Source organism: Actinobacillus vicugnae, assembly GCF_901687125.1.
GTDB lineage: Bacteria > Pseudomonadota > Gammaproteobacteria > Enterobacterales > Pasteurellaceae > Actinobacillus > Actinobacillus vicugnae.
In genome coordinates this window covers 1-182,002 of record NZ_CABFJY010000044.1, presented here as the reverse complement: position 1 = coordinate 182,002, position 182,002 = coordinate 1, and the positions used below count along the sequence as shown (strand labels likewise).

The 182,002-nt window shown below is 38.7% G+C and carries 170 protein-coding genes, 1 tRNA gene, 1 other RNA gene, 2 pseudogenes and 4 riboswitches; of the genes and pseudogenes, 80 read left to right on the top strand and 94 right to left on the bottom strand.

Annotation, left to right across the window (positions count from 1 at the left end):
* Positions 1–10 precede the first annotated feature (10 nt).
* The gene (locus F8M47_RS09035; protein WP_483189294.1) at positions 11–91 is read left to right on the top strand and encodes an IS3 family transposase; all 81 of its coding nucleotides are present in this window, start codon (positions 11–13) and stop codon (positions 89–91) included.
* Positions 92–196: 105 nt separating this feature from the next.
* Here F8M47_RS09035 and F8M47_RS09030 read toward each other — a convergent pair whose 3' ends face one another.
* The gene (locus F8M47_RS09030; RefSeq protein WP_150539773.1) at positions 197–511 is read right to left on the bottom strand and encodes a CHY zinc finger protein; all 315 of its coding nucleotides are present in this window, start codon (positions 509–511) and stop codon (positions 197–199) included.
* The gene (locus F8M47_RS09025; RefSeq protein ID WP_150539772.1) at positions 511–1,134 is read right to left on the bottom strand and encodes a DUF1919 domain-containing protein; all 624 of its coding nucleotides are present in this window, start codon (positions 1,132–1,134) and stop codon (positions 511–513) included. Before F8M47_RS09025 ends, F8M47_RS09030 begins: the two co-directional genes overlap by 1 nt.
* Before the next feature lie 394 nt (positions 1,135–1,528).
* Between F8M47_RS09025 and F8M47_RS09020 the strand changes: the two genes are divergently transcribed.
* Complete coding sequence (locus F8M47_RS09020) at positions 1,529–3,187, top strand: phospho-sugar mutase (RefSeq protein ID WP_150539771.1); 1,659 nt, start codon at positions 1,529–1,531, stop codon at positions 3,185–3,187.
* A 376-nt stretch (positions 3,188–3,563) separates the two neighbouring features.
* Here F8M47_RS09020 and guaA read toward each other — a convergent pair whose 3' ends face one another.
* The 3 genes from guaA to guaB form a co-directional block, all read right to left on the bottom strand.
* Positions 3,564–5,135, bottom strand: a complete 1,572-nt coding sequence (gene guaA, locus F8M47_RS09015) for a glutamine-hydrolyzing GMP synthase (RefSeq protein ID WP_150539770.1) — start codon at positions 5,133–5,135, stop codon at positions 3,564–3,566.
* Between the two features lie 20 nt (positions 5,136–5,155).
* Positions 5,156–5,830, bottom strand: coding sequence for an HAD family hydrolase (locus tag F8M47_RS09010; RefSeq protein ID WP_150539769.1), 675 nt, complete (start codon positions 5,828–5,830; stop codon positions 5,156–5,158).
* A gap of 82 nt (positions 5,831–5,912) precedes the next feature.
* Positions 5,913–7,379 (bottom strand): IMP dehydrogenase, encoded by a 1,467-nt coding sequence (gene guaB / locus F8M47_RS09005; RefSeq protein ID WP_150539768.1) that lies wholly within the window; start codon positions 7,377–7,379, stop codon positions 5,913–5,915.
* A gap of 260 nt (positions 7,380–7,639) precedes the next feature.
* Here guaB and rlmE point away from each other — a divergent pair, with 260 nt between their 5' ends.
* The 4 genes from rlmE (at position 7,640) to glnD (ending at position 14,427) form a co-directional block, all read left to right on the top strand.
* Positions 7,640–8,266 carry a 23S rRNA (uridine(2552)-2'-O)-methyltransferase RlmE gene (gene rlmE / locus F8M47_RS09000; protein WP_150539767.1) on the top strand — a complete coding sequence of 209 codons (627 nt, stop codon included), beginning with the start codon at positions 7,640–7,642 and terminating at the stop codon, positions 8,264–8,266.
* Between the two features lie 103 nt (positions 8,267–8,369).
* On the top strand, positions 8,370–10,292 hold the full coding sequence (gene ftsH, locus F8M47_RS08995) for an ATP-dependent zinc metalloprotease FtsH (RefSeq protein WP_150539778.1): 1,923 nt from the start codon (positions 8,370–8,372) through the stop codon (positions 10,290–10,292).
* A 229-nt stretch (positions 10,293–10,521) separates the two neighbouring features.
* Complete coding sequence (locus F8M47_RS08990) at positions 10,522–11,736, top strand: aromatic amino acid transporter (protein WP_150539766.1); 1,215 nt, start codon at positions 10,522–10,524, stop codon at positions 11,734–11,736.
* A gap of 135 nt (positions 11,737–11,871) precedes the next feature.
* Positions 11,872–14,427 (top strand): bifunctional uridylyltransferase/uridylyl-removing protein GlnD, encoded by a 2,556-nt coding sequence (glnD, locus tag F8M47_RS08985; RefSeq protein ID WP_150539765.1) that lies wholly within the window; start codon positions 11,872–11,874, stop codon positions 14,425–14,427.
* A gap of 64 nt (positions 14,428–14,491) precedes the next feature.
* Here the strand turns inward: glnD and F8M47_RS08980 are convergent, their stop codons facing one another.
* Complete coding sequence (locus tag F8M47_RS08980; protein ID WP_208790044.1) at positions 14,492–14,881, bottom strand: Z-ring associated ZapG family protein; 390 nt, start codon at positions 14,879–14,881, stop codon at positions 14,492–14,494.
* Between the two features lie 306 nt (positions 14,882–15,187).
* On the opposite strand from F8M47_RS08980, the gene rplM reads away from it, so the two are divergent.
* From rplM to F8M47_RS08945, 7 genes are all read left to right on the top strand, one after another.
* Positions 15,188–15,616 carry a 50S ribosomal protein L13 gene (gene rplM, locus F8M47_RS08975; RefSeq protein WP_005596850.1) on the top strand — a complete coding sequence of 143 codons (429 nt, stop codon included), beginning with the start codon at positions 15,188–15,190 and terminating at the stop codon, positions 15,614–15,616.
* Between the two features lie 16 nt (positions 15,617–15,632).
* Positions 15,633–16,028 carry a 30S ribosomal protein S9 gene (gene rpsI / locus F8M47_RS08970; protein WP_005622826.1) on the top strand — a complete coding sequence of 132 codons (396 nt, stop codon included), beginning with the start codon at positions 15,633–15,635 and terminating at the stop codon, positions 16,026–16,028.
* A 121-nt stretch (positions 16,029–16,149) separates the two neighbouring features.
* Positions 16,150–16,932 (top strand): peroxide stress protein YaaA, encoded by a 783-nt coding sequence (gene yaaA / locus F8M47_RS08965; RefSeq protein ID WP_150539763.1) that lies wholly within the window; start codon positions 16,150–16,152, stop codon positions 16,930–16,932.
* Positions 16,932–17,477 carry an ABC transporter ATPase gene (locus F8M47_RS08960; RefSeq protein WP_150539762.1) on the top strand — a complete coding sequence of 182 codons (546 nt, stop codon included), beginning with the start codon at positions 16,932–16,934 and terminating at the stop codon, positions 17,475–17,477. The genes yaaA and F8M47_RS08960 overlap by 1 nt, the downstream gene beginning before the upstream one ends.
* A gap of 26 nt (positions 17,478–17,503) precedes the next feature.
* Entirely contained in the window at positions 17,504–18,427 is a 924-nt protein-coding gene (locus F8M47_RS08955; RefSeq protein WP_150539761.1) for a cation diffusion facilitator family transporter, read from the top strand.
* Positions 18,408–19,181 (top strand): Zn-ribbon-containing protein, encoded by a 774-nt coding sequence (locus tag F8M47_RS08950; RefSeq protein WP_150539760.1) that lies wholly within the window; start codon positions 18,408–18,410, stop codon positions 19,179–19,181. Before F8M47_RS08955 ends, F8M47_RS08950 begins: the two co-directional genes overlap by 20 nt.
* A 94-nt stretch (positions 19,182–19,275) precedes the next feature.
* On the top strand, positions 19,276–20,601 hold the full coding sequence (locus F8M47_RS08945) for an L-cystine transporter (RefSeq protein WP_150539759.1): 1,326 nt from the start codon (positions 19,276–19,278) through the stop codon (positions 20,599–20,601).
* 96 nt (positions 20,602–20,697) lie between these two features.
* Here F8M47_RS08945 and F8M47_RS08940 read toward each other — a convergent pair whose 3' ends face one another.
* A complete protein-coding gene (locus F8M47_RS08940; RefSeq protein ID WP_150539758.1) occupies positions 20,698–21,360 on the bottom strand; it encodes an NAD(P)H-dependent oxidoreductase in 663 nt (220 codons plus the stop codon).
* A gap of 273 nt (positions 21,361–21,633) precedes the next feature.
* On the opposite strand from F8M47_RS08940, the gene pheS reads away from it, so the two are divergent.
* The 4 genes from pheS to F8M47_RS08920 all read left to right on the top strand — a co-directional run bounded on the left by pheS (position 21,634) and on the right by F8M47_RS08920 (position 26,129).
* Positions 21,634–22,620 carry a phenylalanine--tRNA ligase subunit alpha gene (gene pheS, locus F8M47_RS08935; RefSeq protein ID WP_150539757.1) on the top strand — a complete coding sequence of 329 codons (987 nt, stop codon included), beginning with the start codon at positions 21,634–21,636 and terminating at the stop codon, positions 22,618–22,620.
* 223 nt (positions 22,621–22,843) lie between these two features.
* Positions 22,844–25,231, top strand: coding sequence for a phenylalanine--tRNA ligase subunit beta (gene pheT / locus F8M47_RS08930; protein WP_150539756.1), 2,388 nt, complete (start codon positions 22,844–22,846; stop codon positions 25,229–25,231).
* Positions 25,232–25,247: 16 nt separating this feature from the next.
* Positions 25,248–25,544, top strand: coding sequence for an integration host factor subunit alpha (locus F8M47_RS08925; RefSeq protein WP_150539755.1), 297 nt, complete (start codon positions 25,248–25,250; stop codon positions 25,542–25,544).
* A 57-nt stretch (positions 25,545–25,601) separates the two neighbouring features.
* A complete protein-coding gene (locus F8M47_RS08920; RefSeq protein ID WP_150539754.1) occupies positions 25,602–26,129 on the top strand; it encodes an NlpC/P60 family protein in 528 nt (175 codons plus the stop codon).
* 299 nt (positions 26,130–26,428) lie between these two features.
* Here the strand turns inward: F8M47_RS08920 and bioD are convergent, their stop codons facing one another.
* Together bioD and F8M47_RS08910 are read right to left on the bottom strand one after the other, a co-directional pair.
* Positions 26,429–27,148, bottom strand: a complete 720-nt coding sequence (gene bioD / locus F8M47_RS08915) for a dethiobiotin synthase (protein ID WP_150539753.1) — start codon at positions 27,146–27,148, stop codon at positions 26,429–26,431.
* A gap of 65 nt (positions 27,149–27,213) precedes the next feature.
* Complete coding sequence (locus F8M47_RS08910) at positions 27,214–28,407, bottom strand: ROK family protein (protein WP_150539752.1); 1,194 nt, start codon at positions 28,405–28,407, stop codon at positions 27,214–27,216.
* 188 nt (positions 28,408–28,595) lie between these two features.
* Here F8M47_RS08910 and rnd point away from each other — a divergent pair, with 188 nt between their 5' ends.
* From rnd to tsaB, 6 genes are all read left to right on the top strand, one after another.
* Entirely contained in the window at positions 28,596–29,711 is a 1,116-nt protein-coding gene (gene rnd / locus F8M47_RS08905; RefSeq protein ID WP_150539751.1) for a ribonuclease D, read from the top strand.
* A gap of 142 nt (positions 29,712–29,853) precedes the next feature.
* Entirely contained in the window at positions 29,854–30,336 is a 483-nt protein-coding gene (gene lrp / locus F8M47_RS08900) for a leucine-responsive transcriptional regulator Lrp (RefSeq protein WP_005596879.1), read from the top strand.
* A gap of 9 nt (positions 30,337–30,345) precedes the next feature.
* Positions 30,346–33,255: a DNA translocase FtsK gene (locus tag F8M47_RS08895; protein WP_150539750.1), complete on the top strand. Its 2,910-nt coding sequence runs from the start codon at positions 30,346–30,348 to the stop codon at positions 33,253–33,255.
* Between the two features lie 188 nt (positions 33,256–33,443).
* The gene (gene ypfJ / locus F8M47_RS08890) at positions 33,444–34,298 is read left to right on the top strand and encodes a KPN_02809 family neutral zinc metallopeptidase (protein WP_150539749.1); all 855 of its coding nucleotides are present in this window, start codon (positions 33,444–33,446) and stop codon (positions 34,296–34,298) included.
* A gap of 121 nt (positions 34,299–34,419) precedes the next feature.
* The gene (aroG, locus tag F8M47_RS08885; RefSeq protein ID WP_150539748.1) at positions 34,420–35,496 is read left to right on the top strand and encodes a 3-deoxy-7-phosphoheptulonate synthase AroG; all 1,077 of its coding nucleotides are present in this window, start codon (positions 34,420–34,422) and stop codon (positions 35,494–35,496) included.
* A 103-nt stretch (positions 35,497–35,599) separates the two neighbouring features.
* Complete coding sequence (tsaB, locus tag F8M47_RS08880) at positions 35,600–36,292, top strand: tRNA (adenosine(37)-N6)-threonylcarbamoyltransferase complex dimerization subunit type 1 TsaB (RefSeq protein ID WP_150539747.1); 693 nt, start codon at positions 35,600–35,602, stop codon at positions 36,290–36,292.
* 420 nt (positions 36,293–36,712) lie between these two features.
* Here tsaB and F8M47_RS08875 read toward each other — a convergent pair whose 3' ends face one another.
* Positions 36,713–37,294: a thymidine kinase gene (locus F8M47_RS08875; protein ID WP_150539746.1), complete on the bottom strand. Its 582-nt coding sequence runs from the start codon at positions 37,292–37,294 to the stop codon at positions 36,713–36,715.
* A gap of 58 nt (positions 37,295–37,352) precedes the next feature.
* Positions 37,353–37,571, bottom strand: a complete 219-nt coding sequence (zapB, locus tag F8M47_RS08870; RefSeq protein WP_018650966.1) for a cell division protein ZapB — start codon at positions 37,569–37,571, stop codon at positions 37,353–37,355.
* Positions 37,572–37,753: 182 nt separating this feature from the next.
* On the opposite strand from zapB, the gene glpX reads away from it, so the two are divergent.
* Positions 37,754–38,752 (top strand): class II fructose-bisphosphatase, encoded by a 999-nt coding sequence (glpX, locus tag F8M47_RS08865; RefSeq protein ID WP_150539745.1) that lies wholly within the window; start codon positions 37,754–37,756, stop codon positions 38,750–38,752.
* A 92-nt stretch (positions 38,753–38,844) separates the two neighbouring features.
* Here the strand turns inward: glpX and F8M47_RS08860 are convergent, their stop codons facing one another.
* From F8M47_RS08860 to F8M47_RS08850, 3 genes are all read right to left on the bottom strand, one after another.
* A complete protein-coding gene (locus F8M47_RS08860) occupies positions 38,845–39,618 on the bottom strand; it encodes a Nif3-like dinuclear metal center hexameric protein (protein ID WP_150539744.1) in 774 nt (257 codons plus the stop codon).
* Positions 39,619–39,706: 88 nt separating this feature from the next.
* On the bottom strand, positions 39,707–41,629 hold the full coding sequence (locus F8M47_RS08855; protein ID WP_150539743.1) for a MacB family efflux pump subunit: 1,923 nt from the start codon (positions 41,627–41,629) through the stop codon (positions 39,707–39,709).
* 110 nt (positions 41,630–41,739) lie between these two features.
* Positions 41,740–42,636, bottom strand: a complete 897-nt coding sequence (locus F8M47_RS08850) for a LysR family transcriptional regulator (protein ID WP_150539742.1) — start codon at positions 42,634–42,636, stop codon at positions 41,740–41,742.
* Between the two features lie 140 nt (positions 42,637–42,776).
* Between F8M47_RS08850 and topA the strand changes: the two genes are divergently transcribed.
* Positions 42,777–45,386 carry a type I DNA topoisomerase gene (gene topA, locus F8M47_RS08845; protein WP_150539741.1) on the top strand — a complete coding sequence of 870 codons (2,610 nt, stop codon included), beginning with the start codon at positions 42,777–42,779 and terminating at the stop codon, positions 45,384–45,386.
* A 100-nt stretch (positions 45,387–45,486) separates the two neighbouring features.
* Here topA and F8M47_RS08840 read toward each other — a convergent pair whose 3' ends face one another.
* The 6 genes from F8M47_RS08840 to moaA all read right to left on the bottom strand — a co-directional run bounded on the left by F8M47_RS08840 (position 45,487) and on the right by moaA (position 50,302).
* Positions 45,487–47,286: a tRNA(Met) cytidine acetyltransferase TmcA domain-containing protein gene (locus F8M47_RS08840; protein WP_150539740.1), complete on the bottom strand. Its 1,800-nt coding sequence runs from the start codon at positions 47,284–47,286 to the stop codon at positions 45,487–45,489.
* On the bottom strand, positions 47,286–47,777 hold the full coding sequence (gene ybeY / locus F8M47_RS08835) for an rRNA maturation RNase YbeY (RefSeq protein ID WP_150539739.1): 492 nt from the start codon (positions 47,775–47,777) through the stop codon (positions 47,286–47,288). The genes F8M47_RS08840 and ybeY overlap by 1 nt, the downstream gene beginning before the upstream one ends.
* 77 nt (positions 47,778–47,854) lie before the next feature.
* Positions 47,855–48,310: a molybdopterin synthase catalytic subunit MoaE gene (moaE, locus tag F8M47_RS08830; protein ID WP_150539738.1), complete on the bottom strand. Its 456-nt coding sequence runs from the start codon at positions 48,308–48,310 to the stop codon at positions 47,855–47,857.
* Positions 48,311–48,556 carry a molybdopterin synthase sulfur carrier subunit gene (gene moaD, locus F8M47_RS08825; RefSeq protein WP_150539737.1) on the bottom strand — a complete coding sequence of 82 codons (246 nt, stop codon included), beginning with the start codon at positions 48,554–48,556 and terminating at the stop codon, positions 48,311–48,313.
* Positions 48,557–48,574: 18 nt separating this feature from the next.
* The gene (moaC, locus tag F8M47_RS08820) at positions 48,575–49,051 is read right to left on the bottom strand and encodes a cyclic pyranopterin monophosphate synthase MoaC (RefSeq protein ID WP_150539736.1); all 477 of its coding nucleotides are present in this window, start codon (positions 49,049–49,051) and stop codon (positions 48,575–48,577) included.
* Positions 49,052–49,279: 228 nt separating this feature from the next.
* Positions 49,280–50,302: a GTP 3',8-cyclase MoaA gene (gene moaA, locus F8M47_RS08815; protein WP_150539735.1), complete on the bottom strand. Its 1,023-nt coding sequence runs from the start codon at positions 50,300–50,302 to the stop codon at positions 49,280–49,282.
* Positions 50,291–50,468: riboswitch (molybdenum cofactor riboswitch) on the bottom strand. Its footprint overlaps the gene before it by 12 nt.
* Positions 50,469–50,653: 185 nt before the next feature.
* Here moaA and F8M47_RS08810 point away from each other — a divergent pair.
* The 6 genes from F8M47_RS08810 to F8M47_RS08785 all read left to right on the top strand — a co-directional run bounded on the left by F8M47_RS08810 (position 50,654) and on the right by F8M47_RS08785 (position 58,177).
* Positions 50,654–51,772 (top strand): NapC/NirT family cytochrome c, encoded by a 1,119-nt coding sequence (locus tag F8M47_RS08810; RefSeq protein ID WP_150539734.1) that lies wholly within the window; start codon positions 50,654–50,656, stop codon positions 51,770–51,772.
* A gap of 7 nt (positions 51,773–51,779) precedes the next feature.
* Positions 51,780–51,951: riboswitch (molybdenum cofactor riboswitch) on the top strand.
* 17 nt (positions 51,952–51,968) lie between these two features.
* Positions 51,969–54,443, top strand: a complete 2,475-nt coding sequence (gene torA, locus F8M47_RS08805) for a trimethylamine-N-oxide reductase TorA (protein WP_150539733.1) — start codon at positions 51,969–51,971, stop codon at positions 54,441–54,443.
* A 116-nt stretch (positions 54,444–54,559) separates the two neighbouring features.
* Entirely contained in the window at positions 54,560–54,958 is a 399-nt protein-coding gene (locus F8M47_RS08800) for a DUF423 domain-containing protein (protein ID WP_150539732.1), read from the top strand.
* A 47-nt stretch (positions 54,959–55,005) separates the two neighbouring features.
* Positions 55,006–56,097 (top strand): 23S rRNA (cytidine(2498)-2'-O)-methyltransferase RlmM, encoded by a 1,092-nt coding sequence (rlmM, locus tag F8M47_RS08795; RefSeq protein WP_150539731.1) that lies wholly within the window; start codon positions 55,006–55,008, stop codon positions 56,095–56,097.
* A gap of 97 nt (positions 56,098–56,194) precedes the next feature.
* Complete coding sequence (gene dapB, locus F8M47_RS08790) at positions 56,195–57,004, top strand: 4-hydroxy-tetrahydrodipicolinate reductase (RefSeq protein ID WP_150539730.1); 810 nt, start codon at positions 56,195–56,197, stop codon at positions 57,002–57,004.
* Between the two features lie 39 nt (positions 57,005–57,043).
* Entirely contained in the window at positions 57,044–58,177 is a 1,134-nt protein-coding gene (locus F8M47_RS08785; protein ID WP_150539729.1) for a methionine biosynthesis PLP-dependent protein, read from the top strand.
* A 73-nt stretch (positions 58,178–58,250) separates the two neighbouring features.
* On the opposite strand, the gene F8M47_RS08780 is transcribed toward F8M47_RS08785, so the two are convergent.
* The gene (locus F8M47_RS08780; RefSeq protein ID WP_150539728.1) at positions 58,251–59,057 is read right to left on the bottom strand and encodes a glycosyltransferase family 8 protein; all 807 of its coding nucleotides are present in this window, start codon (positions 59,055–59,057) and stop codon (positions 58,251–58,253) included.
* Between the two features lie 113 nt (positions 59,058–59,170).
* On the opposite strand from F8M47_RS08780, the gene hpt reads away from it, so the two are divergent.
* Together hpt and F8M47_RS08770 are read left to right on the top strand one after the other, a co-directional pair.
* A complete protein-coding gene (gene hpt, locus F8M47_RS08775; protein WP_150539727.1) occupies positions 59,171–59,710 on the top strand; it encodes a hypoxanthine phosphoribosyltransferase in 540 nt (179 codons plus the stop codon).
* A gap of 91 nt (positions 59,711–59,801) precedes the next feature.
* Positions 59,802–61,931 carry a transglycosylase SLT domain-containing protein gene (locus F8M47_RS08770; protein ID WP_150539726.1) on the top strand — a complete coding sequence of 710 codons (2,130 nt, stop codon included), beginning with the start codon at positions 59,802–59,804 and terminating at the stop codon, positions 61,929–61,931.
* A 95-nt stretch (positions 61,932–62,026) separates the two neighbouring features.
* Here the strand turns inward: F8M47_RS08770 and F8M47_RS12090 are convergent, their stop codons facing one another.
* From F8M47_RS12090 to efp, 3 genes are all read right to left on the bottom strand, one after another.
* Positions 62,027–62,170, bottom strand: coding sequence for a hypothetical protein (locus F8M47_RS12090; protein ID WP_167509613.1), 144 nt, complete (start codon positions 62,168–62,170; stop codon positions 62,027–62,029).
* A gap of 52 nt (positions 62,171–62,222) precedes the next feature.
* Positions 62,223–63,893 carry a glutamine--tRNA ligase gene (gene glnS / locus F8M47_RS08765; RefSeq protein WP_150539725.1) on the bottom strand — a complete coding sequence of 557 codons (1,671 nt, stop codon included), beginning with the start codon at positions 63,891–63,893 and terminating at the stop codon, positions 62,223–62,225.
* Between the two features lie 151 nt (positions 63,894–64,044).
* Positions 64,045–64,611 carry an elongation factor P gene (efp, locus tag F8M47_RS08760; protein ID WP_014991472.1) on the bottom strand — a complete coding sequence of 189 codons (567 nt, stop codon included), beginning with the start codon at positions 64,609–64,611 and terminating at the stop codon, positions 64,045–64,047.
* 150 nt (positions 64,612–64,761) lie between these two features.
* Between efp and F8M47_RS08755 the strand changes: the two genes are divergently transcribed.
* From F8M47_RS08755 to F8M47_RS08725, 7 genes are all read left to right on the top strand, one after another.
* Entirely contained in the window at positions 64,762–65,316 is a 555-nt protein-coding gene (locus F8M47_RS08755; protein ID WP_150539724.1) for a hypothetical protein, read from the top strand.
* 76 nt (positions 65,317–65,392) lie between these two features.
* A complete protein-coding gene (epmB, locus tag F8M47_RS08750; protein ID WP_150539723.1) occupies positions 65,393–66,394 on the top strand; it encodes an EF-P beta-lysylation protein EpmB in 1,002 nt (333 codons plus the stop codon).
* Between the two features lie 497 nt (positions 66,395–66,891).
* Positions 66,892–68,295, top strand: a complete 1,404-nt coding sequence (gene asnS / locus F8M47_RS08745) for an asparagine--tRNA ligase (protein ID WP_150539722.1) — start codon at positions 66,892–66,894, stop codon at positions 68,293–68,295.
* A 135-nt stretch (positions 68,296–68,430) separates the two neighbouring features.
* Positions 68,431–69,975 carry an exodeoxyribonuclease I gene (sbcB, locus tag F8M47_RS08740; RefSeq protein WP_150539721.1) on the top strand — a complete coding sequence of 515 codons (1,545 nt, stop codon included), beginning with the start codon at positions 68,431–68,433 and terminating at the stop codon, positions 69,973–69,975.
* Between the two features lie 21 nt (positions 69,976–69,996).
* The gene (locus F8M47_RS08735) at positions 69,997–70,929 is read left to right on the top strand and encodes an SAM hydrolase/SAM-dependent halogenase family protein (RefSeq protein ID WP_150539720.1); all 933 of its coding nucleotides are present in this window, start codon (positions 69,997–69,999) and stop codon (positions 70,927–70,929) included.
* Positions 70,930–70,940: 11 nt separating this feature from the next.
* The gene (locus F8M47_RS08730; protein ID WP_150539719.1) at positions 70,941–71,531 is read left to right on the top strand and encodes a DNA glycosylase; all 591 of its coding nucleotides are present in this window, start codon (positions 70,941–70,943) and stop codon (positions 71,529–71,531) included.
* A 3-nt stretch (positions 71,532–71,534) separates the two neighbouring features.
* Positions 71,535–72,356, top strand: coding sequence for a PHP domain-containing protein (locus F8M47_RS08725; RefSeq protein WP_150539718.1), 822 nt, complete (start codon positions 71,535–71,537; stop codon positions 72,354–72,356).
* 243 nt (positions 72,357–72,599) lie between these two features.
* On the opposite strand, the gene F8M47_RS12365 is transcribed toward F8M47_RS08725, so the two are convergent.
* Genes F8M47_RS12365 through F8M47_RS08715 form a run of 3 tightly spaced genes read right to left on the bottom strand, consistent with a single transcriptional unit; the run spans position 72,600 to position 73,677 of the window.
* The gene (locus tag F8M47_RS12365) at positions 72,600–72,734 is read right to left on the bottom strand and encodes a DMT family transporter (protein WP_280177526.1); all 135 of its coding nucleotides are present in this window, start codon (positions 72,732–72,734) and stop codon (positions 72,600–72,602) included.
* Positions 72,673–72,906, bottom strand: coding sequence for a DMT family transporter (locus F8M47_RS08720; RefSeq protein ID WP_280177524.1), 234 nt, complete (start codon positions 72,904–72,906; stop codon positions 72,673–72,675). The genes F8M47_RS12365 and F8M47_RS08720 overlap by 62 nt, the downstream gene beginning before the upstream one ends.
* A 3-nt stretch (positions 72,907–72,909) precedes the next feature.
* Positions 72,910–73,677 (bottom strand): substrate binding domain-containing protein, encoded by a 768-nt coding sequence (locus F8M47_RS08715; RefSeq protein ID WP_167509612.1) that lies wholly within the window; start codon positions 73,675–73,677, stop codon positions 72,910–72,912.
* A gap of 175 nt (positions 73,678–73,852) precedes the next feature.
* On the opposite strand from F8M47_RS08715, the gene F8M47_RS12300 reads away from it, so the two are divergent.
* Complete coding sequence (locus F8M47_RS12300; protein WP_244298109.1) at positions 73,853–73,951, top strand: nuclear transport factor 2 family protein; 99 nt, start codon at positions 73,853–73,855, stop codon at positions 73,949–73,951.
* A gap of 142 nt (positions 73,952–74,093) precedes the next feature.
* Here the strand turns inward: F8M47_RS12300 and F8M47_RS08710 are convergent, their stop codons facing one another.
* From F8M47_RS08710 to efeO, 3 genes are read right to left on the bottom strand one after another with little or no spacing between them, the layout of a single operon-like run.
* Positions 74,094–74,708, bottom strand: a complete 615-nt coding sequence (locus F8M47_RS08710; protein ID WP_150539716.1) for a Fe2+/Pb2+ permease — start codon at positions 74,706–74,708, stop codon at positions 74,094–74,096.
* 12 nt (positions 74,709–74,720) lie between these two features.
* A complete protein-coding gene (gene efeB / locus F8M47_RS08705; protein WP_150539715.1) occupies positions 74,721–75,911 on the bottom strand; it encodes an iron uptake transporter deferrochelatase/peroxidase subunit in 1,191 nt (396 codons plus the stop codon).
* A 14-nt stretch (positions 75,912–75,925) separates the two neighbouring features.
* Positions 75,926–76,735: an iron uptake system protein EfeO gene (gene efeO / locus F8M47_RS08700; RefSeq protein ID WP_150539714.1), complete on the bottom strand. Its 810-nt coding sequence runs from the start codon at positions 76,733–76,735 to the stop codon at positions 75,926–75,928.
* Positions 76,736–76,916: 181 nt separating this feature from the next.
* On the opposite strand from efeO, the gene uvrB reads away from it, so the two are divergent.
* A complete protein-coding gene (gene uvrB / locus F8M47_RS08695) occupies positions 76,917–78,950 on the top strand; it encodes an excinuclease ABC subunit UvrB (protein WP_150539713.1) in 2,034 nt (677 codons plus the stop codon).
* A 251-nt stretch (positions 78,951–79,201) separates the two neighbouring features.
* On the top strand, positions 79,202–80,485 hold the full coding sequence (gene pepP / locus F8M47_RS08690) for a Xaa-Pro aminopeptidase (protein ID WP_150539712.1): 1,284 nt from the start codon (positions 79,202–79,204) through the stop codon (positions 80,483–80,485).
* 102 nt (positions 80,486–80,587) lie between these two features.
* On the opposite strand, the gene F8M47_RS08685 is transcribed toward pepP, so the two are convergent.
* From F8M47_RS08685 to purE, 4 genes are all read right to left on the bottom strand, one after another.
* Positions 80,588–81,784, bottom strand: a complete 1,197-nt coding sequence (locus tag F8M47_RS08685; protein WP_150539711.1) for an amino acid aminotransferase — start codon at positions 81,782–81,784, stop codon at positions 80,588–80,590.
* A gap of 133 nt (positions 81,785–81,917) precedes the next feature.
* The gene (purK, locus tag F8M47_RS08680; protein ID WP_150539710.1) at positions 81,918–83,006 is read right to left on the bottom strand and encodes a 5-(carboxyamino)imidazole ribonucleotide synthase; all 1,089 of its coding nucleotides are present in this window, start codon (positions 83,004–83,006) and stop codon (positions 81,918–81,920) included.
* A 73-nt stretch (positions 83,007–83,079) separates the two neighbouring features.
* Positions 83,080–84,045, bottom strand: coding sequence for an asparaginase (locus F8M47_RS08675; protein WP_150539709.1), 966 nt, complete (start codon positions 84,043–84,045; stop codon positions 83,080–83,082).
* A 13-nt stretch (positions 84,046–84,058) separates the two neighbouring features.
* Positions 84,059–84,553 (bottom strand): 5-(carboxyamino)imidazole ribonucleotide mutase, encoded by a 495-nt coding sequence (gene purE / locus F8M47_RS08670; protein ID WP_150539708.1) that lies wholly within the window; start codon positions 84,551–84,553, stop codon positions 84,059–84,061.
* A gap of 237 nt (positions 84,554–84,790) precedes the next feature.
* Here purE and sspA point away from each other — a divergent pair, with 237 nt between their 5' ends.
* Together sspA and F8M47_RS08660 are read left to right on the top strand one after the other, a co-directional pair.
* Entirely contained in the window at positions 84,791–85,435 is a 645-nt protein-coding gene (gene sspA, locus F8M47_RS08665; protein WP_150539707.1) for a stringent starvation protein SspA, read from the top strand.
* Complete coding sequence (locus F8M47_RS08660) at positions 85,435–85,848, top strand: ClpXP protease specificity-enhancing factor (protein ID WP_150539706.1); 414 nt, start codon at positions 85,435–85,437, stop codon at positions 85,846–85,848. Before sspA ends, F8M47_RS08660 begins: the two co-directional genes overlap by 1 nt.
* Before the next feature lie 160 nt (positions 85,849–86,008).
* Here the strand turns inward: F8M47_RS08660 and F8M47_RS08655 are convergent, their stop codons facing one another.
* Entirely contained in the window at positions 86,009–86,782 is a 774-nt protein-coding gene (locus F8M47_RS08655) for an FNR family transcription factor (RefSeq protein ID WP_150539705.1), read from the bottom strand.
* 260 nt (positions 86,783–87,042) lie between these two features.
* Between F8M47_RS08655 and F8M47_RS08650 the strand changes: the two genes are divergently transcribed.
* From F8M47_RS08650 to galU, 5 genes are all read left to right on the top strand, one after another.
* Positions 87,043–87,468 (top strand): universal stress protein, encoded by a 426-nt coding sequence (locus F8M47_RS08650; RefSeq protein WP_150539704.1) that lies wholly within the window; start codon positions 87,043–87,045, stop codon positions 87,466–87,468.
* Between the two features lie 184 nt (positions 87,469–87,652).
* Positions 87,653–90,277, top strand: a complete 2,625-nt coding sequence (gene alaS, locus F8M47_RS08645; RefSeq protein ID WP_150539703.1) for an alanine--tRNA ligase — start codon at positions 87,653–87,655, stop codon at positions 90,275–90,277.
* 87 nt (positions 90,278–90,364) lie between these two features.
* Entirely contained in the window at positions 90,365–90,559 is a 195-nt protein-coding gene (csrA, locus tag F8M47_RS08640) for a carbon storage regulator CsrA (protein WP_150539702.1), read from the top strand.
* 168 nt (positions 90,560–90,727) lie between these two features.
* Positions 90,728–90,937: a hypothetical protein gene (locus tag F8M47_RS08635; protein ID WP_150539701.1), complete on the top strand. Its 210-nt coding sequence runs from the start codon at positions 90,728–90,730 to the stop codon at positions 90,935–90,937.
* A gap of 107 nt (positions 90,938–91,044) precedes the next feature.
* Positions 91,045–91,932 carry a UTP--glucose-1-phosphate uridylyltransferase GalU gene (gene galU / locus F8M47_RS08630; RefSeq protein ID WP_150539700.1) on the top strand — a complete coding sequence of 296 codons (888 nt, stop codon included), beginning with the start codon at positions 91,045–91,047 and terminating at the stop codon, positions 91,930–91,932.
* Positions 91,933–91,961: 29 nt separating this feature from the next.
* Here the strand turns inward: galU and priC are convergent, their stop codons facing one another.
* Entirely contained in the window at positions 91,962–92,474 is a 513-nt protein-coding gene (gene priC, locus F8M47_RS08625; protein ID WP_150539699.1) for a primosomal replication protein PriC, read from the bottom strand.
* 477 nt (positions 92,475–92,951) lie between these two features.
* On the opposite strand from priC, the gene F8M47_RS08620 reads away from it, so the two are divergent.
* Entirely contained in the window at positions 92,952–94,028 is a 1,077-nt protein-coding gene (locus tag F8M47_RS08620) for a porin (protein WP_150539698.1), read from the top strand.
* 243 nt (positions 94,029–94,271) lie between these two features.
* On the opposite strand, the gene F8M47_RS08615 is transcribed toward F8M47_RS08620, so the two are convergent.
* Complete coding sequence (locus tag F8M47_RS08615; protein ID WP_150539691.1) at positions 94,272–94,607, bottom strand: DNA-binding protein; 336 nt, start codon at positions 94,605–94,607, stop codon at positions 94,272–94,274.
* Positions 94,608–94,647: 40 nt separating this feature from the next.
* Positions 94,648–95,799 carry a phage/plasmid replication domain-containing protein gene (locus F8M47_RS08610; protein ID WP_150539690.1) on the bottom strand — a complete coding sequence of 384 codons (1,152 nt, stop codon included), beginning with the start codon at positions 95,797–95,799 and terminating at the stop codon, positions 94,648–94,650.
* A 159-nt stretch (positions 95,800–95,958) separates the two neighbouring features.
* On the opposite strand from F8M47_RS08610, the gene F8M47_RS08605 reads away from it, so the two are divergent.
* Entirely contained in the window at positions 95,959–96,153 is a 195-nt protein-coding gene (locus tag F8M47_RS08605; protein ID WP_150539689.1) for a hypothetical protein, read from the top strand.
* A gap of 113 nt (positions 96,154–96,266) precedes the next feature.
* On the opposite strand, the gene F8M47_RS08600 is transcribed toward F8M47_RS08605, so the two are convergent.
* From F8M47_RS08600 to F8M47_RS08560, 9 genes are all read right to left on the bottom strand, one after another.
* The gene (locus F8M47_RS08600) at positions 96,267–96,551 is read right to left on the bottom strand and encodes a hypothetical protein (protein ID WP_150539688.1); all 285 of its coding nucleotides are present in this window, start codon (positions 96,549–96,551) and stop codon (positions 96,267–96,269) included.
* A 260-nt stretch (positions 96,552–96,811) separates the two neighbouring features.
* Positions 96,812–97,789, bottom strand: coding sequence for a hypothetical protein (locus F8M47_RS08595; RefSeq protein WP_150539697.1), 978 nt, complete (start codon positions 97,787–97,789; stop codon positions 96,812–96,814).
* Positions 97,728–98,666, bottom strand: coding sequence for a zonular occludens toxin domain-containing protein (locus tag F8M47_RS08590; RefSeq protein WP_150539696.1), 939 nt, complete (start codon positions 98,664–98,666; stop codon positions 97,728–97,730). The genes F8M47_RS08595 and F8M47_RS08590 overlap by 62 nt, the downstream gene beginning before the upstream one ends.
* Positions 98,667–98,670: 4 nt before the next feature.
* Positions 98,671–98,967 (bottom strand): DUF2523 family protein, encoded by a 297-nt coding sequence (locus tag F8M47_RS08585; RefSeq protein ID WP_150539695.1) that lies wholly within the window; start codon positions 98,965–98,967, stop codon positions 98,671–98,673.
* 11 nt (positions 98,968–98,978) lie between these two features.
* Positions 98,979–100,157, bottom strand: coding sequence for a hypothetical protein (locus F8M47_RS08580; RefSeq protein ID WP_150539694.1), 1,179 nt, complete (start codon positions 100,155–100,157; stop codon positions 98,979–98,981).
* A 91-nt stretch (positions 100,158–100,248) separates the two neighbouring features.
* A complete protein-coding gene (locus tag F8M47_RS08575; RefSeq protein WP_150539693.1) occupies positions 100,249–100,461 on the bottom strand; it encodes a hypothetical protein in 213 nt (70 codons plus the stop codon).
* A 39-nt stretch (positions 100,462–100,500) separates the two neighbouring features.
* Positions 100,501–100,713, bottom strand: coding sequence for a hypothetical protein (locus tag F8M47_RS08570; RefSeq protein ID WP_150539692.1), 213 nt, complete (start codon positions 100,711–100,713; stop codon positions 100,501–100,503).
* A gap of 76 nt (positions 100,714–100,789) precedes the next feature.
* A complete protein-coding gene (locus F8M47_RS08565) occupies positions 100,790–101,125 on the bottom strand; it encodes a DNA-binding protein (RefSeq protein WP_150539691.1) in 336 nt (111 codons plus the stop codon).
* Between the two features lie 40 nt (positions 101,126–101,165).
* Positions 101,166–102,317, bottom strand: a complete 1,152-nt coding sequence (locus F8M47_RS08560) for a phage/plasmid replication domain-containing protein (RefSeq protein ID WP_150539690.1) — start codon at positions 102,315–102,317, stop codon at positions 101,166–101,168.
* A gap of 159 nt (positions 102,318–102,476) precedes the next feature.
* On the opposite strand from F8M47_RS08560, the gene F8M47_RS08555 reads away from it, so the two are divergent.
* Positions 102,477–102,671 carry a hypothetical protein gene (locus tag F8M47_RS08555; RefSeq protein WP_150539689.1) on the top strand — a complete coding sequence of 65 codons (195 nt, stop codon included), beginning with the start codon at positions 102,477–102,479 and terminating at the stop codon, positions 102,669–102,671.
* A gap of 113 nt (positions 102,672–102,784) precedes the next feature.
* Here F8M47_RS08555 and F8M47_RS08550 read toward each other — a convergent pair whose 3' ends face one another.
* Positions 102,785–103,069, bottom strand: coding sequence for a hypothetical protein (locus F8M47_RS08550; protein WP_150539688.1), 285 nt, complete (start codon positions 103,067–103,069; stop codon positions 102,785–102,787).
* Positions 103,070–103,592: 523 nt separating this feature from the next.
* On the opposite strand from F8M47_RS08550, the gene F8M47_RS08545 reads away from it, so the two are divergent.
* Positions 103,593–105,071, top strand: a complete 1,479-nt coding sequence (locus F8M47_RS08545; RefSeq protein WP_150539687.1) for a nicotinate phosphoribosyltransferase — start codon at positions 103,593–103,595, stop codon at positions 105,069–105,071.
* A gap of 46 nt (positions 105,072–105,117) precedes the next feature.
* Here F8M47_RS08545 and cpdB read toward each other — a convergent pair whose 3' ends face one another.
* A complete protein-coding gene (gene cpdB / locus F8M47_RS08540) occupies positions 105,118–107,097 on the bottom strand; it encodes a 2',3'-cyclic-nucleotide 2'-phosphodiesterase (RefSeq protein ID WP_150539686.1) in 1,980 nt (659 codons plus the stop codon).
* Between the two features lie 306 nt (positions 107,098–107,403).
* On the opposite strand from cpdB, the gene F8M47_RS08535 reads away from it, so the two are divergent.
* Complete coding sequence (locus tag F8M47_RS08535) at positions 107,404–108,612, top strand: acetate kinase (RefSeq protein WP_150539685.1); 1,209 nt, start codon at positions 107,404–107,406, stop codon at positions 108,610–108,612.
* A 52-nt stretch (positions 108,613–108,664) separates the two neighbouring features.
* Positions 108,665–110,803, top strand: a complete 2,139-nt coding sequence (gene pta / locus F8M47_RS08530) for a phosphate acetyltransferase (RefSeq protein ID WP_150539684.1) — start codon at positions 108,665–108,667, stop codon at positions 110,801–110,803.
* Positions 110,804–110,912: 109 nt separating this feature from the next.
* Here pta and F8M47_RS08525 read toward each other — a convergent pair whose 3' ends face one another.
* Complete coding sequence (locus tag F8M47_RS08525; protein ID WP_150539683.1) at positions 110,913–111,098, bottom strand: YegP family protein; 186 nt, start codon at positions 111,096–111,098, stop codon at positions 110,913–110,915.
* Positions 111,099–111,273: 175 nt separating this feature from the next.
* Between F8M47_RS08525 and dld the strand changes: the two genes are divergently transcribed.
* Complete coding sequence (gene dld, locus F8M47_RS08520) at positions 111,274–112,968, top strand: D-lactate dehydrogenase (RefSeq protein ID WP_150539682.1); 1,695 nt, start codon at positions 111,274–111,276, stop codon at positions 112,966–112,968.
* Positions 112,969–113,137: 169 nt separating this feature from the next.
* On the opposite strand, the gene F8M47_RS08515 is transcribed toward dld, so the two are convergent.
* The 9 genes from F8M47_RS08515 to accD form a co-directional block, all read right to left on the bottom strand.
* The gene (locus tag F8M47_RS08515) at positions 113,138–114,229 is read right to left on the bottom strand and encodes a lytic murein transglycosylase (protein WP_150539681.1); all 1,092 of its coding nucleotides are present in this window, start codon (positions 114,227–114,229) and stop codon (positions 113,138–113,140) included.
* Between the two features lie 62 nt (positions 114,230–114,291).
* Entirely contained in the window at positions 114,292–115,209 is a 918-nt protein-coding gene (gene truB, locus F8M47_RS08510; protein WP_150539680.1) for a tRNA pseudouridine(55) synthase TruB, read from the bottom strand.
* The gene (gene rbfA, locus F8M47_RS08505; RefSeq protein ID WP_150539679.1) at positions 115,209–115,592 is read right to left on the bottom strand and encodes a 30S ribosome-binding factor RbfA; all 384 of its coding nucleotides are present in this window, start codon (positions 115,590–115,592) and stop codon (positions 115,209–115,211) included. Before rbfA ends, truB begins: the two co-directional genes overlap by 1 nt.
* Before the next feature lie 200 nt (positions 115,593–115,792).
* Positions 115,793–118,327, bottom strand: coding sequence for a translation initiation factor IF-2 (infB, locus tag F8M47_RS08500; RefSeq protein WP_150539678.1), 2,535 nt, complete (start codon positions 118,325–118,327; stop codon positions 115,793–115,795).
* Positions 118,328–118,347: 20 nt separating this feature from the next.
* Positions 118,348–119,829 carry a transcription termination factor NusA gene (nusA, locus tag F8M47_RS08495; RefSeq protein WP_150539677.1) on the bottom strand — a complete coding sequence of 494 codons (1,482 nt, stop codon included), beginning with the start codon at positions 119,827–119,829 and terminating at the stop codon, positions 118,348–118,350.
* A gap of 16 nt (positions 119,830–119,845) precedes the next feature.
* Positions 119,846–120,307 carry a ribosome maturation factor RimP gene (gene rimP, locus F8M47_RS08490; protein ID WP_150539676.1) on the bottom strand — a complete coding sequence of 154 codons (462 nt, stop codon included), beginning with the start codon at positions 120,305–120,307 and terminating at the stop codon, positions 119,846–119,848.
* A gap of 206 nt (positions 120,308–120,513) precedes the next feature.
* A tRNA-Met gene (locus F8M47_RS08485) sits at positions 120,514–120,590 on the bottom strand.
* Between the two features lie 93 nt (positions 120,591–120,683).
* Complete coding sequence (folC, locus tag F8M47_RS08480) at positions 120,684–121,985, bottom strand: bifunctional tetrahydrofolate synthase/dihydrofolate synthase (RefSeq protein WP_150539675.1); 1,302 nt, start codon at positions 121,983–121,985, stop codon at positions 120,684–120,686.
* Positions 121,986–122,040: 55 nt separating this feature from the next.
* Complete coding sequence (gene accD, locus F8M47_RS08475; RefSeq protein ID WP_150539674.1) at positions 122,041–122,934, bottom strand: acetyl-CoA carboxylase, carboxyltransferase subunit beta; 894 nt, start codon at positions 122,932–122,934, stop codon at positions 122,041–122,043.
* Between the two features lie 340 nt (positions 122,935–123,274).
* On the opposite strand from accD, the gene mazG reads away from it, so the two are divergent.
* The 3 genes from mazG (at position 123,275) to cpxA (ending at position 126,355) form a co-directional block, all read left to right on the top strand.
* Positions 123,275–124,057: a nucleoside triphosphate pyrophosphohydrolase gene (gene mazG / locus F8M47_RS08470; RefSeq protein ID WP_150539673.1), complete on the top strand. Its 783-nt coding sequence runs from the start codon at positions 123,275–123,277 to the stop codon at positions 124,055–124,057.
* A gap of 93 nt (positions 124,058–124,150) precedes the next feature.
* Positions 124,151–124,879, top strand: coding sequence for a response regulator (locus tag F8M47_RS08465; RefSeq protein ID WP_150539672.1), 729 nt, complete (start codon positions 124,151–124,153; stop codon positions 124,877–124,879).
* 75 nt (positions 124,880–124,954) lie between these two features.
* Complete coding sequence (cpxA, locus tag F8M47_RS08460; protein ID WP_150539671.1) at positions 124,955–126,355, top strand: envelope stress sensor histidine kinase CpxA; 1,401 nt, start codon at positions 124,955–124,957, stop codon at positions 126,353–126,355.
* 110 nt (positions 126,356–126,465) lie between these two features.
* Here the strand turns inward: cpxA and argA are convergent, their stop codons facing one another.
* The 7 genes from argA to ppx all read right to left on the bottom strand — a co-directional run bounded on the left by argA (position 126,466) and on the right by ppx (position 134,938).
* A complete protein-coding gene (gene argA / locus F8M47_RS08455; protein ID WP_150539670.1) occupies positions 126,466–127,779 on the bottom strand; it encodes an amino-acid N-acetyltransferase in 1,314 nt (437 codons plus the stop codon).
* Positions 127,780–127,922: 143 nt separating this feature from the next.
* Complete coding sequence (aroA, locus tag F8M47_RS08450) at positions 127,923–129,221, bottom strand: 3-phosphoshikimate 1-carboxyvinyltransferase (protein WP_150539669.1); 1,299 nt, start codon at positions 129,219–129,221, stop codon at positions 127,923–127,925.
* A 30-nt stretch (positions 129,222–129,251) separates the two neighbouring features.
* The gene (hisC, locus tag F8M47_RS08445) at positions 129,252–130,346 is read right to left on the bottom strand and encodes a histidinol-phosphate transaminase (RefSeq protein WP_150539668.1); all 1,095 of its coding nucleotides are present in this window, start codon (positions 130,344–130,346) and stop codon (positions 129,252–129,254) included.
* A 280-nt stretch (positions 130,347–130,626) separates the two neighbouring features.
* On the bottom strand, positions 130,627–131,715 hold the full coding sequence (serC, locus tag F8M47_RS08440) for a 3-phosphoserine/phosphohydroxythreonine transaminase (RefSeq protein ID WP_150539667.1): 1,089 nt from the start codon (positions 131,713–131,715) through the stop codon (positions 130,627–130,629).
* 153 nt (positions 131,716–131,868) lie between these two features.
* Entirely contained in the window at positions 131,869–132,741 is an 873-nt protein-coding gene (locus F8M47_RS08435) for a MurR/RpiR family transcriptional regulator (protein WP_150539666.1), read from the bottom strand.
* 9 nt (positions 132,742–132,750) lie between these two features.
* Positions 132,751–133,218: an N-acetylneuraminate anomerase gene (nanQ, locus tag F8M47_RS08430; RefSeq protein WP_150539665.1), complete on the bottom strand. Its 468-nt coding sequence runs from the start codon at positions 133,216–133,218 to the stop codon at positions 132,751–132,753.
* 196 nt (positions 133,219–133,414) lie between these two features.
* A complete protein-coding gene (gene ppx, locus F8M47_RS08425) occupies positions 133,415–134,938 on the bottom strand; it encodes an exopolyphosphatase (protein WP_150539664.1) in 1,524 nt (507 codons plus the stop codon).
* A gap of 202 nt (positions 134,939–135,140) precedes the next feature.
* Here ppx and F8M47_RS08420 point away from each other — a divergent pair, with 202 nt between their 5' ends.
* Complete coding sequence (locus tag F8M47_RS08420; protein WP_150539663.1) at positions 135,141–135,476, top strand: DUF496 family protein; 336 nt, start codon at positions 135,141–135,143, stop codon at positions 135,474–135,476.
* A 203-nt stretch (positions 135,477–135,679) separates the two neighbouring features.
* A riboswitch (Lysine riboswitch) is annotated at positions 135,680–135,863 on the top strand.
* 99 nt (positions 135,864–135,962) lie between these two features.
* Positions 135,963–137,315, top strand: coding sequence for a lysine-sensitive aspartokinase 3 (lysC, locus tag F8M47_RS08415; protein WP_150539662.1), 1,353 nt, complete (start codon positions 135,963–135,965; stop codon positions 137,313–137,315).
* A gap of 67 nt (positions 137,316–137,382) precedes the next feature.
* Here the strand turns inward: lysC and recO are convergent, their stop codons facing one another.
* The 20 genes and pseudogenes from recO to citD form a co-directional block, all read right to left on the bottom strand.
* On the bottom strand, positions 137,383–138,105 hold the full coding sequence (recO, locus tag F8M47_RS08410; protein ID WP_150539661.1) for a DNA repair protein RecO: 723 nt from the start codon (positions 138,103–138,105) through the stop codon (positions 137,383–137,385).
* 10 nt (positions 138,106–138,115) lie between these two features.
* Complete coding sequence (gene era / locus F8M47_RS08405) at positions 138,116–139,030, bottom strand: GTPase Era (protein ID WP_150539660.1); 915 nt, start codon at positions 139,028–139,030, stop codon at positions 138,116–138,118.
* A gap of 61 nt (positions 139,031–139,091) precedes the next feature.
* Entirely contained in the window at positions 139,092–139,763 is a 672-nt protein-coding gene (rnc, locus tag F8M47_RS08400) for a ribonuclease III (RefSeq protein WP_150539659.1), read from the bottom strand.
* Between the two features lie 39 nt (positions 139,764–139,802).
* Positions 139,803–140,762 carry a signal peptidase I gene (gene lepB, locus F8M47_RS08395; protein WP_150539658.1) on the bottom strand — a complete coding sequence of 320 codons (960 nt, stop codon included), beginning with the start codon at positions 140,760–140,762 and terminating at the stop codon, positions 139,803–139,805.
* A 78-nt stretch (positions 140,763–140,840) separates the two neighbouring features.
* The gene (gene lepA / locus F8M47_RS08390) at positions 140,841–142,634 is read right to left on the bottom strand and encodes a translation elongation factor 4 (protein WP_150539657.1); all 1,794 of its coding nucleotides are present in this window, start codon (positions 142,632–142,634) and stop codon (positions 140,841–140,843) included.
* 179 nt (positions 142,635–142,813) lie between these two features.
* On the bottom strand, positions 142,814–143,470 hold the full coding sequence (gene thiE / locus F8M47_RS08385) for a thiamine phosphate synthase (protein ID WP_150539656.1): 657 nt from the start codon (positions 143,468–143,470) through the stop codon (positions 142,814–142,816).
* Positions 143,471–143,480: 10 nt separating this feature from the next.
* Positions 143,481–144,246, bottom strand: a pseudogene (gene thiD / locus F8M47_RS08380) (bifunctional hydroxymethylpyrimidine kinase/phosphomethylpyrimidine kinase).
* On the bottom strand, positions 144,239–145,036 hold the full coding sequence (gene thiM / locus F8M47_RS08375) for a hydroxyethylthiazole kinase (RefSeq protein WP_150539655.1): 798 nt from the start codon (positions 145,034–145,036) through the stop codon (positions 144,239–144,241). The pseudogene thiD and the gene thiM overlap by 8 nt, the downstream one beginning before the upstream one ends.
* Positions 145,037–145,238: 202 nt before the next feature.
* A riboswitch (TPP riboswitch) is annotated at positions 145,239–145,331 on the bottom strand.
* A gap of 141 nt (positions 145,332–145,472) precedes the next feature.
* Entirely contained in the window at positions 145,473–147,491 is a 2,019-nt protein-coding gene (locus F8M47_RS08370; RefSeq protein WP_244298107.1) for an autotransporter outer membrane beta-barrel domain-containing protein, read from the bottom strand.
* Between the two features lie 105 nt (positions 147,492–147,596).
* Positions 147,597–149,045 (bottom strand): alanine/glycine:cation symporter family protein, encoded by a 1,449-nt coding sequence (locus tag F8M47_RS08365; protein ID WP_150539653.1) that lies wholly within the window; start codon positions 149,043–149,045, stop codon positions 147,597–147,599.
* Between the two features lie 105 nt (positions 149,046–149,150).
* Entirely contained in the window at positions 149,151–150,161 is a 1,011-nt protein-coding gene (locus tag F8M47_RS08360) for a nickel/cobalt transporter (RefSeq protein WP_150539652.1), read from the bottom strand.
* The gene (locus F8M47_RS08355; RefSeq protein WP_150539651.1) at positions 150,152–150,793 is read right to left on the bottom strand and encodes a DUF1007 family protein; all 642 of its coding nucleotides are present in this window, start codon (positions 150,791–150,793) and stop codon (positions 150,152–150,154) included. The genes F8M47_RS08360 and F8M47_RS08355 overlap by 10 nt, the downstream gene beginning before the upstream one ends.
* 57 nt (positions 150,794–150,850) lie before the next feature.
* Positions 150,851–151,237: RNase P RNA component class A (rnpB, locus tag F8M47_RS08350), an RNA gene on the bottom strand.
* A 135-nt stretch (positions 151,238–151,372) separates the two neighbouring features.
* Positions 151,373–151,660 (bottom strand): 50S ribosomal protein L25, encoded by a 288-nt coding sequence (rplY, locus tag F8M47_RS08345; RefSeq protein ID WP_150539650.1) that lies wholly within the window; start codon positions 151,658–151,660, stop codon positions 151,373–151,375.
* A gap of 186 nt (positions 151,661–151,846) precedes the next feature.
* Positions 151,847–153,115: a malic enzyme-like NAD(P)-binding protein gene (locus F8M47_RS08340; RefSeq protein ID WP_150539649.1), complete on the bottom strand. Its 1,269-nt coding sequence runs from the start codon at positions 153,113–153,115 to the stop codon at positions 151,847–151,849.
* A 235-nt stretch (positions 153,116–153,350) separates the two neighbouring features.
* Positions 153,351–154,802 carry an anion permease gene (locus F8M47_RS08335; protein ID WP_150539648.1) on the bottom strand — a complete coding sequence of 484 codons (1,452 nt, stop codon included), beginning with the start codon at positions 154,800–154,802 and terminating at the stop codon, positions 153,351–153,353.
* Positions 154,803–154,943: 141 nt separating this feature from the next.
* Positions 154,944–156,329, bottom strand: coding sequence for a triphosphoribosyl-dephospho-CoA synthase CitG (gene citG / locus F8M47_RS08330; RefSeq protein ID WP_208790042.1), 1,386 nt, complete (start codon positions 156,327–156,329; stop codon positions 154,944–154,946).
* 76 nt (positions 156,330–156,405) lie between these two features.
* Positions 156,406–157,908, bottom strand: a complete 1,503-nt coding sequence (gene citF, locus F8M47_RS08325; protein WP_150539647.1) for a citrate lyase subunit alpha — start codon at positions 157,906–157,908, stop codon at positions 156,406–156,408.
* A gap of 8 nt (positions 157,909–157,916) precedes the next feature.
* Entirely contained in the window at positions 157,917–158,804 is an 888-nt protein-coding gene (citE, locus tag F8M47_RS08320; RefSeq protein ID WP_167509611.1) for a citrate (pro-3S)-lyase subunit beta, read from the bottom strand.
* Positions 158,801–159,088, bottom strand: coding sequence for a citrate lyase acyl carrier protein (gene citD, locus F8M47_RS08315; RefSeq protein ID WP_150539646.1), 288 nt, complete (start codon positions 159,086–159,088; stop codon positions 158,801–158,803). Before citD ends, citE begins: the two co-directional genes overlap by 4 nt.
* A 468-nt stretch (positions 159,089–159,556) precedes the next feature.
* On the opposite strand from citD, the gene metF reads away from it, so the two are divergent.
* Together metF and F8M47_RS08305 are read left to right on the top strand one after the other, a co-directional pair.
* Positions 159,557–160,435: a methylenetetrahydrofolate reductase gene (gene metF / locus F8M47_RS08310; protein WP_150539645.1), complete on the top strand. Its 879-nt coding sequence runs from the start codon at positions 159,557–159,559 to the stop codon at positions 160,433–160,435.
* A gap of 64 nt (positions 160,436–160,499) precedes the next feature.
* Complete coding sequence (locus F8M47_RS08305) at positions 160,500–161,246, top strand: YdcF family protein (RefSeq protein ID WP_150539775.1); 747 nt, start codon at positions 160,500–160,502, stop codon at positions 161,244–161,246.
* 75 nt (positions 161,247–161,321) lie between these two features.
* Here the strand turns inward: F8M47_RS08305 and F8M47_RS08300 are convergent, their stop codons facing one another.
* From F8M47_RS08300 to polA, 7 genes are all read right to left on the bottom strand, one after another.
* On the bottom strand, positions 161,322–162,233 hold the full coding sequence (locus F8M47_RS08300) for an ATP-grasp domain-containing protein (RefSeq protein ID WP_150539644.1): 912 nt from the start codon (positions 162,231–162,233) through the stop codon (positions 161,322–161,324).
* A 384-nt stretch (positions 162,234–162,617) separates the two neighbouring features.
* Positions 162,618–163,379, bottom strand: coding sequence for a monofunctional biosynthetic peptidoglycan transglycosylase (mtgA, locus tag F8M47_RS08295; protein WP_150539774.1), 762 nt, complete (start codon positions 163,377–163,379; stop codon positions 162,618–162,620).
* Between the two features lie 28 nt (positions 163,380–163,407).
* Positions 163,408–163,716 (bottom strand): trp operon repressor, encoded by a 309-nt coding sequence (gene trpR / locus F8M47_RS08290; protein ID WP_150539643.1) that lies wholly within the window; start codon positions 163,714–163,716, stop codon positions 163,408–163,410.
* A 90-nt stretch (positions 163,717–163,806) separates the two neighbouring features.
* Positions 163,807–164,448 carry an outer membrane lipoprotein periplasmic chaperone LolA gene (gene lolA, locus F8M47_RS08285; RefSeq protein WP_150539642.1) on the bottom strand — a complete coding sequence of 214 codons (642 nt, stop codon included), beginning with the start codon at positions 164,446–164,448 and terminating at the stop codon, positions 163,807–163,809.
* A gap of 138 nt (positions 164,449–164,586) precedes the next feature.
* Positions 164,587–164,853 carry a type II toxin-antitoxin system RelE/ParE family toxin gene (locus tag F8M47_RS08280; RefSeq protein ID WP_150539641.1) on the bottom strand — a complete coding sequence of 89 codons (267 nt, stop codon included), beginning with the start codon at positions 164,851–164,853 and terminating at the stop codon, positions 164,587–164,589.
* Positions 164,843–164,995 carry a hypothetical protein gene (locus F8M47_RS12085; protein ID WP_167509610.1) on the bottom strand — a complete coding sequence of 51 codons (153 nt, stop codon included), beginning with the start codon at positions 164,993–164,995 and terminating at the stop codon, positions 164,843–164,845. Before F8M47_RS12085 ends, F8M47_RS08280 begins: the two co-directional genes overlap by 11 nt.
* Before the next feature lie 101 nt (positions 164,996–165,096).
* A complete protein-coding gene (gene polA / locus F8M47_RS08275) occupies positions 165,097–167,967 on the bottom strand; it encodes a DNA polymerase I (protein ID WP_150539640.1) in 2,871 nt (956 codons plus the stop codon).
* 219 nt (positions 167,968–168,186) lie between these two features.
* Here polA and F8M47_RS08270 point away from each other — a divergent pair, with 219 nt between their 5' ends.
* Positions 168,187–168,477, top strand: coding sequence for a hypothetical protein (locus tag F8M47_RS08270; RefSeq protein WP_150539639.1), 291 nt, complete (start codon positions 168,187–168,189; stop codon positions 168,475–168,477).
* Between the two features lie 86 nt (positions 168,478–168,563).
* Here F8M47_RS08270 and rhlB read toward each other — a convergent pair whose 3' ends face one another.
* On the bottom strand, positions 168,564–169,784 hold the full coding sequence (rhlB, locus tag F8M47_RS08265; RefSeq protein ID WP_150539638.1) for an ATP-dependent RNA helicase RhlB: 1,221 nt from the start codon (positions 169,782–169,784) through the stop codon (positions 168,564–168,566).
* 608 nt (positions 169,785–170,392) lie between these two features.
* Between rhlB and F8M47_RS08260 the strand changes: the two genes are divergently transcribed.
* The 15 genes and pseudogenes from F8M47_RS08260 to F8M47_RS12295 form a co-directional block, all read left to right on the top strand.
* Complete coding sequence (locus F8M47_RS08260; protein ID WP_150539637.1) at positions 170,393–170,647, top strand: Flp family type IVb pilin; 255 nt, start codon at positions 170,393–170,395, stop codon at positions 170,645–170,647.
* Between the two features lie 55 nt (positions 170,648–170,702).
* Complete coding sequence (locus F8M47_RS08255; protein WP_150539636.1) at positions 170,703–170,894, top strand: Flp family type IVb pilin; 192 nt, start codon at positions 170,703–170,705, stop codon at positions 170,892–170,894.
* A gap of 39 nt (positions 170,895–170,933) precedes the next feature.
* Entirely contained in the window at positions 170,934–171,359 is a 426-nt protein-coding gene (locus F8M47_RS08250) for an A24 family peptidase (RefSeq protein WP_150539635.1), read from the top strand.
* Between the two features lie 29 nt (positions 171,360–171,388).
* Positions 171,389–172,198 carry a flp operon protein C gene (locus F8M47_RS08245; protein ID WP_150539634.1) on the top strand — a complete coding sequence of 270 codons (810 nt, stop codon included), beginning with the start codon at positions 171,389–171,391 and terminating at the stop codon, positions 172,196–172,198.
* Positions 172,188–173,570 carry a type II and III secretion system protein family protein gene (locus F8M47_RS08240; protein WP_150539633.1) on the top strand — a complete coding sequence of 461 codons (1,383 nt, stop codon included), beginning with the start codon at positions 172,188–172,190 and terminating at the stop codon, positions 173,568–173,570. Before F8M47_RS08245 ends, F8M47_RS08240 begins: the two co-directional genes overlap by 11 nt.
* Positions 173,567–174,067, top strand: a complete 501-nt coding sequence (locus tag F8M47_RS08235; protein ID WP_150539632.1) for a Rough colony protein B — start codon at positions 173,567–173,569, stop codon at positions 174,065–174,067. The genes F8M47_RS08240 and F8M47_RS08235 overlap by 4 nt, the downstream gene beginning before the upstream one ends.
* Before the next feature lie 104 nt (positions 174,068–174,171).
* Positions 174,172–175,299: a CpaE/TadZ family protein gene (locus F8M47_RS08230; RefSeq protein WP_150539631.1), complete on the top strand. Its 1,128-nt coding sequence runs from the start codon at positions 174,172–174,174 to the stop codon at positions 175,297–175,299.
* A gap of 7 nt (positions 175,300–175,306) precedes the next feature.
* Positions 175,307–176,584: a TadA family conjugal transfer-associated ATPase gene (locus tag F8M47_RS08225; RefSeq protein WP_150539630.1), complete on the top strand. Its 1,278-nt coding sequence runs from the start codon at positions 175,307–175,309 to the stop codon at positions 176,582–176,584.
* Complete coding sequence (locus F8M47_RS08220; protein WP_150539629.1) at positions 176,584–177,471, top strand: type II secretion system F family protein; 888 nt, start codon at positions 176,584–176,586, stop codon at positions 177,469–177,471. Before F8M47_RS08225 ends, F8M47_RS08220 begins: the two co-directional genes overlap by 1 nt.
* The gene (locus tag F8M47_RS08215) at positions 177,471–178,316 is read left to right on the top strand and encodes a type II secretion system F family protein (protein WP_150539628.1); all 846 of its coding nucleotides are present in this window, start codon (positions 177,471–177,473) and stop codon (positions 178,314–178,316) included. Before F8M47_RS08220 ends, F8M47_RS08215 begins: the two co-directional genes overlap by 1 nt.
* On the top strand, positions 178,306–179,061 hold the full coding sequence (locus F8M47_RS08210) for a tetratricopeptide repeat protein (protein ID WP_150539627.1): 756 nt from the start codon (positions 178,306–178,308) through the stop codon (positions 179,059–179,061). The genes F8M47_RS08215 and F8M47_RS08210 overlap by 11 nt, the downstream gene beginning before the upstream one ends.
* A gap of 2 nt (positions 179,062–179,063) precedes the next feature.
* Complete coding sequence (locus F8M47_RS08205) at positions 179,064–179,549, top strand: TadE/TadG family type IV pilus assembly protein (RefSeq protein WP_150539626.1); 486 nt, start codon at positions 179,064–179,066, stop codon at positions 179,547–179,549.
* The gene (tadF, locus tag F8M47_RS08200) at positions 179,521–180,126 is read left to right on the top strand and encodes a tight adherence pilus pseudopilin TadF (protein ID WP_150539625.1); all 606 of its coding nucleotides are present in this window, start codon (positions 179,521–179,523) and stop codon (positions 180,124–180,126) included. Before F8M47_RS08205 ends, tadF begins: the two co-directional genes overlap by 29 nt.
* Before the next feature lie 29 nt (positions 180,127–180,155).
* A complete protein-coding gene (locus F8M47_RS08195) occupies positions 180,156–181,841 on the top strand; it encodes a TadE/TadG family type IV pilus assembly protein (protein ID WP_150539624.1) in 1,686 nt (561 codons plus the stop codon).
* Between the two features lie 79 nt (positions 181,842–181,920).
* Positions 181,921–182,002, top strand: a pseudogene (locus F8M47_RS12295) (transposase); the annotation flags it as partial.

Sequence of the window (182,002 nt, the reverse complement as noted above, 5' to 3'; positions counted from 1 at the left end):
GGAAGAATATGTGATGTATTACAACCAAAAGCGTATTAAAATGGATTTAAAAGGATTGAGCCCTGCACAATACAGAGCTCAATATTTATAGTGTACTAACCTGTCCAACTTTTGGGGGGCAGATCAACAAGCGGTCTGATTTGCAAAACTTTCGGCAAATCAGACCGCTTTTCTATATGTAGTAATGGACGGGCTATCAAACTTCAAAATAAATTGAATAATGTTTTTGGCAACCACGGTTAAACTGTGCTTGGCAATAAGGGCAATGGCTAACTTGCATATATTGCTGAATACTTAATGTGTGCTGGCAGCTGCCACACAAGATTGCCTGTTGTTCAAATTCATTTGCTTGCCAACGCTCAATAGGGTGCGTTTCACAAGCCTGATGGCATTGATAGCATGGGTAAAACTTATCACAACACTTAAATTTAATCGCAATAATATCCAGCACAGAATGATAATGCTGACAGCGAGTTTGTTCATCCACGGTTAAGCCATAAACTTTACACATTACTTCACGCCTTTTCCATTAAACCAATCAATATAATTAAATTGATCATAATATTTTTTGCCATTCCAACCTGAAAACTCAAATAAATCCCCAACTTGAGGTTGAGTTTCAAAGCCTTTGATATAAAAAGCTGACTGAAATTCAGGATAAGGTTTATGCGTAAAAACTACTTTATTTGCAAATGGTAAGCGGTCAAATTCTTGTAAATCTTGGTAGGTGCAACCATCACGATCAGTCATTATCACAAACAGATTATCTAAATTAATTCGTTTGGTTCGTTCTACCCATTTTTCCAGCGCTTCTTGTTCTGAATGATAGTGCATAAAATGAATCGTCAGGTCCGCTAATTTGCCTACTGGATAGCTTTTATTTGTCGACTCAAATACAAGCTCTGCTTGCATATAGTGCGTGATATTTTTCAGATATTTGATGAAATCAGCAGGTGAAAGGAAAAGATTCACAAAAGGCGAACGGAACTGCTGTTCTAGTTCATGCAAAATAAATGCGCCATTGCAATTAATAGAAAGTACAGACATTGCATGATTTTGTAAACGTTGGCGATTTAAGGCATTAATCGCTTTACGCAGAAATTTATTAATTGCCTTCTTGGCTAAATTAAACATCGTGTTACTCAGATTAAAATAGTTTGACATAAATTCGGGGCAGTATTCTGATACGACTTGTTTAAAAGTTCCATGTATTTTAATAACTTTACATTTTTCTGTTTCGTTGACAAGCAAGAGGTTGTTTTTCGCTAAAAAATTGCAAAAATTTAACCGCTTATTTGATTTACGCCAGTAAGAATTAATGCAAATTTAGATATCATGCTTTCTAAAATCTGAACAGATAAACAACTTATTTTTCATCATGATAAGCCGCAACCGTTTGCTTGATCTTTATTTGAGAAATAGATCACAAACTTATCAAAAAGATGAAATAAATCATTTTTATTTATGCGATTTTCAGATAGGCTATACAAGTATTCATTCATTATTTTTTCAAATATAAGGAGTTGCAATGAGTTCAATTTTTACTATTGCGCAAAACTGGTTAGCACAAGACCCTGATCAAGAGACTCGTGCTGAATTATCTCAATTAATTGAAGCAGCGCAAGCAGGTGATGCAAAAGCATTAGCTGAACTAAACACACGGTTCGATGGACGTTTACAATTCGGTACAGCGGGCTTACGTGGACGTTTACAAGCTGGTTCAATGGGGATGAATCGTGTATTAGTAGCGCAGGCAGCGGGGGGGTTAGCGGATTATCTAAAAGACTATGATACAGCACCCTCAATTGTGATTGGTTATGATGGTCGTAAAAATTCAGATGTATTTGCACGTGATACTGCGGAAATTATGGCAGGGGCAGGTATCAAAGCCTATTTATTACCTCGCAAATTACCAACTCCAGTATTAGCGTATGCAATTCAATATTTTGATACCACTGCAGGTGTTATGGTTACCGCAAGCCACAACCCGCCAGAAGACAATGGTTATAAAGTTTATTTAGGTAAAGCAAACGGTGGTGGTCAAATTGTTTCGCCAGCGGATAAAGACATTGCCGCATTAATTGATAAAGTTGCAGCAGGCAATATTGCTGATCTTCCTCGTAGCCAAGATTTCATTGTGTTAGATGATGAAATTGTTGATGCATATATTGCAAAAACAGCTGCGTTAGCAAAAGAACAAGCGACAGACATTAATTATGTTTACACTGCAATGCACGGTGTAGGCTACGAAGTATTAAGCAAAACTCTTGAAAAAGCAGGCTTGCCGCAACCGCATTTAGTGGCAGAGCAAATTCAGCCAGATGGTTCATTCCCAACTGTGAATTTCCCGAACCCAGAAGAAAAAGGCGCATTAGATTTAGCGATTAAACTAGCAAAAGAGAAAAACGCTGAATTTATTATCGCAAATGACCCAGATGCAGACCGCTTAGCGGTAGCAATGCCAGATGCGCAAGGAAACTGGAAAGGTTTACATGGTAACGTTGTAGGCTGTTTATTAGGCTGGTATTTAGCGAAACAATATCATGCACAAGGCAAACAGGGCGTATTAGCTTGTTCATTAGTATCTTCACCAGCGTTAGCTGAAATTGCGAAAAAATACGGTTTACAGTCAGAAGAAACGCTAACAGGCTTTAAATATATCGGTAAAGTTGATGGCTTATTATTTGGCTTTGAAGAAGCATTAGGCTATTTAGTGGACCCAGATAAAGTACGCGATAAAGACGGCATTTCAGCTGCTATCGTATTCTTAGATTTTGTGTGTAGCTTAAAAGCGCAAGGCAAAATATTACAAGATGCCATTAACGATTTCAATAATGAATTTGGCGCTTATGTAAGCGGTCAAATTTCAATTCGTGTGAGCGATTTATCTGAAATTGGCAAATTAATGACGGCATTACGCACCAACCCGCCAACTGCTATCGGTGGCTTCAATGTAGCGCAATTAATTGACCATACCAAAACCGATCGCCAAAGCGATATTTTGGTATTTGTATTAGAAAACGGCAGCCGCTTAATCACTCGCCCATCAGGTACCGAACCAAAAATTAAGTTCTACCTCGATGCAAAAGGTAAAGATGCTGCAGATGCGGATAACGTATTAAGCCAATTCGACGAAAGCGTACGTGAGTTACTACGCCAAGAGCAATATGGTAAACAAGATTGCTAATTAATTAGCCGATAGTAAAAAAGCGAACCAAAAGGTTCGCTTTTTTTGTAAATAGACCATGTCTATAAAAAGGCAACTTATAGATTTACCTTTATCGAATATGGTGTGAGTGTGAAGATTTGCACTTCATGGCGTTGCTACTCATCCCTTTAGTCAATATTGATTATAACTTAATTTGTCAATTCAATGTGAGGTTGGCACTCACAGAAACGCCACCACTACACCAACAACATTTTCAATCAATTTAGCTTCTATTTTCATATTAACTCCGATTCCTTCTAATGCTAGAGAAAGTTCTAAATTTGTAAAAAACCTAGATATATATGGAATTAAGATTAAATAGTCAATATTTACTAAAGTTCCGAATTCTTAAAATTTATTCCCACTCAATCGTTGCTGGGGGTTTGCCTGAAACGTCATATACCACGCGGGAAATGCCGTTTACTTCATTAATGATACGATTTGAGATTTTTCCAAGTAAATCGTATGGTAAATGTGCCCAATGCGCGGTCATAAAGTCGATAGTTTCAACAGCACGGAGTGAAACAACCCAATCGTATTTACGTCCGTCGCCCATTACACCCACCGATTTCACAGGGAGAAATACGGTAAACGCTTGGCTTACCTTGTAATACCAATCTGCTTTGTAGAGTTCTTCAATAAAGATTGCATCGGCTTTACGCAGTAAATCGCAGTATTCTTTTTTGATTTCGCCTAATACACGCACGCCTAAACCTGGACCTGGGAACGGATGGCGGTTAAGCATTTCTGCTGGCAAACCGAGAGCCAAGCCGATTTTACGCACTTCGTCTTTAAATAATTCACGTAGCGGTTCAACTAAACCGAGTTTCATATAATCTGGTAAGCCACCTACGTTATGGTGTGATTTAATTACGTGCGCTTTACCCGTTTTGCTTGCCGCAGATTCGATAACATCAGGGTAGATAGTGCCTTGTGCTAACCATTTGACCGAAGTGAGTTTTTTCGATTCATCATCGAATACATCCACAAACACTTTACCAATCATTTTGCGTTTTGCTTCAGGTTCATCAATGCCTTTTAGCGCATCTAAGAAACGATCTTCCGCATTGACACGAATAATATTTAGACCGAATTTATTGCCAAACATTTCCATTACTTGATCACCTTCGTTTAAGCGAAGCAAGCCGTTATCGACAAATACACAGTGCAAGTTTTTGCCGATAGCACGGTGGAGAAGTAGGGCGGTTACTGAGGAATCCACCCCGCCAGATAAGCCTAAAATCACTTCATCATCGCCTACTTGCGCTTTGATACGTGCAACAGCGTCTTCAATGATATTTTCAGCTGTCCATTTGCATTCGCAGCCACAAACGCCTACAACGAAGTTCGTTAATAGTTCTAAACCACTTTTCGTATGCGTAACTTCTGGATGGAATTGCACGCCGTAGAAGCGACGGTTTTCATCCGACATTGCTGCAATTGGGCAAGTTGGTGTAGTACCTGTAATTTGGAAACCTTGAGGTAAACGGGTTACTTTATCGCCGTGGCTCATCCAAACATCTAATTTAGGCTCAGAAGCGGTCAAATTATCGTTTAATTTGGCAAATAATGCATCTGTTGCTTGTAAATCAACCGAAGCATAACCGAACTCACGATGATCAGAAGTTTCCGTTAAACCGCCTAATTGCATTGCCATGGTTTGCATGCCGTAGCAAATACCTAATACAGGCACACCTGCGTTAAATACGTATTCAGGCGCACGTGGGCTGTTTTCTTCTGTGGTACTTTCAGGACCACCAGAAAGAATAATCCCTGTTGGGTTAAATTCACGGATTTGTGCTTCGGTAACGTCCCATGCCCAAAGTTCGCAGTAAACGCCAATCTCACGCACACGACGTGCGATTAATTGCGTGTATTGTGAACCGAAGTCCAAAATTAAAATTTTATGATTGTGAATGTTGTTCATTTTGTGTCTCTTGTTTATGTTCAATAATTTCCACGGTGCAAGGTGCGGAGAGTGTCTAAAATTTCATTCATATCTTTTCCGATATAGTCGGCTAAAGATTGATCGATTAACATACGTTCTTCTTGATAGCCAATCACGGTTAAACCAGCCGTTTTAGCCGATTGCATACCGTAGAATGAATCTTCAATTGCGATGGCATTTTCGGGGGAGACACCGAGTTGCTTACAAGTGTAGCGATAAATTGTTGGATCGGGTTTGCTTTGTGCAAATTGCTCGCCACTGACGATCAAATCAAATTCATCTTTAATGCCACAGGCTGTTAAAATCGTATGAATGTGGGCAAGGGCGGAGGAGGATGCCACTGCCAATTTTATTTGGTTTTGTTTAGCAAATTGGAGAATCTGCTTTATATCGGAACGGAAGATATCCAGATAATTCACATTGCTAAATAATGTTTGGAAGAACTGATAATAGCGTTCACGAATTTCTTCAATGGGTAGCGTTGAACCTGCTAATTTTTTCACAATAATTGGGATTTCTTTTAAACATTTGCCAACTACTTCGGACTGTTGCGCTAGCGTAATGGGGCGATCATGTTCTTTGATCTCTTCAATAAATTGCTTTTGCAACGAAAACTCAAGGTATTCGGTATCGACAATCACGCCGTCCATATCAAAAATTATCGCTTGAATCATTGTTCCTCCTAATTACAAGCGGTCAAAAATTGCAAAGATTTTACAAAATTCGACCGCTTGGTTGTTTATAGCGTAGAGTTGATTAACCCATACGATAGTTTGGTGCTTCTTTGGTAATTGTCACATCATGTACGTGTGATTCTTTGATACCCGCACCACTAATGCGTACAAATTGTGCTTTAGTACGTAGATCTTCAATGGTTGCAGAACCAGTTAAGCCCATACAAGAACGTAAACCGCCCATTTGTTGGTGAATGATTTCTTTTAAGAAGCCTTTGTAAGGAATGCGACCTTCAATACCTTCTGGCACTAATTTATCTGCGGCGTTATCTGATTGGAAATAACGATCTGATGAACCTTTGCTCATTGCACCTAATGAACCCATACCACGGTAAGATTTAAACGCACGACCTTGGTAAAGCTCAATTTCACCAGGCGCTTCTTCTGTACCTGCGAACATTGAACCTACCATTACGCAGCTTGCGCCCGCAGCAATCGCTTTTGAAATATCGCCAGAGTAGCGGATACCGCCGTCTGCAATCACAGGAATACCACGGTCTTTTAATGCTTCTGCCGCTTCAGCAATCGCCGTAATTTGTGGCACGCCCACACCCGTTACGATACGTGTGGTACAGATTGAACCTGGACCAATCCCCACTTTTACCGCGCTTGCGCCAGCATCCGCTAATGCGATAGCGCCTTCAGCAGTTGCAATATTACCTGCTACGATTGGTAAGTTAGGGTATTTAGCACGAGTTTCACGCACACGTTGTAAAACGCCTTCAGAGTGACCGTGTGATGAGTCGATTAGAAGTACATCTACCCCTGCTTTTACTAAAGCATCAATACGTTCTTCATTACCAGGACCAGCACCCACGGCTGCACCCACACGTAACCGACCAAATTCATCTTTACACGCATTTGGTTTTTGTTCTGCTTTTTGGAAGTCCTTAACGGTGATCATGCCTTTTAATTTGAAGTTATCATCCACCACAAGCACTTTTTCTACACGGCGATCGTGCATAAGTTCTAAAATTTCATCACGTGTTGCATTTTCTTTAACAGTAACAAGACGTTCTTTTGGGGTCATTAATTTAGAGACAGGTTTGCTTAAATCTTTCACAAAACGAGTGTCACGACCTGTGATAATGCCGACTAAATTGCCTTCGCCATCTACCACAGGGTAGCCAGCAAAACCATTTTTCTTGACTAATTCCGCAAGTTCAGCAAGAGTAAGATCTGGAGAAACTGTTACAGGCTCTGAAACCACACCACTTTCGAATTTTTTCACCTTGCGAACACGATCGGCTTGGCGTTCGATAGACATATTTTTGTGAATAAAACCGATGCCGCCCTCTTGTGCTAAAGAAATCGCTAATTTTGTTTCGGTGACGGTATCCATTGCTGCTGAAAGCATTGGGATATTTAAACGAATGGTTTTGGTAAGTTGCGTTGAAAGATCTGCAGTATTTGGAAGCACGGTAGAATGTGCAGGGACGAGTAAAACATCATCAAAAGTAAGGGCTTCTTGTTTGATACGTAATGCCATTGCAATAGTTCCTTAAAGATAAAAAAATAAAAGAGCTGTCTAGAAATTATTGCGGGCGAATTATACAGGCGTTTTACAAAGTTGTAAAATTGAATTTAAGGCAATCGGTTGCGGGTGGCTGTTTTTTGTAAAAAGTGACAAAAATCCGACCGCTTATTACAATTTTTTAACTTTACGTCTCTTTTCGCTCTTGAATAGCGCCAAATTGCCCTTATTATGATAAACTAGTTTTTTTAAGAGGCAGGGAAGAGATTTATTTAATGGGCAGAAAAAGAAGTGCGAGTTCATCACGTTGGCTTGCCGAACATTTTAAAGATCAATTCGTGCAAAAAGCACACAAACAAAAATTACGCTCACGTGCTTATTTTAAGCTAGATGAAATCCAACAAACCGACCGTTTATTCAAACCTGGTATGACTGTAGTAGATTTAGGTGCCGCGCCAGGTGGTTGGTCGCAATATGCGGTAACGCAAATCGGGAGCAAAGGTCGAATCATTGCTTGCGATATTTTAGATATGAACCCAATTGTTGGGGTGGATTTTCTACAAGGCGATTTTCGAGAAGAATCAGTGTTAAATGCGCTGTTAGAGCGTGTTGGCGATGATATGGTGGATGTCGTAATGTCGGATATGGCGCCAAATTTCAGCGGTATGCCTTCAGTTGATATTCCCCGCGCAATGTATTTAGTTGAACTGGCTTTAGATATGTGTCGCCAAGTGTTAGCACCAAAAGGCAGTTTTGTTGTTAAAGTATTCCAAGGTGAAGGCTTTGACGAGTATTTAAGAGAAATTCGTGCAATGTTTAGCGCCGTAAAAGTGCGCAAACCAGAGGCTTCTCGTGATCGTTCAAGAGAGGTTTACATTGTTGCGACGGGTTATAAAGGCTAATAAACGGTCGAAAATTGCAAAAGTTTTGCAAAATCTGACCGCTTGTTATCTAGTAAAATGGCAAGTTTTTTTATTCTAAAAGAGGAAATTAACCTTGAGTGATATGGTTAAAAATATTGTCCTTTGGGTCGTGGTAGCAGTAGTGCTAATGACGGCATTTGAAGGCTTTAACTCAAACTTTAGTAACAATAATACGGTTGCTTATTCAACCTTCTTGAACGATATCAAATCGAATAATTTAAAAGAGGTAGATTTTAAACGCAACGATGAAACTATTTCTGTTACTAAAAACGATGGTACGCAATATCAAACAGTGATGCCAATGTACGATGAATACTTATTGGCGGATCTTGCGAAAACTAATGCAACAATAACGGGGCAGCCAGAAGAGCGTCGTGGCTTGTTGTCGCAAATCTTTATTTCATGGTTCCCGATGCTAATGTTAATTGGTTTCTGGGTTTTCTATATGCGTCAAATGCAAGGCGGTGGCGGTCGTGGTGCGATGAGCTTTGGTAAAAGCAAAGCAAAAATGCTGACGGCTGAGCAAGTAAAAACACGTTTTACAGATGTTGCTGGCTGTGATGAAGCGAAAGAAGAAGTTGGCGAAGTGGTCGATTTCTTAAAAGATCCAAGCAAATTCCAAAAATTGGGGGGACGTATTCCAAAAGGTATTCTGATGGTAGGTCCTCCAGGTACAGGTAAAACCTTGTTGGCAAAAGCTATTGCTGGCGAAGCAGGCGTGCCTTTCTTTACTATGGCGGGGTCTGATTTTGTTGAAATGTTTGTCGGCGTGGGGGCTTCACGTGTACGTGATCTTTTCGAACAGGCAAAGAAAAATGCGCCTTGTATCATTTTTATTGATGAAATTGATGCGGTAGGTCGTAAACGTGGTGGAGCTGGTTTTAGTGGTGGTCATGATGAACGTGAACAAACCTTAAACCAAATGCTGGTAGAAATGGACGGTTTTGAAGGTTCGGAAGGCGTAATCATTATCGCAGCAACTAACCGCGCAGATGTGCTTGATGATGCTTTAACTCGTCCAGGTCGTTTTGACCGCCAAGTAACGGTGGATTTGCCGAATGTGAAAGGTCGTGAACAAATCTTAAAAGTACATATGAAAAAAGTACCGCTTGCGCCAGATGTTGATCCAATGATTGTAGCTCGTGGCACACCAGGTTATTCAGGTGCACAATTAGCGAACTTAGTAAACGAAGCAGCGTTATTCGCAGCGCGTAAAAACCAGCGTGTTGTCACAATGGATGACTTCGAAAAAGCGCGCGATAAAATCAATATGGGGCCTGAACGTCGTTCAAATACGATGACTGAAAAAGAGCTGATGAATACAGCATATCACGAAGCGGGTCACGTTATTGTTGGTTATTTAATGCCAGAACACGATCCACTTAACAAAGTAACGATTGTACCTCGAGGTCAAGCGCTTGGCTTTGCACAATTCTTGCCAGAAGGCGATCGTGTAAGTGAAACCTTTACTAAATTAGAAAGCCAACTTTCTACATTATTCGCAGGACGAATTGCCGAAGGTTTAATTTTTGGTGAAGATAAAATTACCACGGGGGCGTCTTCAGATATTCACCGTGCAACGCAAATTGCCCGTGCAATGGTAACCCAATGGGGCTTCTCTAAAGAATTAGGGCCTTTGTTCTATCAAAATGAAGATGGAATGGGCGCAATCAAAGGTGTATCAGAAGATTCACAGAAATTGATTGACCAAGAAATGCGTAAAATCATCGATCGTAACTATGCGCGAGCGAAGCAAACATTAGAAGACAATATAGATATTTTACATGCGATGAAAGATGCATTGTTAAAATATGAAACCTTAGATCGTAAGCAAATTAATGATTTAATGAATCGTCGTCCAGTAGGTGAGCCTGCAGGTTGGAACGATAAGAGCGATAATAGCTCATCAAGCGATTCACCAACTGCGCAAAAACCTAATATAGAGCAGCAACCAACAGAAGCACCAAATGATGCGGAAGTGGCAGATAAACAAGCTGACGCTTAACTATCAATAATAACAAACCGAGAGACGCAAGTTTCTCGGTTTTTTTATGTTTATTAATTGCTGATTTTACAAGCGGTTGAATCTTTCTGGAATCTTGCAAGATAAAAATTAATACTAACTTATTGATTTTAAAGGGTGTAAAATTTTATTTACGGTGAGATTTTTTCGTTACATTTGTTTTTTGTTCTTGTAGAATAACCAACCTAATAACAATTTTTAGAGGTTAGATATGCAAAACAAAACTTTTGGTAGTGCATTGATTGTTGCGGGGACCACAATCGGCGCTGGTATGTTGGCAATGCCATTAACGTCAGCAGAAATGGGTTTCGGCTATACATTAACGTTACTTTTTATTCTTTGGGCTTTATTATCCTACAGCGCACTTTTATTTGTTGAAGTGTACCAAAAAGCAGAACGGCAAGATGCGGGGATCGCAACCTTAGCAGAGCAATATTTTGGTATGTTTGGACGTGTTTTAGCAACATTATCACTGGTTGTGTTTATGTATGCGATTCTGACCGCTTACATTGTAGGGAGCGGTGGCGATTTATTAGTGCCGTTATTCTCTTTTTTAGGAGAAAATGCTAAATCAGTAAGTATTGTTGCATTTGCGGTGATCTTTGGGGTATTTGTAACGATTGGTACAGGTTCCGTTGATATCGTGACCCGTTTATTATTTATTGTAAAATTATTGGCATTTGGTTTCGTATTAATCATGATGTTGCCGCAAGTAAGTTTAGAAAACCTTGGCGCGATGCCATTAAAAGATTTCTTATTGATTTCAGCAAGTCCAGTATTCTTTACTTCATTTGGCTTCCATGTTGTGATCCCATCAATTAATAAATATTTAGATGGCAATATTAAACGTTTACGCACTGCAATTATTGTTGGTACAGGTATTCCATTATTTGCGTATATTTTATGGCAAATGGCGATTCATGGTGTATTTGCACAATCTCAATTCGTAGAAATCGTACGTGCTAACCCAACATTAAGCGGTTTAGTTGATGCAACTTACCAAGCGACAGGTAGTGCATTTATTAGTGGTGCAGTAACTACCTTCTCTGCAGTGGCGCTAATCACGTCATTCTTAGGGGTCTCACTCGCATTATTTGATTGTTTAGATGACTTATTGAAACGTATTAACATCAAAGCTAATCGCATCTCGCTTGGTTTATTAACCTTTATTCCGCCAGTGTTTTTTGCGTTATTCTATACAGATTTCTTAAACTCTCTGACTTACGCAGGTCAAATGTTTACTTTCTACGGTTTAGTATTACCAGTAGGTATGGCGTGGCGTTTCCGTAAGTTGTACCCAGAAGCACCTTACCGTGTAATCGGGGGCGGCTTTAGTTTACTGCTCGCTTTAATTTTAGGTTTACTGATTATGAACGTACCGTTCTTAATTGATGCGGGTTATTTGCCAAAAGTGATTGGTGCTTAATCACTAAACAAATAAACCAACAAGCGGTTGAAATTTGCAAAATGTTTGCAGAATTCGACCGCTTTTTTGTCTTTCTAATTTGACTGGAGTATGCTAAAAGTGTGATTAAGCGTAATCTATTTTAGAGATAAACATATGGCAGACACAGCACTCAAACAACAACTTTCTGAGTTTAACCTGCAGCAAAAAACGGATTTTGCTACAACAGAAGTCGTGACGTTGTTACGACAACGCAGTGATTTTTATGACCAAATGTTACTGACATTATGGCAGAAATTCGGCTTTGATCAACGTGCAGATTTATCACTGATTGCAGTGGGGGGCTATGGCAGACAAGAAATGTTCCCGTTATCCGATTTAGATATTTTAGTGATTGTGGAACAAATGCTAGATGATGTCACACACGCCAAGTTCAATGAATTATTTAACTTGCTATGGGATAGCAAATTGCAAGTGGGGGCGAGCGTTAGAACCCTGAGTGAGTGTATAGAAATTGGTAAAAACGAATTAACCGTAGCGACTAATATGTATGAAGGGCGTTATCTCACGGGCAATAAAGCCTTATGGCAAATATTGCATGAACAACTCTATGCAGAAGATTTTTGGGCGATAGATCAATTTTTTAGTGCAAAAATGCAAGAACGCAATGCGCGTTACGCCCGTTATCACAATACTAGTTATAACCTAGAGCCAGACCTAAAACATAGCCCTGGTGGTTTGCGTGATCTGCATTTGGTTGCGTGGATCTCGCTAAGGCACTTTGGTACTTATTCCTTTGATAGCTTATTAAATAAAGGAATCATTTTTCCTGAAGAATTTAACGAACTGAATGAGGCACAAGCGGTGCTTTTTCGGATGCGTTTTGCATTACATTTACAGCTTAAACGCTATGACAACCGCCTACGTTTTGATCGTCAGCTTCAATTAAGTGAACAATTAGGCTATCAGGGCGAGGGTAATCAGCCTGTAGAAACGATGATGAAGGCGTTTTTCCAAGCAACACAATCTATTTCACAGCTTAGCCAATTATTGCTGGATAATTTTGAACAGCTGATTTTAGGTAAGCAAAATACGGCAGAAAAACAACCGCTTGATCAGAATTATTATCTGCAAGGCTCAGAAATAGTTTGTCGGCATAGACGCTGTTTTATTCAAGATCCTGTTTCTATTTTAGATCTTTTTGTACATTTAACTCAGCTCCCTGAAGCAAAAGCTAATGCGATTACCTTGCGTAATTTACGATTAGCGCTAAAAAAACAAACGCAGCCATTGTGCCAGATTCCCGCTGCCAGAGCGCGTTTTATTTCGCTCTTTTCACAGCCCAAAATGGTGGAGCGAGCGATTCTCCCAATGCACCAACTAGGCGTTTTATCTGCTTATTTACCGCAATGGGATGGTATCAAAGGGCTTATGCAATTTGATTTATTTCATATTTATACGGTGGATGAGCATACTATTCGGGTGATGCAAAAACTTGAGAGTTTTTTAACCGACGGAGCGTACGAGGATCACCCGCTCTGTTGCCAATCTTTCTCAACTTGTACACACCGCCATATCTTATATTTAGCGGCGCTTTTCCATGATATTGCAAAAGGGCGCGAAGGTGATCATGCACAAGTAGGCGCAGTGGATGCCTATGAATTTGCTATTTTGCATGGCTTTACCGAGCAAGAGGCACAGCAAATGGCTTGGTTAGTTAGGGAGCATCTTACGATGTCATTAACTGCTCAACGCCGTGATATTCATGATCCTGCGGTCGTAAAAAGCTTCGCAAAAATTGTTGGAAATTCGACCGCTTTAGCCGATTTAATGTGCTTAACCATTTCGGATATTTGTGCCACGAATGAAAACTTGTGGAATGATTGGAAGCGGTCACTTTTTGCTCAGCTTTGTCAATTCACCACGGAAGAGCTGGAAAAACGACTAGATTATCAAAGAGTTAGCCAACAAAATCGATTAGATGCATTAGAGCTAATGAAATTTGCGTTATCATCACAGGAGCGGATACGCTTGCAAAATTTTTGGGCGCCTTGTCCTGATAGCTATTTTTTGCGTAATACGCCAAAACAGTTGGTATGGCACGCTTTGGCTTATTTAAAACAGAAAAGTTTACCGATGGTGTTGGTTAGCAATGAATATGCGAGAGGTGCGACGGAGATCTTTGTACATTGTGAGGATAAACCACACTTGTTTGCTCGCATTGCCCAAGCGTTAAGCCAGAAAAAAATCAGCATTCATGATGCACAAATTATTACTTGTGATAATGGCTTGGTTTTCGATAGTTTTATTGTCACTGAATTAAGTGGTGCAGAGTTGAACGAAGATCGTTGTAAACGTGTGCAACAATCATTGCAAAGTGTATTAACAGATGCCGAGAATGTGAGTTTTAAATTGTTGAAAAAACCAGTGAAACATCAATCTTTTAAACGAGCAACGAAAGTGAAATTTCTCTCGGATGAACATCCAAATCAAACATCGTTCGAATTATTTACGTTGGATAGAGAGGGGTTGCTTGCCCAAGTCAGTCATATTTTCGGACAATTAGAGCTAGTTTTGGTTAATGCGAAAATTACCACTATCGGTGAGCGGGTAGAGGATTTTTTTGTGGTTTGTACTACACAAAATCAGGCATTGAATAAAGCACAACAAAAATTGCTGAAAGAAAGTCTATTGGCAGAACTATCTGAATAAATGGTGAGTAAGATAAGACCGCTTATGATTTGAAATGCACAAGCGGTCTATTTTTCTGGAGATTTTACGACTTTAACAATCCTGATGAACCTTCGGAATAGTCTCTTGGTTGATCCTCACTATTTTCCTGTTTTAAGGTGAGTTGAGATTGCTGGAAAAAAGCTAACTGTTCGGCTTCAGGCAAGAGTTTTTCAGAACCTTGAGCTAAATGCTGATACAGTTTTTTGTAATCTTCAGCAAGGGTTGAGAGCAATGCTGCAGATTGTGCAAAATGCTGTTCAAGCTGTTGGTTTTGCGCTTCTACTTTGGCTTTGGTGTCTTTGAGCTCATTTTCCAACTGGATATGTTGTTGCACATTGCCTTTAAATGCACGTATAACAACGCATCCTACAATGATACCAATCACAAAGGCTACGCCAATTGCAGACCAAACTTCTGGTGTCCATTGTCCCATCATAATTGATTCCTCTTGGTAGTGAAACTTAGCTTTTTGTATCATGTTCTGCTAGGCAAGAGAAGGGCTTTAGCTAACAAAATCTTGAAAATTTGAGCTTCCCGACATTTTTCAGATTTAATGCAAAAAAACTTAGCTTTTTAGTTAAAAAATCTGTATAATCCCCGCACCCTGTTTTGTTTGGACTTTCCCGCCAAACAAGTTTGGTCAGATTTTGACTCGAAGGGGTCGGATTCTACCGTCATATAGGTAATTCACTTATATTAAGTGGATTGGGTTATAACTAAAATTATTGGTATTTAATTAATGAAAACTTTTGTAGCAAAACCAGAAACAGTAAAACGTGACTGGTATGTAGTAGATGCGACAGGTAAAACTTTAGGTCGTTTAGCTACTGAATTAGCACGCCGTTTACGCGGTAAACATAAAGCTGAATATACTCCTCACGTAGATACAGGTGATTACATCATCGTTATCAACGCAGAGAAAGTAGCAGTAACAGGCAAAAAAGAAACTGACAAAATCTACTACTGGCACACTGGCTACGTAGGTGGTATCAAAGATGCAACCTTCAAAGAAATGATTGCACGTCGTCCAGAAGCAGTGATCGAGATCGCAGTTAAAGGTATGTTACCAAAAGGTCCTTTAGGCCGTGAAATGTTCCGTAAATTAAAAGTTTACGCAGGTAACGAACACAACCACGCTGCACAACAACCACAAGTTTTAGACATCTAATCACGGAGCATCGAAAATGACAGCAGCAAATCAAAACTACGGCACAGGTCGCCGCAAAAGCTCTTCAGCTCGTGTATTTATCAAACCGGGCAGTGGTAACATTACCATCAACCAACGTTCTTTAGACGTTTACTTCGGTCGTGAAACTTCACGCATGGTAGTTCGTCAACCATTAGAATTAGTTGAGTTATTAGATAAATTAGATTTATACATCACTGTTAAAGGTGGTGGTATTTCTGGTCAAGCAGGTGCGATCCGTCACGGTATCACACGTGCATTAATGGAATACGATGAAACTTTACGCCCTGCATTACGTGCAGCTGGCTTCGTTACTCGTGACGCACGTCGCGTTGAACGTAAAAAAGTGGGTTTACACAAAGCACGTCGTCGTCCACAATACTCAAAACGTTAATTTCGAGTATTACCGATATACGAAAGTATTATCAGCAGAAGGCAGGATTATTCCTGCCTTTTCTGTTTTTATCGCCTAACTAGTGCTAAAATGCTACAAATTTTTAACAAAGGTACTTTTTATGTTAGCCATTATTTCTCCTGCCAAAACCTTAGATTTTGAAACGCCCGCACCTAATTTCCCATTTGCAAATTCTCTGCCAAATTTGACCACTTATAGCCAGCAATTAATTGAAATCTGTAAACAATTCTCACCCGCCGAATTAGCTTCATTAATGTCAATCAGTGATAAGCTTGCTAGCCTTAATGTGGCTCGTTTTGCTGAATGGCAATTAGCGCATAACGAACAAAATGCCAAAGTTGCGTTATTTGCTTTTAAAGGTGATGTTTATACAGGGCTTGATGCGGAAACGTTAACTGAGGCGCAAGTGGAATACGCCCAAACGCATTTACGTATGCTATCGGGCTTATATGGCTTACTGAAACCACTAGATTTAATGCAACCATATCGTTTAGAAATGGGCACCAAGTTAGCAAACCCGAAAGGCAAAGATCTTTATGCGTTTTGGGGGGAGATTATTACCCAGCAGTTGCAAACAGCAATTGATGAACAAGGAGATAATATCTTAGTTAATCTGGCTTCTGATGAATATTTTGGCGCCGTTAAACCAAAACAATTGCAGGCAACAATCGTTAAGCCAGTCTTTTTAGATGAGAAAAATGGTAAATTCAAGCAAATCAGCTTCTATGCGAAAAAGGCACGTGGCATGATGGTGCGTTTTATGTTAGTAACACAACCAAAAACAATTGAGCAATTAAAAGCATTTAACTATGCGGGTTATTGGTTTGATGAAGCAGCGTCGAGTGACACAGAATTAGTATTTAAACGTGAGGAACAAGCGTAATGCGTTGGCTTTCTCTGGCAATATCTTCGTTTTTTTTGACCGCTTGTCATTTGACTTCAATTCAATTTGATGTACCTGAAGCGGTTGAATTTCAGGGAAAATCTTACATAAAAGTAACCGATAACCGCATTGATGAAATGCGCCAGCTACTTTATTTACCCACAGAGAGTGAGCAGAATCCTGAAAATTGGACAAAAGGTATTCTGTTCTTTTTAGATCAAAATTCGCAAGGTAAAACTTTGCAACAACGTGTTACATTGCGCCGAGCGGCATTTGGTACGCAAAGTAAAATCCAATCAAATGTGAAAATTGAGCAACAAGAGTTGCGTAGTGAAGTGATTTATCCACCGACAGAACGCTTTAATGATGTGCTGTTAGAGGTTTCTCGTGGGCGTGATTTGCCATGTGGTTATGGGCAGATTCAGATTTCAGACAAGCGGTCTGTTTTGGCAAAAAAATGGCAAAATTCGACCGCTTATCAAGCATCGTTAATTCAGTTAGCGCAACAACTTGCGGCAATGCCGTGGCTGATTAGCTGCAAATAAACGATTTAGACATACTTGGGGGGAGTATGGAACAACAATATATCAAGTTGGTTAAACGAGCGGCGAATCTTGCGATTTTTGTAGCTTGTTTACTGATTTTAATTAAAGCGTTTGCGTGGTGGAAAACAGGATCTATTTCCATTTTAGCGGCGATGACGGATTCAGTGGTCGATTTATTGGCTTCGATCACCAATATTTTAGTTTTACGATTTGCGTTATTGCCCGCAGATGAAAATCACACATTTGGGCATGGCAAAGCAGAATCGTTGGCAGCCATTGCACAAAGTGCATTTATTGCAGGCTCTGCGGTGTTTTTAGTGTTACAAGGAATCCATAAGCTTACCAATCCAGAATTTATTCAAAGCTCTGAAATCGGGGCAGTGGTTAGCTTTATTTCGATTATTGTGACAGCGGGTTTGGTTTGGTATCAAAAAAAGGTTGTTGCACTAACTAAAAGCCCAGCCATTGCGGCGGATTCTTTGCATTATCAAACCGATTTATTTATGAATGCAGCGATTCTAGTCGCGATGTTGTTAAATTTATACGGCTTTATTTATGCGGATGCCATTTTTGCGATTACGATAGCGCTTTATATTGGGATTAATGCCTTCAAAATGTTTTGGGAAGCAGTGCAAGTGTTGTTAGATCAAGCGTTGCCGCAAGAAGAAATTGATCAGATTTTAGATATTGTGGCTAAACATGAGAGCATTATTGGTATACATGATTTACTCACTCGCCAAGTAGGGGCGGTGCGTTTTATTCAACTTCATTTGGAATTAGCAGATAACCTTACGCTGATTGAAGCACACGATATTACTGATGCGTTGGAGCAAAAGATTTTGGCTATTTTCCCTCGTTCGGAAATTATTATTCACCAAGAGCCAACTTCAATTGTTCAGCAAGAATTAAAATTAGGACAAGTAAAAAATTATGTACCAAGTTATCGCTAATTTTAGTTATCAGAATTTTGAAAGCGATCCTGTCACGCTAATTAACCAAATTGTTAATCAATGGCGATTTAACGGACAAATTATTGGGCGTGAATTTGCAGTGACTTATCATCAAGATCAGTCAGAAGCACATTTTCAAGTGCGTTTATCAACACCTGAACAAACCAGTTTACTGCCAGAGCATAATAGTGCAGAGGTAGAAGCAGCATTAGCGCAAGCTGAAGCATATGGAGTGGGATTTGAATCGTTCGAAATTGTGGGGCGAGATTATCAAGCGGAGCAAACTAGTGAGCTTGAACAGCAAACTTTCCAAGTGCTTTATACTACGCATTTAGATAGTTGTTCACCGATTTGGGGTGGCGAAGATTTTTGCGCAATTCCGTTGTATAAAGTCACCAAGCGAAATCAACAACTCGGAGAACAGCTAATCAAATGGCAAGAAAACTGGCAGGCTTGCGATCAATTACAAATGAATGGAGGTGCTTTAGAGCAAGCCGCACTTGCTCAAATTAGTGAAGTGGGTAGCGAGCTTTCTCAAGCAGGTATAGCGTTATGCCGTAGCCTTGAAGCAGAAAGTGGTATAGTGACGTTTTATTATTTATATCGCTTAGGTAGTGATGTTGATGAGGAGCATAAACGTAAATGCCCAAAATGCCACGGAGAATGGAAATTAGCTGAGCCATTACACCAACTATTACATTTCAAATGCGATAAATGTCGTTTAGTTTCAAATTTAAGTTGGGAAGTACAATAAAGATATAACTTTTAGTTCTATAAATTTAGGAAGTTGTATTGAAAATATAGTGCGTGAGTTATATTCTCACCTTTTTATATATTGGGAGATTAGGATGATTATTTTGAACCTGGCAATTTTTGCTACATTGCTATACCTACTTTTTCTGCTTTATAAAAAAACGCAGAAGTTAGGTCAGATAGTATTTATTGGCTTATTACTTGGGATAATAAGCGGTGCGATTTTACAAAATTTTTACCCAAAATCAGTGATTGATGCAACGCTTGATTGGGTGAATTTAGTCGGTAATGGCTATGTACGTTTGTTACAAATGATTGTAATGCCATTAGTGTTTATTTCGATTTTATCTGCAATTACTCGTCTAAGACAGGTGGGATCTTTGGGTCAAATCAGCTTTAGTGTATTGTCAGTATTGTTGATTACTACTGCTATTGCCGCAGCTATCGGTATTACTATAGCGTATCTATTTGATTTATCAGCTCAAGGATTGGTGATAGGAGAAAGAGAGTTAGCTGCACAAGATAAAGTTGTTGGGCGAGCAGAGCAGGTTTCGAATTTATTGATACCTACTATGTTGTTGTCATTTATTCCGAAAAATCCATTCTTAGAATTAACGGGCGCAAATCCAACTTCAATTATTAGCACGGTAATTTTCTCTGCTTTTCTGGGGGTGGCTGCGTTAAGCCTTGCTAAAGAAGATGCGGCGTTAGGCGAACGTATCGCAACAGGTGTAGAAACTTTAAATAAATTAGTGATGCGTTTAGTTCGTTTTGTGATTCGTTTAACACCGTATGGTGTTTTTGCGTTAATGACCAAAATGGCAGCAACCTCTAAATGGGAAGATATTGTAAATTTAGGCAGTTTTATTGTTGCCTCTTATTTAGCGATTGGTTTGATGTTTGTGGTGCATGGTATTTTACTGTTGACTGCCAAGGTAAACCCATTTGATTACTATAAAAAAGTGTTACCAACCTTGAGTTTTGCTTTTACTTCTCGCTCAAGTACAGCAACGTTACCATTAAATATTGAGACGCAAACTGATAAGTTAGGCAATAATAATGTGATTGCGAATTTTTCAGCAACCTTCGGCGCAACGATTGGACAAAATGGCTGTGCGGGGATTTATCCAGCGATGCTGGCTGTTATGATTGCGCCAACTGTAGGCGTAGATCCGTTTAGTTTAGGTTATATTCTTACTCTAATTTTGGTTGTTGCGATCTCTTCATTTGGGATTGCAGGTGTGGGTGGTGGCGCAACTTTTGCGGCAATTGTGGTGCTTTCTACCTTAAATTTACCGATTGAATTAGTCGGTTTATTGATTTCAGTTGAACCGCTGATTGATATGGGACGTACCGCATTAAATGTAAATGGTTCAATGGTGGCTGGTACACTCACCAATAAATGGGTGGCACGCGCATGAAACAGTTATATTTGGTAAATTTTGATGAAATTTGACCGCTTGTCACAGAAAATAAAAAAGGGGCTGATGCCCCTTTTAATTTATAAATTCGTCAGTTTACTCCACCCAACTAATCACCTCTTCAACTGGCTTACGGTATTTTTTCGTAATCGGTTTTGCACGATAACCGAAGGTTACCATACAAGAAACGCCGTATTCATTCGCATCAAATAAGCCTTCTTGCGCTAAAATTTTGTTTACGGCATCATAGTTAAAGCCTTCAATCGGACAAGAGTCAATACCGATCATCGCTGCACCACTCATCATATTCGCTAAAGCGATATAAGTTTGTTTTGAGCACCAGTCAAATAAAGTACGATCGCTTTCTAATACTTTAATATCATTAGTTTGGAAGGTTTTATAACGCGCAATTGTAGCCTCCATTTGTTCAGGAGTTAAGCCACGTTTTGATAAGCCTGCACGGAAAAACTCAGAATCGTAGCGAGCATTTTTCTTAGCTAAAATAACCACTAAATGGCTCATTTCATGCATCGGGTGTTTAATCCCCCAAGCCACAGGCGCAATTTTTTCACGAATTGCTTCATTTTGTAACACAATAAACTTCCATGGCTCAGAGCCAACAGAGCTAGGAGAAAGGCGTGCGAGTTCTAAAATGTACTCCATATCTTCACGGCTAATTTTTCTAGCAGGATCATAAGTACGGCAAGCTGCACGGAAGTTAAATGCGTCTAAAACGTCTTGTTTGGCAATATGTGACATAATTCCCTCAATATAGTTTGTAATAAATAATGAAATAATACGCTTTTTCCACTTATTATGCCAATCATTCATAAGAAAAGTCACTAAACTTTGTTTTAGTGCTAATTTTGGTAAAAAGGCTCCAAAAATTGACCGCTTGTTTGAATAGCCTATTTCAACTTCCTGTTGGCTAAACCTTAAAAATCAACACTTTAGCCTAATTTACATTTACTTTCTTCAGGCAAAGTATTATCATCACAACAATTTTTCATCAATATATTTAGAGGATAGGTAATGCAACACCTAAAAGAATTAACAGAGAAAGCAAGAGCGGCGTTAGATGCCTTGGATCAAGGCTTAGATGCATTAGAAGAATTTCGTGTTGAATATTTCGGCAAGAAAGGCCATTTTACAGCGTTAATGCAGGAATTACGTAATGTTGCAGCCGAAGAGCGCCCAGCAATCGGTGCAAGAATTAATGAAGCAAAACAAACCGTGCTAGACATTTTAAATGCGAAAAAAGAAGCTTGGGAAAAAGAAGCTTTAAACGCAAAATTAGTAGCGGAAAGCATTGATGTATCGTTACCTGGTCGTAAAACAGAATTAGGAGGTTTACACCCTGTTTCAATTACGATTGAACGCGTGGTGAAATTCTTTTCTGAATTAGGTTTTACTGTTGCAAGCGGGCCAGAAATCGAAACAGATTACTATAACTTTGATGCCTTAAATATCCCTGCACACCACCCAGCACGTGCGGATCACGATACATTTTGGTTTGATGCACAACGTTTATTACGTACTCAAACATCAGGCGTACAAATTCGTACGATGGAAAATATGCAACCACCTATTCGTATCGTTGCACCTGGTCGTGTTTATCGTAACGACTACGATCAAACACACACACCGATGTTCCACCAAATTGAATTACTGTATGTAGACAAAAAAGCAAACTTTACTGAGTTAAAAGGTTTAATCCACGATTTCTTAAAAGCGTTTTTCGAAGAAGATTTACAAGTACGTTTCCGCCCGTCGTTCTTCCCATTCACAGAGCCTTCTGCAGAAGTAGACGTAATGCGCCAAAACGGTAAATGGTTAGAAGTATTAGGTTGCGGTATGGTTCATCCAAATGTTTTACGCAATGTCGGTATCGACCCAGAAGAATATAGTGGTTTTGCGGTAGGTATGGGGGTTGAGCGTTTAACTATGTTACGATACAACGTAACGGATTTACGTTCATTCTTTGAAAATGACTTACGTTTCTTAAAACAGTTTAAGTAGAAAATCTCCCCAGCCCCTCTTTGTTAAAGAGCGGGAGTAAACGGTAGGTGATAAAGCAAGTCCCCTTCTTTTGTAAAGAGGGGTTAGGGGAGATTTAATAAGTGGTGACAAAAAGCATTGCTTTTTGAACGTTGGCTTTGCCACGGCGGCATGGACGTGAACAATCCTTACAAGGATTGTGAATAAATTTCCCAAAAATTTTACAAAAATAGGACAGAAATAAATGAAATTCAATGAATCTTGGTTGCGTGAGTGGGTAAATCCTGCAGTATCGACAGAACAATTATGTGACCAAATTACAATGTTAGGCTTAGAAGTAGATGATGTTGAGCCAGTGGCTGGCGCATTTACAGGCGTGGTTGTGGGTGAAGTGGTTGAATGTGCGCAACACCCAGATGCAGATAAATTACGTGTAACTAAAGTAAATGTGGGCGGTGATCGCTTATTAGATATCGTTTGTGGTGCGCCAAACTGCCGTTTAGGTTTAAAAGTGGCTTGTGCAACTGAAGGTGCGGTATTACCAGGCGATTTCAAAATTAAGAAAACAAAATTACGTGGTCAGCCATCGGAAGGTATGCTTTGTTCATATTCTGAATTAGGCATTAAAGAAGATCACAGCGGTATTATTGAATTACCAGCAGATGCACCGATTGGTCAAGATTTCCGTGAATATTTAGGCTTAAATGATGTTGCAATTGAAATTAGTTTAACACCAAACCGTGCAGATTGTTTAAGCATTGCGGGTATTGCACGTGAAGTTGGGGTGATCAACCGTACAGAAGTAAAAGCACCTGTCATTTCAGCCGTTTCAGCGACAATTTCAGATAAAGTTGCAGTGGAGTTACAAGCACCAGAAGCTTGCCCTCGCTACCTTGCTCGTGTAGTAAAAAATGTGAATGTCAAAGCGACTTCTCCGTTATGGTTACAAGAAAAATTGCGTCGCTGTGGCATTCGTTCAATCGATCCAATTGTAGATATTACCAACTTAAGCTTATTAGAACTTGGCCAACCAATGCACGCTTTTGATGCATCAAAAATTGACGGTGCGATTCAAGTACGTATGGCAAAAGAAGGCGAAGAATTAGTACTTTTAGACGGTACAACTGCAAAATTACAAACCAATACCTTAGTGATTGCAGATAGCAAAGGTGCATTAGCTATGGCGGGGATCTTTGGTGGCGAAGCAAGCGGTGTGAATCAAAATACCACTGATGTAGTATTAGAAGCGGCATTCTTTGCGCCATTGGCGATTACAGGCCGTGCACGTCAATATGGCTTGCATACAGATGCTTCACATCGTTTTGAACGTGGTGTTGACCCACAATTAGCGCGCAATGCAATGGAACGCGCAACGGCATTGTTACTTGAAATTTGCGGTGGAGAAGCAGGTGAAATCGTAGAAGCAGTAAGTGAACAGCACTTACCAAAACGTAATACAGTCACTTTACGTCGTAGCAAATTAGATGCGGTAATTGGTCATCATATTGAAGATGAAACGGTAACTGATATTTTAACTCGCTTGGGTTTAAACGTAACTTTTGCAAATGACAGCTGGACAGCAGTTGCACCTAGCTGGCGTTTTGATATTGAGATCGAGGAAGATCTGATTGAAGAAGTTGCACGTATTTATGGCTATAACAGCATTCCGAATAATTCTCCGCTTGCACATTTAACCATGAAAGGCACGCCAGAGGAATTATTGGAAGCAAGCCGTATTCGCACTGCTTTAGTGGATAGTGATTATCAAGAAGTGGTAACGTATAGTTTCGTTGATCCGAAAAAACAATCATTATTACACCCAAATCAAGAAGCTCTGGTATTACCAAACCCAATTTCAAGTGAAATGTCAGCAATGCGTTTATCACTTTTAACAGGGTTATTAGATACTATTGTTTATAATCAAAGTCGCCAGCAAACACGTGTACGTATCTTTGAAGGCGGATTACGTTTTATTCCTGATGTAAATGCAGAATCTGGTGTTCGTCAGGAGTTTGTATTTGGTGCAGCGATTGTTGGCGATAAACGTCCAGTACATTGGGAAAATAAAGGTGAAGCAGCGGATTTCTTTGATTTGAAAGGTGATATGGAGCGAGTGTTATCATTAACTTCTGCACGTCATGATTTACAATTTGTTGCAAAACAATTCCCAGCGTTACACCCAGGACAATCTGCCGCAATTATGTTAGATGGTAAGGAAATCGGCTTTATTGGTACGGTTCATCCGTCTATCGTACAGAAACTAGGCATTAAAGGTAAACCAGTGGTGTTTGAAATTCTTGGTGAAGCCATTGCAAATCGCCCAGTTCCAACGGCAAAAGAAATTTCTAAATTCCCTGCAAATAACCGTGATATTGCAGTGGTAGTTGATGAAAACGTACCAGCAGGCGATGTATTAGAAGTTTGTCGTCATGCAGGTGGCTCAAAATTGGTTGCTGTAAACTTATTTGATGTTTACCGTGGCGCAAATTTAGACACTGGTAAGAAAAGTTTAGCAATTAGCTTAACTGTACAAGATACTGAGAAAACACTTGAAGAAGAAGAGATTTCAGCGGTAACTCAAGCTGTTTTAGCAGAATTAGCACAACGTTTCCAAGCATATCTAAGAGATTAGATTTAAGGATTATTTTATGGCACTCACTAAAATAGAACTTGCAGAAAGCCTTGTTGAAAAATGTGGCTTTGATAAACGTATCGCTAAGCTCTTTGTCGAGCAATTTTTCGAAGAGATTCGCAGTTCTCTAGAGAAAGGCGAGGAGGTTAAATTATCTGGATTTGGTAATTTCTCTTTGCGTGAGAAAAATGCTCGTCCAGGGCGAAATCCTAAAACAGGTGAAGTCGTAGCAGTTACTGCTCGCCGAGTTGTAGTATTTAAGCCAGGTCAAAAGCTTAGAGATCGAGTCGAAAATGTAAAAGTGAAGGCGTAATTAATAACATTCCACAGGTAATTGCTATCTGTGGGATGTTTTTTATAGGTAGTAAAAATGATTAAATTTAATAATAAATGTTTTTCTTGGCTGGCGATGGCTTCTTGCATGGCTTTTTTGACCGCTTGTTCGAGTAATGAACGAACTGTTTCAGGGCCTATTAAAGCGAAAGCAGGTATTTTCCGTACTCATCACAGTACTTTATCTGATCCCATTATGGCAATTAGTAGCTTGAGTGAACAACAACATGAATGGAAGGGGACTCGCTATCGTTTAGGTGGTAATAGTAAGGCAGGAATTGATTGCTCTGGCTTTATGCAAGTGACTTTCCGTGATTTATTCGGCATTGATTTACCAAGAACAACTTCTGAACAGGCCAAAGAAGGCACTCGAATTGATCGTGATAAAATTAAAACGGGCGATTTAGTGTTCTTTAAGACAGGACGAGGTCCAAATGGCAAACATGTTGGCGTATATGTGAAAAATGGGCAATTTTTACATGCTTCAACGAAAGGTGGTGTGATTTATTCAGATATGAATTCGCCATACTGGTCGAAAACATTTTGGCAAGCACGTCGTTTATAGTTTAAAAATATGACAGAGATCACATTTTTAATAAAAAGTTATGTGTTAGCTGAAATAAAATTTGAAAAATTTAATAAATTGACGTATCCTATACGTACTTAACAAAAAGTGTTGTGTTCAACAACCGATTTCATAAATTTGCTTTCCGAGTAGCCCCTAGTTGAGGGGCTTTTTTTATGCCTTTTGTAAGTGACAAGCGGGTAAATTTACTTAATTCTTACCATAGCGTCGAGATGCTTTAATTAGATAGGCTATTTAATTTGTAAAAAAGCGGTCAAATTTGACCGCTTGTGTGTAGATTACTTATTAAAATATTGTAAGAGAGGAGCTGGATTTTGAATATAAGCAGTTAAATCTTTCTTGTTGGGTGAGCCAATATAGGGGATTTGACCGAGTAGTGGTGCATCAATCTCTTGGCTTAATAATTCGATTAGTTCTGCGTAATGGCGTAAACCTGGATTAATTCGATTGGCAATCCAGCCAACTAACTTCACACCTTTCTGTTTAATCGCTTGGGCAGTTAATAGGGCATGATTCACACAGCCTTCTTTGATCCCAACCACTAACACCACTGGCATTTGATTGTTTTTTACCCAGTCTGCAAAGCTTAAATCTTTATTAATTGGGGTTAGCCAACCGTAAGTACCCTCAACCACAACATTTGGGTAGTTTTGCTGTAGGCGAGTTAAGTCATCGTTTAATTTTTCTTCTTGAATATGATGAACAGCATCCAATGCTGCAAATACAGGGGTACTGGAGTGAATAAAGGTATAGCTATTAATATCTCGATAAGATACGCCAGCAGGGCAACTATCCAAAATCGTTAATACGTCAGAATTGTCTTCACTGGCATAATCCGCCTGATTTGGCTCAGTTGGAAGAGAGTCATCACCGCCACAAGCAATCGGTTTATAGCCAATCGCAGTAAATTGATTAGCAGTTAAAGTCTGTAAAATAGCACGGGTAACAATAGTTTTTCCTACATTGGTATCCGTGCCAGTAATAAATAACGAAGGCATATTTTATTTCTCTTAAGTAAAAGTAACAAAAAAGTTACAAAATTGCCGATACTTTAACAGAAACTTTAAAGCTGAATGATGTCCTTGATCAAATTTCCCTCATAAATTCCCTGTTTTATTGCGGAGCAGGCAATTAATGGGCTATTCCATTCGAATTGACTAGTGACTAGATCAATTTTTAGGTTGCCGATAAGCAGCTCTTTTTGGAGTTTCTGTTGAATTTGCTCAAACAAGATATGTTTAATGCGTAACAGTGGTGAATTAAACATAATTTTTTCAGTAGAAAAAATATTAATCAAATTCATCAGCACATACGCCAAGTTATCGCTGATATGATTTAAGATCAGCAGAGCAGCTTTATTTTCTTGTTCAACTTGTTCACATAAGTACTGAATTTTGTCGTGAGTGTGTGCAAAAGCATTCGGTAAATAGTGATCAATTAAGCGGACAATCGCAGGGAAAGTCACTTGATGATTAAGCTGATAACGTTGGATTTCATCGCAATCTTGAGGGGCTGCTACATCGCTTAATGCGCTGAACTTAGGCATTAGCATTTTATCTACATTCATTTTAGATTGTTGGTGGAGTAAGTTACCACGCAGTAAAACGCTTAAATTTATTGCATCATCAAGTTGTAGAAAAATCACATTATCGTTATTGATTAAGCTGCCAAGCGTTGATTCAGTAAGTAACCATAATTGGAAATGTTCATTTAATAGAATAGGGCAGTCAAATTGTGCTTTTAAGCTATCAACAAAAGTACATTTAATGTTGTTATCACCTAAGCGAGTGATTTTACTGTGTTCAGCGTTAATTTGCCCCAGTGTGCTAATTGAAACGGCTAAAATGTTATTAGTTTCGATTGGTGAATGCCAAAAAAAGTCGTTTAAACAGGTTTGTAAGAAGTTATCGAGTTGTGGATAATCATTCGCTAGAAGCGGATAGTGTTTGGTTTGCACTTGTTTGCCATTTAATTCGCATAATGAAATTTCTACACTGTCTGGTGAAATGGTAAAACAAAGCAATTGCCAAAAAAAGTTAGATACCGCCAAACCTACCGCGGGTCTGCCTCGAGAAGTATTATTTTGTACGGTGCGTTCTAAAATAAATTTATTATCAATGAGTGATTTTGTGAGGTTGGTAATTGAGGCTGGAGCTAAGCCAGAAAGTTTTGCAAGATCAGTACGGGAAATCAGTTCAAATTGTTCTACTAGTCGATAAATTGTACCAAGATGTTGAGTTTTATTATCAGAAATCATTGTATAATCCTTAAATTGAGCTATTCACCAAGAAGTGTAGCTATTAAAATCTATAAACATAAACACTCCAGAAGATAATTATTTTTGCTTCAATAACCTTGAAGTACAACCACTTTATTGTAATTCTGTGAACTAACTCACATAATTAATTTTATTTATTGAAGAAATTAACTAAAACGAGCATAAAAATGAATCAGACAATTCACTATATTTGGGTTGATACCAATCAAAAATTAGCCGATGTTTGCCAAAAAGCAGGTCAAAAATCAGCGGTTGCCTTAGATACAGAATTTATTCGTACCCGTACTTATTATCCTAAGGTTGGTCTGATTCAGCTCTTTGATGGCGAACAAGTTAGCCTTATAGATCCAACTACAATTGATGATTTTTCTGCTTTTATTGATTTATTAGCTAATCAGCAGGTGGTTAAGGTGTTACATGCTTGTAGTGAGGATCTAGAAGTGTTTCAACATCGCTTTAAACAATTACCTACACCGCTTGCGGATACACAAATTATGTCGGGTTTTGCGGGTGTGGGGGGGGCAATGGGCTTTGCCAAGTTGGTGGCACATTATTTGCAAATTGAATTAGATAAAGGTGCTTCTCGCACCGATTGGCTGGCTCGGCCATTAACGGAAGAGCAGTTGCAGTACGCCGCCGCAGATGTGTGGTATTTATTGCCGATTTATCAGCGTTTAGTGGTGGATCTTGATGGGACGCGTTGGCAAAATGCAGTAGCAGAAGAATGTTTAGCACTTTTGGAAAAACGCCAAAAATTGCCAAATAGTGCGAAAGCGTATAAAGAGATCTCAAATGCGTGGCGTTTAACTCCTGCAGAATTGGCAGTGTTACAAGTTGTGGCTAAATGGCGTCAAGAAGAAGCAGAAAAACGCGATTTAGCGCTGAATTTTGTGGTAAAAGAGCAAAGTTTATTAGAGATTGCTAAAATTCAGCCAAAACATACTTCTCAATTATTGGAATTTATGCATCCAAATGAAGTTCGTATTCATGGCAAAAAATTGTTATTGTTAGTAGAACAGGGCAAGAATATGGCGGTAGAGGATTATCCAGCCCCGATTTCTCGATTAGTTGATGAACCTGGTTATAAACATAGCTTAAAGTTATTGCAGCAAAAATTAGCGGAAATTCGCCCGCTTGATCTTGCGCCTGAATTATTAGCGAGTAAGCGGCAATTGAATCAATTATTTAGCTGGTCTATTCATGGACGAGATCCCGCAAAATTGCCAGAATTATTAAAAGGTTGGCGTGCAGAATTTGGGCAACAGTTATTCGCTGTTTTATAAATCTTACAATAATATCGAAAAGAGGAAAATTTACCGTAAACAAGCGGTTAAATTTTCCTTATTTTTTGCAAACTAGGTTAGACCAAGAGGTCTAAACCCTGTACAATTAGTCGCTAGCACAAAAAACTATAAAGGGTAAAAAATGGAACATAAAAAACTGCCTAAAGCATTAGATGCAATTGACTTAAAAATCCTAAACGAGCTACAACGTAACGGTAAAATCTCAAATATCGAATTATCCAAACGTGTAGGTTTATCGCCAACACCATGTTTAGAACGTGTAAAACGATTAGAAAAACAAAATGTAATTATGGGCTATCGCGCTTTGCTCAATCCAGAGTTACTCGAAGCTCCATTATTAGTGATTGTAGAAATCACTTTAGTGCGCGGTAAACCAGACGTGTTTGAAGAGTTTAACCGTGCAGTGCAACAGCTTGATGAAATTCAAGAATGCCATTTAGTTTCAGGTGATTTTGACTATTTACTGAAAACCCGTGTGGCAGATATGGCAGCGTATCGTAAATTATTAGGCACAACCTTACTCCGTTTACCTGGTGTGAATGACACTCGTACCTATGTAGTAATGGAAGAAGTAAAACAAACTAACTATCTCTTATTAAAATAAGGAGTAACTGTGATCGAACGATTTAAACCACGATTAAAAGGCAAAGAAAATATAATTAATCTCGCCCTTATTTTAGTGGGCTTATTTGGCTTTTATTTGATCGTGGCATGGGCAAGCTATAGCCCGTTAGATAACACTTGGAGTACTGCAAGCAGTGTGGTGGAACAAAAAGTGTTAAATAAAACTGGGCATTTTGGTGCTTGGACAATGGATCTTCTCTATGCTTTTTTAGGGAAAGTTGCTTTTATTGTGCCATTTACTTTATGTGGCGTATCAGTTTATTCATTGATTTTTCGCTTGGCGAATGAGTGGACATGGAAACATTTTTGTTTACGTTTTAGTAGCTTCGTTTTATTGCTAATTGGTTTAGCTGGGCTTGCAAGTGTGGTGTTATCGAATAGTGCCTATTATTTGGCGGGCGGTTTTATTGGCGGTATGTTCCAATCATTGTTAGCAAGTACGCTAGGGCAATTTGGTGCGCTGTTGGTTGCGATGACTTTTACTGCAATCGGTTTTTATTTTTGTTCTGGTCAATCGTTGTTGCTGCTATTTGCTCAATTTTATGATTGGATTGTCGCTAAGGACCAACATAAAGAGAGTACAGTAATAGATGAACAAAATCTGCAAAATTCAGCAGAAATTCGACCGCTTGAAACTGAATCAAACTCTACTGAAACGGAGGTTCAACAAGCAACATTGCAACAAGAAGAAAGCTCGCAATTTACGGATATTTCTGCGTTTAGTCGTCCGAAAATTAGTGGCTTAAGATCGAATTTTGAAGCGGTTGAAATTCGTGAAAATATCGAAACCACATCAGAAACAGAAGTAGCTGAACAAGCAATGTTTAATGTGGAAAGCGAATTAGCGTTACCTAAAATTAATATTCAGGGGGTCGAAAATACAGAGACCCCTGCTGTGCCTACATCAGAAATTTTTGAACAACCAACGGCAATTGAATTGCCTAAAATTCGTTTAAATCCGTCTATGGCTACTGTACTCGTGGACACCATTAATGAAACGGATGAATTTCAACAGGCATTAGCGCAGCAAGATGAGTTTGAAATTGCGGATGATAATGAAACAGCAGATGTAACGCTTGAATATCAAGATGCGAATCCACCGCTACCAGCGTTTGTACAAGAAGCTAAACCTGTGGTTCGCCTTCAGCCTGTGGTTGAGGATGAGCAAGAGGACTACGAAGCACAGTTAGCCAAAGAATTTGAACAAGCAGAGCAAGCTCGTTTAGCGCAAATGGAACAACGTGCTAAGGAGCGAGGCTTAGAACAGACGTTTGAGCAAATTGTAAATAGCAAACCAGAAATTGAAGTGACGCCTGAGGTGAAACTAGCGCCGCAAAAGGAAAATACCAGCGCAACACCTAATTATCCAAAAGGATATGGTGATACGTTAATTCATCCGTTATTACAGCGTAGCCATAAATTAGAAAAGCCGACCACGCCATTACCAACCATTGATTTGCTTGATCCAGCACCTCGTCAAACTCAGCAAATCACTGAGAGTGAGATTGTTGAAACTTCTCATCGCTTAGAAAATGCCTTGGCAAATTATGGGGTGAAAGCTACCGTGGAAGATGTATTGGTTGGCCCAGTGGTAACGCGTTATGAAATTAAACCAGCGGCGGGGATTAAAGCCGCTAAAGTAGTTGGATTAGCGAGTGATCTAGCGCGTGAACTAATGTTTAAAGCGATTCGTATCACAGATGTGGTACCAGGCAAACCTTATATGGGGATTGAAACGCCAAATAATAAACGTGAAACGGTTTGGTTGCGCGATGTGCTAGATAGTGAAGCATTCCGAAATAGCAACGCTATTTTACCAATGGCATTGGGTAAAGATATTAGTGGTGAGCCGATTGTCGTTGATATGGCGAAAATGCCACATTTATTAGTGGCAGGTCAAACAGGTGGCGGTAAATCGGTTGGGGTGAATACCATGATCTTAAGCCTATTATTTAAGCTTTCACCTGAGCAAGTTCGCTTTATTATGATCGACCCGAAAGTGGTGGAGCTATCAATCTATAATGATATTCCTCATCTATTAACGCCTGTTGTTACTGATATGAAAAAAGCAGCTAATGCTTTACGCTGGGCAGTCGAAGAAATGGAACGTCGTTATTTATTAGTTAGCCATTTGAATGTTCGTAATATTGAAGGCTATAACGATAAAATTGATCAAGCTATAGCAATGGACTATCCGATTCCTGACCCAACTTGGCGACCAGGTGATACGATGGATCAGCTTCCTCCTCCACTAGAGAAATTAAGCTACATTGTATTGGTTGTCGATGAATTTGCAGACTTAATGATGTCGGCAGGCAAAGAAGTTGAAGAATATATTATGCGTATTGCGCAGAAAGCTCGAGCGGTTGGTATTCACTTAATTCTTGCAACGCAACGCCCATCCACCGATGTTATCACAGGGGTGATTAAAGCGAATATTCCAAGTCGTATTGCGTTTACCGTAGCAAGTCAAATTGATTCTCGCACTATTTTAGATAGTGGTGGTGCTGAAGCATTGTTAGGGCGAGGCGATATGCTATATTCAGGTGCGGGTAGCCCAGATATTATTCGTATTCATGGTGCATTTATGAGTGATGAAGATGTACAACGTGTTGCGGATAACTGGCGTGCAAGGGGCAAACCACAATATTTAGAAAGTATTGTTGCTTCTCTTGAAGAAACGGAAAGTCCTGAACGAGTAGCAAGTTCGGATCTAGACCCACTGTTTGATGAAATCGTTGAATTTGTGGTAGAAAGTGGTGTTGCCTCTATTAGTGGTATTCAACGTCGTTTTTCATTAGGCTTCAACCGTGCCGCACGTATTGTTGATCAAATGGAAGCACAAGGCATTGTTTCAGAACAAGGCAAAAATGGCAAACGTGAGGTTTTAGCGAGATAATTAGCGACAACGTCACGAAAGCTGATTAAAAAAAGCGGTTAAATTCAAACAGAATTTTGCAAGTTTTGATTTGAATTTAACCGCTTTTTATTTATTTGGATTTAGAACGTAGAATTACTTGTAGGATATATCTTGATCTTCCGATAAAATTAACAGGTTTTAATTATTTCTATTTTGAGGAAAGCAATATGCGTTTAGATGATATTGAAAGAAGCACTAACGTAGAAGATCGCCGCGGAAAAGCTTCAGGTACAAGACGTTCAGGAGGTAAGAAAGGCGGTATTTTAGGGCTGATAATAGTTTTAATTGGCGCTTATTATGGCGTGGATTTAACGGGCATTATGGGCTATAGCGATAATGGTACTTATCAGCAACAAGCAGGTAGTAAACTGACTACTACTGAAGAAGATCAATTAGCAGAACTTTCAGCTAAGGTTTTAAAAACAACTGAGACCATTTGGGGAAATTATTTTAAACAAAATGGCTTAACGTATCGTAAACCCACTTTAGTTCTCTACCGTGGTGTTACACCCACAGCTTGTGGCACAGGGCAATCAGCAATGGGACCGTTTTACTGTCCAGCAGACCAAAAAGTTTATATTGATTTATCGTTTTATGATGATATGAGGTCACAATTAAAAGCTTCGGGTGATTTTGCTTTTTCTTATGTGATTGCACACGAAATTGGGCATCATGTACAGAATTTATTAGGCATCAGTGAGCAAACGCAAAAGGCACAACGTAACGCTCGTAATCAAGTAGAAGCGAATAAAATTTCAGTTAATGTGGAATTACAAGCAGACTGTTTTGCAGGCGTATGGGGCTATCAAATTCAGAAATCAGGTAGATTGGATGCAGGTGATGTTGAAGAAGCATTTGTTGCATCGCAAGCGGTAGGTGATGATCGTTTACAAAAACAAGCGCAAGGCTACGTTGTTCCAGATAGCTTTACGCATGGTTCATCCGCTGAACGTTTAGCGTGGTTCCGTAAAGGGTTACAATCAGGTAATCCATCGGTGTGTAACACTTTTTCGTACCGTTAAAATAGATAATGATTTTGTACTAGTAAAATAGTTCAAAAATCGTTTGACATTAGGGCATAATTCCATTAACGTATTTTCATTCACACCCTAATAACTTTTTAAAACGATAAGAGAGCACACAATGTCTTATAAAAATGATGATTTACGAATTACTAAGATTGAAGAACTTTTACCGCCAGTTGCACTTTTAGAGTGTTTTCCTGCCAGCGAAGTGGCAGCAGAAACAGTAGAAAAAGCACGCCAAGCGATTCATCGCATTATTCATGGTGCTGATGACCGTTTATTAGTCGTAATTGGTCCGTGTTCAATTCACGATCCTAAAGCAGCATTAGAATATGCAGAACGTATCAAAGTGCTTCGTGCCAATTCCAAAATTAATCAAAATCTTGAAGTCGTGATGCGAGTGTATTTTGAGAAACCTCGTACCACAGTAGGTTGGAAAGGTTTAATCAACGACCCATATCTAAATGAAACTTATGCATTAAATGACGGTTTACGCATTGCTCGTAAAGTATTATCTGATATAAATGATTTAACTGTGCCAGCAGCAGGTGAATTTTTAGATATGATCACGCCACAATACATGGCTGACTTTATGAGCTGGGGAGCAATTGGCGCTCGTACTACCGAATCACAGGTACACCGTGAATTAGCGTCAGGGTTATCTTGTGCAGTTGGTTTTAAGAATGCGACCAATGGTGGGGTAAAAATTGCGTTAGATGCAATTGCTTCGGCAGAAGCACCACATCACTTCTTATCTGTAACCAAATTTGGCCATTCGGCCATTGTTTCGACAGCGGGTAATCCAGATTGCCATATTATTTTACGCGGTGGCGATAATGGAACTAACTATGATGCTGCATCTGTCGCAAAAGTTTGTGCAGATATTGAGAAATCAGGGCGTCGTCCACACGTGATGATTGATTTCAGCCATGCAAATAGCCAAAAGCAATTTAAACGTCAAATGGATGTTTGTGCAGATGTATGCCAGCAAATTGCGAGTGGCTCGAACTTTATTTCAGGTGTGATGATTGAAAGTCATTTAGTTGAAGGTCGTCAAGAGCTTGGTGATGGCAATTTAGCTAATTTAGTTTATGGTCAAAGCGTAACAGATGCTTGTATCGGTTGGGAAGATAGCGAAAAAGCATTATTTGCATTAGCAGAAGCTGTTGAACAACGCCGTAATAAGCGTGCTTAGTCCCTCAATTTATTCGGAAAACACGGAAATAATAGGTTCGTAAAATTTTTTGCAAAACGAACCGCTTATTCCCGTGTTTTCTGTCGTTTTAAGGTAATAAATAATGAACAAAACCATTCTTGCTATTGATACTGCCACTGAGGCGTGTTCAGTCGCACTATTACATAACGGGCAGCTGACTTCATTAGATGAATTAAGCCCAAGAACACACACGCAACGCATTTTACCTATGGTGGATGAATTATTAACGCAAACAAATATTTCGTTGAAGCAGGTGGACGCATTAGCCTTTGGTAGAGGGCCTGGTAGTTTTACTGGGGTGAGAGTTGGCGTTGGTATTGCGCAAGGGCTTGCTATGGGCGCTAATTTGCCCGTAGTACCCGTTTCAAATTTATTAGCGATGGCGCAAGCAGCCTATGAAAAAACAGGCGCAACAAACGTAGTGGCGTTGATTGATGCTCGAATGAACGAAGTTTATTTCGCGCAATATGAGAGAGTAGGGCAGAGCTGGCAAGAAATTGTGGTTGAACAAGTTTGTGCACCAGAAAAAGCGATTAGCCAAATGCAAGTAAAAGATAGCATAGTTGTGGTTGGCACAGGTTGGGCTGCTTATCCGCAATTTGCTGAAGCAAATTTACCGCTTGTAGTGAGCGATATTATCTTACCTTCGGCGAAATCAATGATTACATTAGCAAACGCTGCGGTTGAGCAGGGAAGCGTATTATCTGCTTTGGAAATTGAGCCTGTCTATTTAAGAAATGAAGTAACATGGGAAAAGCTACCGCATAAACGTTAGTGCGGATCTCGTCAAAATTAAATTTGTAGAAATATACAAAAAGAAATAAAAGGCACGTTAAAATGACGTGCCTTTTTGTTTTTGTAAGATCCTACAAATGCGAAATTTAGCGGATTTTAGACCGCTTGCGGCAGTGTGTTTTATCTCGTTCATTAACGCTTACATAATAGCGATTACAGCAGGGGAGAGCATTGCTAGATAAGTGTTTGCTTACATTGTGTATAGTATAGATATTGGCTTGTTTGGGCGGGATTTGACTAGATCATAATACATCAAACAGCTTTTTACTTGCACTGTAAATAGATCGTTACACGGATCTAAGTTGAGCGGGCGCTTACATTGAGTATTTAGGTAAAAGAACAAGCGATCATCTTCGCAAAATATTCTGCAAAAATGACCGCTTGTAGAATTTGAGGGAGACTAGAGTTTATTTAACTTTTGTTTATAGTGATAACGACAAACGGATAGATATTTATCGTTACCACCGATTTGAATTTGATCACCATCGGCAATCGCTTCACCTTTTTCATTCATACGAATCACAAAATGCGCTTTTTTGCCACAATCACAAATCGTTTTAAGTTCTTGTAATTCGTCTGCCCACGCTAATAGGTATTGGCTTCCTTCGAATAGTTCACCCTGGAAATCGGTACGTAAGCCATAGCAAAGTACAGGAATTTTTAATTTATCTACCACATCTGTTAATTGATATACCTGCTGTTTTGTTAGGAATTGAGCTTCATCAATTAAGATACAGTGTAACGTTTTTTCTTGGTTAGCAAGCTGAATTTCATCAAATAAATTAGTTTCAGACTGAAATAATTGCGCTTGCTGAGAAATTCCGATACGAGAACTGACTTTACCAATACCGTAGCGGTCATCAATTGCTGCGGTATACACTAAGGTGTTCATGCCTCGTTCTTGGTAGTTATAAGAGGATTGAAGCAGGGTGGTTGATTTTCCTGCATTCATTGATGAGTAATAAAAATAGAGTTTTGCCATAATCTTACACAAATAAAAAACGGCTAATACGCATTAGCCGTTCTACAAAAAAGGAAAATTATACGTTGTCGATTTGACCTAAAAGTGAACGTAAACGGTCTTGGAAGCTTTGTTGTTCAGATTTTAATTGTTCAAATTCTTGGCGTAATGTTTCTTTTTCTTGTTCTACTGTATTGTTTTTCTCTTTTAATTCTTCAACTTCTAATTGAAGTAATTGAATGGTTTCTACAGCTTGTTTAATTTTTTCTTCAAGTTGGTCAAGAATTGATAATGACATAATTGGGTTCCCTCTTAAAACAGATATAAAGTGCAAGAATTATACCTCAGTTAGTTGTTGATTTCATTGAAAAGTTCATGGTTTTTGGAATTTTTCTTCATTTGCTGAATTTTTAGTAACGGAATCGTTTGCGAGCTGATAAAATATAGGTGATTTTGGTTATTTTATATAAGGAATATGGGATGAAACGTTCAATTGCTTTTGAGTTTTCTCGAGTAACAGAAGCTGCTGCATTAGCGGCTTATGAGTGGATTGGCAGAGGCGATAAAGACGCAGCGGATGATGCGGCAGTAAAAGCAATGCGCACAGTGATGAATAACATGGCGATCCGTGGCGAAATTGTGATTGGCGAAGGCGAAATTGATGAAGCGCCCATGCTATATATCGGTGAAAAAGTGGGGAGAGCCCAACCTGAAGATGATGAAATTGCAATTGCAGTCGATCCGATTGATGGAACTCGAATGACAGCAATGGGACAAGCAGGCGCATTAGCAGTATTAGCAGCGGGCGGTAAAGATACCTTTTTAAATGCGCCAGATATGTATATGGAAAAGCTTGTGGTTGATAGTGAAGCGAAAGGGATGATCGATTTGGATCTGCCACTTGAGCAAAATATTCGCCGTGTAGCGTCTAAAAAAGGCAAATTGCTTACGCAAATGACGGTAGCTATTCTGGCTAAACCTCGCCATGATGACATTATCAAAACCGTGCAAAAACTAGGGGTAAAAGTGATGGCGATTCCTGATGGTGACGTTGCAACGGCAGTGCAGTGTTGTTTGCCTGATAGCGATTTAGATTTAGTTTATGGTATTGGTGGTGCACCAGAAGGCGTAGTTGCAGCAGCTGCTGTACGTGCGCTAGGGGGAGATATGCAGGGGCGTTTAATTCCTCGTAATCAAGTAAAAGGCAATACTCCTGAAAACTTAGTTGCGGCAGAAAAAGAAGTAGCACGCTGTGCACAGATGAATGTATCTGTGAATCAGGTTTTAAAATTAGATGATTTAGTATGCGATGATAATGTGTTATTTGCAGCGACGGGTATTACTACAGGCGATCTATTAAAAGGTGTGCAACGTAAAGGTAGTATGATGTTTACCGAAACCTTATTAATTCGAGGTCGTTCTCGTACCATTCGCAAACTTGCTTCTTATCACGATATTTCTCGCTTGTCAGAAGACTAAAAACAAAAAAGTCGTATCTTTTCGATACGACTTTTTACTTTTAAGGACTGAACCTATCAGTTCGTCTTTGCATTGTTATGTTCTTTCTGAGATTAAGCAGGGTTATCAATATCAATAAATTCTACATCTAAACCGTATTCTTTTGCTAGCCATTCGCCGAGTGCTTTTATGCCATCTCGTTCGGTAGCATGGTGTCCACAAGCAAAATAATAAATACCTTGTTCTCGTGCAGAATGGGTGGTTTGTTCTGAAATTTCACCTGAAATAAATGCATCACAACCTTTACTTGCGGCTAAATCAATATAACCTTGCCCACCGCCTGTGCAGATACCGACTTTTTTGATTAATTTATGTGGATAATCCGCAATAAATTCATCACAGAGAATTGGTTTGCGATTTAGCGCTTGTTCTATGCGTTTAGCGAGTTCTTGTGCTGAAATTGGCGTTGCTAGCTCACCATATACAGGGATTGAATTTGGGTGGTCTTCTAAGCCTTGTAGATTAGTTACGCCTAATTTTGCGGCTAATTGTGCGTTATTACCGAGTTCTGGATGCACATCAAGCGGTAAATGATAACCAAACAGATTAATTTCATTCACTAATAGCTGTTTGATCCGTTTACCTTTCATGCCTCGAATACAAGGAGATTCGCTTTTCCAGAAATAGCCGTGATGAACTAAAATCGCATCGGCATTTTTCTTAATCGCTTTTTCAATCAAAGGCAAACTTGCGGTTACACCCGTAACAACACGCTGAATTTGCGTTTTACCCTCCACTTGCAAGCCATTCGGAGCGTAATCGCTAATCGTTTTGCTATTTAATTTTTCGTCAATAATTTGTTCAAGTTCGAGATTAGAAATTCCCATTTATTATTCCTTCTATGTTTAAACTAACAAGCGGTGACATTTATGCGGAAATTTGCAAATTTCTGGCAAAATTTGACCGCTTGTTATTTTATTCTTGTGCTAATGCGGTAATCGGGTTCAATTTAGAGGCGTTTTTCGCTGGCATATAGCCGAATACCACACCAATGAGCGTAGAGCAGAATACGGCTAACGCTACTGAGGTTGGCGATAATACCATTTGGAAATCAGAACCGAGTGTATTGAATGCCACAATAATTGCGATGGCAAATAAAATACCAATTATCCCGCCCAGTAAACAGATTAAAATCGCTTCAATTAAAAATTGTTGTAAAATATTACGCTGTTTTGCACCGATAGCCATACGAACGCCAATCTCTTTCGTTCGCTCTGTTACCGAAACTAACATAATATTCATGACGCCAATACCGCCAACCACTAATGAAATCATTGCAATCGATGAAATTAATAACTTCATCGTATTAGTTGTACTGGTAATAGTTTGTTTAATCGTATCGCTATTCATGATAAAGAAATCTTTTTTACCATGTTTGGCGGTTAATAATTCAGTAATGCTTTTTTCTGCGGTTTGGCTTTCAATATTATCTTTAACTTTTACAGTTAATGAATCGATATGTTTTTCACCAGAAATACGTTGCATTAGAGTGGTATAAGGAGCCCACATTTTTAAGCTGGTTTGATTCATATTATTCGATTCGGCTGCCAACCCGATGATCTTCAGCGGTTTTTTGTCCACTAAAATTACTTTGCCTTCAACAGGTTCGGTCAATCCCAGATCTTTTTTGGTGTTTTCATCAATCACTACAACTTGTGCAGAAAGCTGAACTTCTTCGGCATTAAAAAAGCGTCCAGAAATCATTTTAAGCCCTCTCACGTCCAAATATTGTTCGCCTACACCATTTACAGTTGCGGTAACATCAGTATTGCCATAAATAACGGTGGAACTTCGGTTACTTGAAGGCGTGGTGCTATCAACGAAGGCTTGTTTATTTAACATGGTGGCATCGCTAATCGTAAGATTTTTGGTTAAATTCGCTCGTCTGTCACCAAATCCTGTACCATTCATAATGGTCATAGTGTTAGTACCAAGATTGTTGATATTCGACAAAATTCGCTCTTGTGAGCCTTGTCCAAGTGCCACGACTGAAATCACAGACGTTATCCCAATCACAATACCCAGCATAGTGAGAAGTGCGCGTAGCTTATGTGCCATAATCGCACTGGTCGCCATTTTAAACGATTCGACCAGCTGATCAAAAAAGCGGGGTGGTTTATGTTCTCGCGTGGCAAGTTTCAACTCTTCTGAATAGGCTTGTTGGCGTTCATCACGAATAATTTGTCCGTCTTTTATTTCAATCACTCGGCTTGCGGTAGCTGCGATATTGGGATCGTGAGTGACCATAATAATGGTATGACCTTCGGCGTGTAAGTCTTGCAGAATTTGTAGCACTGTTTCACCACTTTTGGAGTCCAGGGCGCCTGTGGGTTCATCGGCAAGAATAATTTCACCGCCGTTCATCAAAGCTCGGGCAATACTCACACGTTGCTGCTGACCACCAGAAAGCTGATTTGGACGGTTGGCTGTTTTATCTGCCAAGCCAAGTTTATCTAGTAATTGATCGGCACGAGCTTTACGAGAGGCGCTATCCATACCTGCATAAATGGCGGGTAGTGCTACGTTTTCATTCGCAGTAAGCGCGGAAAGAAGATTATAACGTTGGAAAATAAAACCGAATTTGCGTTGGCGTAGGTTGGAAAGCTCATCGCTGCTCATTTGTTGGGTTTCTTTACCTGCAATGCGACAAATACCAGAGCTTGCGGTATCTAAACAGCCGATTATATTCATTAGCGTCGATTTACCCGATCCTGATGCACCAATAATGGCAACAAAATCACCTTGTTCAATCGTTAAATTCACATTTTTGAGAACGTGCGCTTTATTTTCGCCTGAACCAAAATATTTATTTAGATTTTCAATTTCAATTAATTTCATGATGTGTTTAAGATTCCGAGTAATAGTCAAATTTGCAAAAGAGCTAGACAAATTAATGTGGTTATAGGTTCGGTATTGTAGCTGATTTTTTGCAAAATTTGACCGCTTGCTTATTTCACTAAATATTGATGACGTTCTTGCATGAGATGAGTGAGAAACTCAATCAACACTTTTACTTTTGGTGACAAATAACGACGGTGTGGATACAAAATACTAATATCAATTGAATGTTGTTGGTATTGTGGTAACACTTCGACTAATTTGCCTGTGCTCAATTCTTCTTTTGCAAGGAAAAGTGGCAGATTGACAATGCCTTGTCCTGCTTTAGCCATTTGTAGTAGAGCATAGCCATTATTTGAAATTACATGTGCATTAGGTTTGAATTTGATTTTGTGGTCGCCGTCAATAAATAGCCATTGCTGATGAGATTCGTAGATTAAGCAACTATGTTGTGCTAACTGAGCAATGTTTTCAGGCATATCATGTTTAGCAATATAATCAGGTGAAGCGAGTAATGTCAGTTCTGATTTTGCGATTCGTTTTGCTACAATAGAGCTATCTTCAAGCGCTCCGATACGTAAAACTAAATCATAGCCTTCCGCCACTACATCGACACGGCGATCACTAAATTCAAGATTGAGCTGAATATTGGGGTAAGTAGCGATAAATTGACCTAAATAAGGTGCAACAAAACGCGAACCGAAGTCCATTGGCAGGGAAATTGTGATTTTTCCTTGTAATGTTGAGGTAATATTGCTTACACTATTCTCTGCATCTTTTAATTCGTTAAGAATCGGCAAGCAGCGTTGGTAGTAAAGTAACCCTGCTTCAGTTGGAGTGATCTTACGAGTTGTACGATGTAGTAATCTTACATTAAGATGTTCTTCAAGCTGAGCAATAAGTTTACTTGCCATCGCCAACGAAATTTGTTCAAGTTGTGCGGCTTGCGTAAAGCTTTGCGTTTCTATTACTCGGCAGAAAAGATTAATTGCATTGAGTTTGTCCATATTTCTTTCTTTAGTTATTGTCTTTTACTACTAAGCTTGATATTGTCGGCATATTTTGGGTCAATTAATCTGAAATTTCAACTTGAAAGAAATAAACTATAATATATTTCTTTAATTATTTACATTTTGGGTAGTTATTAATGGGAAAATCATTGGTTATTGTGGAGTCGCCAGCGAAAGCGAAGACAATCAATAAATATTTAGGTAGCGATTATGTCGTTAAATCAAGTGTAGGTCATATTCGTGATTTACCTAAAAGCGGTAGCGACAGCGAAAAAAATGAAAAAGCAAAACCGACTTCCACAAAAGGCATGACTGCGGAACAAAAAGCAAAATTAAAAGCAGAAAAAGATCGTGCCGCACTGGTAAAACGTATGGGGATCGATCCTTATCATGACTGGAAAGCAAATTATCAAGTGCTGCCAGATAAAGAAAAAGTGGTAGCAGAATTAAAATCATTAGCGAAAAAAGCTGATCATATTTACCTTGCAACCGACTTGGATAGAGAAGGGGAAGCGATTGCTTGGCATTTACGAGAAGTGATTGGCGGTGATGATGAGCGTTTTAGTCGTGTCGTATTTAATGAAATCACTAAAAATGCGATCCAGAAAGCGTTTGAAAAGCCAGATCATTTAAATATCGACCGAGTGAATGCGCAACAAACACGCCGTTTCTTAGACCGTGTTGTTGGCTTTATGGTCTCGCCTTTATTATGGAAAAAAGTTGCACGTGGCTTATCTGCAGGACGTGTACAATCTGTTGCGGTTAAATTGTTAGTAGAGCGTGAGCGTGAAATTAAAGCATTCCAACCTGAAGAATATTGGGAAATTTTAGCCAATACCCTCACTACAAAAGGGAAATTACCACTTGATTTAACCGCTTATAGAGGCAAAAAATTCTCGGCAAAAAATAAAAAACAGGCTGATGAGGTAGTCAAAGCGTTACAATGTAGTGATTTTATTGTTTCTGAAATTGATAAAAAGCCAACTTCATCAAAAGCAAGCCCACCATTTATTACTTCCACTTTACAACAGACGGCAAGTACCCGTTTGGGCTTTGGTGTGAAGAAAACTATGATGTTGGCTCAACGCTTATATGAAGCGGGCTACATTACCTATATGCGTACTGACTCAACCAATTTGAGCCAAGATGCATTGAATATGGCTCGAGGTTATATCGAACAGCAATTCGGTGCAGATTATTTGCCTGCAAAACCGAATTTCTATTCAAGTAAAGAAGGGGCGCAAGAAGCGCATGAAGCAATTCGTCCTTCTGATGTAAATGTGAAAATGTCTGATCTAAAGGGCATGGAAAAAGATGCAGAGCGTTTATACGACCTTATTTGGCGTCGTTTCTTAGCTTGCCAAATGACACCTGCTCGTTATGATTCAACCAGCCTTAGTGTAACGGCTGGCGATTATGAATTAAAAGCGAAAGGGCGTGTATTACGTTTTGATGGCTGGACAAAAGCACTTCCTGTACAAGGCAAAACCGCTGAAGATCAAGTGTTGCCAGAAGTTGCATTGAATGAAAAATTAACGCTTGAAGACGTTTTACCAAGCCAACATTTTACTAAACCACCAGCACGTTTTTCGGAAGCTGCATTAGTAAAAGAGTTGGAAAAACGTGGTATTGGACGTCCTTCAACTTATGCGGCAATTATTTCAACCATTCAAGAGCGCGGTTATGTACGCACTGAAAACCGTCGTTTTTATGCAGAAAAAATGGGTGAAATCGTGACTGATCGTTTAGACGAATCGTTTAGCGATTTAATGAACTACGATTTTACTGCCAATATGGAAGAAACCCTCGACCAAATTGCAGAAGGCAATAAAAATTGGAAAGAAGCACTCAATAATTTCTTCAAAGATTTCTCTGAGCAACTTAGCAAAGCGGAATTAGATGAATTAGAAGGCGGCATGAAGCCGAACGGCCTCGTTCCAACTGAAATTGATTGTCCAACTTGTGCAAGAAAAATGGCAATTCGTACCGCTTCTACAGGGGTATTCTTAGGTTGTACAGGCTATGCATTACCGCCGAAAGAGCGTTGCAAAACCACGATGAACCTGATTCCAGAAGCAGAATTGCTTAATGTGCTGGATGAGGAGTCTGAGGCAAAAGCTTTATTAGCGCGTAAACGTTGTCCAAAATGTGATTCAGCAATGGATAGCTATGTGATTGATCCTACTCGAAAATTACATATTTGCGGTAACAATCCAAACTGTGATGGCTATGTGCTAGAACAAGGTTCATTCAAAATTAAAGGCTATGATGGTCCAATTGTTGAATGTGATAAATGTGGTGCAGATATGCACTTAAAACTCGGACGTTTCGGCAAATACATGGGCTGTACCGCTTGTGATAATACCCGTAAGATTCTGAAGAATGGCGAGGTTGCTCCACCGCGTGAAGAGCCGACCCATTTCCCTGAATTAAAATGTGAAAAATCGGACGCATATTTTGTGCTACGAGATGGCGCAAGCGGTGTGTTTATGTCAGCACATAACTTCCCGAAATCGCGAGAAACTCGTGCGCCAAAAGTTGCAGAATTAGCACAATACCGTGAACGTTTACCAGAAAAATTGCAATATCTTGCCGATGCTCCGTTGCAAGATCCAGAAGGAAATGAAGCGATTATTCGCTTTAGTCGTAAAGAAAAACGTCAATACGTTACCTCTGAAAAAGATGGAAAAGCAACTAAATGGATCGTGGATTACCTAGATGGTAAATGGGTAGAACGTAAAAAATAATGAGTTCGTAAAGAAAAAAACACCGCAATGATCTGCACCCCAAAAGTTGGACTAAACAACCAACTCATTAAGGTGCAGATTTTTTATGGGATTTTACAACTCACTTGCGTTTTCGTTGCAAATATTGCACAAGTAATAAACGTAGGTTTTCCAGCCATTCTTTTTTGTTTTGTGCTTGTTCAGCTCGTTGCCACAAGTTTGCCAGCGCACCGTGATTACGAGGGTCTTGCCAGTAAAGGCGAGTCAGGCTAACGTAGCTGGTAGCAAAGGAACGTTGTGCAAAAGCGAAGCCGTGCAGATTTTGCCAATCTTTTTCGTCCATTTGGGGTTGTACAAGCGGTTGAATTTGTAAAAGATTTTGCAAGTTACTATAAAACGGCTGTAACGCCAAATCTCGTTCAAATTGCATCACTGCTTGTTGTACAAATTGCTGACCTTTTGCTGAAATTGGGTAGAGCATCATTGCACTGTGATAACCGCTACTGGCTTCTTTAGTTGGGGTAATTTGTACCAACTGAAAACCACACTGTTGCCAAAAATGCAAAAGGTGTTCAGTAAGCCCAAAACTGACTGAAACATAATCAAAAAGCGGTTGGATTTGTGGAATTTTTTGCAAAATAAATTCAGAAATCGACCGCTTGCCCATGCCTTGCTGTTGCCATGTTGGCTGAACCGCAATGCGAGAAATGCGCACAGATCGTAGCTGACAAGCCTCAATTAAATTGGCTTGATAGCATAAGTATTGTGCTACTAAATTGCCTTGTGGACGACGTTCGCCTCGCCAAATCGCTTCGCTTAATTCCTGAGCTAAACCGCCTTCAGGTACTGCCCAAATTCCCGCTAATAATTTACCATTTTCTGAAACTCGGTGGAAAATCTGATCTTGTGCATCAAATAAACGACGTAAATCGGTTGGAGTGGTTTTGTAATGCGCTTCTGCCAGCAAATGATAAAACTCAGCGTATGTATTTGCTTCCGTTGGTGGAGACATCACTAATAACTGATCGATAAATTGTTCAAGCGGGTCATCTTCGTGCCAACGTAACGCTTTTGTTAGTTGCCATTCTCTATATGGTTTGTTGAGTTGTTGGGTGAATTTTAAGCTAAAACCACGCCCTGTGCCTTCGTAATTATGTATTGTGGTGGTTAAAACCACTTTATCGAAATATGCACAGAGCTGATGCAAAATCGGCAATGGTAGGCTTGCTGCTTCATCAATAAATAACCAGCTATTCGGGCTAATTTGTGCTGTTGCAATTTTTTGCAAAAGATGATCGGGTGCAAAAAAGGGAATATCTTGCATAACCGATTTCCAAAAACTCGGTAACACCGAATGACTTCTAGCACTAATTAACACAGCTTCAGATTGCGCTAATTGCTGTGCTAATTTGCCCGCTAAGGTAGATTTTCCTCGCCCTCGAGGAGCGGTAATCAGATGAATTGCGGCAGGATCAAGCGGTAGTTTTTCTAAGATATTTTGCTGTTCTGCCGTGAGATTTTCAGCCTGAGAAAGGCTAGCAGTTATGGGCGAAAAATGTGTATCTACCAAATTTTGGTATAGAAAACCAAACTTGTGCGCTAGCGCTTTAAAATATTGGTAAAAATGCGGTGTGGCAATCATTTTACCTGCATTCCAACGTACAGAATCTGTATCAGGTTGTTGTTCTAATGTGTGCCATTCGGGGCAAATCAAATAGAGTGAACCTTGCGCCTGAATGGTACCAGCGATAATTGCTAAGGCGTCTAAGTTGAGGCTTACGCCGTTTGGTGTACGCATATCATAAATAGCGTAGGGGTGTTCTTGCCCTAAAAATTGTTTTGCCTTGGAAATATTTTCGTGATGAATAACAATGCCTCCGTCCAGTGGAGGCATTTCTGACAGAATGACTAATTTGCGCATTATTCTTCAATCACTTTTTCTGAAATATACGGATCTTCGAAGCCTAAACTTTTCATAATTTCAGTTTCTAAACCTTCCATTTCTTCTGCTTCAGCATCCTCAATATGATCATAGCCAAGTAGGTGTAGTGTGCCATGAATGGCCAAATGCGCCCAATGTGAAATGGTTGAGATTTGCTGTTCTTGCGCTTCTTTTTCAACCACTTGGCGGCAAATGATTAAATCGCCTAATAATGGCAACTCAATCTCTTCTGGTACTTCAAATGGAAACGAAAGCACGTTGGTCGGCTTGTCTTTGCCACGGTAGGTTAAGTTTAAGTTATGGCTTTCTGCTTCATCGACAATCCGAATAGTTAATTCAGTTTCAGGAAAGTCTTCGGTCTGTGCTTCATGTGCTAATGCACGTTGCACCCATTGCGTAAATTGTTCTAAAGAAGGGAGGTTTTCGCTATTTTCGCTCGCGATTTGTAAATCAATAATTGGGGTTGTCATAAATTCTCACATATAAAAACGGAATGTGTTATCGAATTATAAACTTTTCGACACATTCCGTGAATGAAGGTAATAAATTATTGCCATTTATCCGCTTCAAATTGGTCACTTTCACGACCTTCGATCCAACGCTCACCCTTTTGAGTGGTTTCTCGTTTCCAAAATGGCGCGCGGGTTTTGAGGTAGTCCATAATAAATTCGTTGGCATGGTAAGCATTGCCACGATGAGCAGAGCTTACACCGACCAACACGATTTCGTCGCCTGTATACAGTTGTCCGATACGGTGAATCACTGCAACACGTTGTAAATCCCAACGGCTACGTGCTTCATCTACAATTTCTTGTAAAGCTTTTTTGGTCATCGCAGGGTAGTGTTCTAAGTATAAACCCGACACATTATCGCCTAAATTCATATCTCGTACCTTGCCTACAAAGAGGGTGGTTGCGCCTACACTATGTGGTTCGCTAAGCCATTGGTAGATCTTATTTTGGTCAAATGCTTGTGGCTGAACTTCAATTAAAGTGGAATCCATTTAGCCCCCTGTTACAGGTGGGAAAAATGCCACTTCATCACCGTCTTGAATTGGGCTTTCGAGTGCTGAAATACTTTGGTTAATTGCGACTAATAATTTGCCCCTTTCTAGCGCCAGTTGCCATTTTTTGCCTTGTTGGCTTAAATGTTCGCGTAATTGTTCAGCAGTTGTAAATTCGGCGGATACGGTTAATGCATCTACACCAACCAATTCACGCACCTGTGCAAAAAATAAAACGTTAATCATATCTATCCTAAATTTGAATTATTCCGCGTTAAACTCGCCCGATTTTCCACCACTTTTATGCAGCAATCGAACATTTTCAATCACCATATCTTTTTGTACCGCTTTACACATATCGTAAATGGTGAGTGCCGCAACGCTGGCTGCGGTAAGCGCCTCCATTTCCACGCCTGTTTTACCTGTTAATTTACACAGTGATTCAATACGTACTTGGTTGGTGTCAGGTAATGCCTCAAGTTGTACTTCTACTTTAGAAAGGAGCAGTGGGTGGCAAAGTGGAATCAACTCCCAAGTTCGTTTTGCCGCTTGGATCCCTGCAATACGAGCGGTTGCAAATACATCACCTTTATGATGATTGCCAGATAAAATCATTTGTAGTGTTTCTGCATTCATTGAAACGAATGCTTCAGCACGTGCGACACGGATGGTTTCTTGTTTCATTGAAACATCTACCATATTGGCTTCACCGTGGGTGTTGATATGTGTGAATTGGTTCATATTTAGTATCTGTTTGATTCTATAAAATGTTTTTGAAATAAATAAAGTAAAAATGACCGCTTGTGTTCCCTTCTGAACCGCCTGAACGTGTTGCAATTTGTAGGAACATTTTTCTTGAGCAGTAGGCGAATCTAAAATGTTCCGTTAAGCAAATTTCAACTAAGTGAAGAAAAGCGGTGAAGTAGGGTTGCTTTTCTTTTGCAACGCAAAGAAAAGTAACAGGGAAACTTAGCCACCAATTGAAGCGAGGTTATTACGGACACCACTATTCCCAATATGCAAATAATGATGTTCTCGCTTGCCTTGTAAGGCGGCTTTTAAACGTGTTTCAAGTTGCGTTTGTTGTGATTCTTGAGTGAGTAAATCTCGTAAATCAATGCCTTCTTCACCGAATAAACAGAGATGTAATTTACCTAATGCTGAAACACGTAGGCGGTTACAGCTGGCGCAGAAGTTTTTTTCATACGGCATAATTAAGCCGATTTCACCTTGATAATCAGGATGAGCAAGAACTTTCGCAGGCCCGTCTGATAAAGCTTTAGGTTGAAGTTGCCAACCCTCAGCTAATAGTCGATTCATTACCGATTGCCCAGATAAATGTTGCACTTTAAAAAAGCTATCCATTTCCCCCGTTTCCATTAACTCAATAAAACGCATTTGAATCGGTTTATCTTTAATCCAAGCAAGAAATTTATCTAACTCAGGTGCGGTATATTGTTGCATTAACACTGCATTTACTTTGATTTTTTGGTAGCCGATTGCAAATGCTTTATCAATCCCTTTTAAGATCGATTGCAATTTGTTTTCACCTGTAATCAGTTGGAATTGGCGTGGATCAAGACTATCAACGCTGACATTAATATCAGTAATACCCGCTTGTTGCCATAGCGCTACATCACGTTCCATTCGGTAACCGTTGGTAGTGAGTGCGACTTTTTTAATGCCATCAGTTTGCGCAATATTGTGCGCAATTTCTAAAAAATCTTTGCGTAAAGTTGGTTCGCCACCTGTAATACGGACTTTTTCTGTACCAAGTGCAGCGAATGCGTACACAACACGCTGAATTTCAGATACGCTTAAAAATTGTTGCTTGTGTGAAGGCGGTTTATAGCCGTCAGGTAGACAATAATTACAGCGAAAATTGCAGACATCGGTAATAGATAATCGTAAATAAACATATTGTCGCTCAAAACGATCAATCAGCTGAGATACGTTATCTGTACCAACATTTTTAATTGGAATGGATTGCATTGGACACCTTTCTAAACACGAGAGGAACAACAATTTCTTGAAATTCCCTTGAACTAGCTAAGCTAATTACAGGCATTGCTTCCATATTCTTACAAACAAGTGGTCAAATTTTGCAATTAACTCAAAGTAAGAGGTTAGGTTTACAAGCTCGGAGTCATTGATAACTATGGCGCATTGTAGAGGTCGGAGAGGTTTTACGCAATAGTCCAAAAGAAGTATTGCATATATACAGCTTAGTTTATATACAAAGTTTACAAAAGTTGATTTGGCGCAAATTAATCATTTAGAAGTATGATAATCTTCATATTACTCCTAAAGGAGTATTTATTCTTATAAATTGTGTGAGGATGTATGTTTAAATTTAAATTATCATTAGTGAGTGGAGTGGTTTGTGTTGTGCTGGGAGCAAGTGCATTATTTGGTGTTCAATCAGTAATGAAAGCAACTAGTACTACCGAGTTTTGTGTGAGTTGTCATTCTATGAGTCATCCGCAAGCGGAATGGGAGGGGAGTGTCCATTTTTCTAATCGTAAAGGCATTCGTGCAGAGTGCTCAGATTGCCATGTTCCACAAGATGGTTTGCATTATGTAAAAGCGAAAGTGGTGGCGTTAAAAGATGTATGGCACACCTTTGTAACCAATAAATTGTCAGACCAAGAAGCTTATGAAGCACATCGTTTAGAAATGGCGCAACGTGTTTGGGCGGATATGAAGGAAACCGATTCGGCTACTTGTCGCAGTTGCCATAGCTTTGATGCAATGCTCGTCAGTGAACAAAAAGAAGCTGCACAAAAAATGCATAAAATTGCACAAGAAACCAATCAAACTTGTATTGATTGCCATAAGGGCGTGGCGCATTTTATGCCAGAGATGCAAGTAGATAATAGTGCGGCGTTAGGCGAACTAACTAAACATGCAGGGCAATTTAGTGCGAGTGATCAAGTTCTATATAGCTTAGCTATGTCGCCAGCGCAACTTGTACAAGGTGGTGAGATTCGTTTATTGCCATTTGCCGAATTACATCAATGGAAACAAGAAGGCGATAATGTTTCAGGCACAATCAAAGGCTGGCAGCAAGTTGGTGCAGAAAGTGTGCTATATATGGGGCTAGGAAAACGCATTATGGTTGGTTTAATTGGTGATGAAAGCAAAGACAAATTAACTGTTCATCAAACAGTAAACGATAGTGTGACTAATTCAGATTGGAAAGAGGTGAGTGTACAAGTAACCTTACCAAAAACAGCACTAACCGCAGATCTTAATGCGTTAAATCATTTCGGCAATAACTTAAACCAATCGCATTGTAGTGGTTGTCATGCACCGATTGGCGCAGAACATTACACAGCTAATCAATGGATCGGTGTAGTGAATTCAATGAAAGATCGCACCTCAATGTCAGCAGATGATGTACGTGCGGTAACTATCTATCTACAACGTAACGCTAAGGATGTTACGGGTAGTGCTCACTAGTTTTATTTAACTTATATGATACCGAGCTGGTATGCCTAAGTCGTTTGATAAGGGATGCCAGCCTGTGATAAGCGGTCAAAATTAGTAGCTTTTTTGCAAAATTCGACCACTTGTTACACAGGATAGCAAAGAAATGCACTATCCCCTCGTGTTTAGAAAGGTGTCAAATTTCACTTAATTTCAGAGGATTATATCTATGAAAACACAAGAGAAAATTAATGCGAGTCGTCGTGGCTTTCTTAAAAACACTTCGCTTGGACTTGCAGGGACATCTTTAGCTGGAGGCGGTGTTAATGCGTTAATTTCAACAGAAGCCGCCGCCGCGGAAATGCAAACTGTAATGACAGCGGCACACTGGGGGGCTTTAGGTGTCGTGGTTGAAAATGGTAAGGTGGTGAAATCTGGACCAGCGATACCATCATCAATTGAAAATGAATTACAAACTGTAGTACCAGATCAAGTACATGGTGAAACCCGTGTGAAATATCCAATGGTACGTAAAGGCTATTTAGAAGGTAATAAAGATACATCTTTACGTGGTCGTGATGAATGGGTGCGAATTTCGTGGGATAAAGCGTTTGAATTAGTGGCAAATGAAATGAAACGTGTGCGTGATACTTATGGACCAAGTGCGATTTTTGGTGGTTCTTATGGTTGGTATAGTTCAGGTTCATTACACGCAGCGCGTACATTATTACAACGCTATCTAAATATTACAGGCGGATTTGTTGGTGTGAAAGGCGACTATTCTACAGGTGCTGCTCAAGTGATTATGCCACACGTATTAGGTACGATTGAGGTTTATGAACAGCAAACCAGCTGGGAAGTCATTTTAGAAAGCACTGATGTTATCGTACTTTGGTCGGCGAACCCATTAAACACGCTCCGTCTTGCATGGACTTCAACTGATCAGCAAGGTTTAGAGTATTTCAAAAAATTTAAAGAAAGCGGTAAGCGTATTATTTGTATTGACCCAGTAAGAAGCGAAAGTTGTGAATATTTAGGTGCAGAGTGGATTCCAGTTCATACAGGTACTGACGTAGCGTTAATGTTAGGTATGGCGCATACTTTAGTTACTGAGGATAAACACGATAAAGCATTTTTACAAAAATATACCAAAGGCTATGAACAATTTGAAAAATACCTGTTAGGTACGGAAGACAAACAACCGAAAGATGCAGAATGGGCAAGCAAAATTTGTGGTGTGCCAGCAGAAACTATTAAACAGCTTGCACTTGAACTACAAAGTAAACGTACCATGTTAATGGCGGGTTGGGGTATTCAACGTCAACGTCATGGTGAACAAGGTCACTGGATGTTAGTTACACTGGCTTCAATGTTAGGTCAAATCGGTTTACCAGGCGGTGGTTTCGGATTTAGCTACCACTATTCAAATGGTGGTGCGCCAACGGCAACGGGTGGTATTTTAGGATCGATTTCTGCAAATCCAGCTACCGAGGCTGGGGCAAAAACATGGTTAGATGAAACCTCAAAATTCTCTTTCCCGCTTGCTCGTATTTCCGATGCGTTATTAAATCCAGGTAAAACGATTGACTATAACGGCACGAAAGTAACTTACCCTGATATTAAAGTGATTTGGTGGTCAGGCGGTAACCCATTTACGCATCATCAAGATACGAATACCTTAGTTAAAGCATGGCAAAAACCAAATAGCGTGTTTGTTACGGAATGTCATTGGACACCAACTGCACGTATGGCGGACATTGTTTTACCTGCGACAACAAGTTATGAACGTAATGACTTAACTATGTCGGGCGATTATTCAATGATGAATATTTTCCCAATGAAACAAGTGGTTTCACCACAATTTGAAGCGAAAAATGACTACGATATTTTTGCAGAACTTTCAAAACGTGCGGGCAAAGAACAAGAATTTACCGAAGGTAAATCTGAAATGGATTGGTTAAAAAGCTTCTATCAAACAGCCTTTGATGCAGCACGTAAAAACCGTGTGCTAATGCCTAAATTTGACCAATTCTGGGCAGATAATAAACCAATTACCTTTAAAGCGACTGAAAAAGCGAAAAAATGGGTGCGTTACGAAGAATTCCGCAATGATCCATTGCTCAATCCACTTGGTACACCATCAGGTAAAATTGAAATCTTCTCAGAAGTTATCGCAAAAATGAATTACGATGACTGTAAAGGACATCCAACTTGGATGGCGCATGAAGAGTTTGCAGGTAGCGCGACCGCGGAAGCACCACTTGCTTTAGTAACACCACATTCAAAATATCGTTTACATAGCCAATTAGCGTATACTTCATTGCGTAAATTATATGCGGTAAATGATCGTGAACCTGTGTTAATTAACCATGAAGATGCGGCAGCAAGAGGCATTGCAAACGGTGACATCGTGCGCATTTTCAATAAGCGTGGACAAGTGTTAGCGGGCGCCGTGGTCACAGATGGTATTATTAAAGGCACTGTTGCTTTACATGAAGGTGCTTGGTATGACCCACTTGATCTTGGTACTTCAGAACAACCTTTGTGCAAAAACGGTAATCCAAATGTACTCACTCGTGATGAGGGCACTTCAAAATTAGCGCAAGGTAACTCACCAAATACAGCAATTGTACAAGTGGAAAAATTCACAGGTGTTGCACCAGAAGTCACGGTATTTAAAGAACCTAAATATACGCAGGCATAGCATAAGCGTATAAACATAACAAACGCACTAGTCTTGATGATTAGTGCGTTTTTATTTAGATTCATATTCCAAGCGAAAAGATGTTATAGTTAGCAATCTATTTTTAAGGAGAAACTATGAAAAATAAATTTGTATTAGCTGCTGCGCTCAACGGTTTTTTCTGTATTGCTTTTGGCGCATTTGCCTCTCACTGTTTGGCAAAAGCGCTAGATACAAAAGCGCTAAGTTGGATTGATACAGGCATTCAGTATCAAATGTTTCACACTTTGGCTTTGTTGGCGTTGGGGTTATTCCAATTAGCGAATTCGGTGCAAAATCCGCCCGCTTGCAGAGCAAAAGCCTTTAATATTATCGGTGGAAGCTGGTTGTTAGGTATTTTATTGTTTAGCGGCAGCTTATATGCGTTAGCGCTATTTGGACAGCGCTTATTTGTATGGAGTACGCCAGTTGGCGGCGTGTGTTTTATGATTGGTTGGATTGCTCTCATTTTTGTGAGCCTACGTACTAAAAAATAATGTAATAAAACGCTATACTAATCAAATTTTCAACCCATTAAAAAATTATGAATAAACTTGCATTATATTGTCGTGCTGGCTTTGAAAAAGAGGCCGCTGGCGAAATTACGGATAAGGCTGCACAGTTAGGTGTATTTGGCTTTGTGAATTTAAAAGAAAATAGTGGCTACGTTATTTTTGAATGTTATCAAGCAGGCGATGCCGATCGTTTAGCTAAAGAATTAAAATTTGAACAACTGATTTTTGCTCGTCAAATGATTGTGGTGGGCGATATGTTGCAAGACTTGCCCGCCGAAGATCGTATTTCGCCGATTTTGGCGCAATATCAAGCGCTAAATCCACGTCATAGCTCCGATATTTTTGTAGAAACACCCGATACAAATGAAGCAAAAGAATTGCTTACCTTTTGCCGTAAATTTACCGTACCGTTACGCAATAGTTTGAAAAAGCAAGGTTGGTTAAGTAAATCAGCCAATGCGAAGGACAGTATCAGTTTACATATTTTGTTTGTTCGCTCGGGCTGTTGCTATGTTGGCTATGCTTATAACAGCAATAAATCGCCATTTTTTATGGGAATTCCACGTTTGAAATTTCCTGCAGAAGCGCCAAGCCGTTCAACCTTAAAACTAGAAGAAGCGATTTTAACTTTTATCCCTGAAGCGGAAGAGAAAAAACGTTTCACCGAACAAATGACGGGAGTAGATTTAGGTGCTTGTCCTGGTGGTTGGACGTATCAATTAGTTAAACGGGGTGTTTTTGTGTATACGGTCGATCACGGCAAAATGGCGGCAAGTTTGCATGAAACAGGACGAATTGAGCATTGTTCTGAAGACGGTTTTAAATTCCAACCACCTAAGCGTAAAACGATTGATTGGTTAGTGTGCGATATGGTGGAGCAACCGATGCGTATTAGTAAATTGATCGGGAAGTGGTTAGTTAATGGTTGGTGTCGCGAAACGATTTTCAACCTAAAATTACCGATGAAAAAGCGTTATCAAGAAGTGCAACACTGTTTAGCTTACCTTGAGGAGGAACTCGCAAAACAGGGGTTTTGGTTTAAAATTCAAGCTAAACATCTCTATCATGATAGAGAAGAGATTACGGTTCATATCGCAATAATGGGGCGTAAGCCTCAATAGTTATCAAAGCGGTAAGATTTTCACAAAAATTTGCAAATTTATGGCAAAATCTTACCGCTTCTTTCAATAAGAATAAGCAGTTATAGAGGAAAACACAATGACATTAAAAATCGGAATCGTCGGTGCGGGCGGTCGTATGGGACGTAACTTGATTACGGCAGTACAAAATGCAGAAGGTGTGGAATTAGGTGCGGCATTTGAGCGTAAAGGCTCAAGTTTAGTTGGGGCGGATGCGGGCGAAGTTGCGGGTATTGGTACAACAGGGGTAAAAATCAGTGATGATTTGAACCAAAATACCCATTTTGATGTATTAATTGATTTTACCCGCCCTGAAGGCACGCTGGAGCATATTCAATTCTGTGTAGCAAACGGTAAAAAAATGGTAATCGGTACCACAGGTTTTGATGATGCAGGCAAACAGGCTATTACAGATGCTGCAGAAAAAATCTCAATTGTGTTTGCATCTAACTATAGCGTAGGGGTAAACCTTGTGTTTAAACTCCTTGAAAAAGCGGCAAAAGTAATGGGCGATTATTGCGATATCGAAGTGATTGAAGCACATCATCGCCATAAAGTCGATGCACCATCTGGCACAGCGCTTTCAATGGGCGAACATATCGCTAAAACATTAGGTAGAGATTTAAAAACGCACGGTGTATTTGCTCGTGAAGGCATTACAGGCGAGCGTAAACGTGATGAAATTGGTTTTGCGACTATTCGTGCAGGTGATGTGGTTGGCGAACATTCGGTATGGTTTGCTGATGAGGGCGAGCGTGTAGAGATTGCTCATAAAGCTTCAAGCCGTATGACCTTTGCTAATGGTGCAGTACGTGCAGCAAAATGGCTTGAAAGTAAACAAAATGGCTTGTTTGATATGACAGATGTTTTAGATTTAAATAATTTATAATGTGTTGGACAACTGAAAATAATAAATAGGAATAACAATATGGCTAAATACAACAATATTGAAACGACATTAGTACAATTGGGTAATCGCACAGATCCTCGTACGGGTGCGGTTGCAACGCCAATTATTTTATCGACCGCTTATGGACGAGATGGCTTAGGGGAATCAACAGGTTGGGATTACACGCGTACCAAAAATCCAACACGTGCCGTATTAGAACAAGGCATTGCTGATTTAGAAGGTGGTGATGCAGGTTTTGCAATGGCATCTGGTATGGCGGCGATTCAGCTTGTGATGTCATTATTTAAAGCGCCAGATGAGTGGATTATTTCGAGCGATGTTTACGGTGGTTCTTATCGTTTATTTGATTTCAGCTATAAACACCACAATACTGTTAAACCTGTCTATGTAAACACAGCAGATTTAGCCGCAATTGAAGCTGCAATTACGCCAAATACCAAAGCAATTTTTGTTGAAACGCCTTCAAACCCGTTAATGGAAGAGTGTGATGTAGATGCCATTTCAAAAATTGCTAAAAAGCATAATTTAATGCTGATCGTGGATAATACTTTCTTAACCCCAATTTTATTCCGCCCAATTGAGCATGGTGCGGATATTGTGATTCACAGTGCCACAAAATATTTGTCTGGTCATAATGATGTGCTAGCAGGCTTAATTGTTGCAAAAGATTCAGAAGTAACTAAGGTGAACGGTCAAAATCTTTCTGAACGTTTATTCTACTTTCAAAACTGTGCTGGTGCAGTACTTTCGCCATTTGATTCTTATCTTGCGGTGCGAGGTTTAAAAACGCTTGCATTACGTATGGAACGTCACCAAGCGAACGCAACAGAACTTGCAAAATTCTTAAGTGAACAACCAGAAATTGACAGTGTGCTTTATTCAGGTAAAAGTGGTATGCTTTCATTCCGTTTACAAAAAGAAGAATGGGTACCAAAATTCTTAAAAGCAATTAAATTAATCACTTTTGCGGAAAGTTTAGGTGGTACGGAAAGCTTTATTACTTACCCTTCAACCCAAACGCATATGGATATCCCAGAAGCGGAACGTATTGCGCGCGGTATTACCAATAATTTATTGCGTTTTTCTGTGGGGATTGAACACGTTGAAGATCTCAAAGCTGATCTTCGTCAAGCGTTTGAGCAATTAAAATAAGAAATGTGCCCTGAGAAATCAGGGCGTATTTTTGTTGGGATAAAAATTAAAAGGGATTTGCGGTTATTTAATTTTATAAATGTGCTTGGTAAATATCTTGCCATTCTAAAGCATAATAAAACCAATATCGGTCACGAAATCTGGTTTTTGAGTGAAGCAACCAAGGTTTTGCCTCAGTGTTAAAATGCAACACAAGGGGCGTAATCTGCTCAGGGAAACTTTCTAATAAGTGAGTTAACCCAAGTTGAGGATATAAGAAATCTACGCCAACTAAGTAGTTATAGCCTCTATTTACTTTTAACCATTTATCCTTAAAAATAAAATTAAGTACAGTTTGATCAGCATCTGGTAATTGATTTACATATTGTTCAGATAACGATAATGCTAAGGCAGTGATATTATTTTCTTTCCATAAACGGTTATTAATTAATAAAACACCAGCATTAAAACTGTAGTTGCCGTATGTTTTATGAGCAATGTCATCTTTTACCGCGGCTAAAAAATAGTTTTCTATATTAGTTTGATAAAATTGTTGTAAATTGCCTGTTACAATTAAGTCACTATCTAAATACAAAACTTTCTCTTCAGGAATTAGATCGGAGATAAAATAACGAAAGTAGGTTGTATCCGATGAGATATGTGGATAACTTTTGAAGTTTTTGATCGTCTCATTTGTAATTTTGACATCCGTAACTGAACAACCTAGTTTGGCCAACTTATGATTTAATATATGAAACCACTCAGCAGGGAAATCTCGATTTAGGATAAAAAATTTAATATTTTTATTATGATAACAGATAGACTTAATGGTCGTTACTAAATGTTCTGAGTAAGATTGATCAGCCGCAAGGGCGATATTGGTATAGGTAGTATTAATCATGTTTATACTTATATTTACATTAGTTTTGCAATTATATATTAAATTTATTTAGCTTACACATTATTAATGAAGGGTTGTAGTTTATAAAACACACATTTAAATAGGATAAAATAATGAAAAAACATCATATTGAAACACTAATTTCTCACGAAGAAGTGCAATCCCGCATTGCAGAGCTAGCAAAAGAAATTAATCATCACTATGCTCACACACATTGTAAAAATTTGGTGGTAGTAGGTTTATTGCGTGGGTCATTCATGTTTATGGCAGATTTAGTACGTTTAATTGATGTGCCTGTTGAAGTGGATTTTATGACTGCTTCAAGTTATGGCTTAGGCACAGAATCTAGTCGTGATGTAAAAATCTTAAAAGACTTAGATGGCGAAATTCATGGTAAAGATGTATTAATTGTTGAAGATATTATTGATACAGGTTTTACACTGAGCAAAGTGCATGATATTTTAAATTTACGTGAGCCTCGCTCCGTTGCAATTTGTACCTTATTAGATAAGCCATCACGCCGTGAAGTTGATGTGGCTGTTGAATGGGTAGGGTTTGCAATTCCTGATGAGTTTGTTGTTGGTTATGGCATTGACTACGCACAAAAATACCGCAATCTTGATTACATTGGTAAAGTTGTGATGGACGAATAGGGAAAATCTGACAAAATTAGACCGCTTGAGGGAAACTTCAAGCGGTTTTTTATGCCTAATTTTCCCAAATTAGTAAATGGAGAAAGAAATTATGTGGAAAAGAACACTTTTAGCATTATTGGTTATTAGTGCGGTTAATATAAATAATGTGGAAGCCAAACAAAAAGTAAAATTATACAGTGAGGCAGAAGTTGCTCAATTACAAACCGAATTAGAATCAAAATTAACGGCCCAATGGCAAAAAACGCAACAAAATCAAGCGGAGCTTGCGACACAAAGAGCTTATTTTGAGCAATTAGAAGCAATATTAAAAACAGCTCAAACGCAAAAAAAACTCACACTGACGGCATTACAATTAAGTAATAAATTAATTAAAGCGTTAGCAGGTTATCCATTACAAATGGAAGCAGAATGGGAATTATTAAAAACCAAACTTGCGTTAAAACAATCTACAGAACAAGAAATTGCAGAATTTAGCCAAAAATACCCAAATTCGGTGTATCAAAAACGTTTAAATCAATTGCCATTTGAACAACTATACCAAGCGGCTAATTGGACGGCGTTACTAGAATATGCGAAGAAAATAGCGCCTGAAGGCAATGAAAATCAGTGTCGAGTATTTTCTGCGCAATATCAATTATTGGCTAGCAGTGCACAAATTAACCCAGAAGCAGAACAAGCAAATGCCACGAGAAATAGCGCAACAACTAGCGTAATGGCTGATTTCATTGGACAATTTGAAAAGTTTTGGTTAAAAACCGCAGAATTGCCACAAATTTGTAGCGATATTGAGGCTTATTGGCGTGATCAAGGTGGCAAAACAGCCGAAAAAGTGCGTTTAAAAGCGGTTGAATTAGTCAAACAAAATGCTAAAAAAGGCTTGGAAATTCTAAGTTTAAATAATCAAGATAGCGAATTGGGTTTATGGCTAACGGAAGTGAGCAAGTTACAAAATGATATAAATTACTTGCTAAATTTTGTGCAAAATCAACCGCTTACCGAGAGCAATAAAGCGTTAGTGATACGGAGCTTTCCTAAACTGATTGAATCATTCTCTGAAGATATGCCATCACCTAACTTTGCCCCTTATCAAACTTGGGCGGATAAATGGCAATTAACTCCTGCAGAGCAGCAAGAATGGAAGACCGCCTTTATCACTCGCTTTTTTGATAATTCATCAGGCGAATGGCAAATTTGGCGAGATCAAGAACTTTCCACATTAAAAGCAGACAATTTAACCGAACGTCGTTTACGCATGGCGCTTTGGAAAAAAGAGAAATTGGATAGCTGGCTTGGGCTGTTATCGGATACGGCTAAACAAAAAGCAGAATGGCGCTACTGGTTGGCAAAAACAGAGAAGGATACAGCAAAACGCACTCAACAGTTTAATAAGCTAGCGAAAGAGCGTGGGTTTTACCCAATGTTAGCGGCTCAACAAGTAGCCCAAAATTACCAGTTTGAACAGCCAGTAATTAGAGCATTAACTGCTGAACAACTTGCACAATTTGAACCGCAATTTATGCGGATTAAAGAATGGCGAGCACTGAATCGCTTTGAAACCGCAAAAAACTTGTGGGCAGAGTGGTTAAAAGGTTTATCGTTTGATGAGCAGCTTGGTTTAAGTGAATATGCTAAACAGCAAGCGTGGTATGATTTAGCGGTTGAAGCAACGATTCAAGCTAAAGCATGGGATTATATAGCGTTACGTTTACCAAATGCTTATTCGCAATGGTTTGATTTAAATCTGATGGAAAATGGGGTTGCAAAGAGCTTTGCAATGGCAATTGCGCGCCAAGAGAGTGCATGGAGTAGTCAAGCAAAATCACATGCGAATGCGATGGGATTAATGCAAATGTTACCGACTACTGCGGAATTAACTGCGAAAAATATGGGGCTACCGTTTGAAAATGGTAAAAATTTATTCGATCCGCTTAGCAATATCATGCTAGGTATGGCACATCTCAATGAGTTAAATGCCAAGTATCCGAATAATCGAATCTTAATTGCGGCAGCCTATAATGCAGGCTTGAGTCGAGTAGAGAAGTGGTTAGAGCGTAGTAATGGAACATTGGCACTGGATGAGTTTATCGCCTCAATTCCGTTCTATGAAACCCGTGGTTATGTGCAAAATGTGCTAGCTTATGATTATTACTATCAAATGTTACAAAATGCATCCACTAAACAGATGTTCTACCAAGAAGAACTGCAGAAAAAATACTAATTAGCCTCAATTAGGCAAAATAAGCAAGCGGTCAAATTTACTCAAGAATTTGCAAAAAATCTTAGAAATTTAACCGCTTGTTATGATGGAAATTGTTAGTTTAACGAGAACGTTTTAGTGGTAGACTCGTATTTGATCCCTGAATGAGAACCTTCAGCACCGTTAAAATAAACATTTTTAGATTGAGAACAAGCACTGATCGCTAAAATGCTTGCTACTAAGAAAATGACTTTTTTCATATTACCTCGAATATTGTAAAAAAGCGGTCATTTTCGACCGCTTATCATTCAATTAAGCTGTAAAGCCTTCTTTTAAGCTTACGGTTAAGTTAAACACTAAGTTTTCAGCAGAACCGTCTTTGCTATCTAAACAGTAATAACCTTCACGCTCAAATTGGTAGCCTTGTTCCGCTTTGGCATTGATTAAACTCGGTTCAACAAAACCGTGTTTCACCACAAGTGATTCAGGGTTTAATACCGTATTAATATCGTCTTCTGCACCTGGGTTTGCGACTGTGAATAAGCGGTTATAAATACGGAATTCTGCTGGTTTGTTATCTTCTGCTGACACCCAGTGAATGACCCCTTTTACTTTACGACCGTCCGCAGGGTTTTTACCTAATGTTTCGGGATCGTAACTACAGAAAATGGTGGTGATTTTACCGTTTTCGTCTTTTTCTACACGTTCAGCTTTAATCACATAAGCATTACGTAAACGCACTTCTTTGCCTAACACTAAACGTTTGTATTGTTTATTTGCTTCTTCACGGAAGTCTGCTTCATCAATGTAAAGCTCACGGGTGAATGGTAAATCACGCTCGCCTAATTCAGGACGATTTGGATGATTTGGCGCTTTAAGGATTTCTTTTTCACCAAAGTTTTCAATCACCACACGAACAGGGTTGATTACAGCCATTGCACGTGGTGCATTTTCATTTAAATCTTCACGAATACAAGCTTCCAGCGCAGAGTATTCCACCACGTTATCTTGTTTGGTTACCCCGATACGGCGACAAAACTCACGCAATGAAGCAGGGGTATAACCACGACGACGCAAGCCAGAAATGGTTGGCATACGAGGGTCGTTCCAGCCATCAACTGTACCGTCTGTAACGAGTTTCAATAACTTACGTTTAGAGGTGAGTGTGCCTTCTAAATTTAAGCGAGAAAATTCATACTGATGCGGTAATGGGCGCTCAATAGAAATATTCTCAAGTACCCAATCGTATAAACGACGGTTGTCTTGGAACTCTAGTGTACATAACGAGTGAGTAATACGTTCAATCGCATCAGAAATACAGTGAGTGAAATCGTACATTGGATAAATGCACCATTTATCACCTGTTTGGTGATGGTGGGCAAATTTCACACGATAGAGCACAGGGTCACGCATCACAATAAATGGCGAAGCCATATCAATTTTGGCACGCAAACACGCTTTACCTTCTTCAAATTCACCGTTTTTCATTTTCTCAAATAACGCTAAATTTTCTTCTACTGAACGATCACGGTAAGGGCTGTTTTTACCCGCTTCCGTTAAAGTACCACGATATTCACGCATTTCATCGGGTGAAAGTTCATCAACATAGGCTAAACCTTTGTTGATTAATTCAATCGCATAGCCGTAAAGTTGATCAAAATAATCTGAGGCATAACGAGGCTCGCCTTCCCATTTAAAACCTAACCATTCAACATCTTGTTTAATTGAATCAACATATTCTACGTCTTCTTTTACTGGGTTAGTGTCGTCGAAACGAAGGTTACATAAGCCTTTATATTCCTGCGCAATACCGAAGTTTAAGCAGATTGATTTTGCATGACCAATATGTAAATAACCGTTTGGCTCAGGCGGGAAGCGAGTATAAACATTATTGTGTTTACCGCTTTTAAGATCTTCATCAATAATATGGGTAATAAAATTCGCACGAGTTTCTGGCGCATTTTCTAAAATTTCTTCTGTCATAATGGTTCTCTGTTGCCTTTAAATAAAAATAACGTGTTATTTTACACTGTATTGCATACTTCATAAAGACGCAAACGGCGAGAAATAAAAAAGCGGTCGAATTATTTGCAAAATTTGCAAGAAATTCGACCGCTTGTTTTTTAAATTGAGATTATTTCACACGTGAAACGTATTCGCCAGAGCGAGTATCAACACGGATTACTTCGCCGATTTGTACGAATAATGGAACACGCACTACAGCACCTGTGCTTAATGTTGCTGGTTTACCACCAGTACCCGCTGTATCGCCTTTTAAACCTGGATCTGTTTCAACCACTTCTAATTCAACGAAGTTTGGCGGAGTAACAGAAATTGCAGAGCCGTTCCATAATGTGATGATACATTCAGCTTGATCAACTAACCATTTGTCGTTGTCACCTAATGCTTTTTGATCTACAGAAATTTGTTCGAATGTTTCTGGATGCATAAAGTACCAGAAATCTTCGTCTTTATATGAGTATGTGTAGTTGTAATCTACAACGTCTGCTGCTTCAACAGAAGTTCCTGATTTGAAGTTGATCTCTAATACTTTACCAGAGATTAATTTACGGATTTTAGTACGGGTAAATGCTTGACCTTTACCTGGTTTAACGAATTCATTTTCAACGATTACACAAGGTTCGCCATCTTGGATAAATTTTAAACCTGGTTTGAAGTCATTAGTGCTGTAACTAGCCATTGTTTCCTCAATTATTTAACAATAAATTAACAAAATTTGAAAACCCACTATTGGATTTGTCAAAAAGACCCATATAATACAGCAATTAGCGTAAGATCTCTAAAAGTTTTTGCGCTATAATTCAAAAATCTTATTTAATAAGGAAACTCAATGAAAAAAGTTGTAACGCTTTCAGCGATCATCGCATTATCTATCGCAACTGTTGCAGAAGCAAAACGTGCTGGCTCATTCCGTTCAGTATCTGGCAAACCAATTGCTGCACAAAAAACACAATCAATTCAATCAAATAAGCAAAAAGATGCAACATTTGATAACACTCAAAATCGTGCAATTCCAAATCAACAACAAGCACAGGCTACTGGTGGAAATCGTTTAGCGAGCTTTGCCACAGGTGCAGCCGCAGGTTATGTGTTAAGTGAAATGCTGGCACCGACACCAGCGCAAGCACAGCAAACTGCAGGGGCTACTCAGCCACAAGCGGTCGAAAATGCGCAAAATATTGCAAATGCAGCCCCTGTTACGGTTGCAACCTTTAAAAGTATTGGCGGACAAATTGATCCATTCTTAGTAGAAAAAACAGATGGTTACCGCCGTTATTGTATCGCAGGTGTGCAATACTTAGCTGCAGCGCAAGGTGGTCAATCTTCGCCAATCGTGATGGTTAATCCAAACGGTTCACCACTTGCTTGTAATTTAGTGCAATAATTTTATGCAGGGCGTGATAATACGCCCTTTATTTTTTCTATCACTGTTTAGGGCGTACGTCGTACCCCAACGAATTATGCAACCAGTCCAAATTGAATCTTCCAAACCTCAATGGCTACTTGAATTAGCGCAGGCATTCAATGACCCTATCGCTTTACTCGAATATCTTGAACTTGATCCAAAAGCATTTGAAACGGATATTACCGCGCGTAAACTCTTTGCATTACGTGTGCCTCGTCCATTTGCAGAAAAAATGCAAAAAGGCAATAAAAATGACCCGCTTTTTTTACAAGCAATGTCAGCTGTCGCTGAATTTATGCAAGTAGAAGGCTTTGTGAAAGACCCTCTGGAAGAACAGCATAGTCCAGCACCTAATATTTTGCATAAATACCATAACCGCTTGTTATTTATGATAAAAAATAGCTGTGCAATTAATTGTCGTTACTGTTTCCGCCGTCATTTCCCTTATGATGAAGTAAAAAGTGGTAAAAATGTTTGGCAACAAGGTTTGGATTATATTGCTGCCCATCCAGAGCTGGAGGAAGTTATTTTTTCGGGTGGCGACCCGCTAATGGCAAAAGATAGTGAATTAGATTGGCTAATTTCTGCATTAGAGCAGATTCCGCATATCAAAACGTTGCGGATTCATACTCGTTTACCCGTGGTTATTCCAAGTAGAATCACCACTGAATTATGTGACCGATTATCAAAATCACGTTTAAAAGTGGTCTTGGTAACGCATATCAATCATCCGAATGAAATTGACCTGCAACTCGCCGAAAAGCTAAATCAATTGCGCCAAGCAAAAGTGCTGGTGCTAAATCAATCGGTGTTATTAAAAAGCGTGAATGATAATGCGCATATACTCAAAGCACTTAGTGAAAAATTATTTGAGTGTGGCGTGTTGCCTTATTATTTGCATTTATTGGATAGAGTAGAGGGTGCAAGCCATTTCTTTATTGAGGATCAACAAGCGACCGAAATTTATCAAGAATTGCAACGCATTAGCTCAGGTTATTTAGTGCCAAAACTTGCACGCGAACTTGCAGGAGAACCAAATAAAACGTTGATGGGGTAGTCGTAAACAAGCAGGCAAATTTGCAGGAAATTTTGCAAAGATCGCTTGTAGGCATAAAAAAACCCGACACCAATAATGCAGTGTCGGGGGAGGTCTTACCTAAGGAAATGAAAAAAACTTACATAAATTCTGTTCAATTAGCGTTAAATATGACTAAGCGTATTTCAGAAAGTTCACAAATTTATAAAAATTTTTAAACTTTTTTCGGGTTTATTTGATTTTTCTTATATATCAACTGGTTATATTGACTAATAATTATTCTTCAACTTGACAACCTCCGAGGTCACCGCACAATCTTTTCCGTTCGTTGTATTGTTGAGCTTTTACTAAATTATTCTCTAATTTAGCCCATGCACATTTTTAGGTAGATTATGGTTTTAACTACGAACACGAAAAAGTAGAAAAAAAACGACAATTTCCTTTATTTCCTTACTTATTCTTGTAAAATACCGAACGATTATTTTCTATAAAACTCACAATAAAAATTGAGGTATTCAATGTCTAAATTTCCAACAGTTTCGGAAATCCTATCTGGCAAAGTTGCGGTAGGCGAAGAAGTTGCAGTACGTGGTTGGGTGCGTACTCGCCGTGACTCAAAAGCAGGTTTATCATTTTTAGCCGTGTATGACGGTTCTTGTTTTGAACCGATCCAAGCGATCATTAATAACGATTTAGCAAATTATAACGATGAAGTTTTACGTTTAACGGCTGGCTGTTCAGTTATCGTAACAGGTAAAGTTGTTGAATCACCTGCGGAAGGTCAAGCGGTTGAATTACACGCAACGCACGTTGAAGTGGTTGGTTGGGTTGAAGATCCAGATACTTATCCGATGGCAGCAAAACGCCACTCAATCGAGTATTTACGTGAAGTAGCACATTTACGCCCTCGTACAAACTTAATCGGCGCAGTAGCACGTGTTCGTCACTGTTTAGCACAAGCGATTCACCGTTTCTTTAACGAACAAGGTTTCTATTGGGTAGCGACTCCACTTATCACTGCGTCTGATACTGAAGGTGCGGGGGAAATGTTCCGTGTTTCAACCCTCGATTTAGAAAACTTACCACGCACGGAAGAAGGTAAAGTCGATTTTAGCCAAGATTTCTTCGGTAAGGAATCATTCTTAACCGTATCTGGTCAGTTAAATGGTGAAACTTACGCTTGTGCATTAAGTAAGGTTTATACTTTCGGCCCGACATTCCGTGCGGAAAACTCAAATACGACTCGTCACTTAGCAGAATTCTGGATGGTTGAACCTGAATTTGCATTTGCAACGTTAGCAGACAACGCAAAACTAGCAGAAGATATGTTGAAATATGTGTTTAAAGCAGTGCTTGAAGAACGCAAAGACGATATGCAATTCTTCGCAAAACACATTGATAAAGACGTAATTACTCGTTTAGAAAACTTTATCGCTTCGCCATTTGCACAAGTTGATTATACTGATGCAATTGAAATCTTATTAAAATCAGGTAAAGAGTTCGAGTTCCCTGTTTCTTGGGGTATCGATCTTTCTTCTGAACACGAGCGTTTCTTAGCGGAAGAATATTTCAAATCACCAGTTGTGGTGAAAAACTATCCGAAAGACATTAAAGCATTCTATATGCGTTTAAATGATGACGGGAAAACCGTTGCAGCGATGGACGTTTTAGCTCCAGGTATCGGTGAGATTATCGGTGGTTCACAACGTGAAGAACGTTTAGATGTATTAGATGCGCGTATGGTTGAGATGGGCTTAAATCCAGAAGATTACTGGTGGTATCGTGATTTACGTAAATATGGTACGGTTCCACACTCTGGTTTCGGTTTAGGTTTTGAACGCTTAATCGTTTATGTAACAGGCTTACAAAATATCCGTGAAGTAATTCCATTCCCACGTGCACCACGTAATGCGAACTTCTAATTAAAAAAACGCCGTAAATTCAATATTTACGGCGTTTTTTTGTTTTATATTAAGCGGTTTAATTTGTAATTTCCTGCAAATTTAACCGCTTAGCTATGTTACAATAGCCCTAATTTTTCCTAATTTAACCTATCAATGAACCAAAATCTTACTTTTTTCTTTTACGACTACGAAAGTTTTGGCATTAGTCCAGCGTTAGATCGTCCTGCGCAATTTGCAGGGATTCGTACTGATAGTGATTTTAATATCATTGGCGAACCTGTGATGTTTTATTGTAAGCAAACACCAGACTATTTACCTTCGCCAGAAGCCGTGATGGTAACGGGTATTACACCGCAACAATGTAACGTTGAGGGTTTGCCAGAGCCTGAATTTGCAGCACGCATTCATGCTGAATTTAGTCAGCCTAATACCTGTATTTTAGGTTATAACAATATTCGTTATGATGATGAAATGACTCGTTATACCTTCTTCCGCAACTTTTTTGATCCTTACGAATATAGCTGGAAAAACGGCAATTCTCGCTGGGATTTACTCGATCTTGTGCGAACTTGTTACGCCTTGCGCCCCGAAGGAATTGAATGGGTAATGGATGAAAATGGCATGCCGAATTTCAAACTGGAAAATCTAACCAAAGCAAATGGGATTGCCCATGAAAATGCGCACGATGCGATGTCGGATGTTTATGCCACGATTGCTATGGCAAAATTGATTAAGCAAAAACAGCCGAAATTATTCCAATTTTTCTTTAAAAATCGTGGGAAAAAAGAAATCGAAAAAATGATTGATACAGGCGAAATGACACCGCTTGTACATGTTTCGGGAATGTTTGGTAACGCACGTGGTAATACGGCATGGATTGCACCTATTGCTTGGCATCCAACCAATCAAAATCAAGTATTGTGTTGTGATCTATCAGGAGATGTGAGTACATTATTGACCGATTCAGTGGAAGAACTACGCACACGTCTCTACACTAAAAAAGAAATATTGGCGGAAAATGTTTCGCCTGTACCATTAAAAGGGGTGCATATCAATCGTTGCCCGATTATTGCACCAGCAAAAGTCTTATTGCCCGAAAATGCTGCGCGTTTGGGTATTGATCGTGAACGTTGTTTAGAAAATTTACAGCTACTAAAAGCCAATAAAAGCGTAGTACGGGAAAAGGTAACTGAAATTTTTATGGAAGAGCGCACGTTTGAGCCTTCAAATAATGTAGAAACAACGTTATACGAAGGCTTTTTCTCGCCTGCAGATAAAAACAATATGGCAATATTGCGTGCGTTAAAACCTGAAGAGTTGGCACATCACGGTCTGCAATTTGCCGATCCTCGAGTGGAGGCGTTATTGTTTAATTATCGAGCAAGACACTATCCCGAAACCTTAACTCGCGCAGAGCAAATTAAATGGCAGAAATATTGTTATCAGCAAATCGACGCAAAATCAGCACAATTTTCGCAATCTATCGACAATTTATTCCAAGAGCACCACGATAATCCAGAGAAGGTAAAATTATTGGAAAATTTGACCGCTTACGCTGCGCAAATTGCCGAGTTTCAGCCTGTAAAAAATACACAGAATCCACAAAGTGAACAGCTGGTTTTTGAACTCAATAAAGTGGCAGAACAAGGAATGGATAAAGCGGCAAAAGTAGCGATGCTCAAAGCGCTTATTAAATAACTACAATTTCAGGAGCTTAATATGTCTAAATACAACAAAATCAAACAGTTATTACTCGTAGCAGGCTTAACTGCTAGCGCAACTGCATTTGCAAGTACAGATAATGCGTTGGTACTACAAACCGATTTCAGTTTAAAAGACGGCGCGGTTTCAGCCATGAAAGGCGTTGCATTTGGAGTTGATCGCAATATCAAACTTTTTGATTTAACGCACGAAATTCCTCCGTACAACATTTGGGAAGCAGCCTATCGTTTATATCAAACTGCCACGTATTATCCAGTGGGTTCTGTGTTTGTAAGTGTGGTAGATCCTGGTGTGGGTACAGAACGTAAATCCGTTGTACTTAAAACCAAAACAGGACATTATTTTGTTTCACCTGATAATGGTTCATTAGGTTTAGTCGCAGAGTTTTTAGGTATTGAAGCTGTGCGTGAAATTGATGAAAAAATTAACCGCTTACAAGGTTCGGAAAAATCTTATACCTTCCATGGGCGTGATGTTTATGCCTATACAGGTGCAAGGTTAGCCTCTGGTAAAATTAGTTTTGAGGAAGTCGGGCAAGCTTTAGCACCAAAAGTGATTGAAATTGCTTATCAAAAACCTGTTTTGGAAAATGGCGAATTAAAAGGCAATATTCCAGTACTGGATATTCAATATGGCAATATTTGGACGAATATCAGCGATAGTTTGCTTGAGCAAGCAGGCATTAAAAAAGACAGTGAAGTTTGTGTTGAAATCAATAAAAAAGAAGCAGAGCAAACTACACCTAAAGTTTTCTTTTCAGGCAAAATGCCTTATAAAAGTAGCTTTGGCGATGTAGCTGAAGGTAAACCATTAATGTATTTAAATAGCTTACTTAACGTTTCATTTGCACTAAATATGGAAAGTTTTGCTGAAAAATATGCAATTCAATCTGGTGCAGAGTGGTCGGTAAGTATCAAATCTTGCCAATAATTGGAGCAAAAATGGAACAACGCATTGAGCATCACCCATTCGCCCCGATTTTGCCTGCTAAGGCAACAGTGGTCATGATGGGAACTTTCCCTCCCACAAATGAAAAACGCTGTATGGAATTTCACTACCCGAATTTCCAAAACGATATGTGGCGGATTATGGGCGCAATTTTCTATGATGATAGCGATTATTTCCGAGTGGGCGATGAAAAGCGCTTTGACCCACTAAAAATCGAAGCATTTTTGCGAGAAAAGGGCATTGCGTTGTGTTCATCAGCGCAAACCGCAATTCGATTAAAAGGCAATGCTGCCGATAAGGATCTTAAAATTGTTGAGCCCGTGGATATGCCGAAACTTTTGGATACACTGCCAAACGTAAAATGGATTTTTACCACGGGCGGTTTAGCCACAGAAACGCTACTTGGTTTGCTTAATCAAAAAATTAAAGCGCCTAAAACCAATGAATGGATTGAATACCCATACAGCGCAGAGCGAGAACTCTTTCTCTACCGCTTACCTTCCACCTCTCGCGCGTACCCGCTCAGTTTGGCAAACAAAATTGAAGCGTATCGACAATTTTTTATTCAGGCAGGATTAATTTAACGAATGAAATATGATTTACACTCACACAGCACCGCATCGGACGGTATGCTAACGCCAACCGAACTGGTACAGCGTGCATTAGCACAAAATATTGAAATGCTTGCTTTAACCGATCACGATACGGTTGCAGGTATTCAAGAAGCAAAACAAGCGGCGCAGGGGCAGCCGCTTCGTTTTATTGCAGGGGTGGAAATTTCGGTGATTTGGGAAGGAAAAAATATTCATCTTGCTGCTCTAAATGTGGATGAAACCCACCCCGCATTAGTGAAATTATTAGAGCGCCAAGCGTTATCACGAGAGCAAAGAGCGGTCGAAATTGCTGAAAAATTAGCAAAAGCAGGTATTCCAAATGCCTATGAAGGCGCTAAAAAACTTGCCAGTGGTGAAGTAACTCGTGCGCATTACGCTCGATTTCTACATGAAAATGACTATGTGCGGAATATTGAACACGCTTTTAAAAAATACCTTGGTGGTGGTAAACCTGCTTATGTAAAACCAATGTGGTGTAGTTTAGAAGAAGCGGTTGAAATTACACATCAAGCTGGTGGTGTGATTTGTATTGCACATCCATTGCGTTACAAACTAACAGGACGTTGGATTCGTCGCTTAATTGCTGATTTTAAATTAGTAGGTGGCGACGGTATTGAAGTGGCAGGCTGCGGGCAAACGCCTGATCAGCGCCAACTGATCGCGCGCTGGGCAAAGGAATTTGATTTATACGCTTCGCTGGGTTCTGATTTCCATTACCCAACAGGCTGGATCGAACTCGGTAGAGGGCTCACACTCCCAACAGATTGTAAACCTATTTGGGAATTGTTTCGATGAATTCTCTATAAGACAAATTCGCACTTTTGTGCATTTGCTACGTAATTTCGCATTTTTTGCAGTTTTTGACCGCTTGTGAAACGAAACACGGTTAAATTGATACTGACACACGTATTTACTAATTTGGTTAAAATATAGGGGCGAGTCCTGTGCCCACCCCTACAAAAAATGTTTGTATAACTTGCTACATAATACCGAAAAAAAAATCGCAAATTTTGACCGCTTTTCAGGCTAATCAGGCAATTACGCCGAGGTGAGTTTCATCACGATAACCCCTGTGATAATTAAAAATGCACCGAGCCATCGCCCAAAGGTGCTAGCATCGCCTAAAAATAGCACGCCTACCAAATGCCGCGCCAATGCCTGTCCATACCGCATAAGCCGTTCCCATTGGGATCGTTTTTTGGGCAAGAAACAAGCAAAATCCGCTGCCTGCCATAAAGGCGATTGCCATTGCCGTGCCGAGTAGGCGGTAATTGTCGTGAGTGGCGAGTTTTAGCCCCAAAGGCCAGCCAATTTCCAATAAACCTGCCAAAATAAAGCTGCCCACTTGCTAAATTCGCCACACCTCCGACTGCTCAAACAATCCCACCAGCCAATCGCTAAAAGCCTTCATTTTGACTGAATGTCGCCCTGTTTGCGGATATGCCAAATAGACAGGCAAACTAGGCAAATCCCACTCTGGCAAAATCCTAACTAATAGCCCTGATTGCACTAACGGTTCGGCGATGGCCTGGGGCAATACGCCTACGCCCAAATTTGCCAAAATAGCGGTTTTGCAGGTGTCCATATTGTCAAAATGCAAAATAGGTGTGGGGGTAATCACTTCTCTCGTGCCATTTCGGGTGAAAACCAGCTCATTCGCACTTAGCTCCACACCAAAAGGGTGAGCAAAGCCGATATACGCCGTCTCATTTAGGTGCTTTGGCGTAGTGATATTAAAATTTTTCATCAATTCCGCCGAGGCACACAGCCAAAAACGGTACGCTCCAATCTGCCGATGAATTAGGTTGTCGTCCACAATTTTGCCTGCACGCACCGCACAATCTACCATTTCCCCTAATAAATCGCTGTTGCGAGATGAGGCGTGAATGTTAAGCCGAAGTGTGGGGTAAGTTGCCCAAAAACCTGCCAAATTCGGCACGATCAAACTTTGGCTAATCACTTCGGTGGTGGCGACCGTGAGCGTTCCGCCAATTTGCGATAGCCCTGTGCGAAATTCGGTGTCGATGTCGTCAAATTCACTCACAAGCGGTTTGATTTTTTGATAGTAATTCAATCCTGCGGTGGTAGGGCTAACTTTACGGGTAGAACGGTGCAAAAGGGTAATGCCCAGCCGTGTTTCTAGGCTTTCTAGAACTCAACTGGTAATGTAATTAATATGATAACGGAACAGCTAAGAAAATCTGTTTCTGATGACTACACGTTAATTGACTCTGTCGGTCCAAAACTTTGGAAGCTTGAGCGTATTTTCTGACGGATTTTTAGCGAAGAAAATGCGTTATACCGATGAATTTGTCAAAGAAAACGGCAAATGGCTGATTGCCAAACGAGTAGCGGAGTTTTTGATTAGTGAAACACGGCTTTTAGGCTAATTAAAGATATTGTTTTAGATAACTCTTTCGTTACAAGCGGTCAAAATTTACTTGTTGCACTCGCACCTCGCTTAAACGCAAGTGTTTGCAAAAAATAAGTAAAATCTGACCGCTTGTTGTGTGAGTTACGCGTGCGTTTGGATTATTTCATTTGAAATTGACTAAACGCTTTCATGGCTTCACCTAGCTCAGCTACTCTTGTTTCAACTTTGGCCATTTCAGGGTTTTCGGCGGTAACTGCAATTCGCATTAAGCCAAGTGAGCGTTCAAATTGTCCGTAATGGCTAAGGCTGATTTCACGCACGGCTTTTTCGTGTTTTGCCCAGTTCATACCAAAATTTCTCGCCGCTTTTTTAATATTGCCAATATTTTTTGTTTGAACAGCTTGCTGTAACTTTTCATAAAGTGGGGGCATTTGTGCCACAAAAGCCTGATGTTTAGCGGCATAATCAACGGGATTTTGTTCTTTTTCAAAGGCATATAGACTTTTAGAAAGTGTGGCTAATGTGTTTTCATCGGTCGTTTTAAGTGCTTGGCTGAGTGCCTGTTCAACAGATTTTCCAGCATTTGAATGATGTGATTCAAACTTGATAAAATCCTGTTGTAAAGCGGTCAGATTTTGCTGAGATTTTGCAATTTCGCCCTTTTTTGCGTAAGCCATCGCATCGGAGAGTTGAATGAATAACGGGCTAACATCTACTTTGGCAAGCGTAGTAGTAGAGAGCAAAGAGAGTAGTAGGGCTATTTTAAATTTCATATCAATTTCTCCTTAAATTAACTCAAATAAGGCTTTGCCTAGATAGTCGTTTTCATCTTTTACGCCAGCAAAACAGGCAAATAAACCGCTGCCGATGTGGGTAATATATTCATTCATTTTATCAATATTCCCAAGGCGGTTTTGAATTTTGATAAATTGTTCTGGGCTTTGTTGGAATGAAATAAACAGCAAACCTGAATCAAATTGCCCTTTGTCATCAATGCCACTTGAGTAAGAGAATGAGCGGCGGAGCATTTTCACGCCTGATTTATGGGCGAGGTGAGTGTGCGAAATTTCAGGCATTACAGGGTTACCTTTTTCATCTTTTTTCTCTAAATCTAGTTTATCAAATTCGTGTTTATGTCCTAATGCCGCACCTGAATCGCGGTGTCGCCCGAAGGTTTCTTCTTGTGATTGTAAATGCGTGCGATCCCACGTTTCTAAGAACATTTTGACACGGCGAACCGCAAGATATGAGCCACCTTTTAGCCAACCGTCTTGCACCCAAACCACCTTTTCTTGCTCTTTTAAACTATCTGCATTCGCTGTGCCATCTTTAAAGCCAAACAAATTGCGAGGTGTGTCGTTATTTAAGAAAGAGTTGAAGCCCATTTGCGACCATTTCATTTTCACTTCGCCACGAGCCACACGCACTAAATTTCGCACGGCGTGGAATGCCACTTGCGGATCGTCTGCACAGGCTTGAATACAAATATCGCCACCTGTATAGTCGGCTTGGAGCTGATCACGAGGGAAGTGTGGTAAATCGTTAAGTTCGGCTGGTTTGTGCTTTTCAATCCCTAATTTTTGGAAGAAACTTTGGCTCACACCAAAGGTGAGGGTAAGATCGTGTGTGTTTAAGCTGTCTGCTTCGCCTGTATCAGCGGGCGGCAGATACGGATTCGAGCCATAAGGTTTAACGTTTTTACCTGTGGTGAGGTTTCGGCTATATTCCGTCCACGTTTTAAATAGGGCTTTGATTTTGCTCACATCGTGAGTGTCTAGTTCTAACACTAAAAAATAAATATGTTTTTGGGCTGGCGTAACAATGCCTGCTTGATGTTCACCGTAAAAATTGTATTTATTTTGGAATGTTGGGTTTTGTTGTCGTGATTCCAAGCCAAAAGCAGGAGCAGACAATAAGCCTGCTCCTACTAGTGCGGTATGTTTTAAGAAATCACGGCGAGAAGTGTTTTCTGCCATTTTTTGTCCTACCGTTATTTATTTAACAATACGCCTAATTGAGCTAATGGTTCACCAAGTTGGTTTACCGCTTCAGCGAGTGCTTTAATGTCTGCTTTTGAAAGCGTGTTGTACGCCACATAGTCATAGCCTGTTTTGGCTTTATTATGTTTTGCTAAGAGCGTATTAACTGCTGCGAAACGGTGAGCAATCTCTGCGGATAATTTTGCGTCCACTTTTTCTAATTGAGGTTTGAAGATTTCATAAATTTTCTCCGCCCCTTCAATATTTGCTTTGAAGTCGTAAAGGTCAGTTTTTGAGAAGATTTCTTCTTCACCTGTTACTTTCGTGGTTGATACTTCATTTAATAAATCAACCGCACCTGTGATCATCAATTCAGGCGTGACTTCTGCCGTTGGAATTTTTGCTCGCAACTCTTTTACATCTTTAAGCAGTTGTTCCGCGGTCTCTTTTGTGCCTTTGGTGGTGTTTTTTTCCCATAACACTTTTTCAATTTTATGGAAGCCAGACCAATCTTTTTCGGTTTTGCCTTCTTCAGTTAAATCGGCAAGGCGAGCATCAATACGAGGATCTAAATCGCCAAAACTTTCAGCAATAGGCTCAGAACGCTCAAAATACATACGTGCAAGCGGGTAAATTTGCTTCGCTTTTTGCACATTACCTTTTTCTAAGTAGCCGACAAATTTTTCGGTATCGGCAACCAGTTGATCAATTTGCTCTACCACAAATTGCTTATAAGTTTCGGTTTCTTTGCTCAAATCCAATGCGAAAGATTGAGTGGACATCAATAATGAAAACGCCACAGCTAATTTTGTTAAACGCATAAAAATTTCCTATATCTGATAACAATATAGTGATCATATTCTGATTAATAATCATTATCAAATTTAGCTTGATAATTTTGTGATCTTATTCACATTTTTATTTGCAAATTTTCTTAGAAAATTAACCGCTTGCTTATGTTAAAATCCTCAATCGTTTTAAAAATAGCGGTTAAGGATTTTTATGAGCAACAAACAAGAAAAGCAAGGCAAGCCCTTTATTTTACATAGCCCGTTTAAGCCGTCGGGGGATCAGCCTACGGCAATTGCAAAACTTACGGAAGGCTTAAATGACGGCTTGGCACATCAAACCTTATTGGGGGTAACAGGCTCGGGTAAAACCTTTACCATTGCGAATGTGATTGCTGAACTCAATCGCCCTGCAATGTTGCTTGCGCCAAATAAAACCCTTGCTGCACAGCTTTATGCGGAAATGAAAGCATTCTTCCCTGAAAATGCGGTGGAATATTTCGTGTCTTACTACGATTATTACCAGCCTGAAGCCTATGTGCCAGCCAGCGATACCTTCATTGAAAAAGATGCCTCGATTAACGAACAAATCGAACAAATGCGGCTTTCTGCGACCAAATCATTTTTGGAGCGTAGAGATACGATTGTAGTCGCTTCTGTTTCTGCTATTTATGGTTTAGGAGACGTGGATGCCTATATGCAGATGATGTTGCATTTGCAAGTTGGGGCAATTATTGATCAGCGAGAAATCCTTGCACGTCTTGCCGAGCTGCAATACACCCGCAACGATCAGGCTTTTCAGCGTTCGACCTTCCGTGTTCGGGGCGAAGTGATCGATATTTTCCCTGCTGAATCGGACGAGATCGCTTTACGTGTTGAACTGTTTGATGATGAAATCGAAAGCCTTTCGCTATTTGACCCGCTCACAGGGCATAGCTTAGGCAAAGTACCACGTTATACCATTTACCCGAAAACGCACTACGTTACCCCCCGTGAACGCATTTTAGAAGCAATTGAACAAATAAAATCAGAGTTAGTGGAACGGCGAGAATACTTCATCCAAGAAAATAAATTGTTGGAAGAGCAGCGCATTACTCAACGTACCCAATTCGATATTGAAATGATGAACGAGCTTGGCTATTGCTCAGGGATCGAAAACTATTCCCGCTATCTCTCGGGCAGAAAAGAGGGCGAGCCACCACCGACCTTATTTGATTATATGCCTGCAGACGGTATTTTAGTGATTGATGAAAGCCACGTTACTGTGCCACAAATTGGCGGAATGTATCGAGGCGACCGAGCGAGAAAAGAAACCTTAGTGCAATATGGTTTCCGCTTGCCATCTGCACTGGATAACCGCCCGCTACGTTTTGAAGAATTTGAACGTCTTGCACCACAAACGATTTATGTTTCGGCAACCCCTGGTAATTATGAACTGGAAAAATCAAATGGCGATGTGGTCGATCAAGTAGTGCGACCAACAGGTTTATTAGATCCGATTATTGAAGTTCGCCCTGTAGCAACCCAAGTGGACGATTTGCTTTCTGAAATCCATAAAAGGGTAGCCGTAAATGAGCGTGTATTAGTCACCACGCTCACCAAAAAAATGGCGGAAGACTTAACCGATTATTTAGATGAACACGGCGTGCGAGTGCGTTATTTACACAGCGATATTGACACCGTTGAGCGGGTGGAAATTATCCACGATTTACGCATGGGTATGTTTGATGTGTTAGTCGGCATCAACTTATTGCGTGAAGGCTTGGATATGCCTGAAGTGTCGTTGGTAGCCATCCTTGATGCTGACAAAGAGGGCTTTTTGCGTTCAGAACGTTCGCTTATTCAAACTATTGGGCGAGCAGCACGAAACTTAAATGGTAAAGCCATTTTATATGGTGATCGCATTACTAATTCAATGCAAAAGGCGATTACAGAAACTGAACGCCGCCGTGAAAAACAGCAGAAATATAACGAAGAACACGGCATCACACCGCAAGCCTTAAATAAAAAAGTGGGCGAGTTGCTGGATATTGGACAAACCGACAAGCCAAAACGTGGCAAACAAGCGGTCAAAATTGAAGAAAAATCTGCAAATGCCTACAAACCAAAATCCCGCAAAGAGCTGGAAAAAGAACTCAAACAGTTAGAACAACAAATGCGAGACTTCGCTAAAGATCTAGAGTTTGAAAAAGCGGCGGCGGTAAGGGATAAGATTGGGCAGTTGAAGGCGGTTTTATTGGAAGTTTAGTTTATGACAAGTGGTTAAATTTTTCTGATTTTTTGCAATTGCAAAATTTTAGGGAAATTTGACCGCTTGTATCCAATCATTATCGCAATCAAATCTCCCCTAGTCCCTCTTTTCTAAAGAGGGGGATCTAGAGAGGGGTAAAATACGTCAAAAGTCAGTTTATTTTATAAGGTTTCTTTGTAGAATTTGTCATAAATCGAACCGCTTGCTTATGTTAGAATAATCAGACATTTAAAGAGGAGAATAATACTATGGATCTTGCTTATTTAGCCGAATTACCGAGAGAAGAATTTATTGAACGCAGAAATCGTGTGTTTGCACAAATGCAGGACAATTCTGCGCTGATTGTATTTACTGAAACCGAAAAACGCCGTAATAGCGATTGTGATTATTTATTTCGTCCAGATAGCTATTTTTGGTATTTAACGGGGTTTGCTGAGCCGAAGGCAGCGTTATTGCTGGTTAAAAAAGACGGCAAAAATGAGAGTGTGATTTTTGTACGCAAAAAAGATCCGCTGATGGAAACGTGGAACGGACGCCGTTTGGGTATTGAAAAAGCCCCTGAAACCCTGAATGTAGATTTGGCGTTTGATATTGAGGAAATTGCGTCTGTTTTTGCAGAAAAAACCGTAAATTTGACCGCTTGTTATTACGCTAAAGGCTTACAAAGTTGGGGGGATGAGCTTGTCGCAAACCAGTTTGAGGAAGTAATTGATTGGCAATCGATGTTGTCGGAAATGCGTTTGATTAAATCAACTGCTGAAATCGCTTTGATTCAGCAAGCGTGTCATATTTCTGGCTTGGCACATATTCGAGCGATGAAACAAACTCGCCCAAATCGTTACGAGCTGGAAATTGAAGGGGAAATTCAGCATGAATTTACTCGCTTTGGTGCAAGATTTCCTGCTTATAATTCAATTGTCGCAGGCGGAGAAAATGCTTGTATCTTGCATTACAACGAAAATGATCAAGTGTTAAAGGACGGTGATTTGTTGTTGATTGATGCAGGGGCGGAATTTGCGCACTATGCGGGCGATATTACTCGTACTTTTCCTGTTAATGGCAAATTTTCTGAAGCGCAACGAGAAATTTATCAGCTGGTGTTAGAGGCAATGAAAGAGGCTAGCAAATTGTTGGTTCCGCAAAGCTCTATCAAAATCGCTAATGAAAAAGCGGTACAGGTACTGACTGAAGGTTTGGTACGTTTAGGCATTTTAAAAGGCGAAGTGACACAGCTAATTGCAGATAAAGCCTATTGCCAATTTTATATGCACGGTTTAGGACATTGGCTCGGGCTGGATGTGCATGATGTCGGTAATTATGGAACAGAACGAGATCGCCCGCTTGAGATAGGAATGGTGCTTACCTTAGAACCTGGGTTGTATATTTCTAACAAAGCAGATGTGCCAGAACAATATAAAGGGATTGGTGTGCGTATTGAAGATAATTTATTGATCACTGAATACGGCAATAAAAACCTAACGAGCGGCTGTCCAAAAGAAATTGCGGATATTGAAGCGATTATGAATGCGTAAAAATGGATGAACATAGGGACACGACACTTCGTGTATTTTGTTAAGGTATAAATAGGACGCCAAATATGGCGTCCTTACTATTTTATGAAGCGGTTTAATATTTTACAATACTTTCACAATCGCTTCGCAAAGAGCGTCAATGTTTTGGTCGGTAATACCCGCTACATTGATTCGTCCCGAACGTACTGCATAAATCGCAAAGTCTTCACGTAGGCGATCCACTTGTTCTGGGGTGAGCCCACTAAATGAGAACATACCATTTTGCTGTGAGATAAAATCAAAATCTTGTTTTGCGCCTTTCTCTTTTAATAGCTGCACCATGCTGTTGCGCATATCTTTAATACGGTTACGCATTTCATCTAATTCTTCCACCCATTCTGCACGTAACACTTCATCACTTAATACACGTGCTACGGTATTTGCACCGTGTGAAGCTGGGTTAGAGTAGAGTACACGAATAATGGATTTGATTTGAGTGAATGCTGTATTTGCTACTTCGGCATTTTCTGCCACAATTGTAAATGCGCCGACACGTTCGTTATATAAGCCGAAATTTTTCGAGTACGAGCTTGCGATCAATAATTCTTTATGATTTTTCACAAAGGCACGCAAGCCGTAAGCGTCTTGATCTAAACCGTTACCAAAACCTTGATAAGCAAAATCAAATAATGGTAACCAACCTTTTTCCGCAGAAAGTTTTGCTAGTGTGTCCCATTGTTCTGGCGTTGGGTCAATACCCGTTGGGTTATGACAACAACCGTGTAATAACACGACATCACCTGCTTCCGCTTGGCTTAAATCTGAAAGTAAGTTATCCCAATCTAAACCGTGAGTTTCTTTATTGTAGTAACGATAGCCTTTTACATTTAAGCCAACGGCTTCTGCAATGGCATTATGATTTGGCCAAGTTGGGTTCGAAATCCAAATATTTTTCGCTGAAGTTTGGCGTTTGATAAATTCTGCAGCGATACGTAATGCACCAGTACCGCCTAAACTTTGTGCGGTTTTTGCACGACCTGATGCGATGATTTCTGCATCTTTACCAAATAAAAGCTCTTGCGTATAAGCGTTAAACGCTTGTACTCCGTCAATCGTGAGATAGTTTTTATTAGTTTCTTCTTCGAGTAATAGTGCTTCCGCTTTTTTTACTGCTTTCACGATTGGCGTTTTACCTTCTGCATTCATATAAACGCCGATGCCGAGATTAATTTTCCCTGCACGTTGTTCCGCTTTAAATGCTTCGCCTAAACCTAAAATTGGATCGGCTGGAGCCGCTTGGATATGGTTGAACATTGACATTTTTTGTCCTCTAAAAGTTGTGTTTAAAATTAGAAATACTTATACAATCCATTAGCTATTTTAGCAATAGACAAGCGGTCTGTTTTTTAAAATTTTTTGCAAATTTCGAAAGAAAACAAACCGCTTGTTATGATTATTTCAATTTGTTAATTACCCAATTTAATCCTAAATGAAAATCTTCGGTTAAATTTGGACGAAGTTGTTCAAGCAATTGAATTAATTTTGATTTAGACGGGTGACATAAGTTGATATGTCCAACTTTGCGTCCTGTACGCACTTCTTTGCCGTACCAATGCAATTGTGAGAACGGCACTTCAAGCCATGCGTTGTTGTGTTCAATGCCAATTAAATTCACCATTACACTTGGTGCAATTTGCTTGAGTGGTGGAGTGGGTAAATCTAATAAGGCACGTAAATGCAATTCGAATTGACTAATTGAACAGCCTAATTGCGTCCAGTGTCCGCTGTTGTGTACACGAGGGGCAAGTTCATTAATTAGAAGTTTATCGCCTACTACAAAACATTCCATCGCCATTACGCCGATATAGCCTAAATCTTGCATAATCGTACCTAGCATTTGTTCTGCTTGAGTTTGATAAGTTTGCTGGTTTGACAAATTCACATCACAAACGGAGTAACGCAAAATACCGTTTTGTTGTAAGTTATGGCTGATTGGATAGAAGCGAGTAGAGCTGTCACGGAAACGTGCGCCTACAATTGAGATTTCGCCGTCAAACGGAATAAATTTTTCTGCAATCACTTCGCCAAACAGATCGGGCGTAATTTGGTCGAGAGTGTTTTGAGTTACAATCCATTGACCTCGCCCGTCGTATCCGCCTGTACGACGTTTTACCACCACTTTTTCACCAATATCGCTAAAAATTTGTTGCCATTGGCTAGCATTTTCGAGCAGTTGCCATGGTGAGGTCGAAAGTTGGAGTTTGTCTAACAATGATTTTTGGGTAAAACGATCTGCTGTCATGCCGAATACGTTTAGATTTACAAAATTTTTATGATTACCCAATAATTGGGTTAACGGCGTTTCTGCCCAACGCTCAATTTCTGCGGTGATGATACTGTTTTCTTCAAGTTCGAAAATGGACGCATCAAAGGCGAGCGATTTAACTTCAATATCAAGTGGTGCGCCTGCGTAGCGTAACATTCTGCCGAGCTGACCATTACCAAGAACATAAATGGGTGGATAAAGTGCGCTTTTTTGCATTTTGTATAATTCCGTTTGCAGAAAATTCGAGCGTAGTTTGCAAATAACGTTCGAATTTTCGAAGCTATTATCATTAGAAATATTCTGCGAGAGGTTTTGTAAGCTGTTGATTTAATAACACTAACAGCTTAATTCGTGCTTTTTGACCACTTAAACCTGTCGTAAAAATAACGTTTTGCTGTTTAAGCTGTTTACCACCACCTAAATAGTCGTACACGTCTTGCGTTACACCATTAAATGCACGAGAAACTAATACCACTGGGATATTAGCTCGTAATAGCGCATCTAAGCCTGCTAAACAGCTAGGAGGTAAGTTACCTGCGCCAAGCGCTTCAATCACCACGCCATCACAACCATGGTGGGCAAGTTGTTCTAATAAGAAACTATCCATACCCGCATAGCTTTTTACTAATTGCACGTTGGTACGAGTGATGGTTTGTGCAGGGAAGCGTTCGTATTCGGTTAATTGTTGGAAATAAAGCACACGGTTTTTAGCGATTAAACCACAAGGTCCAAAAGTTGGCGTTTGGAATGTAGCAACATTAGTGGTGTGCGTTTTGGTGACAAATTTGGCGTTGTGAATTTCATCATTCATTACCACTAATACGCCTTTGCCTTGGCTTTCAGGGCAGAGTGCCACCAAAATGGCACTTTGTAAGTTAATTAACCCGTCTGAACCTAGTTCATTACTTGAACGCATTGCGCCAGTGATTGCAACAGGCACATTGACTTCAAGCGCTAAATCAAGGAAATAAGCAGTTTCTTCTAACGTATCTGTGCCATGTGTAATTACAATGCCGTCATAATTCTCTTCATTGACTGCTTTTTCAATACGTGTTTTAAGCAATAGCCAATGTTGTAATGTAATATGCGGAGAAGGTACGTTTAGCACCGATTCTTGGCTTAATTGTGCAGGGTGGTTTAAACGTTCTAAAGCAGAAAGCAGTGGGTTCTTTTCCGAAGGTGAAACTTTGCCGTCTTCGCCTTCACTCATTGAAATAGTTCCGCCTGTATGTAGGATTAAAAGTTTCTTTGTCATGAGTTTATTCGTATTAATTGCGTGGATCTGGATTATCTAACACAACTTGCGTTTGTTTATTACGGAATGCGTGTAATTTTTGCGTTAATTCAGGATTGAATGCAGCTAAAATTTGTGCAGCCAATAACCCTGCATTTGCTGCGCCCGCAGGGCCAATCGCAAGTGTGCCAACAGGAATGCCTTTTGGCATTTGTACAATAGAGTATAAACTATCTACGCCACTTAGCATTGAACTTTTTACGGGGACACCTAATACTGGCACAATTGTTTTTGCTGCAATCATCCCTGGTAAATGTGCCGCACCGCCTGCACCAGCGATAATCACTTTATAGCCGTTTTGTTCTGCTGTTTCCGCAAACGAAAACAATTTGTCTGGTGTACGATGTGCCGAAACCACTTCAACATGATAAGCCAAATTAAATTGATCTAAGATTTGTGTTGTTTCTGACATGGTTTCCCAGTCGCTTTTTGAACCCATAACAATCGCAATTTCAGGTTTTTGTGACATATTTGTTCCTTTTTGGAAAATAGGGAAATAAAATAATAATGAATCAAAGTATAGCACGACAGGCAAACGTTTGCTTGTGAAATTATGTTAACTGAAAACAATCTGAGCAATGTAAAGAATTATCCACAAATCATAATTTAACGCTATCAAGAAGCGGATGAAATGTGTTACCATATGCGACCATTTTTTCAAATTATGTAGTTGCTAGTTGCAATCAGAATCGGAGATAAAATATATATGACCACCAGTGCGAATAAACGATCAGTAATGACTCTTTTTTCAGATAAAAATGATGTGTATAGCCACCAAGTGCGCATTGTCTTAGCAGAAAAAGGTGTGCCTTACGAAATTGAAAATATTAGTCCTGACACGATTTCTGAAGATTTAATGGAAGTAAATCCATACGGCAACGTACCTACTTTAGTTGATCGTGATCTTGTGTTATTTAATTCACGTATCATTATGGAATACCTTGATGAACGTTTTCCTCATCCACCGCTAATGCCAGTTTATCCAGTGCTACGTGGTAAATGCCGTTTAACTATGCACCGCATTGAACAAGATTGGTATTCATTAATTGATATTGTGAATAAAGATCCTGAATCAAAAGAAGCGAAAAAAGCATTGCTTCAATTACGCGATGAAATGTTAGCGCTTGGTCCCGTATTTGCAGCAACACCTTATTTTATGAACGAAGAATTTAGTTTGGTAGATTGTTATGTAGCACCGTTACTTTGGAAAATGCACAGTTTAGGTGTTGAGTTTACAGGAGCGGGCAGTAAAGCAATCAAAACTTATATGACTCGAGTTTTCCAACGTGATAGCTTCGTGCAATCAATCGGCGGCGCAGCGCCAAAACATTTAATGGATGAAAAAGACTAATGAAACCATTACGCCCATATCTTTATCATGCTTATTACAGCTGGATTATCGATAACGATAATACACCGTATTTACTTGTTAATACCGATTATCCAGATGTAGATGTGCCGACAGAATTTATTCGTGATGGCAAGATCATCTTAAATATTGCACCTCGTTCAGTTGGGCAGTATGTTGTAACAGACGAGTCAATCCGTTTTAATGCACGTTTCCAAGGTATGTTACGAGATGTATATATTCCACTTGGTGCATTAGAAGCAATTTATGCACAAGAAACGGGCGATGGTATTATGTTTCAAGATGAGCCTTATTATAGCGAACAGGCATATAGCGAGCGAAATAGCGAGCCACAACAAGAAGAAACAAAGCCTAAAGCGAAGAAAAAGGCAACGCATTTAAAATTAGTGAAGTAGTCTGATTAATACCTATATTACAGGCGGTCAATTTTTATCGAAAACTTGCAAGTTTAACGAAAAAGCTGACCGCTTGTTTTGTATGTTGAGTAGGGTAAAGATAGGAATGTTCAGCCAATAAAAAAGCCACCAATTAAGGTGGCTCTAATATTGATGAAAGTTAAGCTGTGGTCTGAGCAATAACAGGGGATTGAGAACGTGTTACACCTGCCATTTCAGTTAATTCATCCATACGGTTAATTGTAATATATTTACCTTGTACTGTAATCATGCCACTTTTTTGGAAACGACCAAGTAAACGGCTAATGGTTTCAATGGTTAAACCCAAGTAATTACCAATATCGCCACGTGTCATTGTTAAACGGAATTCTCGGGCTGAAAAACCACGCGCAGAGTAGCGCTGTGATAAATTATGTAAAAACGCCGCTAATTTCTCTTCTGCGCTCATCTTTGAAAGCAATAAAATCATTTCCTGATCATTTTTAATTTCATTACTCATTAAGCGCATAATTTGATGACGGATTTTAGGCATTTTTCCTGCAAGATCGTCCAAAATATCAAATGGAATTTCACAAATCATTGAGGTTTCAAGTGCTTGAGCAAAACCAACATGTTTCATATTCATGATTGCATCAAAGCCAACTAAATCACCTGGTAAATGAAATGCTGTGATTTGTTCTTCACCGCTTTCACTAATTGTGTAGCTTTTAATAGTGCCTGAACGAATAGCATAAATAGAACGAAGTTCATCGCCAGATTGGAAGATAATTTGAGATTTTTGAACAGGTTTTTTGCGCTCAATAATATTATCAAGCTGAGTTAATTCATGTTCGTTAAGCGTGAATGGTAAACAAAGCTGACTAATACTGCAATTTTGGCAGTGAATAGTACAAGCTGCACGATTTGTATTCTTTACGTCAGAAACGATTTTCATAGGCTTACCGTGTATAAATAGGTAAAAGTTTGACTTGGCGCAAATATATCACTAATTATCGTTATAATAAAGATGCAACTGAATTAATTTAATCTAAAAAGTTATTTTCAATACAATTTTTATTTTAGGGATAAAGAAAATTAACTCCACAATTTGAAATATTTTTTCAAAAATGAGATCTAGTTCAAACTTTATTTGGAAAGAGTATGCTAGTATTTCTATCAAAGATAAGATTTAGACAGGCAAATAAGGAGTCTATTATGTACAAACATATTTTAGTCGCAGTTGATCTTTCTGAAGAAAGTCTCATTTTACTCCGTAAAGGCGCAAGTCTTGCTGAAAAATGTGGGGCAAAACTTTCGCTTATTCACGTAGATGTGAATTTTTCAGACCTCTATACAGGTTTAATCGACATTAATATGTCTTCTGTACAAGATAGTGTCGTACAAGAAACCACAAAAGCACTGAATGAATTGGCAACCAAAATTTCCTATCCTGTGTCCGAATGCCTGAATGGTACAGGGGATTTCAGTCAAGTATTAGAAGAGGCGGTAGATAAACACCAGATTGACTTACTTATCACAGGGCATCATCAAGATTTCTGGAGCAAGTTTATGTCATCAACTCGTCAAGTTATGAATAATGTTAGCGTTGATATGTTAGTTGTTCCGTTAGCTGATGAATAAATAACTTACCAGACGTTTTTGAAGCATTTGACCGCTTGAAAGCCTTATCCGTTTTCAAGCGGTCTTTTTGATGATTTCTCTTAAAAATCTTTACTTGCCAATTAGCAAAGAAAGGAAAAACGTGTAGAATAGCAAAGTTTATAACTAACATATATTTGTTTATACATTTTAGAGTGCTATTTAAATGAAAACAACTTCAGAAATTAGACAATCGTTCTTGGATTTCTTCCACAGTAAAGGACATACCGTTGTACCAAGCAGTTCTTTGGTACCAGAAAATGACCCAACCTTGCTATTTACTAACGCAGGGATGAACCAATTTAAAGATGTTTTTCTTGGCTTAGAAAAACGCTCTTATACTCGAGCAACTACTGCACAACGCTGTGTGCGTGCAGGTGGTAAACATAATGACTTAGAAAATGTAGGTTACACCGCTCGCCATCATACTTTCTTTGAAATGATGGGTAATTTCAGTTTTGGCGATTACTTCAAACAAGATGCCATTCAGTACGGCTGGGAATATTTAACTTCACCACAATGGTTAGGTCTACCTAAAGAAAAATTATATGTAACAGTTTATGAAACCGATGATGAAGCTTATGAGATTTGGAATAAGATTGTAGGTGTTCCAACTGATCATATTATTCGTATTGGTGATAATAAAGGCGCTCCATACGCTTCAGATAACTTCTGGGCAATGGGGGATACTGGTCCATGTGGTCCTTGTACAGAAATCTTCTATGATCACGGTGATGCATACTGGGGTGGTTTACCTGGTAGCCCAGAAGAAGATGGTGACCGTTACATTGAAGTTTGGAATATCGTATTTATGCAATTTAACCGTCAAGCAGACGGTACAATGGAAAAATTACCGAAACCATCTGTAGATACAGGTATGGGTTTAGAGCGTATGACTGCGGTAATGCAACACGTTAATTCAAACTACGAAACCGATATTTTCCAAACATTGATTAAAGAAGTAGCTGGTTTATTAAACGTAACAGATTTAGATAATAAATCATTACGCGTAGTTGCTGACCATATTCGTGCTTGTTCATACTTAATTGCAGATGGAGTAGTGCCATCAAATGAAGGTCGTGGCTATGTATTACGTCGTATTATTCGTCGTGCGGTACGTCACGGCAATCTTTTAGGTGCGAAAGAAGCGTTCTTCTATAAATTAGTGCCAACACTTGCTACAGTAATGGGACAAGCGGGCGAAATTTTAACGCAAAAACAAGCATATATTCAAAAAACCTTAAAAGCAGAAGAGGAACAATTTGCTCGTACGCTTGAGCGTGGTTTAACACTATTAGAAGATGCGTTAGTTAAAGTTGAAAATAATACGCTTTCAGGTGAAGTAGCATTTAAATTGTATGACACTTATGGCTTCCCACTTGATTTAACTGCCGATGTATGTCGTGAACGCAATATCGCTATTGATGAAGCTGGCTTTGAAGCAGAAATGACCGCACAGCGTGAACGAGCTAAAGCAAGTAGCAATTTCGGCACAGACTACAACAATGTTATCAAAGTTGATGGTCAAACAGAATTCGTCGGTTACGATAACTTAAATGCTCAGGCGACAGTTGTTGCATTATTTAGCAATGGAAATGCGGTTGAGCGTATTCAATCTGGTGAATCAGCGGTAATTATTCTCGATCAAACGCCATTCTATGCGGAAATGGGGGGGCAAATCGGTGATAGCGGTCTAATTTCAAGCGACATTTGCAATTTCGTTGTAAGTGATACACAAAAATACGGACAAGTATTTGGCCATATTGGACAATTAAGCTCGGGTAGTTTATCGGTTGGAGACAAAGTTACTGCAAGTGTTGAAGCAGGCCGTCGTAAGGCAATTACCGCAAATCACAGTGCAACTCACTTATTACATTCTGCATTACGTGAAGTGTTAGGTGAACATGTAGCACAAAAAGGTTCATTAGTTTCTGAAAACGCACTACGTTTTGACTTCTCTCAACCAGAAGCGATGACGAAAGTACAATTAGAAGAAGTTGAACGTATTGTAAACCGTAAAATCCGTGAAAATATCCAAGTAACAATTGAAACAATGGATATTGAATCAGCGAAACAAAAAGGCGCAATGGCATTATTTGGTGAAAAATACGGTGATGTTGTCCGAGTTGTTGGTATGACTGAATTCTCAATTGAACTTTGCGGCGGTACTCACGTCCAACGAACTGGCGAAATTGGTTTATTCAAACTCGTTTCTGAAGGTGCTGTTGCTGCGGGTGTAAGACGTGTAGAGGCAATTACTGGTGAACAAGCAATTGATTGGTTACACAATCAACAAAAAATTATCCAGCAAGGTGCTGAATTATTAAAAGCAGACAGCCATGCATTAGTTGAAAAAATTCAACAACTTCAGGACAAAGCTAAACGCACCGAAAAAGAACTTCAACAACTTAAAGATAAGTTTGCTGCGCAAGCAGGTTCTGAATTAGCAAAACAAGCTAGCCAAATTAATGGCGTGAATGTGATTGTTCAGAAACTTGAGGGCGTAGAAACCAAATCGTTACGTACGATGGTAGATGATCTAAAAAATCAGTTTAAAGATGCTATCGTAGTTTTTGGTAGCGTAGCAGATGATAAAGTAAACTTAATTGTTGGTGTTACTAAGGATCTTTCAAGCAGAGTTAATGCTGGTGAACTTGTTGGAGCAATGGCTCAGCAAGTAGGTGGTAAAGGTGGTGGCCGTGCTGATATGGCTATGGCTGGTGGTTCAGAACCACAAAACCTTGATTCAGCACTCAAATTTGCGCAAGAATGGATTCAAGCGAAGCTTTAATAATTTTATAAGGCAAGGTAAAGGATGAAACCTTGCCATAAAAGTTCTATATGAGTGTAATAGAACTTTTAACCCAGGAGATTAACTATGCTTATACTAACTCGTAAAATTGGGGAAAGTTTACTAATAGGGGATAATGTTGAGATAACTGTACTCAGTGTTCGAGGCAATCAAGTCAAATTAGGTGTAAACGCACCAAAAGAAATCTCAGTTCACCGTGAGGAGATTTATCACAGAATCAAAGCATTAGCAGATGACTCTGTTGATGTGCAGCAGGAATAAATTCTTCTATCCCTAAACATAAGGAGCATATGAGTAAACTTTCTGCTTTAAAGTCTACGATATTCGTGGGCAATTAGCACCTAACTCATACATTGATATTGCTTTTGACGTGAGTTTGACCACATTTTCTTCTTATAATGAGAAAAGACGGTTTATGAAGGTTATTATGTGATAAGTTTGCTCTCACAAGCTTTCTTAGCAAAAAATGATTATGTGAAGAGCATTTATGATCCTCGTTTAGTGTGGAATACGGAAGAATTCGTGAAAGAAGCAGGTGGCGAACCTTTGGCGCGTTTAGATTTAGAAACAAAAGATGACAAACAACTTATGCAAGAAAAACTGATGAAATTCTTGTGTTACTTCGTCAATAATTGGTAGAATTTAAACAAAATTAGACCGCTTGCAACATTGTAAGCGGTTTTTTATCAATACGTAAAAACGTATTTATTTCCGATGCAAATGCATCTATTTATAAGGATTATAAAATGAAAGTGATTATTCCTGTTGCGGGTCTTGGTACACGTATGCTTCCAGCAACTAAAGCAATTCCAAAAGAAATGCTAACTATTGCGGACAAACCATTAATTCAATACATTGTGAATGAATGTGTGGCTGCGGGTATTAAAGAAATCGTATTAGTTACGCACTCCTCAAAAAATGCGATTGAAAACCACTTTGATACTTCTTTTGAGCTAGAAACCATGCTTGAAAAACGTGTAAAACGTCAATTACTAGATGAAGTGCGCTCAATCATTCCAAAAGATGTAACACTAATGCACGTACGTCAAGGGCAAGCAAAGGGCTTAGGTCATGCAGTATTATGTGGAAGAGCAGTGGTAGGTAACGAACCATTTGCGGTAGTTCTGCCAGATGTAATTTTAGCGGAATTTACTGCTAATCAAAAAACTGAAAATCTTGCAGCAATGATCAAACGCTTTAAAGAAACCCATTACAGCCAAATTATGGTTGCACCAGTACCAAAAGAAGATGTGAGTAGCTACGGTGTAGCAGATTGTGCTGGTGTTGAAATTCCAGCAGGCGAAACGGCTAAAATTGTAAAAATGGTAGAAAAACCAAGTGTAGAAGAAGCGCCGTCTAATTTAGCAGTTGTTGGACGTTACGTATTCTCTGCAAATATCTGGGATCTACTTGAAAGAACCCCTGTCGGTGTGGGAGATGAAATTCAATTAACTGATGCGATTGATATGTTAATTGAGCAAGAAACCGTTGAAGCGTTCCATATGACTGGTCGTACTTTTGATTGTGGTGATAAGTTAGGCTATATGCAAGCATTTACCGAATATAGCTTACGTCATGATAAATTTGGCGACGCTTTCAAAGCATTTATCAAACAATTAGCAAAAACATTATAATGATAAAGAGGCGCAAATTTTGCGCCTTTTTACTTAAATGAAGTTTGTTCTTCCAGATCTTCAATTGCTTTTAAACATTTCATTCTACGGAATTCTGTTTCCTGAATTTGCCTTTCTAACCGTGTTTTTTCCGCTTCTTTGGCGTTATAACCTTTTTCTACTAACCAACTAATCTTTTCATTTAATGCTCTTAATGCTTTGCGATATTCATATAAACGGCGAGTAGGAGCGAGCGAGTGAATATTTTTTGGAAAATGGAATGCCGATTGAAAGAGTAGTGCATTATTTTCTTGTTTTAAAGGCTGAATCGCTTTTTTTAGTGCTTCAATTTGATGAAACAACCTTGTTGCATAGACATTTGCGTAGTCTTCGGAAGATTGCAGACTTAATATTGTTGCAGTATGAAGGATTTCTTGCACAAAAAATGACACCTTTTGCTTTTGAACGGTGAATATATGCTCAGAAATAATCACTTCATACTCATAAAATGGTAGAAACATATCTAATTGTTTTTCAACTAAAATAGGGAAATTGCTCATCATAATCGCATGGTTTAATGTAATTTAGGGCTATTATAAATTGATTTTTAATGATTGTAACCGTTTGCTTTTGTGCAAAATTTCAACCAAAAAATAAGAATTTTCTGATTTTGTGAGCTTTATCACAAAAAAAATCACTTTTTTTGTAAGTTTAATAAATATCAAACTTGTTTGTAAATACCCTTTAATATCAATATGTTATATTTTTCATAAAAATGGAGTGATTAATCTTTTTTTATACAAATTTTATTCCATTTTTCATAAAAATAATTTAACTGTTTGTTTTATAAGGTCTTTTTAAATGTTTTATTTGGAGTGCAATCCCTATTGACATGCTAAATTGATTTTGCCATTATTCGTTCGCAATCACATTTACTTGAAGAACTCTTACACTGTAAATGTTAGTTTTGGAAAATTACTCTTACACCTTATCAAGAGTAATTTTAAATAAACTTAAAATTAAAAATTAAGGTGAACATTATGAAAAAAACTCTAGTTGCATTAGCAGTAACAGCATTCGCGGCATCAGCTTCAGCGGTAACCGTATATGATGCCGAAGGTACTAAAGTACAAGTTGATGGTTCTATTCGTTTAGTAATGGAAGAAGCAGGTACAGTTAAAAAATATGCAAATGGTGCAAAATCAGGTAAAACTAAATCAAACTTACGTAACGCAGGTAGCCGTATTGGCGTACGTGTAAACCATGATTTAGGTGATGGTTTCTTTGCATTAGGCCGTGCAGAATTCCGTTTTGATGGACACAACTCAGGTCGTGATAAATTCGGTGATATTTATACAAAACGTGCATACGCTGGTTTTGGGAAAAAAGAATTAGGTGAAGTAACATTTGGTCGCCAATTAACAATCGCTGATGATTACGGTCAAACAGATGATTACGAATACGGTATTGTTCCTTCATACATTGCAACCTCTGGTAATGCGGTTGTTCGTTATGACTATAAAGGTATTGAAGGTTTACAAGTAGGTGCTAACTATAATTTTGCTCAAAATACAACTGATAAAGGAGCAACATTATCACCTGCAATTAAAAATGCTTTCGGTTTAGGTGCGGTATATGAAACTCAATTAGCTGGTAATACATTTAATGTAGAAGGCGGTTATGGTCGTACTAACTATGAAACAGCTCAAAATTACAAACACTATCAAGATGGTTATGAAATCGCATTAGGTTACACAATCGGTGATTTAAAATTAGTAAGTGACTTCGGTTATAAATACGAAAAAAATGATTCAAAACGCACAAAAGCGTTCTTCGTTGCTCCAGGTTTCCAATATCAAGTGATTCCAGCTTCACGTATTTATGGTAACTACTTATATGAGCGTGCAGAAACAACTGCTGCTAAAGTAGATTCTGCGAAAGAGAAAACTCACGGTTTCTTATTAGGTGTTGATTATAAATTCCACAAACAAGTTGTAGCATTTGTTGAAGGTAAATTAGTTCAAACTAAAGAGTACACTGCGGCAAATCGTGGTTATGACTACCAAAGCAAATCAACCGATAAAGCAATCGGTGTAGGTATGCGTGTTTACTGGTAATTTATTACCAAACGCTTAACTAAATAAGTAAAACCCCAATAGTGAAAACTGTTGGGGTTTCTTTTTATAAATAATAGGCATATTAACCGTGTAGAGAAATGCTGTGTGGTTTTTTTATCAGTTTTTAAAGATAAGGAAAATAATAGATAGGACTTTATAAGATAATTTATTTATCTTTGTCTCTATTTAACATAATCTACATTATGCGAATTAAAATGATGTAAGTCATTGATTTGTAAGGGTTTATTGTTTTTCATTAACAAGCTCAATTGTTGAGTTTTCATCAAAATTATATGTAATCCCTTTACGACCACCTTCCATCGCCCATTCACGTGGATAAACTAAAACCATCACTAATTTATTTTTGAATTGCTCAATGGTTCTTTTTAAATTGTCATTTACACAACGATCATCTAATTTAACTTCTTGGGTTGATGTGTTGTAACCACCGTAGCCATCGGGTTCTTGAAGCTGCAAACCCAAATTGTGCTTATCTTTGACTTCACCGGTTTCACGGTTAGTAAATGATGAATTTTTGTATCCTTTAAGAATACCGACGATATAAAAACCTGTACGCATAAAATGCTCCTTTAAAATGTTATAACTTAACTACTAAAACTTAAGCAACTAACCGCAATTTCGGCATATTGCTTGGATATTGATAAAAATCGGGGGCTTTAAACGGTTTAACGAAGATCTGCTCACATGAAATCACTCTAACGGCTTGGAATTTTTCTATATCACAAGGGTTTGCGATATCTATCCCTATTTTGCGTAATCTTGCTCGGTGTAATTTAAATTGAGCCTCTTTTAAAAAAAGATTCTGCCCATTAGCCCATAACATAGCGTAATAAGCGGTTGTACTCGCTTTACGCAATGTATCGACTATCCCTTCTGAAACAAGTTGCTCGGCTATTGTTTCTAATTTCACTTCGCTCACACTTAATTTTTTATGCATATCTACAAACCCTTTCTGTAATGCTTCTAAATCCGAAAAATCACTTAAACCCCAGTAACAAAGCCCTTCTCGCTGTAAATAACGTGACTTAAGCTTTTGCTCAAAGCGAACTACCCCATTTTGTTCGCAGTAATCGTAAACTTTTTTGTAATATTGAAATTCTGCTGACTGTTCACCAAATTTATTTTTGATTTTGTCGTAAGAATGAATTAATAGCTCTTCATGCTTGATATAACAGGACGGGTAAATAAGATTGGCATTGCCCTTTGCACTTAGCCAGTCTGCTGTGCAGCCGTTTGTATGTAATCTACCGATTGAATTGCGGTAACGCATTTGTGAAAGGGCTTTTAAGAAAGTACGTTCATTGCCACGACCTACGGAAACATTAGTCGTAATATCTAAACGCTTGATGATTGCGCCATTTGAAAAGTTACGTACTTTTTCACCGTCTTTGCCTTGACAGTGGAAAATCTCAGTACAACGAGTAAATAAAGGGAGTTTAAGAGAGAAAAGAATATTATTGAAACAAGAAACACAAGAATCAATATCGGTAAAGCCTAGAACATTTTCGACTTTATTCCAACGGCTAGGATTACCTTCCATCCGAATAACCGACCCAGAAACCTTAATCGAAACTTCATCGCAGAAACTGCCTTTGTGACGATATTTTCCTGTTCTTATGCCATTTTGAACTTCTCCAGTGTCTAAATGAATGCCTATTACACCGAAATCAAAAATAGATGCAAGCGTAGATTCTGGAATTTCGAATCCAAAATCTTGTTCTATTGATAACCAGTCGATGTGATAGTTCATAAAGCAACCTTTTAATTTTAAATATTCACTTGCTCACAAGTGATAATATCTTAAAAGATTTTTCATTTGTGAGCAAGTGATCAATATCACATTTTCTAGAATCATTTTTGTGAAATACAATGTACAAATCAATTTAAATGCTCAAAATAAGGATAAAAAATGAACACTGCTAAACGTAAAAATTTAGGCGTACCAGCTGAAACGCATATGAAAATAGAAAGGGTTGCTGTAGAAGTGACGGCAAAGACAGGTCGAGTCACAAAATGGACTGATGTTGTAAATTTTATGATAGAAAATTATCTAAATGAGGCTAAACAAGACTTAATACACAAAACAACGGAAACAACAAAATAGATAAAAATTGAACAAATTTTTTAACTCGGAAACATTAAAAAGTATGGAAAACCATACCAAAGTTCGGGTGTTACAGAACTCCCGAACTTCTTTGCGCGCTTTTTATACAACTTTTAACGTTTATAAAAATGCCCTCCCGCTGTTCTTCGATATGTCCTGATAAACTCATCTAAATCAACAGGTACGTCTGAATTAACTAACTCCTGAAGAAATAACATAAAATGCTCCAGCTGCTGAAATCGCTTGTCTGTCGCTGCTGGAGGCTCGTTCCTATCATAACGAAAACGGACTTCAATGGAATCAACGGTTAAATAAATACGATGTTCGGTCATTTTTAAGAGTTTAACTGTCTCAAAGAAATGCTTAGGTGTGATGTGAGATAAAGTGATATCAGCCATAAAATGCCCTTAATGCACTATAGCCTAATTCGCATAATACAAGGTTATGTGTAAATTTTTCGGGCAGCCTTGGGAATTTTACTGCCCTCAAATTCAACATAACCTTAAAAAGCATTATGCGAAATAGGCTATTTAAGAATTGTGTAAAGTTAATATCGTTTAGTTTTGCAGGGAGTGCGAATGCTTCGCACATTTTTACGCTAAGCCTTCGGCTACGCTTACGTCATGGGATTTTATACAGTAAAATCCCCCGACACCCCCTATTTCTCACAAATGAGAAAACCTAAATTATTGATTTTTGTTGTTTTGGAGTCAGAGAAGATCACTTTCGAATTGATTTTAATATCAGTTTTAAAGAATAGGTCATAACACATATTAATTTTACGTTCAGCAGTCTGATTAAACTTAACACAGTTAAAGCGGTCTTCACAGAATGAAACGCTTAAATCAACCGCATTACGTCTGAATCGGACTTTAAATCCTTGCTCAACAACGTCAAAACGCTTCGATGTTGATTCAGATACGGGACTACGAATCGTTTCATCAAATTCGAATCTAGATTCGCTCAATGATTCGCAGTAATCTCCTTCAACACATGAAATAAATGTTCTTGAATAGGTGAAATTATCAGATTGAGAACTGAAAAAGTCAGCTACATTCTTATTGATAAGCAGAAAATTCATGCTTAGCCCAAGTTTCCTATTTAATGAAAATGGTGCTAGTGAATTAAGTAGCTCATCAAAAAATGAAACTTTTTTATCAATTTGTGTGCGTGAGTAAATATAAACAACTGGCTTAACAAATTTTGCATCAAGAGTTAAATCTTCACTTGTTTTAACTTTTCCAGCCACAACACTATGATCTTTAAAATTATCTGGGTTGTTATTTACATCAACATATTTAAAATTTTTAGCTATAGAGTCGTAATAAACAGGATAACTTTCAACCTGATAATTATCATTAATGTTCAAGTCTGTAGCCTCATGCTTTGATAACTCTATGATTCCGTCATTGTTTTTCATGCAAGAGTAACCATTTGAATCACATGATTTTAATAAGTTTCTTTCGTTGATTTCGCCTGTAAAGTAAAAAGGGCTATCCCCTTCAACATAAATATTTAGGGGTTGTGTATAAGCCATTTTTAAATCAGTTACGCTAGATATATCTACTTGTTGTTTAGCGTCTGAATTTTTTGATATTACAAACATTAACAGTATCAATGTTAGCAATTCTTTCATAATTGTCTCCTTTTTTAATTATGAAGTAATTAAGATCGCCTATGGTATTTATGGAAATTAATTTTACACAGGCATTGTTTTTAATTTTGTTGTCAATGTTTTCTATGTGTGTTTCATCTGGTTTTTTCTCGTATTTCCCTAAAAGTTCAGAGAGATAATAAAATGAGCCTCCCAAGCAAATAACTGATGAAAATAATATTAGTTTGAATTGCGATGATTTAAAAAAGTTTTGCCTGCTATCAATAACATTTTGTTTTCCATTGACACCATCAAAACTTTTATAAAGCTTAAAAATTTCATCATCATACTTATTGTGATATTGCGCAATTAATGCTGTTTTTGAAGTTTTTACGCCTATGAATACATCAACCCGATAGCGTTTAGAAAAACCGAGCATTGTCATTTTACGCATGACGAATGTAGATTCGATTCTATCTTTGATAAAGCGAGGAATCCCAGTGATTGATTGGTTAATTACGATAAGATCACAGCAATCCCCTTTCTCATTTGTAAAATGCCTATGTTCGGCAATGAACGAGCGGTGATTCTGATGAATTTTGTCGCTAGGAAATATCCTCCACACTTCATCTAAACAGATTAAATCTCCTGCCTTGCAGAAAGAGTTCTCTGCCCCTTTAAATGGAAAAAAGTCCTCTTTTTGGCAATCCTCATCAGTGACTTTGATTAATGTACCAAGTGATTCACGAGAAGCTTTTTTATCTTTGCTTAAACAATATGCAACTAACTTTTCTTCAGAAATGCCTTCTATGTTAGTCACAATATTTCGACCTTTTTTAAAAGCTTCCAGAATCACTGAAGAAACTACTTCATAAGATTTTCCAGAACCAGGAATACCAGTATAAGCAAAAATCGACATATAACTAACCTACAAACGGAATGCGACGAATCATGAAGCGTGTCATATAAGCACTTAGAATCATTTGAATTCCAACATCAATTTTGAAGACAGATAAGAAAAATAAAGACTCTGAAGGGATAGACTCGAAATAACGTTGTAACTCTTGTTCTGGTATGAATACTTCGAAAAGTATTGGAACAACTTCCGTTACAACTAAGAATATAATTGCAAAGACAACAAATTTAATAACTAAGGACTTAAAAATAAAAGATAAAATCCCAGAAAAAGATTTTGACAAAAAAGAAATGATAACGTTCATAAAATATATCCTTATGCTGATAAAATCACTCTTAATGAGATAACTCCCCAAATAAATAAGAATAACGCACCTAATGATTCTGCTGCGCTTTTAAATACTTGGCAATGAACATCAATTTTTTCATTAATGGCTAAAAACTTAGTGTTGAAATTTATATCTAACGGAGGACAGCTTCCACCGCTGAAAGATAAATTGGGAATAAATCCTTCTTTACTTTTTTTTAATTCATTAAACACCTTTTTAATATCAAATTCTTCGAGTTCAGGATAAGATAATTCTCCATTACCAGTATCTTTATCCCCATCACCTTCGCTTTTACCAGTACCGAGGCCCTTTCCATTTCCAGTACCTTTATCACTATGCCCAGAACCTCCATTGGTACCTCCCGACCCACTAGACGAAGAATCATTATTCGCATTACCACTTGATGAACCAGAATTTCCACCGGAACCTCTTAATTCATTGATTCCATTGTTCGCCTCTGTAGTACCTTGATCAGAACTACTACGCTTTGCCTCTTGCTTAGAAGAAGCATAATTTTCTAAAGTATCTCTATCGCAATTGGTTTCATTACATACACCAATGACGGGATTTCCTTCTTCATCTGAACCTTCTTTATTAAACGCACAAACAGAAGAACCATCTTTAGAAATTGCACATCTATCCGTTCCGTTTTCAAAGCCTAAAAACTCTTCATCTTCTCCTTTCTTTTGTACTTTCCCGTCAGCTAATGCATTTACTAATGACTGCGCTATATCACAATTTCCCGCTTTTAATGCTTTTTTTAATGCACTTAGTAATGGTTTTCTATAATTGTCACCAACAGAAAAATTTATTCTCTGTGCATATTTAAATGCACCGTCAGCAAAAGTATTACTTTCAAAATTAGTGCCGTAATTAAATACCATGCTATATTGATCTAACTTTACATCTAAGTAATCTTTTCTCGCCTGAGGATCTCCATCTTCATCCATACCGTGAGATGTTTTTAAATTACATTTCGAGGTGTCAAAATCGTTTGATGAATCTTTCTTTGAGTTAATACGATAGACGTAACCAACTTTAGACCATTGGGCAATAGCAAATACATCTACAGATATAAAAGAGAATAAGCATAATATGATTAATTTAATCCGGTGATTACAGCCCAAGCGCATACAATACCCCATACAAAAAAAATAAATTGCCACATGATTTTTTACCTCTTCAGTCGATAGATAAAAAAAGAGGTCGCGTCCTCATGCTTGCGGGCGCAACCTCCTTTTTTACCTATACGCCTGATTAAATACGTTTCATCATACCTAATACTGAACGCACACCGATACCAACAGCTAAAAAGCCACCTACAGCAACACCTAGGGCAACAATTGCAGTTTTTGCATCAGAAAGATCTACAGTTGCGACAATATCACCAGTGCCTTGAGCATTTGCGATTCCAGCTAATGCTAAAGAACCTACAATAACTGCACCTTTTGCTAATTTATTTTTAAACATAAAATGTCTCCTTTTATAAAATATTAATGAATGCAATAATTACGCTCTAATTTGTTTTAAAATTAAGCCTATGCTCTTAGCAAAAAACCAGAGCGAAACCGTTGCAGAAAATGAAACAAAGAAAAAACTCGAATATTGAGAATAATCTACTGCTTCGTTTGAAGAAGGCTCGATAGGAACCTTCAATATCACTTCCCGACAATTCAAATTATTCGCCTCACAAATTTGAGATTGAAGAGAGATGAAATCCATAAAATGTACCTTTTTTATTTAACAGAATATTACATTATGCGAATTAAAATGATGTAAGTCATTGATTTGTAAGGGTTTATTGTTTTTCATTAACAAGCTCAATTGTTGAGTTTTCATCAAAATTATATGTAATCCCTTTACGACCACCTTCCATCGCCCATTCACGTGGATAAACTAAAACCATCACTAATTTATTTTTGAATTGCTCAATGGTTCTTTTTAAATTGTCATTTACACAACGATCATCTAATTTAACTTCTTGGGTTGATGTGTTGTAACCACCGTAGCCATCGGGTTCTTGAAGCTGCAAACCCAAATTGTGCTTATCTTTGACTTCACCGGTTTCACGGTTAGTAAATGATGAATTTTTGTATCCTTTAAGAATACCGACGATATAAAAACCTGTACGCATAAAATGCTCCTTTAAAATGTTATAACTTAACTACTAAAACTTAAGCAACTAACCGCAATTTCGGCATATTGCTTGGATATTGATAAAAATCGGGGGCTTTAAACGGTTTAACGAAGATCTGCTCACATGAAATCACTCTAACGGCTTGGAATTTTTCTATATCACAAGGGTTTGCGATATCTATCCCTATTTTGCGTAATCTTGCTCGGTGTAATTTAAATTGAGCCTCTTTTAAAAAAAGATTCTGCCCATTAGCCCATAACATAGCGTAATAAGCGGTTGTACTCGCTTTACGCAATGTATCGACTATCCCTTCTGAAACAAGTTGCTCGGCTATTGTTTCTAATTTCACTTCGCTCACACTTAATTTTTTATGCATATCTACAAACCCTTTCTGTAATGCTTCTAAATCCGAAAAATCACTTAAACCCCAGTAACAAAGCCCTTCTCGCTGTAAATAACGTGACTTAAGCTTTTGCTCAAAGCGAACTACCCCATTTTGTTCGCAGTAATCGTAAACTTTTTTGTAATATTGAAATTCTGCTGACTGTTCACCAAATTTATTTTTGATTTTGTCGTAAGAATGAATTAATAGCTCTTCATGCTTGATATAACAGGACGGGTAAATAAGATTGGCATTGCCCTTTGCACTTAGCCAGTCTGCTGTGCAGCCGTTTGTATGTAATCTACCGATTGAATTGCGGTAACGCATTTGTGAAAGGGCTTTTAAGAAAGTACGTTCATTGCCACGACCTACGGAAACATTAGTCGTAATATCTAAACGCTTGATGATTGCGCCATTTGAAAAGTTACGTACTTTTTCACCGTCTTTGCCTTGACAGTGGAAAATCTCAGTACAACGAGTAAATAAAGGGAGTTTAAGAGAGAAAAGAATATTATTGAAACAAGAAACACAAGAATCAATATCGGTAAAGCCTAGAACATTTTCGACTTTATTCCAACGGCTAGGATTACCTTCCATCCGAATAACCGACCCAGAAACCTTAATCGAAACTTCATCGCAGAAACTGCCTTTGTGACGATATTTTCCTGTTCTTATGCCATTTTGAACTTCTCCAGTGTCTAAATGAATGCCTATTACACCGAAATCAAAAATAGATGCAAGCGTAGATTCTGGAATTTCGAATCCAAAATCTTGTTCTATTGATAACCAGTCGATGTGATAGTTCATAAAGCAACCTTTTAATTTTAAATATTCACTTGCTCACAAGTGATAATATCTTAAAAGATTTTTCATTTGTGAGCAAGTGATCAATATCACATTTTCTAGAATCATTTTTGTGAAATACAATGTACAAATCAATTTAAATGCTCAAAATAAGGATAAAAAATGAACACTGCTAAACGTAAAAATTTAGGCGTACCAGCTGAAACGCATATGAAAATAGAAAGGGTTGCTGTAGAAGTGACGGCAAAGACAGGTCGAGTCACAAAATGGACTGATGTTGTAAATTTTATGATAGAAAATTATCTAAATGAGGCTAAACAAGACTTAATACACAAAACAACGGAAACAACAAAATAGATAAAAATTGAACAAATTTTTTAACTCGGAAACATTAAAAAGTATGGAAAACCATACCAAAGTTCGGGTGTTACAGAACTCCCGAACTTCTTTGCGCGCTTTTTATACAACTTTTAACGTTTATAAAAATGCCCTCCCGCTGTTCTTCGATATGTCCTGATAAACTCATCTAAATCAACAGGTACGTCTGAATTAACTAACTCCTGAAGAAATAACATAAAATGCTCCAGCTGCTGAAATCGCTTGTCTGTCGCTGCTGGAGGCTCGTTCCTATCATAACGAAAACGGACTTCAATGGAATCAACGGTTAAATAAATACGATGTTCGGTCATTTTTAAGAGTTTAACTGTCTCAAAGAAATGCTTAGGTGTGATGTGAGATAAAGTGATATCAGCCATAAAATGCCCTTAATGCACTATAGCCTAATTCGCATAATACAAGGTTATGTGTAAATTTTTCGGGCAGCCTTGGGAATTTTACTGCCCTCAAATTCAACATAACCTTAAAAAGCATTATGCGAATTAAAATGATGTAAGCCATTGATTTATAAGAGCTTATGATTTCTTATTCATAATTAATGGTTTACTTATGTCTTGTGCAAAATTTTACGCAAATTTGACCGCTTGTATGGATAAACCAAGTTGTAATGACTTAATGATTTCGCCATTATAGCTTTAAGTCATTAACCATCTTTCTCTGATGGTTTCTTAAATTCTATAAGTAGCTATTTTTCAGATAAATTTGCAAAAAATCTGGCAAAAATGGCCGCTTATTTGATTGAACTTTCTAAATAATGAAAATGATACATTACATTTTATGCAGTTATTCTATATTTTTATTCATTTTGTCATAAATGCTTATCATTTTATTGTTGCATATGCTAGACTTTATTTCGTTGTACAAAACATAAAGGTGGTTATTATGAATAATATATTAAACAAAACATTACGTTCTAGTCTGATTCCGTCCTTGTTATGCGATTTTTATAAAACTTCACATCGTATTCAGTATCCAGAAAATACACAAATTATTTATAGTACATTTACCCCTCGTAGTAATCGACAGGCGCCCTATTTAACCCGTATTGTATCATTTGGTTTTCAGGCATTTATCCGCAAATATTTGATTAACTATTTTAATGATAATTTTTTTAGTCGCCCGCAAGATGAGGTGGTATCTGAATATTCGCAATTTATTACGAAAACATTACAAATTAATGATACGGGTGAACATATTGCACAATTGCATCAGTTAGGTTATTTACCGATTCGAATCAAAGCAATTCCTGAAGGACAATCGATTGCGCCTAAAGTGCCTGTAATGACGATTGAAAACACAGATCCTCGTTTTTTTTGGCTAACCAATTACTTAGAAACGCTGATTAATGTTTGTTTATGGCAACCGATAACTTCCGCTTCTATTGCTTTTGCTTATCGCTCTACCCTCACTCAATTTGCGCAAAAAACCTGTGATAATCATGATCACCTTCTGTTTCAGTCCCATGATTTTTCAATGCGTGGCATGAGTTCATTAGAGTCGGCAGAATTATCTGGTGCTGGACATTTAACGTGCTTCTTAGGCACAGATACCATTCCTGCTATTTCATTTATTGAAGGATATTATGGCTCGCAGCAGCTAATTGGCTCCTCTATTCCTGCTTCAGAACATTCTGTGATGAGTGCGCACGGTGTGGATGAATTGCCAACATTCCGCTATTTAATGCAGAAATTTCCTCATAATATGCTGTCGATTGTGGCTGATACTACAGACTTTTGGCATAACATCAGTGTTAATTTGCCATTATTAAAACAGGAAATTTTAGCGCGTCCAGAATATGCGCGTGTTGTGATTCGCCCAGATAGCGGTGATTTTTTTGCAATTCTTTGTGGAAATCCGACCGCTTGTGATAAACAAGAACGTAAAGGTTTAATCGAATGTTTATGGGATATTTTTGGAGGAACGCTGAATTCCAAAGGCTATAAAGTATTAGATCCGCACATTGGCGCTATTTATGGTGATGGCGTGACTTATGAAAAAATGTTAGCGGTATTGGAAGGATTAGAACGAAAAGGTTTTGCCTCTAGTAATATTGTGTTTGGTGTTGGCGCGCAAACCTATCAACGCAATACAAGAGATACTCTTGGCTTTGCAGTAAAAGCGACTTCTATCACGATCAATGGAGTTGAGAAAGCCATTTTTAAAAATCCTAAAACGGATGACGGTTTGAAAAAGTCTCAGAAAGGTCGAGTTAAAGTACTGTCGTATGAGCATTATGTAGATGGATTAACTGCAGAAGATGATTTCTCTGATGATTTATTAGTGCTCGTTTTTGAGAATGGGAAACTAGTAAACAATACGAGCTTTGATCAAATTAGAGATAATATTCACGCTCAATTATAATAAGCACGGAATACCGAGTATTCCGTGCTTAAAGCTGGTGATAACACTATTTAGTTAAATCAACTTGATACACCGCAAAACCAACTTCATCAGTACCAACTAATGTCATTGGATATTGTGCTTTTTCTTTAATAAATGTCGCCGCTTGTTCTGTTGGTGAGGTCTCAAAACGAACATCTAATTTCACTTTTGCATTGATCGGTGCAATGCGCCAGTTTTTATCTGCCGTTGGCACAACATGACCTTTAGCTTTACTTTCTGCCGAAATGTAGTTTGCTAAAATCTGACGATTTTCATCAGGTGCAGCAAACACAATATGGCTATCGCCTGTACCAGGGAATTTACCACCGTAGGCACGATAATTATTAGTGGCAATTAAAAACTCTTGTTTTGGATCGACTGGTTTACCATTAAAAGTTAGATTCACTACTCGATGTGCTTTCTCGTTGATTAATTTGCATTCCCCGTCATAACGAGCTGGTTGGGTAATATCAAACTGGTACTCTACTCCATCAATGACATCAAAGTTGTAAGTACGGAAACCAGTCCAGTCTAATAAACTTTGTGGCTGTGTGCTAGTTGGGTCAATTTGTTTAAACATTCCTGCGCTACATTCTAGCCATTCTTTTAGCTCTGCCCCCGTTGCTTTTACAACAACAAGGGTATTCGGATAAAGATATAGATCTGCCGCATTGCGGAAGGTTAATTGTCCTTTATCTACCTCGGTGAAGCCTGTTGGGTCATTTTTACGCCCACCTGCTTTAAACGGAGCACCTGCACTTAATACTGGTAAACCAGCTAACTCAGGTAAGCCTTTCACTACCACATTTTCTACATAGGCTTTTTGTGCTTGGTTTACGATTTGAATAGTTGGATCGTCTTGTACTAGTGCTAAATAGCTGTACATATTATCAGTTGCATTACCAATTGGTTGTGAAACAAATTTACGAGTTTCTTCATGGGTTTCTTTCAATAAAGCAACGATCTCAGGGTGATTTTCAACAGTTGCTTTTTTCGCTTCTGCATCATAAATCGGACGAAGAGCCGCTTTGCCATCTACTACCGCCCATTTACCATTCTGTTCGGCTAAACTTAAATCTACGACACTGATATTATTGCCCCAGTAACCTGCCATGCTTTCTGGTACACCTTTCATAGTACCTTTGGCAATATCTGCATTTGGTGATTTTTCAAACTCTTTGTTTGGGAATAGACGATGAGAATGTCCAAAAATAACTGCATCAATACCTTTAACATCTGCAAGATAGAATGCGCAGTTTTCTGCTCCTTCTTTATAAGGTTCGTCAGAAGGACCTGTATGTGCTAAAGCAATAATTACATCTGCACCTTGAGCTTTCACAATAGGCACATATTTTTCTGCCGTTTTTACAATATCACGCGCTTCAACTTTACCATCAAGATTCGCTTTATCCCACACCATAACTTGCGGTGGTACAAAGCCAATATAACCAATTTTTAAAGTTCGTGGTTTGCCGTTTGTGTCAATAATGGTTTTTTCTTGAATAAAATAAGGCTGGAAGAATGGTTCATCAGTACCTGGTTTTACGATATTAGCATTGATAATTGGAAAATGAGCCTGTTTGAGCACATTATCTAAATAGGCTAAACCGTAGTTAAACTCGTGATTACCCAGTGTACCTACTTCGTACTTCATTGCATTAAGTGCCTTAATTGCAGGATCTGCTTTTCCTTCTTTAGCGCCAACAGTTACTTGATAATCTGCAATTGGGTTACCTTGAATTAAATCGCCGTTATCCACTAACACACTGTTTTGAACTTCTTTACGTGCTTGTTCAATTAAACTTGCTGTACGAGTAAAACCAAATTTTTCAGTTGGTGCATCTTTATAATAATCAAAGTCCGTTAAAAAACTGTGAATATCGGTTGTCGCAATAATACGTAAATCTGCATTATTACTTGTGCCTGCTGCAAATGCAAAACGTTGTGTACCTAATACAAGCATTGCACTTGCACCTAATTGAATAAAACGTCTTCTATTTAACATAGAAATCACTCCTCTTTGTTTTAGCATAAAAATTTGCAAATTATTGTAAGAAAATAACCGCTTATGCTCCACTGCTTTTTTGTTATTTCGTGATCGAGTGCAAATAAAAAAGCTTTGTTTAGGTATAAAGTGTACTTTATTTGAAACAAAACTCTAGTTCGAATCAAAATTTAAGCAGTTTTTCACTATTATTTGGGAATAGCAATTTATTTTATGTGCTGAAAAGTGTATTCTTATAGTGACGTACACACTTCTTGTGTGCCAATTTATCAATCCTTTCACAAACAAAGAAAAAAGGTGTTTGACATGTCTAAAAACTTAATCCTTATCCTTAACTGTGGTAGCTCTTCTCTAAAATTTGCTATCTTAGATCCTAAGACTGGTGATGAAAAATTATCTGGCTTAGCGGAAGCATTTCATTTAGAAGATGCTCGTATTAAATGGAAATTAAACGGCGAAAAAGGCAATGCAGATTTAGGTGCAGGAGCAGCGCATAGCGAAGCATTAACATTCATTGCAAATGAATTATTATCTGAAGAACTAAAATCAAGCATTGGTGCTATCGGTCACCGTATCGTTCACGGTGGCGAGCAATTCACTTCATCAGTAGTGATCAATGATGATGTAGTTAAAGGCATTGAGAACGCTATTCAATTTGCTCCACTTCACAACCCAGCACATTTAATCGGTATTAAAGAAGCATTCCGTATTTTCCCTGATTTAAAAGAGAAAAACGTTGCTGTGTTTGATACAGCATTCCACCAAACAATGCCTGAGGAAGCATATTTATACGCGCTTCCATACAAACTCTATAAAGAAAATGGTATTCGTCGCTATGGTGCACATGGTACGAGCCATTTATTTATTACGTCACAAGTTGCTGAATTAGCAGGTAAACCTGTAGATCAAACTAATGTAATTATTTGTCACTTAGGTAATGGTGGTTCTGTATCTGTAGTTCGTAACGGTAAATGTATTGATACTTCTATGGGATTAACTCCATTAGAAGGCTTAGTAATGGGTACACGTTCTGGTGATATTGACCCTGCAATCATTTTCTACCTATACAAAAACTTAGGTATGTCAATGGAGCAAATTGAAGAGACTTTAGTGAAAAAATCAGGTCTTTTAGGTTTAACTGAAGTAACTAGTGACTGTCGCTATGCAGAAGATAACTATGACGATACTTCAAAACCAGAAGCAAAACGTGCTTTAGATGTTTATAGCTATCGTTTAGCAAAATATATCGGCGCATATATGGCAATTTTAGGCGATGATCACTTAGATGCTATCGCATTTACTGGTGGTATTGGTGAAAACTCGGGTCACGTACGTGAGTTAGCTTTAAACCACTTAAAATTACTCGGTGTTAAATTAGATAACGAACGTAACTTAGCCGCTCGTTTTGGTAAATCAGGTATAATTACTGCTGATGATTCAGCATTTAAAGCTGTAGTAATCCCAACAAATGAAGAGTTAGTGATTGCACAAGACACTGCTAAATTAGCATTATAATTACAAGGGCAGGATTCTGCCCTTTTCCTATTTCACACAATCGGAATTACATATGTCGAGAACTATTATCTTAATCCCAACAACAACAGGTGTTGGTTTAACAAGTGTAAGTTTAGGTTTAGTTCACGCTTTAGAACAAAAAGGTTCTAAAGTTGGCTTCTTAAAACCTATTGCACAACCAATTACTGGTGAAGATGCATTAGACCGCTCTACTTCTATTATTAAAGCAGCACAAACCACGGAAGTGGGTGAACCATTTATGTTGAGCGAAGCTGAAGCATTAATTGGTCAAAACCAAAGTGATGTGTTATTAGAGAAAGTGGTTGAGCGTCATCAACAACTTTCAAAAAACAATGAAGTTGTAATCATTGAAGGTTTGATCCCAACGCGTAAAAACTCATACGCAAATAGCGTCAATTACGATATTGCTCAAGCGTTAGATGCAGAAATTATCTTAGTTGCGGCACCAGGTTCAGATAAACCTGCGCAATTAAAAGAACGTATTGAGGCAGCAGCTTCAGAATTTGGTGGTCGTCATAACCCTAACTTATTAGGTGTAATCATCAACAAATTCAATGCTCCAGTAGATGAATCAGGTCGTACCCGTCCAGATTTGACCGAAATCTTCGACTCATTCCAACACAGCACACAAAATGTGGCTGAAGTGGAAGCATTATTCGTAAAAAGTCCAATTAAATTACTTGCTTGTGTTGAGTGGAAATCAGATTTAATCGCTACTCGTGCAATTGATTTGGCAAAACATTTACACGCAGCGATTATCAACGAAGGTGAAATTCAAACTCGCCGTATTCGTGGTGTTACATTCTGCGCTCGTAGCTTGCCACACATGGTCGATCACTTTAAAGCAGGTAGCTTATTAGTTACTTCAGCAGACCGTCCTGAAGTATTAGTAGCCGCTTCTTTAGCCGTAATGAATGGCGTTGAAATTGGTGCAATCTTATTAACAGGTGGTTATAAAATTGAAACTCCGATTGCTAAACTTTGCCAACAAGCATTTGAATCAGGCGTACCTGTATTCCGTGTTGAAGGTAATACATGGCAAACTGCACTTAGCTTACAAAGCTTTAGCCTAGAAGTGCCAGTGGACGATAAAGAACGTATCGCTTCAATTAAAGAATATGTAGCAAGCCAATTCAATGCTGGCTTTGTAGATGAAGTGTCTAAAGCGGCAACACGTGCACGTCGTTTATCACCTGCAGCATTCCGTTATCAATTAACAGAATACGCTCGCCAAGCGAAAAAACGTATCGTGTTACCAGAAGGTGATGAACCTCGTACTGTTAAAGCTGCAGCATTATGTGCTGAACGTGGTATTGCTGAATGTGTACTTTTAGCAAACCCAACGGATGTTCAACGTGTAGCTGAATCTCAAGGCGTAGTATTAGGTAAAGGTATTACGATTATCAACCCTGAAGAAGTTCGCGAAAACTATGTTGCTCGTTTAGTTGAATTACGTAAAAACAAAGGTATGACCGAAGTTGTTGCACGCGAGCAATTAACCGACACCGTTGTACTTGGTACAATGATGTTAGAAGCTGGCGAAGTAGATGGCTTAGTCTCTGGCGCAGTTCACACTACAGCAAATACAATTCGTCCACCGATGCAGATCATCAAAACTGCACCTGGTAGCTCAATCGTTTCTTCGATCTTCTTTATGTTATTACCAGACCAAGTACTTGTATATGGTGACTGTGCGGTAAACCCAGATCCAACAGCAGAGCAATTAGCTGAAATCGCAATTCAATCAGCTGAATCAGCAAAAGCGTTCGGTATTGATCCACGTGTTGCAATGATTTCTTACTCAACAGGTACATCAGGTTCTGGTGCAGATGTAGAGAAAGTAAAAGAAGCGACCCGTATTGCACAAGAAAAACGCCCAGATTTAATTATTGATGGTCCGTTACAATACGATGCTGCGGTAATGGAAGATGTGGCTCGTTCTAAAGCTCCTAACTCTCCAGTCGCAGGTAAAGCAACCGTATTTGTGTTCCCTGACTTAAATACAGGTAACACCACTTATAAAGCGGTACAACGTTCGGCTGATTTAGTTTCTATCGGCCCAATGCTACAAGGTATGCGTAAACCAGTAAACGACTTATCACGCGGTGCATTAGTCGATGATATCGTTTATACAATCGCATTAACCGCAATTCAAGCGACTCAAGGTTAATTTTATTCGCCAACAAAATGCCCTCATTTGAGGGCATTTTTTATGGACAAGCGGTCAAGTTTGAGCATTTTTTTGCAACAAAAAGCCCTGAATATCAGGGCTTGTGTGGTTATGCTTCTTTAGTTAAGTCTTTAACTTCAGTTTCAGCTGTGATCTTTTTCACAGCATCAATACCCTTCTGGCAGCTTTGCTTCGTTGCATAGCCTTCACCACCTGTTGCTATAATTTGGTGGTTACCAGATTTTAAACGCCAACGGAACTCACCTTTAGCATCTTTATAAATTTCAAAATACATATTTATTTCCTCATAAAAAACCAAACTTAGCGCTTGGCAATGACCAGATTACTTATTTAGTGAGAAATTGCAAATTTTTCACGAAAAATAACCGCTTATTTACGTAAATTTGCTCACCCTGTTTAGATTTTGTCTGTTATGATATTGTTAATTCTTATTACAAGAGGATAACAATATGACTGCACAATCTCTTATCTCACGACTCACCCAAATTGTTGGAAACCAATATATTATTACCGACCCTGCCAAAACAGAATCTTATCGAAGTGGTTATCGATTCGGCTCTGGTGCGGCAATTGCGGTTGTACGTCCAGCTAACTTATTAGAATTTTGGCAGATTCTGAAAGCTTGTATTGAACATGATGTTATTGTCATCAATCAAGCGGCGAATACAGGGTTAACTGGTGGTTCAACGCCAAGCGGTAATGACTACGATCGTGACATTGTCATTATTAATGTGATGCGAATTGACGGCATTCAGTTGATTAATAACGCAAATCAAGTGGTTTGTTTACCTGGTTCAACTCTTAATGAACTTGAAAGCCAATTAAAACCCCATGGAAGGGAACCGCATTCTGTGATTGGCTCATCTTGTATTGGGGCTTCTGTAATTGGTGGTATTTGTAATAACTCTGGTGGCGCACTTGTACAACGAGGCCCTGCTTATACTGAAATGGCGTTATATGCTCAATTAAATGAACAGGGTGAACTAGAATTACATAATCATCTCGGTATAGATTTAGGCTCAACCCCCGAAGAAATACTAACCAATTTACAGCATCAGCGTTATCAACAAAAAGATATTCAACAAGATTGCGGAATAGGCCATGACCATAGTTATTGCAATCATGTTCGTCAAATAGATGAAAACTCCCCTGCCCGTTTTAATGCAGATCCTGCCCGTCATTTTGAAGCTTCAGGTAGTGCAGGTAAACTTGCCATTTTCGCTGTGCGTTTAGATACCTTCCCGCTCGAAAAAGAAACTGCCGTTTTTTATATTGGTACAAACTCTACCAATGTGTTAAATGATTTACGCCGCCATATGCTTAGCCAATTCGAACAGCTACCGATTTCAGGTGAATATATTCACCGTGAAGCCTTTGATGTTGCTGCCCGTTATGGTAAAGACACCTTTTGGGTTATTAAGAAATTTGGCACACAATGGCTGCCAAAACTATTTGCTTTAAAAGCAAATGTGGATCGTATCAGTAAGAAAATACCATTTTTACCTCATCACCTTAGCGATAAATTAATGCAATTAATTTCTAAAGGGCTTCCAGAGCATTTACCACAAAGTTTATGGCAATTCCGTGATCGTTATGAACACCACCTTATTCTAAAAATGGGCGGAAAAGGCGTTGCAGAAGCTCGCAACTATCTCTCAGCATACTTTGCACAACGTGAAAATGGAGCATTTTTTGAGTGTGATGCGGTAGAAACCCAAGCAGCAATGCTACATCGTTTTGCGGTGGCAAGAGCAGCAATTCGTTACCGAGCGATCCATGAAAATGAAGTGGAAGATATTGTAGCGCTTGATATTGCACTACGCCGAAATGATCAGGATTGGTTTGAACAATTACCTGCAGAAATTGAGCGACAAATTAGTCATAAGCTCTATTATGGGCATTTTATGTGCCATGTATTCCATCAGGACTATATTGTGAAAAAAGGCTATGATTGCGTAAAACTAGAACATGATATGCTGGAATTATTGGATAAACGTGGTGCGCAATATCCTGCAGAACATAACGTAGGACATTTATACAAAGCCAAACCTGAATTGCGTAAATTTTATAAGGCGCTTGACCCAACCAATAGCTTTAACCCTGGCATTGGACAAACGAGTAAGAAAAAATATTGGCGTGAATAAATCTGCGTTTTACTACCAATAGCAAGCGGTCAAAATTTGCAGATTTTTTTCGAAATTATGCAGCAAATGCATATTTTTATACGGGCGAACACCGTTCCCCCCTACAAAAAAATGCTTGTGTAACTGCTCATAATACCGAAATTTTTTAGTAAATGTGACCGCTTGTTTGCTATTGACCTAGCGAGGCATTAATCCGATCTGCAAATTTACCGATACTAATCCCAAAGTTATTTGAACGGTTCCAATCCATTAAAGTACGAAAATTGCTCGTAACTAAGAATGCTCTACCTGCTTCTTTATCTGGGCGAATCAGCCATAATTTCTTGCCATTTAATGCACTCAGTTTCATATTCTCTTGAGCATTCGGATACGCGAGATATACGCCCCAAGATTGCCATTCACCTAAACTTTTCGCTTTATTTTCTTCCAATCCTGAAAACGAAATATCAATCGGGCTTGAAAGCTTCACTTCTACGCCCCAAGGCTGTTTATTATCCCAACCTACAGTCGAAAGATATGAAGCAATAGAAGCGAATGCATCTGCTTCATTATGCCAAATATCTTTTTTACCATCGCCATCGCCATCTGCCGCATAGCGTAGATAAGCGGTTGGCATAAATTGGGTTTGCCCCATTGCGCCCGCCCAAGAGCCTTGCATTTCATAACGTTTGATCGTGCCTTTATCCAACATTTTCATCGCATTCACAAATTCTTGGGTAAACAATTTTTCACGACGACCATCAAAAGCTAATGTGGCTAACACAGATAGTACATCAAAATCGCCTTGGTAACGACCAAAGCTACTTTCCATCCCCCAAAGTGCCATAATATATTCTTTTTGTACGCCATATTTTTGGCTTGCTTTGGTTAATGGCAGATTAAATGCATACCAATTTTCTACTGCAGTATTCACTTTTGATTGCGTTAATACTTTGCTGAGATAATTAGTTACGCCATTAGGATTTGGTTGAGGTACAGGCGCATTTGGATCACGCTTACGCCCTGCTTGTTGGTCAAGTTGCACAGCACGAGCGTTATAATTAATAAAACGTTGTTCATTAAGTGTTTTATCTGAAACACCAGCGCCTGCTGCTTTTTGTTTTAGAAATTGCACATAATCATTAAAATGATTGAGTGTACGTGTTTTGCTATAGGTTGCATCAAGTGGCAACTCTTGAAATGAACGGTTAGTTTTATTTGAACAGCCCGCAATGGCGAGTGTAATTACCGTAAAAGGAATGGCTAAAAATTTGAATTTCATATTGTTTTTTGCATTAAAAGCGGTCTATTTTTAGCTAAATCTTGTAAAAATAGACCGTACAACTAAAGGTTTACCATTCGACTCGGACGAATCACGTTATCTGATGTGATTTCTGCAACGCCGAGGAATTGATGATTTGCTGAGAATAAACGAACGAGACCGTAAATCTGTTGCCCATTTTCAAATTTTACTCTTTGACCGAAACCAACCGCTTTGGTTTGCTCCGTAGTTAGATTTATTTTTGGCAAACTTTCTACTGCGGTATCTAAAGGTAAAAGATATTGATCTAAGGCTTCAAGCGGTTGATTTTCACTTAAATTTTGCAATACATCGTAGCTCATCATGGCTCCAATCGGATAATTTGCTACAGCTAAACGACGTAATACCGTAACATGCGCACCACAACCTAACGCCTCACCTAAATCGTCAACAAGTGTGCGGATATAAGTGCCTTTTGAGCAATGAACTTCTAAGGTTAAATGAGGTGCCTCATAGCTTATAAACTTCAACTCAAAAATTGTGATTGGGCGAGCTTCACGTTCTACGCTAATGCCTTGACGAGCGTATTCATACAAGGGTTTGCCATTATGTTTTAGCGCTGAAAACATGGTTGGCACTTGTAGAATATCTCCACGAAACTGCGCTAATGCAGCAAGAATTTCTGCTTCAGTAACATTGACTGCACGTGTTTCAACCACTTGCCCTTCTGCATCTGAAGTATCGGTACGTACACCTAATTTTGCGGTAACTTGATAGCGTTTATCCGAATCTAGTAAGAATTGCGAAAATTTAGTCGCTTCTCCTAAACAAATCGGCAACATACCTGTTGCAAGTGGATCAAGTGCACCTGTATGCCCTGCTTTATTCGCTTGAAATAGGCGTTTTACCTTTTGCAGAATATCGTTAGAAGACATACCTTGCGGTTTATCTAATAAAAATACACCGTGAACATCACGCCCTTTTTTACGAGGTCTAGACACTATTCGTCCTCTTTATGTTTTGCTTCGTCATTTTTAATCACGTTTGACACAAGGTTAGACATACGCATACCTTCTACGAGTGATTGGTCATAAATAAAACGAAGTTCAGGCACAATACGTAAACGCATTGCTTTACCTACTAACGAACGAATATACGGACTTGCTTTTTCTAAACCTTTCATACCTTGTTCAATAGCACTTTGATCATTATCGAATAAAAAGGTCACAAATACTTTTGCATAAGCCAAATCACGGCTCACTTCCACATCTGATACGGTAACCATACCAATTCGAGGATCTTTCACCTCACGTTGTAAAATCACAGCAATCTCTTTTTGTAGTTCTTGTGCCACACGATCGCTACGTTTAAATTCTCTGCTCATATTTTCTCCAAAAAATAAAGGGCGAGCATCGCCCAAAAAATTAGGGCAATTATATCTCAAATCGTCCTAATTGCCTAATGTTGCGCATTGTTTAATAATTGGGAAACTTTAATAAACAAAAAAATAAGCGGTCAGTTTTCCTTTAAATTTTGCAAAATTTTAGGAAAATCTGACCGCTTCTATTTATTGATAGAGAGTGATTAAATCGTACGTTTTACTTCAACCACTTCGAATACCTCGATTTGGTCGCCGACTTTTACATCGTTGTAGTTTTTAACACCGATACCACATTCCATACCGTTACGCACTTCTGATACGTCGTCTTTGAAGCGGCGGAGAGATTCTAGCTCGCCTTCAAAAATTACCACGTTGTCACGTAATACACGGATTGGATTGTTACGTTTTACGATACCTTCCGTTACCATACAACCTGCAATTGCACCGAATTTCGGATGACGGAATACATCACGCACTTCAGCCAAGCCGATAATTTCTTGTTTGAATTCAGGTTGTAACATACCACTCATTGCCGCTTTGATTTCGTTGAGCAATTCATAGATGATTGAATAGTAACGTAAGTCGATGCTTTCTGTTTCAATTACACGACGAGCAGAAGCATCTGCACGCACGTTAAAGCCTACGATAATCGCATTTGATGCTGCAGCAAGCGTTGCATCGGTTTCAGTAATACCACCTACACCCGAACCAACTACTTTCACTTTCACTTCTGCAGTTGAAAGCTCTGCTAATGCTTGGCAAATAGCTTCTACCGAACCTTGTACGTCGGCTTTCACGATAACATTAAGTTCTGCAACATCGCCCTCGGTCATATTGCTAAACATATTTTCAAGTTTCGCTTTTTGCTGACGAGCAAGTTTCACTTCACGGAATTTACCTTGACGATAAAGCGCTACTTCACGGGCTTTTTTCTCATCACGCACAACGGTTGCTTCATCCCCCGCTGCTGGAACGCCAGAAAGACCTAATACCTCAACTGGAATTGATGGACCTGCTGATTCAATGTCTTTACCATTTTCATCACGCATTGCACGCACACGGCCGTATTCAAAGCCACAAAGTACGATGTCACCTTTGTTTAACGTACCAGATTGAACAAGAATCGTTGCAACAGGACCACGACCTTTATCAAGGTAAGACTCAATTACTACACCGCTTGCCATACCGTCTTTCACTGCAGTAAGTTCTAACACTTCTGATTGAAGTACGATTGCTTCAAGTAAGTCATCAATCCCCATACCTTTTTTCGCTGATACAGGTACAAATTGCACATCACCACCGAATTTTTCAGAGATCACTTCGTGTTGTAATAACTCTTGTTCTACACGATCTGGGTTTGCTTCTGGTTTATCAATTTTGTTCACAGCAACTACGATTGGCGCACCTGCAGCTTTCGCGTGCTGAATCGCTTCAATCGTTTGTGGCATCACGCCATCATCTGCTGCCACAACAAGTACTACGATATCCGTTGCTTTTGCACCACGTGCACGCATTGAGGTAAACGCTGCGTGTCCTGGTGTATCTAAGAAGGTAATCATTTTGCCATCGTTAGTTTCAACGTGGTAAGCACCGATATGCTGAGTAATACCACCCGCTTCGCCTGCTGCCACTTTTGCTTTACGAATATAGTCGAGTAATGACGTTTTACCGTGGTCAACGTGACCCATAATGGTTACTACTGGCGCACGAGTTACTTTTTCAGCATCCACGTCACGATCTTCCATTACCGCTTCTTCTAATTCATTTTCTTTGCGAAGAATCACTTTATGACCCATCTCTTCTGCCACAAGTTGTGCCGTTTCTTGGTCAATAACTTGGTTAATCGTTACCATTTCGCCCATTTTCATCATAAATTTGATGATTTCAGTCGCTTTAATCGACATTTTCGCAGCTAAATCTGCCACGGTAATGGTTTCACCAATAACAACGTCTGCTTTTGCTACTTGAGCTGGTTTGGTGAAGGCTTGTTGAATTGCAGCACCTTTCTTCGCATGCTTACCTTTACCTTTTACATCTTTTTGGTTGCGACGATCTGCATTACGCTCGTTTTTATCTTCACGATCGCCTTTTTTTGCTTTATTTACGCCACCTTTACCACGAGAACGGTTTGCTTCGCTACGACGATCGTTATCACGATCTGCCTCACGAGCATAGCTAGAAGTAAAGCGATCATCTTCAAAGTCTTCACCATTTTCAGCCGCTTCTTCACGAGCAATTTCAGCTAAACGACGAGCATTTTCCGCTGCACGTTTTGCATCCATTTCTGCTTTTTGACGCGCTAATTCTTCTTGTTTACGACGAAGTTCAGCTTCTTCTTTTTTCTTCGCTTCTTTTTCTGGATCAAGTGCTTTTTCTTGCTTCGGTTGCTCTACTTTTGGCGCTACTACTTTAGGTTTACTATTTGGCATTACAGGTACAGCATGTTTTTTCGCTTCAAGCGCTTTTGCTTCTTCTGCTTTTTTAGCTGCTTCCGCCTCGGCTTTTGCTTTCTCCGCAGCAGCTTTTTCAGCGGCTTCTTTTTCTGCCTTAGCTTTTGCTTCAGCTTCTTGTTTTACTTTTAAAGCGGCTTCTTCTTGCGCTTTTTTAACCGCTTCTGTATCAATTTTACGAGACTTACGCACTTCAACTTGAACTTTACCGTCAGCCACTGTTGTTTTTGTACGGCGTTGTAAGCTTAATTTTTTAGGTGCTTCGTTTTTAATTTCGTTATCACTCATTGTTTTTCTCCTTACAACGATTAGCTAAACCAGCAAATTTGACGTGCAGCCATAATTAATTCGCTTGCTTTGTCTGCTGATAATTCTTCAATATCCGAAAGGTCGTCTGTCGCTTGTTCTGCTAATTCTTCAAGCGTGGTAATACCTTTTTCAGCAAGTTTAAATGCGATATGACGATCTAAACCTTCTAAATTTAATAAACGATCTTCAATATGCGCTTGTTTTAATGCTTCTTCTTCTGCTAATGCTTTTGCGGTAATGGCATTTTTCGCACGAGTTTGTAACTCTTCTGCAAGATTCTCATCTTCAATACCATCAATTGAAGTTAATTCGCTTACTGGAATAAATGCAATTTCTTCAAGGCTAGAGAAGCCTTCGTCGACTAATAATTGTGCAAACTCTTGGTCGATTTCCAATGAAGTTACGAATAAATCAATAATTTTATTATCTTCTGCTTGATGTTTTTTATCTAAATCTTCTGTTGTCATTACATTTAACGTCCAGCCTGTTAATTGCGTTGCTAAACGTACGTTTTGACCATTGCGACCGATTGCTTGCGCAAGGTTTTTCGCTTCAACTGCGATATCCATTGCGTGTTTATCTTCATCTACCACAATCGAACTCACATCAGCTGGCGCCATTGCGTTAATCACAAATTGTGCAGGGTTATCGTCCCAAAGTACGATATCAACACGCTCACCGCCTAACTCATTGCTGATAGCTTGAACACGAGCGCCACGCATACCCACACACGCACCTACAGGATCGATACGTTTATCATGTGATTTCACTGCAATTTTTGCACGAGAACCAGGATCACGAGATGCTCCTTTAATTTCAATCACATCTTCACCGATTTCTGGTACTTCAAGTTTAAATAACTCTTCTAACATGACAGGTTTTGCACGTGTAACAAAAAGCTGAGGACCTTTTGATTCAGGTTTAATTGCATATAACACACCTCGTACACGATCACCTGGGCGGAAGTTTTCACGTGGAAGCATATCTTCACGCACGATTACTGCTTCAGCTTGATTACCTAAATCTAAAATGATTTGTTCACGGTTTACTTTTTTAACTGTTGCAGTAATGATGGTATTTAATTGTGAACGGAATTGGTCGATCACTTTGTTACGTTCCGCTTCACGAATTTTGGTGCTGATTACTTGGCGAGCGGTTTGCATCGTGATACGGTCAAATGGAATTGAATCCACTTCATCTTCCACGATATCGCCTAATTGCACACTAGGATTTTCGTATTGCGCTGCTTCTAAGCTAATCTCACGCGTCATATTATGTACTTGCTCAACTACAATCCAACGGCGGAAAGTTTGGAAATCACCTGTTTTACGGTCGATAACAACACGTACATCAATATCCATTTCCTTTTTCTTTTTAGTTGAAATGGCTAATGCCGTTTCAAGCGCTTCAAAGATAGCTTCTTTTGGCAATAACTTCTCATTAGATACCGCTTCTGCGGCTAATAAAATCTCTTTACTCATTTTCTGGATTAACCTTTTAGAAATTAAAAACTGGAACTAAGTTTGCTTTTTGAATATTACCGAATGCAAATTGGCGAGCTTCATTATCCACCGTTAGTGTAATTAAATCGCCTTCTACGCTTTCTAGTTTGCCTTGCCATTTACGACGATCAAACATTGGAATACGTAAATGAATCACAATTTCTTGCCCAATAAAACGCTCATAATGTGCAATCGTAAACAATGGGCGATCTAAGCCAGGTGATGAAACCTCTAAGTTATATTTATCTGCAATTGGATCTTCAACATCCAAAATCGCACTTACTTGACGGCTAACGTCGCTACAATCATCAATAGTTACACCGCCTTCTTTATCAATATATAAGCGAACCGTTAAAAAACGTCCTGCTCGCTGACACTCGATACCGACTAACTCACAGCCCATTGATTCAATGGTGTCAGAAACGAGTTCTTCTAATTTTTGTTCTAAAGTTGCCAATGAAATCTCCTAAATGACAGATATAAAAAAAGAGCCTTAACCAGCTCTTTTGATACGATTATTATGTACCAGCCACAAAAAAGCCCCAGACGGAAAACCGTGGGGCTTTAAGCGGTTTGTTTTACGTAGTATTTTGCAAATTTACTCTTTCAAAATCTATATAAAACAAAACTCACAGCTTTAACCAAAGCTGTGAGCCTTAAAACTGGTTGCGGGGGCTGGATTTGAACCAACGACCTTCGGGTTATGAGCCCGACGAGCTACCAAGCTGCTCCACCCCGCGTCTGATGTGGCGTATTATAGAGATTTAAAAAATCATTGCAAGCACTTTTTTCAAATTTATTGCCGTTTGGTGAACAAAGCAACAATTTCAAACCTATTGCCCCAGCCAAACTAAAAAGTCGCTGACGGTGTGGAATGATCCGAAGATCAATACCATGTCTTTTGATGTTGCTTTAGCAAATAAAGCGGCGGTTGCTTCGGGGATGGTTTGATAATAGCAAGCGGTCGAATTTGGTAAAACTTTTGCAAGTTTTTGATAAACAGCTTCGCCTGATTGTCCTCGGTATCCGTCTAAACCTGCGCAATGCCATTCGTCAATCACCTCTGCCAGCGGTGTTACAATTCCGCTTAAATCTTTATCCACTAATGCGCTAAATACGCTATAGATTTTTTGATTCGGCTGTTTTAACGAGCGTAACCGTTCTGCTAAATATTTAGCTGCGTGTGGGTTGTGCCCAACATCAATAATCACTTGTGCAAGCGGTCGTTTTCCTGAGAAATTTGCAAAATCTTGTGCGATTAGCGTTTGAAAACGCCCTGTCATTTGCGCTTCTTGTAATGCACTTCGCACAATTTGTTCATTAATTTCAAATGGAAGTTGTGTGAGCGCAGCTAATGCGGTACCTGCGTTTGGAATCGGAATTTGTGGCATAGGTAAATCTTGCCAGTCAATAAATTCTGATTGCCAGTGGAAGTGGTCATTTTTTGTCGAAAATTTCCAATTTACGTTGCGTCTGTTTACTTGACAATTCAGTGCTTTGGCTTGTTGTAAGATGCTTTTGGGGCAATTAGGTTCGCCAATAATGACAGGAATATTTTCACGGAAAATACCCGCTTTTTCGCGTCCAATATCTTCACGATTGTCGCCAAGAAAATCGATGTGATCAATATCAATTGAGGTAATAATCGCTAAATGCGGATCCACAATATTGGTTGCATCTAAACGTCCGCCAAGCCCGACTTCTAAAATAACAATATCTAAATTTGCCTCTTTAAAAAGTTGCAATGCTGAAAGCGTACTAAATTCAAAATAGGTTAAAGAAGCGGTCTTTTCTTGCTGGATTTTTGCAAAAGATTGAATGTGTGCTTTATCGCTTAATAATTCACCTTGGATTCTTACCCGTTCGTTGTAATGAATAAGATGAGGCGATGAATATACACCAACACGATAGCCCGCTTTGAGTAAGGCTATTTCAAGTAAACGGCAAGTTGATCCTTTACCATTCGTACCTGCCACCGTAATGACATAGGGCGCTGGGTGAAGTAAATCGAGTGCTTCGGCAACACCCTTGATACGTTCCAAGCCCATATCAATCGGTTTAAAGTGTGATTTTTCTAAAAAAGTTAGCCAAGTGTCGAGGTTATCATCCAGAGTTGGAGTTGTTAATGTATTCATGAAAATTCTCTAAACAAGAAAGCCACGTTTAACGTGGCTTACATGCTAAATAAAATTAGGCTTCTTCAACAATTAATTCTGCTGTTTTAAATGGTGTTGGCTTGTTGGTCATTTTTGCACATAAACGAGCAAGCGTATCGCGCATATCTTTACGTTGTACAATCATATCAATTGCACCGTGTTCTAATAAAAACTCCGCACGTTGGAAGCCTTCTGGTAATTTTTCACGTACGGTTTGTTCGATAACACGAGGACCTGCAAAACCAATTAAGGCTTTAGGTTCTGCAATATTGATATCACCTAACATAGCTAAACTTGCTGAAACGCCCCCCAATGTTGGGTCTGTTAATACTGAGATAAATGGCACGCCTTTTTCACGCATTTTCGCTAAAATTGCACTCGTTTTTGCCATTTGCATTAATGAGAATAACGCTTCTTGCATACGCGCACCACCAGAAGCAGAGAAACAAATAAATGGAATATTTTCTGCTAATGCACGTTCTGCCGCTCGCACAAATTTTGCACCTACAACGGAACCCATTGAGCCACCCATAAATTCAAAATTAAATGAAGCAACAACAACTGGCATACTGTGCAATGTGCCATACATCGTGATAAAAGAGTCTTTTTCACCCGTTTGTTTTTGAGCTGCGCTTAAACGATCTTTATATTTTTTTAAATCTTTAAACTTTAAGATGTCTTGCGGTTCTAATTCTGCTGCGATCTCTTGTGCACTATCTTGATCTAATAATGATAATAAACGAGTACGTGCATCAAAACGCATATGATGATTACATTTTGGGCAAACGTGCATGTTACGTTTAAGTTCTTCACTGTATAGTACCTGTTCACAGCTCGTACATTTTGTCCAAACGCCTTCTGGCACTTTAGATTTGCTACTGCTTGATGATGAAGAGGTTCTACCTAAAATTCTTTCAATCCAGCTCATTTTTTAACCTTATTATTTTGACAAAAAATTATCGGTATTAAAGCATAAATTCAATAATTTGGATATGCTTTGATGACTTAATCTGATCTGATCAGCTGAAATATCAGCTATATGTGTAAGTTCGGTAAAGAAAAGCGCCAATAAGGATGCACAATATCACAACAATTTGAATAAGTCTTTTCTTGGTTAGTTTTTCAGCCGCCACAATGTTCTCCTTAACGTTTTCTTAACATAATGCCATAAATTGGTCTGTTTTGTGAGTATTTTATGATTTTTAGTTGAATATCATCAAACTAAAGTGCCACAATAGCTTTAATTTTTGACATTGATAGAGGTAAAAATGACTACTATTGATCAATTTCTTGATATTGTTGACCGACTTCGTAATCCTCAAACGGGCTGCCCTTGGGATATAAAGCAAAATTTTGATTCCATGCTCCCCTGCTTACTGGAGGAAACTTATGAAGTGGCCGAAGCAATTCATAGTAAAGATCGTTCAGCATTGCGAGAAGAACTTGGTGATTTACTGCTACAAATCGTATTTCTTAGCCAATTGGCAAAAGAAGAAGGAACTTTTACATTTTACGATGTACTAAATGACATTCATGACAAATTGATTTACCGTCACCCGCATGTTTTTGGTAGTAGCTCCGCTAAAAATAGTGAAGAAGCCTTAAAAAATTGGGAAGAACGTAAAGCATCGGAAGCCAAACGTCAGCAACATGAATCAATTTTAGATGATATACCTTTTGCTTTACCTGCATTAACTCGAGCCAATAAACTGCAAAAACGTTGCGCCAAAGTTGGTTTTGATTGGGATAATCCTCAAGATGTGCTAGCTAAAGTAGAAGAAGAGATGCAAGAAGTCAAAGATGAAATTTCTCAATATCCTCAAAGTGCAGGAAAACTTGAAGAAGAATTAGGGGATTTTCTCTTTGCAACGGTAAATTTATGCCGTCACTATAAAATCGATGCTGAATCTAGTTTGCGAAATGCTAACGTTAAATTTGAAAATCGATTTAAAAATGTGGAAAAGCTTGTTCAACAACAGGGCAAAACCGTAGTAAATTGCTCTTTATCTGAGCTAGATTCAATCTGGGAACAAATAAAATCTCAGGAATAATTGACAAAGTTGGATAAAGTTGTAAATTGTAGTTGGTATGTCAAGTAATTACAGCGATAAATAAATATAATTGAATAAAAATAGGAATTAGTTATGCCTAGAATTTTACTAGTTGATGATGATGTTGAATTGACTGAACTTTTAGCAGAGTTGCTTTCACTGGAAGGTTTTGAAATTCACTGTGTACACAATGGTCAAGATGCTCTCACTGAATTAGAATTACAAGCTTATGATCTTATTTTATTAGATGTAATGATGCCTGTATTAAACGGTATTGAAACCTTAAAGCAACTACGTCAAAAATACTCTACACCAGTGCTTATGCTAAGTGCGCGTGATGATGAAATTGATCGTGTATTAGGTTTAGAACTTGGCGCAGATGATTACTTGCCGAAGCCATTTAACGACCGTGAGCTTGTTGCTCGTATTAAAGCAATTTTACGCCGTACAGTTTCAACTGGCTTAAATACTCATGATGTGATTACTTCATCTAATCAATCACCTGAAGAAAACAGTAAACAACTTTCTTTTGGTGGTGTGGAATTACACCCAGGTCGCCAACAAGCGATTTTTGAAGGTCGTGATTTAGATTTAACAGGTACAGAATTTGCGTTATTACAAATGTTAATGCGTAATCCAGGACAAATTCTTTCACGTGAATTGCTCAGCCTAGAAATTTTGGGTAAACGTTTAACACCTTACGATCGCGCAATTGATATGCATATTTCAAACTTACGTAAGAAATTGCCAGAGCGTAATGATAATTTACCGTGGTTTAAAACATTGCGTGGACGCGGTTATTTACTTGTAACAGAAAAATAATTTTCTTGTCTTGATATAAAATCAATCCCTCGGTTTTCGAGGGATTTTTTCTATATTAATTTGGTGGATTTTTAAATGCTTAAATTTCTTTCCCCTATTTGTGCTAAGATAATGTCGGTACGAAATTACCTTGCCTACCAACTTTTTGCCTATTTTGGGCTAACTTTTGCCACATTATTGGCTATTACGCTAGCGTTGCCTAATTTTGATGCACGTTCCTTCTCCCCAATTGAAACCGAAGAACGTCTCTTTTTTGAACAAGAAACCAAAAGTACTGAATTACAATATAATTTAGATGAAATTTTTGAACGTAAATTGTTTGTTTCAACTGCAAGTGGCTTTGATGTCATTTTGCTAGACCGTAAATCAGGCATTTTTGTTGGCGCTGACTCTAACAAAGTTACCTCTTTCCAAGTGTTTTTATATCGTGCTGAAAATGTTACTGAACCGTTACAACGTCGCTTCGGAAATTTGGAAATTTATGGACCATTTTTAGTCAAAACCAATAAGCGTGAATACTATCTATATTTTGCACAAATGGTTGATCCACAGGAAGAATTTTTTAACCGCATTTTTGACTCACCATGGCTAATGTTACTTATCGTGTTAGGGGTGAGTGTACCGATCTTACTATGGTTATCATGGAAGATTGCCCGCCCTGTAAAGGCATTACGTCTTTCAGCGAATGCAGTTGCTACGGGTAACTTTTCGATAAATCCTGCGTTAGAAACTGAAGGGATTAATGAATTACGAGAAGTAGGCAAAAGTTTTAATCAAATGATTACTTCATTGCAAGATTTAACGTTACACCAACAGCGATTACTTTCTGACATTTCACACGAATTAAAGACGCCATTAGCACGTTTACATCTAGCAACTGCGCTAATTCGTCGGCGTAATGGTGAATCACCTGAATTAACTCGTATTGATAATCAGGTACTTAAGCTAGACACCATGGTGCATGATTTACTTGCCCTTTCTCGCCAGCAAGTCAATCAGCATTTGACTCGAGAAATTTTTTCGGTGAACCATATTTGGGATGATTTATTAGAAGATGCTAAATTTGAAGCAGAACAAAACAATATTGATTTGTTTATCAGCCAACGTGTTGCAACCCCAGAACGCTTTTTCATTAATGGGAATCAGAACATTTTAGCGAGTGCGTTAGAGAACGTTATTCGTAATGCCCAAAAATATGCTAATAAAAGCATCAAAGTACTTATGTATATTGATAATGTAGAGCTTGTGATTTCTGTGGATGATGATGGCGAAGGTGTGCCAGAAACGGAATATAAACAAATTTTCCGTCCATTTTATCGTGTAGATGAAGCTCGTGCACGTCAAACAGGCGGAACAGGCTTAGGACTTGCGATTGTAGCAAATGCAATGCAACAGCATAAAGGTTCGGTTGAGGCAATGAAAAGTACCTTAGGTGGCTTACGAGTAGAAATTCGTTTACCGCTTTGGATTGAATAATGCCCTACTTTGGATGATAGGTCATACAAGCGGTCAAATTTCCCTTGTTTTTTGCAAAAAGAACGCCTTCGTAAAGAAGGCGTTGCAAAATATTTGTGAAATTTGACCGCTTATTTATTGAGAACTAAGATCAGAATTTTAGACATTCGTTGATAATTATAATGTTCTCGTTTCTCTTGCGGTAAATCTTCCGTACTAGACACCAAAAAACCTCGCTCTTGGAACCACTGCGTCGTGCGTGTAGTTAGCACAAATAATTTTTCTACTTGTAGTTTATAAGCTCTTCGTTTGATTGCTTCTAATAATACATCCCCCCGTGATGAATCTCGATAATCGGGATGCACTGCCACGCAAGCCATTTCCGCCATTTTTTCTGCGGGATAATGATTCAATGCTGCACAAGCAATCACAATGCCATCACGTTCGATAATCGTGTAATTGCTGATCTCCATTTCCAGTTGTTCACGAGAGCGTTTCACTAATATGCCCTGCTCTTCTAATGGACGAATCAAGTTCAACAAACTTGGAATATCAAATGAGGTCGCTAAGCGAATATTTTCCGAACTGTCTTCAGATAACTGAGTACCGATACCATCACGAGAAAATAACTCTTGTAATAGCGATCCATCTTCTTGATAGCTTAATAAATGTGAACGCTTAATGCCAGCATGACAAGTTTCTATTGCCGCCTGTAAAAAACGTGCTGCAGAATTGTGATACTGTCCTGTTTCAATAAATTGTGTGAGATAGCGTTTTGCTTCTCGTGGGTGGAGATCGGATAACACATTACCTTCTTGATCTAAGATCCCTTGCTGATCGCAAAAGCCAATTAATTTATCTGCTTTAAGTTTAATCGCAATTTGTGTTGCAATTTCTTCAAACGGCAAATTAAATATTTCACCAGTTACTGAAGGAGCTATTGGGCTTATCACAACAATGGAACCCTGTGCTAATTGTTGCTGAATACCTTCGATATTAATACGACGAATCTTACCGCTTAAACCATAATCTACGCCATCAATAACTCCCAATGGTTGCGCTAAGACTGCATTGCTACTGACTACATTTAATACTGGTGAATTAGGTAAACGGAGCGATAAACGAGAGAAAATATCATAGTGCAATCCACCAACGGCTTGCTTCACCACTTCTAAGGTTTTGCTATCGGTAATACGGATATTATTATGATAGGCTGAACTCATTTGGTGTTTTGCCAGTAATTCATCAATTTGACAACGAGCACCAAATACAATCACTAGCTTAATACCTAAGCTATGAAGTAAGCTGATATCGTTAGTGATATTAATAAAATTTGGATGAGCAATCGCATTGCCGTCTAACATAATCACAAAGGTTTTCTCTCTGTGCATATTTACGTACGGTGTAGATTGTCTAAACCATTGCACTAATTCTGTATTACGCATAACTTCCTCATTATGTTGTTTCTGCTCAATGTATCTTAAAATGAATATTTATGCAATTTAATTGAATTAAAATTTAACTTAATTCATAAAAAAGCGGTCAAACTTGCAATTTTTTTACAAATTCGACCGCTTGTTATTCCGCTTTAGCCTCTTTCCGATAACGTCTCAAACTCACTGAAATAGGTTGGGAAAGTTTTGGCTGTACATTTTGGATCTAAAATGGTTACAGGGGTATCGGATAGCGCAATTAAGGAAAAACACATCGCCATACGGTGATCGTTATAAGTTGCGATCTCCGCATGTTGGAACGCGGTTAATGGTAAAGGCTGAATTCGAATAAAATCTTCCCCCTCTTCCACCGTTGCCCCCACTTTGCGCAACTCGGTTGCCATTGCACTCAAGCGATCTGTTTCTTTAACTCGCCAGTTATAGATATTACGAATCACTGTTTCACCCTCCGCAAATAAAGCGGTGGTAGCGATGGTCATTGCTGCATCTGGAATATGATTCATATCCATATCCACCCCTTTTAATTCACCCTGCTCAGCTTGAATAAAATCTTCGCCCCAAGTGATCTTGGCGCCCATTGCTTCTAACACATCGGCAAACAAGCGGTCACCTTGGATCGAGTTTTTACCAATCCCTGTTACTTTGACCTTACCTTTAATCGCGCCTGCTGCTAAGAAATAAGATGCTGATGACGCATCGCCCTCCACTAAATATTTCTCAGGTGAGATATAGCTTTGGTTGCCCTTTACTACAAAGGTTTGATATTGATTATTGGTTACCGTTACACCAAAATCTTTCATCATCGCAAGCGTGATGTCTATATAAGGTTTTGATACCAGTTCACCGATAATTTCAATTTCCATATCTCCCTGTGCAAGTGGTGCTGCCATTAGCAACGCAGTAAGGAATTGGCTAGAAATTGAACCATCAATTTGCACTTTGCCGCCTTGTAAACCGCTATTACGAATAGCCACAGGCGGATAGCCTTCATTTTCTAAATATTGAACGCTCGCCCCTGTTTGACGTAATGCATCCACCAAATGCTTGATTGGACGCTCTTTCATACGAGGTTCGCCTGTGAGGATCACTTCGGCTTCGTTTGTGCCTTTTAAGCATAGCGCAGCGGTTAGCGGACGCATTGCTGTGCCTGCATTGCCTAAAAAGAGCGATAAGCCATTTTGCCAGTTAAACGCGCCTCCAACACCTTCCACAGTACAAACGGTTTTATCCTCTGAAAGCGTATAGTTTACACCTAAGGCTTTTAGTGCATTAAGCATATGACGAATGTCATCACTATCTAATAAATTGGTTACTTTAGTGGTGCCTTTTGCTAGCGCAGCTAATAATAATGCACGGTTTGAAAGGCTCTTTGAGCCTGGTAAATTGATTTCGCCTTCTACTCGACGAATCGGATCTAACGTAATTTTTTCCATATTATTCTCTTTTGATCTACCCAAAGGCAATTAAGCTAGCACTTTTAATAATGCGCTAAACAAGCGGTCATTTTCTTCAGGTAAACCGATACTGATGCGTAAATGATTTGGCATACCGTAACCTGCAATTGGACGCACGATCACGCCTTCACGTAATAGCGCTTCGTAGATTGGTGCTGCAGGTCGTTCAAAATCAATCGTAATAAAGTTACCTTTTGACGGAATATAAGTTAAACCGTTCACTTGACAGAACGCTTCATAGCGTTTCATCTCTTGGCGGTTATTCTCAGCCACTTTTTCCACAAAAGCATCATCATTCATCACCGCAATGGCAGAAGCTAAAGCAAGGCTATTACAGTTAAACGGCTGGCGCACACGGTTAAGTAAATCGGCGACTTCAGGGTGCGATACCGCATAGCCAATACGGAGCCCTGCTAAACCATACGCTTTTGAAAGTGAACGAGAAACAATTAAATTTGGATATTTTGCTAATAAGCCGAATGAATCAATGCGTTCACTTGCGTGGGTAAATTCAGTGTAGGCTTCATCCAACACTACAATCACATTAGTGGGTACTTTTGCTAAGAAAGCAGCAATTTCCGCTTCAGTTAAGAAATTGCCTGTTGGATTATTTGGATTTGCAATAAAAATCAGTTTAGTTTTTGGGGTGATTGCCGCCAAAAATGCCTCTAAATCATGCCCCCAATCTTTTGCAGGAATTTCACGAGCGGTCGCATTAATCGCTTTAGTGACTAATGGATAAACAATAAAAGCATATTGAGAATAAATCACTTCATCGTGTTCGCTGGCAAAAGTATGCGCAAACAGTTCGAGTAGGTCATTTGAACCGTTACCTAAGGTAATTTGGTTGGCTTGTACGCCAAATTTTTTAGAAATCGCAGTTTTAAGTTCAAAGCCATTTGCATCAGGATAACGGGTTAAATCATTTAATTGATTGATAATCGCTTGTTTAGCACTTTCAGGAAAGCCGAATGGATTTTCATTTGAGGCAAGTTTAATAATATTGCTGATACCAAGTTCACGTTCTAATTCTTCGATAGGTTTACCTGCTTGGTAAGGTGAAAGGGATTTTACCCCTTGATTGGCGATGTTGAGAAATTGCATTTTTACCTCTGTAAAATGATTTTTATTGAATTATGGCTGGATTGTATTAAAGAATCTTAATTTTTTCTAGTAAAAACTATGTTACAACTGGAAAGAAATCCGTACATTTATAATAAGTTTTGCTGAATGCGCATTTTTTCTTCTAAAAACTCAATAAATACGTGTACTCGCCTCGTTTTTAGGTTGTTACCCACGCTAATACTGATAAGCTGCAACATAAATCCTAAAAAAATCCGCACCTAGTTTTATTAGGTGCGGATTAGTCTTTCTTATTTGCGTTTTAGCTATTTTCTTTTGCAAATTTATCCATAAATTGGATAAGTGCTTCTACCCCTTCAATTGGCATTGCGTTATAAATTGATGCACGCATACCGCCTAACACTTTATGGCCTTTTAGCGCATGCAAACCACAAGCGGTCGCTTCTGCGACAAATTTTGCATTTAACTCATCATTGTCGGTACTAAAGGTTACGTTCATCACTGAGCGATTTGCTTCTGCAATATAGTTGTGATAGAACGAACTATTATTTAAGTAGTGATACAGTAGCTCAGCTTTTGCCGCGTTACGTTTTTCAATCTCCGTTAACCCGCCTTCTTTAATTAAGTGTTTGAAAACTAAAGAACATAAGTACCATGCAAAGGTTGGTGGCGTGTTGATCATTGAATCTGCATTCACTTGTGTTTGATAATTCCAAATAGAGGGCGTTGCAGTGCGCGCTTTACCAATCAGATCTTCACGCACAATAACAATAGTAATTCCAGCAGGGCCTAAATTTTTCTGCGCACCTGCGTAAATTAAACCAAATTTGCTAATATCAATTTGTGTAGAAAGAATGTCAGATGACATATCTGCCACTAAAACTGCATTCCCAACGTTTGGAATTTGTTTAATTTGCACGCCTGTAATGGTTTCGTTGGTGCAGTAATGTACATAATCATATTGTTCTGCAATATCGCTAAAATCAGTACGCGTAACTGCGATCACGCCATTTTGATCTTTTTCAACAATATCAATTTCATCAATTTCACAGAAGTTACGTGCTTCTTTCGCCGCCATACTAGACCAATGACCGCTATTTAAATAAAGCGCTTTACCTTTTGCACCAATGAGGTTCATTGGAATTGCAGCAAATTGTCCTCTTGCACCACCTTGTAAAAAAAGCACTTTATAATTAGCAGGAATATTATAAACCTCACGAAAATCTTTTTCTGATTGTGCAGCTAATTCCATAAAGAATTTGCCTCGATGGCTTACTTCCATTACTGAAGTGCCTTGGTTTTGCCAATTCAATAATTCTTGTTGCGCTTGTTCTAATACTGCTTTTGGCATCATCGCGGGACCTGCACTAAAATTATAAACTTGTGTCATTGTATTTGCCTCTCATCTTGTTTGAAAACGGATTTAGTCATTCTAACGAAAACATTCGCTACTTTAAAAGTACTTTTTCAAGGAAAAATAGAAAGCGGTCAAATTTGCAAAAAAATCTACAAATTTAACCGCTTGTTGATACCTCAAATGTCTTTAACGACCGTGAACACGTTGCTCTAAAATGACATCTAACGTTTTTTGTTTTTGTTGAATTGACTTTTCTGGTTCTGCTTTTACTAATAAAGCATAAATCAAGTCTAATACGAATAATTGTGACATTTTAGTGCCAATTGAATCACCTTGCATATGCCCTTGGCGATTGCCGTTAATCAATACATAATCCGCCACATTAGTGATAGGAGAACGAATATGGTGGGTAATTGCTACCGTTTTAGCATGATTTTTACGAGCGATACGCAATGAACTGATGACTTCGTCAGAATAGCCTGAGTGGCTGATACCAATCACCACATCCCCTTCACGCAATAATGAAGCCTGCATATACATAAAATGGTTATTCGTTACCGCATCTGTTTGTAAGCCAATTCGCATTAATTTATGTTTGGCATCTTCTGCGGTTAAACCTGATGATCCCACGCCAAATAAGAAAATGCGTTTCGCTTGTTGTAGCTCTTTTACCACGTTTTCAAGTTCTTGAAAATCAAGCAAGTTAATTGTTTCAGCAATCACATTATTCAAACTACTTTGTAATTTAATCGCAATTTCTTTTGGTGTATCAGTTTCTGAAACATCGGTATCAAAGATAGAGCTACTGTGTTTTTCTTGAGTGGCAAGTTCAATGGCTAAATCTAATTTAAAATCGGTATAGCCTTTAAACCCTAGTGTGCGACAAAAACGAATAAATGTCGCTTCACCAACATCAAGCTGTTTTGCAACTTCTGATAATGAGTTTTGGCTAAGAATTTCTGGTTGAGCGAGAATTGCCGAAGCAATTTTCTTTTCAGTTTTAGTTAAACTAGTTTGTAATGCGCCAATCGTATCTAATATTTTTCCTCGAGCAGACATAACAGCCTCCTACAAATAACTAACAGGAACTTTAACGACTAATTTTTTCAATAATTTATTTTGACCATTTACCGTATTTCCAGGTTTATGCGGTTCATAAGGTAGGAAAATGGCAAACATATTAGGTTGTAGCACCAGTTCATTTTTATGTTCAATTGCCTCGGTTAGTTGATAATCGTCTTCATCACGATATTCATCAAATAATGCCAAATTAGGTTGTGCTAAGCCATATTCAATCATTTCTTCACCCGCAATTAATAATTGAATATCAATAAATTTGCGGTGCATTTCTGCTTTTTTTTCTTCAGCTGGCGTGGTTTCAAACTCCATAACATTCATTAGAACCCCTTCTTCAAGCTCTTGCCAACCAAGTGGAAGACTCTCTAAATCTAACGTTTTTAGCTTTTCACATAATCCCGCAAAAACTGGCGGTAGTGCTTTTGCATAATCTGCCCTAGATAAATCACCTAATAACATATCGTTCCCTTATCACGAAAATTTTTAATACTGTTTTGGTTCAACAGCCACTCCATAAATGAAGATATACTCCAGTCCGTATAGCCTAAAGATTTATCTTGTAAATAACAAGCGGGAAAATAAGAAAATGAGAGATAGATCAAATTTTATAAAAATGAAGGCATAGACTCATTAGCCTATGCCTTTTTACGATATGTTATGCAATTTTGAGGGTTAAATCCAATGCAGTCAAACATTTCTGTTCTTCTTCTAAATCTGCCAGGATTAATGGATGTTGCGCTAAAAAATTCGTTTCAAATTGTAATAGCCAATCATTGTTTTCAATAACCAATGTTATGCCTTTTAGGGCAACTGTGGCTTGGCGAGAACGATTAAGCAATACCGCTAAACGAAATAAGCGTAGTAACGTCATAATATCACGATGTTGATAGCGATTCGTGCTACGAATTTCACTCCGTTTGAAGCCTTTTAAATGAAAGCGCATTAAGGTTGCTAGTAAATTTTGCTGCTCTGAATCAAAACCTGGTAAATCACTGTGCGCAATAATATAAGCTGAATGGCGATGCACACTATTATGATTAATTACGATTCCGATTTCATGTAATAAACTCGCCCATTTCAACATACTGCGTAATTCAGGAATTTGGCGACGATTACGCCAATTTTTAACCTGTTCAAATAGCATTAATGCCGTTCGCTCTACTCGATTTGCTTGCTGTTGATCAATGTTAAATTGCTCAGCGAGTGCTTCTGCTGTTCTTTGGCGAATATCGCCCACTTGGAAGCTTTTTTCTAAACCGTACATTACCCCTTCTCGAATCGCACCATTGGAATAACGCATTGACGCAATTCTGAAGGTATGAAATAACGCTAATAGGATTGCCAAACCTGGAATCAATACATCGGCTCGCTCTTCAATTAGCCCTTTTAACTGAATCGTATTTAATGAGTTAAACTGTAAGCAAATATCAATTAATTTTTGTAATCGTTCTTCGGTAATCAAGCCATCACGATAGCCATTCGCAATTAATACTTTTTGTACGGTTTTGATCGTGCCCGAAGATCCTAATACATTTTGCCAACCTAATTGACGATATTCCCAAGCGAGATCTTCGATTTTTTCCATTGCGGTTTGGTAAGCGTTGTCAAATCTTTCAATCGTTAATTCGCCACGAGGGAAAAAACGGTTAGCAAAACTCACACAGCCCATATGACGACTTTCAGCTCGAAGTGGCGTGAAGTCATCACCAATAGTCATTTCGGTTGAGCCTCCGCCAATATCAACCACAAGCTTGCGCCCTTGCTCTGGCTGAGTATGGCTCACGCCTGAATAAATTAAACGCGCTTCTTCTTGCCCTGAAATAATTTGAATCGGAAAAGGAAAGACTTGTGCCGCTTGCTTTAAAAATTCACCATTATTGATCGCCCTACGTAATGTGTAAGTACCAACCACTTTCACATTTTCCGCTGAAAAGCCTTGTAAACGATCTGCAAATAACGCTAAGCACTCTACCCCACGTGTAATTGCTTCTTGGCTTAAAATGCAATGTTCATCTAAACCATCTGCCAAACGAACGCGACGTTTTAAACGTGAAAGTACTTGGATTGAACCATTTACGATTCGTGCAACTATCATATGAAAACTGTTAGAGCCTAAATCAATAGCAGCAAATTCTCTAGGCATAGACCGTTTAACTGGCGATTGGCTTGAAGACGACATAAAAAATCCTTATAAACCGAGCGAATAAATATCAAGATTTTATCATTTTTAATACAAATCGATTGATAAATTCTGCATTATTTTAAAAAAATTGTTGTTTATTTATGCAAATAAACAAACCTTTGAGAAACATTTTGACGAAATTGTTTAAAAGGTCTAGGATTTATACAGATTTATTTTCACTAACCAAGAGGATTCTCAAATGGCTGATGTAAAAAAACAAGCATTCCAAGATATGCTAGATTATGTTCATCTTTACCGTTTAAAAAACAAATTACATCGTGAAACTGCGGATAATGATCGTAAAATCCGCGACAACCAAAAACGTGTATTGTTATTAGATAACCTAAATCAATACATTAACGACTCAATGAGCGTTGAAGAGATCCGAGCAATTATCGCGAATATGCGTGACGACTATGAAAACCGCGTTGATGATTATATGATTCGTAATGCAGAACTTTCAAAACAACGTCGTGAAATCCGTCAAAAAATGGCAGCGCATAAAAGCGCAGCGCCAGAAAAAAATGAGAAATAATTAATCTCCCTAAAGCGGTCAGATTTGCTACATTTTTTACCAATTTAGTCTTAAAGATCTGACCTCTTTTATTTTAACTGCTAAATCAGACCATTCCTTAATCATTCCTTTCTTTCTATTATAAATATCGTTTGACACTTTTTTAATAAAAGGGTATTTCTATACAGGCTTTTCAATCATTGAAAAGAAGTAATGAATTTATTCATTGCGGGAGAGGCGCAACACTCAGGCAGTTTAATCTAAGGCAACTAGGGCCGTTTGAGGATTAAATGATGGGAGTGCTTGCCGAGGTGTGAATTCACTAGACTGGAATGAACATCGGCTGAGTCAGGTTGAATCCTATCAGCTGTCATTTAACATAAGTTTAAATGGAGTGCTCTGATTAATTGGTTCTTAAATCAAACCGCCTAATCTACTCAAATTTCCTTTCGAATATCCACTACATAACATCATCCATTATTTTTTGATTTATAGGAAATTCTTATTATGTCTCATCTTTCGGTTGCTAAATTTGGCGGTACTAGCGTAGCTAACTTTGAAGCAATGACTTCTTGTGCAAATATCGTAACAGCAGATGCTAACACTCGTGTTGTGGTACTTTCGGCTTCAGCAGGTGTAACTAATTATTTAGTCGAATTAGCAAACGGTTGCGAAAAAGAACGCCGTGAAGAAGTACTTAATGCAGTACGCACTATTCAATATAACATTATTGAAAAATTACAAAATCAAAGCGAAATTTCTACTGAAATTGATGCTTTATTACAACACATTGCTACTTTAGCTGAATCTGCTAGTCTTGCAACCTCAAATGCATTAACAGATGAATTAATTTGCCATGGTGAAATGATGTCTACCAAAATTTTCACCCAATTATTAAAAGAGCGCAATTTCCCAGCAGTATGGGTTGATGTGCGTGACGTTGTGGCGACAAACAACAACTATGGTAAAGCTGCACCAAATGATGAGAAAACGCAGCAACAAGCTGATGCAATAATTAAACCATTAATTGCAAATGGTAATGTTGTGATTACCCAAGGATTTATCGGACGTGATGATGAAGGGAAAACAACTACACTAGGTCGTGGTGGTTCAGACTACTCTGCTGCATTATTAGCAGAAGTATTAAATGCGAATGATGTATTAATTTGGACAGATGTACCTGGTATCTATACCACTGATCCACGTGTAGTACCAAATGCACAACGTATTGATACTATGGCATTTAATGAAGCAGCAGAAATGGCAACCTTTGGTGCAAAAGTATTACACCCAGCAACATTATTGCCCGCAGTGCGTAGCAATATTCCAGTATATGTTGGCTCAAGCAAAGCACCAGAACAAGGCGGTACTTGGGTAACGCGTGATCCACAACCTCGCCCAACTTTCCGTGCAATTGCGTTACGTCGTAACCAAACATTACTTACACTTTCAAGCCTTTCAATGTTGCATGCACAAGGCTTTTTAGCAAACGTATTCGCTATTTTAGCGAAACATAAAATCTCAGTTGATGTGATTACTACCTCTGAAGTGAGTGTCGCATTAACCTTAGATAAGACCGGTTCTGCATCATCTGGCGCAGATATGCTGTCAAAAGAGTTATTGGACGAGTTAAACGCATACTGTCACGTACAGGTAGAAAATGATTTAGCTTTAGTTGCAATTATCGGTAACAATTTACACACTCAAGCAGGTGTGGCAAAACAATTGTTCCATACCCTTGAAAACTTCAATATTCGTTTAATTAGCTATGGTGCAAGCACAAATAACGTATGTACTTTAGTGAAAAATGAAGAAGCTGATGAAGTGGTTCGTTCGCTTCATGCAGGTTTATTTGAATAATCCCATCTAAAAATAAAAGCGGTCAAAATTGCAAATTTGACCGCTTTTATTTTGGGCTTCTTGCGTGTTATCCGCTTTTTAGCTTGTTTGGTAAGATGGTTTGAAACAGTTCTCGGCTTTTAAGTGGTTGAGAGCCTAAATAAGGTTTGAGAGCAATCCGAGTAAAACGTTTAGCTGCTTGTAGTGTTGTTTTATCGGAAAAATCTAGCTGTTCAAATGCCAGTAGATCCTTACCTAAAAAACTGTAATTATTTTGTAATAGTGAAGCGATAAAGCCTTCATTCTCACTAAATTGATAGGTCATTGAAGGCGATACAGGCTCACCTGTTGCAGCACAAACGCTGAAATTAACACCATAGCCTAATGCTTTTAGCGTGTGGAACTCAAACGTTCGCAAACTCACTTCTAAACTATCTGGCTGAGTTGCCAGCATTGTTACGCACTGCAAATAGTGTTGAAAAAGCGCTGGGTAAGCGGTCTGATTTTCCAAAACCCTTGCAAGAACTTCATTTACATAAAAGCCACTGTATAACGCAAGTGTTCGCATCGGCAAAGTTAAAGCTGCTGGTTCTGCTTTAGTTAAGGTTTTTAGCTCGCCTTTCCCTGTCCAGCGCAATAACAATGGCGTAAATGGTTGTAACACAGCTTTTAACGGCGAACGAGGACGTCTTGCGCCTTTTGCAAGTAAGGTAATACGCCCATGATCTTCTGTGAAAAAATCAACCAGTAAACTGGTTTCACTATATTCACGGCGGTGTAACACAAATCCTCGATGCCAATTTTCTATCATATCTCTGCGACTATTCGTCCATATAACCTAGGCTACGTAACGCACGCTCGTCATCAGCCCAACCCGCTTTCACTTTTACCCAAAGTTCTAAATGAACTTTGTTATCAAATAAGCGCTCCATATCTGTGCGAGCTTCAGTGCCAATGGTCTTAATTTTTTGGCCCTTAGCGCCGATCACCATTTTCTTCTGACCTTCACGCTCCACTAAGATCAAACCATTGATCTCATAAGTGCCACGATCATTCATTTTAAACTGCTCAATTTCCACTGTGACTGAATAAGGTAATTCTTCGCCAGTAAAACGCATCAATTTTTCACGAATAATTTCTGATGCCATAAAGCGTTGGCTACGGTCTGTTACATATTCTTCAGGGAAATGATGTACCCCTTCACGCAATGATTTACGCACAAATTTTTGCAAGATATGGACATTTTTACCACGCTGTGCCGAAATGGGTAAAATTTCTGCAAAATCAAATTTTTGTGAAAGCTCTGTAATATGCGGTAATAATTCATCTTTTTCTTTGATGTTATCTACTTTATTAATCGCTAATACCACAGGCGCTTTTGCAGATCTTAATTTATTTAAGACCATTTCATCGTCGTCAGTCCATTTTGTCCCTTCAACCACGAAAATAATTAAATCAACATCGCCAATTGCTGAACTTGCTGCACGGTTCATTAAGCGGTTGATTGCACGTTTTTCTTCAATATGAAGCCCTGGGGTATCAACGTAAATCGCTTGATATTGATCTTCTGTGTGAATCCCAACAATACGATGGCGAGTAGTCTGCGCCTTACGAGAGGTAATCGAAATTTTCTGACCTAAAATTTTATTTAACAAGGTTGATTTACCCACATTAGGGCGACCAACAATGGCGATAAAACCGCAATAAGTCTTAGGTTGCTGATTTAATTCTGTCATTTTTTATCCTTTGTATTAGTACGAAATAGCCCTGAAAATTTGGGCTATTCCATTACTCATTTTATTTTATCGTTAATTTCGCCAATACTTGTTCGGCAGCATTTTGTTCTGCTTTACGGCGACTTGTGCCAACCCCGATGAATGTTTCTTCAAAGGTTTCAATTTTGCACGTTACTTTAAAGGTTTGGTTATGTGCTTCACCTTTAATATCAAACACTTCATAAGTGGGTAACTGTAATTTGCGCCCCTGTAAAAATTCTTGTAAGCGTGTTTTTGGATCTTTTTGGGCATCGCCTGGCTTCATTTCCGCTAACAACGTTTGATACCAAACCGACACTCGCTCAATCGCATTGTCCATATTAGAGTCAAGATAAATCGCTGCGATAATTGCTTCTACACAGTCTGAAAGAATTGACTCTCGACGATAGCCACCGCTTTTTAGTTCGCCTGCGCCCAATTTCATATAGTCGCCTAATTCAAATTGACGAGCCAAAATAGCTAAGGTTTGTTCACGTACTAAGGTTGCACGCATACGGCTTAATTCGCCCTCATTCGCTTTAGGAAATTTTTCAAATAATGCTTTCCCAATCGCAAAATTTAAGATGGAATCACCAAGAAATTCTAATCGTTCATTATTTTTTGCACCTGCACTACGATGAGTCAGCGCTTGTGAAAGGTAATCAAGGCTAGTAAATTGATAGCCTAATTTTTTTTGTAATCGTTCTATATGCATAAAAAATTAAAGGGTGGGTTTACACCCACCTTTCTCTAGTTATTGGATTGAACTGAATATTCTGTCCAAACGAATACCGCTTGGGAATTCATTCGGTTTTTTATCAAGGCTTAACCAAATGTAAGTTGCCTTACCTACTACATTTTTCTCAGGCACAACCCCCCAGAAACGGCTGTCTTCACTATTGTCTCTGTTATCCCCCATAACGAAATAGTGTCCTTCTGGCACAATCCATTCTCCAGCTGGTACACCTTCTTGAGTGAAAAAATAAGGCTCATAGTTAAATGCTTTAGGGTTGTTTAAGATTTGGTGTGTCACACTACCCTTTTCGGTACGCTCCACTTGCATTTCACCATGATAGAAAAATTCAGGGTTTGGCTTGCCTGCGCTATAATCAAATACAACCTGTTGTCCATCGGCATAGGTTACCGTTAATTGTTGAGTTAGCGCATCATATTTCACACGATCACCACCCACACCAACTACACGTTTAATATAGTCGACATGTGGCTGCTTCGGTGCTTTAAACACTATCACATCACCACGTTGTGGTTTACCTGTTTCAATTAAAGTATTTTGCCAAATCGGATCTTTAATACCATAACTAAATTTATTGACAACTAAAAAGTCACCGACTCTTAGCGTTGGTTCCATTGAACCGCTAGGAATTTGAAACGGCTCAAACACAAACGAACGCAACACAGTCACGAAAAATAGCACTCCAAATAGCGAAGCAAAAAATTCACCCGTTGCAGAACGAGGTTGAATTTCTGATTTTTCTTCATCGGTCAATGGACGATTTAAACGTTTTTCTTCACGAGCAATCGCTAATTTACGACGAGGATCTGCGCTAAATTTATAAAATGCCCAAAATCCGCCGCAAATGACCACTAATGCAACTAGTACAATAGAGATGGTATTTGGTAACTGCATTGAATCCAATGTTTTCCAAACACCATATAAAATTACGATAAAAATAATTGGCATAATTTGTGCCATTGTTTTCTCCTTCATCGTTAAGCGGTCAACATTTATTGGAAGTTTGCAAAAATTTCAGTATTGATGACCGCTTGTTTCTTAATCTTTACCTACGTGAAGAATTGCTAAGAATGCTTCTTGTGGTACTTCTACGTTACCGAGAGATTTCATACGTTTTTTACCCTCTTTTTGTTTTTGTAGAAGTTTCTTCTTACGGCTCACGTCACCACCGTAGCATTTTGCCAATACGTTTTTACGCAATTGTTTTACGGTTGAACGCGCAATAATGTGGTTACCAATCGCTGCCTGAATCGCAATATCAAATTGTTGGCGTGGAATTAAGTCTTTCATTTTTTCAACTAATTCACGACCACGGTATTGTGCATTGTCTTTATGTACAATCAACGCCAACGCATCAACACGCTCACCGTTGATCATAATATCAACACGCACCATGTCTGCAGCTTGGAAACGTTTAAAACCGTAATCCAATGAAGCGTAACCACGAGAAGTTGATTTTAAGCGATCGAAGAAATCCAATACCACTTCACCCATTGGGATCTCATACGTTAAGGCGATTTGGTTGCCGTGGTACACCATATTGGTTTGTACGCCACGTTTTTCCACGCAAAGCGTAATTACGTTGCCTAAATATTCTTGTGGAACAAGCATATTACATTCTGCAATTGGCTCACGAATTTCGCTAATGTTGCTAATTGGCGGTAATTTCGATGGACTATCAACGTAAATCGTTTCGCCGTTAGTTTGTACCACTTCATACACTACAGTTGGTGCTGTAGTAATTAAATCAAGATCGTATTCACGTTCTAAACGCTCTTGAATGATCTCCATGTGTAATAAGCCTAAGAAGCCACAACGGAAACCAAAGCCTAACGCCGTTGAGTTTTCTGGCTCGTAGAACAATGATGCATCATTTAAACTTAATTTGCCTAATGCATCACGAAATGCTTCGTAATCGTCTGAACTAATTGGGAATAAACCTGCATACACCTGTGGTTTTACTTTCTTAAAACCAGGTAATACTTCAGTGGCTGAATTATGGTGGTGGGTTAACGTATCGCCCACTGGCGCACCTAAAATATCTTTAATTGCACACACTACCCAACCTACTTCACCTGTTTTAAGCTCGGTGGTATCCACTTGTTTTGGCGTAAAAATCCCTAAGCGATCAACGTTATAAGATTGACCTGTACTCATTACTTTGATTTTATCGCCTTTTTTGATTGAGCCATTTTTCACACGTACTAAAGACACAACGCCTAAATAGTTATCAAACCACGAGTCGATTATCAGCGCTTGTAGCGGTGCTTCAGGATCGCCTTCTGGAGCAGGGATCTTTTTCACGATATCTTCTAATACATCTTCTATACCTAAACCTGTTTTCGCTGAACAACGCACAGCTTCCATTGCATCAATCCCAACGATATCTTCAATTTCTTCCGCTACACGTTCAGGATCAGCTGCGGGTAAGTCGATTTTATTTAAAATCGGCACCACTTCTAAATCCATTTCAATTGCGGTATAGCAGTTTGCTAAGGTTTGTGCTTCTACGCCTTGACCAGCATCCACCACTAATAATGCGCCTTCACAAGCAGCAAGCGAACGAGAAACTTCATAAGAGAAGTCCACGTGTCCTGGTGTATCAATAAAGTTTAATTGATAAGTTTCACCGTCTTTTGCTTTATAGTTGAGGGTTACACTTTGTGCTTTGATTGTGATACCACGTTCACGCTCTAAATCCATTGAATCTAAAACTTGCGCTTCCATTTCACGATCTGATAAGCCACCACAAGTTTGGATTAAACGGTCGGATAAAGTTGATTTACCGTGGTCAATGTGAGCAATAATTGAAAAGTTACGAATGTTTTTCATATTCATCGGGCAATAAATGTCCTGTGTTGTAATAAATTTATTTAAAGGGAAAATTAGCCGACCAATTCTACTTTAAATCCGCCACTTTGGAAAGGAAAAGCACAAAAAAGCAAGCGGTCATTTTTCCAAACGATTTTGCAAAAAATCTTGAAAAAATAACCGCTTGTTTAACCAAACGTTTACTGTAATGCTTTGACCGCCCGCGAAACATCAGACGCTAAACTAATCGCACTAATTACTGCCACGCCATCTGCCCCATTTTCCTTCAACGTTACTATATGCTCTTCCTTAATACCACCGATAGCGACAATCGGTTTGCGAATCCCCGCTTCGCGCGCTTTCTTAATGAAATCCAAACCAATTGATGGATTGTGATTTGCTTTCGAATTAGTCGGAAATACTGGACCTACCCCACAATAATCCACTTCAATTATTTGTTCAGAACGCCATAAATCTTCCAATGTGTTATTGGATAAACCGATGATTAAAGGTTGATTCGTTATCTGCCGAATCATTATCGGCGACATATCTTGTTGCCCAACATGTACACCGTCCGCACCAATTTCTATCGCTAAGGCAACGTTATCGTCCACAATAAATGGAACCTGATAGCGACGACATAAATCTCGACACTGAATCGCCAAGTTCTTTTGGCTTTCTGGTTGCTCTTCTAGGGAATTTTTACCTTTATCACGAAATTGAAAACAAGTAATTCCCGCTTGTAGCGCCTGTTCCAAAATCAGCAATAAATTTTGTATTCGGTCTGCTGTTGGATTTGGGCAATCTTGCGTACCAGCAATAAAATAAAGTTTAAGCATTTGTCGAACATCGTACATTGTCATTCCTTTACTTTGTTTGATTTTGATATGCCCAATGATTAGTTGGCCCCTGACCATGCCCAATATTCAACGGGCGAGATATTGCGGCACTAATGTAACCTTTTGCAATTTTTATGGCATTTTCGACCGCTTGTCCTTTGGCTAGTTCCGCTGTAATACAAGCCGAGAACGTACAACCTGTACCATGAGTATGACGCGTTGGAAAGCGCGGACTTTCTACGATAAATTGCGAAGTCGGTGTAAAAACCCAATCGCAACAATTCGAGCTTTGCGAATCCTCTAAATGTCCACCTTTAATTAACACCGTATTTACACCGAATGCCTGTAATTTTAAAGCCGCTTCATAAGCGGTCGAATTATCAATAATTTTTACACCTGTTAAAGCTTCCGCTTCAGGCAAATTAGGCGTAATCACATTAGCTAATGGCAACAAATGTGTTTTTAAGGCATTAATCGCATTTTGTTGTAATAACGGCGCGCCACCTTTGGCAATCATTACGGGATCAAGCACCAATTTACCAAAGTTATACTGACCTAGTGCCTTTGCCACACATTCAATGACTTCTGCCGTGCCTAACATACCAATTTTAAATGCCGAAATTTGAAAATCTTCTGCAATAGCTTTTAACTGTGCTTCGATTGTTTTAATAGGCACACAGTGAATATCAAATACGCCTAAGGTATTTTGAGCAGTAATTGAGATCCGCTTGAATTCCAGCTCCACCGCCACTGTCCGAACCTGCAATCGTTAATACTTGATGCACTTTATTCATAAGAGATTCTCGCATGATGTTCAATTATCTCTGCTGAAAGCATCGCTAATTGATTTAAGAATTCACAATTAAATGTGCCTAATTTCTCCGTATTTAACGGTTTTGCAGCAAGCTCCCCTGCAATAGCATAAGCTGTTGCACCTTCGCAAATTGCTTCAAAAATTTGACCGCTTGCTACAGCACAAAAGGTAGCAAATACGGATCCAAGTAAACAACCTGAGGCTGTAATGCGAGGAAATAGCTTCGTACCATTTGCAATTTTAACTAACCGTTTACCATCGCTGATATAATCTATTTCTCCACTTACCACGACTACGCATTGGTATCTATTCGCCACAGCATGCGCAATTTCTGCAATATTAACTGAGCCATTCCCAGCATCAACGCCTTTAGCCTGCCAATTTACTTGAGCCAATTTAGCCATTTCCCCAAGGTTTCCTAGAATAACACTAAATTGAATTTCATTTAACAGTGTCATAACAGAATGATAACGGTGATCTGTTGCACCTATCCCAACGGGATCTAATACCACAGGTATTCCGATTTGATTTGCCATTTTGCCTGCTATACGCATTGTTTCAACTTCTGACTTAGTAGCGCTGCCAATATTGATTAGTAAAGCATTACTGATTCGCACCAAATCTTCTGCTTCCTCTAGAGTGGTGGACATCAGCGGTGAAGCACCAATAGCAAGTAAACCATTTGCAGTAAAATTGGCTGCAACTATATTTGTCATATTATAGATAAGCGGATTCTGCTGGCGAATTTTTGCCAAATAGCTGGATTTCATTTTTATCTCCATGAATTAAATGTAAAAGTGAATGAAACAAGCTTCGCAATTTCATTCAAGGTGGAATCCAACGGGTGGCAGATAAAAATAAAAACTTAAACCAATTCATCTTATTTATCTCAATAGTAGACAAGACTACTGTGCTTTTTTAGATAAATTGAGAGTAAAAAATGACAAGTAAAAAGAAAGGGATAATAAACTTAAGATTAGCATATTAGTTTCCTACGTCAGCACTAACTGTATCAGGTTCACGGGTTTAATCTCAGCCTAACTAGAGGCACCCCGACTAAAAAATCAGTGATAGTGTAAAGAAATGGCTAGTGAAAACCAACTGGTTACTTTTGAATATGTGAATAAGATCACATTACAAAAAAACAAGCGATTAAAAAATGTCACTTTTTTGTAAAAAGTCACAAAATTCAACCGCTTGTTTAAACTAGAATTGATAACCTAACTGCGTATGGAAAGAAGTCCCAGAGAAATTGTCTTTACGACCTAAATCACGTTGTACGGCAAGTTGGAAATGCCATGGGCTTGTTTTAGCCTTCCAATCAAGCCCAGCTTGCATATTTAACCAGCTCTTATCTGCCTGCGCTAAAGCTACGTTAAATTGACTGTTATTAAGCTGAGTTTGTAATGTTGCTGGCGAATCACGCCATTCTTTTACCCAACGTGCATTTAAATATGGTTGCCAATTGGTAAATTGGTAACGATATTCTGCACCAATACCACTACGCAAACTACGAATAGATTGATCCGTAAAAGTTAATCTCATCACATTTGTATTTTCTTCACCAAAGGCAGCTATTTTGCCATGGCTATGTGTAATATCGGCCAAGAATGTAAGATTGTTATTCTCAATTTGCCATTCATAGCCACCGAATAAACCTGCACTAATAACTGCACCACTGGTTTCCGCTTTTTGTGCACGTTGAGCTTGAGCTAACCGAATATGACGTGAAGTTTTATAATCGTTATCACTAAGTTGCAATGCTGCACCTAACCACCATTTATCAGCGTCATAACGTAACGCTGTATTAATCGCATTACTTTTAATTTCGCCTTTAGTTGAGCCTTTTTGCCCTTCTAAATCGCTATGGCTAAACACTGTCGATAACTGCCATTCTGGCGTAAATTGCGCTTTTAAACCAGCGTAAAGTGCATTACCTTTATCGTAAACTTGATAAGCTGCAATAGCCTGTACCGTTTTTGCTTCTTGCTTCAATAAGCGGTTGTTATTACTTTGCTGACGTGCAAAATCAAACGTTTTTTCCGTTGAATGTAGCGCTAATTGCGGTAAAACACTGATTTCGCTTGGCGCTTGTAACACATTTAAAATGTAATCTGCCATTACTTTATGGGCGATCGCACCAGGGTGAAAACCGTCTGCGAATAATTTCTTATCTGCTTGTTCATCTCCAGTACAAATTGCCTTTGTTGTTGACGCACAAACTGTTGCAGTGGTATTACTAAAGCCAAAATCAGCTGGATTAGACAACATGTCGTTAAATAGCGCATCAGTGTCAATTCGCACGATATTTCCACCAACTGAATTTAGCGCTTGCGTAGTTGCACTATTTAATAAACTGGTTGCGCTAGCCGCTTGGGTTGCAAATTGTTGATATTGCTGAATTAACGTACTCGTAAAAGCATTCCGATCGATGGCTGCACCCAGAGCTGCACCTAATGGTGATTGATATAAGGCATCAACGGTATTCGTTAAAACCTGTACACGTGCATTTTCAAAATCTGCAAGATTCGATTGTGTACTCTTCGCTAAAATCGCCAGATTTGCATCAAAGGCTTGCAGGAATGCTGCTTTAGCTGTTTCACCATAACCTACTCGTACTTTCTCAACGTTATTGGCAAAGCTATTCGCCGCAGCTGTACCAAACTGTTGAAATAGCGATGGCGTGTAAGCCACATTTGGTATCGTAGGTGCAACAACGAGTTCTACACCCGCTTGTTTTAAGCTAGCCCATTGCTGAGCACTATTTTGCGCAACCGTTGCACTTTCTGTTTGCACCGTTTGTAGCGCATTTTGACTTGCAATCGCTTTAGTTAAAATGGTAGGTAAATCATTACCACCTGCCCACATAATGTGTAACGCATCATTTTTTACCCCACTTGCTAGGTAATTTTGAATTTGTTGTGCTAACGCCACATTAGGCTGGCGACTCGTATATTCGCTATTTGTCGCAACAACTACTCCGCCACTGTAGGCGTAATTCGAACCACCTTTTGAAGAGGCAGTTAATGTACTACCAAGTGCTGTTGCTAAATGTTCATTGTAAAGTGCATTTGCGCTTCCATTAGGCTGATTATATGTCGCTTTATTTAACCATCCTGTTTGCCCAATATCACTTAGGCTATCACCAAATACCACAATATCTTGCGCTACAGCTGTTGAAGCCAATGTTGAAGCAGCTAATAGCGCCAAATATGTTTTTTTCATTTCCACTGTTTTTCTCCTAAAATAACAAAGCGATAACATTCATTTACACACAAATGTAAATAAATGTTATCGCCTTACAAATAAAAAACAGATTGGACTTGTTCTCTATTTGTCTTTAGCACTCCAAATTAATGGATCTACACCACGATGAATTAAATCTTGGTGCTCTTCAATGTTAAACGCTGGTTCTTTGCCTGCTTTAACTTGGCGTACATAATCTTTTAATAAACGCCATACAATTGGCGCAAGAATAAGAATCGCAATTAAATTAATTACTGCCATAGACGCCATTACGGTATCTGCAAAAGCCCAAACGATACCACCATCACGCACTGCGCCAAAATAAACGAAGAATAATACAATGCCTCGGAAGCCCCAAACAAACCAAGGTTTGTTTTTAATATAGCGAATATTGGTTTCTGCATAAGCATAGTTACCAATAATTGAGGTATAGCAAAATAATAAGATGATAAAGGCTAAGAAGTGTACGCCAAATTCACCTAAATGATACTGCAAGGCTGTTTGAGTAAGTTCTACCCCTTTTAAGCTTTCACTACCATAGTTATCTGACATGAGGATAATTGCTGCCGTACAAGTACAAACTACCATAGTATCAACAAATACGCCTAACATTTGGATTAAACCTTGGCTCGCAGGGTGTTTTGCATCAGAAGTTGCTGCTGAGTTTGGGGCAGACCCCATACCTGCTTCGTTTGAGAATAAACCACGTTTAATCCCCATTAGCATGGTTTTTGAGACTAAAGTACCAAACATACCACCAGCGGCTGCCGAAAAATCAAAAGCGCTATCAATAATTAAAGCTAATACTGAAGGAACACGTTCAATGTTCATTCCTAAAATAATGATCGCAATAATTAAGTAAAATAACGCCATCATTGGTACTACTTTAGAAGATACTTGCCCAATCAGTTTTACACCACCAGAAATGATAATGCCTGTTAAAATAACCAGCACAAGACCGACGTATTGACCATTCCATTCCCAAGCTTTACTCGTTGCTGCAACAATAGAGTTTGACTGCACTGCATTAAACGCAAAACCAAAGGTAAAAATTAACGTGATTGCAAAAGCAATTGCCATTGGCTTAAATTTTAAACCACGCGTAATATAGTACGCAGGCCCGCCACGGAACATTCCATTCGGATCACGTGTTTTATATAACTGCGCCAATGAGGATTCTGCAAATGCCGAACTCATCCCCATTAATGCGGTAATCCACATCCAAAATACTGCACCTGGCCCACCTAATGCGATCGCTGTTGCAACACCACCAATATTACCAACCCCAACACGGCTCGCTAAGCCTGTTGCAAAAGCCTGAAATGGGGTAAGCGATCTACCTTCCGTTGCACGTCCACCCCACATTTCTTGAATACTTCTTGGCAATAAACGTAATTGAACTAGCCCTGTGGTAATCGTGAAAAATATCCCAACGCCTAAAAGTAACAAAATAGTTACATCCCAGAGCGGTCCATCAATAGTATTGACAATCCACGTCAATAGATTTTCAAAGCCCGAAACAATAAAATCCATCAAAAAAAGCCTCATGAAAGTTAAAAATAGAAAAACGAAAACGATTGCATTGTAATGATTTTTTAACGTTTGAAAAGATTTTTTAATCTAATCAATTACCTAAAGTTATCGTCGAAGCAATCCTGACCCCGTGCTAATTTCAATAAAACTGCTGTGGAATAAGGTAATACCTAATAAAATTAAACCGATCCCCGCTACAATTTTTAAGCTCAACGCCAGTTTTTTACTGGTCTGCTCAGAAATATACCACGAACTCAAACGGATCGCTTTATTACGCGCAACTAATACAAGCCCAGCAAATAAACTCAATGTTAGCCCTGTTCCCACCGCCATAATCAACGCAGATGCGATACCCCACAAGTATAAATCCAGCGTATAAGCTAAAAATAAAACTAATATCGCCCCAGAGCAAGGTCTGGCACCGATACTAAAAATAATCATTAATTGTGCTTTCCAATCTTTTGCATGTTGCATTTGTTGTGAAGAAGGCAAATGCTGATGTCCACAACCACAATGCTCTGAATGTACATGTGATTTTACTGTAACAAGCGGTTGAATTTTATGATTATGTTGCAAGTTTTGGTTAAGTGAAATTTGACGAATTTTCGGTGTAGACTGTACTTTACGCTTTTGCCAAAATGGTTTAAACGCCTGATAACACCAATAAACACCAAATAAAATCATAAAAGCAAAGCTGCCCCGTTCTACCCATTTCAAGGTGAAATTGAAGTAGCTACGAGAAAGCGTAAATACGACCACAATTACCGTAACCAAACTCACCGCTACCACACCTTGCATCAAAGCAGATAGCAGGCTGATTTTCATCGCCTGAGTTAGTTTGGTTTTTTCAAGCGACAAGTAGCTTGTTAAAATAAATTTGCCATGTCCAGGTCCTACCGCATGGAATACGCCATACAGAAAACTGATTAGCATCAACGTTAAGCCTGCTTGTTGAGAATGTTGGCTTAATGCAGTTAGCGAACCTGAAATTTGCTGATTAAATGATTTTTGCCATAGCATTACCTGATAAAGCACTATGGGATAGCTTTGGTAGATTGCAAAAAGTAGCAAAAAAATGACCGCTAGCCAAATAGCTAATTTAGCTGTTACTCGCATACGACTGTTACCTTCTGTGCAAATTGTGCGCCTAAAGAATTATCTTCATTTTCAGGCATATCTGGCGACTGGTTTTTATCTAAGCTAGAAGCATACAAACGAAGAGAATTGCTGATTTGAGGCTGCGTTAGCGTAGCTTTGCATTGTGAAGTGTTAATTGACAATGCTTGGACGTTATTGTATTCCATACCCATATAGTAGCTTGGTTCATAGGTATAAAAACGGACGGGATTATTCTTGAGATCATGCGGTTTACTTAGCGGGATCGTTAGATAAAACACTACTCGATTACCGTGAATATCAAAACGCGTATTCCGTGGCTTTGCGCTAAATTTGATAGGCTGATCTTTAGCGTCATAAAGATAGCTAAAATAATGCGCTTCAATCGCAGTTTGCGTCATTTCATCTGTAATAGATTTTTCGGTTGCCGTTTTATCCGCACTATTATTCACTTCATAAATTAATTCTGCCGATGCAATTTCATCTAGCATCCATTCCATTTCAAACGCGTTTAATTTTGTGCCTTCTACCAATACTTTATTTTTTAAATCGACAAAAGAATGTGGATGTGCAAACAATTGTGAGCTAAACGATACTGCGAAAAATACACTAAGTAATTTTACTAATTTCATTAGTTCTCTCCTTAAAAAACAAAAAGCGAACAAGTTACCCTGTTCGCTCTTTTAAATGGGGTGAGTTGGTCGATAAGCCGAGTTCTGTCGTGGACAATCATTCCTCTAGGCTTGCATTCACATACAAGCTCAAGCAACCTACCCGAACTCTGGACGGGCCATCCATTGAGTTCCTATTTGGTCTTGCTACGAGTGGAGTTTACCGTGCCGTGGAATGTTGCCACCCACGCGGTGCGCTCTTACCGCACCCTTTCACCCTTACCTGCGCTAATGCACATCGGCGGTCTGCTCTCTGTTGCACTGGTCGTCGGTTCACACCGCCCAGACGTTATCTGGCACTCTGCCCTGTGTAGCTCGGACTTTCCTCTCGTTTACTTGTCCCACTAGGTCGTTCTTGCGAACAATTAAGGGCTTCAATAAACCAGCGATTGCCTAACCAACTCAGAATGGCGATTATAGCGGATTTGCAAACTTTTGCCAAGAATGAACCGCTTGTTAGCCTAATAATTGGCAAACAAAAAAGGATTAAGTTCCGAAAAACTTAATCCTCTCTTTTCACTAAAGGCTAACGTTTAATCATTAAACACGTTTGAAGTCTAAGTGAACTAATTTTGGTTTAGTTGGGTGACGTTGAATCGCTTGTACTTTAACTTGCTCTTCTTTACCCGCAACAACGATAGTTAACACTTCGCTGTAGAACGCATCGTGGATTTGTGCGTTGTTTACGTTATCGTGGTTTAAAACGATTGATACAGGCTCTGCATTACCACCGTAGATGATTGCAGGAACTTGACCATTGTGACGCAGGCGGCGGCTCGCACCCTTACCTTGCGTAGAACGAACTTCAGCTTCAAATTTGAATGACATTGTTTAATTCTCTTAAAGTAAAAAGGAACATAATGTTCCGTGAATATAAAAAATAGCAGGCGACCCAGCTATTCCACAAAATAAATTCGACTAAAAAAGTCGAGTGCGTATTCTACGCATTTTTTACATAAAATGCAAAATAAAAAGAGGCGAAAATATTCGCCTCTTTTAAGTTATTTAACTTATTTAAGCAACAAGCGCTTTCACTTGTTTTGCATACGCATCCCAATCAGTAATTGGGCGAGTTGCAACACCTGAGTTCATTGCTGCTTTAGCTACTGCTGATGAAACCGCAACGATTAAACGTGGATCAAATGGCGTTGGAATAACGTAATCAGTACCAAATGATAATTCGCCATAGGTTGAAATCACTTCAAATGGCACTGGCTCTTTCGCTAAATCAGCAATTGCGTGCGCTGCTGCCATTTTCATTTCTTCGTTAATTGCGGTTGCACCCACATCTAATGCACCACGGAATAAGAATGGGAAGCAAAGCACGTTATTTACTTGATTTGGGTAGTCAGAACGACCAGTACATACGATAGCATCTGGGCGAACTTCTTTTGCTTCATGTGGGGTTGTTTCTGGAACAGGGTTCGCTAGCGCTAAAATTAATGGATCTTTCGCCATTGTTTTAATCATATCTTGGCTTAATGCACCTGCTTTTGAACAACCTAAGAATACGTCTGCACCTGCTACTGCATCTGCAAGTGTACGCCAGCCGTTATCTTCAATAGCGTAAAATTGTTTGGTTTCATCCATATTATCGCCACGACCTTGGTAGATAACACCTTTAGAGTCGCACATAGTGATATTTTCTTTTTTGAAGCCTAATGAGCGTAATAAATTAGTACAAGCAATTGCTGAAGCACCAGCACCGTTTACCACTAAACGTACGTCTGAAATAGCTTTACCCACGATTTCTAAACCATTTAATGCTGCTGCACCGACAATAATTGCTGTACCATGTTGGTCATCGTGGAATACAGGAATGCCCATACGCTCACGTAATTTTCGCTCAATGTAGAAACATTCTGGCGCTTTAATATCTTCTAAGTTAATCCCACCAAAAGTTGGTTCTAATGAAGCAATAATATCCACTAATTTATCTGGATCGTGTTCATTAATTTCGATATCAAATACATCAACACCCGCAAATTTTTTAAATAAAACACCTTTACCTTCCATTACTGGTTTAGAAGCTAATGCGCCAATGTTTCCTAAACCAAGCACCGCAGTACCATTTGAAATTACTGCAACTAAGTTACCACGAGCGGTATAACGACGAGCCGCTGCTGGGTCTTTTTCAATGGCTAAACATGGTTCTGCAACACCTGGTGAATACGCTAAAGCTAAATCATGCTGAGTCGCAAGTGATTTAGTTGGGGTAACCGAGATTTTGCCTGGTACAGGAAATTCGTGAAAGTCTAATGCTTGTTGTTTTAAATCGCTCATAGCTAATCCTTAAATAATACGCTTATTGATGTGTGTTGCTTGTTAATAATTGAAAAATGGCTGAACCCAGCACACCTCTAAATTATTAACAACGCTGTAGTATTTTACTGCAAAAATTAGCAATTTGGTGTGATTTAGATCTAATTTTTAACAGTTTGTTAAACATACCAAAAAGTAATGGGATTTTGCAAAGTAATTGCAAAATCCCACCGCTAATTCACTCTAATTAGGTAGATTATTTCACTGTTGGTAACCAACCTGCTGAGAATAAGAATTCCCACCATGCAATACCTAATGTAGCGTGAATAATTAAGCTACCAAACGCAATCACAAAACCAGCTGTCCACCAAGATTTGATGTCGTTATAACCCGCACCAAAAGTAATCGGACCTGGGCCACCACCATAGTGTGTTACCGAGCCACCGTATGAGTTAGAGAATAATAAGCCTAATGCTAATAATTCTATTGGTGCGCCTGCTACTTTACCTACTGTTGCAAATACTGGCACCATAGCTGCTACATAAGCACCACCTGATGCGAATAAGTAACGCACTGATACACTTAACAATAAAATAACAATTAACGCAATATTACCGTGATCACCGAAGTTTAAGTTTGCACTTAATGTGTCCGCTAACCATTTGAAAAAGCCCGCTTTTTCTAAAATACCAGACATACCGATGATACCACCGTACCAAATTAAAGTATCCCAACCTGCTTTATTCTTACGAATATCATCCCAAGACACGATGGTTAATACCACACAAAGCACCATGGTGATTAATGCTACCGTTGTTGCATTCACATTTAAGAAATCAGAGAAAATCCAACCTAATAACGCCACCACAAATAATACCGCTAATGCTTTTTCACGGAAGCTCATTGGACCTAATTCTTCTAAGCCTTTTTGCGCAATCGCTTTATTATCAACTTTGGTGAGTTCTGGTTTCGCAATCACATAACATATGAATGGAATTAAGAACAAGCATGCTAAACCTGGTACAGATGCAGCTAAGAACCATTGCACCCAACTTAAATCAAGCCCTAAAATAGGTGCCATTAATGAAAGTGCTAACGCATTTGGTGCCATTGCTGTTAAAAAGATATAACTGGTTGTTTTTACTACCATATATACATTTAATAATAAATAGCGACCAGCAAGTTTCGGTGATTTTTCAGGATCAGATCCTAAAGCAACAGCGACACTGTTAATGATTGGGAAAACGATACCACCAGCGCGAGCGGTGTTTGAAGGGGTAGCAGGAGAAAGTAATAAATCTAAGAAGAGCGTTACATAGCCTAAACGAAGTGTAGTGCTTCCCAACCAGCTAATCATATGATACGCAATTCGCTTACCTAAACCTGTAATCACAAACGCAGAACTTAACGTAAACGCTGTAAAAATTAACCATGTAGTACCTGATTGATAGCCTGCTAACGTATGACTCACTTTTACAAATTGCTCCGCACCTTCAGTATTACCAATGGTCGCAGCGGAAGCGGCAACAGCAGCAAGTAATAATACTGGCTCGCCATAAGGCTTAATTACCAATCCAACAATTGTTGCAATATAAATACCTAACAACCGCCAAGCAATCAGAGAAAGTCCCTCTGGTGCAGGCAATAAGAAAAAAATAACAGGTATTGCAACTAATACCGCTACTTTTTGCGCTTTAGATAACGCCATGTTTCACCTCTGCATAAAGATTAAAAATACATAAAATAAACTTTTATACCCCAAAAGAGTAACATTGCTATTTTTAGCATAAGTCAAAATCAAAAACATTGATTTTTTTCTAATTTTGCAAATTTTTTTATTTTTTAAAAATTAATTGCTGACTAGCTCGCTAACTGACAATAGAAAGATAATTAGCGCCAGCAAATCTGCGCTTCCTCCACAGCTAATATTGCGCTGAATACATTCATCATCTAGTGTTTCTAGCTTTATGCGTAAATCTGTTTCATTTACAAAATTTTGTAAAATGTCGACCGCTTGTTGTTTCACAAAACGTAGCCCATCTAGTCCGCCTCGGTGCACCACATTTGTATCATCATTATGCGCCATTAACCATACTAAAATTTGATGCAAATTGATGACAGGTTGTTGCTTGATAAATGCTAAGCAATTTGCAATCGTTACCAATCCGCTTTCAGCCTCCCCCCTTGCACCCGTTAAACCATATTGACGATACAGTTTTACTCCATGCGTAAGCGGTAGATTTTCAGGATAATTTTGCAATTCTGCGGTTAAACCTTCAGCAAATTGTGCCACTAGCTCAAAAAGTTGTGAAAAGCGAGTAGATTTCGCAAATTGCTCCGTTTGCACATATAAACGCCCAATCGCACAGCAAACAAGTCCAAAAGCGAAAATCGCGCCTTTATGCGTATTTACTCCACCCGTTGCTTGTAACATCGCTCGTTCAGCATGAATTCCAAGCGGTCGAATTTCCGCTAAAATTTGCGATGCTGAATAATCTGCCGTAGCTATACCTTTAGCTACAAATTCTGCAAAAAATGGCCGCAACGCCAAAGCACTGTGCTCAAAGGTTTGTACCGTCATATCTGCATGTGAGCCATTATTCCGTTTATCCACTAAACCAGGTTTGGGCGTGAGATAAACTTCTTGTAGCAATGCTTGGTAAGCCTTTTCTGCAATTTGTTGGCTAAAATAATCTGCTTTTGTACGTTGTTGCATTTGTGCCACAATTTGTTCCACCGAATGTTTACGAGAACGTGCGCAAAGTTTGGCATTTTCGCTACAACATAAACAAGGACGCGCGTTAAAACCCAATTCAGTACGGCTTAACAGCTCTCCATTTAGTGTGATCACATCTAGATCCCATAACCGTGCAAGTGGTGAACTATCTTCCAGCGCAATACAAGCTTTTTTTAGCCTAACCGCCTCAATCGGCAACACAAAAATCGCCTCATGTCCCGTTTCTAATGGACGAATAAATTCTGCTATTGGCACAACATCAAGTTGCGTAAATAAAGCGGTCAAATTTTCCAAACTTCTGGCAAAAATATAGTCTAGTAATTCATTTTGCTTTACGCCGCCTACGGCAAGCAAAGTTAAAGAAAGCACAGTCTGCTGGTACTTTTGCAGGCATTTTTGTTGCAATAAAGCACGCTCTTCGCGAGCGTTCAACAATGATTCAATGGAAATTTCATTTCCTTTAAGGGAAAAAGATTTGCAAAATTTTTGGAAAATCATACCGCTTGTATTGATTTTAATCTGAAAAATTAACAAGGACGCCAAACATGGCGTCCCTTCTTCAATCAGGCAAAGATTATTCTTTTACTTGATACACCGTATCAATCACAGAACCATCTCGGTAGCGAACAATGGCAACAGGTTTGTCGGTAAACTCAATTTCTTTGGGTTTGCCTGTAATACTGTATGCACGTTCACAAAGTTGCTCAATCGTGAATAATTGAATACCTGCATTGCTTAACGCTTCAATAAGATCTGGACGTTTTGGATTTACCGCCACACCGTGGTCAGTAACTAAAATATCAATATTTTCACCTGGAGTAACGCAAGTTATTACATTTTCAACCACGCAAGGAATACGTCCACGCACAAGTGGTGCGACAATAATCGCCACTTGTGCAGAAGACGCCGTATCGCAGTGACCGCCCGATGCACCACGAATGATACCATCTGAACCTGTTAAAACGTTTACGTTAAATTTTGTATCAATTTCTAATGCAGAAAGAATGACCACATCTAAACGCTCAACAGAAGCCCCTTTTGAGCTGTAGTTAGCATATTGGTTTGCCGATACTTCGATATGATTTGGGTTACGTGCAAGCGATTCTGCCGCATCTTTATCAAATGATTGCACATCGATCAGTTTTTTGATTAAGCCCGCTTCGTGCAATGCCACCATGGTTGAAGTAATACCTCCTAAACCAAAACTTGCAGTAATGTTTTCACGGCGCATTTTATCTTCTAAGAAACGTGTTACCGCCAGTGAAGCACCACCTGTACCTGTTTGGAATGAGAAGCCATCTTTAAAATAGCCTGAGCCAAAAATCACTTCCGCACATTTACGCGCAATTAATAGCTCACGAGGGTTGGTTGTCATACGAGTTGCACCCCCACCGATCTTTTTCGGATCGCCAACCGCGTCTACTTGTACAATTAAATCTACTTGGTCTTGTGGAATACTTGCTGGATGATGTGGGTAAGTTACAAATTCTTCGGTTAATAACACCACTTTGTTCGCAAATTCAGCATCGACTTTTGCATAACCTAATGAACCACATTTGCTTTTACCGCTAAAGCCATTTGCATTACCAAATTCATCGCACGCAGGCACTCCTAAAAATGCCACATCAATTTTTAGTTCGCCTGATTTGACTAAATGTACACGTCCGCCGTGCGAATGGATATTTACAGGCTCGGCTAAAATACCTTTTGAAATTTCATCGGCTAATTTGCCACGTAAACCTGAAGAGTAGATTTTGGTTACTACACCATTTTTGATATGTTCAACAATGGGGAAATGACTATCGATTAATGAACTCGAAGCAAGCGTTAAATTTTTAAAGCCCATTTCAGCAATTTTGTCCATGACAAGATTTACCACGAAATCACCTGCACGGAATGCGTGATGGAATGAAATCGTCATGCCATCTTTTAAACCTGAACGGCGAATTGCTTCTTCAAGATTTTCACATAATTTGCGATTTTTGGCGGTACGCATGAGGGATTCCGCTTTTGGCACTGCTTGATAAACTGGTTTGCCTGCATTGAATTTTTCAACACGTTGTTCTCTTGTTGTCATATTTCCCCCTACTCTTCACGAATACCTGATTTAGCACGCTCAAGCACTAATTTTGCACGATCAATAATTGGTGCATCGATCATTTTACCATTGAGCGAAACTACACCTAAACCATTACGTTCTGCTTCTTTTGCTGCATCAATAATACGTTGTGCTTGATCCACATCTTTTTGTGTTGGTGCAAATAAATTATGTAATAACTCAATTTGACGAGGGTTTACTAATGATTTACCGTCAAAACCAAGTTGTTTAATTAACGACGCTTCAGCTAAGAAACCCTCTTCGTTATTCGCATTAGAATAAACCGTATCAAACGCTTGAATACCTGCCGCACGAGCTGCCTGTAAAATAGAACATCGAGCGAACAGTAATTCAATCCCTTCAGGCGAACGCTCCGTTTTAAGGTTACGCACATAGTCTTCCGCACCTAATGCAATACCAATTAAGCGGTTAGAAGCAGTGGCAATTTGATTTGCTTGAGTAATACCAAGTGGCGATTCAATTGCAGCTAACATTAATGTGCTACCGACTTCACGACCACAGGCTTTTTCAATTTCAGTAATCGCATTATCCATATCAACCACATCTTGTGCGGTTTCGGTTTTTGGCATACGCACAACATTCACACCTGCACGCACCACTGCATTTAAATCTGCCAAGCCAAATTCAGAATCTAATGGATTCACACGCACCACCGTTTCAATTTCTTGATAAAGCGGATGTTGTAGAGCGTGCGCCACTAAAATACGTGCAGAATCCTTTTCTTTTAACGCCACTGCATCTTCTAAGTCAAACATAATCGAATCAGGTTTGTAGATAAAGGTGTTGCTGATCATCGCCGCATTTGAGCCTGGCACGAACAACATACTTCTACGTAATTTATTTTTTTGACTCATAGCACTTTCTCCCAATCGATTTGTTCATCGGTTGCACGCAATAATGCTGCTTTTAATCTCGCACGAAGTACGCAATCTAATGCCCCTTTATCTTCTACCGTTACTTTTGCTGCACTGACTTCAAACTGTGCAAGTACTTGATTAATGGTGGCTAAAATGTCATCACCAAACTGTTTTCCCACAGAGCTATTTAGCTCAATGTGCAACGTACTTGCAGGTTCAATGCGGACTTGTGCATCACTAGATTCTAGTGTGCCCGCCACAGCGATGTTAGTTATCTGCATAATGGTTTCCTTATGGTTGGCTAATAAATGAATGACTAATGGAAAAAAGACTGGGCAATGTTGAACTTGCAAATAAACGGGCATTTTTAACCGCTTGTAGCCTTTTTTCCATTGGCAACTCGTCGTAAACACACAAAAATAAAATATAAATTAAGGTAAGTAAAATAAGGAAGAAATCTGACCGCTTGTCACCATCTAAATTGAGTAATCCCTTTTATTTTTATTGTTAATTATTTCAAAAAGAAAAAATATTAGCAGTACGTTTGCCATTCTAACCCATTCTTACAAAATTGCTAATTAGAAAGAGGTATTGTTGATATGGATCAACCACCACCTTTAATTATGAATAAAATTCATATTTATTCTGAAAATTATGAAATTGACGTTAATCAACAGATAAAAATAGAATGCTCCTAACCAAAACACAACTTCATTCTAACAATTAAAAATTTATCAAAGGGGCAAAATATGAGTTACGCAAAAGAAATTGATCATTTAAATCAAAGTGTTGCAGACTTAAATGGACAAATTAATGTTTCGTTCGAGTTCTTTCCTCCTAAAAATGAAAAAATCGAGACCATGCTATGGGAATCAATTCATCGCTTAAAAACGCTCAAACCTAAATTTATGTCTGTCACTTACGGTGCCAATTCAGGAGAACGCACCCGCACTCATTCCATTGTAAAAAATATTCAACAACAAACAGGCATCTTAGCTGCGCCACATTTAACAGGAATTGACGCGAGCCCTGATGAATTACGAGCAATCGCTAAAGACTATTGGGATAGCGGTATTCGTAATGTCGTCGCATTACGTGGCGATGAACCTGCGGGCTACAGTAAAAAACCGTTTTATGCGGCAGATTTAGTCAGATTACTCAAAGAAGTCGCTGATTTTGATATTTCTGTCGCGGCTTATCCCGAAATACATCCTGAGGCAAAATCAAGTCAAGCTGATTTAATTTATTTAAGACAAAAAATCGAAGCAGGTGCTAACCGTGCGATTACCCAATTCTTCTTTGATATTGATAGTTATCTACGCTTTCGTGATCGCTGTGCTTCTGTCGGGATTGACGTGGAGATTGTGCCTGGAATCTTACCTGTTTCGAATTTCAAACAATTAGAAAAAATGGCAAAGATCACAAACGTTAGAATTCCAAGTTGGATGCAAAAAATGTATCAAGGGCTTGATGACGACCAAACCACACGTAATTTAGTTGGCGCAAGTATTGCTATGGATATGGTAAAAATACTCTCAAAAGAAGGGGTGAAAGATTTCCACTTTTATACGTTAAACCGCTCTGAATTAACCTATGCCATTTGTCACACGCTCGGGGTTCGACCATAATACGCTAGACAAAAATGCGTAAATAATGGACAATGAGGCTATTCAATCATTGTCTATTTTTATTATGCTATTTCTCACAAAACTCGTTACTGCCATTATCCTGCCACCATTTAATGCGTTGATTTTATGGATTTTCTCGCTATTACTGCATAAATTACATTTCAAAAAACTCGGCTATTTTTGCACCATTTTAGGTATCACAATTCTGTATATTTGCAGCACGCCTTACTTCTCTTCTCAACTAATTCAAGCGGTCACTTTTAGCAAAAAATTTACTATTGAAGATTACAAAAAAGCGCAAGCCATTGTGTTATTAGGTGGAGGGTTGCGAGATAGTGATGAACTTTTTGGGCGTTATGCGATTGCTGCAGCGCCATTAGAGCGTATGCGTTATGCAGCCTATCTGCATAAACAAACAGGCTTGCCGATCCTTGTCACAGGCGGAAGCCCAGAAGGTAGAGAGTCAGAAGCCAAAGTGATGGCGCAAGAATTGCACGATTTCTTCCAAACACCTGTACGTTGGATTGAGCCAGATTCAAATGTTACCGAAGAAAATGCTACCTTTAGCAAACCCATTCTCAACCAAGCAGGTGTGAAAGATATTGTGCTTGTAACCAACCAATGGCACATGAAACGAGCCAAAATGCTCTTTGAACGAGAAGGATTTACCGTGTTAGCCGCAAGTACCACCGCTCATCAAGCGTTAGATATCGGTATCCTGCCTTTTATCCCACAGGCGCAAGCGCTACAAAATAGTAGCCTTGCACTGAAAGAATGGCTTGGTTATTGGAAAGAAAAGTTACTTGGCTAATGCCTAGCCAATAAATAAAGAGGGCTTGCAAAATTTGGTAAAAATCCGACCGCTTCCCTCTCTTCACAAGCAAGATTACCGCTGATTAATCAGATGCTCGATCATCAAACCTGCAATATCTAGCCCTGTAGCTTGCTCAATCCCCTCCAAACCTGGGCTAGCGTTCACTTCCAGCACTAATAAGCCTGATTCAGATCGAATAAGATCCACACCCGCTACCGAAAGCCCTACTGCTTTGGCAGCATTCACTGCCAATTGTTGTTCGGCTTCGCTTAATTCAAACTTTGTCGCTTTGCCACCTAAATGAATATTCGCACGAAACTCTCCCTCTTCGCCTGAACGTTGCATGGCTGCCACTACTCGATCACCAATCACAAAAGCCCTAATATCTTGCCCTTTTGCTTCCGCCACAAAATCTTGTAACAAATAGCCTAGGTTCGCCTGTTGTAATACCGCCAGCACACTTTGCGCATTTTGCTTGCTCTCAGCTAACATCACCCCTACGCCTTGCGATCCAGCCAAAGTTTTCGCCACTAACGGCGTGTTATGTAAGTTCGAATGTTGCTCTACTGCACATAACTCCCCCGCAAAAGAGCTCGCAGGCACGGCAATTTGCGCAGCTACGAGTGCTTGTAAACTCAACCATTTATCTCTTGCTAAGCTAAAAGCGGTCGAATTATTTAAAACTTTCACCTTTTTCGCTTCAAAATAGCGCAATACACGACAGCCCATTTCAGTACTTGCCGTACCAAAACGAGGCAAAACCGCATCATATTCAGGCAATAACTCAAGCGGTCGATTTTTCTGATAAATTTCCCCTGCCTGATAATAAAGCTGGAAAATGGGCTGCCCCTGCACTACCGCTAGCTTAATGAGCATTCGATTCGGATCAAGAATATCCAAATGAATGCCCCGTTGTTCACAAGCCTGCAACAAGCGCTGACAGCTATATAAACGAGGCTCCCGACACAGCACTAAAAATCTCATGGTTTAATCCTTTTTGGGTTATTGGTGCAAAACGCTACAAACGCTTTTAACACTGCCGATTGATGTTTTTGGTTTGAGTAAAAACACAATAAAACAGAGTCACAAAGTGGCTCAACAGACTGGTATGTGAGCGGTAGTAAGTTCCTATCTGGAAGCGGGTGCTATTACAGTAAACACACAAATTTTTATGTGGTCGGACACAGGACTCGCATCCGACCCTCAACGAGGTAAACAACGTCTTCTGGTTGCCCCAGATCCCCCTCTTTAGAAAAGATAGGTTAGAGGATTTGATTGCGATAGTGATTGGAGATAGGCAGCCAAATTTCCCCCTAATTTACACATGCAAAAAATCAGAAAAATTTAACCGCTTGTATTTGGCGTTTTCTACAGTTTTTCTAAGTAATGGCGCCCACCTAACGCAGTGACTTGGCGCATAATCCATGCTTGACGTTTACGCATCGTTGGGCCTGGTTTATTAACTCGAAAGACTAATGGATTTGGCAGAGAGGCGGCCAGTAAAGCCGACTCTTGTAAAGTCAGATCTTTCGCACGCTTTTTGAAAAAGTGCTTTGCGGCAGCTTCTACACCAAAAATGCCATCACCAAACTCTGCGATATTTAAATACACTTCCAGAATACGGCGTTTGCCCCAAGTATTTTCCATAATAAAGGTTAGCGGTAATTCTATCCCTTTGCGTAGCCAGCTTTGTCCGTGCCATAAAAACATATTTTTAACGGTTTGCTGTGAAATAGTTGAAGCGCCTCGTGCTTTTTTTGCTTTAGCGTTACGTTGTAGAGCTATTTCAATCGCTTGTAAATCAATGCCGAAATGGCTTTCAAATTTTTGATCTTCTGCCGCAATCACCGCCATTTGCATTTGCCATGCAATCTTATCAAGGCTCACCCAGTCATAATGAATGTGATAATCATCGCCCGCAATCAAATGTTCTACTTTTTTCTGCACCATATAAGCAGAAAATGGCACAGGTAATACCGAAAAGATCATCAAAAAAGTAACGAAAAATCCGCCAAGTCCTGCCCCTAAACGGCTAGAACCAAACCACAACCAACCTGCTCTTGAACTGATTGCTTGCGGAATAAAAAATTTGATGATGTTACGGAATAAACGTTTAAGTAAGCTAAACATAGTGACTGACTTCTTTTTGCGTTTTCTTCTACGCTTTGCCATTAAGCTTCTCGTTTAACCATTGGATAAATTGTGGATCTAAAGTTTTTAACATATTCGAACCACGTGTAATGGTAGCTGCACTAGTATTTAGATTTTGTTGGATTTCACGCTGTGGAACTTCACCTTTGAGCAATTCACTGACAATTTGCACACGTAAGCCTAAAGAGCCTCGCTCATCTGCAGTTAAAAATGAGGTGAAAAATTGTTCTAATTTATCTTCAGCAACCGCCTGTTGTAATAATTGCATAAACTGTTGCCATTCTTGCGGATCTCGTTGATTATCAAAAATTTTCATTAAGCCTCCCAAATGTTTAAATCTATCTAAATAAAGCAAGCGGTCTGATTTTGGCAAAATTTTGCAAAAATAAAACCGCTTGTTAAATCGTTATTTTTTAGCTTTTTTACCACCACGCTGATCATCTAATTCAGCGCCTTTTGGTACGTTAAATTTGAATAAGTCGGATGATACGCCACCACCAGTGATATTACGTAATACGTATAAATTGCTTTGCCCGTCTCGCTCAATCGTACTAAAGCCTTTTAACATACCGCTTTGATCAATACGCACATCAAATTGTTTTAAATTGCTTTTTTTCGATTTTGGTTTTAAAACAAAAGTATCAGCACTTTGCGTTACATCGTATTGTTCCCAGTGGCTTTTGTCGCTACTGGTTAATAATACAAATGGCGTATTATTAACCGCATCTTGCACGGTGTTTACTGTTACTTGTGAAACAAAAGGATCGTAAAACCATAAATTCGCACCGTCAGAAACGATTAAATTTTCTTGTGGCGCTTTAGTGTCCATACGGAACAAGTTCGGGCGTTTTACTTGGAATTTGCCTTTGCCTGATTGAATTTGTTTGCCCTTGCTTGAGCGAACGGTTTGGTCGAAATCGGCACTATATTGGCTCACTTGTTCTAAACGGCGTTGTAATTCTGCTACCGCTTGCGCATCAGCAAAGGCAATGCCAGCCACCGAAAATAACGCCAAACCGAATAGTGATTGTTTCATTAATTTTTTCATCTTTTGTTCCTTCTATCAAAGAGAATCAAGTGCCTCTTTGACAATCAATTCTGTAAAAGTTTCATAAAGCTCGTACTAGCGTAACGATACAATAAAATAAGCCAAACACCAAGAGGCATTTGGCTTTTATTTTAGCGCTTAAGCAAGCGGTGGATATAAGCGTCGAGTATGTAAAATGGTAAGAATAACAATTTCTTTTTTGAAATCATTGACCATATACACAACTCTATAATTTCTAGGGTAGATTTCTCTGGTTCCTTTTATACATCCTTGCACTCCCATAAAAGGCATATAACCAAGTAAATCAATAATTGCACAGTAACTATCCGTAAATGCAGTTATATTTGCGACAATTTCATGAATGTTATTCAAAGATCTGTTCGAATACACTATTTTATGCTGCATCTTGCATATCTTTTTCTGTTTGAGCTATAGATCTCATTGCTCTTTCGTAAAATTCTTCTGAAGTATAAACATTTCCTTCTTCATAATCTTTCATTCCTTGAGCAACACTTTCTTCTAAAAATTCACGATACTCGTCGGTCATTATTTTTTCTCTCCTTATTTAGTTAATAAGGATTTTTAATCTATCAAAAAATAACCAAATAATCGCCATGTTCTGGTCATTTTTCGATTGAGATCACAAAATTAATGCGCTTCGTCCCAGTTATCGCCAACACCCACTTCTGCAATTAGAGGCACTTTAAGCTGAATCGCTTTCTCCATTTCTGCTTTAATTAATTGGCTGTAATGCTCTACCCATTCTTGTTTCACTTCAAATACCAATTCATCATGCACTTGCATAATCATCTTGATATTGTCATCGCCTTGAATAGCTTTATCAATACCAATCATTGCCACTTTGATAATATCCGCCGCAGTGCCTTGCATTGGCGCATTAATTGCCACACGCTCTGCCGCTTTACGGCGCATCGCATTGCTTGATTTAATCTCAGGCAAATACAAACGTCTGCCAAATAACGTTTCAACGTAGCCCTTTTCGCTCGCGCTTTCACGAATATCGGTCATAAATTGCTGTACTGCTGGATAACGTTGGAAATAGCGTTCCATATATTGCTTCGCATCCGCGCGTGAAATCCCTAGCTGATTCGATAAACCAAATTCTGACATACCATAAATCAAACCAAAGTTAATCGCTTTAGCACTGCGGCGCTGTTCACTGGTTACTTGATCTAGCGCTAAACCAAAAATCTCTGCTGCCGTTGCACGGTGAATATCTTTACCCTCAGCAAATGCGTTGATCATACTTTCATCACTTGCTAAATGCGCCATAATACGTAGCTCAATTTGGGAATAGTCCGCCGCCACAATTTTGTAGCCTTGCGTTGGAATAAACGCTTGGCGAATACGTCTACCCTCTTCATTGCGGATCGGAATATTTTGCAAGTTCGGATCACTTGAAGAAAGACGCCCAGTCGCAGTTACCGCTTGGTGATAAGAAGTATGCACACGCCCTGTTTTAGGGTTGATCATCAATGGCAATTTATCAGTATAAGTCGATTTTAGCTTACTTAAACCACGATGCTCCATTAACAATTTTGGCACTACATGCCCTTGTCTTGCTAATTCATCTAGCACTTCTTCATTGGTTGAAGGTGCACCTTTTGGCGTTTTTTTCAATACAGGCAAACCGAGTTTATTAAATAAAATTTCTTGTAATTGCTTGGTTGAAGCGAGGTTAAACACTTCACCCGCTTCACTATGCACCAACTGCTCTAACTCGGCTAAACGCTGTTCGATTTCAGCTGATTGTGCAAGCAATTTTTCAGGATCAATTAACACGCCATTGCGCTCAATATGAGAAAGCACCTCAACCAACGGCATTTCAATTTCGTTAAATAATTTAACTAAACTAGGCTCTTTTTCTAATTCTGGCGCTAATACCTGATGTAATTTCATGGTTACATCCGCATCTTCCGCAGCATATTGTGAAGCAACATCAATCGCAATTTGATCGAAGGTCAGCTGATTTTTACCTTTGCCCGCAATGTCTTCAAATTCAATGGTTTTATGCCCTAAATAACGATCGGCAAGCTCATCCATATTATGACGCCCCGTGCTATTTAGCGTATAAGATTCCAACATCGTATCAAACGCCACACCCTGCACTTGCACACCATGATTGGCAAAAATAGTCAGATCGTATTTAATATTTTGCCCGATCTTTTTCACCTCAGCATTTTCTAAAATCGGCTTGAGCTGCATTAAACAAGCGGTTAAATTTAGCTGATTTTTTGCAAGTTCGAAGCTCGTGCTGGTTTCTACTTCTGACTCCGCAAATAAATCGCTTTGTTGTGGCTCAACTGCGACTTGTTCTTTATGTGCCAACGGAATATAGCACGCCTCACCCGTCGCTAAGCTGAATGAAATACCCACCAAATTGGCAGACATTGAATCCAAATTATCGGTTTCAGTATCGACTGCAACTAATTTTGCTTGCTGAATTTTATCGACCCAAATTTGTAATTGTTCAGTGGAGGTTACCGTTTCATAGCGACTGCGATCAATTTCCACTTTTGCAAAATTTTGAGGATTTTCGACCGCTTGTGGCGCAGAGCTGGTTGCCTGATAATTATTTGGTATTTTCTCCGCCGCTGTTTGCGTGACAGGGTTTGCATCATTCATTACTTCAGCTAACCAACGCTTAAACTCATAACGGCTAAATAGCTCGACTAATTCGTCACGTTTTTGCGGCTGAACTACTAATTGCTCGTGAGTTAGCGTCAATTCCACATCGGTTTTAATCGTAGCAAGCAAATAAGAAAGGTCTGCAGCTTCTTTTTCTGCTTCTAATTTTGGTGCTAACGTTTTGGCGCCACGGAAAGAAAGCGTGGCAACTTTATCTAAATTCGCATAAATCTCTTTAAGCGAACCAATCCCCTGCAATAAACCAAGCGCTGTTTTTTCACCCACGCCTTTTACACCTGGGATATTATCCGACGCATCACCCTGCAGTGCTAAATAATCAATAATTAATTCAGGCGGAATGCCGTATTTTTCGATCACACCTTCACGGTCAAGCAAAGTATTATTCATCGTATTGATCAACATAATATGATCGTTTACCAACTGCGCCATATCTTTATCGCCCGTACTGATTAGCACATTTTTACCTTCTTTCGCCGCTTGTACTGCCAAAGTACCAATCACATCATCCGCTTCAACCCCTTCAATCGAAATTAACGGAATACCTAACGCTCGAATAATGGTATGCAATGGCTGCACCTGCGCTCGCAAATCATCTGGCATGGGCGGACGGTGCGATTTATATTGCTCAAACAATTCATCACGGAAAGTTTTACCTTTTGCATCAAAAACCACCGCAATATGGCTTGGCTCCACCTGTGCAATCAAACTTTTCAACATATTTAACACACCATACATCGCCCCCATTGGCTCCCCATTTCGGTTAGTCAAAGGCGGAAACGCATGAAACGCACGATAAAGATAAGAAGAACCGTCTACCAGAACGAGCGGATTTTGAGCAATTGTAGTCATTTTAACCTTTAATTTTTAGAAGTGAAAATTATTGCCATTATAGCGAATTTTTCTGAATAAATCTGAAGAAATCATCAGCTTTTCGAGCCATATCGAAAAAATCAATTTTACCGATTGAAGTGAGAACAAAACAGATTATGCTAGCTTTCCTCTGCTCAATTTTGTATATACAAAGGTGACAAATGCTGATAATCTCAAAAAATATAAGCGGAGGTAAAAATGAAAAATATTGAAAAATGGGAAAACGGTGAACTTGGGCAAGATGAAAAATTTGTACAACGCTCAACCCACACATCCCCTGAAATGCTGGACGAACTACTTGCTCTACAGCCAATCTCCATTCGATTATCTAAAGGATTAATCCAAGACCTAAAAGACATCGCACAACTGCATGGTTTAGGCTATCAACCGCTTATCAAACAAATCTTAACCCGTTTTGTTGAAGCAGAAAGAATGATGGCTAATGAAAAAATCCAAGAAGATCTCGCCCAATTACATAACGTAGCATAAAACAAGCGGTCAAATTCCCACTAAATTTTACCAATAGATTTTAGGTAAAAAAATAAGCCCCCGTTTGAGATGCGGGGGGCTTTGTATTAGCGGCGTTTGGTTTGGGTTGGTTTTGGATTACGGAAGCGAGCGGGTTTGGGTAACGCAAGCAACGCACTGCTATCATATTGGCTAACGGGGATGGCGTGTCCAATATATTCTTCGATTGCAGGGAGATTGACCGCATAGCGTTCGCAAGCAAAACTGATTGAATGTCCGCTCTCGCCCGCACGTCCTGTACGACCAATTCGATGAACATAGTCTTCACGATCATCGGGTAAATCGTAGTTAAATACATGAGTCACTTCTGGAATATGCAAGCCTCGTGCTGCTACATCGGTTACCACTAAAATATCTAGCTGACCTTTAGTAAAGCTATCTAATAATGCGAGGCGTTTTTTCTGTGCAATATCGCCTGTTAGCAAGCCAACTCGGTGGCCGTCCGCCACTAAATAACTCCAAATTTCTTCGCATTTGTGTTTCGTATTGGCAAAGATCATACAACGATCTGGCCACTCTTCTTCTAATAAAGTGAGCAACAATGCCATTTTGTCTTCATTTGAAGGGTAAAACAGTTCTTCTTTAATACGATGGCCCGTGCGCTGTAGCGGTTCAATTTCGATATACTGCGCATCATTCATATCTTCATAAGCAAGCTCACGCACACGTGCAGAAAGCGTTGCTGAAAATAACATAGTTAAGCGCTGACCTGGTTTTGGACATTTACGCATTAAATAGCGAATATCTTTAATAAAACCGAGATCAAACATCCGATCTGCTTCATCTAATACCACCACTTGCACTTTATCTAAATTGATAACGCCTTGTTTTACATAGTCAATTACACGCCCTGTGGTACCCACTAAAATATCCACGCCCTGCTCAATCGCTTGCAATTGCTTTTCATAGCCATCACCACCATAAGCCAGCGCTAATTTTAAATCGGAATGTTTGACTAATAATTCCGCATCTGAACCAATTTGCACCGCAAGCTCACGGGTTGGTGCCAAGATCAGCGCACGTGGTTGATTTTTTGTAGTTTGAATTTCATTACTTAATAAATGATGGAAAGTTGCAACCAAAAACGCCATGGTTTTGCCTGTTCCTGTTTGTGCCTGACCAGCAATATCATTGCCCGCTAACGTAATCGGCAAAGTTTTCGCCTGAATTGGTGTACAGAACTCAAATCCTTTACTGTCAAGTGCTGCAATCACATTCTCATGAATCGAAAAATCAATAAAACGCTGTTCAGTGAGGTGTTTTGACATCGCAAATCTCCTTTTGGTTGTTAGTCGAAAGCCATCGCTCGGCGGTAAGCATATCATAGAAGCCAGATCCTGAGTAGAAGCGAATCAGCGATTGCTTCGCTATAATTGCGATAAATCGCTTATAAATAAACCACACCTATCAATTTACAATTAAATTACACTAAACTGACAACAAAATACAAACCAATGACAATTTATTTTACCCTAAAAATAAATGTTTTAATTTTGATCAACACTTATTTTTTATTGCTACATGAACTTATTAGACCAGTCTAAAATTTGCTAAAAATATATATTTTTGACTTATTTAAAATTAACAATTTATTAACATTATTGCCGTAACTAAACTTAGTTATTTAAATTTAACTGCTTTGATTTTATTGGATTTTTGCCTAAACCTGTTTGCAAACATCCAAATTTAACAAATTATTAACAATTTATTATCAATTCAGAAACTTATTAACTTTACTCAATATTACAATTTTATTGATTTAGATTTACAAAATAGAAATTTGCCTCTATGATGCACCCCGCTAACGCATTATGGATTTATGTGTTAGCCAAACCATCTCAACTTAATCTTTTTGATAATAAGGAGTTTATTAAAAATGTTATCTCATTTAACAACTAAAGCCTATATCGCTGTAACTGAAGGCATCCGTAATTTTAAACAAAACCAACAAGGTGTAACAGCAATTGAATATGGTTTAATTGCGGTTGCGGTTGCAATTTTAATTGTTGCAGTGTTCTACAATGACAATGGTTTTATTCAACAATTAAAAGCGAAATTTGATGAGTTAACTAAGACCATTTCTGGAGCTCAAGGTTTAACTAAGGGTGGTGCTGGTGCAGCTGCTCCATAATCAATAAACCGTCTTTACCCACATAGGATAAAGATTTACTCAACCAATATAAATCATGAAAAAACTATTACAGTTTTGTCGACTACAACAAGGTGTAACCAGCATGGAATATGGCTTAATTGCCCTTGCCATGGCGGTGGTTGTTGTCGCAATTTTATATGGTGAGGCAAGTTTCACGGATGAAACCTTAAAAAAATTTAACCAACTCTCCGAATTAGTTATTTCAGCGCTTTTAAGTACGTCTTAAAGGCGCTGCTCAAGGGCATAAACGATAAGGATATCAATTATGACACTCTTTATTACTTGCTTGCTTACCATAATTATTTGTCTGTTGGTTACTTTGTGTTGGACTGATCTACGCTATCGGCTCATTCATAACCAAATAATTATGGCGCTATTGCTGGTCATTATTCCCTTTAGCTATTTAAATCATGGTACCGTGTTTTGGTTGCCTGCGTTGCTCTGCTTAGCTATTGGTTTCATACTTTTTTTGTTCAACATTATCGGCGCTGGCGATGTGAAATTGCTGGCGACGTTAATGTTAGCAATTCCATCACCCTTTGTAATTTTTTTCCTTTTTTTCACCGCTTGTAGTGGCTTATTGCTGATTATTATTGGCTGGTTGTTCTATCGGCAAGCAATTCGTGAAAAAGGATTACCTTATGGAATTGCAATTAGTGTTGGTTTTCTTACCACCTTATTACTTTTTTAATTATTAGCATTTAACCTAAGGAATCACTCATGAATTATAGAATGCTATTTATCATCTCGACTTTTATTCTCATTATCGGCTTTGGTGGGTTATTTATGCTACCCGATTCAGAAGACGGCGCTCAAGTCGCTGAAACAACGGCAACCGCACCGCAAACAACACAGCCTGAAGTAGCAACAAAAGTAATTACCACGGCAACACTGAATCGAGATCTTACCAAAGGTGTATTAATTCAAGCAGAAGACTATACCCTTACTGAATTTACTGTGCCTGAAACCAGCCCATTACTTAGTGCCGATTTAAAAGCCTTACTAGAAACCGCTCAAACCTCAAGCCTACAAGGTTTTGTTACAACAGAAAATATGAAAGCAGGTTCTTTAGTACAGCCAACATTGCTGATTACACCAGAAGATCCTCGTTTTATTCTCTTTAGTATTAATCCAAATCAAGAGGTGGCATATCGAGTGTATATCCAAAGCCATGAACAATATATTTTAGATTCTGTGCGTAGTGGCGATAACGTGGCAATCTTCAGCCAACAAAGTGATTTAGCACAACGTGATAGAGACCAAAGTTCTTTAGTAAAACTGGTTGATAACCTAACCGTTTTACAAGTGAAAACCTTCTCTGCCGAAGAAACCAAACAAGATACCTCACAAACTAAAAAAGATTTCGTGGGCTACATTAGCGTAAAAGTAAATGCTTCAGATTTAAAAGCATTTTATTCGCTTGATAAACAAGCCAAATTGATCGTTTTACCAAATGATGTTGCAACCAAAGCGATAAATCATCGTGGTATGTTTATTCGCCAATTAAGAGGAAAAAATAATGCGAACTAATTTCTTTTCAAAAACTTTGCTTTGCTCTAGCTTACTGAGCTTATTCGCTTTTTCTCATTTCGCCTCAGCCCAAACATTCACGCTTGAGCAAGGACAAAGCCAAATTATTAAAACCAGTGCAAAAATTGACACGATCTTTGTTTCTTCTCCTGATGTCGCAGATTATGAAATCTTAGATGACAACACGTTTATGCTATATGCCAAAGCAGAAGGTCGTGCTGAGGTGGTGGCATTTGATGTAGATGGTACTGCACTTACTGAAGATTTTGTTAATGTAAATAACGCAATCAATAATATTTCTGCTACTAACCAGCAAATTCAAACTCGTTTTCCGAACAGCAATCTTGCAGTAAAAAAAATCGGTAAAGCGTATGTTATTGAAGGAAAAGCCAAAAATGCCGCTGAAAGTGAAGAAATCAATCGTATCGTAGGCGAATCACTTGGTGCAGGTAAAAAAGTAATTGAAGCGAAAGTCGAAGGGCATGAAGCTTCCATTCCATTTTTAGATAAATATCAATACGAAGGCGTTATTAATAATGCAAACGAAGAAGATGCGACACAAATTAATGTGAAGCTAACCGTTGCTGAAGTAAATAAAACCTTTTCCGATGAAATTGGGATTAACTGGAGCAATTTAAGCGGTAATTTCTTCCGCAATTTAGGCAATACCACCATTAGTGGAGGCTTCGGTAAAGCTGGTGGGCAATTAGCACTGGTGAAATCAGATAATCTCAACGTGTTACTCAACGCATTAGATAATCAAAACAACGGCAAAATTTTAGCCGAACCAAATATCTCTATGCTATCAGGCGAAACCGCAGATATTTTAGTTGGTGGTGAAGTGCCTTTTGTGCAAAGAACCAAAGACGGCGATTTAAACATTCTTTATAAAGAGTTTGGTATCAAGCTTGCCGTAGGCGCTAAAGTGCAAAAAAGTGACCGAATCCGCTTATTGTTAGCCCAATCTGTTAGCACAATTGCGGGTAATTACGAAATTGATGATAACCGTATTCCTATTTTTAATACTCGCCGTTCAAAATCAACTTTTGAAGTTGGTAATGGCGAAAGCTTTATTATCAGTGGTTTATTAAACAAACAGGATATTGAAGGAATTAAGAAAGTGCCTTTCTTAGGTGATGTTCCTATTTTAGGCGCATTTTTCCGCAATGCGAGTTCATCTCGAGAAAGCAAGGAATTAGTGGTAGTTGCCACCGTGAATTTAGTGAAACCAGTAGATGGCTCACAAGTGCTTTATCCAACTTTTGAAAATACTGGCACGATGGAACGTTTCTTTAATAGTACCTCATTAAAGAATGTTTATCATAAAACCTTAACCTCTAACTTCTTAAAAAATGGTGGATTTATTCAATGAAAAGATTAATGACGATTTTTGCGGGTTTAGGCTTGGCGCTTACTAGTTATGCAATGGCTAGCACAGAATTACCCAAAACCATTCGACCAGTACAACCTATACAAAGTACACAAGTTGCCAATAAATCATTTATGGTGCAACGCTTTGTTTTAGCGAATCACTCTAATGTTGCACTTGAAAACTTAATTAGTGATGTTGCTCGTCACGCTTCAAGTAATAAAGATGATCAAGCGATCTATATTATTGCTCATGAAGCAGCAAGCCACTCATTGGCAAAAGAGATTAGTAAACGTTTAAAAGCGTTGCATATAAAACCTACGGTACATATCGAACAGCATAAAACCCAGAATAGTGTGTACCCAATTTATGTGGAAATCCGCCAAATAGCGAAGCGAATCTCACCTTGTAAAGTAGAAGTGGCAGAAGATCATATCGGTTTTGATTCATATCACGACTGTGCACTTAAACATAATAGCCAAGTACACCTTAAATATTAAGGTTTATACACAATTATGGATTTTAGATTGTGTTTGAGGTCGCCTCATTAAATTATGAGTTTTACACAAATAGCCATTTCAATAATAACTAAAAGGACTTAATTATGTTATTGCTCGATCAAGACACTCTTAGTGGAGAAGGGATTGATAGCATCCGTAAAATTGCAATTATCTCCGAAAAACATAGCATTAATAGCCATATTACTCAGCTACTCCGCTCTCGTGGGCTCGAAAATATTGAGCTAATTCACGCTAATTTTTTTGAAAGCGATAATCTATCTTTCTCTGCAGAAGAAACGTTAGGTGTCATTATTAATATTCAAGATGAAATCGATCTAACCAAAATTACTAACCGTATTCATAGCATTGTTCCGCAAAATGTATGGTGCTGTGTCGTAGGAGATAGTGATTCAATATCTCTTTCTCAAAAACTATTAGAACAAGGGATTCTTTATTTCAATAGCGATACTCAGCTGACCCAAATGGTGGCACGTATTCTAGGTGGAATGCATATTCCGTTAGTACGTCACACAATTAAAATTTCGGTATTAGGATGCAAAGGTGGTATTGGTGCAAGTTTTATTAGTGCCAATATTGCTCAAACTATTGCTGTTGAGAAAAAAGTGCCTGTGCTATTAGCCCAAGACCCAAACGGATCGCAAGATTTAGATTTGTTGTTTGAGAAAAAGCTACAAAATGATATTACCGAATATTCTGCAAATTTAGATTTATATAGAGGTATCCCTTCTAAACTTGCTAGCGACACATTACATAAATACAACTTTATTATTTACGACCAGCCGATCTTTAATATTAATAAAGAAAATTACCTTAATGTATTACGCCACAGTAATACTTTTGTATTGATTGTGGAGCGAAAAATCAGTTCGTTACGAGTTGCAAAACAATTTTTAGATGAATGCGAACGAGTACGGGCAAATACTGGACGTTTAATTCGTACTTTTATTTGTATTTCTGACCATAAGCAAGAAACTGCCAAGCTCATGGCAACAGCAGATATCGAACGCTTACTGAAATGCGAGATAGATGGCGTTATTTCATATAACAAACAATTTACCAATAAAGATACCGTGCTTATTTCAAATTTGGATCGCCAAAGCCAAAAAGAGGTAACCACACTTACGATGAAAGTGATTGGTATTCTCTCTCGCCAAACAGTGAAACGTAACAAAAACACAGGTATGTCCTTGCTCAAAAAATTCTTTAAGTAACATTATTATGCTAACAAAAGAACAACAAATATTCTTCCGCACTGAATTACTCAGCAATTTAGATGTGGAAAAACTCGATCAAATCCAAAATGAGCGTAATAAATTAATTGACGAGCTTACCCAATCGCTTTATCGCCTCGCCAATAGCAATACGATTTATCTCACGCCAACAGATGCAAGCTATATGGCTGAACTCGTTGCAGATGAAATTGATGGGTACGGTCCAATACGTGAATTAATGGAAGATGAAACCGTTAACGATATTTTAGTAAACGGCCCTGATGATATTTGGATTGAACGGGCGGGTATTCTTGAGAAAACCGATAAAACATTCATTAATAATGATCAATTAACTGATATTGCAAAACGTCTTGTTGCGCGTGTTGGACGGCGTATTGATGAAGGTATGCCACTGGTTGACTCCCGTTTACCTGACGGTAGCCGTTTAAATGTGGTTATCCAACCTATTGCATTAGATGGAACCTCAATCTCTATTCGTAAATTCTCAAAATCGAAGAAATCACTACAGGATTTAGTGAATTTTGGCTCAATGACATTAGAGATGGCGAACTTCCTAATTATTGCGGCACGTTCAAGAGTCAATATTATTGTCTCAGGTGGTACAGGTTCAGGTAAAACCACATTACTAAATGCATTATCGAACTATATTTCACCTAGCGAACGAGTATTAACGCTAGAAGATACAGCTGAACTCCGCTTAGAGCAGCCACACGTAGTTCGTTTAGAAACCCGCTTAGCTGGTGTTGAAAAAACGGGTGAAATCTCAATGCAGGATTTAGTTATCAATGCGTTACGTATGCGGCCAGAACGCATTATTGTAGGGGAGTGTCGTGGTGCAGAAGCATTTCAAATGCTACAGGCAATGAATACGGGTCATGACGGTTCAATGTCGACATTGCACGCAAATAGCCCTCGAGATGCTACCGCTCGTTTGGAAAGTATGGTGATGATGTCAAATGCTTCACTACCACTTGAAGCTATTCGTCGTAATATCGCCTCTGCGGTAAATATTATTATTCAAGCCTCTCGCTTGAATGATGGCTCTCGTAAGGTAACGAATATTACCGAGGTTCTAGGAATGGAAAATGGTCAGATTGTGCTACAAGACATTTTCTCTTTCGAGCCAAGTAAATACCGAGATGAAAATAACAAAATTATTGGCAAATTTATTAATCACGGTTTGCTTACCCGTTCGGTGGTTTATCAAAATGCACAAATGTTTAATTTAAGTAATGAATTACAAAATATCTTCAAGGAGAAATAATGACACTACTCTATTATTTCATTCTTGCTTTTGGTGCTTTATTGCTGATATTCACCGCTTCTGCATGGTTTAAAACCACGAAAAAAATCAATACACGTGAGATTAATTTTTCCGAAAAGCTTAATAGAATCACCAAGAAACTGCAAACAAATGCATATTTATGGTTTTACTATTTTACCGCTGGCGATAAGAATAATCTTATCCGAAATATCATTATTCACTTTTTGATTTTTATTGGTTTGTATTATCTCAATACACAATTCATTCGTTTTAACAACCAAATTTTCATGGTTGTTGAATTAATTGGTTTTATTATTGCAGTTTGGAAATTAGGTCAGCGTCGAAACAGAAAACTGTTTAATGAAAAGTTTCCAGAAGTTATTCAAGTACTGAACTCTGCCACTTCATCAGGTATTAGCTTATTACAGGCGTTGGAGCGTTGCGGTAAAGATATTACAGGCCCAATTGGCGAAGAATTTACCTTGATTTATAAGCGTTTAGCCCGTGGTGAAGATGCAATAGCGGTATTTCATGATAGCTACTCTCGTTATCCCTATAAAGAATTTTACTTCTTTATTAGCATTATTCGTACCAACCTCTCACGAGGCGGACAAATGCGTGAAGTGATTTCTCGCTTAGGACGTGCGATTGCAGACTCAAATAAAATGGAACAAAAGAAGAAAGCCATGACATCCGAAGCCCGAATGTCGGCAGCCATTGTGGCTTGTTTCCCAGTTGCCTTCTTCTTATTTATGAAAGTCACTACGCCAGAAAACTTTGACTTTGTGGTGAACAATCCTGCTGGACGTATCATCCTTTATTATGTAGTAGGTAGTGAATTACTCGGTATGTTTATTATCTGGTGGCTAATGAGGAAATCAACATAATGAAGTCTATTTTATTTTTTCTTGGCATTATCTTATTTGGTATTTTTATTTTAATTGTAGCGGTTTCGCATAAAAAGAAAATTGACCGAAATAAAGAAATTCTAGAAGGCTCTCGCCCCAAAGACAATGTTGAAGATAACAGCCAAAAAGGAAAAACCAAACAACAAATCGAGCTGGAGTTATTACTTGTTAATAAAAATCCATTGCTTAAATTTCTTGGTTTAGTGGATAAAAATATTAAAGTGAAAATAGTGATTATGGCACTACTCTCTTTAATTAACTATTTATTCAATGAAGACCAACTAACATTCTTATTAGGCTGTGTAATGGTGGTGATTTTAGCAATTATGCTACCAAGTATCACAATTAGCATGATCCTAAAAAGTAAAATTAAACGCATTATGAATGATCTACCAGGGTTTATTGACCTCGTGGCAGTAAATGTTCAGACAGGTATTAGTATCGAAGCTGCGTTTAAACAAGTAGCAATTGATTTTGAGCATTTAAATGCGGATTTAACTTACGTAATTCTACGTATTATTCGTAAAGCAGAACTCACGAGTTTAAGTTCTGCATTGCAAGATATGGCAATTTCCTTACCAACTAAAGAAATTCGAATGTTTTGTACTGTAATGCAACAGAGCCTTAATTTTGGTTCTTCACTTTATGAGCATTTAACGCAACTATCTGCCGATATTCGTGAAATGCAATTACTGGTAATGGAAGAAAAACTTGGAACACTCTCTGCCAAAATGAGTATTCCATTAATTCTTTTCATTATGTTCCCAATTATTATTCTAATTGTTGCACCTGGTGCTATGAGGGTTTTACCAAATGTCTTCTAAATTACTGAAAACTATTTTTGTTTCAACCGTATTATTTTCTTTATCTGCGTGTTCAAGTCTTACAACATCTAGCGCTACCGCGCCGAATCTAGAACAGCAGGAAAAACTTTATCAAGATACGAAAAACTATAGCGCATTAATTTCGCTATACCGTGAACAACTTAAAGTAAATCAAGATCCTAAACTGCAATATAACTTAGCTAAAAGTTATTACTTAGCAGGGGACAGCAAATCTTCATTGCTTTATTTAGAACCATTACGTTTTAGCCAACTGGCATTTAATGATGATATTGAATTACTCTATATTCGTAATCAAATCCAAATCGGCGATTACCATGAAGCCTATCTTGTGGCGAGTGATCTGATCGCCTTATCCCCTAAAAATAGCGAAGCATATAACCTACGCGGTATTTGTTCTGCTCAGTTAGGTCATTTAGCGGATGCCGAAAAAGACTTAAATAAATCACGCGAATTATTTATTCATGACACTATTGCGATCAATAATTTAGCGATGTTAAGCATTCTAAATAATGACTATAAAAATGCGATAAATCTGCTATTACCACAATATTTAAACGGTTCAACAGACTCTCGCCTGATTCACAATCTCGTATTTGCATTAGTGAAAGCTAATGATACTGAATATGCGTTAGATATTATTCGTAAAGAAAAACTAAATTCATCTCCTGAAGATTTAGTGAACGCATTAAAGAAAACTGAGAAATTACCTGTAGTGAGTCGCTAATCATGACAAAAACACTTTATCGTTTTATACATAATGTAAAAGGTGTTGCAACTATTGAGTTCAGTCTAACGATTGGACTCTTTATTCTCATCCTTTTTATGATCGCCGAAGGGTGCCGAATCGCCCTTCTTTCATCTTATTTAGATTTATCCGTTTCTGAGGCTTCTCGTACAACAAGAAAGCAACCTGCTGGAAGTAATTACGAGCAAACATTTAACGATAGTTTAAAAAAGCATGGGTCTTTATGGACATTTCTAAATCAAGAATCTATTACGGAAGTAAAGGTGAAATACGCCAAGAATTTAGATGATCTGGTTCAACAAAAATTCCAAACTAATGCAAGTGGCGTGGCTTTTGCCCAATATGCGTTCCAATATAAATATAAACCGCTTTTCTTCTGGGTTCCTCAAGCTGCAGTCGAACCGCTATTTAATCGCTCAATCGTGGTGCTACAAGAATATGAAAAAGATAAATCAATTTCTAACTAACTCTCAAGGCTCCGTTACTGTGGAGTTTATATTTATTTTCTTCCTGTTTTCTGTGCTGTTAATTTTTCTGATTGATGTTGCTATTTTGCAATCAACCACGGGGAAATTACACCGAACATCTTATTCCTTACTTAATATCGTAAAAGAAAGAAGTGCGGTATATAAAGGTAATGAAACAATCACACAAGAAGATGCGAATAAGCTTAAACAACTTGCTATTTCTCTTATGGGGGAGTCTCCTTCTTCTAATAATGTTGAACTAGTTCTTGAACATTATAAATTTGAAAATATAAAACCCCAGCTAGCCTCCACTTCTGCAACAAGACCAGAAAAAAAAATGACTGTTACAAAAGTTTCTTCTGACACTAGTAATCATCAAACGTGCCTGGCTGATACAACCAATATCTCAAATGCCGCACCACTTACGCAAAATTTCCGTGGTTCTGTACGCTATGTCTCTACTTATCGTGTAACGGTATGTCGAAAAATGACTAATTTATTTAAAGGACTCTCGCTTTCCGATAAAGACCAAATCTCTGGCTGGATAAGATCTACAGCTATTGGCGTAAGCCGCTAATATTTTTTATGTATAAGGATGGATCTCTTATGAAAAAAATAACTTTATTTTCTCCAGTAAATCGCTTTATTCAGGACGAATCTGGCGTATATGCTGTAATGGGAGGGCTACTCGCCTTACCGATTGTTGCCTTGATGTTTGTTTCGCTCGAAAGTGCAGGCATTATTCAAGATAAAGCGCGCCTTTCTGATAGCCTTGAACAAGCAGTTTTATCGCTTAGTGCAGAAAACAATAGCGGTCGAAAATCCAATGACTATAAACTAAGTGCTACTGATGAAGATAATGGCAAATTTAATGCTGAATCTGCGGTTGGCAAACGTGATCTTGAAATTGCTAAAAGTTTTGTAATGACATACCTGCCACAAACTGATCCCAACAAAATCAAGCTTGAGCCTATTTGTAGAACAACCGATAGAAACAACAAACAAGGGCATACTGCCTCAACCGAAACCACTTGTACTATCGCAGGTACAATTGAGCATAAATCATGGTTCCCGCTTAAAGTTGGAACTACTGAAGTAATTCCAACGGAAGTCAATATTGCTAGCTCATCTAAAGCAATTAAGAAAAATACAATTAGTGTCCCAATTGATTTAATGGTCGTTGCGGATTTATCGGGATCGATGAATTTTGATCTGGCTGGCAATCAAAAGCCTGTACATAGTTTAAGTAAGATTAGTATTTTAAAAGATGTACTTAATGAACTTGCAACTAAGTCCTTATTTAGCAAGGAATCAAATGATAATAACCGTATTGCAGTTACGCCTTTTGCATTAGGAGCTCAATATTCAGCTTATCAATGTATTCTGCCATTTGCTTTTAAGAATTCTAATATGCAATATACCTTTAAAGATAAATATAATCGCCAATTTTCGAAGAATTTTGAAAATACTATAAATGGATATTTAAATAATAAGTCTTCATCTGGAGAACAGATTGAGCGAGCAAGATTTACCCAAAGTCTAGCCTACTCAATTGATATAGAGAAAACAATTCAATCTATTGGAGTAACACCTCCTAGCTCCTCAATAATTTTTAACAAAAATCCATACTGTTTAGGGTACAAAAATAGGAATCAACACCAGTGGTATGAGAAAAAAGAATCCCGTAATTTTTCGGATTTAGTAACCTCCTTGCAAGCAGAAGGTAGTACTCTAGTCAGTTCTGGCTTACTTACTGCTGCAACAAAAATGTTACAAGAAAAAAGTAGAACAGATGAATTAGGCGAAGAGACTAAGCGAGTAATTCTAGTATTATCTGACGGTAATGATGAATTACGCGCAGATGATGAAGGTTCTCCATTTATTCAATATAGTCGTATTACTCAAAACTTACTATTAGGACAAGAAGAGATACCTGAAACAAAACCTCAGGAAAAAATATTCTATGATCCTCAAAACTATAACAGATCTAGATATTATCGTAATATAAGTGGGACACTACCAATCTACTTTAATGATAATACAAAACCTAAAAAGCTTTCATCTAATTTAGAAGCTTGTAATGTTATTAGAGAAAAATTAAATAAGCATAATGGCGATCAAAATACCAAAATCGTATTTGTTGAATTTGGTTATGAATCAAAATCCAAAGCCGCCTGGGAACACTGTGTAGGAAAAGAAAACTACTATTCTGCAACAAATAGAGAGTCACTACTTAACTCATTTAAACAAGCGATTGGATATACGGATGATGTAGGTCATAGTATTAACTAAAATTCAAAATAGGATAGATTTCCTATATAAAATATGATCTGCACCCCAAAACCTGGACACCTAATTTGAGGTGCAGATTATGTCTTATTCTTATCAATTTCGTTTAAACATTATCAAACAAGTGACCGAACAGGATTTGGGTATTCGTGAGGTCGCTAAAC

Excerpts from the sequence above, each read along its gene's own strand:
- hpt (WP_150539727.1), top strand. The coding sequence starts at position 59,171 with ATGAAAAAACATCATATTGAAACACTAATTTCTCACGAAGAAGTGCAA.
- trpR (WP_150539643.1), bottom strand. The coding sequence starts at position 163,716 with ATGAAAATTTTTGATAATCAACGAGATCCGCAAGAATGGCAACAGTTT.
- F8M47_RS08565 (WP_150539691.1), bottom strand. The coding sequence starts at position 101,125 with ATGCGTACAGGTTTTTATATCGTCGGTATTCTTAAAGGATACAAAAAT.
- recO (WP_150539661.1), bottom strand. The coding sequence starts at position 138,105 with ATGATAGAAAATTGGCATCGAGGATTTGTGTTACACCGCCGTGAATAT.
- rhlB (WP_150539638.1), bottom strand. The coding sequence starts at position 169,784 with ATGTCAAAACACCTCACTGAACAGCGTTTTATTGATTTTTCGATTCAT.
- F8M47_RS08855 (WP_150539743.1), bottom strand. The coding sequence starts at position 41,629 with ATGAAATTAATTGAAATTGAAAATCTAAATAAATATTTTGGTTCAGGC.
- F8M47_RS08560 (WP_150539690.1), bottom strand. The coding sequence starts at position 102,317 with ATGAACTATCACATCGACTGGTTATCAATAGAACAAGATTTTGGATTC.
- polA (WP_150539640.1), bottom strand. The coding sequence starts at position 167,967 with ATGACTACAATTGCTCAAAATCCGCTCGTTCTGGTAGACGGTTCTTCT.
- mtgA (WP_150539774.1), bottom strand. The coding sequence starts at position 163,379 with ATGTTTAGCTTACTTAAACGTTTATTCCGTAACATCATCAAATTTTTT.
- F8M47_RS09020 (WP_150539771.1), top strand. The coding sequence starts at position 1,529 with ATGAGTTCAATTTTTACTATTGCGCAAAACTGGTTAGCACAAGACCCT.
- rlmM (WP_150539731.1), top strand. The coding sequence starts at position 55,006 with ATGAATAAACTTGCATTATATTGTCGTGCTGGCTTTGAAAAAGAGGCC.
- glpX (WP_150539745.1), top strand. The coding sequence starts at position 37,754 with ATGAAACGTTCAATTGCTTTTGAGTTTTCTCGAGTAACAGAAGCTGCT.
- F8M47_RS08785 (WP_150539729.1), top strand. The coding sequence starts at position 57,044 with ATGGCTAAATACAACAATATTGAAACGACATTAGTACAATTGGGTAAT.
- F8M47_RS08595 (WP_150539697.1), bottom strand. The coding sequence starts at position 97,789 with ATGAAAGAATTGCTAACATTGATACTGTTAATGTTTGTAATATCAAAA.
- asnS (WP_150539722.1), top strand. The coding sequence starts at position 66,892 with ATGTCTAAATTTCCAACAGTTTCGGAAATCCTATCTGGCAAAGTTGCG.
- F8M47_RS08875 (WP_150539746.1), bottom strand. The coding sequence starts at position 37,294 with ATGGCAAAACTCTATTTTTATTACTCATCAATGAATGCAGGAAAATCA.
- F8M47_RS08860 (WP_150539744.1), bottom strand. The coding sequence starts at position 39,618 with ATGGGAATTTCTAATCTCGAACTTGAACAAATTATTGACGAAAAATTA.
- F8M47_RS08250 (WP_150539635.1), top strand. The coding sequence starts at position 170,934 with ATGACACTCTTTATTACTTGCTTGCTTACCATAATTATTTGTCTGTTG.
- F8M47_RS08755 (WP_150539724.1), top strand. The coding sequence starts at position 64,762 with ATGAAAAAAGTTGTAACGCTTTCAGCGATCATCGCATTATCTATCGCA.
- cpdB (WP_150539686.1), bottom strand. The coding sequence starts at position 107,097 with ATGTTAAATAGAAGACGTTTTATTCAATTAGGTGCAAGTGCAATGCTT.
- F8M47_RS08710 (WP_150539716.1), bottom strand. The coding sequence starts at position 74,708 with ATGAAATTTAAAATAGCCCTACTACTCTCTTTGCTCTCTACTACTACG.
- ybeY (WP_150539739.1), bottom strand. The coding sequence starts at position 47,777 with ATGACAACCCCAATTATTGATTTACAAATCGCGAGCGAAAATAGCGAA.
- bioD (WP_150539753.1), bottom strand. The coding sequence starts at position 27,148 with ATGCCTTCGTTATTTATTACTGGCACGGATACCAATGTAGGAAAAACT.
- ppx (WP_150539664.1), bottom strand. The coding sequence starts at position 134,938 with ATGTCGTCTTCAAGCCAATCGCCAGTTAAACGGTCTATGCCTAGAGAA.
- F8M47_RS08280 (WP_150539641.1), bottom strand. The coding sequence starts at position 164,853 with ATGCAGCATAAAATAGTGTATTCGAACAGATCTTTGAATAACATTCAT.
- F8M47_RS08810 (WP_150539734.1), top strand. The coding sequence starts at position 50,654 with ATGTTTAAATTTAAATTATCATTAGTGAGTGGAGTGGTTTGTGTTGTG.
- F8M47_RS08340 (WP_150539649.1), bottom strand. The coding sequence starts at position 153,115 with ATGAGCGATTTAAAACAACAAGCATTAGACTTTCACGAATTTCCTGTA.
- sbcB (WP_150539721.1), top strand. The coding sequence starts at position 68,431 with ATGAACCAAAATCTTACTTTTTTCTTTTACGACTACGAAAGTTTTGGC.
- era (WP_150539660.1), bottom strand. The coding sequence starts at position 139,030 with ATGACAGAATTAAATCAGCAACCTAAGACTTATTGCGGTTTTATCGCC.
- F8M47_RS08230 (WP_150539631.1), top strand. The coding sequence starts at position 174,172 with ATGTTATTGCTCGATCAAGACACTCTTAGTGGAGAAGGGATTGATAGC.
- citD (WP_150539646.1), bottom strand. The coding sequence starts at position 159,088 with ATGCAGATAACTAACATCGCTGTGGCGGGCACACTAGAATCTAGTGAT.
- F8M47_RS08800 (WP_150539732.1), top strand. The coding sequence starts at position 54,560 with ATGAAAAATAAATTTGTATTAGCTGCTGCGCTCAACGGTTTTTTCTGT.
- priC (WP_150539699.1), bottom strand. The coding sequence starts at position 92,474 with ATGATGAGCAATTTCCCTATTTTAGTTGAAAAACAATTAGATATGTTT.
- F8M47_RS08255 (WP_150539636.1), top strand. The coding sequence starts at position 170,703 with ATGAAAAAACTATTACAGTTTTGTCGACTACAACAAGGTGTAACCAGC.
- F8M47_RS08600 (WP_150539688.1), bottom strand. The coding sequence starts at position 96,551 with ATGGCTGATATCACTTTATCTCACATCACACCTAAGCATTTCTTTGAG.
- rpsI (WP_005622826.1), top strand. The coding sequence starts at position 15,633 with ATGACAGCAGCAAATCAAAACTACGGCACAGGTCGCCGCAAAAGCTCT.
- pta (WP_150539684.1), top strand. The coding sequence starts at position 108,665 with ATGTCGAGAACTATTATCTTAATCCCAACAACAACAGGTGTTGGTTTA.
- F8M47_RS08585 (WP_150539695.1), bottom strand. The coding sequence starts at position 98,967 with ATGAACGTTATCATTTCTTTTTTGTCAAAATCTTTTTCTGGGATTTTA.
- F8M47_RS08240 (WP_150539633.1), top strand. The coding sequence starts at position 172,188 with ATGCGAACTAATTTCTTTTCAAAAACTTTGCTTTGCTCTAGCTTACTG.
- F8M47_RS08780 (WP_150539728.1), bottom strand. The coding sequence starts at position 59,057 with ATGATTAATACTACCTATACCAATATCGCCCTTGCGGCTGATCAATCT.
- rnd (WP_150539751.1), top strand. The coding sequence starts at position 28,596 with ATGAATCAGACAATTCACTATATTTGGGTTGATACCAATCAAAAATTA.
- efeO (WP_150539714.1), bottom strand. The coding sequence starts at position 76,735 with ATGCGTTTAACAAAATTAGCTGTGGCGTTTTCATTATTGATGTCCACT.
- F8M47_RS08555 (WP_150539689.1), top strand. The coding sequence starts at position 102,477 with ATGAACACTGCTAAACGTAAAAATTTAGGCGTACCAGCTGAAACGCAT.
- csrA (WP_150539702.1), top strand. The coding sequence starts at position 90,365 with ATGCTTATACTAACTCGTAAAATTGGGGAAAGTTTACTAATAGGGGAT.
- cpxA (WP_150539671.1), top strand. The coding sequence starts at position 124,955 with ATGCTTAAATTTCTTTCCCCTATTTGTGCTAAGATAATGTCGGTACGA.
- F8M47_RS08300 (WP_150539644.1), bottom strand. The coding sequence starts at position 162,233 with ATGAGATTTTTAGTGCTGTGTCGGGAGCCTCGTTTATATAGCTGTCAG.
- F8M47_RS08570 (WP_150539692.1), bottom strand. The coding sequence starts at position 100,713 with ATGGATTTCATCTCTCTTCAATCTCAAATTTGTGAGGCGAATAATTTG.
- F8M47_RS08260 (WP_150539637.1), top strand. The coding sequence starts at position 170,393 with ATGTTATCTCATTTAACAACTAAAGCCTATATCGCTGTAACTGAAGGC.
- F8M47_RS09010 (WP_150539769.1), bottom strand. The coding sequence starts at position 5,830 with ATGATTCAAGCGATAATTTTTGATATGGACGGCGTGATTGTCGATACC.
- moaE (WP_150539738.1), bottom strand. The coding sequence starts at position 48,310 with ATGGATTCCACTTTAATTGAAGTTCAGCCACAAGCATTTGACCAAAAT.
- F8M47_RS08245 (WP_150539634.1), top strand. The coding sequence starts at position 171,389 with ATGAATTATAGAATGCTATTTATCATCTCGACTTTTATTCTCATTATC.
- F8M47_RS08435 (WP_150539666.1), bottom strand. The coding sequence starts at position 132,741 with ATGTCTGCTCGAGGAAAAATATTAGATACGATTGGCGCATTACAAACT.
- F8M47_RS08920 (WP_150539754.1), top strand. The coding sequence starts at position 25,602 with ATGATTAAATTTAATAATAAATGTTTTTCTTGGCTGGCGATGGCTTCT.
- F8M47_RS08770 (WP_150539726.1), top strand. The coding sequence starts at position 59,802 with ATGTGGAAAAGAACACTTTTAGCATTATTGGTTATTAGTGCGGTTAAT.
- F8M47_RS08850 (WP_150539742.1), bottom strand. The coding sequence starts at position 42,636 with ATGGACAAACTCAATGCAATTAATCTTTTCTGCCGAGTAATAGAAACG.
- topA (WP_150539741.1), top strand. The coding sequence starts at position 42,777 with ATGGGAAAATCATTGGTTATTGTGGAGTCGCCAGCGAAAGCGAAGACA.
- F8M47_RS08990 (WP_150539766.1), top strand. The coding sequence starts at position 10,522 with ATGCAAAACAAAACTTTTGGTAGTGCATTGATTGTTGCGGGGACCACA.
- mazG (WP_150539673.1), top strand. The coding sequence starts at position 123,275 with ATGACTACTATTGATCAATTTCTTGATATTGTTGACCGACTTCGTAAT.
- pepP (WP_150539712.1), top strand. The coding sequence starts at position 79,202 with ATGGATCTTGCTTATTTAGCCGAATTACCGAGAGAAGAATTTATTGAA.
- F8M47_RS08840 (WP_150539740.1), bottom strand. The coding sequence starts at position 47,286 with ATGCGCAAATTAGTCATTCTGTCAGAAATGCCTCCACTGGACGGAGGC.
- F8M47_RS08650 (WP_150539704.1), top strand. The coding sequence starts at position 87,043 with ATGTACAAACATATTTTAGTCGCAGTTGATCTTTCTGAAGAAAGTCTC.
- rlmE (WP_150539767.1), top strand. The coding sequence starts at position 7,640 with ATGGGCAGAAAAAGAAGTGCGAGTTCATCACGTTGGCTTGCCGAACAT.
- sspA (WP_150539707.1), top strand. The coding sequence starts at position 84,791 with ATGACCACCAGTGCGAATAAACGATCAGTAATGACTCTTTTTTCAGAT.
- purK (WP_150539710.1), bottom strand. The coding sequence starts at position 83,006 with ATGCAAAAAAGCGCACTTTATCCACCCATTTATGTTCTTGGTAATGGT.
- infB (WP_150539678.1), bottom strand. The coding sequence starts at position 118,327 with ATGAGTGATAACGAAATTAAAAACGAAGCACCTAAAAAATTAAGCTTA.
- F8M47_RS08355 (WP_150539651.1), bottom strand. The coding sequence starts at position 150,793 with ATGAAATTAGTAAAATTACTTAGTGTATTTTTCGCAGTATCGTTTAGC.
- nanQ (WP_150539665.1), bottom strand. The coding sequence starts at position 133,218 with ATGTTATTAGGTGATTTATCTAGGGCAGATTATGCAAAAGCACTACCG.
- guaB (WP_150539768.1), bottom strand. The coding sequence starts at position 7,379 with ATGGCATTACGTATCAAACAAGAAGCCCTTACTTTTGATGATGTTTTA.
- F8M47_RS08365 (WP_150539653.1), bottom strand. The coding sequence starts at position 149,045 with ATGGATTTTATTGTTTCGGGCTTTGAAAATCTATTGACGTGGATTGTC.
- F8M47_RS08195 (WP_150539624.1), top strand. The coding sequence starts at position 180,156 with ATGAAAAAAATAACTTTATTTTCTCCAGTAAATCGCTTTATTCAGGAC.
- citF (WP_150539647.1), bottom strand. The coding sequence starts at position 157,908 with ATGACAACAAGAGAACAACGTGTTGAAAAATTCAATGCAGGCAAACCA.
- F8M47_RS09025 (WP_150539772.1), bottom strand. The coding sequence starts at position 1,134 with ATGTTTAATTTAGCCAAGAAGGCAATTAATAAATTTCTGCGTAAAGCG.
- F8M47_RS08215 (WP_150539628.1), top strand. The coding sequence starts at position 177,471 with ATGAAGTCTATTTTATTTTTTCTTGGCATTATCTTATTTGGTATTTTT.
- F8M47_RS08610 (WP_150539690.1), bottom strand. The coding sequence starts at position 95,799 with ATGAACTATCACATCGACTGGTTATCAATAGAACAAGATTTTGGATTC.
- F8M47_RS08515 (WP_150539681.1), bottom strand. The coding sequence starts at position 114,229 with ATGAAATTCAAATTTTTAGCCATTCCTTTTACGGTAATTACACTCGCC.
- thiE (WP_150539656.1), bottom strand. The coding sequence starts at position 143,470 with ATGTACGATGTTCGACAAATGCTTAAACTTTATTTTATTGCTGGTACG.
- accD (WP_150539674.1), bottom strand. The coding sequence starts at position 122,934 with ATGAGCTGGATTGAAAGAATTTTAGGTAGAACCTCTTCATCATCAAGC.
- galU (WP_150539700.1), top strand. The coding sequence starts at position 91,045 with ATGAAAGTGATTATTCCTGTTGCGGGTCTTGGTACACGTATGCTTCCA.
- argA (WP_150539670.1), bottom strand. The coding sequence starts at position 127,779 with ATGCGTAATACAGAATTAGTGCAATGGTTTAGACAATCTACACCGTAC.
- F8M47_RS08940 (WP_150539758.1), bottom strand. The coding sequence starts at position 21,360 with ATGTCACATATTGCCAAACAAGACGTTTTAGACGCATTTAACTTCCGT.
- ypfJ (WP_150539749.1), top strand. The coding sequence starts at position 33,444 with ATGCGTTTAGATGATATTGAAAGAAGCACTAACGTAGAAGATCGCCGC.
- F8M47_RS09030 (WP_150539773.1), bottom strand. The coding sequence starts at position 511 with ATGTGTAAAGTTTATGGCTTAACCGTGGATGAACAAACTCGCTGTCAG.
- aroA (WP_150539669.1), bottom strand. The coding sequence starts at position 129,221 with ATGGAAAAAATTACGTTAGATCCGATTCGTCGAGTAGAAGGCGAAATC.
- F8M47_RS08525 (WP_150539683.1), bottom strand. The coding sequence starts at position 111,098 with ATGTATTTTGAAATTTATAAAGATGCTAAAGGTGAGTTCCGTTGGCGT.
- F8M47_RS08620 (WP_150539698.1), top strand. The coding sequence starts at position 92,952 with ATGAAAAAAACTCTAGTTGCATTAGCAGTAACAGCATTCGCGGCATCA.
- zapB (WP_018650966.1), bottom strand. The coding sequence starts at position 37,571 with ATGTCATTATCAATTCTTGACCAACTTGAAGAAAAAATTAAACAAGCT.
- pheS (WP_150539757.1), top strand. The coding sequence starts at position 21,634 with ATGCAACACCTAAAAGAATTAACAGAGAAAGCAAGAGCGGCGTTAGAT.
- uvrB (WP_150539713.1), top strand. The coding sequence starts at position 76,917 with ATGAGCAACAAACAAGAAAAGCAAGGCAAGCCCTTTATTTTACATAGC.
- rplM (WP_005596850.1), top strand. The coding sequence starts at position 15,188 with ATGAAAACTTTTGTAGCAAAACCAGAAACAGTAAAACGTGACTGGTAT.
- F8M47_RS08675 (WP_150539709.1), bottom strand. The coding sequence starts at position 84,045 with ATGACAAAGAAACTTTTAATCCTACATACAGGCGGAACTATTTCAATG.
- F8M47_RS08370 (WP_244298107.1), bottom strand. The coding sequence starts at position 147,491 with ATGAAAAAAACATATTTGGCGCTATTAGCTGCTTCAACATTGGCTTCA.
- F8M47_RS08420 (WP_150539663.1), top strand. The coding sequence starts at position 135,141 with ATGGCTGATGTAAAAAAACAAGCATTCCAAGATATGCTAGATTATGTT.
- tsaB (WP_150539747.1), top strand. The coding sequence starts at position 35,600 with ATGAACAAAACCATTCTTGCTATTGATACTGCCACTGAGGCGTGTTCA.
- F8M47_RS08235 (WP_150539632.1), top strand. The coding sequence starts at position 173,567 with ATGAAAAGATTAATGACGATTTTTGCGGGTTTAGGCTTGGCGCTTACT.
- F8M47_RS08335 (WP_150539648.1), bottom strand. The coding sequence starts at position 154,802 with ATGGCGTTATCTAAAGCGCAAAAAGTAGCGGTATTAGTTGCAATACCT.
- yaaA (WP_150539763.1), top strand. The coding sequence starts at position 16,150 with ATGTTAGCCATTATTTCTCCTGCCAAAACCTTAGATTTTGAAACGCCC.
- F8M47_RS08545 (WP_150539687.1), top strand. The coding sequence starts at position 103,593 with ATGAATAATATATTAAACAAAACATTACGTTCTAGTCTGATTCCGTCC.
- citG (WP_208790042.1), bottom strand. The coding sequence starts at position 156,329 with ATGATTTTCCAAAAATTTTGCAAATCTTTTTCCCTTAAAGGAAATGAA.
- F8M47_RS12300 (WP_244298109.1), top strand. The coding sequence starts at position 73,853 with ATGCGTTATACCGATGAATTTGTCAAAGAAAACGGCAAATGGCTGATT.
- hisC (WP_150539668.1), bottom strand. The coding sequence starts at position 130,346 with ATGCAATTTCTCAACATCGCCAATCAAGGGGTAAAATCCCTTTCACCT.
- F8M47_RS08945 (WP_150539759.1), top strand. The coding sequence starts at position 19,276 with ATGATTATTTTGAACCTGGCAATTTTTGCTACATTGCTATACCTACTT.
- F8M47_RS08575 (WP_150539693.1), bottom strand. The coding sequence starts at position 100,461 with ATGTTTAAAAATAAATTAGCAAAAGGTGCAGTTATTGTAGGTTCTTTA.
- F8M47_RS08925 (WP_150539755.1), top strand. The coding sequence starts at position 25,248 with ATGGCACTCACTAAAATAGAACTTGCAGAAAGCCTTGTTGAAAAATGT.
- F8M47_RS08205 (WP_150539626.1), top strand. The coding sequence starts at position 179,064 with ATGACAAAAACACTTTATCGTTTTATACATAATGTAAAAGGTGTTGCA.
- pheT (WP_150539756.1), top strand. The coding sequence starts at position 22,844 with ATGAAATTCAATGAATCTTGGTTGCGTGAGTGGGTAAATCCTGCAGTA.
- F8M47_RS12085 (WP_167509610.1), bottom strand. The coding sequence starts at position 164,995 with ATGACCGACGAGTATCGTGAATTTTTAGAAGAAAGTGTTGCTCAAGGA.
- F8M47_RS08950 (WP_150539760.1), top strand. The coding sequence starts at position 18,408 with ATGTACCAAGTTATCGCTAATTTTAGTTATCAGAATTTTGAAAGCGAT.
- purE (WP_150539708.1), bottom strand. The coding sequence starts at position 84,553 with ATGTCACAAAAACCTGAAATTGCGATTGTTATGGGTTCAAAAAGCGAC.
- tadF (WP_150539625.1), top strand. The coding sequence starts at position 179,521 with ATGAAAAAGATAAATCAATTTCTAACTAACTCTCAAGGCTCCGTTACT.
- F8M47_RS08655 (WP_150539705.1), bottom strand. The coding sequence starts at position 86,782 with ATGAAAATCGTTTCTGACGTAAAGAATACAAATCGTGCAGCTTGTACT.
- guaA (WP_150539770.1), bottom strand. The coding sequence starts at position 5,135 with ATGAACAACATTCACAATCATAAAATTTTAATTTTGGACTTCGGTTCA.
- rnc (WP_150539659.1), bottom strand. The coding sequence starts at position 139,763 with ATGCATATAGAACGATTACAAAAAAAATTAGGCTATCAATTTACTAGC.
- alaS (WP_150539703.1), top strand. The coding sequence starts at position 87,653 with ATGAAAACAACTTCAGAAATTAGACAATCGTTCTTGGATTTCTTCCAC.
- F8M47_RS08590 (WP_150539696.1), bottom strand. The coding sequence starts at position 98,666 with ATGTCGATTTTTGCTTATACTGGTATTCCTGGTTCTGGAAAATCTTAT.
- F8M47_RS08535 (WP_150539685.1), top strand. The coding sequence starts at position 107,404 with ATGTCTAAAAACTTAATCCTTATCCTTAACTGTGGTAGCTCTTCTCTA.
- lepA (WP_150539657.1), bottom strand. The coding sequence starts at position 142,634 with ATGAAAAACATTCGTAACTTTTCAATTATTGCTCACATTGACCACGGT.
- F8M47_RS08305 (WP_150539775.1), top strand. The coding sequence starts at position 160,500 with ATGCTATTTCTCACAAAACTCGTTACTGCCATTATCCTGCCACCATTT.
- epmB (WP_150539723.1), top strand. The coding sequence starts at position 65,393 with ATGCAACCAGTCCAAATTGAATCTTCCAAACCTCAATGGCTACTTGAA.
- moaD (WP_150539737.1), bottom strand. The coding sequence starts at position 48,556 with ATGATTAACGTTTTATTTTTTGCACAGGTGCGTGAATTGGTTGGTGTA.
- dapB (WP_150539730.1), top strand. The coding sequence starts at position 56,195 with ATGACATTAAAAATCGGAATCGTCGGTGCGGGCGGTCGTATGGGACGT.
- F8M47_RS08615 (WP_150539691.1), bottom strand. The coding sequence starts at position 94,607 with ATGCGTACAGGTTTTTATATCGTCGGTATTCTTAAAGGATACAAAAAT.
- metF (WP_150539645.1), top strand. The coding sequence starts at position 159,557 with ATGAGTTACGCAAAAGAAATTGATCATTTAAATCAAAGTGTTGCAGAC.
- F8M47_RS08960 (WP_150539762.1), top strand. The coding sequence starts at position 16,932 with ATGCGTTGGCTTTCTCTGGCAATATCTTCGTTTTTTTTGACCGCTTGT.
- F8M47_RS08270 (WP_150539639.1), top strand. The coding sequence starts at position 168,187 with ATGAAAAATATTGAAAAATGGGAAAACGGTGAACTTGGGCAAGATGAA.
- ftsH (WP_150539778.1), top strand. The coding sequence starts at position 8,370 with ATGGTTAAAAATATTGTCCTTTGGGTCGTGGTAGCAGTAGTGCTAATG.
- citE (WP_167509611.1), bottom strand. The coding sequence starts at position 158,804 with ATGAGTCAAAAAAATAAATTACGTAGAAGTATGTTGTTCGTGCCAGGC.
- rbfA (WP_150539679.1), bottom strand. The coding sequence starts at position 115,592 with ATGAGCAGAGAATTTAAACGTAGCGATCGTGTGGCACAAGAACTACAA.
- glnD (WP_150539765.1), top strand. The coding sequence starts at position 11,872 with ATGGCAGACACAGCACTCAAACAACAACTTTCTGAGTTTAACCTGCAG.
- efp (WP_014991472.1), bottom strand. The coding sequence starts at position 64,611 with ATGGCTAGTTACAGCACTAATGACTTCAAACCAGGTTTAAAATTTATC.
- lysC (WP_150539662.1), top strand. The coding sequence starts at position 135,963 with ATGTCTCATCTTTCGGTTGCTAAATTTGGCGGTACTAGCGTAGCTAAC.
- torA (WP_150539733.1), top strand. The coding sequence starts at position 51,969 with ATGAAAACACAAGAGAAAATTAATGCGAGTCGTCGTGGCTTTCTTAAA.
- lolA (WP_150539642.1), bottom strand. The coding sequence starts at position 164,448 with ATGAAAAAATTAATGAAACAATCACTATTCGGTTTGGCGTTATTTTCG.
- F8M47_RS08210 (WP_150539627.1), top strand. The coding sequence starts at position 178,306 with ATGTCTTCTAAATTACTGAAAACTATTTTTGTTTCAACCGTATTATTT.
- dld (WP_150539682.1), top strand. The coding sequence starts at position 111,274 with ATGACTGCACAATCTCTTATCTCACGACTCACCCAAATTGTTGGAAAC.
- F8M47_RS08660 (WP_150539706.1), top strand. The coding sequence starts at position 85,435 with ATGAAACCATTACGCCCATATCTTTATCATGCTTATTACAGCTGGATT.
- thiM (WP_150539655.1), bottom strand. The coding sequence starts at position 145,036 with ATGAAATCCAGCTATTTGGCAAAAATTCGCCAGCAGAATCCGCTTATC.
- F8M47_RS08360 (WP_150539652.1), bottom strand. The coding sequence starts at position 150,161 with ATGCGAGTAACAGCTAAATTAGCTATTTGGCTAGCGGTCATTTTTTTG.
- F8M47_RS08910 (WP_150539752.1), bottom strand. The coding sequence starts at position 28,407 with ATGATTTCTGATAATAAAACTCAACATCTTGGTACAATTTATCGACTA.
- lrp (WP_005596879.1), top strand. The coding sequence starts at position 29,854 with ATGGAACATAAAAAACTGCCTAAAGCATTAGATGCAATTGACTTAAAA.
- moaA (WP_150539735.1), bottom strand. The coding sequence starts at position 50,302 with ATGCAATCCATTCCAATTAAAAATGTTGGTACAGATAACGTATCTCAG.
- F8M47_RS08225 (WP_150539630.1), top strand. The coding sequence starts at position 175,307 with ATGCTAACAAAAGAACAACAAATATTCTTCCGCACTGAATTACTCAGC.
- F8M47_RS08605 (WP_150539689.1), top strand. The coding sequence starts at position 95,959 with ATGAACACTGCTAAACGTAAAAATTTAGGCGTACCAGCTGAAACGCAT.
- F8M47_RS08955 (WP_150539761.1), top strand. The coding sequence starts at position 17,504 with ATGGAACAACAATATATCAAGTTGGTTAAACGAGCGGCGAATCTTGCG.
- rplY (WP_150539650.1), bottom strand. The coding sequence starts at position 151,660 with ATGTCATTCAAATTTGAAGCTGAAGTTCGTTCTACGCAAGGTAAGGGT.
- F8M47_RS08685 (WP_150539711.1), bottom strand. The coding sequence starts at position 81,784 with ATGTCAATGTTCAACCATATCCAAGCGGCTCCAGCCGATCCAATTTTA.
- F8M47_RS08725 (WP_150539718.1), top strand. The coding sequence starts at position 71,535 with ATGAAATATGATTTACACTCACACAGCACCGCATCGGACGGTATGCTA.
- F8M47_RS08220 (WP_150539629.1), top strand. The coding sequence starts at position 176,584 with ATGACACTACTCTATTATTTCATTCTTGCTTTTGGTGCTTTATTGCTG.
- folC (WP_150539675.1), bottom strand. The coding sequence starts at position 121,985 with ATGAATACATTAACAACTCCAACTCTGGATGATAACCTCGACACTTGG.
- F8M47_RS08730 (WP_150539719.1), top strand. The coding sequence starts at position 70,941 with ATGGAACAACGCATTGAGCATCACCCATTCGCCCCGATTTTGCCTGCT.
- F8M47_RS12090 (WP_167509613.1), bottom strand. The coding sequence starts at position 62,170 with ATGAAAAAAGTCATTTTCTTAGTAGCAAGCATTTTAGCGATCAGTGCT.
- F8M47_RS12365 (WP_280177526.1), bottom strand. The coding sequence starts at position 72,734 with ATGCGGTATGGACAGGCATTGGCGCGGCATTTGGTAGGCGTGCTATTT.
- lepB (WP_150539658.1), bottom strand. The coding sequence starts at position 140,762 with ATGGCACAAATTATGCCAATTATTTTTATCGTAATTTTATATGGTGTT.
- aroG (WP_150539748.1), top strand. The coding sequence starts at position 34,420 with ATGTCTTATAAAAATGATGATTTACGAATTACTAAGATTGAAGAACTT.
- nusA (WP_150539677.1), bottom strand. The coding sequence starts at position 119,829 with ATGAGTAAAGAGATTTTATTAGCCGCAGAAGCGGTATCTAATGAGAAG.
- F8M47_RS08465 (WP_150539672.1), top strand. The coding sequence starts at position 124,151 with ATGCCTAGAATTTTACTAGTTGATGATGATGTTGAATTGACTGAACTT.
- efeB (WP_150539715.1), bottom strand. The coding sequence starts at position 75,911 with ATGGCAGAAAACACTTCTCGCCGTGATTTCTTAAAACATACCGCACTA.
- F8M47_RS08550 (WP_150539688.1), bottom strand. The coding sequence starts at position 103,069 with ATGGCTGATATCACTTTATCTCACATCACACCTAAGCATTTCTTTGAG.
- glnS (WP_150539725.1), bottom strand. The coding sequence starts at position 63,893 with ATGACAGAAGAAATTTTAGAAAATGCGCCAGAAACTCGTGCGAATTTT.
- F8M47_RS08735 (WP_150539720.1), top strand. The coding sequence starts at position 69,997 with ATGTCTAAATACAACAAAATCAAACAGTTATTACTCGTAGCAGGCTTA.
- F8M47_RS08980 (WP_208790044.1), bottom strand. The coding sequence starts at position 14,881 with ATGGGACAATGGACACCAGAAGTTTGGTCTGCAATTGGCGTAGCCTTT.
- moaC (WP_150539736.1), bottom strand. The coding sequence starts at position 49,051 with ATGAACCAATTCACACATATCAACACCCACGGTGAAGCCAATATGGTA.
- serC (WP_150539667.1), bottom strand. The coding sequence starts at position 131,715 with ATGACACAAGTTTATAATTTTAGTGCAGGTCCCGCGATGATGCCAAAA.